The organism is Bisgaardia hudsonensis, assembly GCF_004345785.1.
GTDB classification, from domain to species: domain Bacteria; phylum Pseudomonadota; class Gammaproteobacteria; order Enterobacterales; family Pasteurellaceae; genus Bisgaardia; species Bisgaardia hudsonensis.
On sequence record NZ_SLXI01000001.1, the window covers coordinates 115,344 to 346,029 of the forward strand.

Below are 230,686 nucleotides of genomic sequence, written 5' to 3' on the forward strand. Positions count from 1 at the left end.
AAGGTAAAAAAATTACCAATTCTTTTCAAACTAATGGCATTGCAATTAATCGGCAGTGGGCTGAGTTTTTTAAGGTAAATCATTTTTTAATTGGTATTTCTATTGATGGTTTATCTGCGATCCACAATAAATATCGTATTTCAGTAAATGGTAAACCCACTTTTGAGCGAGTAAAAAGTGCGGTCGAATTATTAAACGAATTTCAAGTTGATTTTAATACATTAACTGTTGTTAATGACCAAAATTGGAATAAGGGAAAAGAAACCTATTTAGCTTTGAAAGAATTGGGTTCAACATTTATGCAGTTTATTCCAGTTGTTGAAATAAACAGAAGAGATGAACATTATTCTGTTACTGATTTTTCAGTAAAATCTGATGGTTATGGTCGATTTTTAGTTGATGTTTTTAATGAATGGATAAAGCAAGATATTGGAAAAATTTTTGTTATTGAATTTGATAATTTGTTAGGGCAATGGCTTGGCTATCCTTCTAATAACTGCGTTCACCGTGAAACTTGTGGGAGAACAATGGTTGTTGAGTCAAATGGAGATGTGTACTCCTGTGATCATTATGTTTATCCTAAGCATTATATTGGTAATTTAACGCAACAGTCTTTATCTAATATGGTAAATTCTAAGCAACAAATTAGTTTTGGTATGGAGAAAAAAACAAAATTATCTCCTTTATGTAAATCATGTGAGTTAAGACCAATTTGTCATGGTGGTTGTCCTAAACACCGGATAGTTAAGTTACCGAATACGCCTATTCTCCACAACTATTTATGTCCATCATACCAATTATTTTTTAGAGAAAGTGCAGTTAAAATGCGTGAAATAGCACAGAGAATTAGGCAAGGGAATAGCCTATGAAGAAGATAAATAATTAAAATATTAATACTTTATCTTTTATTTATCTCTTTTCTCTCTCATGATAGAATGGTCAGCTTAAGCAAATATAATGGGAAAATACAAATAAATGAATTTAGTTGATTTTATTATAAATAAACTTGATACACTGAAAGCAGAAGATATTTTGAATATTGATGTTAAAGGAAAATCATCAATTACTGATAATATGATTTTATGTACAGGAACATCTAGTCGCCATGTATCATCTCTAGCTCAAAAATTAATAGATGAAAGTAAACAAGCTGGTTTTGAAACATTTGGTGAAGAAGGTAAAGCAACAGCAGATTGGGTAGTAGTTGATTTTGGTGAAGTCATGGTGCATATTTTACAATCAGAAAGCCGAGAAATGTATCAATTAGAGAAACTTTGGCGTTAGATATTAAGACAATATGAAAATTTATCTTATTGCAGTTGGAACAAAGATGCCTTCATGGATTACGGAAGGATTTGAAGAATATCGCCGACGTTTTCCTAAAGATATGCCTTTCGAGCTAATAGAAATTCCAGCAGGTAAACGTGGTAAAAATGCAGATATCAAAAGGATTTTAGAACAAGAGGGAAAATTAATGTTATCTGCTTGTGGTAAAAATCGTATTGTTACACTTGATATACCGGGTAAACCTTTTACAACGCAGCAACTTTCAGAACAATTAGAGGTTTGGAAAACTGATGGGCGAGATGTATGCTTGTTAATTGGTGGACCAGAAGGTTTGTCTCCTGAATGTAAAGCAAAAGCAGAACAAAGCTGGTCATTATCGCCTCTAACATTGCCACATCCTCTTGTTAGAGTATTAGTTGTTGAAAGCTTATATCGAGCTTGGTCTGTAACGACTAATCACCCATATCATCGTGAATAACTACGACATAGTTATGATAGGATAATATAAAAACGATGAACTTAAAAAAATTACTTGCTCAACCTATGAGGGATACGATTAGAGATAAGAAAGCAGAGAGAAATCTTTTTGCTCGTCGTGCTTTAATTGCATTTCTGGGGGTGATTATTTTATCTAGTATTTTGTTTACTAATATATATCATTTGCAGGTAGTTAATTATGAAATTTATAAAACTCGTTCTAATGGTAATCGTATTAAGTTATTACCTATACCGCCTACAAGAGGACTAATTTACGATCGTAATGGTATTTTACTTGCTGAGAATATTACGTTTTTTGGTCTTTATATCGTTCCAGAAAAGGTTGAGAACTTAGAAGAAACTTTTGCCGCATTAAGATTTATGATTGGTCTAACCGATGAAGATATTGATAATTTTAAAAAGGAGAGACGTCGAGCTTCTCGTTATACGCCGATTTTATTAAAGCCAGATCTAACAGATGAGCAAATCGCTCGTTTTTCTGTGAATCAATATAATTATCCTAGCTTAGAAGTAAAACCTTATTTTAAACGTCATTATATTTATGGTGAACCGTTAACGCATGTTTTGGGTTATGTTGCTAAAATTAATGACAGAGATGTTGAGCGCTTAAAGAAAAAAGAGAATTATGCTAATTATGCGGGATCTCATGATATTGGTAAGCTAGGTGTTGAACGTTATTATGAAGAGCAATTACACGGAACGGTGGGGTTTGAAGAAGTTGAAGTTAATAATCGCGGAAAAGTGGTTAGAAAATTACGAGAACAACCGGCAATTGCAGGGAAAAGTATTCATTTAACTATTGATTTAGAACTCCAGCGTTATATTTATGAATTACTTGAAAATAGGAGAGCCGCTGTTGTTGTACTTGATCCGAAAGACAGCAGTATTTTGGCAATGGTTTCTACTCCAAGTTATGACAATAATTTATTTGTAGGAGGGATCTCAAGTAGTCAATATAAACAATTATTAGAAGATCCTGATAGACCATTATATAGTCGAGTTACTCAGGGGGCATATCCACCCGCTTCAACAGTAAAGCCCTTTGTTGCTGTTTCTGGGTTGCAAGAAAAAGTGATTACACCTCATACTACAATATTTGATCCAGGATACTGGATTTTGCCGAACTCTACTAAAAAGTTTAGAGATTGGAAACGTTCTGGTCATGGAAATACAGACTTAAATAAAGCTATTATGGAATCTTCAGATACTTTTTTCTACCAGCTAGCTTATAACATGGGAATTGATCGTTTTTCTACTTGGATGAAACGTTTTGGGTTTGGTATGCCGACAGGGATAGATATTAAAGAAGAAACCGATGGAAATATGCCGAGTCGTGAATGGAAAATGAAACGTTATAAAAAATCATGGCTACAAGGCGATACTATTTCTGTTGGTATTGGTCAAGGATATTGGACTGCTACACCGTTACAAGTAGCTAAGGCTCTTGCAGTTCTTGTTAACAATGGCAAAGTAAATACACCGCATTTGATGAAGGTAATTGAAGGGACAACAATTGAAACTTATCAAGATCCGTTACTCTATGAAGATATTACAGAACCGAATGTAGAATATTGGTCTATTGCTAAAAAAGGAATGTACAACGTTATTAATGGTTCATCGGGTACTGGTCGTAAAGCATTTTCAGGTGCTAATTACCATGTAGCAGGAAAATCAGGTACTGCACAAGTATTTAGTTTAAAAGAAAATCAAGTTTATGATGCGAGTGAATTAAAAAATAAATTTCATGATCATGCTTGGTTTATTGCTTATGCACCTTATGAAGATCCTAAGATGATAGTGTCTGTTATTTTAGAAAATGCTGGTGGAGGAAGTAGTAATGCTGCTCCTATTGTTAGACAGATTATGGATTATTATTTGAATAAAAGACTACCTGAGATAGCAAATAAAGAGCATATAGATTCGTTAAATAAAAATATTCAAATAGGTAAAAAGTATGACAGATAAAAAAACATGGCTTTCACTATGGAATAAATTGCATATTGATATTTGGCTATTTATTGGATTATTGGTCATATCTGGTTATGGATTACTTATCCTATATAGTGCGTCAGGTGGTAATACAAATATGTTTAAAAATCGTTTAATCCAAGTTAGTCTTGGTTTTTTTATTATGTTTGTAATGGCTCAGTTTTCACCTCGTTTTTACCAGCGTTTATCTCCTTATTTATTTATTGTCGGTATCGTTCTTTTAATATTAGTTGATCTCATTGGAACAACAAGTAAAGGGGCTCAAAGATGGTTAGATCTTGGGCTTTTTCGTTTTCAGCCATCTGAGATAGTCAAGTTATCAGTTCCCTTAATGGTTGCTGTTTATCTAGGGAATAGATCTGTTCCTCCTACATTAAAAGACACTTTCATTGCGTTATTTATTATTTTAGTACCTACTTTATTGGTTGCAATACAACCAGATTTAGGTACCTCTATTTTAGTTAGTGCCTCAGGGATCTTTGTTGTATTTTTAGCGGGAATGAGTTGGTGGCTTATTTTAATTGCATCGTTAGCAATTCTTGCATTTATTCCTATTATGTGGATGTTTTTAATGCATGATTATCAAAGAACGAGAGTATTAACATTACTTGATCCAGAAAAAGATCCACTGGGTGCGGGTTATCATATTTTACAATCTAAGATAGCAATCGGTTCTGGAGGACTGTTTGGCAAAGGTTGGATGGAAGGAACACAATCTCAACTAGAATTTTTGCCGGAGCCTCATACCGATTTTATTTTTGCTGTTTTAAGTGAAGAATATGGTATGCTTGGGTTTATTATTTTAATGATTATTTATCTCTTTATTGTTGGTCGGGGGCTGTTTATTGGTTCTCAAGCTGATAGTGTATTTGGTCGAATTATCGTTGGTGCATTGACGCTAATTTTCTTTGTTTATGTGTTTGTGAATATTGGTATGGTTAGTGGCATATTACCTGTTGTAGGTGTACCTTTGCCACTTGTGAGTTATGGTGGGACATCTTTTGTGACATTAATGGCAGGATTTGGAATTATTATGTCTATTCATTCACATAAAGAACATTTTTTTAAAGGTAATAAGTAGTTTGGTGGTAGTTTTATGTTTATTTTCTCAACTTAAAAGGGTTATTATTTATTTTATGGTAGTCATTATTCGTTCATTTTACATTTTATTTTTATTAATATTTTCAATTTCAGCTCAAGCAACGACAAAACAGGACTATGGTATCCATGGTGCTACTTTAAAATATCATAAGGTTTCAAATAAGCCGTATTCTTATAATGTAAAAGGTAAAACATATGCAGTAAAATCTATTGATAAATCTAAACATTATAAAGCGATAGGAATAGCAAGTTATTATCATCAAAAGTTTCATGGACGACGTACTGCTAATGGTGAGTATTTTAATAATAATAGTTATACCGCTGCACATAATACATTACCGATTAATACTTATGTTTTAGTCACAAATTTACGTAATAATCGTAAAGTAATTGTAAGAATTAATGATAGAGGGCCATTTTCAAAAGGGAGAATTATTGATTTATCAAGATTAGCCGCTCAAAAAATAGGTATATTGAATTCTGGTGTTGCTAAAGTTAAATTAGAAGCATTATATGTTCATAAAAATGGAAAGGTCACTGGAATTGGTGTAAAAAGTTTGTCTAAGCTAGCTAAAACAAAAGATATTAAGGAAAAGCTAAGTTATGAAGATAAAGATTTGGCTACAAATGATAAAACAAAAATTGACTCTCAAATAGAAAAGAAGGCTACGTCTTTTTTCCAATTGAGAGTAGTTGGTTTTAGTTCGCAAAAAAGCGCAGAAAAAACACTTTATCAATTATCGAATAAATATAATGGTCATATAGTAAAAAGTGGTAATAAATATGATATTTATTTTGGAAACCTTGATACAAAGGGTAAAATTGGACAATTAAAAGAGAAGATTAAAAAATTAACTCGTTCACCACAGTTTATTGTTTATGAATACAATAACTAATTAACTAAGAATAAAATAATAGGATATAGAAAAATATGTTAAAAAATATAGTTAAAGTAACAAAATTAACATTTGTAGCAAGTTTATTTATGTCATCAACGAACGTTTTCGCTGAAGATATTAATTATGGTATTGCTAGCCCAAATTTAAATGCTCAAACTTATATATTAATGGACTACCATTCTGGTGCTGTATTGGCATCGCTTAATCCCGATCAAAGACAATATCCCGCTTCATTGACTAAGATGATGACAAGTTATGTTGTTGGAGATGCAATAAAGCAAGGGAGAATACATTATGATGATACTATAATTGTGGGAGAGAGTTCTTGGGGCAAGAATTTTCCTGGATCATCAAAAATGTTTCTGAATTTAAATCAGCAAGTGTCAGTTAAAGATTTAAATCGAGGTATTATTATCGCATCAGGTAATGATGCCTGTGTCGCTATGGCTGAACATATTTCTGGTACAGAGCAGAGCTTTATTGACACTATGAATAAATATGTTAGCCAGTTTGGTCTCAAAAATACGCATTTTACAACTGTGCATGGATTAGATGATGATAATCAGTATTCTTCAGCAAGGGATATGGCAATTATTGGGCATCATATTATTAGTGATTTACCTGAAGAATATAAGATTTACGCAGAAAAAGATTTTACTTTTAATAAGATTAAACAGCCAAACCGTAATGGATTATTATGGGATAAATCTATGAATGTTGATGGAATGAAAACAGGTCATACGGATAAAGCTGGATATAATTTAGTCGCATCAGCAATAGGAAATGGTAATATGCGTCTAATTTCTGTTGTAATGGGCGTTCCTACTCAAAAAGGTAGAGAGATAGAAAGTAAAAAATTATTACAATGGGGATTTTCTCATTTTGAAACATTTAAGGTATTAGATAGTACAACAACGGTGTCTGAAGAAAGTGTGTACTATGGTGACAAATCTCAAATTAAATTAGGGGTTTTGAATGAAGTTTTTGTTACCTTACCTAAAGGACGTAAGCAAGAAGTTAAATCCCGTTATGAATTAGATAAAAAATATTTAGAAGCACCGTTATCTAAAGGTCAGGTCGTCGGTAAAATTATTTATGAATTAGATGGGCGAAACATTGCAAGTATCAATTTGCAAGTAACAGAAGATGTTAAAGAAGCAGGTATGCTTGGAAAGTCTTGGGATTGGATTGTTTTAACTGTTAAGGGACTATTTAATTAGTCTTATTTTACTTGAAAATTATTAAAATAACCGCACTTTATATACAAAGTGCGGTTATAAATTTTATAGGATATAGATATGTCAACAAAAGAGATAAAATTAAACGAAATACCACAACAAAAGTTAAAAGATTTACTTGAATTTCCTTGTGCTTTTACATTTAAAGTTGTAGGTGCAAATAGAGAATCGTTAGTTGATGATGTTATTCAGATTGTACAAAAATATGCACAGGGTGATTATAATCCTAGACAAAATATTAGTTCAAAAGGGACCTATAATTCGGTCTCAGTTGATATTATTGCAGAAAACATTGAACAAGTTGAAACTTTATATTCAGAATTAGCTAAAATTGATGGCGTAAGAATGGTGTTATAAACGTAGTTTTAATTGTATATTTATGTTTTATCACAGTATTGGATTATAAGACGATAATATGAATCAACAACATTTGATTGTTCGTCAGCTTGGTGTTCAAGAATATCATCAGGTGTGGGAGCAAATGAAAAATTTCACGGATAAGCGGGATGATGATACGGCTGATGAGATTTGGTTAGTCCAGCATCCAGCCGTGTTTACACAAGGTTCAGCAGGTAAAGCAGAACATTTGTTACAAAAAACAGATATTCCAGTAGTTCAGTCTGATCGTGGTGGACAAATTACTTATCATGGTTTAGGCCAACAGATTATGTATGTGTTGATTGATATTAAACGCCATAAGGCGAGAGGTTATGATCTCAGTGTACGTGATTTAGTTACAGCTTTGGAGCAGACTGTTATAAAAACACTTTCTGAATATAATATTGAGGCTTATGCTAAGGCAGATGCTCCAGGTGTTTATGTTGATAACAAAAAAATTTGCTCTTTAGGTCTAAGAATCCGTAAAGGTTGTTCTTTTCATGGATTAGCATTTAATATTAATATGGATCTATTACCATTTCGACAGATTAATCCCTGTGGCTATGCTGGATTAGAGATGTGTCAATTAGTTGATTTTATTGATGAGAATGAAGCACTTTGCGATAAAGTGTCGCCTAAATTAGTTAAATACTTTACCCAAATATTAAGTTATAATAATGTTAAAATTTTGTAATAATAAATTCGAGAAATAGATTTATGGCGACTCCTTTTAAAATGGAACGTGGCGTTAAATATCGTGATGCCGCAAAAACTACCATTATTCCTGTAAAAAATATCGATCCTAATCAGGAATTATTAAAAAAACCTGAATGGATGAAAATCAAGTTACCAGCTAATTCAGCTAAAATTGATAGTATAAAAAATGGTATGCGTCGCCATGGTTTACATTCAGTTTGTGAAGAGGCTTCTTGCCCAAATTTACATGAATGTTTTAATCATGGTACGGCTACTTTTATGATTTTAGGAGCTATTTGTACACGTCGTTGTCCATTTTGCGATGTAGCTCATGGTAAGCCTTTACCGCCAGATATTGAAGAACCTCGTAAGTTAGCTGAAACTATTCAAGATATGAAATTACGTTATGTGGTCATTACCTCTGTAGATCGTGATGATTTACCTGATCGTGGTGCAGGACATTTTGCTGAATGTGTGAAAGAAATTCGTCGTATTAATCCAGATACGAAAGTAGAAATCTTGGTACCTGATTTTAGAGGGCGTATTGAAAAAGCGCTAGATAAATTAAAAGATAATCCACCAGATGTATTTAATCATAATTTAGAGAATGTACCTCGATTATATCGTGATATTCGTCCTGGGGCTGATTATCAATGGTCATTAAAATTATTGAGAGAGTTTAAAGCTATGTTCCCTCATATTCCGACTAAATCAGGATTAATGGTTGGATTGGGAGAAACAAATGAAGAGATTTTAGAGGTAATGCAAGATTTACGGGATAACGGGGTGACGATGTTGACGCTAGGTCAATATTTGCAACCTAGCCGTTTCCATCTGCCCGTTGCACGCTATGTCTCTCCTGATGAATTTGACCGCTTTCGCGAAGAAGCGAATAAAATGGGATTTGAACATGCGGCTTGTGGTCCTTTTGTTCGTTCTTCTTATCATGCTGATTTACAAGCTAGTGGTGGACTGGTTAAATAAGTTAGAAACTCGCCATATAAAAAACTAAAAGGAAGATACAATATCTTCCTTTTTACGTTTCTAAAAATTATTTCTCTAAGGATTATTTTCTTTTCAAAGGGAAAAAACGCCAATATAAAATGAAGCTTACAGTAATACCAATAATAATTGGTGCAAGCTCAATTCCTTTTACCGATGAGTAATAATGAATGGCGGCGAGAATAATCGCTACATAAGCAAACTGATGAACAGTAAACCACCGTTGTCCTAATTTTTTCTTTATAAATGGTACAGACGTTATTGCCATTATGCTAAGAATAATAAAGGCGGTAGCGCCTAAAATTAAATAAGTGCGGTCAAATATTTCGTTAAAAAATAGATTAATATCACTTCCTAATTCTAAGACTAAATAGCTAGCTACGTGCAATACTGCCCAAAAGAAAGCCCATAATCCTAAAGCACGACGTAATACTTGATATTGATTTTTATTAATAATTTGTAGAATGATACCAAGTATAAACATTGCACAAAAAATTATAATGGCAGTGTAACCTAAAAAATGTTCAAGATCTTTTACTGGATCGGCACTTAATGCAGTTGCTTCTGGATCAATTAATACAAAACCGCACCATAATAAAGGTATTGCACAAGCAATATGAGTAATTAATCTTAATAATGTTAACATTAGTAATTCACCTTCAGATCTAAATCTTTGTATAAATGGGCTACTTCTTTTTCGTATCCATTAAACATTAAGGTCGGTTGACGTTTAATTGAAAATAAGCCACCACTACCGATAACACGCTCAGAAGCTTGAGACCAGCGAGGATGATCGACTTGTGGATTAACATTGGCATAAAAGCCATATTCGTGTGGTGCTAGTTTTTCCCAAGTTGTTTGTGGACGAGTTTCAGAGAAAGTAATTTTCACAATAGATTTAATGCTTTTAAAGCCGTATTTCCATGGCACAACAAGGCGAATAGGTGCACCATTTTGTGGTGGCAATGTTTTTCCATATAAGCCTACAGAGAGCAATGTTAGTGGGTTTAATGCTTCATCTAAACGTAATGCTTCTACATAAGGATAATCAATACCGCCACCAAGGAAATAATCTTTTTGTCCTGGCATCTGTTCTGGATCATGTAATGTATGGAAAACAACGTATTTTGCTTTACTCGTTGGCTTGGCTTGCTCAATTATACGTGCGAGTTCAAACCCAATCCAAGGTACGACCATTGACCATGCTTCAACACAACGTAGTCGATATATTCTTTCTTCTAATGGATAGGTTGTGAGTAATTGTTGATAATTTAATGTAAATGGATTTTCGACTTCCCCTGTGATTTCTAGTGTCCAAGGATCTACTTTTAAATGTTGAGCATTATTAGCTGGATCACTTTTACTCGTACCAAACTCATAAAAATTGTTGTAACCAATAACTTTATTTTCTGGGGTGAGTGATAATGTGCTGTCATTATTTTTTTTGAATGTTAATGAACTTAAACTTGCCTTATTTGGTGTATCTGCGAGTGTTATTTTGGGTAATGAAGCTCCAATCGCTCCAGCACCTAAAGCCGCAATAATTCTGCGACGTTGATAGAAAATATGTTCTGGTGTAACATCATTTTTTTGTAATTTATTCATATTTATTCCTATTTATATTTTGGATATAGTATTTAGACGTTGCTTGAGCTAGATTATCACAAATTTTTTTAATTATTTAGCAACAACTTTTTAATTCTCTCAAAGTATAAAAATAGGAGAACATTAAGCTCTCCTATTTCTGTTAGATGATGAGTAGTTTTATGATTATAATTTTTCTACTTTTGCTTGTTTTATCATATTATCTGCTACTTCTAAAATAGTAATTTTTAAACCATCAAGTTCACAAATTTTCCCTTCATTAGGAATCTCTTCTAAATGCTCCAATATAAAGCCATTAAAGGTTCTTGCATCTTCGGTATCTAAATGCCAATTAAATAATTTATTAAGATCACGCAGATTTGCAGAACCTTCAATAATTATTGAACCATCTGATTGGGTCGTTACTTCATCATCAATAGATGGTGCAGTTGATGTGGTGAATTCTCCGACGATTTCCTCTAAAATATCTTCAAGAGTAACCAATCCTTTTATATCGCCATATTCATCAACAATCAATCCTATACGTTCTTTATTTGTTCTAAAATTAAGTAATTGAGTATTGAGTGGTGTACCTTCTGGAATAAAATAAGCCTCATCTACTGCTCGAATTAACATTTCTTTTGTAAATTCATTTTTGTCTAGCATTAATCGATATGCTTCACGAACTCGCAAAATACCTAAGATATTCTCATCCATACTACCTTTATACAATACGAATCGGCTGTGAGCTGCATGATTTAATTGACGCATAATGGATTTCCAATCATCATCAATATCAATACCACCAATATCATTTCTCGGAACCATAATGTCTTCTACGGTTACTTCTTCAAGATCAAGAATAGATAGCAACATATCTTGGTGAGCAGTAGGGATAAATTGCCCAGATTGATTCACAATCGAACGTAATTCATCAGGACTTAATGAATGTGATTTTGTTTCCGCCTTTAACCCTGTAATTTTCATTAATGCTTTAATAATTAAATTCATTAAAAGGACTAATGGTTTAAAAACTTTTGATAATGGAGTGATGATATGACTAGATAAAAAAGCAACTTTCTCAGGATAAAGTGCGGCAATAGTTTTTGGGAAAATTTCTGAGAAAATTAGCATGAAAAAAGTCAAAACTCCAGTGGCAATGGCAACACCCGCATCACCATATAATCGGATACCAATAATTGTGGCTATCGCTGAGGCTGAAATATTAATTAAATTATTACAAATAAGAATAAGGCTTAGCAGAAGATCGGTTTTCTTTAAGAGTTTTTCTGTTTTCTGTGCACCTTTGTGTCCTTTTTCAGCTAAGAATTTCATACGATAGCGGTTTACTGAAAGTAAACCAGTTTCTGAACCAGAGAAATAAGCAGAAAGAATTAGTAAGATAACAAGTGCAATAAATAGGGTACTAAGGGGGATAGTGTCCAAAATCAGATCCTTTGTAGATTAATCATAAAAGTGCGGTTATTTTTGTAGTAATAAATATTACCGCACCTCTCCAATATATTATTGATAACAATTAAGTTAGCATAATGCGACTGCCAAAGTAGGCAAATGTCAGTAGGATCATACCTGAAATTGTGTAAATGATCATCCTTTTTCCACGCCAATATAGCTTCCAATGACCAAATAAACTAATACCAAAAACAATCCACGCTAAAAAAGATAAGGCGGCTTTTTGAATATTTTGTATTGCAAAAAAATCAGCGAGATAAACAGCACCAGATATTAACGTGAGTGTCAGTAATAACTGCCCACAAAGCATTAATCGAAAGAAATGTTTTTCTACGGTCATTAGTGGAGGCATTACTGATGAAAAAGAGGTTTGTTTACGTTTAAGATTTCGATCGATCCAAAAAAGTTGAATCGCATATAAGGATGTAATAAAGAAAATTGCGTAGGCAAATAGAGCTAGACCTATGTGTATTAGCACACCTATATTTTGGTTTAAATAATGAATAAAATGTACGGGTAATAAGGTTTGTAAAATTTGATTAATGATTGCAAAACCATAAATAATTGGAAGTAAAAACCATAATGTTTTTACACGGCAAAATGTTGCAATAGTTACTAGTGCGGCAACAATGACACTAATAAATGAACTGATTTCTATTAATGTAAAAGATTGACCAATAAAAAGATTAGTGAATAGATCAGAAAGGTTAATTGCATGAATAATAATTGCAAAAACTGCGGTAGTAAATAGTAAGGTTTTATTCAACTTAATAGAATGCTCAATTTTTGCTGATTGAGATTTTAATAATATCGGACTAATTAATAAAATACTTATTAAGTATAATAAAGTTGAAATCAATGTACACCACATCACATTATCCTATTAAATTTATGGTAAGAAAATATCTAAAATAACTAATAATAATTCTTATTCTAACTTTAGCTTGATAAAATCGCTATAAATTTCTTGCAAATGATGAAAATCTATTAAATATCAGTATAATTGAAAAAATTTATAAATTTAATCATTAGGATAAAATATGTTTGAAAATTTATCAGATCGTCTATCGAAAACCTTAAAAAATATAACGGGAAAGGGGCGTTTAACGGAAGATAATATCAAGGAAACATTGCGTGAAGTCCGAATGGCTTTGCTTGAGGCTGATGTTGCTTTACCAGTAGTACGTGAATTTATTAATAAAGTTAAAGAACGTGCGATTGGCGAAGAAGTAAATAAAAGCTTAACACCAGGTCAAGAATTTCTAAAAATTGTGCAGTTAGAACTTGAACGAGCAATGGGGGAGGCTAATGAGAGTTTAAATTTATCAACTCAACCTCCAGCAGTTATCTTAATGGCTGGTTTACAAGGGGCTGGTAAAACTACCAGTGTAGGTAAATTAGCAAAATTTTTACGTGAAAGACATAAAAAGAAAGCACTAGTGGTTTCTGCTGACGTTTATCGTCCAGCGGCGATTAAACAATTAGAAACACTTGCAACAAGTGTTCAAGTTGACTTTTATCCTTCTGATGTGACTCAAAAACCAGTTGAAATTGTTAAAAGTGCATTAGCTGAAGCGAAATTAAAATTTTATGATGTGCTTATTGTCGATACTGCAGGTCGTTTGCATGTTGACACTGAGATGATGGATGAGATTAAAGATATTCACCAAGCCCTCAATCCAATTGAAACATTATTTACCGTAGATGCAATGACTGGGCAAGATGCGGCTAATACAGCTAAAGCATTTAATGAAACCTTACCTCTAACAGGGGTGATTTTAACTAAAGTTGATGGTGATGCTCGTGGTGGTGCGGCGTTATCTATTCGCCAAATTACAGGTAAACCAATTAAATTTTTAGGTATTGGTGAAAAAACAGATGCGTTAGAACCTTTCCACCCAGATAGAATTGCTTCTCGTATTTTAGGTATGGGCGATGTTCTTTCACTAATTGAGGACTTACAACGCTCAGTTGATCATGAAAAAGCGGAAAAGATGGCGAAGAAATTCAAAAAAGGGGATAACTTTACCCTTGAGGATTTTCGTGAGCAGCTAATTGAAATGAAAAAAATGGGCGGAATGATGAGTATGCTTGATAAATTACCAGGAGCTAAAAATTTACCTGCTCATGTAAAAAATCAAGTTGATGATAAAATGTTTATTAAGATGGAAGCTATTATCAATTCAATGACATTAAGTGAACGAGCAAAACCTGAAATTATCAAAGGATCACGCCGTCGCCGTATTGCTCTGGGTTCTGGCACTCAAGTACAAGATGTGAATAAGCTATTGAAACAGTTTGATGAAATGCAGCGTATGATGAAAAAAATGCGTAAAGGCGGTATGTCTAAAATGATGCGTGGAATGCAAGGTATGATGGGCGGTATGGGAGGAATGGGTGGAATGTTCAGGCGCTAGAGTCGTTTCTATTTAACCTTAACGCTATTACAGTAAAAAGCCTTAAAATTAATTATTTTAAGGCTTTATTATTTCGTTTATATTGGGTAATTAACGAAGTACTAGAATAGGTTTTTTACAATGTCTTGCTACTTTTACAGTATTTGAGCTTAATCCTTTTGCATGTGGTTTACTGCTTGCTAACATAAGAATAAGATCGACATCTTTTTCTTCTGCAATACGATTAATTTCCTCATAAATTGTTCCATGTGCAACAATATGCTGAACTTTTGTACCTTCAGGAAAGTTTGCTTTTGTAAATTCGTGGAGTGTTTTATTAGCTTCTTCTACAACCGATTTATCGAAGTTTTTCGGTAAAAAGGCAGAAATAAAGCTATCATCAATTGGTTCAATGATAGTCACAACACGATAAATTGCATTCGGATTGCTCGCTGTAATTTCAAGTGCTGTATCTACAACAAATTTAGCGCTTTCAAGATTACTCAAATCAATTGCGATTAGTAGTTTATTGTACATAATTTTATCCTTATTTATCCTTTGTCGGGTTATGGGTCAGAATAGTATAAAATTCTGACCGCACTTGATTATTTTTTCTTAATGCGACGGCGTTGATTCCAAGCAATACCCCAAATTAATAGTAATGCAGGGATAAACATCCATTCTTTAGCCAATGATTTTTGTGGTAAGGATACATCCAGTATTGTTTGATCCCAATTTAATCCTGCTTTTGCTGCTGGTGAGTCTATTTCTACATTATCAATTAAAATTTTAGCTGATTGTTTGCCATTAATTTCAATTTCCTCGCCAGTGTCAAGTAGCATTAATCCTAGTGTCGCAATACGTTCTTCGTTTGTATTTCCTTCAGGTATGGTTAATTCAGCATAGAATTCGATTTGTTTACCATAAGGATTTAGACCTGCTACTTTTAACATCATATTCTCACCGGCAGGAATTTTAGATATTTTCTCTGTCATTTGCGCTGGTTCAATATGATATGAAGATGGTGAAATATATTCCATAAAAAATCCGGGGCGGAATAATGTAAATGCCGCTAATATTAAAGCAATGCCTTCCCACCATTTATTTTTAGTAAAAAAGAAATTCATCGTTGCAGCAGTAAATACCAAAATACCTATAGTTGCGGTGGTAAATACAAGGAAACCTTTTGCCCAGCCTACATCAATTAGTAGTAAGTCTGTATTAAAGATAAATAGGAATGGTAAAATAACAGTTCTTAAACTGTAGTAGAAAGCTTGTACCCCCGTTTTGATTGGGCTACCTCCTGAAATAGCAGCTGCAGCAAATGAAGCTAAGCCAACTGGTGGTGTAACATCTGCCATAATTCCAAAGTAGAAAACAAATAGATGAACAGCGATTAATGGCACAATCAGTCCATTTTGCTTACCTATTTCAACGATGACTAATGCCATTAATGATGAAACTACAATATAGTTGGCGGTAGTTGGTAACCCCATTCCAAGAATTAAACTAAAGATAGCTACTAGAATTAGCATTAGTAAAATGTTACCCATAGACAGCATTTCTATAATACCCGAAAGCTGTACGCCAAACCCAGTAAGTGAAACAACACCAACAATGATACCAGCCGTTGCCGTAGCAATACCGATACCAATCATATTTCTTGCTCCAGTTTCTAAACCATCAACTAATTCTTGTACGCCTTGTTTAAATAGTGTTATTTTATTATTATCATCTTGACGGAAAAAGCTCAGTAAAGAATGCTGTGATATTAAGATTAAACTTAATGCCATTGTTCCCCAAAACGCAGAAAGTCCAGGTGACATTTGTTCAATCATTAAACACCACATTAGCACAACTACAGGTAATAAATAATGTAATCCGGCATTTACCGTAGGTTTTTTATAAGGTAGTTTAACTACTTTTGAATTTGGATCATCCATTTCTAAATCTGGGAATCTTGCTACTCGGCGAATGAGTGCAATATAAGCAAAGATTAGCACAATAGAGACGATTAAAAATGCGAATTGTGGAATCACATCTTTTATCCAACCTAGTCCAAAATAAACAGCTATTGCTAAACTAATTATCACTAAGATTGAGGTTGCTATCCTTAGCAAAGTCATCAGAAATGGATTAGCGGGTTCTACACGTTCTAAACCGTCTAAACCTAATTTTTGAGCTTCTAAATGTACGATATAGACTAAGGCAATATAAGAAATTAATGCAGGTAAGAAAGCGTGAGTAATTAACTCACTATATGGCATATTGACGTATTCAATCATCAAGAATGCTGCAGCTCCCATTACTGGTGGCATTATTTGTCCATTTACAGAGGAGGCTACTTCTATTGCTCCAGCTTTTTCTGCATTCAATCCAACACGTTTCATCATTGGAATGGTAAATGTGCCTGTAGTGACTACATTGGCAATAGATGAGCCTGAAACTAATCCTGTTAAGCCTGATGATACTACTGCCGCTTTACCTGGACCACCACTAAAGTGACCTAAATAGGCGAATGCCGTTTTAATAAAGTAGTTTCCAGCACCCGCTTTATCTAATAATGCACCAAATAGTACAAATAGGAAAACATATTTTGTTGAAACCCCTAAGGCAACACCGAATACTCCTTCGGTAGTTATCCATTGTTGGTTGATAATTTGTGATAATGAACCTGATCTATGGCTAATTATCCAACTAGTAGGTAGAAATTGTCCAAAATAATTATAAAGTAAGAAAATACCAGCAATAATAACTAATGGTAGTCCTAAACTACGGCGGCAAGCTTCTAGTAATAGCAAAATACCAATAGATCCAGCAATAATATCTTGTAAATTTGGTGCACCAAAACGTGTGACTAATCCATCATAAAAGAAGATGTAATAAGCACCTAAAAAGCTACCAACTATTGCAAATAGCCAATCTTGATAAGGTACTTTATGTTTTGGTGAGCTAGCAAAGGCTGGAAAGGATAAATAAGCCAAAAATAATGCAAATGCTAAATGGATAGAACGTGCTTTCGTATCATCAATAACAACATTGAGATCCCAATTCCAAGTTCTTACGACCTCTTGTAACCAAAAGGGTAAGGGGGAAGTATAGTAAAGTTGAAATAATGACCAAAGAATAGCAACAACAATGATGGTTTTTTTTGTTAATCCATCAGGATTCCGTCCTCCAGCATCATTTGAAGCTACCATATCTTGTAGATCATCATAATTGATGGTTTTATCTTGTTCAGACATAAAAAATTCCTAAAATAAAAATAGATGAGGTTATTTTACTGATAATTTTAAAATTTATAAAGTGATAAACCTTGTACTTCTTTAAACGGAAAAAGGCAGGGGAAACCTGCCTCTTAATTAAACAAAGAAAGATATTATTTAATCCAACCACGTTCCTTATAATAACGAACAGCACCATTATGTAGTGGGGCAGATAACGCATTTTTTATCATATCTTCTTCTTTTAGATTCGCAAAAGCAGGATGCAAGCGTTTAAAACGTGAGAAATTATCAAATACTGCCTTTACTACCGCATAGACTTTATCATCATCAACATCTGTTGAGGTAACTAATGTTGCATATACTCCAAAGGTATCTACAGGGTTATCGGAACCTTTATATAAACCACCAGGGATTGTCGCTTTTGCATAATATGGATTTTCAGCGACTAATTTATCAATCGCTTCACCTGTTACTGGTACTAAATGTGCATCACAAGAAGCAGCGGCCTCTTTTAATGCACCATTAGGATGGCCTACATTATAAGTAATTGCATCAAGGTTGTTATCACACATTGCTGATGCCATCTCTGCTGGTTTCAATTCAGAGGCTACTTTAAATTCTTTATCTGTCCAGCCTTTGGCTTTTAAAATAACATTCATTGTTGCACGAGTACCAGAACCTGGATCACCAACATTAACACGCTTTGCTTTTAAATCATCAAAAGAACTAATTTTTGCATCATCACGAGCCATCACAGTAAATGGTTCTGGGTGAATTGAGAAAATCGCACGTAATTTATCATTTTTCTTTTCTGAAAATGAACTAGAACCATTATAAGCATGGAATTGCCAGTCTGATTGTGCAATTCCCATATCCATTTGTTTGGCTGCAATAGAATTCAAGTTCGCAACTGAACCACCTGTTGATGGTGCATTACATTTGATTTGTGTTTTTGCGGTATCACGATTTACTAATTGGCAAACGGATTGACCAACAACATAATAAACACCAGTTTGACCACCAGTACCAATGGTAATGAATTTTTCTTCAGCTTGAGCGTGTAAAGAAAAGGTTGTTGTTGCAACGGTTGCAAGTAAAGATAATTTTAATAAGTTTTTCATCTTATAGATCCTTATTAGATAGGAAAAGAATGTTGTGTTGTAATTTGTTTCATTGGTTTTTTTATAAAAAAACAGTTACGCCTATTAGATATACTCGACTTTACCTATATATGCAAATAATTTTTTATGAAAAAGCTTTTTATTTCACATTTTTTTAACATTTATTTTTCTTATTTTATTGGAAATATAATTTTTTATTAACACTACTGCTTATTTTATTCATAATAATGAATATAGAAGATGATTTTTTATACAAAATTAATATTTTATTTTTTTAAATATTAATAAAAATGAATGTAGATCACATTTTTAAATTTTTTAATTTGCGAAAAAGAAAATTTTATTTATATTCGTGATTGAAAATATTCGTTTTCAATCATTATTTGATTTTATTAACCAGTTATACGATAGGAGTAACTATGGATAAATCATTAAAATCAGCTTGTATAGGCGAGTTTATTGGTACTGCATTACTCATTTTTTTTGGTGTAGGATGCGTGGCAGCAGCTAGAGTAGCAGGGGCTACTTTTGGTTTATGGGAAATTTCAATTGTTTGGGGGCTTGCCGTGGCGCTTGCTGTTTATGCTTCAGCAGGGTTATCTGGCGCTCATTTAAATCCAGCTGTTACTATTGCCCTTTGGAAATTTGCTTGTTTTGATGGAAAAAAGGTCATTCCTTATATTATTGCTCAAATTTTAGGAGCTTTTTTTGCAGCAGCAATCATCTTCTTCTTATATAAGGACTTATTCGTTGCTTCTGAATTAGCAGAAAATATTGTTCGTGGAGAAAGTATTGGTTTTGCTAATGTGTTTTCTACTTATCCAAATGCGCATATTAGCGTATTCCAAGCATTTACAGTTGAAATTATTATTACTGCGGTATTAATGGCATTAATTCTTGCATTAACAGATGATGGAAATGGCGTACCTAAAGGTGCTTTAGCGCCTTTATTAATTGGTTTACTTGTTGCTGTTATTGGTGCTGCAACGGGACCATTAACAGGCTTTGCAATGAATCCTGCCCGTGATTTTGGACCTAAGATGTTTGCATTTTTAGCTGGTTGGGGAGAAATTGCTTTTACTGGAGGACGTGATATTCCTTATTTTCTTGTTCCAATTTTTGGACCAATCATTGGTGCTTTATTGGGTGGTTTTCTTTACACTCGTTTAATTGGTAAAAATTTACCTTGTAACTGTCAATAATTTAAGGTGACTACTATGACTGAAAAACAATACATTATCGCATTAGATCAAGGGACTACAAGTTCTCGCGCAGTGTTACTTGATAAACAAGCTAATATCGTTGAAGTTGCACAACGTGAGTTCACACAAATTTATCCACAAGCGGGTTGGGTAGAACATAATCCGATGGAAATTTGGGCAACACAAAGTTCCACACTAAATGAAGTTGTCGCTAAAGCTGGTATTAAAGCTGATCAAATTGCAGGTATAGGTATCACTAACCAACGTGAAACTACGATTGTCTGGGAAAAAGAGACAGGTAAGCCAATTTATAATGCTATCGTGTGGCAATGTCGCCGAACATCAGATTTTTGCACAAAATTAAAAGCTGATGGACATGAGAATTATATTCGTAAAACAACTGGTTTAGTGGTTGATCCTTATTTTTCAGGTACAAAAGTAAAATGGATTTTAGATCATGTGGAAGGCGCTCGTGAACGAGCAAAAAAAGGTGAATTACTATTTGGAACAGTGGATACGTGGCTAATTTGGAAATTAACACAAGGTCGTGTTCATGTCACTGATTATACCAACGCTTCTCGTACTATGTTATTTAATATTCATACCAAACAATGGGATGATAAAATGCTTGAGTTATTAGATGTTCCTCGTGAAATGTTACCAGAGGTTAAAAATTCATCTGAAATTTATGGGCAAACAAATATTGGAGGTATGGGGGGCGTTCGTATTCCTATCGCAGGTATTGCAGGTGATCAACAAGCCGCACTTTATGGGCATCTTTGTGTTGATGCTGGTATGGCAAAAAACACTTATGGAACAGGTTGCTTTATGTTAATGAATACGGGAAATAAAGCAGTTACATCTCAAAACGGGTTATTAACTACCATTGCTTGTAATGCAAAAGGTGAACCTTGTTATGCGCTTGAAGGGTCCATTTTTATGGGTGGTGCATCAATTCAATGGTTACGTGATGAACTTAAAATTATTCATGACAGTCGTGATTCTGAATATTTTGCTACAAAAGTGGATAGTTCAAATGGGGTTTATGTTGTGCCAGCATTTACTGGTTTAGGCGCACCATATTGGGATCCTTATGCTCGAGGCACTATTGTAGGACTTTCTCGTGGATCAAACCGTAATCACATTGTGAGAGCTACATTAGAATCAATCGCTTATCAAACTCGTGAAGTACTGGACGCTATGCAATCTGATAGTGGCGAAAAATTGGCGACATTACGTGTAGATGGTGGGGCTGTAGCGAATAACTTCTTAATGCAATTCCAAGCTGATATTTTAAATACTAAAGTAGAACGTCCTGTTGTTCGTGAAGTAACCGCTTTAGGTGCAGCTTACCTTGCTGGTATTGCAACAGGATTCTGGGATAGTTTAGAAGATCTTAGAGGTAAAGCGGTTGTAGAAACTACTTTTATTCCTGATGGCGATGAAGAAAAACGAGCAAAACGTTATAAAGGTTGGAAACGAGCAGCCAAACGAGCATTAGAGTGGGAAAAAGAAGACGCTGAGTAATATAGTTTAATTCTAATCAAAATAAAAACCTGTTTCTAAGCTAAGGAAACAGGTTTTTTATAAGATATTTTTTAGTTTATTATAAATAAAACATCAAAATATTTAACCGCACTTGTTTACTTATAGTCTAAGGCCAATTTCCCTGCGGCCTCAACTACCACACTAACCGCTTTTTCTTCAGTTCCTTTTATTGTTGCTTCATTAGGGATTTCTTGCTGAGTACGATTAACGATAACACCTGACACCATACCTGCTCGTAATCCTAAGGCACTACACATCGTAAATAGGGTAGCAGATTCCATTTCAAAATTCATCACATTAAGATCTTGCCATTGTTTTAATGAGCCTTTAAAGCGATTATAAACTTTACCAGAATAAGTATCATAACGTTCCTGACCTGGATAGAACGTATCAGATGATGCCGTAATACCTACATAAGGTACAGTATTTTGATTAATTGCAGCCGCATAAAGTGCATTAGTTGCTTCAAAGTTTGCTACTGCTGGATATTCCATAGGGGCAAAATGTAAACTCGCACCATCTAAACGTACAGCACCAGTTGTAACTAATACATCACCTACATTAATATGTGGTTGAATCGCCCCTGTCGTACCAATACGCAAGAATGTACGTACGCCTAATTGAGCTAATTCTTCTACACAAATAGACACAGATGGTCCACCAATACCCGTAGAACAAACAACAATAGGTTGTCCATTTACGTAACCCAACCAAGAAGTGAATTCTCTTGTTGAAACTAAAAACTCTGGATTTTCCATTTTTTTGGCTATACGCTCCGAACGAGCAGGATCACCAGGAACAATAGCAACTTTAGCACCTTTTAACATTGCTTTAGTTAAACCTAAATGAAATACTTCTGACATAATATACTCCTTATTTTCATTGCTTATGTGAGTATTCTATCAGTTTAAAGATATATTACTCACAAATTTTATTTTTTAAGATTAAAATTTGTGAGCAAGATCAAAGGGAAACGTTTGCGTATGAGATAATTTTTTGTATTTAAATTTTATTGATACACTAGATAGTAAAAAAGCCCTAGACGGTTGTCCAAGGCTTTTTTGCAATTTGGTGGAGATAATCGGGATCGAACCGACGACCTCTTGAATGCCATTCAAGCGCTCTCCCAACTGAGCTATATCCCCAAAACATGATAGCAATGATAAATTTTGCTACCAGCTATGTCAATCACTTAATGTATTATTAAGATTTTTTGCTTAATGATTAAGCAATTTTATTTTTAATGAAATCAATGGCTTTTTGGATACGAACGAGAGTACGTTCACGACCAATACCAACTAAGGTTACGTCCATTGATGGAGATTGTCCAGAACCCGTAACCGCAACACGTAATGGCATACCTACTTTTCCCATTCCAACTTCCAATTCAGAGGCTGTATCTTCAATCGCTTGATGTGTACTATGCAGATCCCAAGTAGAAAGTGCGGTCAATTTTTCTTTTACTTTTTCTAGTGGTGCAATAGCTGCTGCTTTGAAATGTTTTTTTGTAGCATTTTCATCGAAACTATCAAAGTCTTCGAAGAAATAGCGACTTGAGATTGCCATTTCTTTTAAGGTTTTACAACGTTCGCCAAGCATTGCAATAATTTCAGTTAATGCTGGACCATTAGAGATATCAATACCTTGATCTTGATAATGCCATTCAAGGTGTTTTGCAACATATTCTGGTGGTAGTTCACGGATATAATGTTGGTTTAACCATAGTAATTTATCTGTATTAAATGCACTAGCTGATTTGCTAACGTGCTCTAATTCAAATAAATTAATCATTTCTTCAACAGAGAAAATTTCTTGATCGCCATGTCCCCAACCTAAACGTACTAAATAGTTAAGTAATGCTTCAGGTAAATAACCCTCATCACGATACTGCATAACACTCACTGCACCATGACGTTTAGAGAGTTTTTGTCCATCATCACCATTAATCATAGAAACGTGGGCATAAGTTGGAATTGGAGCACCGAGTGCTTTTAATATATTAATCTGACGAGGAGTATTATTAATATGATCTTCCCCACGTACAACGTGAGTAATGCCCATATCCCAGTCATCAACAACAACACAGAAATTATAAGTTGGTGAGCCGTCTGTACGGCGAATAATTAAATCGTCTAATTCACTATTATTAATTTCAATACGCCCACGAACCGCGTCTTCAAAAACGACAGAACCTTCTTGTGGATTTTTAAAACGCACTACATGCGGTCTATCAAGTGGATTTTCTTGATTATGCAAACAATACCGGTCATAGCGTGGTTTTTCTTTATTTTCTTCTTGTGTATGACGCAGTTCTTCTAAACGTTCTTTTGTACAATAGCAACGATAAGCTAAACCTTGTTCAAGCATTTGATCAATAACTTGGTTATAGCGATCAAAACGTTTGGTTTGATAATAAGGACCATATTCCCATTTTAAATTTAACCAGTCCATCGCTTCTAAGATTGCTTGTGTTGCTTCAGGTGTTGAACGTTCTAAATCCGTATCTTCAATACGCAGAACAAATTCACCTTGATGATGTTTGGCAAATAACCAAGAATATAATGCAGTTCTTGCACCACCAACGTGTAAATAGCCTGTTGGGCTTGGTGCAAATCTTGTACGAACTTTTACATTGGGATCTAAATCAAATAGGGCTTCTAATTTCATTATTTATTACTCATCTTTTTTAGAAAAATATACTTTGGCTATTGTACTATGACTTCAAAGAATTAATAAGAGATAATCTGTAATTATGACTAATTTTAAAACAAACAAATAAAAAAAAACAAAAATCTATTGACTGTTAAGCCATATTACTTATAATGCCTTTTCACAACGTAAGGGCGATTAGCTCAGTTGGGAGAGCACCTCCCTTACAAGGAGGGGGTCACTGGTTCGAGACCGGTATCGCCCACCACTTTTCAACAAAGTGTTCTTACGTTGCTTTAGGCTCAAGTGGGCGATTAGCTCAGTTGGGAGAGCACCTCCCTTACAAGGAGGGGGTCACTGGTTCGAGACCGGTATCGCCCACCACTTAAGTCTAAATCCCATTGTTTATCTAAGATAAACATCTGATAGCTGGAAAGCATCTATCGGGCGATTAGCTCAGTTGGGAGAGCACCTCCCTTACAAGGAGGGGGTCACTGGTTCGAGACCGGTATCGCCCACCACTTCTACTTATCTTTTTATTTTCTTTGTGATACTTTGTTTTGAGGTTGAATCTTGCATTATAAGTATAATTAATGAGCCGATAGTTAATCAATGATAACAGGGCGACTCATTTTAATATTTAGTGAGATTAAGGATTTTTATAACCTTTTAATAGAAAATTCATTTGCCAATTTAATAGTTCTATATAATCATTAATTGTTTGAATTTCTTTTTTTGTCATGGGTATTTCATTTTTTGCTACTAAATAAGATTTATCCCAAGAATATTTAGTAAAAGGCGTTTTTGAAATGTCTACCACTCCTGATTTATCAGCCCAAATTAATCTATTATAAGAAAAGTTATATTGAGGGATATCTTTCTGTAAAAGCAGGTTCCTACCACCAATAGCCCAATATTCAGCATTTGATAGGCTTATAGAGTACAAGGTTGGCATAATATCTTTATGGGAACCGAATCTAGACCGATCAAAATGGGTAGGCGTATTTTCTAGTATTGTTTTGGGTACATACAAATAAAAAGGAACTGAATAAGATAAAAACGTTTCTTGAGGAAGTGTTTGTTTCATTCCTCTTAGATGATGATCACCACTTGCACCAATAATTGTTTTTTCTTTTAAAGATGAATTTTTTATATTAGTAATAAAATTACCTAAAGCATCCGTAGCATACTGATAAGCCGATAATATATTTTTTCGTTCTGTATCATCTTTTCCTATTTTTCCAATAAGACAAGATGAATCAATAGTTTTCACTTTATAACCATGAGGAGCTTTGTATGGGGGATGATTGGTAATGGTTAAAATATAAATAAAGAGTGGTTGTTTTGATTCATCTAGTAATTTTTTTGCTAGTTTAAATGAATATTCATCTGCTACTCCCCAATAGGATAGGGTATTTTGAGATTCTGGATAGATATCTATGATGTTATTTTGATCATAGATTTCATCTACCCCTTGATATGGGAGATAATTTGCAAGGCTTCTCCACATTGCATTTCCTGAGGTTATAAAGATAATTCTATAACCTTTTTCTTTATAGGGTTTAAAGGCGGTATGAGGTAATAATGTTTTTTGTTCTGAAGATTGGCTTAAATTTTCATTAGTACTATAGAAACATTGTCCCAATAATGATGAGGCTGTACCATTATCAAATGAGGTAAAGTTTTTAAATACAAAATCTTCATTAAAATGAGTACGTAATTCACCTAACAGATCATTTTTATCAGGATTATCCATATATAAAATATTATGTCCAAAACTTTCCATTAATGAAAAAACAACATGTGGAAGATTTTCTTCTAAATAAGAATTTTGTTCTGTTTGATAAATTAAAGAATTTCTTGAAAATAAATTTTGGATTAATATTTCTCCTCTCTCTTTTTCCACGGGAGAAAATTGTATTGATTTTTTACGCTCTTTAATAGCCCAAGTTACAGCTATAGGACCATTAGGTACCATATAATTAATAGTATTTAATGAAGATACTTGAGCGTGAATTTTCCCTAATGGTTTTGAATTTATTGTGCCTCTTAAAGCTAGTATCATTAGTATTAAAGTAATAAATAAAAGAGTATATGCTGCGAGCGTAGTTTCTACCTTAATATCTTTTAATAAAAGAAAACTGATGACACTAGGGATAATTGAAAGTATTAAAACGATTAGAATTGATTTAAAAATAGGATAATCGTCATAAATATTTTTTAATACTGCTTCTGTATCATCTTCAAAAAAGCCAAAGATAAATACATCGTAGTAAGTATTGTAGGTTTTATAATAAAAATAGTTTCCTACAGTAAAAGCAATACAAATAAAGGAAATAATAAAAATAGAGATAGAATAAAAATACACAGAAATATTATTTGAAGATAAAAAACTTGAAAGCAAAAATGAAATTAAATATGGAAGGATGAGCATTGAGGAAATCACTTTTATATCAAAACGCGCTCCTAATAATCTCATTCTTTTAATTGAATTAGTATATTCTGGTGATCTTAGAATATTTTGGGAAATAAAATGATGAATCATTATTTCTCGATGACAAATGAAAATGATTAAAAAATAAAGAAACAACAAATAAGTAGTTAAGGTAATTAGCATAATTTTTATTCTTGATAATACAAAGTAATATTATTTTTTAGTATAAAATAAATTGAAAATCATTGTTAGTTTTTACTGACAAAAATTCACAATCAATTTTTGCAACAATTTTATTGTTGGCTGAATAAAATCTGCCGATAAATATTCATCTGGTTGATGAGCTTGTGCTATTGAACCAGGACCTAATACTAAAGTTGGGCATAGTTGTTGAATGAAAGGGGCTTCGGTACAATAGTTTACTGCTTCACATTTTTCACCAAGAAGTTTTTCGACAACTTGCACTATTTGTGCTGAATGTTCACATTCAAAACCAGGAATAGGCTCGTGTAATGATTTGATTGAAATTAAATCTCCCCATTGTTCAAATAGTGGTGTAAGCTTTTTTTGTAACATTTCATTTAAATCATTAAGTTGCATATTTGGCAATGGACGAATTTCTAAAGCAAGTTCACAACAAGCACAAATTCGATTGACTGCATCTCCGCCATTAATAGATCCTAAGTTCATCGTTGGGTAAGGTATTTTAAAAGCAGAATGATGGTATTTTTGTTTTAGTTCATCTCGTAATTCCATCAAATATCCTGTGGCTTGGTACATTAATTCAATAGCATTAATTCCTTTATCAGGATCACTGGCGTGTCCTGTTTTGCCAATAATTTGAATGCTTTCCGCAAGATGTCCTTTGTGGGCATTTATTGGTTTTAGGGACGTAGGTTCACCAATAATGGCACAATCAGGGCGAATATGTGTATGCTGAATAAAGGTTCTTGTTCCTAGCATTGTCGTTTCTTCGTCTGCGGTGGCTAAGATACGTAATGGTTTATTGAGTTGTTGTAAATCTAAATCTTTTATCGCTTCAATGATAAACGCAAAAAAGCCCTTCATATCGGCACTACCTAATCCATAAAACTTCCCCTCTTTTTCTGTTAAATTAAATGGATTAAATGTCCATCTTCCCTCATCAAAAGGGACAGTATCCGTATGTCCTGCAAGTAGCAATCCGCCTTCACCAGTACCATAAGTTGCTAATAGATTAAATTTTTGATGACGGCCTTCTACTGGTAGAATTTCTACCTTAAAGCCAAGATCGGCTAACCAGTTAGCTAATAATATAATAATGGGTTGATTTGATTGATCAAATTCGGGATTAAGGCTACTAATACTTGGTGTAGCAATGAGTTGTGAGTACATATCAATAAATGAAGGGTATTTTTTCATTTGTTTACCTTTAAATTAAAATAAACGTTGATTTTTGATTATTTATGCATAATAATAGAATAAATAATCAAATGTAAGGTGTCGTTATTTATCATATTGTTAAATTCTAGTTATTGATTATAGGATTATAAATCAGGATTGTGAATGATAAATCAATAGAAAAATTGACCGCACTTTTACTCAATGAGATAATAAATTTTATAACTTACTGATAAATATAAAGGCTGGGTATTGAAACCCAGCATTTTTTATTAAGAAAATACACATAAAGGAAAAAATATGGCACTTTGGGGTGGACGTTTTACACAAGCAGCAGATAAACGTTTCAAAGATTTTAATGATTCACTACGCTTTGATTATCGTTTAGCAGAACAAGATATTGAAGGCTCTATTGGTTGGTCAAAAGCATTAGTTACTGTTGGGATCTTAACAAAAGCAGAGCAGCAACAATTAGAAGTTGCGTTAAATGCGTTATTGGTGGAAGTGCGGTCAAATCCTTTAGGGATTTTGCAAGATGACGCAGAAGATATTCATAGTTGGGTTGAAAGTAAGCTGATTAATAAAATAGGTAATTTGGGTAAAAAATTACATACAGGGCGTAGCCGTAACGATCAAGTTGCGTTAGATATTAAAATGTGGTGTAAGCAACGAGTAACAGAATTACAACATACAATTCGCCGGTTACAAGTAAAATTAGTTGAAACGGCAGAAAATAATCAAGATGCAGTAATGCCGGGTTATACCCATTTACAACGAGCTCAACCTATTTCTTTTGCACATTGGTGTATGGCTTATGTGGAAATGTTAGATCGTGATTATTCTCGTTTAAGTGATGCTTATCGCAGAATGAATACTTGCCCTTTAGGCAGTGGTGCATTGGCAGGAACAGCTTATCCTATTGATCGTGAACAATTAGCAAAAGATCTTGATTTTTCTATGGCAACTCGAAATAGTTTAGACAGCGTGTCTGATCGTGATCATATCATTGAATTACTTTCTACGGCATCTTTGAGTATGGCTCATCTTTCTCGTTTTGCAGAAGATATGATTATTTTTAACAGTGGCGAAGCGGATTTTGTGGAATTATCTGATCGTGTAACTTCAGGGTCATCATTAATGCCACAAAAGAAAAATCCTGATGCTTGTGAATTAATTCGTGGGAAAGCTGGTCGAGTAATGGGGGCATTAACAGGAATGCTCGTTACTTTAAAAGCATTACCACTTGCTTATAATAAGGATATGCAAGAAGATAAAGAAGGAATTTTTGATGCCTTAGATACTTGGCAAGATTGCGTGGAAATGGCAAGTTTCGTATTAGATGATATTAAAGTCAATGTTGAGCGAACTAAAGAAGCGGCACTAAAAGGTTATTCTAATGCGACGGAATTAGCTGATTATTTAGTTTCAAAAGGTGTGCCTTTCCGTGATTCACATCATATTGTAGGGGAAACCGTTGTTTATGCAATAAAAGTTCATAAAGGATTGGAAGATTTAACTATTGATGAATTCCGTCAATTTAGCGATGTGGTCAATGAAGATGTTTATGAAATTTTATCTTTGCAATCTTGCTTAGATAAACGCTGTGCAAAAGGTGGCGTATCTCCGTTACGTGTTGCAGAAGCCATTGCTGAGGCAAAAGTAAGATTCTTGTAAAGAATATTTTAATAATATTTTATATAAAAACAATAAAACTCATTTAATTTAAAAGACTAGTTTTGTATTAAGGCTAGTCTTTTAAAAGTAAAAAGATTTTATTATCAGGGTATTTATTCTAAGTTACCACAAAAACGATAACCTTCTCCATGAATTGTTGTAATTATTTCTGGCGTTTCAGGATGTTCTTCAAAATGTTTTCTAATACGACGAATAGTAACATCAACAGTTCTATCTTGTGGTTTTAAGTCTCGTCCTGTCATTTTTTTCAATAGCTCTTCACGAGTTTGAATTTTTCCAGGATTTTCACAAAAATGTAGCATTGCCCTAAATTCGCTACGTGGTAATTTAAATTCATCACCTTCAGGATTAATTAATGATCGGCTATTTAAATTTAATTTCCACCCATTAAAGCGGTATTCTTCAACATTTTGAACCGTTGCTTTTGTAGATTCTTGCATTGTTCTTTGTAAAAGATTTCTTGCTCGAATTGTTAATTCTCGAGGATTAAATGGTTTGGTAATATAATCATCTGCACCAATTTCTAACCCTAATATTTTATCGACCTCATTATTTCTACCTGTTAAAAACATTAATGCGGTGTTTGTATTTTCTCTTAATTCTCTTGCAAGCATTAAACCATTCTTTCCAGGTAAATTAATATCCATAATAACTAGATCAATTTTATGATTTGAAAGGATTTGATGCATTTGATTGCCATCCGATGCCTCAAAAATATCATAGCCTTCCGCCTCAAAAATACTTTTTAAAGTATTTCTTGTGATTACTTCATCTTCAACAATTAATATTTGTGGCGTAACCATTCTTTATTTCCTTTCGAGTTTTAAGTAGTTTATTTATATCAATAATTCAAAGTAATATTAAATGATGTATTGTATAGTTGCAACATTATTGTAACAAGTAAGAAATATTCAATTCGTTGATATAGATCATATGATCTTATTTTCTAATTTTTCTTTTTATGTAATCCGACATATCCTCTGCTTATCATCGTTGCTTCTTTTGATTTTTTTACCATTGCTTCAATAGTAGTACCTTGAATGAGTATGGAGAACATAACAACGCTATATGTCATAATTAATAGCAATTCGTGGATATTCATACCAATATGTTGACTTATTATATTATCTCTAGGTATTGATAATGCCATTGCAAGTGATAATCCTCCTCGTAATCCACCCCATGTTAAAATTCGTAAGGTATAAGGATTATAAATATTTTTTCTTCCGAGTACTTGGAAAGGGATCCAAACGCTAATGTAACGACAGAGTAAGCATACGGGAATAGCTATAATACTTAAAAGGATACCTTGATAGCTAAAGTTGACGAGTAGTAGAGCAAGACCTATTAGCAAAAAGAGCAATGAATTGAGAAAATGGTCAATCATTTCCCAAAAATGATTAAAATTGTGTTTATTATGCTCAGAAAATCCAGTGTGTCTTGTCCAGTTTCCTATCATTATCCCTGAAACAACCATTGATAATGCACCAGATACGTGTAATAAATTTGCAGTAATAAAACCTGCTGTTGGTATAGTTAATGTAAGTAATATTTCTAGGCTACTATCATCAGTAGCTGAAATTAGGAAATGTGCAATCACTCCTATAATTAATCCAAATAAGATTCCCCCTATTGCCTCTGTAAGAAATAGTTGAGCTACACCTGTAATAGTAGGAGATTGCCCTTCAAAAGCGACAGCAAAAACGGTGGTAAAAATAACTAATCCAACACCATCATTAAATAATGATTCTCCTTCTACTTTCATTGATAGTTTTCTAGGTGCTTTTAAGTTTTTTATGATTGCTAGTACAGCAATAGGATCGGTTGGTGAAATTAAGGATCCAAAGAGTAAGCAATAAATGAAGTCAATATTAAATCCAATGGCATAACTAATAAAATAAAATAACCCTGCAATTAAAAACGTGGAGGTTGCTGTTGAAAAGAGAGCCAGAGAGGTTATTTCCCATTTTTGTGTTTTCATTACTGGGAGTTTTATACCTAATGCGCCTGCAAACAGTAGAAATCCTAAAATGCCATCTAATAAAAAACTTTTAAAATCAATTTGTTGCATAACTTTAATTGCTACATCATCAAGATTAAACCAGTTTAAGTATCCTAATCCAAGTAAAACTAGAGAACTTACCATTGATGTTGCGGTAACAGCGATTGTATATTGGATACGATCGCTAATTTTAGCAGTGATAAATCCGATAAAAATGGAAAGGCTAGATAGGAAGCAAATGTAAGTATAAATATTCATAATAGAACCTTGAATGTCTATTTATTTTTAATTAATAAAAGATAAATTTTTTAGCTTTGTTATACAATGACAGATTGATAATCTTTAAAAGATTTTAAAAGTCGCTTAGAGTCTGTGTAGTATAAGTAAAGTGCTGGCTTTTAGAAAGGTAATTTTAGGGAAATACTTATAAATGATTAACAAAGTACAATATTATTATGTATTTATTATACAATAAGTATATTGTGAACTTTTATCTCTACTGTATTGTAGATTGTAGGAGGATGAATGAAATTACTCATTTCCAATCAGCACGGTGCTATTGTGATGGCATTAATGCCATTTTTATATGGTATGTTATCTACAACATTTGTTTGGCAACATATATTTCTGTTATTAGCTTGGTTTAGTTTATACCTAATGACTTACCCTTTTTTAAGCCTATTTAAAGGTCGAAATTTAACTTTATATAAAAAATGGGCTTTAATTTATGGTTCTGTTAGTTTTATTTTCGCCTTGCCCACATTATTTTATAATTGGCATATTATTTATTTTCTTATTGTAATGTTACCTTTTGTTATTATTAATATTTATTATACAAAGAAAAAAAATGAAAGGGCATTAATCAATGATTTGGCAGGTATTGTTATTTTTGCTATTGCTGGTATGGCATCTTATTATTTTTCAAAAAATGTATTTGATAAACAAATCTGGTTTGTTGCACTTTATCCGAGTCTTTTGTTCATAGGAACAACTTTATATGTAAAGTCAGTAATGAGAGAAAGAAAAAATCCTATCTATTTAAAAGTATCCATTCTATATCATCTTCTTTGTATTATTCTTTTTGCATATTTAAGCAATTATAAATTAGTATTAGCATTTACTCTTCCTTTGATAAGAGCTATTTATATTCCAATAAAAAAATTATCTATAAAACAAATAGGTATTTGGGAAATAGTAGTTTCCTTATACTTCTTTACTTTTTTAATTCTTTCAATTTATTGATTTAAATTTAATCATAAAAAGTTGAATATTCTTTTTTGAAAAAAAATAATAAAAATTGTTATTTATTTATTGCATAATTATGCAATAAATATTAATATTATTTCAGTTTTTAAATCAGAGTATTTTATATATGACTATTAGCGTTAAACATTTAAATTTTTTTTATGGTACGACACAAGCCTTATTTGATATTAACTTAGTGGCTGAAGATGGCGATACAGTGGTTTTATTAGGCCCAAGTGGTGCAGGGAAAAGTACATTAATTCGTACATTTAATTTACTTGAAATCCCTCAAACGGGAGAATTAAGTATCGCAAATAATACTTTTGATCTTTCTGTTGCAAAGGCTGACACGAAGAAAATACGTCAATTACGCCAAGATGTTGGTATGGTATTTCAACAATATAATTTATGGCCACATTTGACGGTGATTGAAAATTTAATTGAAGCCCCTGTAAAAGTATTAGGTATCAGTAAAGAGATAGCTAAACAAGAGGCATTTGAATTATTAAAACGCCTACGTTTAGAAGAATTTGGTGACCGCTATCCTTTGCATTTATCAGGAGGTCAACAACAACGTGTTGCTATTGCTAGAGCATTGATGATGAAGCCTCAGGTTTTATTATTTGATGAGCCAACAGCGGCGCTTGATCCTGAAATTACTGCACAGATTGTGTCGATTATTCAGGAATTACAACAAACAGGGATTACACAAATTATTGTTACCCACGAAGTGTCCGTTGCGAAAAAAGTGGCAACAAAAGTCGTGTATATGGAGCAAGGACATATTATCGAAATGGGGGATGCAAGTCGATTTGATCATCCACAAACAGAGCAATTTAAACAATATTTATCACACTCAGAATAAGGAACACAATATGAAAAAATTATTATTAACTACTATTTTAGCTACCTCCGCTTTTGTTAATGCACAAGAAATTACTTTTGCGATGGAGCCAAGTTATCCTCCTTTTGAAATGACAAATGAAAAAGGGGAAATTATTGGATTTGATGTTGATGTAGCTAATGCAATTTGTAAAGAAATTCAAGCTACTTGTCATTTTAAAAGCCAAGCATTTGATGCTTTAATTCCAAGTTTAATGAAAGGACGTGGTGGTTTTCAGGCTGCGATTTCAGCTATTGATATAACTGAATCAAGAGCGGAACAAGTGGCATTTACTGATGCTTATTATGATAGTTCTGCAAGTTTTATCAGCTTAAAAGGCAAAGCAACCTTAGAAACAGCAAAAAATGTTGGGGTGCAAAATGGTACGACATTCCAACAGTATATTGTTGCAGAAGGAAAACAATATTCACCTAAATCTTATGCAAGTTTACAAGATGCAATTTTAGATTTAAAAAATGGACGTATTGATTTGATTTTCGGTGATACGGCTGTTCTTGTTGATATGCTATCAAAAGAAGATTCATTAGCATTTGTTGGTGATAAAATAACAAATAAAAAATATTTTGGTAATGGATTAGGTATCGCGGTTAAGAAATCAAATGCAGAATTAGTAGCTGACTTGAATAAAGGTTTAGCCGTTATTAAAGAGAATGGTGAATACCAAAAAATTTATGATAAATGGATGACTAAATAAATATTATGTTTCTTGATTATCTCCCTTTAATATATTCAGCGACCCTAATGACCTTAGGGTTAGCTGTTTGTTCTCTGATTGCTGGCTTAGTATTATCTATAATATTTGTCTCTTTAGAAACAAATAAACAAGTTATTATTCGTAAACCTATTTCTGTACTGGTTGCGTTATTGCGTGGTTTGCCAGAAATTCTGGTAGTTTTCTTAATTTATTTTGGTTTACCTGAAGTAATAGAATTGATTACAGGTGAATATGTTGAGTTAACACCTTTTGTGTGTGGTGTAATAGCGCTAGCGATTATTTTTGCTGCTTATGCTTCACAGTCTTTGCGTGGTGCGATTCAAGCTATTTCTATCGGACAATGGGAGTCTGGAGAAGCGTTAGGATTAAGTCGAGCTTATACTTTTATTCATATTGTTATGCCTCAAGTGTGGCGTCACGCACTTCCTGGGCTAAGTAATCAGTGGTTAGTGTTATTAAAAGATACTGCTTTGGTATCATTGATTGGTGTAAATGATTTAATGCGTCAAGCTGATTTAATTAATACAAATACTCATCAACCTTTTACTTGGTATGGTTTAACTGCCTTGATTTACTTAGGTGTTACTTTAGTCAGTCAGTTTATTATTCGTAAACTTGAGTTACGTTTTACGCATTTTGAAAGAGCCTTAGGATAAATATTATGGAAAGAATTCAAGCATATTTTGCCGTTATTTCACAAGGTATTTCCACCAGTTTAATTCTTACAGCGGTATCCTTATTTATTGCTTTCTTTTTAGCGTTAGTATTAACTTTTTTACTTTCTATGGAAAATAAATGGCTAAAAAGTGCGGTCAATATTTATTTAACTTTATTTACAGGTACGCCATTATTAGTACAGTTTTTCCTCATTTATGCGGGACCGGGACAGTTTCAATGGATTGTAGATAGTCCATTATGGTTCTTTTTATCGAATGCGTGGTTTTGTGCGATGTTGACGTTAGCATTAAATAGTGCGGCTTATTCTACATTGCTATTTCACGGGGCAGTAAAAGCCATTTCTAAAGGGCAATGGGAAAGTTGTGCCGCTTTAGGATTAACTCGGTTACAAACTTTAAAAATCCTAATTCCTTATGCTTTAAAACGAGCATTGCCATCTTATTCAAATGAAATTATTTTAGTATTTAAAGGAACGTCTTTGGCATCAACCATTACTATTTTAGATATTATGGGCTATGCACGCCAATTATATGGTACAGAATATGATGCGTTAACTATTTATGGGATTGCCGGTGCGATTTATCTTGTGATCACTGGTATTGCTACCTTGTTGTTACGTCGATTAGAAAATAATGTATTGGCATTTGAACGTTTGGAAGTAGACAAAGCTTAGTATAAAAATTTAATTATAATTTTGACCGCACTTTGATTTGAATAGGATCAAGTGCGGTTATTTTTTTATATAAAATAAAGTTTATTTTATATATTTATTTATTGAGGATTTTTATATAATACCACTCTCTATTTCCTTGTTGTAAAGGTAAAAAAATGTCTAGTTTAAAAAAATGGTTTGGACCCATTTATCCAATAATTATTTTCTTTTTACTTAATTTAGTTATTTTATCTGTATTTCGTTTCGGATTGTCTATTTGGCAGTCTGAGAGAATTAATGCAGTAGATGGCTGGATACCTTTGTTTTTACAAGGGATCCGAATTGATGTTTCAAGTTTATGTTGGCTATTTTCACTACCGATAATTCTTTCTTGCTTGTTTACAAGTGAGAATGGGGTTGGAAAGCTAGTTAATTTTGTTGTTAAAATTTGGCTAGTGTTAGGGAGTACTTTTGTTGTTTTTATGGAGTTATCTACTCCAGCATTCATTGAAACCTATGATTTCAGACCTAACCGTTTATTTGTTGAATATTTGCTTTATCCAAAAGAAGTATTTACTATGCTTGCCACTGGGCATTTATTTGCAGTGATATCCAGCGCTATCTTAACGGTAATTTCTGTTATTATTTTTTGGAAAATAGCGAATCGAGTTACCAAAAATCTCTCTTATCCTAGATGGTATTTTAGACCGTTCTTATTTATTTTTGTGGTAGCGATAACTTTTTTAGGGGCAAGATCAAGTTTGCAACATCGTGGTATTAATCCCGCAATGGTGGCATTTTCTTCTGATCCTTTAGTTAATTCATTAGTATTAAATTCTGGTTATTCTGTGCTATTTGCCGTTCAACAAATGGCAGATGAAGCTAACGCCTCAAAACTTTACGGAAAAATGCCAATAGAAGAAGTTATTACAACATTAAGAAATGTGAGAGGGCGTCCTGATACGGATTATATTTCCGAAACATTACCGACTTTAACGAAAAACCAAGCTACCTATCAGGGTAAGCCAAAAAACTTAGTTATTATTTTAGAAGAAAGTCTAGGGGCACAATTTATTGGCGCATTAGGCGATAATCGAGGTTTATCGCCAGAATTTGACAAGCTCGCATCTCAAGGTTGGTTATTTGATAATTTATATGCCACAGGTACGCGTTCAGTGAGAGGTATTGAAGCTGTTACAGCAGGCTTTACCCCGACACCAGCACGATCCGTTGTAAAACTGACAGGTAGTCAAAATGGCTTTTTTACGATTGCTGAAATGTTGACTAAACGAGGTTACCATACTTCCTTTATTTATGGGGGAGAAAAACATTTTGATAATATGGCGAGTTTCTTCTATGGAAATGGTTTTCAACATATAGTCGATCAAAATGATTATGATAATCCTAAGTTTGTTGGAACTTGGGGAGCAAGTGATGAAGATTTATTTGATAAAGCCAATGCCACATTTACTGAATTAAATAAACAAGGTAAGCCATTTTTTAGCTTAGTGTTTAGTTCTAGTAATCACGATCCTTTTGAATTTCCAGAAGGACGGATTAAACTTTATGAACAACCACAAGCTACCCGCAATAATGCAGCAAAATATGCTGACTATTCAATTGGCTACTTTTTTGATTTAGCAAAAAAATCAGATTATTGGAAAGATACGGTCTTTTTAATTATTGCTGATCATGATTCAAGAGCTTATGGTGATTCAATCGTCCCAATCAAAAATTTCCATATTCCCGCATTAATTGTAGGAGAGGGGATTGCACCTAAACGTGATAATCGCCTAGTGAGCCAAATTGATATGCCAACAACATTACTTTCATTAATCGGCATTAGCGGTAATTATCCTATGCTTGGTTATGATTTGACGAAACCAGAAGACCCTAACCGTGCTTTAATGCAATTTGATAAAACTTTAGCATATATGCGTGGCAATCAAGTAGCGATTTTACAACAAAATAAACAAGCGGAAGGCTTTATTTATGATAAACCTACTGAAAAATTAATTTCAGCTGATATTCCTGAAATTATGAAAAAAGAAGCATTAGCTTACGCTTTATGGGGAAGTTATGCTTATAAGCATAAATTACATAAAATGGAAGAAAATTCCAAATAAAGAGTTTGTAGGATAATTTAGCCAAAAGTGCGGTAAAAAATACCGCACTTTTTTAGTTATTTAGCCAACCAGCGATAGCAATCACTAATGTAAATATAGCTAACCAAAAAAGATGAATCTTTACGCTTTTTCGATTTATTTCTTGATTATGAAGACGGCGTTCTTCTAATTTTTGTCGGTATATTTCTAAATCGCTTTCTTTAAATGAAAAACCACAGTTAGGACAGGCTTGTGCATTTTCACTCACTTTATGTCGACATTCTGGGCAACGTTGTAAAGCCATAAAAAATCCTTTTTATAAATTGTAGATTATAGTTTATTAAATGTATCAAGTTCTTGTTGCGTTAAATGGCGAAATTCCCCTTCTTGTAGGTTGTCATCAAGCACTATATTTCCTATCCTCCAACGGTGTAATCCAATAACCTTATTACCTAATGCAGCAAACATACGCTTAACTTGATGGTAACGACCTTCAGACAGCGTTAAATTTACATTGTAATCATCAATAATTTCCAATTTAGCTGGTTTCGTTAATTCTTTTTCTCCACGCAGTAGAATACCGTCATAGCAAGATTGTTGATAATAATCTTCAACAGGATCGGCTAAGCTAACCAAATACGTTTTTTCACAATGGTACTTGGGGGAAGTAATACGATGTGACCAATTACCGTCATCTGTCAATAAGATTAGTCCAGTTGTATCGGCATCTAATCGACCTGCACTATGGATTTTCCCCAGGAGTGGGTAATCAAAGAATTGATAAATGCTCGGATAATTATCATCAGTATGAGAGCATACATACCCTTGAGGTTTATAAAGCATAATGTATTGTCCTGCTTCATACCAACCTAATTGTTTACCATCACAGATAATTTCATCTTCGACAGTAACTTGTGTTGAACCTGATTTGATTATTTTTCCGTTCAGATTAATTAATCCTGAACGTAAAAATTTATTTGCTTGAGAGCGGGTTAAACCGAGGTTTTCGGCTAAATATTTATCTAATCTCATTATAGAATGCTTATTAATAATTTCAGTTTGATTTATTCTACCTGTTTTCTTAATAAAAAGAATAACCGAATAGGGATAATTTAATTTATATAGTAATAACATTTAATAAATAATGTGGATCTCATCACATTTTTTTATTGCATTTTCTCTATAATGCACTAATCTTAATTTAACATATTTGATACAATTAATTTTACAGGAGCATTTTATGGACGATCAATTACGTCAAGCCGCACTCGATTTTCACGAATATCCACGCCCAGGAAAAATTGAAGTTACCCCAACTAAATCTTTAGCTACACAACGTGATTTAGCATTAGCTTATTCACCGGGTGTTGCTGAGCCTTGTTTAGAAATTCAAGCCGATCCTTCTGCATCTTATCGCTATACTTCTCGAGGTAATTTAGTTGCAGTAATTTCTAATGGTACAGCAGTACTTGGATTAGGAAATATTGGTGCATTAGCTGGCAAACCCGTAATGGAAGGAAAAGGGGTACTTTTTAAGAAATTTGCGAATGTTGATGTATTTGATATTGAGGTTGATGAAAGGGATCCTGATAAATTAATTGATATTATTGCTGCACTTGAACCAACATTTGGTGGTATTAACCTTGAAGATATTAAAGCACCAGAATGTTTTTATATTGAAAATAAATTACGTGAACGAATGAATATTCCAGTTTTCCATGATGATCAACACGGAACAGCTATTATTTCCGCTGCGGCAGTAATTAATGGATTACGTATTGTTGGTAAAAAAATTGAAGACGTACGATTAGTCGCATCTGGTGCAGGTGCCGCTTCTATTGCTTGTTTGAATTTATTGGTTTCATTAGGTATGAAACGTGAAAACATCACCGTTTGCGATTCAAAAGGGGTTATTTTTAAAGGCCGTGATGATCGTATGGATGAAACTAAAAAGCTTTATGCTATTGATGATAATGGAACTAGAACTCTTGCCGATGCAATTCCTAATGCAGATATTTTCTTAGGGTGTTCTGCCGCAGGAGCATTAACACAAGAAATGGTTAAAACGATGGGACCTAGCCCATTAATTCTTGCTCTCGCAAATCCAGATCCAGAGATTTTACCGCCATTAGCAAAAGCAGTTCGTCCTGATGCAATTGTGTGTACTGGGCGTTCTGATTTCCCAAATCAAGTTAATAATGTGTTATGTTTCCCATTTATTTTCCGGGGTGCTTTAGATGTAAGTGCGACAGCTATTAATGAAGAAATGAAGTTAGCAGCAGTTTATGCTATCGCTGATTTGGCTTTAGCAGAACAGAGTGATGTCGTAACATCCGCTTATGGAGAAACAGGCGTTTCTTTTGGTCCTGATTATATTATTCCACGACCTTTTGATCCTCGTTTAATTGTTAAAATTGCTCCAGCCGTTGCTAAAGCAGCAATGGATAGTGGTGTTGCAACTCGTCCAATTGAAGATTTTGAAGCCTATAAAGAGCAGCTTACACAGTTTGTTTATAAAACAAATTTATTTATGAAGCCAGTGTTTGCTCAAGCAAAACAAGATAAAAAACGAGTTATTTTAACTGATGGTGAAGAAAATAAAGTTTTACAAGCCGTACAAGAAATTGCCGCATTAGGCATTGCTACTCCAATATTATTGGGTCGTACAAAGGTAATCCAAGAAAAAATTCAAAAATTAGGGTTGAAACTTGATATTGGTCCAGATCTTGAAATTATTGATATTGAACATAATCCATATTACGAAGAATGTTATCAGGCTTATTACAATAAATTAAAACGTCAAGGTGTGGCACTTGCTGGTGCTAAACGTAAAATGTTACATAATCCAACCGCACTTGGTTCGGTTTTATTAGAATTGGGTAAAGCGGATGCTATGTTGTGTGGATTAGTTGGACCATTTGGTTCTCATTTGACCGCAATTAAAGATATTATTGGTGTTAAAGAAGGACAAATTCCAGCAACCGTTAATGGTTTGGTGTTATCCAGTGGTAATTTATTTATTGCAGATACCTTTGTAAATAGTGATCCATCAGCAGAGGATTTAGCAAATATCGTATTGATGTCAGCAGAGGAAGTTCGTCGTTTTGGTATTGAGCCACAAGTTGCACTAATTTCTCATTCTAATTATGGTACATTAAATGAACCAAGTGCGGTCAAAATGCGTGAAGTTTTATCAATAGTACGTGAAAGAGCGCCAGATTTAATTATTGATGGTGAAATGCATTGTGATGTTGCTTTATCAGCAAATTTACGTAATGAAATTATGCCTGATAGCCCATTAAAAGGTGCGGCAAATTTACTAATTATGCCAAATATGGAAACTGCTCGTATTAGTTTGAATTTATTACAAGGTACGGCAACTCCAATTACAATTGGACCTATCTTGATGGGAATGGATAAGGCGGTACATATTTTAACATCCGCTTCATCTGTTCGTCGCATTATTAATATGGTTGCTGTTGCGGCAGTTAAAGCTCAAAATTAACTTTGTGAGTATGAATTAAGTGTAAATGAAATAGCCTATTTCTAGAAGAAGTAGGTTATTTTTTATTAAAAATAAAGTTTTAATGATCTTGATCAATTTTTTTGTTAAAATGAGAAAGATTACCCTAACAATTACTTTATATAAGGAAAAAATAATATGGCTTATACTTTACCTGAATTAGGTTATGCTTATGATGCATTAGAACCGCATTTTGATGCACAAACAATGGAAATTCACCATAGTAAACATCACCAAGCTTATGTGAATAATGCAAATGTTGCATTAGAAGGACTGACTGATTTTGCTGATTTATGTCCAGGACAAGTTGTACGTAAATTAGCTGATATACCAGCGGACAAATTAGCGGCGGTTCGTAATAATGTTGGTGGTCATGTTAATCACACGTTATTTTGGAAATGCTTGAAAAAAGATACCGTATTAAAAGGCGCGTTACAAGAAGCTATCGTTCGTGATTTTGGTTCAGTTGATGCATTTAAAGCAGAATTTGAAAAAGCAGCTGCTACTCGCTTTGGATCTGGATGGGCGTGGTTGATCGTCAATGATGGAAAGTTATCTGTTGTTTCAACAGCAAATCAAGAAAGCCCATTAATGGGTAAAGAGTTTGCTGGTTGTGAAGGTTTCCCATTACTTTGTTTAGATGTTTGGGAACACTCATACTATTTAAAATTTCAAAATCGCCGTCCAGATTATATTAAAGAATTCTGGAACGTTGTAAACTGGGATTATGTCGCAGAGCGTTTTGAAAAAGCACAAGATGATTGCTGTTGCTCTAAATAATTAATATTATTAGTAAGTTAATAAATAGCACCAAATATTAAAATATTTGGTGCTATTTTTTGTTAGTTGGTTATTGTTCTTAAAAAGAGAATAATTATTTCCTAAAACTATTGTTTATCATTCAGTTATAACCCGTTATTATAAAAAATAGGTTAAACAATAGAATATTATAGGGAGAGAAAATGGGATTATTAGTTGAAGGTAGATGGTATGATAAGTGGTATGATACAGATAAGACTGGAGGTCGTTTCCAACGTGATATTGCAAGATTTAGAAATTGGGTAACGGTAGATGGTAGTGCTGGACCAACAGGTATTGCTGGTTTTAAAGCAGAAGCTAATCGCTATCATCTATATGTGTCTTTAGCTTGTCCTTGGGCTCATCGTACTTTAATCTATCGTAAACTAAAAGGCTTAGAAGATATGATTTCTGTGTCTGTTGTAAACCCTTATATGGGAAGCAATGGTTGGACATTTGAAGAGGGGGAAGGCGTGATTGCTGATCCTATTTTCAATGCGAAATATATGTATGAAATTTATACGGCTGCAAAATCAGATTATAGTGGACGAGTAACTGTACCAGTACTTTGGGATAAAAAGACGCATACAATTGTAAGTAATGAGTCATCAGAAATTATTCGTATGTTTAATTCTGCTTTTGATAACATCGGTGCATTACCCGTTAATTTTTTACCAACTGAATTAATAAACGAAGTAGACGAACTTAATGCCTTTATTTATCCAACTATCAATAATGGTGTATATCGTTCTGGTTTTGCGACCACTCAAGAAGCCTATGAAGAATCTGTCGTTGAGTTATTTGCTGCTTTAGATAAAATTGAAGAGCGTTTAGCGACTCGTCGTTATTTAACAGGGGAGCAGATTACAGAAGCTGATTGGCGTTTATTTACCACATTAGTTCGCTTTGATCCTGTGTATGTAGGACATTTTAAATGTAATCTAAAACGTATTGTAGATTATCCAAATATTTGGGGGTATTTACGTGATCTTTATCAAGTTAATGGCGTTGCTGATACAGTAAATATGGATCATATTAAATCTCATTATTATCAAAGTCACGCTACAATTAATCCAACAGGTGTGGTGCCATTAGGACCTTATATTGATTTTATGACACCACATAATCGAGAGAAATTATAGGTTTCATAATTGATAAAAAGAGCGGTTGAATTTTAGAGAATATTAAATTCTGACCGCTCTAGCTTTGTTATAAAATAGCGCTACCAATTAAAGCAATAATAAATCCGACTACGCCGATTGATGTTTCTAATGCTGTCCATGTTTTTAAAGTCGTTTTTTCATCCATTTCTAAGAATCTGCTTACTAACCAGAATCCAGAATCATTTACATGAGAAAGAACGGTCGCTCCAGAAGCTATTGCGATGACAATAAAGCAAAGATCAAACTGGCTTAAATCCGTAGCATTTGCAACAGTAGGGGCTAAAAGAGCTGCGGTAGTTGTTAATGCTACAGTTGCAGAACCTTGTGCTACACGCAATGTCGTTGCAATTAGAAATGCAGCTACAATAATCGGCATTCCTGTATCTGACATCATATTTGATAATACATCACCAATACCACTTGCTCTTAGTACGCCACCAAACATACCGCCAGCACCAGTTACTAATATAATAGAACAAATTGGCCCTAAAGCATTATTACAAATTTTTTCTATCTGTTCGTAGCTTCTTGTATCTCGTAATAAGAGAATAGCAACTAATAATGTAATCAATAGAGCAATAGGTGTCTTACCGATTAAACGCAAACTTTGTACCCAAAGAGCAGAACCATCAATTACCTTTGTTACACTTAAAGTATTTAATCCTGTATCAAAGAGAATAAGAAAAACAGGAAGTAGTAATACAATAATTACCTTTTTAAAACTTGGTGGATTAAGTGTATTTTCATTCTCCATCACTTCCATACTAAGAAATGATTTTGGTAGCTCGACATAAATTCTTTTACTTATAAAATTACTAAAAAGATAAGTTCCGATATACCAAGTTGGAATTGCACAAATTAGTCCAACGATAACTAACAATCCCATATTAACACCAAGTAAATCACCTGATGCCACAGGACCTGGATGAGGGGGTAAGAATGCATGCATAACTGCAAATGCACCAGCAGAAGGCAAGGCATAACGTAATACTGAGCCACCAAACTGTTTTGCTACACTAAATATAATGGGGAGCATTACTACTAAGCCAGCATCAAAAAATATAGGAAAACCAAAAAGTAATGATGCTATTCCTAAGGCTAAAGGTGCTTTTTCTTTACCAAATTTATTAATAAGTGTATCAGCCAGAACTTTTGCACCACCAGTTATTTCAAGAATACCACCAATCATGGCTCCTAATCCAACTAATAGTGCCACTGATGCTAAAGTACTACCAAATCCACCTAATAAGGTTGGTAAGATTTTATCAATGGGAATACCTGTTGCTAGAGCGGTGAGTAAACTCACAATAATTAATGAAACAAAAGCGTGAACTTTAAATTTTATAATTAAAACTAGCAAAAAAATAATTGCGGCTATCATTGTAAATATAAGCATATTCTCTCCTTATTTGTTGTTACTGGTAACATATGAAATATCATTGATTATTTACTTTATTGCAATATATTTATCTTTTTTATGTGACGAACTTCAAAAAATATTTAAATTAGAGATGAAAAATTTTAAATATACGCTAAATTATTTTATATAAATAGTTATGGGTAACATTGGAGGAATAATGAAAAAAGGGAAAGTATTTATTTTTATGGGAGTATCTAGCACAGGAAAAACATCTATTGGTACCGAAGTAGCAAAACGATTAAAAATGAAGTTTATTGATGGAGATGATTTACATCCTAGAGCCAATATTTTAAAAATGAGTCAAGGAATACCTCTGAATGATGAAGATAGAGTACCTTGGTTAGAACGAATTAATGATGCTGCTTTTAGTTTAGAGCAAAAAAATGAAAATGGCATTATAGTGTGTTCAGCTTTGAAAAAAAGTTATCGGGATTTAATTCGTCAAGGTAATCAGAATATTTCTTTTATTTTTTTACATGGGGATTTTGATTTAGTATTGCAAAGAATGGAACTTCGTAAAGGACATTTTATGAAAGCCGATATGTTAAAAAGTCAGTTTGATACACTAGAGATACCACAAGAGAATGAATCAGATGTTATTTTTGTGGATATTAGTCGGTCTTTTGAGGATGTTATATATGATTGTGTTGAGAATATAGAAAAGCTACTTTAAATACTTTCACCTAAATGGATCTTATATCCCAAATTGATTATTGATGTTTTTGGTGTAGCTCCGTGAATTTGGTTTAGTAATTCTGTTGCGGATATTTTTCCTATCTCTAAACGAGGAGTTATCACTGAAGCTAGTTGTGGGGTAAGAGATTGTCCAACATCTAAGCCATGAAAACCAGCTATTGCAATTTGCTCTGGTACCAATATTCCTTGTCTTTGGCATTCGAATAAGGCACCTATTGCTAAGTCATCATTGGTACAAAAAATCCCGTCTATTTGAGGGTGTAATTGAAGTGCTTGGCGTAACTGTTTTGCGCCTAATGTAAAGGATGATGCTTCTTCTGTTGTTAGACTATATGGTGTTAAACCATATTTTAACATGGCTTGTTCATATCCTTGCATTTTAAGCTGAGTTCGTTTGTCCATTCGAGCTGAAAAATAAATAATATTTTTGTGGCCTTTATTTATCATTGTTTCAACTATTGATTCAGCTGCCGCTATATTATCGAAACCAATAGATTGATAAATACCAATATGATTACTTTCCATTATTTCAATTACAGGAATTTGAGCAATCTCTAACATTTTTAAGGTTTTTTCTGTATGTTCATTTTCAGATAGAATAAGACCGTCAACATTGTAAGAAAGTAATGATTCGATTCTTTGTTCTTCTTTCTCTTTACTATATCCATAATGTGCTAACATAGTTTGGTAGCCTTCATTATCAGTAACAAGTTCTATCCCTTTGATTACATCTGCAAATACTTGGTTAGTAAGGGAAGGAACTAAAACTCCGATTGCTTGACTTTTTGAGTTAGCAAGTATTTCAGGTGCTCTATTGGGGATATAACCAAACGTTTCTATTGCTACTGCAATTTTTTTTTGTGTTTCAAGTGCCACAGAATCAGGGTTTCGGAGATAGCGACTCACCGTCATTTTGGTAATACCTAGATGAGTGGCGATATCTTGCAATGTTGGGCGTTTATATTTGGTTTTAAGCATTAATTTCTTGTATGTTATAGCACTTGAAGTCTGATAATCGTTATTTCACCGCAAATTATATAGTAAAAGATATTTTTATTTAAGCTAATTCAATACGTTCGGTATTTCATTACCAAATTCTACTGGAAGGTTTTTATCACAAATAATCACATCAAAGCTATTGAGAGTATTAACATAGGCTTTATGAACAGTATTCATTTTTGTGGAATCAAATACTAAAATATTCTGACCGCTCTTTTTCATTGCTTTTTGTTTAATCATCGCTTCATTAAAGTCAAAACAGGTTACGCCTTTTTCGGGATCAATTCCTGCAGCTGAAATAAATGATTTTGTTGTACATATTGAATCTATGATAGAGTGGTTTTGTATTGGTGAGAAAAAAGAATTATTACGAGAATAGTTTCCTCCGCATAAAATTATTTCGCAATTAGAACGTTCTTGTAGCACCATAAAAGTATTAATAGAACAGCAAAGTGCGGTGAATTTTATTGTAGGATCAATTTGCGAGGCAATAAAAGGGATAGTCGAACCACAGTCGAAGAAAATAATATCATCTTCTTCAACTAAGGAGGCTGCAATTTTGCCAATGTGCATTTTTTCTGCAATATTTTTCGTTTCTTGTTCGAAAATAAGATAGTTATTTTTTTCTCTTAGATGAGGATCTCTAACAATGTATCCTCCTAATAAAACGATAGAGCCTTTGTGAGTATTTAAATCTCGACGTATAGTCATTTCTGATATATTCAAAATACTAGCGGCTTCTTTTAAATGAAGTTTATCCATTTTTTTTAGTAAAAAGTCTAATTTTTGAATACGAGATTGAATTTTTTTATCCATTACAAAGGCTCCTAATATTATTAATTAATATGTGCGACTAGTATCCTTCAATCCATTAATAATAGCAATCCCTGCACTTGCTCCGATACGAGTTGCTCCTGCTTTGATCATTGCTAAAGCTGTTTCTGTATCACGGATACCTCCCGATGCTTTAACGCCTAATGTTCCAACAGTTTTACGCATTAATGCTATATCTTCTATTGTTGCACCACCTTTATTAAAGCCTGTTGAGGTTTTGACAAATGCAACATTTAAGTCTTTACAGATTTTACAAGCTTTAACGATTTCTTCTTTAGTAAGCAAGCAAGTTTCTAAAATAACTTTTAGCGGAACACCATTACAAGCATTTAATACTTGTGCGATATCTTCTTTTACGGCTTGCCACTTTTCTGATTTTATCCAACCTACATTAATTACCATATCGACTTCTTGTGCGCCAGCATTAATTGCTTCTTTTGTTTCAAAGGCTTTAACCGCAGTTGAATTAGCTCCTAGAGGAAAACCTATTACTGTGCAAATTTTTACATCAGAATCTGCTAATATTTCTTTTGCTAGAGGAATATGGCAAGGATTGATACAAACAGAGAAAAAATGATGTTCTAGCGCCTCATTACATAGTCCAATAATATCTTTTTCTGTTTTTTCTGCGGTTAATGCGGTATGGTCAATAAATTTTGCAATTTCGATTGGTTTCATTTTCTTCTTCTCCTTAGTTAAATAATTATCTACCAATTAGTTTTTAATAATACTCTTTAAAATTATAAAAACAATGATCTTTGTCATTTTTTTAACATTTTTTGTTATTTAATTAACATTGTTATAGGTTAAATTATTTATTAGGTAGTTATCAACTATCTATTTTTTCTAAGATCAAGGTAAATATATTGGTTTAATTGTTGTAATATTTTCAACAAAATTATGCTAAAGAACGATTATTTAGGTTAAATTACTATAATAATGGATAAAAAAAAGTATTGCATAACATAAGTTTTTTTGATATTAGTAGAGGTGTATTGAATAATAACATTTTTATAACAATGATAACGGAGTGAAATAATGAAAAAACTAACACAACTTTCTTTAGTAGCATTGGCATTCGTTTCGACGGGTGCAATAGCTGCGCCTAAAACATTTGTTTATTGTATGGAAGCATCGCCTTCTTTCTTTAATCCTCAATTTGGAACGGATGGGGCAACACTAGACTCATCAGGTCGAACTATTTTTAATGGTTTAACTTCTTTTGAAAATGGTACGACAAACGTTCTTCCAGGACTTGCTGAAAAATGGGAAGTATCTGATGATGGGAAAACTTATGTATTCCATTTACGTAAAGGGGTAAAATTCCACAGTAATAAGGAATTTAAGCCAACTCGTGATTTTAATGCAGATGATGTACTGTTTTCATTTAATCGACAATTAGATGCAAATCATCCATATCATAAAGTGTCTGGCGGAAATTATGAATATTTTATTGGTATGGATATGCAAAATATCTTAGATAAAATAGAAAAACTAGATGATTACACCGTTAAAATTAGTTTAAAAGTACCTAATGCCCCTTTTTTAGCTAATTTAGCGATGGATTTTGCTTCAATTTTTTCTGCTGAGTATGCAGATAAAATGTTAAAAGCAGGTACACCAGAGAAAGTAGATAGCACACCAATTGGTACGGGGCCTTTTGAGTTTGTGTCTTACCAAAAAGATTCTACTGTACGTTTTAAAGCATTTAAAGATTATTGGCAAGGTAAATCAAAACTTGATCGTTTAGTTTTTTCTATTACACCTGATGCCTCAGTACGTTATGCTAAATTGGTGAAGGGGGAATGTCATGCGATGCCATATCCGAATCCTGCTGATCTTGATAAGTTAAAAAATGATCCACAAATTACTTTATTAACTAAACCTGGCTTAAATATTGGCTATCTAGCACTTAATGTTCAAAAAGCACCATTAGATAATGTTAAGGTTCGTCAGGCGTTAAGTTATGCCGTAAATAAAAAAGCAATCATTGATGCTGTATATCAAGGTTCAGGAGAAGTGGCCAAAAATCCAATTCCACCAACAATGTGGTCTTATAATGATGATATTCAAGATTATGAATATAATCCTGAAAAGGCAAAAGCACTATTAAAAGAAGCTGGATTTGAAAATGGTTTTGAAACTGATTTATGGGCAATGCCAGTTTCTCGTCCTTATAATCCTAATGCACGTCGTATGGCTGAGTTAATTCAACAAGATTGGGATAAAATTGGCGTTAAGGCAAAAATTGTGAGTTATGAATGGGGTGAATACCTTAAACGTATGCGTTCAGGTGATCATCAAACTGGTATGATGGGTTGGACAGGTGATAATGGTGATCCTGATAACTTCTTAAATACATTACTAAGCTGTGCCGCAGTTGAACAAGGATCTAACTATGCAAAATTCTGTAATAAAGAATTTAATGACTTAGTTACGAAAGCGACTCAAGAAGTCGATAAAACAAAACGTACAGAATTGTATAAGCAAGCTCAGGTTGTCTTCCATGAGCAAGCACCATGGATCAATATTGCTCATTCAACAACCTATTTTCCAGTTCGTAAAGAAGTGAAAGGTTATGTTGTCAGTCCATTTGGGTTACATGATTTTTACGCTGTTGATTTAGACGAAATAAAGTAATGTGATATATTTATGCCATATTTATGATTAAACATAAATATGGCATCTTTTATTATTAAATACTATTACTTATCCTATTAAGTTATTTGATTAAATAGCTTAATTAGGTTATATGTATTACTTAATTATTACAACAGAGATTTTCAATGTTTCAATTTATTCTTAAACGTATTTTGATGGTTATCCCTACTTTTTTGGCGATAACCTTAATTACTTTTGCTTTGGTACATTTAATTCCTGGTGATCCAATTGAAATTCGCATGGGAGAGCGAGGACTTTCTCCAGAACTTCATTTAGAGATGATACATCAATTAGGATTAGATTTACCTTTATATCAACAGTACCTTAATTATGTGGCGGGTGTATTTCAAGGTGATCTTGGTAATTCATTTCGTAATAATCAACCAGTATTGAAAGAATTTTTCACTCTTTTCCCTGCAACCGTTGAACTTGCATTTTTTGCTTTACTATGGTCTTTGGTACTAGGGATTGTACTTGGAGTGGTTGCGGCGGTAAAAAAAGATTCTTGGATATCGCATACGGTGACTTCGCTTTCTTTAACAGGATATTCTATGCCTATTTTTTGGTGGGGATTGATTTTAATCTTATATATTTCTACACCATTAGGATTACCCGCTTCAGGTAGATTACCTGCTGAGTATTGGATTGAAACAAATACTGGTTTTATGTTAATTGATACTTGGAATTCAGATGAGCATGGTGCTTTTTGGGCTGCAATTAAGTCGTTAGTTTTACCGGCTATTGTACTTGGAACGATTCCACTGGCGATCATTACGAGAATGACTCGTTCTTCTATGTTGGAAGTTCTGGGAGAAGATTATATTCGTACTGCTAAAGCAAAAGGATTAAGTACTACTCGAGTCGTTATTGTTCATGCATTACGTAATGCATTAATTCCTGTGGTAACAGTTGTGGGTTTAATTGTGGGACAACTATTATCGGGAGCAGTATTAACTGAAAATATTTTTTCATGGCCAGGAATTGGAAAATGGATTATTGATGCGATTAACTCTCGAGATTACCCTGTTTTACAAGGTTCGGTATTAATTATTTCAACTATTATTATTTTAGTAAATCTATTTGTTGATCTTATTTATGGTGTGGTTAATCCTCGTATTCGCCATCATTAATTTATTTTTGGAGTAATTATAATGTCTCATATAGAAAAATCTCCAGCACCTTTAACGCCTTTTCAAGAGTTTTGGTATTATTTTCGCCAAAATAAAGGTGCATTTGTTGGTTTAATTTTTATTGCTATTGTCTTTTTTGTTTCTGTTTTTGCAAGTGTTATAACACCTTTTGATCCTATTGTTCAAAATAGAAATGCATTATTATTACCTCCCGCTTTTTTTGAAGGGGGGGATTGGCAGTTTTTACTTGGTACGGATGATATTGGACGCGATATTCTTTCTCGTATTATTTATGGTGCCAGATTATCCGTTTTTATTGGTTTGTTAATTGTTTTAATGTCCTGTGTTCTCGGTGTTATTTTAGGATTGCTTGCTGGGTATTATGGTGGATTAATTGATATTTTCATTATGCGTTTTGTGGATATTATGTTGGCTATACCAAGTTTGTTATTAACTATTGGTGTGGTAACAATTTTAGGTCCATCTTTGGTTAATGCAGCGATAGCCATAGCTGTTGTTTCTATTCCTAGTTATGTAAGATTAACTCGAGCGTCTGTATTGAGTGAAAAAAATCGGGATTATGTTACGGCCTCAAGAGTTGCAGGTGCAAATGTTTGGCGATTAATGTTTATTGTTATTTTACCTAATTGTCTAGCGCCTTTAATTGTTCAAATGACAATGGGGATTTCAAATGCAATTTTAGAACTTGCTGCATTGGGTTTCTTAGGCATTGGTGCTCAACCTCCAACACCAGAATTAGGTACGATGTTAGCTGAGTCTAGAGGATTTATGCAATCAGCTAACTGGCTTGTGACAATACCAGGTGTTGCTATTTTATTGTTGGTGCTTGCATTTAATTTAATGGGTGATGGTTTACGTGATGCCCTTGATCCAAAACTTAAGCAGTAAGGGGGAGATGTTCTATGTCATTATTAGAGGTTAAGGAACTTTCAGTTCATTTTGGTGATAAAAAATCTCCATTTAAAGCGGTAGATCGAATCAGCTATAAAATTAATGAAGGGGAAGTTTTAGGTATTGTTGGCGAATCGGGATCGGGTAAATCAGTTAGTTCATTAGCAGTTATGGGATTAATTGATTTTCCAGGTAAGGTTATGGCAAGTGAGCTTCATTTTGATGGGAATGATTTGTTATCTCTTAAAGCCAAAGAAAAACAAAAAATTGTTGGCGCAGATATTGCAATGATTTTCCAAGATGCAATGACGAGTCTTAATCCAAGCTATACAGTAGGTTATCAAATAATGGAGGCCTTGAAAGCTCATCAAGGCGGTTCGAAATCAAGTCGTCGAGATCGAACGATTGAATTACTTGAGTTAGTAGGAATTCCAGATCCTGTTTCTCGTTTAGATGTTTATCCTCATCAATTATCAGGTGGAATGAGTCAGCGAGTGATGATTGCAATGGCGATTGCTTGTAATCCTAAACTACTTATTGCGGATGAACCCACAACAGCATTAGATGTTACTATTCAAGCTCAGATTATTGACTTATTGCTTGAGTTACAGCGTAAAGAAAATATGGCATTGATATTGATTACCCATGATCTTGCTCTTGTTGCTGAATCTGCTCATCGTATTATTGTTATGTATGCTGGACAAGTTGTGGAAGAAGGTGCTGCCGATGAAATTTTTAAAGCACCTCTGCATCCTTACACTCAGGCTCTATTAAATGCTTTACCTGAATTTGCAGAAGGAAAATCACGTTTGCAGTCATTACCTGGTGTCGTTCCTGGAAAATATGATAGACCAAAAGGTTGCTTATTGAATCCACGCTGTCCTTATGCCACAGAGTTATGTAAACAGAAAGAGCCTGAATTAAGAGAGTTAAATGAGCGAAAAGTTAAGTGTCATACGCCGTTAGATGCGATGGGATTGCCTTTGGGGCGTTAGATTTCTATACATTTTTCTATATAACGAGATAGTAAAGAAAAATGATTTAGCAGGAATAAAAAATGCAAAAAAATAATAATGCACCGCTTCTTAATGCGGTAGATTTAAAAAAATATTATCCAGTAAAAAAAGGAATATTTAGCAAACCGCAACTAGTAAAGGCTGTGGATGGGGTTTCTTTTACCTTAGAAACAGGAAAAACTCTTGCTGTTGTGGGAGAGTCTGGTTGTGGTAAGTCAACGTTAGGACGAATGCTTACTATGATTGAACGCCCAACAGAAGGTGATTTATTTTATAATGGGCAGAACTTTTTAGTAAATGATAAAGAGGTTGAAGCATTACGTCGACAAAAAATCCAAATTGTTTTTCAAAATCCTTATGCATCTTTAAATCCACGAAAGAAAGTAGGGGCAATCTTGGAAGAGCCTTTATTGATTAATACATCATTATCAGCTTCGGAACGTAAAGAAAAAGTGCTTGAAATGATGTCTAAAGTTGGCTTGAAGACAGAATTTTATGATCGCTATCCTCATATGTTTTCTGGAGGGCAACGACAACGTATTGCTATTGCTCGTGGTTTAATGCTTGATCCTGATATTGTGGTGGCTGATGAACCTGTTTCAGCACTTGATGTATCTGTACGTGCACAAGTGCTAAATCTAATGATGGATTTACAAGAAGAAATGGGGTTGTCTTATGTGTTTATTTCTCACGATTTATCTGTGGTAGAACATATCGCTGATGAAGTGATGGTAATGTATTTAGGACGTTGTGTGGAACAAGGTGAAACAAAAACTATTTTTAGTAATCCTCGTCATCCTTATACACAAGCCTTGCTTTCTGCGACACCAAGATTAGAAAAAGAACACCGTAGAGAGAGAATAAAACTAGTAGGAGAGTTGCCTAGTCCACTTAATCCGCCTAAAGGTTGCGCCTTCAATGCCCGTTGTCGTTTTGCTACCGAACGTTGTCAGCAAGAACGTCCAGAATTAAAAACCTATGAAGATGGCACTAAAATAGCTTGTTTTATTGTTGAATAAAGTGAGTATATTGATAAGTATCTGCACTATAATTTGTTAGAATGCTAGGATAACAATTGAGTGCAGATTTTTTTTGAATAATAAATGACCGCACTTTTAATGATTGATAAAGATTTTGGGTATAAAAAAAGTCGCTAATGCGACTATCTTTTATTTTGTATCATTATTTCAATGATGGTGCCCGAGGGCGGACTTGAACCGCCACGACTCGAAAGTCGAGGGATTTTAAATCCCTTGTGTCTACCGATTTCACCACTCGGGCAATATTTAATTTGCGGCTGCTTAATGGAGGCGTGTCCCGGAGTCGAACCGAGCTACATGGATTTGCAATCCAGTGCATAACCGCTTTGCTAACACGCCGTAGCATATACAAATTGGAGCGGGAAACGAGGCTCGAACTCGCGACCCCGACCTTGGCAAGGTCGTGCTCTACCAACTGAGCTATTCCCGCTTATTGCTGCAACATTTGCTGTCAGTGGCGAGCATTTTACTTGCTTATAAAAATCTGTCAATAATTGTTTTGTAAAAAATGTTTGTTTGCTGAAAAAAAGGTCAAGAAATGATTTTCTTATAATATTAATTGAACATATTTCCCAATCAGTAAAACCTTATCAGTGATTAGTATAGTAATATTCTTTTTTTATTTAATGTTATAATAATCCTTTCCTAGTTTCTAATTTTTAAATATTATGCCTCAAAAAGAAGAACTTTTATTATACAGATCTATTTTATCCACAGAAGATTGGCAAAATGAAAACTCTTTTATTTTGCCAAATATAAAAAGTTGGTTATTTGAAAAGGGATCACTTACTAAAAAATTGCAATGTATTTGTCAATATCTTGATATTGAGGTTATTTCCCAATCTTGGATAAATGAAGAAAATGAACTAAAAAGTACCGCACTTTTTCAATCAAGTTGGTTAAGAGAGGTAATTTTAAAAGGAAATGGAGAAAATTGGATTTTCGCTCAAACATATTTTTCTCATTCCATTATGGAAAAGTACGAAAAAGATATCACTGAATTAGGTGAGCGTCCTATCGGATTATGGATATTTCCTAAGAACCCAATAAGAATTAATTTAGAATGGTATCAAGATCCAAAAACATCTTTATACGCAAGGCGTTCATTGTTATTTTTAAATGGTGATTATATGGAAGTTCGAGAATTATTTTTAGATAAGTTTAAGTTTATTTATTGAAATTATTTTTTATTTTGTTCAACACCATATTTTTTCTATTAATTTTTCTGATTTTGATTTAAAATCTGACGATTTTATAAAATTTTGTGACATATAAAGTATAGGGGAAAATAATGAAAATTGTTGAAGTTAAACATCCGTTAGTTAAACATAAACTAGGGCTTATGAGAGTTGCAGATATTAGCACTAAAGACTTTCGTGAGTTGGCTACTGAAGTGGGTAGTCTTTTAACTTATGAAGCAACGTCCGATTTGGAAACTGAAAAAGTTATTTTAGACGGTTGGTGCGGACCAGTTGAGATTGATCGTATTAAAGGTAAGAAAGTAACGGTTGTCCCTATTTTAAGGGCTGGTTTAGGGATGATGGATGGTGTATTAGAGCACGTCCCAAGCGCAAGAATTAGTGTTGTTGGAATGTACCGAGATGAAGAAACATTAGAACCGATCCCTTATTTCCAAAAATTAGCAAGTGATTTAGAAGAACGTTTAGCGATAGTCGTGGATCCGATGTTGGCAACAGGTGGTTCAATGATTGCGACGATCGATTTATTAAAATCTAAGGGCTGTAAATATATAAAAGTGTTAGTATTGGTTGCCGCGCCAGAAGGATTAGCCGCTCTAGAAAAAGCACATCCTGATATTGAGCTATATACTGCTTCGATTGATGAGCGTTTAAATGAGAATGGTTATATTATACCAGGTCTTGGTGATGCTGGTGATAAGATTTTTGGAACAAAATAGTTCCAAATAGAAATGGTGATTGCACCATTTTTTCATTAGTCTATTTTTGTTATAGACTTTACATTTTAGTTAATTCAGACAGAGAGATGAAACTTAATGACAAATAACGATCAAAATATAGCACCAATAGAATCATCAAGTTCTATAAAGCAGGCATTTGTAGGTTTACAGATGTTATTCGTTGCTTTTGGTGCATTAGTATTAGTACCATTAATTACAGGGCTTGACTCAAATACCGCATTATTAACCGCTGGTATTGGGACATTATTATTCCAATTATGTACTGGAAGACAGGTTCCAATTTTTCTCGCCTCTTCTTTCGCATTTATTGCACCTATTCAGTACGGCGTAGCAACGTGGGGCATTCCTGCTACAATGGGTGGACTAGCAGGAGCGGGGTTAGTTTACTTTGCGTTGAGTACATTAGTTAAATTAAAAGGCTCACAAGCACTAGAACGAATATTTCCGCCAGTAGTTGTAGGTCCTGTAATTATTATTATAGGTATGGGATTAGCTCCTGTTGCGGTTAATATGGCAGTAGGAAAAGATAGTCCTTATAGTTATGATGATGCTGTATTGGTTTCGATGGTAACATTGGTTGTAACATTGGGTATTGCTGTTTTTGCAAAGGGTATTATGAAATTAATCCCAATTATGTTTGGTATTGCGACAGGTTATATTCTTTGCTTATTCTTAGGATTAATTGATTTTACTCCAGTAAGAGAAGCCGCTTGGTTTAGCCTACCTAAAATTACAACACCAGAATTTAAACTTGAAGCTATTTTATATTTATTACCAATCGCTATAGCACCGGCTGTAGAACATGTTGGTGGTATTATGGCAATTAGTTCTGTTACTGGTAAAGATTTCTTAAAAAAACCTGGATTACACCGCACTTTATTAGGCGATGGTGTTGCAACTTCCGCTGCTGCATTACTTGGTGGACCGCCAAATACGACTTATGCCGAAGTAACAGGGGCTGTAATGTTAACACGTAATTTCAATCCAAAGATTATGACATGGGCGGCAGTATGGGCGATTGCGATTTCTTTCTGCGGTAAAGTTGGTGCATTTTTATCTACCATTCCGACTATTGTAATGGGAGGAATTATGATGTTAGTATTTGGCTCTATTGCTGTTGTTGGAATGAGTACATTAATTCGAGGTAGAGTTGATGTAACAGAAGCACGTAATCTTTGTATTATTTCTGTGGTAATGACTTTTGGTATTGGTGGTATGTTCCTGAATTTTGGAGAAGTATCATTGAAAGGCATCAGTCTATGTGCTGTGGTAGCAATTATCTTAAATCTAATATTGCCAGCAGCTAAGAATAAAATAGAAGATTAAATTTATCTAGCAGATAGAGCTAATTTAGCTGTTCTCTATCTGCTTAAATAAAATACTTTAGGGTATCTAATATTGGCTGATCAATTATTACTTCCGATTCATCAGATTGATGATGATACATTAGAAAATTTCAATAGTGATAACAATTTATCATTATTAAGTTCTTTACAAAAAAATTTTGAAAAACAACAACAACAATTTTTTTATATTTGGGGAATTAAAAGTAGTGGAAAAACGCATCTACTTAAGGCTTGCTCTAACTATTTTTTTACACAACAACGTTCAGCTATCTACATACCCTTGCATAAATCTCATTATTTTTCCCCTGCTGTTTTAGATGGACTTGAAAACCAAGAATTAGTTTGCTTAGATAATCTTCAATCAGTTGTATCCAATTCAGAATGGGAGCTTGCTATCTTTGATTTATTCAATCGAATAAAAGAAAGTGGTAAAACTATTTTACTTATTAGTGCTAATCAATCACCATTAGCCATTGATATAAAACTACCAGATTTATCTTCTCGTTTATCTTGGGGAGAAATTTATCAGTTAATGCCATTAAATGAAAAGCAAAAAATAGAAGTGTTACAGCACAATGCGCGAGGAAAAGGTATTGAATTATCTGATGAAACAGCCAATTTTTTGTTTAAACGTCTAGATAGAGATTTAAATGAGTTACTAAAAACTTTAACATTACTTGATAAAGCTTCATTACAATCTCATCGAAAATTAACTATTCCTTTCGTAAAAGAAATTCTTCATTTGTAATATATTATTTACAAATAGTTTTATATAAAACTTTTGATGTGTTTTGAATATTGCGTTTAGCAATATGCATACCATATTTGTTTTCATCATTCTGAATATTTTGAGCATTTTCGGGATCTTTTATATTAAAAATAGGGGCATACTGGGTATATTTAGGCGCGTTCTTTGAATAAATGGTAGCGCTGGTAATACTTGCATAATATTCATTCTCTCGTTTATCAAAGTAATAGGTCCTAGAGTCAGTAATATCAACACCATATTGAGATTGGTATCCTTTACAAATCCCCGCACCTGATTCAAAGATTGTATGTGAGGTTGTATTTTCACCTATTTTATACATTTCAAACTTTGTGCTACCACCAAGATAATCTTTATTTTTATTAGAAAGATCTGTATCCAATATTTTTTGAGATGTTGTAGTAAGATAGGCGGTTTGCTGATTATTTGTTTTTTCTTTCTCATTAATGAAATAAAGAAATTTACTCTCTGACTGTTCTAATTCTAAAGGCTCATCTAAAATATCCTTATTTTTTATGACACCTTCTTCTGAGAAGTGAATAGAATAATTTTCCGCATCAGCATATTTAGGAAATACAAATGAAAAAATAATAGTAAATAAAATAAATTTGTAATAATCAGTTACCCTAATTAAATTCATATTATTCCTTTGCATATAACAAAATATATTATTATCTTGGAAACATTTAATCATCTTATTAATTTGTTGAGTATATTACCTAATATTAAGTAGTATGACTAGATATTTATATTTAGATATTTGTTATACATTTTACAATTAATGTATTTAGTAGCTTTATTTAATATTTTCACTTGCCATATGAATACTTTTCTTCAAAACTTCAACTCTAGGATCATCTTTTGGTAATAAACGCAACATCATTGACCAAGTTGCGACTGCCATTTTATAATCTTCCCTTTCAAAGTATTGAAATGCTAATAAACTAAGAGCTTGCAAGTTTGTATGTTCAACTCTTAGTACTTCTCTTAATAATGTTGTTCCCTTTATCTTATCTGCTTCATCATTAGCAAGCATTAAGAGTTGAGCATAAGATATTTTATATCTAATATTATTAGGATCGAGCTTGTAAGCACGCCCATAGCTATCGTGGGCAAGTTGCCCATTTTCTTGAGCCATTGCGACTTGACCTAATAGCCACCAATCTTCTGCATTATTCGGTTCTTTTTGTAATTTTAAACGCAAAGCAATAATAAATTGCTGTAATTCTGAATCATCAAGCGGTTTTGTTTCTTCTTCCTTTAGGCGTTCATAAAAGTGCGGTAACTTTTCGACTGTTTTCTCAAGCATCATTTCCTCTTTCCAAGAACCTGTTGCGGTATAGGAGAGTGTTGAGATAATTAGTAATCCAAGAAAACCAGATACGAACCAAATTTTTCCAAGAACAGTATTGTTATTTACTACTTCTTTTTGTTTTAAAGGAATATCTTGCAATAGTGATTGTTGTAGTTCAGTTTTTAATTGTTCACTATTTGATATTAATCCTTGCTGTTCATCTTCTTCAAGTTCTTGTAAGCGATTAAAGTAAAAAGTTTTATTCAGTTTATCTCGATCAACACTTTCTTGTTTTGTTAATTTTTTTTGCAATAAAGGATAGAAACACAATAATGCAATTGCAAATGTTAATAAGCTAGTAATTATCCAAAAATTCATTGATTATTTTCCTTTATTATTTAGCAGTGCTTGTAAACGGGCTCGTTCTTCATCCGTTAAGATTTGTTCTTCGGATTCAATATTATTTTTATTATTTTTTATTGTACTAGTACTAGATTGTCTATGTAATACAAAGAATATACCTAATAAAATAAGAATGATAGGAATGATCCATAAAAGAGATGTTGCTATTGTAATTGGTGGATCATAGGTAATAAAATTTCCATAACGATCGATCATATATTGGGTAATTTCCTCTTTGGTTTTACCTGCTTCTAGCAATTCAAATACTTTTGCTCGCATATCCACAGAAATACTTGCATTTGAATCGGCAATACTATTATTTTGGCACTGCGGACAACGCAATGCTTGAGTAAGGGAATGGTAGTCTTCTTCCTGCTGTATTGATTTAAAATTTAACGCTTCAATAGCAGCGAAAGAAAAAGAAGTAAACAGTATCCCTAAAAAAAGTGCGGTAATAAAATAGAACGATTTTCTCATTATTTTAACTCAGTTAATTTATTGTAAATTGGTGCTAATGTTTCTTGCCAAACTTTTTCATTGATATCACCTGTATGTCGATATTGAATAATTCCTTGACCATCAACAATAAAGGTTTCAGGTGCACCATAAACGCCTAGATCAAGACCTAATGCCCCTTTTTCATCTTTTATGGTAACTTGATAAGGATTGCCTAAATCTTTTAACCATTTTTGAGCTTTATCTGTTTGATCTTTATAATCAATGCCGATGATTGTGATACCTTTTTTTGCCAGCTTATTAAGATATTTATGTTCCGCATAGCAAGTAGGACACCACGTCGCCCATACGTTAATTAACAATGGCTTCCCTTGTTGAAAAAGAGATTTATCATAAAGTTTTTGATCATCATTGAGATCTTGTAGTTTGTTAATCGGAACAGATTTACCTATTAATGCACTTTCTAACGCTTTAGGATCCTGTCCTTGTGCATTACGCTGTAATTGAACAAAAAAGGCAATAGTTAAGCCTAAAAATAAAATAAGTGGAATATAAAGTTTTTTATTCATTATTAATAACCTGTTTATTTACAAGGACTGAGCGTTTAATTATATTTTTTTAACAGTTTGGAAAAGCGATAGCGGCGATCAAAAATACAAAGTAATCCACCTAATACCATAAACAAGCCCCCTATCCAAATCCAGCGAATAAATGGTTTATAATATAAACGTAATGCCCAAGCATTATTACCTAAACTTTCCCCTAAAGCGACATAAAGATCACGACTAAATCCCCAATCAATAGCGGCTTCAGTCATCGACATTTTACTTACTGTATAAAAACGTTTTTCAGCGTAAAGCGTAGTTTCAAATTTACCATTTTTATAAATATCAATTTGTGCTTTTCCGCCTTGATAATTAGCACCATTTGCGTCTGAAATACCTTGGAATTTAAAATCATAATCAGCAATATTTACTGTATCACCGACAGACATTCTTACATCACGTTCAACGCTATAATTTTGACTAAAAGCGATGCCCCAAACTGTCATCGCTACCCCTAAATGTGCAAGAATCATTCCCCAATGAGAACGAGAAAGTTTGCTTATTCCTACGAAAAAAGGATGACGATGTGTTGCTCTTGCGTGAAGTTCATAAAGGGAAAGTATTACGATAAATACGGACATCATCGTACCGATAGTCGCCGTAACCGTAATTTTATCTTGTAAGAAATAAGGTAAAGCAAAGCCTGCTACTAGCATAATGATTAGACTAATTATTGCTGGTAAGCGAATAGCAGATAGCTGATCTCTACGCCATTTTATTAATGGTCCAATGCCAAGTAAAAGTGCAAAAGGAATCATTAAATACAAAAACATTTGATTAAAGAATGGTGCACCAACAGAAATAGAGCCTAGTCCAAGTTGTTTGTGAATTAGTGGTAACAATGTGCCAAGAAAAACAACCGCTAGTGCAGCCATCAACAAAACATTATTTAATAATAATCCAGTTTCTCTAGAAACGGTTTCCGCATTGTTTTTAGAACGAATTTGATTACCTTTATAAGCATATAACGTTAGTGAGCCACCAATGACAATAATTAAATAAATTAATATATAGAGTCCACGAGTAGGATCAGATGCAAAAGCGTGTACGGAAACTAAAATTCCTGAACGAACTAAGAATGTGCCTAGTAAGCAGAGTGAAAATGCCAAAATAGCCAATAAGACTGTCCAAGCTTTAAAGGAACTACGTTTTTCGGTTACTGCAAGTGAATGCAATAGTCCAGTGCCAGCTAACCAAGGCATTAATGAGGCATTTTCAACGGGATCCCAGAACCACCATCCACCCCAACCGAGTTCGTAGTAAGCCCACCAAGAACCAAGAACAATACCTAATGTTAAGAAAATCCAAGCTGCCATTGTCCAAGGTCTTGACCATCTTGCCCAAGCTGTATCAAGTTTACCCGTCATTAATGAGGCAATAGCAAAACAAAATGCAACAGAAAAGCCAACATATCCCATATAAAGGAGTGGAGGATGAAAAATTAATCCAACATCTTGTAATAAAGGATTGAGTTCTCTACCATCTACTGGAAAATCAGGAAATGTTCTATCAAATGGATTGGATGTAAATAAGATAAAGACGAGGAAGCCTATGGTAATAATGCCCATAATACCTAATACACGAGCAATGGCTTCTTCAGGGAGCTGCTTACTAAATAATGCAACAGTCGCTCCCCAAAAAGTTAATAGCCAAATCCAAAGTAATAACGACCCTTCGTGAGATCCCCAAACTGCAGAGAGACGATATTCAATGGGTAAATTGGTATTAGAATTATTTACTACATATTGAACAGAGAAATCATTGGTTGCAAATAAATAAAATAACGCACCAAATGCAAATGTTAAACTGACAAATAGAGCATAAGTCATTGGGCGAGCGAAAGACATTAATTGAGTGTTGCCTTTTTCTGCTCCCCATAGCGGTAAAATCGCTTGGAATATTGAAATAGCTAAACCAAGTGCTAATGCATAATTACCTAATTCAGCAATCATTTGTAACCTTCTTTTTTCATATCCATCTCTTTACTTTGACGATCTTTTTCACTTTCCCCTTGTAGATCGGCGATTCCCATTGGTTTATGTACTTTTTGCATTTGATCACTAAGTTCTGGTGGTACATAATTTTCATCGTGTTTAGCAAGAACTTCTGTCGCTTGTAATACAGTCGGTTGAATTAGTACACCTTGTGCCACAATACCTTGACCTTCTCTAAATAAATCAGGAAGAATGCCTTCATATTCAACGGTAATAGCAGGTCCTATGTCATTTAGATCAAATTTAACTTTGAGGCTTTTTTCATCACGATGAACTGTTCCTGTTACGACCATTCCACCGACACGAATACGTTGTCCTACTTCTGGTTTAGTGCTGGCGTCATCATTTTTCCCATAAATAATCTCTGATGGGGTATAAAACAAGTCAATATTTTGGCGTAAAGCATATAACACTAATCCCGTAGCGATAGTGACACCAAGTAGGATAAATAGAATAATTGATAATCTTGATTTACGTCTAGGATTCATAGCGACCTCTTGATGTGGTATTTTGGCGTAATTCACGTTGTTTTTCTCTTTTAATTTCTTGGAATAGGGCTTTTTTACTGTAAACACTCTCCAAGCCTAATATAACAATCGCAATAAAAGAAATACCATAAGAAAGCCAGACATAGAAGCCATAGCCACCCATATTAAAAAAATCACTCCAAGTTTCAAAAAACATATCTTTCCTCAACAATAAAATATATAAAAATTAAAATGCGGTTATTTCACTAAGGATCTTACCCAAGGGCGTTTATTTTCTTCTTTCAATAGTGCAACACGGTAACGAACTAAACTAAACCAAATATATAAAGTCATAAAACCAAAAATACATAAAATTAAAGGAATAAGCATTGGCGTTGCAATTGATGGCTTTTCAAATTTTGTGATACTTGCTCCTTGATGTAAGGTATTCCACCATTCTACAGAAAAATGAATAATTGGTAGATTGATAACGCCAACAATACATAAAATTCCAGCTGCTTTTGCCCCAATGTTTCTATCTTGAAATGCTGTATAAAGAGCCATTACACCTAAATATAGGAAAAATAAGATTAATTCTGCTGTTAATCTGGCATCCCAAACCCACCAAGTTCCCCACATTGGTTTCCCCCAAACTGCACCTGTAACTAGGGCGAGAAAAGTGAATACCGCACCAATAGGTGCCATCGCCACCATTGCAATATGTGCTTGTCTAATTTGCCACACTAAAGCCACGATGGCCGCAATTGCCATTGAACCATAAATACCCATTGACCATATCGCTGTTGGTACGTGTATGTACATAATACGGAAACTATTACCTTGTTGATAATCCGCTGGCGCATAAGCTAATCCCCAAACAACGCCAATACCTAATAAAATAATAGTAATAACAGCAAAGAACGGAATAAATTTACCGCATAAATGATACTGAGTTTCTGGTTTTGCATAAGGGTGTAACCATTTCCACATTATTTTTTATCCTTCTTATTGATCCAAACTAATTCTTAATGCTGCAGCAATGGCAAAAGGCGATAAAGTTATTGCTACAGCTAAAAAAGCCCCTAAAATAGCCAGCTGTCCATTATAGGGAAAATGTAATGTTGCTGCATCTAAAATTGATGCTGAAAATATTAAAACGGGAATAAACAAAGGTAATACAAGTAAACTTAGTAATACGCCGCCTTTGCGTAATCCAACAGTTAATGCAACGCCAATAGCGCCGATACAGCTTAAAATCGGTGTGCCGATTAACAAGGTTAATACTAATGCCCACCAAATATGTATATCTAAAGAAAGTAGTAGTGCGGCAATAGGTGATAATAAAATCAGAGGCAATCCAGTTAATAGCCAATGAGCAATGACTTTTGCTAAAGCAGTTAATACTAATGGCTGGTTTAATAAAACTAATTGTTCCAATGAACCGTCTGCAAAGTCATCCCTAAACAAACGTTCAAAAGAGAGTAAGGCAGAAAGTAACGCTGCGACCCAAGCAATGCCGGGAGCTATTTTCGCTAATAATTTTGGATCAGGACCAACAACCAACGGAAATAAAGTTAAAATAATTAAAAAAAACCATAAAGGGTTTAAGATTTCCGCTTTTTTACGCATTGCAATTTGCAATTCTCGTTTAATTATTTGAGTAAATATCATTGTTCGTCACCCAAATACTGAAAGTTTTCTAATTGTACTGATTTTAATAATTGGCTCGGTACTTCTTGATGGCTTGTTAAGATCACAATTCCACCCGCTTGTGTTTGTTTTTCAAAAAGTGCGGTTAATTCCGCTACACCATTTTTATCAATAGCGTTAAAGGGTTCATCTAATATCCAAAGGGGAACTTTTGTCAGCCATAATCGAGCTAAAGCAATACGTTTTTGCTGACCCGCAGATAGTTGACTTGCGACAATATCTTCCTTACCAATTAAACCAACTTTTGCTAAGCTATCCCATAGAATATCATCACCTTGTTTGCAATGGCTTATCTTTTGATAAAACTGTAAATTTTCCCAAGCAGTTAGTTCTGGTTTTATACCCGAATAATGCCCTAAATAGAGTAAGTGTTGATAATATTCTTCACGATTTTTCGTAATTTCAAGATTATTCCACCGCACTTCTCCTTTTAGTGGCTGTGCAAGCCCCACTAAAATGCGTAATAAACTGGTTTTTCCTATGCCGTTATGCCCTTTAATTTGCACAAAATCGCCCGATTGCCAAGTTAGTGATAAATCACTAAAAAGGCGTTTATCTCCTCGTTGACAAGAAAGCTGTTCAATTTGTAATAGGTTATTAAACATAATGGCTAATTTTATCTATTTTTGATTGGTGTATTCTATCATAATCTTTTTGAATGATGTAATTATTGTTGATAAAAAACTATACCCATTTAGTTGTAACTAAGGTGTTTTATTGATTTATCGCAAATTATTTTTTGCTTATATTTTAACGTAAGATAATCTAGAATTTTGGTATAAAAAATATCTAATTTTATTACTTTTAGATTGTATATTCTGACTTTATTGATTTTTGTAGTTTTTTATCCTTATTTTTGTTTGTTTTTGTACTTTTAATTTATATAAAAATCTAAAAAATTCATTTGACAGATTATATGTAATCAGTATGATGAAGTTGTTTGTTAATTTATGGATTTTTATTTTATGTTTAATTTTGTTTCTTTATTACTCAATCTCATTCTTGCATATTCTTTATGCGGATTGGTTGTGAATAAAAAACAGTAAAATGTAAAAGAATTTAAACCAAGACCCGCATAAAAATGCGGGTTTTTTTATATTTATAGCTCGTATTTTTAAGCAAATAATAAAATCAATTTGGAAGGATTATCGTTATGAGAACAGATCAAGTAATTATTTTTGATACAACATTGAGAGATGGCGAGCAGGCGTTAAAAGCAAGTTTAACGGTTAAAGAAAAATTGCAAATTGCATTTGCTTTGGAACGTTTAGGGGTAGATGTTATGGAAGTGGGCTTTCCGGTTTCCTCTCGAGGTGATTTTGAGTCAGTACAAACAATTGCAAAACATATAAAAAATAGTCGGGTTTGTGGTTTATCTCGAGCGATAGATAAAGACATTGATGTAGCTGCAGAAGCACTACGTGTCGCAGAAGCTTTCCGTATTCATACTTTTATTGCCACTTCAGCATTGCATGTGGAAGCAAAATTAAAAAAGACATTTGATGATGTGGTGGATATGGCGATTAATGCAGTTAAACGTGCCAGACGTTATACCGATGATGTTGAATTTTCTTGTGAAGATGCAGGAAGAACTGGTGTTGATAATATTTGCCGTGTAGTTGAAGCGGCAATCAAAGCTGGTGCAACAACGGTTAATATTCCAGATACCGTTGGTTATTGTTTACCAATGGAATATGGCAACATTATTGCAAATGTGATGAATAGAGTGCCGAATATTGATAAAGCAATAGTTTCTGTACATTGCCATAATGATTTAGGTATGGCTACGGCAAACTCATTAACAGCGATTCAAAATGGAGCAAGACAAATTGAGTGTACTATTAATGGTATCGGTGAGCGAGCGGGTAATACGGCTTTGGAAGAAGTGGTGATGGCAATCAAGACTCGCCAAGATTTATTTGCTATTGATACGAGAATTAACACAAAAGAAATTCATCGAGTCAGTCAAATGGTAAGCCAGCTTTGTAATATGCCAATTCAACCAAATAAAGCCATTGTGGGATCGAATGCGTTTGCACATTCTTCTGGGATTCATCAAGACGGTATGGTTAAAAATAAAAATACTTATGAAATTTTGTCCCCTGAAAGTATTGGTTTGAAAAAAGAAAAATTAAATTTAACCGCAAGATCAGGTCGTGCAGCGGTTAAAAATCATATGGAAGCGATGGGCTATCAAGAAAGTGAGTATGATTTAGATAAACTTTATACTGCATTTTTAACTTTAGCGGATAAAAAAGGTCAAGTATTTGATTATGATTTAGAGGCATTAGCCTTTATTGATATGCAACAAGGTGATGAAGATCGTTTACATTTAGATGTGATTACCTCCCAAATGATGAGCCATTTACCCGCGTCAGCTTTTGTTCAGGTTGAACTAGATGGTAAAAAATATAGTGAAGTGTCTAATGGTGGAAACGGACCTGTTGATGCGGTATTTAATGCTATTCTAAAAATTACTCAAATTGATTTAGTGATGCTTAATTATAATTTGACCGCAAAAGGTGAAGGCGCCGAAGCTTTGGGACAGGTGGATATTGTCGTAGAACATAGTGGTCGCCGTTTTCACGGGGTTGGTTTAGCTACAGATATTGTTGAAGCCTCTGCTCGTGCATTAATTCATGCGATTAATGCTATTTATCGCTCACAACAAGTTGCCGATATTAAATCAAGTAAAGTGGCAAATTAGACTAAATGGAGAAAGAAATGAAAACATATAATATAGCGGTATTAAGTGGTGATGGCATAGGTCCAGAGATTATGGCGGAAGCTATAAAAGTGCTAGATGTGGTACAACAAAAATATAACTTTAAGTTAAATTACCGCACTTTTGATGTCGGTGGTATTGCTATTGATCGTTATGGTACGCCTCTTCCAGATGAAACCATAAAAGGTTGTGAAGAAAGTGATGCAATTTTGTTTGGTTCTGTTGGTGGACCAAAATGGGAAAACTTACCGCCAGCACAACAACCAGAACGTGGTGCATTATTACCATTACGCAAGAAATTTGCTTTATTTTCAAATTTACGACCAGCAACACTTTACAAAGGATTAGAAAAATTTTGCCCTTTACGATCCGATATCGCTATGAGAGGATTTGATATGGTAACAGTACGAGAATTAACTGGCGGCATATATTTTGGGCAACCTAAAGGACGTGAAGGTGAAGGAAAGGATGAAAAAGCTTATGATACGGAAATTTATCATCGCTATGAAATTGAGCGTATTGCAAAAGTAGCGTTTGAAACAGCAATGAAACGTAAAAAGCACGTTACCTCTGTTGATAAAGCAAATGTTTTAATCAGTTCTGTTTTATGGCGGGAAACGGTTATTGAGGTAGCAAAACAATATCCAGAAGTAACACTGGATCATATTTATATTGACAATGCCACTATGCAATTAATTAAGCAGCCCGACTTTTTTGATGTATTACTTTGCTCAAATATATTTGGTGACATCATTTCAGATGAATGTGCAATGATTACTGGCTCAATGGGAATGTTACCTTCAGCAAGTTTAAATGAACAAGGATTTGGATTATATGAACCAGCAGGGGGATCGGCACCTGATATTGCAGGAAAAGGTATTGCTAATCCAATTGCACAAATCCTTTCTGCAGCAATGATGTTGCGTCATAGTTTTAATTTAAATGAAGCTGCTGATGCTATTGAAAGTGCGGTCAAAAAAGTCTTAGAAAATGGTTATCGAACGGCAGATCTTGTTGATGATAATAAGCCAATTTCGACATCGGAAATGGGCGATCTTATTGCTCAATCTATTTAGTCGATTGTGAATAAAAACAAACGAAAAAATGACCGCACTTAATTAAGTGCAAAATTATAGAAAATACCAGTAACGAGAAAAATATGAAAAAGACACTTTACGAAAAATTATTTGATGCACATATTGTACATGAGCAAGAAGGCGAAACGCCTTTATTATATATTGATCGCCACTTAGTGCATGAAGTTACTTCACCACAAGCATTTGATGGATTAAGAGTGATGGGAAGAACTGTTCGTCAACCAACTAAAACAGTAGCAACAATGGATCATAATGTCCCTACCGATAGTCGAGAATTATCTGGTTCTGGCGAAATGGGGCGTTTACAAATGGTGGAGCTAGATAAAAATAGCAAAGCATTTGATATCACCTTATATGATATTAATCATATTAATCAAGGTATTGTGCATGTAATGGGACCAGAACAAGGATTAACTTTACCTGGAATGACCATTGTGTGTGGCGATTCCCATACCGCTACGCATGGTGCATTTGGTGCATTAGCTTTTGGAATAGGTACCTCTGAGGTTGAACATGTTTTAGCGACTCAAACGATCAAACAAACTCGCGCTAAAAAAATGAAAATTGAAGTGAAAGGTAAAGTAGCAAAAGGAATTACCGCTAAGGATATAGTATTAGCGATTATTGGTAAAACAACAATGGCTGGTGGAACAGGGCATGTGGTTGAATTCTGTGGTGAAGCCATTCGTGATTTGTCTATGGAAGGGCGAATGACTGTTTGTAATATGGCGATTGAATTAGGGGCAAAATCAGGGTTAATTGCACCTGATGAAACGACATTTAATTACTTAAAAACATTACCATCAGCTCCCAAAGGAAAATATTGGGATGAGGCAGTCGCTTACTGGAAAACCTTAAAAACTGATGAGGAGGCTGAATTTGATACTGTAGTTACATTAGAAGCAAGCGATATTAAACCACAGGTAACATGGGGGACAAATCCTGGACAAGTGATTAGTATTGATCAAGTTATTCCAAATCCAGCTGAAATGGCAGATCTTATTGAGCGTCAATCAGCTGAAAAAGCCCTTGCATATATGGGATTAAACCACAGTATCAAATTAACTGATGTTACGATTGATAAAGTATTTATCGGATCTTGTACTAATTCTCGAATTGAAGATTTACGTGCGGCGGCAGCTGTTGCTAAAGGGCGTAAAGTTGCAAATAATGTACAAGCATTAGTCGTACCAGGATCGGGGTTAGTGAAAGCACAGGCTGAAAATGAAGGTTTAGATAAAATTTTTATTGAGGCAGGGTTTGAATGGCGTCAACCAGGTTGTTCAATGTGTTTGGCAATGAATAACGATAAATTAGCAACTGGTGAACGTTGTGCTTCAACCAGTAATCGAAACTTTGAAGGGCGTCAAGGTCGAGGCGGGCGTACCCATTTAGTCAGTCCAGCGATGGCTGCCGCAGCTGCCGTTTTTGGAAAGTTTGTTGATATTCGACATATTGAATTATTATAAGGAATGAAAAATGGCAAAAGAATTTAAACAGCATACAGGATTAGCCGTACCACTTGATTTATCCAATGTGGATACTGATGCGATTATTCCTAAACAATTTTTACAAAAAGTTACTAAAACGGGATTTGGAGTACATCTATTTCACGAATGGCGTTTTCTTGATGACGAAGGAAAGCAGATAAATCCCGATTTTGTACTCAATTATCCTCGTTATCAAGGTGCAAGTATCCTACTTGCAAGAGAAAATTTTGGTTGTGGTTCTTCTAGAGAACACGCTCCTTGGGCATTGGCAGATTATGGAATTAGAGTAATTATTGCCCCAAGTTTTGCGGATATTTTCTATGGTAACAGCTTGAATAATCAATTATTACCTATTCGTTTAACTGATGAAGAAGTTAATGAGTTATTTGATTATGTCAAAAATAATGATGGGGCAACGATTACTGTAGATTTAGAAGAGCAAACGGTATCAGCAAATAACAAAACTTATCATTTTGATATTGATAGCTTTAGACGCCATTGTTTGTTAAACGGATTAGATAATATTGGATTGACTTTACAACATGAAGCAAAAATTGCTGAATATGAAAGTAAAATTCCAGCATTTTTGCGATAACCTCTAGCTCATTGTAATCATTAATAAAAAAACACTAGTTTGATTGCTCATCAAAACTAGTGCTTTTTTATATGCTTATAACTAGACTAAATTTATATTAGCGACTACGGAAAATAATACGTCCTTTACTTAAATCATAAGGTGTCATTTCGACAGTTACTTTATCACCTGTCAAAATACGGATATAGTTTTTACGCATTTTTCCTGAAATATGTGCAGTAACAACGTGTCCATTTTCTAGCTCAACACGAAACATCGTATTAGGTAACGTATCTAAAATAGTCCCTTGCATTTCAATACAATCTTCTTTAGACATTAAATCCTCTGTATTTATTAAATAATCAAAAAAACGCATGAATTATACATTTTTATTATATATATATAAAGAATTTTCTTATAAATCTAATTAATAATAGTTATGGTTTTTATTTTGTTCAATTAAGTAATGAAATTGCTAATTCTCTTATAGGGTTTTGTTGATAAAAATTATCTCTTCTAGAATGCTTGATTTAAGAAGAATATAATTAGACTTTCTAGTTTGTTATTTAGTTTGTTAAGTAGGCTAGTATATTCTTTAAATGGAAAAGAGGAGATTTTATAGAATCGATATATCATAAGCATCATCATTCATCATTCATCATTCATCATTTATGATGAAGGAGAAAATAAGAAAAATAGTAAGAATAAGGGCAATTCTATTTAGAGTAAATAGAGTTTTATATAATTTTAAATGTTATAATAACATCTATTGTTGTATTTAGTTAAAATTACGGGAGAGTATGAAAATATTAATTACAGGAGGAGCTGGATTTATAGGTTCTGCCCTTATTCGTTATATAATTAATCATGCTCAAGATTCAGTTATCAATGTTGATAAGTTAACTTATGCTAGTAATTTACAATCTTTAGATAGTGTAAAACATAATTCACGTTATTTTTTTGAACAAGTTGATATTTGTGATAAATCCAAGTTAATTCATATTTTTGATCAATATAAACCAGATGTGGTTATACATTTGGCTGCTGAGAGTCATGTAGATAATTCTATCTCTAATGCGGATCAATTTATTCAAACCAATATTATTGGTACTTATCATTTGTTGGAAGTTTCTCGAGAGTATTGGAGTAAGTTAGACAATTATAGAAAACCATTATTTCGTTTTCATCATGTTTCTACTGACGAAGTTTATGGGGACTTAGGCTATTCTGATCCCCCTTTTACTGAATCATCTCCTTATGTACCAAGTAGTCCCTATTCCGCAACAAAAGCATCAAGTGATCATTTAGTAAGAGCTTGGTTTAGAACTTATGGACTTCCCGTTATTATTACACATAGTTCAAATAATTATGGACCTTTTCAGCATAAGGAAAAATTGATTCCTAAAATGATTTTAAATGCTTTGGAAGGTAAATCTTTACCTATTTATGGTAACGGTATGCAGATTCGAGATTGGTTATTTGTTGATGATCATGTTAGTGCGCTGTATGAAGTTGTTACGAAAGGAAAAGTTGGGGAAGCTTATAATATAGGCTCAAATAATGAAAAATATAATATTGAAATAGTTAAACTAATTTGTGAGTATTTAGAGGAACTAGTTCCGACTAAGAAAAGAGCGGTTAAAAAATATGAAGATTTGATTACTTATATTGCAGATAGACTGGGCCATGATATACGTTATTCTGTTGATGCAAGTAAAATTTTTAATGAGTTATCTTGGAGACCAAAGGAAAGTTTTGAATCAGGATTACAAAAAACAGTAGATTGGTATGTTAAGAATTGGCAAAATAAAAATAGACCGTAAGTGTTTATCCCCTTGAATTTTAAAAAATCCCCCTTATTATAATAGCGTTGAAGTTTTACTAGTTGACAATAAAAGGAAATAATTATGAGTGAAGTATTACATACTACCGATGCGAGTTTCGAAGCTGATGTTTTAAGATCAGATGTACCTGTTTTATTAGATTTTTGGGCGCCTTGGTGTGGGCCTTGTAAAATGATTGGACCTATTTTGGAAGATTTAGCAGCTGAGTATGGTGATAAAGTTAAAATTGTGAAAATGAATATTGATGATAACCAAGAAACACCTGTTAAATTTGGTGTCCGCAGTATTCCTACTTTACTTTTCTTTAAAGAAGGTAAAGCAGTTGCCACGCAAATTGGTGCGTTACCAAAAAATCAGCTTGCAAATTTTATTGAACAAAATAGATAATTTGCGTCTTGAGTAATTTTAAACCCCACTAGATATTTTAGTGGGGTTTATGCTATGTAAAAAGATATTTTTAGGAGCGCGATATGAAATCTGTTTCGATAGTGGGATTGGGCTGGCTAGGTGTCCCTTTAGGGTTGTATTTACGACATTTAGGTTGGCACGTAAAAGGGTCGAAATCAACTTATGACGGGGTAGAGAGTATGCGTTTATTACGTTTTGAAACCTATTATCTTGAGTTAACCCCTGATTTAAATGTAGATCCAGATGATCTGTCTGAGTTGTTATCCGCTGATGCTTTAGTTATTACTATTCCACCTAATCAATATCTTTTTAATCTTAGTAGTTATGTTCAAAGCATTAAAAATTTGGTTAATGAAGCATTATTATATGGTATAGAACATATTATATTTCTTAGTTCAACATCAGTTTTTCCCAATCAATCTGGTTTTTTTGATGAAGAAATGTTTATTGAGCCTGATACGGACATCGGAAAAACTTTATTAGAAATCGAAAACTGGTTATTATCACTTCCTAATGTAGATTGTGATGTGATTCGTTTAGGTGGATTGATTGGCGATGATCGTCATCCTGCTTATAGTCTTGCTGGGAGAGAAAATATTTCTCAAGGCAACTCTCCGGTTAATCTTGTCCATGTTGATGATTGTGCAAGAGCTATTCAGCTATTATTAGAGGCGCCAAGTTGTCGTGCCATATATCATTTAGTTGCACCACAACATCCAACTAAAGCTGATTATTATCAATTTGTGGCAAAGCAATTAGACATTAAACCGGCGAGTTTTTCGTGTGCTAAAGCTGATCCTCAAAGAATTATTTTGGGAGATAAGATATGTCAAGAATTAGGTTTTGTTTATCAATACCCAGATCCTTATTTAATGCTACCTAATTTTATTGCACCCTACTAGACAATATCTTAAATTTAGAATAGAATAACCAGATTTTTTTGTTTTTTTATAAAATATTCATTAAAAAAGAAAGGGTTATTCTATATGTCAAATACAATTTTACAACATCTGCCTACTGGTGAAAAAGTAGGTATTGCTTTTTCTGGTGGCTTAGATACGAGTGCAGCACTACTTTGGATGCGTCAAAAAGGAGCGGTGCCTTATGCTTATACAGCTAATTTGGGTCAACCTGATGAAGATGATTATAATGCTATTCCTAAAAAAGCAATGGAATATGGTGCCGAAAATGCGCGTTTAATTGACTGCCGAACACAATTGGCGCATGAAGGAATTGCAGCTATTCAATGTAATGCTTTTCATATTTCAACTGGTGGAGTAACTTACTTTAATACGACGCCTATTGGTCGTGCTGTAACAGGAACGATGTTAGTTTCTGCGATGCGTGAAGATGATGTGAATATTTGGGGAGATGGTAGTACATTCAAAGGTAATGATATTGAACGTTTTTATCGTTATGGTTTATTAACTAATCCAAATTTAAAAATCTATAAACCTTGGTTAGACGATCAATTTATTGAAGAATTAGGCGGCCGTCATGAGATGTCTGAATTCTTAATTGCCAATGGATTTAACTACAAAATGTCCGTGGAAAAAGCCTATTCAACAGATTCAAATATGTTAGGTGCAACGCACGAAGCAAAAGATTTAGAGTTTTTAAATACAGGTATTCGTATTGTAAATCCTATTATGGGTGTGCCATTCTGGAAAGAAGATATTGATATCAAAGCGGAAGAAGTTACCGTTCGTTTTGAAGAAGGTGTGCCAGTTGCATTAAATGGAAAAACCTTTAGTGATTTAGTGGAATTAATTCTTGAAGCAAATCGTATCGGTGGTCGTCATGGCTTAGGCATGTCTGATCAAATTGAAAATCGTATTATTGAAGCTAAAAGTCGTGGTATTTATGAAGCACCAGGAATGGCATTACTACATATTGCTTATGAACGTTTAGTAACTGGTATTCATAATGAAGATACGATTGAGCAATATCGTATTAATGGCTTGCGTTTAGGGCGTTTATTATATCAAGGTCGTTGGTTTGATCCTCAAGCATTAATGTTACGTGAAACATCGCAACGTTGGGTTGCAAGAGCGGTAACAGGTGAAGTAACTTTAGAGTTACGTCGTGGTAACGATTACTCAATTTTAAATACAGAATCACCTAATCTTACTTACGAAGCCGAACGTTTAAGTATGGAAAAAGTAGAAAATGCACCATTTGATCCAATCGATCGTATTGGTCAATTAACGATGCGTAATTTAGATATTGTGGATACGCGTGCTAAACTTGGTATTTATACTAATTCTGGTTTATTGACTGTAGGAAAGGATTCTATGCTTCCACAGTTAGATAAAAAATAATTGAATAAATTATTAAATTTTAACCGCACTTCATTTAAGTGCGGTTATATTTTGGGCTGTTTTTATTCTGGTTTCATTTATGAATGATAAATTCTTATTTCCTAGTTATAAACAACTAATACCTTATGATAAACGTTTTTTAAAAAGAGTACGTTCTTTTTTGCGTTTTCAGTTATATAGAAGATGGTGTTATTCTGAATGTCTTCAATTTGAAGATTATTTAAATCAGAATCCATTCTGGCAACCATTGTTTTATCAAAACCTTTATCGTTGTAACACGTTATTGGAAAAATTTTGTGATAAACGTTTCAATAAGAAACAGCGTTTACAAGGGATCTTGTCAAACTTATCACTAGCTGAACGTATTTTAGGGAAATCGCTTATTCAACGTTTATTTGATGAAGACTCTCTTTTAATTGGAAAGTTAACGGATACGCTAAGTTTATATTTGAATATTAATCAAATTGATCCATTTGAAGGTTTTTTTTCTATAAATATAAAAAATCAAAATAATGAAAGTATTTATGATGCATCTTTTATTTTTATTCAGCCTTATTCGATTTTAATTACTTCTGTACAAGGTCCAAATAAATTAGATGCTCAAGGATTAGTAAAAGATACAACTAAACAGCTACATGGTATAAGACCAATGTTTATGTTAGTTTATGCTTTCCAAATGATAGCGCATTGTTTGGATTGTGAGTTGTTCGGCATAAAGCATAAATATCAAGCTAAATATCGTTGGAATGATCATGCTAAATTATTATTTAATTATGATGAGTTTTGGAAAGAGAATAAAGCCATTTTAAATACACAAGATTATTGGGTTCTTCCTTTAGCGATTGAATATAAATCTTTAGATGATATTGCTAGTAAAAAACGTTCCATGTATCGCCGACGTTATGAAATGTTAGATAAGTTAAGAGATGAAATCATACTATTTTTTAGGGGGAAATGTGATGAGTAATATTGTAATTACGGTTGATGGACCTAGTGGTGCGGGGAAAGGGACATTATGTTATGCCTTAGCAGAAAAATTAGGATTTACGTTGTTAGATAGTGGCGCTATTTATCGAGTAACTGCATTAGCCGCATTAAATAGAAATATTGCTTTAGATAATGAAGATGAGTTGGAGAAGCTTGCTCGTCATCTTGATATTCATTTTGAACCTACGAATGGTGAAGTGAATATTATTTTGGAAGGTAATGATGTCAGTCGTCAAATTCGTACTCAAGAAGTAGCTGAAGCAGCCTCAAAAGTGGCAGTATTTTCTAAAGTAAGAACTGCACTTTTACAGTTACAACAAGATTTCTCAACAGATAAAGGACTAATTGCGGATGGTCGAGATATGGGAACAGTAGTATTCCCAAATGCTCAAGTTAAATTATTTTTAGATGCTAGCGCAGAAGAAAGAGCAAAAAGACGTTTTAATCAGTTGCAAAATAAAGGAATTAATGGTAACTTTGAGCAGATTTTAGCCGAGATAAAAGAGCGTGATTTTAGAGATAGAAATCGTGCTGTTGCTCCCTTAAAACCAGCGGAAGATGCGTTGTTACTTGATAGTACAACATTAAGTATTGATGCTGTGATTTTAAAAGCGTTGAATTATATTGAGAAACGACTTGATATTAGGCTATAATTAGAGAATTGTATTCTGTTTATTCAGGGATTGAATGAACATTTATTATCAACCCCACTTTCTAAGGATATGAAGTGGACGTTATTATATGAAGAAATTGAAATTAATATGACTGAATCTTTTGCTCAACTATTTGAAGAATCATTAAAAGACCTTGAAACCCGTTTAGGTTCTATCGTTAACGGTACTGTTGTTGCTATCGAAAAAGGCTTCGTTTATGTGGATGCTGGTTTAAAATCAGAAGCACGTATTCCCGCTGAAGAATTCCAAAATGCACAAGGTGAATTAGAAGTAAGTGTTGGCGATATCGTTAATGTCGCTTTAGATGCGGTTGAAGATGGTTTCGGTGAAACTAAACTTTCTCGTGAAAAAGCGGTTCGTCATGAGTCTTGGATTGAATTAGAAAAAGCATACGAAGAACAAGCAACAGTTGTTGGTTTAATTAACGGTAAAGTGAAAGGTGGTTTCACAGTTGAGTTAAATGGTGTTCGTGCATTCTTACCTGGTTCATTAGTGGATACTCGTCCTGTACGTGATACCTTGCACTTGGAAGGTAAAGAGTTAGAATTTAAAGTAATTAAACTTGATCAAAAACGCAATAACGTTGTTGTTTCTCGTCGTGCTGTTATTGAATCAGAAAATAGTCAAGAACGTGAACAAGTGCTTGAAAGTTTAGCTGAAGGTGCTGAAGTTAAAGGTATCGTTAAGAATTTAACTGACTACGGTGCATTCGTTGATTTAGGCGGTGTTGATGGTTTATTACATATTACTGATATGGCTTGGAAACGCGTTAAACATCCAAGTGAAATCGTAAATGTTGGTGATGAAATTGCTGTTAAAGTATTAAAATTTGATAAAGATCGTACTCGTGTATCTTTAGGATTAAAACAATTAGGTCAAGATCCTTGGGTTGAAATTGCTCAAAATCATCCAGTAAATAGTAAATTAAGCGGTAAAGTAACTAACTTAACTGATTATGGTTGTTTCGTTGAAATTTTAGAAGGTGTTGAAGGTTTAGTTCACGTTTCTGAAATGGATTGGACAAACAAAAATATTCATCCATCTAAAGTAGTGAGTTTAGGTGATGAAGTTGAAGTAATGGTATTAGAAATTGATGAAGAACGTCGTCGTATTTCTTTAGGTTTAAAACAATGTAAGCCTAACCCATGGTTACAATTTGCTGATACACATAACAAAAATGATAAAGTTGTAGGTAAAATTAAATCAATTACTGACTTTGGTATCTTTATTGGATTAGAAGGTGGAATTGATGGTTTAGTTCACTTATCAGATATTTCTTGGAATGTTTCAGGTGAAGAAGCTGTTCGCAATTACAAGAAAGGTGATGAAGTTGAAGCCGTTGTGTTACAAGTTGATTCAGCAAAAGAACGTATTTCTTTAGGTATTAAACAACTTGAAGAAGATCCATTTAATAACTTTGTTGCGACAAACAAGAAAGGTGCGGTTTTAAGTGCTAAAGTTGTAGAAGCAGATAACAAAGGCGCTAAAGTTGAGTTAGAAGGCGGTGTTGAAGGTTACATTCGTGCTGCTGATTTAACCTCTGAAGTGAATGCTGGTGATGTTGTTGAAGCAAAATATACTGGAGTGGATCGCAAAGCTCGTATTGTTCATTTATCTGTACGTGCTAAAGATCAAGCTGAAGAAGCAACAGCAATGGCAAATGTGAATAACAAGCAAGAAGAAGTTGCTATTCCAAATGCGATGGCTGAAGCATTTAAAGCAGCTAAAGGCGAATAATTAAGATTCCCTTAAAAAATTAGCCTGATATATTTTCAGGCTAATTTGAAATAATAAAGTTAGGAGATATTATGACAAAGTCAGAACTTATTGAAAGATTAGCAATTAAAAATCCAAATATTTCAGCTAAAGATGTAGAAAATATTGTAAAAGAGATATTAGAACATATGTCTAGTACTTTGGAAGATGGCAATCGTATTGAGGTTCGTGGATTTGGCAGTTTCTCTCTTCATTATCGCCAGCCTAGAGTAGGGAGAAATCCTAAAACAGGTGAGAAAGTGAAATTAGATTTTAAATCTGTGCCTCACTTTAAAGCAGGTAAAGAATTAAAAGAGCGTATTGATGTTAAATCATAATATAATCTAGCAATATAACGACACGTTAAGTGTCGTTTTTTTTGTGTTTTTTTGGCATAATGTGAAAGGTTAATTTATTAAGGAGAATTAGAATGATCAAATTTATTTTTGTGTTTATTATTTTACTTGCGGTAGTTTTAGTTGCCGTAACTGTTGGTGCTAATAATGATCAAGTTATTTCATTTAACTACATTGTCGCACAAAGTGAATTACAGCTTTCAACATTGGTTGCTATTTTATTTGGATTAGGATTAATTTTAGGCTGGTTAATTAGTGCATTTTTTTATTTAAAATTAAAATTAAAAAATATTTCACTTAATAGACAAATTAAACGTCAGGGAAAATTGATTAGTGAATTAAATACTGATATTGCAAAGGCTAAGCAAGAATGATTGAATTGCTCTTCCTGCTTCTACCTATTGCCGCCGCTTATGGTTGGTATATGGGGTTTCGTAGTGCTAAAAAAAGTCAGGAAGAGATAAGTAATAAGTTATCACGTGATTATGTTGTAGGGGTAAACTTATTATTATCGAATCAGCCAGAAAAAGCGGTTGATTTGTTTTTGAATATTTTACAGAAACAAGAACAAGAGAATAATATAGAAACTGGATCACAATTTGAAGCAGAGTTGACTTTGGGTAATTTATTTCGCTCTAGGGGAGAGGTGGATCGTGCATTACGTATCCATCAGGCATTAGATAAGAATCCTAATTATAGCTTTGAACAAAAATTATTAGCTAAGCAACAATTAGCAAAAGATTTTATGGCTGTTGGATTTTATGATCGAGTTGAGAATATTAACATTATGTTAGTTGATGAACCTGAGTTTGCAGAAAATGCCTTACAACAGCTCTCTATTGTTTATCAAAAAACAAAGGAATGGAAAAAAGCCGTTAATGTAGCTGAGAAATTAGCTAAAATATCTCCCCAAAAGAATGGTATTGATCTAGCGCACTACTATTGTGAATTAGCAATAAATTTGAAATCGGAGGATAAAGATAATCCTCTTGATATTTTAAAATCAGCTTTAAAGGCGAATCCTAGTTGTGTAAGAGCGTCAATGTTATTAGCAGAACATTATATGCTGCAATTAGATTATCAAGGTGCAATTAGTTTTTTAGAAAATGTTTTAGATCAAGATCAAGCTTATGTTGGCGAGGTTTTGGTAACTTTAAAATATGCTTATCATGAATTAAATCAGTTAGATAATTTTGAATTATTTTTAATTAGAGCTAGCCAAAAACAGTGTAATAGTATGGTTGATTTAGCCCTTGCCGATCTTATAGAAGAAAAATATGGGATTACCGCAGCACAAACACAGATTTATCAGAAATTGCATAATAATCCTAGTACTTTACTTTTTCATCGTTTTATTAAATATCAAATTGAAAGTTTAGAAGATGGAAAAGGAAAGGATAGCTTGATTCTACTATATGATATGGTTGGCGATAGAATTAAAAAAGAATTTAGTTACCGTTGTACTAATTGTGGCTATCAAACGCATCATTTAATATGGTGTTGCCCCTCTTGTCGGCAATGGGAAACGGTAAAGCCTGTTTTGGGAATTGAACATAGTTAAGGAAGGAAAATATGAGCAGTAAAGTTATTGTTGCATTAGATTATGAGAGAGAAGCAGAAGCTCTTGCATTAGTTGATCAGATCGATCCTAGTTTATGTCGATTAAAAGTGGGCAAAGAAATGTTTACTACGCTAGGAACTAGCTTTGTTAAACAGCTACATGATCGTAGTTTTGATGTTTTTTTAGATCTTAAGTTCCATGATATTCCAAATACTGTGGCAAGGGCGGTTCGTTCGGCTGCTGATCTTGGTGTTTGGATGGTTGATCTACATGCTAGTGGTGGTTTACGCATGATGGAAGAAGCCAAGAAGATTCTCGAGCCTTATGGGAAAGATGCACCTCTATTAATTGGTGTAACTGTATTGACAAGTATGGAAGATCTTGATTTGTTACAAATCGGAATTAATGCCTCACCGATGGAGCAAGTTATTCGTTTAGCTAATTTAACTCAAAGAGCAGGATTAGATGGTGTTGTATGTTCTCCTCAGGAAGTTGAAATTTTGCGTACTAACTGTGGAAAAGATTTTAAATTAATTACTCCAGGTATTCGTCCAATTGGTGCTGATTTTGGCGATCAACGTCGAGTGATGACGCCATCTGCAGCTATTCAATCTGGCTCTGATTATTTAGTGATTGGTCGTCCTATTACACAAGCAGAAAATCCTGCAGAGATTTTAAGCAAAATTAATGCATCTATTGAAGGCTAATTATGTCTGAAAGTACTTTAGTTTATTCTACAGAATTAGGGCGTATTAAAGAAAATAAATTATTAGATGTTCGTCCTAAAGGGGATGGCATTGTAAGAATTCAACGCCAAACTAGTGGACGTAAAGGAAGTGGCGTTTCTGTTATTACAGGTCTTGATGTATCTGATCATGAATTGAAAAAAATTACAGCGGAATTAAAAAAACGTTGTGGATGCGGTGGTGCGGTTAAAAATGGAACTATTGAAATTCAGGGCGATAAACGTGATCTTTTGAAAAGATTACTCGAAGATAAAGGGTTTTTAGTTAAATTATCTGGTGGATAGTTTTTTAGTTTATGATGGTGCAATTTATATTGCACCATTTTTTTATATTAAATAATGTCCATATAGATAGTTGGTATTGCGTTCTAATTTTTTTATTTTTTTGAAATTTTTCGTTAAATTTTTACATTTATTATTGAGATAAGTAACCAAATTTCAAATAAGAAATTTTATATAATCATCGGTTTTATAGAGTAGTGACTCAATAAAATAGTTGTTAATTTAATCTTACTATGAAGGAGAAATATTATGGCTTTTAATCTTAAAAATAGACATTTATTAAGTTTAGTTAATCACTCAGAGCGTGAAATTAAGTATTTACTTGATCTTTCTCGAGATTTGAAACGGGCAAAATATGCAGGAACGGAGCAACCTGTCCTAAAAGGTAAGAATATTGCATTAATTTTTGAGAAGACATCAACAAGAACAAGATGTGCTTTTGAAGTAGCAGCTTATGATCAAGGAGCTAGAGTGACTTATATCGATCCTAACTCATCCCAAATTGGTCATAAAGAAAGTATGAAAGATACTGCTCGTGTCTTAGGACGTATGTATGATGCGATTGAGTATCGAGGTTTTAAACAATCTATTGTAAATGAGCTGGCAGAATATGCAGGTGTTCCTGTATTTAACGGTTTAACGGATGAGTTCCATCCTACTCAAATGTTGGCCGATGTTTTAACAATGATCGAATTTTGTGACAAACCACTAAGCGAAATAAAATATGTTTATATTGGTGATGCTCGCAATAATATGGGAAATTCTTTATTACTAATTGGTGCTAAATTGGGTATGGATGTACGTATTTGTGGCCCTAAATCTTTACTACCTGATGCAGAGTTAGTAACAATGTGTGAAAAATTTGCAAAAGAAAGTGGGGCAAGAATTACTGTTACTGATGATATTAATTTAGCCATAAAAGATGTTGACTATGTTCATACTGATGTTTGGGTTTCTATGGGTGAGCCACTTGAAACTTGGGGTGAACGTATTGAATTATTATTACCTTACCAAGTTACACCTGAATTAATGAGAGGTACTGGTAATCCAAAAGTTAAATTTATGCATTGTTTACCTGCTTTCCATAATAGTGAAACTAAACTTGGACGTCAAATAGCTGAAAAATATCCTGCATTAGCTAATGGTATTGAAGTAACCGAAGATGTATTTGAGTCCCCTATGAATATTGCTTTTGAACAAGCCGAAAATCGTATGCATACTATTAAAGCTGTTATGGTTGCGAGTTTATCTTAGTTTTAATTGTGACTGAAGTATGTAATAAGGAGTTCTAGGTGATTTCAAAGACAACATTTAAGTTTCCTACGGCATTTTCAATTTTATTTATTATTCTGATTATGGCTGTTGGATTAACGTGGATTATTCCTGCAGGGGCTTATTCCAAATTGGTTTATGAGGGAGTTAATAATAACTTTATTGTTAAAAGTTATAACCAAGAAGATAAATTTTATCCAGCAACTAAAGAGACTTTAGACAAATTTAACATAAAAATTGATTTAAATAATTTTACTGAAGGCAAAATAAGAAAACCTGTTGCTATTCCTGGCTCTTATCAACGGGTGGCACAAAATCCAAAAGGCATTAATGATATTACTATTAGTATGGTAAAAGGTACGATAGAAGCTGCTGATGTGATGGTATTTATTTTTATTCTTGGGGGAATGATTGGGGTTATTAATAAGACCGGTGCCTTTCATGCAGGATTATCTGCATTGGCTAGAAAAGCAGAAGGTAATGAATTTTTTATTGTCTTTAGTGTTTGTGTATTAATGGCGATAGGGGGAACGACTTGTGGGATTGAAGAAGAAGCTGTGGCATTTTATCCTATTTTAGTTCCTGTATTTATTGCACTGGGCTATGATGCAATGATTTGTGTAGGCGCAATTTTTCTTGCGGCTTCTATGGGAACTGCATTTTCTACAATTAACCCATTTTCCGTTGTTATCGCATCTAATGCTGCAGGAATTCCTTTTACAGAAGGAATTATTTTTCGTTTTATTGGTCTTGTATTAGGTTCTGTTTGTGTTATTACGTATCTCTATTGGTATAGTAGAAAACTTAAACTAGATCCTAAATTTTCCTATAGCTATGAGGAGAAAGCTGTTTTTGAACGTCTTTATTTTCAAGATTTTGATAAAGATAAGGGGTTACAATTTACACTGCGTAGAAAAATAATTTTATCTCTTTTTTGTATTGGATTTCCTATTATGATTTTGGGGGTTATGTTTGGGGGATGGTGGTTTCCTGAAATGGCAGCCTCTTTTTTAACATTAACCATTATTATTATGTTTGTTTCTAAATTAAGAGAAAGTGAAATTGTTAATTCTTTTACACATGGAGCTGCCGACTTAGTTGCAGTATCTCTAATTATTGGTTTAGCAAGAGGGGTCAATCTTATTTTGGATGAGGGAATGATTTCTGACACTATATTAGCTTATATGTCTGAAGTTGTTGCCGATATGCCTAGTGGTATTTTTATTATTGCTCAGCTAGCTATTTTTGTTATATTAGGTTTATTTGTACCGTCATCTTCTGGATTAGCAGTGCTTTCCATGCCTATTATGGCACCATTAGCTGATGCAGTTGGTATTCCAAGACATATTGTGGTATCGGCTTACAACTGGGGACAATATGCTATGTTGTTTTTAGCTCCAACAGGATTAGTATTAGTAACCTTGCAAATGTTAAATATTCCATTTAATAAATGGGTAAAATTTGTTATGCCAATGATTGTTGCTCTTTTAGTGATTGCATCAATTTTATTGATTGTTCAAGTAGAAATATACTCTTAATACAAGAATAGACAAAAGGCTATTTTATAAAATAGCCTTTTGTAAAAATTAAAAGAGAGAAACTAAATTACTATGAAAATAACCAAGAAGAATGGCAATTATCAAAGATAAACAAGCTAGTATAAATTTACTAAGTTTAGGTTCTTTTACTTCTTTGTGAAGAAACTCTGATGCCCACATAGCATATAAAAGAATTAAAATAAATTTAGTGACTGCCCACCAAGTAATTCCTAATCCAGACATAATTAATAAAGTTATACCGCTAATGATTAATAACGTATCAGATAAGTGCGGTAAAATTTTTAATACTTTTATTGCTCTCCAATCTCTGCCTGTTAATTGCATTCCCCCTCTAATAATAAGTAGAGCTAAGCTTGTAAAAGCACAAATAATATGTATGTAAAGTAGAGTATTTATCATTTTGTATTCCAAGTTATTGGGGTAAAGGTAAAAAAGCAGTAGTCGAAACTACTGCTTTACCATTATTAATTATCGCTTATTCTTCAGTATTTTCTACCGTACTTTCTACTATAGTATTTTCAAGTTCGGTATCTTCAGAAATATCATTATCTTCTTCATCAATTTCACAAATACGTTCTAAACTGACTACATGTTCCGTCTCAGAAGTGCGGATTAAACGAACACCTTGTGTATTTCGACCGACAATACTGATTTCATTTACCCTTGTTCTTACTAGTGTACCAGCATCCGTAATCAACATTATTTGGTCACTTTCTTCAACTTGGGTAGCCGCAACGACTTTACCATTGCGTTCACTTACCTTAATTGAAATAACGCCTTTTGTATTACGAGATTTAGTAGGGTATTCTTCTAAATTAGTACGTTTACCATAACCATTTTGTGTGGCTGTTAGTATTGTGCCATTGTCTTTTGGAATAACTAAGGACACAACTTTATCAATATTGAGATCTAAGTTATCGGTATCGTTGTCATCGGAATTATCTTCATTTTCCACCGCACTTTCATCATCAGATATGTCATTAGTTAATGCTAACTTAATTCCTTTAACACCCGTAGCCGCTCTTCCCATTGCTCTCACTGCTTCTTCTGAGAAACGGACTACACGTCCTTGAGATGAGAATAGCATTATTTCATTGGTACCATTTGTGATATCCACACCAATTAATTCATCTTCATCACGTAGATTTAAGGCGATAATACCGTTTGAGCGAGGACGACTAAATTCAGTTAAAGCGATTTTTTTAACTGTTCCTGCCGCTGTTGCCATTATGACGAATTTATCTTCTTCATATTCAGTAATTGGTAGAATAGCAGTAATACGCTCATTTTCCATTAATGGTAGAATATTGACTATTGGGCGTCCTCTTGCTCCACGACTTGCTTGTGGTAATTGATAGACTTTAAGCCAATATAGTCGTCCACGGCTAGAAAAGCATAAAATTGTATCGTGGGTATTTGCAATTAATAGTTTTTCGATAAAATCTTCATTTTTGATTTTTGTTGCTGATTTACCTTTACCACCACGACGTTGTGCTTCATAGTCATTAATTGGTTGATATTTTACATAGCCTTCATGAGAAAGAGTAACTACAACATCTTCAGGAGCGATTAAATCTTCCATATTGATGTCGCCAGATGCGGCAGTAATTTCAGTACGGCGTTCATCATTAAACTCTGATTTTACACGCTCTAATTCTTCACATAATACTTCTTTTAAACGTTCAGGGCTATTTAGAATGTGTAATAATTCAGCAATGTTTAATAGAATATCCTGATATTCACTTACAATTTTTTCATGCTCTAATCCAGTTAAACGTTGTAAACGTAAATCAAGAATGGCGCGAGCTTGCTCATCAGATAGATAATATTGACCATCACGAATACCCAATTCGTCTGGTAAATCATCGGGACGAGAGGCATCAACTCCAGCAGCGGCTAACATAGCACTTACGTTACCTAGATCCCAAGGGCGAGATAGTAATGCTTCTCTTGCTTCATCGCCTGTTTTTGACGCTCGAATAAGTTCAATAATAGGATCAATATTTGCTAAAGCGATAGCTAACCCTTCCAAAATATGTGCTCGTTCACGTGCTTTACGTAATTCAAACACAGTTCGGCGAGTAATGACTTCACGACGATGTTTTACAAAGGCTTCAATTATTTGTTTCAAATTAAGCAATTTAGGTTGTCCGCGATCTAAGGCAACCATATTGATACCGAAAGTGACTTGCATTTGTGTAAGGGCGTATAGATTATTTAGTACTACTTCACCAACCGCATCACGTTTTATTTCTATTTCTATACGGTTTCCTTCTTTGTTGGAAACATCAAGAACATTGCTGATACCTTCAATTTTTTTCTCACGAACAAGATCGGCAATTTTTTCGACTAATTTTGCTTTATTGACTTGATAAGGGATTTCAGTAACAACAACAGTTTCACGTCCTTTCTCATTGGTTTCTACTTCTGCTCTTGCTCGAACATAGACTTTTCCTCGTCCTGTTTTATAAGCATCTTCAATTCCCTTTCGTCCATTAATTAAAGCGGCTGTTGGAAAATCAGGGCCAGGAATATATTGCATCAGTTCATCAATAGTAATGTCTTCATTGTCCACATAAGCTAAACAACCATTTAATACTTCACCTAAGTTATGTGGTGGAATATTGGTTGCCATACCTACAGCAATACCAGATGAACCATTGACCAACAATGCAGGAATTTTAGTTGGTAAAACATCAGGAATCATTTCTTTGCCATCATAGTTTGGCGAGAAATCGACAGTTTCTTTATCTAAATCAGTTAATAATTCTTGGGTGATTTTTTGCATACGCACTTCGGTGTATCGCATTGCAGCAGGTGCATCCCCATCAACAGAACCAAAGTTACCTTGCCCATCGACTAACATATAACGTAGTGAAAAGGGTTGTGCCATACGTACGATAGTATCGTACACAGCACTATCGCCATGAGGATGGTATTTACCGATTACATCACCTACAACACGTGCTGATTTCACATAAGCCTTGTTATAAGTATTATTACTTTGATTCATAGAAAAAAGTACACGTCGGTGTACAGGTTTTAAACCATCACGAACATCAGGTAATGCTCGTCCAACGATTACAGACATCGCATAGTCGAGATATGAAGATTTTAGTTCTTCTTCAATACTCACTGGTGCAACATTTGGGGATAAATTAGTCATTTAGAATATTCCTAACATCTACAAAAAATTAGCAAAATTATAGCATATTTTCTCTATTTCTTTAAATTTTATAATGAATTTTTATTATACTTAAGGAATAATAGCAATTATGGTTTCATTCCATTTAAAAGGCATAAAATGAAAAACCTTGATCAACAAGAATTAAATAAATTTGAAAATATGGCGAAGAGTTGGTGGGATCCTGAAGGGGATTTTAAACCTATTCATCAATTAAATCCTTTACGTGTGACATACATTCAGAGTCAAGCAAAAGGTCTATTGGGGAAAAATGTACTTGATGTTGGTTGTGGAGGGGGGATTTTATCAGAAGCGATGGCAAGATTAGGTGCAAATGTCATTGGGCTTGATATGTCTGTAGCACCTCTTGAAGTGGCGAGAAACCATGCAAAAGAAAGTCAGCTAAATATTGATTATCAACAAACCACTATTGAAGATTTTGTTGAAAAACAGACCGCACTTATTAATGGGAATAAAGCAGATAAATTTGATGTTATTACTTGTATGGAAATGTTAGAACATGTTCCCGATCCTAGTTCTGTTATTCAATCTTGCCAGAAATTATTAAAACCTAATGGAGTAATATTTTTCTCGACAATTAACCGCACTTTAAAAGGTTGGGCATTAGTTGTTTTAGGTGCAGAATATATATTGAAATTATTACCTAAAGGCACGCATGATTATGATAAATTTATCAAACCTGCTGAATTATTAGCTTGGACAGATGAGGTAAATTTAGAATGTATTGATATATCCGGCTACCATTATAATCCTTTGACTGGAAAATTTTGGTTAAATAAGGATGTGAGTGCAAATTATATGCTGGCATTAGTTAATAAGGCACTGTAATGATAAAAATAAAGCCTAGTTATTTATTCTACTAGGCTTTTACTGATTATTTCTCTTGCTTTAATCTATCTATAATTTTTTGATGAATTCCACCGAAACTCCCATTTGACATAATCAAAATATGATCTGTTGGTTGGACTTCTTTCGCTATCATTTCTACTAAATGATCTAAATTTCCTGACCAATTAACTGGCTGTACACATTGATTTGCTATATCTACGACATCCCAAGGAATATTTTCTGGTTGTAATAAGAAAACATGATCGGCTCTTACTAACGCTGGACCAATTTCGTCTTTATGAACACCCATTTTCATGGTATTTGATCTTGGTTCTAGTACAGCTAGAATTCTCACTCCGCCACCAATTTTATCTCTTAATGCCGTTGTTGTTGCTAAAATTTCTGCAGGATGATGAGCAAAATCATCATAAACGGTAATGTCATTTACTTGTCCCTTTATTTCAAGTCGGCGTTTCGCATTGATAAATGTACTCAAGGCATCACAAGCTTTTTTAATATCAATACCAATGTGGTTTGCAGCCGCGATTGCCATTAGTGCATTATTCATATTGTGTTGACCAATAATATCCCATTTTACTTCTGCAATTTTATTACCGAAATGAAAAACTGAAAATTGGCTATAATCATGAGTAATACGTTCTGCATACCATTCTTGATCTTTACCTAAATATTGTTTTTCTGACCAACATCCCATTTCTAAGGTATCTTTTACCGTTTGCTCATTTGCAAAAGATAAAATACATCCAGTTTTTGGAACCGTTCTAATCATATGATGGAATTGTCGTTGAATGGCTTTTATATCATCAAAAATATCAGCATGATCAAAGCCAAGATTATTGATAATCACTGTTTTCGGATTGTAATGAACGAATTTTGAACGTTTGTCAAAAAATGCGGTATCGTATTCATCGGCTTCTATGACGAAGAATTGGCTATTTCCTAAACGTGCAGAAACACCAAAATTACCTGCAATACCACCGATTAGAAAGCCGGGTTCTAACTCATTTTTTTCTAAAATCCAGCTTAGCATACCTGTTGTTGTTGTTTTTCCATGGGTGCCAGATACGGCAAGTACCCAGCGATCTCTCAATAAATGATCATGTAACCATTGAGGACCAGAGGTATAAGGTAAATTATTTTCGAGAATATATTCAACACAGGGATTTCCACGCTTCATTGCATTACCGATTACAACGAGATCAGGACTCGGTTGTAATTGTGATATGTCAAAGTGCGGTATTATTTCAATATCATTTTCTTGTAAGAATGTACTCATAGGGGGGTAAACATTGGTATCTGAACCAGTAACTTTATAGCCCATTTGTTTAGCTATAATGGCTATTCCTCCCATAAACGTCCCGCAGATGCCCAAAATATGAATATGTTTAGTTGTCATTTGTTATTTATCTCATTTATTAAAAAAATTATCATAAAAATGTGTTGAAGATCACATAGTGAATAATACTATGTTATTTCATCATCTGTATAGCGATATAATAAAGCAACTACAAATGATAGTAAATTTATAGATCGTAAAGGAGCAATATTATGAAGACATTAGGACAGTTTATTGTTGAAAAGCAAGCTGAATATCCAAATGCTAAAGGTGAATTATCAGGGATTTTATCATCAATTCGATTGGTTGCGAAAGTTATTCATCGTGATATTAATAAGGCGGGTTTAACAAATAATATTATTGGCAATTCAGGCGTGGAAAACGTGCAAGGTGAAGCTCAAATGAAGCTCGATCTTTTTGCTCATAATACAATGAAACAAGCGTTAATTGCTCGAGAAGAGGTGGCAGGTTTTGCCTCCGAAGAAGAAGAAAATTTTGTCGCATTTGATACTGAACGTGGTCGTAATGCAAAATATGTCATTTTAACTGATCCACTTGATGGTTCATCTAATATTGATGTAAATGTTGCGGTAGGAACTATATTCTCTATATATCGACGAGTCTCGCCAATCGGTACAAAAGTAACTTTAGAGGATTTTTTACAACCGGGTCATAAACAAGTTGCGGCAGGTTATATTGTTTATGGTTCATCAACCATGTTGGTTTATACGACAGGAAATGGCGTAAATGGGTTTACTTATGATCCTTCTTTAGGCGTATTTTGTCTTTCCCATGAAAATATGCAATGCCCAAAAGCTGGTCGAGTATATTCAATTAATGAGGGACAATATTTGAAATTTCCACAAGGAGTTAAAAAATACATCAAATATTGCCAAGAAGAAGATAAAGAAACTCAACGACCTTACGCATCACGCTATATCGGTTCACTAGTATCAGATTTTCATCGTAATATGTTAAAAGGGGGAATTTATATTTACCCAAGTGCGACTAATTATCCAAATGGTAAACTCCGTTTACTTTATGAAGGTAATCCAATGGCATTTTTAGCAGAACAAGCAGGTGGATTAGCAACTGATGGTTATACAAGGATTTTAGATATTCCTCCAACAGAATTACATGAACGAGTACCATTATTTATTGGCTCAAAAGAAATGGTTGAGAAAGCACAAGAATTTATGAATACTTTTGAGTAATAGTGAGTTAAAATAAGTACATTATAGTGAATATTATGTACTTATTTTTTTCTAAATTATCAAATAATCTTTTATTAAATTATTTATAAAACCGTTATAATTTTTGTTTTAGAAGATAATCGTTTTTTCTTTGATCTTGTAAAATAAAAATAGGAAATTCTTATAGATATGAAAGGGATATTCAGTGATTACTACATTTTTTAATTTTTCAAAAGATTTTTTTCAAAGAAATTTTCTATATAATTTATTTTGGGAGGTAGACCCTGTATTACTAGAATATCTTCCATTAGTAATGATGGGTATGTTAGTATATTTTTCTATATACAGTTATACAATGATTGATGTTATAGCAAAAGAACCTTTAAAATATCAGGTTAAAAAAACTGTAAAAATTGGTTTTATTAGTATAATATGTCTGTCCATGACTATTTACCAGTATGAGTTATATCTACTCTTTCTGGCATTTCAAAATGTATTTTTAGATATATTTTCTAATCTATATAAAGGAATTTTATGACAACTCCTGTGGTTGCACTGGTTGGTCGTCCAAATGTTGGAAAATCAACCTTATTTAATCGTTTAACGCGAACAAGAGATGCGTTAGTCGCTGATTTTCCAGGTTTGACCCGTGATCGTAAATACGGTCAAGCCAATATTTCAGGCTATGATTTTATTGTAATTGATACCGGCGGTATTGATGGTACCGAAGAAGGTGTCGAAGAAAAAATGGCGGAACAATCCTTACAAGCGATTGAAGAAGCAGATATCGTTTTTTTTATGGTTGATGCTCGAGCAGGTTTAATGCCTGCTGATATAGGGATTGCACAGCATCTTCGTCAGCGTAAAAATAAAGTAACTATTGTTGTTGCGAATAAAACTGATGGCATTGATGCACATTCATATTGTGCCGAATTTTACCAATTAGGTTTAGGTAATGTTGAACAAATTGCTGCATCACAAGGGCGTGGGGTTACGGCATTAATGGAACAAGTGCTTGCTCCTTTTGCTGAAAAGTTTAGCCAAGAGAACGAAAGTGCGGTCGATAATTTAAATGAATCTGAAGAAAGCCAATCTCAGCGAGATGAATGGGATGATGACTTTGATTTTCAAAATGATGAAGATACGGCATTATTGGATGAAACTTTATCTCAAGAGCAAGAAATTGAAGATAAAAATATTAAAATTGCCATTGTTGGACGTCCTAATGTAGGAAAATCTACATTAACTAATCGTATTTTGGGTGAAGACAGGGTCGTGGTTTATGATTTACCGGGTACAACTCGAGACAGTATTTATATCCCAATGGAGCGAGATGGTCAGCATTATACTTTAATTGATACGGCGGGTGTGCGTAAGCGTGGAAAAGTACATTTAACTGTTGAAAAATTTTCAGTAATTAAAACTTTACAAGCTATTCAAGATGCAAATGTAGTATTACTAACTATTGATGCAAGAGAAGGAGTATCTGACCAAGATTTATCTTTATTAGGTTTTATTCTAAATGCGGGTCGTTCTTTGGTTATTGTTGTAAACAAATGGGATGGCTTAAATCAAGATATTAAAGATCAAGTAAAATCAGAATTAGATCGTCGTTTAGACTTTATTGATTTTGCGAGGGTACATTTTATTTCTGCTTTACATGGAAGTGGTGTAGGGAATTTATTTGAATCGGTACAGGAAGCTTATGCTTGTGCTACCCAAAAGATGACAACATCAATGCTAACACGTGTTTTACAAATGGCAACAGATGAACATCAACCACCAATGATGAGTGGACGTCGTATTAAATTAAAATACGCACACCCTGGCGGTTATAACCCACCGATTATTGTGATACACGGAAATCAAATGGATCGGTTACCTGATAGTTATAAACGCTACTTGTCTAATTACTATCGTCGTAGTTTGAAAATAATTGGCTCACCAATTCGATTATTATTCCAAGAGGGGAATAACCCATTTGCAGGAAGACGAAATAAATTGACGCCAAATCAATTACGTAAACGTAAACGTTTAATGAAATTTATTAAAAAATCGAAGAAATAATTAATTATTACCGCTCAAATAGAGCGGTAATTTTTTAATGTGATTAATCAATTGGAGGTGTATATTCACCCGTAACGATTAAATCTTGAATTTTATTCGCTTGATCTAATACTTGAGTAAGTAAATTAGTAACATTTTCTAATGTTACTATTGGACTTAATAAGGTCATTTTTAATGCTTGTACCGAATTAACTTTTGTAACGCCAATGTTTGCTTCCCCACGAGCAAATAACTCATCTGCAATATTTTGATTAAGTGTATCAACGAGTGCTTGTGGATAATCTTTAGGAACAACTCTAAATAGCACTGAAGCAAATTGTGGTTCTACGAGCATTTCTAGGGAGTTGGTATCCTTAATATAATTAGATACTTCTTGAGCTAATTTAATTCCATGATCTATCATTGAACCATACCAATTTTCTCCTAATGCTTCAAGGGTAAACCATAATTTTAATGCGTCAAAACGACGAGTTGTTTGTAATGATTTAGCTACTAAATTAGGAACACCATGTTCCTCATCATATTCAGAATTTAGATAGTCTGCTTTATAGTCTATATAACGATAATTTTGGTCGTCTTTTAGTAAAAATGCACCACAAGAAATACTTTGGAAAAAATGCTTATGAAAATCAAGGGTAACAGAATCAGCTAATTCGATACCGTTTAACCAGTGGCGATAATTATTGGATAATAATAATGCCCCCCCCCATGCTGCATCAACATGCAACCAAATATTGTGTTGATGAGTAATTGGGTAGATTGCCTCTAAGGGATCAATCGCTCCAGCATCGGTTGTTCCTGCAGTCGCAACAACGCAAGCAATTATTTTACCCTCAGATTGGAGTCTTTCTATCGTTTGTTTAAGTATAGCTACGTCTATTTGAGCATTTTTATTACAAGGTACAGTAACAACTGATTGAAATCCCATACCCATCATAGCCATATTTTTCTGTACAGAAAAATGTGCATTCTCAGAACAAATCACTTTAACTTTTTTCATTGCATCATTTGGTATTCCTAAGTGTTGTACAGACCATGGATTACCTTCATCATCTTTCCAATAATTTGCGATACAATGATCCCTTGCCAAGAGTACACCCATTAAATTTGATTGAGTGCCTCCAGAAGTAAATACACCAGCTTGTCCCTTTCCATAACCAAGTTTTTCCCTCAGCCATTCAATTAGTTGGACTTCCATCAATGAACCTGCTGGGCTTTGATCCCAGGAATCCATAGATTGATTAGTTGCATTGATTAACACTTCTGCTATTTGGCTTGTTACCATAGTTGGGCAATGTAAATGAGCAAGTGAATGCGGATGATGTACTTTTAAACTTTTATTTAAAAATAATTCAATAAGACGTTGTAATGCAATTTCGGTTCCGATACCTTGTTTCGATGGACTAAAAGTAATAGCTTCACGAAGCTGTTTAATACTTCCACCTGTATACATTTTCTCATTTTTTAACCATGAACTCACTGCGTTTACGGCTTGTTGCATTTTAGATTCATAATCTGCAATAGATTGTTTATTATTACAGAGTAGCGCTTGTTGATGTTTTGAAAAATCGATCATGATTGTTCCTAAAATAAATTTCTCTCTTTAATTAAACATTAAAGAGAGAAGGGAAGATTATTTTCGTATAGAATTAAGTGCATCTGAAACGGATTGAGTAAAACGTTTAATTAGCTCTTCACATTCAGCTTTCGTAATAATTAGTGGACAAAGAATACGAACAACATTTCCACCACGTCCGCCACGTTCTAATAATAATTTATTTTTGAAACAACATTTTTGAATTTCGGCGGCTAAATCACAATCTGATGGGTAAGCTCTAATATGGTTTTGAGGTTGACGTTCATCAACAATTTCAATACCTATCATTAATCCTTTACCACGAACGTTACCAATACAAGGGTATTGTAATGATAGTTTTTTAAGTTCTGATTGTAGGAAATCGCCTCTCTCTTGTGCATTTAGCGCAAGATTTTGTTCTTTCATTAGCTTTAATGATACATATCCTGTCGCCATTGCCAATTGGTTACCACGGAAAGTGCCAGTATGACCAGCTGGTTGCCATGCATCAAATTCTTTTTTTATTGCAAGAACAGCTAATGGTAGACTACCACCAACAGCTTTTGACATAACAACTACGTCTGGATCAATTCCTGAATGTTCAAAAGCGAACATTTTACCTGAACGACAGAAACCAGCTTGAACTTCATCTAAAATTAGTAAAATACCATGCTTTCTAGTTACTTCACGAATTGTTTGTAACCATTTAATTGGTGCAGGTACAACCCCACCTTCTCCTTGAATTGCTTCAAGAATAACTGCTGCAGGTTTGACTACACCACTTTCAACATCTTCAATAAAATTCTGGAAATAATAGCTTAATGCATTAATGCCTTCTTCACCGCCTAATCCAAGAGGGCAACGATATTCATGAGGATAAGGCATAAATTGCACACCAGCCATTAAATTTTGTACTGCATTTTTGGCGCCTAAATTCCCTGTCATAGAAAGAGAACCATGTGTCATACCATGATATCCACCAGAGAAGGCGATAACGTTCCCTCTCCCAGTATATGTTTTAGCCAATTTTATTGCCGCTTCAGTTCCATCTGCACCAGTGGGCCCACAAAATTGTAAACAATACTGATCTTTCGGAAAATAAGAGAGTAATTCTGCCGTAAATGCATCTTTCAATGGTGTTGTTAAATCTAAAGTATGCAGTGGTAATCCACTAGCAAGTACATCTTGTATAGCTTGAATAATTTCAGGATGGTTGTGTCCTAATGCTAATGTTCCGGCACCCGCTAAACAATCTAAATATTCATTACCTTCTACATCAGTTACCCAACATCCTTGCGCTTTAGCTATAGCAAGAGGTAACTTTCGTGGGTAGCTACGAACGTTTGATTCCATTTCGTTTTGACGAGTTAAGTAATAATTATTAGTTGCTTGATTAATCGGATTTACAGGTGTGTGTATCATATTGAATAGACCTTCTATAAGAGGTTAAAAAAATAAGTCGGGTGCTTAAAGGCATTTGACTCGTTACTTATTAAAAAAAGCGTTTCAGCTTTTTTGTTTTTACCCTATTTTTATAATAAAGACTGGGATAGGTTGGAAACAGTTCTTAAATGATCTCAATTTAAGAGCCCGCAATATTACAGATTTTTACTAAAAAATAAAAGCTGTTTTACAAATTAAATATAAAAAACTAACAGGGCTCATTAGTTATTTATATTTGGTATTTAGTTTTATCACCAATATCAAAATGTAATGGCATTCTCCATTTTTGGATAGAAAGTAATGCTAATAATAATGAACAAAAAACTATTAATATATTACTAACTAATTCAATATGAAAAGTTAAACTAAGCCATAATGCCGCAAGTAGTATTGGTTGTAGATTGAGTCCAAAAATTCTAAAACAGAAATATTCTTTGTAACATAGGCCACCAATAGTTAAAAAAGTAGCACCTAAGGCTAAGTGAGGTAATCCAAAAATAAAACAAAAAAGTCCTATCCACATAGCAAACTGAAAAATTAAGCGGAAAGATTTCATATAAAGGTGTAAAGAGGAGGCAAGCATTGTTGCTGAAATTAATAGCCCAATTTGAGCTATTTCTTGATTAAATGCTAAATAAATAAGCATTATGGTTGCTAGAACAAATCCTGAACGATAGATTATTGCGGTTAAGTAATCCCAAAAGTCCATAGGGGATTTGATATGTGGATCTGCCATAATATGTTTATTCCTTGATTTTAGATTTCATTTAATATTTCAAGTATGATTTCTGAGGATTTTTTTGCAGCTAATGGTAAAAATTCTTCAAATGACATACTGGCTTCACCATTTCCTGCATCAGAGATTGCTCTAACAACGACAAAAGGAACGTTGAATGCATCACAAACTTGTGCAATGGCTGCGGCTTCCATTTCTACTGCGATAACATCAGGAAAATCAGCTTTGATTTTTGTTAGTTTTTGTTCATCATTAATAAAACTATCCCCAGAACAAATTAAGCCATATTTCACATTTAGACCTTGTGTTTCGGCAATTTTACTTACAAGTGCGGTCAAATTTTTATCAGAAATAAATCTTTCAGGACAAGCTGGGAGTTGTCCTTTTTTATAGCCGAATGCAGTAACATCAGCATCGTGATAATTGGTTTCTGTGGATATAACTAAATCACCAACTTTTAGTCCCTCTGCAATGCCTCCAGCTGATCCTGTATTAATTACTATATCAGGCTTAACTAATTGCAATAGAATGGTCGTTCCTATTGCCGCTGCGACTTTACCTATTCCTGATTGTAGTAAGGCAACATCTTGCCCATTAATTTTCCCTTGAAAAATAGTTGAACTCGCTATTTTAGTTGTTGTGCGGTTTTCCATTGCATTGGCTAAAATTTCAATTTCTTGTGGCATTGCCCCAATAATTCCTATTTTCATTATTTTTTTCCTTGTTGTATTTTTTTGAGTAAAAAATTTAACACAGCGAAACTATAATCATCATTATATAATGTACTGGCAGTGAGTACATATTTACCATCAATTATTACATAGGGATAAGTAAATACGCCATAATCTTCTGTTAGTTGAATTATTTCTTTGATTTGTTGCTTAACTTCTTTTGAATAGAATAAATTAGTAAAAGTTTGCGGCTCAATATTTTTACCTTTTAACCAGTTTAGTAAATTATCATAATATGATAATTCAACATATCGTTTTTTATCAGCACTTTCAAAAAGTAATAAATCAGAAATATTATGTTGATCTAATTTTTTTAGGGATAAAAATATATTTGCTGATAAAAAATCCTCATTTGTTGCAACAGGATATTCTTCCAAAACAACTGTATCATGGTTAAGCTGACTATATAAAAGTACGATATCATGAGCAATGGAGCATACTCGACAATCATAATTAAAGAAAAATAGAATGGGAATTTTATTATCTAATCTTTTAGGTAAAAGGATTGGTTGTTCATAGGAAAAATAATCTCTTCCATCTTCAAATTGAATAATATTCTTTGACGGTAAATGAGGTACATTCTTCGATGAAAAAGGCGTCGTATTTTGAGCGAAAGCATTAGATAGGACTATTCCTAATAGTAAAATGCTGATACGTAAAATATTCATATTTTATTCACTCGAAAGCGGTTCTAAATAATTAACTAATAACTGGATATTTCGTTGTCCACGATACTCGTTGATATCCAATTTATAGGCAATTTTGGCCTGTTTTATTGATAGATCGGGGTAATATTGGGTATCAATATTAAAATAAATTGCATCTAAAAGTGGTCCGCCTTGTTTAGGTTCTAACATCATTTTGAGATGATTTTCGCCTACCAAACGTTGTTGTAAAATTTTAAATTCTCCATCAAAAATAGGTTCAGGAAAGGCTTGTCCCCAAGGTCCCGCTCGGCGAATTAGCTCCGCTGTTTCTATGGTCATTAACTGATTTGAAAGGTCGCCATCTGTCCAAATAATTCCTTGTAGTGAGCTTTCATCAAGCCATTCTTTGATAACTTGATTAAATGCTTTTTGAAATTGATTAAGATATTCTTCTCGAATGCTCAGTCCAGCAGCCATTGCGTGTCCCCCAAACTTTAAGATCATATTTGGGTGTTGAGAATGAATTCTTTCTAATACATCTCGCATATGTAATCCCTCAATCGATCGGGCAGAACCTTTTAAAATTCCAGCTTGTTGATCTTGAGCAAAAGCGATTGTTGGACGATGAAATTTATCTTTAATACGTGACGCTAAAATCCCTAATACACCTTGGTGCCAATCCGCTTGATATAATGTAATTCCCATTGGTATATCTTGTTGAAGTGCGGTAAGATTTCGGCAAATTTCTAATGCCTCAAGTTTCATCCCTTGTTCTATTTCTTTACGCGTTTGATTTAAGCCATCTAATTCCAATGCTAATGCTCTCGCCGTTTCCATATTATCGGCAAGTAATAAGGCTACGCCCACAGACATATTATCTAAACGTCCTGCCGCATTCAGGCGAGGAGCGATAGCAAAGCCAAGATCAGAGGCACAAAGTTCATTAATATTTCGATTGGCTATTTCAATTAAAGCACGAATCCCACAATTACATAAATTTCGCTTAATTCTCTCTAAGCCGTGGTGTGCCAAAATGCGATTATTTTTATCTAATGGGACAACATCAGCAATAGTCCCTAAAGCAACAAGATCCAGTAATTCAAGGAAATTTGGTTGTGTATTTTTGTCAAACTGTCCTAATTCTCGTAATTTTGCGCGTAATGCGAGCATTACATAAAATGCCACGCCAACACCTGCTAATGATTTAGAAGGAAAATGGCAATCAGGTAAGTTAGGATTAACGATTGCATCGGCATTAGGTAAGGTTTCTGGCGGTAAATGATGGTCAGTAATAAGTACTTTAATATTGTGAGCTTTCAAATATTCCACTCCTTCAAAGGAAGATACACCGTTATCTACTGTAATCAGTAATTCTACTTGCTGTTTAAGTGCCATTTTAGCTACATCAATACTCAAACCATAACCTTGTTCAAAGCGATTAGGGATAAGGTAAGATACATCTTGGAGGCCTAGTTGGCGTAACGCTCTGACCATTAGTGCAGTACTTGTTGCGCCATCTGCATCAAAATCTCCCACAATTATTATTTTTGTATTATTTTTTTGTGCTTCAATTAATAAATCAACGGCTTCTGATATTCCATTAAGTAAATCAGGTGTTAATAATGACGACAAAGTGCGGTCTAATTCTTGAGTATTTTTGATTTTTCTTGCTCGATATAGGCGATCAAGTAATGGATTCTCAGAGAGTTGTTCGCTTTCTGCGATTGGACGACGTCGGATTATTTTATTCACAATGAAGATCTTCCTTAACAAATAAAGACACCCAACAGTGCCTTTATTTTACAGTTTTGATTATTTTTATTGGTTATGTTCTAATGCTTCAAGTAATTCTTCTGGTTTTAAATAACCGCCAATAACCTCTCCTTTAGAAGTAATAATACTTGGGGTACCACGTACGCCAAATTGGACACCTAACTCATAATGTTTTTTAATTTTATCTGCTGCTTTTAAGTTCGTTGGTAGATTTCCATTTTCAGCTTCATTTAATGCAAAAATAGGATCTTTTGCTGTCCAAATGCTTTCCATCTGTTTTGCTGTTTTTGTATCTAGTCCACTACGCGGGAAAGCTAAATATCTTACAGTAATGCCGAGATCATTATATTCTTTCATTTCTTTATGTAATTTTTGGCAATAGTAGCAAGATATATCCATAAAAACAGTAACAACATGTTTTTCATTTTTTGCAGGATAAATAATCATCTCATTTTTTAGATTATTAAGTTTATTAACTAGTGCTTTTCCAGTTAAATCAATAGGTCCATTATCTGTTATTTCATATAATGAACCGTGTAATACATATTTCCCATCTTCAGATACATAGAGTACACCTGAGTCCGTTACTGCGGTTTTGATTCCTTTAATTGGAGAATTACTTACTTCAATATCTGAAGCGCCTAGTTTTTTTAAACTTTCCTTGATTGCGGTATCATTTGCAAAAATGGCTGAAGAGGTAAGTAGTAAAGATAATGTTATAATATTTTTTTTCATTTTGGTTCCTAATAAATAAAATTAAGTCAGTAAATTGGCTCAATTCTAACATAAGATAGATAAATAATCTAAATGACAAACTAAAATTTTGCCTTTCTTTCCAATAGGAAATCTATCAAATAATTGCAAAATAGCATATAATCATAGGTTTATTATGATACGAGAAAAGTTATGTTTGAAATTAATCCAATAAAAAATCAATTATCTGATCTCGCTGAGCGTACTACTGTGCTTAGGGGGTATCTTTGACTTTGATCTAAAAGTTGAACGTTTAGAAGAAGTCAATGCTGAACTTGAACAGCCTGATGTATGGAATCAACCAGAAAAGGCGCAAGCATTAGGTAAAGAGCGGTCAAATTTAGAGCAAATTGTTGATACCATAAGATCCCTTGAACAAGGTATTGAAGATGTTGAGGGATTACTTGAGCTTGCCATTGAAGCTGAGGATGAAGAAACTTTTAATGAAGCCGTTGCAGAGGCGGAAGAACTTGAGCAAAAATTGGCTAAATTAGAGTTCAGAAGAATGTTTAGCGGTCCAAATGATGCTTGTGATTGTTATATTGATTTACAAGCAGGATCTGGTGGTACAGAAGCACAAGATTGGACGGAAATGTTATTGCGTATGTATTTACGTTGGGCAGAGAGTCGTGGTTTTAAAACAGAATTAATTGAAGCCTCTGATGGTGATGTGGCAGGTATAAAATCAGCTACTGTGAAAGTATCTGGGGAATATGCGTTTGGTTGGTTAAGAACAGAAACAGGTATTCATCGTTTAGTACGTAAAAGTCCATTTGACTCAAATAATCGTCGCCATACTTCTTTCAGTGCTGCATTTATTTATCCTGAAATTGATGATAATGTGGATATTGATATTAACCCAGCGGATTTGCGTATTGATGTTTATCGTGCTTCTGGAGCAGGTGGGCAGCACGTTAATAAAACGGAAAGTGCGGTAAGAATTACTCATATTCCAAGTGGAATCGTTGTACAATGTCAAAATGATCGTTCTCAACATAAAAATAAAGATCAATGTATGAAGCAGTTGAGAGCAAAATTGTATGAAATGGAAATGATGAAAAAGAATGCTGAAAAACAAGCAATGGAAGAAACAAAATCGGATATTGGTTGGGGCAGTCAAATTCGTTCTTATGTGCTAGATGATTCTCGTATTAAAGATTTAAGAACTGGTGTTGAAAATCGAAATACCCAAGCGGTATTAGATGGGGATTTAGATCAATTTATTGAAGCGAGTTTAAAAGCAGGTCTATAATTCAACAAATCAGTATATATTTAGAAAGTATTCGCAATTATATTAAGGTAAAAAAATGTCAAAACAAGAAACTATTTCAACAGCAACTAATGAATTAGACTTTCATGGTGAAATGGCGGTACGCCGTGAAAAATTAGCACAATTACGCGAAAAAGGAATTGCTTTTCCAAACACTTTTCGTCGTGACTCATTAGCACAAGATTTACACGATAAATATGATGCAGAAGATGGCGAAGCCTTAAAAGAAAAAGAGATTGAAGTAAAAGTAGCTGGGCGTATTATGACTCGTCGTGCAATGGGAAAAGCGACATTTATTACTCTGCAAGATATGAGTGGAAAAATTCAGCTTTATATTTCTCGTGATGCGTTACCAGAAGGGGTTTATGCGGAAGACGTAAAAAACTGGGATTTAGGGGATATCGTTGGTGTTAAAGGGACATTATTTAAAACCAAAACGGAAGAATTAACTATTCGTACTACCGAAGTTCAACTGTTGACAAAAGCATTGCGTCCATTGCCAGATAAATTCCACGGGTTATCTGATCAAGAAATTCGTTATCGTCAACGTTACTTGGATTTAATTTCTAATGAAGAATCTCGCCGCACTTTTATTATTCGTTCAAAAGTGATTGCGGGTATTCGTGAATATTTTATCAATAAAGGTTTTATTGAAGTTGAAACGCCAATGTTACAAGTTATCCCAGGTGGTGCGGCGGCACGTCCATTTGTAACACATCATAATGCCTTAGATATTGATATGTATTTACGTATTGCCCCTGAACTTTATCTAAAACGTTTAGTAGTGGGTGGTTTTGAACGAGTATTCGAATTAAACCGCAATTTCCGTAATGAAGGGGTCTCTGTTCGTCATAATCCAGAATTTACGATGATTGAATATTATCAAGCCTATGCGGATTATCACGACTTAATGGACAACACCGAAGAATTATTGCGTAAATTGGCTATTGATATCTTAGGCACAACAATCGTGCCTTATGGTGATTTAGAATTTGATTTTGGCAAACCATTTGAACGTATTACAATGCACGATGCGGTCATTAAATACGGTGCAGATAAAGGCATTGTTAAAGAAGATTTATATGATTTAGAGCGTGCTAAAGCTATTGCTACAAAATTGGGTATTGAAGTACAAAAATCTTGGGGATTAGGTAGCATTGTAAATGCAATTTTTGAAGAAGTCGCAGAACATCATTTAATTCAACCGACATTCTTAATGGCTCACCCAGCGGAGATTTCTCCATTGGCTCGTCGTAATGATGAGAATCCAGACGTTACCGATCGTTTTGAGCTATTTATTGGTGGACGTGAAATTGGTAATGGTTTCTCTGAGCTTAATGATGCCGAAGATCAAGAACAACGTTTTAATGATCAAGTAGCAGCAAAAGAAGCTGGAGATGATGAAGCAATGTTTAAAGACGATGATTTTGTTACCGCATTGGAACATGGTTTACCACCGACAGCAGGGGAAGGTCTAGGAATTGACCGATTGGCAATGCTATATGCTAATGCAGCATCAATTCGTGATGTAATTTTATTCCCAGCAATGAAACATAAAGGTTAATTCTAATTCTCTTTAATAGTGATTAAATACAAGTTACTTTAAAAGGAATAAAGGCTGTAATAGCCTAGAGATTATTGGCTTTTAGTAAAGTAATAAACAGACTTTAAATTAACTTATCTTTTCTATTAAAATCTCCGTTGTAGAAATTCCTATAACGGAGATTTTTATTTATATACAATAAATATTTGATGTAATACAATGTAGTATAAAGTATTACAATTTTAATGGGTAATAAAAAGAGAGAATAAAAATGGTAGTGAAATCTATTCGATTTGATGAGCAATTACAACATGATATTCAAATTTTAGCCGATAAATATAATCGTAAGCCACACTGGATAATGGTCGAGAGTTTAAAACGAGCAGTATCTGAAGAAATTGCAAAATTGCGTTTTATAGAGGAAAGCGAAAAAGAAGTATTAAAAATGCAATCTATTCAAGGTTATTCTATCGAATTTAAAGATTTAAAAAACGAACTTGGTTTAGATAAATGATCAAAGTTTTAGTTTCTCCGAAGGTGATTAAACTTATTAATGATTACGCGATTCAATTAAGTAAATTTTCTGGATATTCCGAAACAGGATTAAATTTTAAAAAACAGTGTTTCCAAAAAATTGAAAGTTTGATACTTTTCCCTGAACGTTGTAGGCAATATACAAATTATACTGATTTTAGAGAATTAATCGTTGGTGATTTTTTAATTTTATATCGTTATGAAGAAAAATCTAAAACTGTTTATGTGGCTAATATGAAAAATGCCAAACAAAAGAATTATAAAAATTAAAGTTTTGCTGATAAGTAATAATGGATAACGGACAATTTCGTCAGCTTAAAATGCAAGTGCAACGTAAATTATCAGCTTGTTTAAAACAAGCTGAAATTTACTTTAACCGTACTTTTACAATGCCTACTGTATCTTATGAAATACGAGGTGTAAAAGCTGGCGTTGCTTATTTACAAAAAAATGAAATTCGTTTAAACCGAACATTATTACAAGAAAATACCCAATCCTTTATTAATGAAGTTGTCCCTCACGAATTGGCTCATTTGTTGGTATATCAAGTTTTTGGAAAAGTGCAGCCTCATGGTAAAGAATGGAAGTCCATAATGCTAAATATTTTTGGTTTAACGCCTAATATTTATCATCAATTTGATGTCATCAATGTTCAAGGACAAACTTTTAGTTATAGTTGTGACTGTCAAACTCATCATTTAACCTTAAGACGACATAATAAAATTCAACAAAATAAAGCAGAATATTTTTGTAAAAAATGTAAGAAAAAATTGAAATTATCTACTAGTAATTCATTCTAAATAGGATTAACATGGCTACAATTACACATGATAGTATTTTATACTAATAAGGAGTTGTTTATGAGAAAATCATTATTAGCAGTTTTGGTCGGAGCTTTTACTCTTTCTACTGCGAGTGCAAATTTCTATGTACAAGGTGATTTAGGTCTTTCTAAAATTAAATTTACTAGTTATTCAGGAATGACAAAGACAAAGATCATTCCTAGTTTAGCTGTAGGTTATAAATTTGCTGATTGGCGTTTAGCTATTGATTATAGTCATTATGGTCGTTTTTCTGATAAAGTTGGTAATGAATCATTATCTTCTAAAATCTATAGTTTAGGATTCTCTGCCTTATATGATTTTAATGTTAATTATGATGTTAAGCCTTATGTCGGAGTAAGAATCGCTTCTAATAGCTTTGATATTAATAATTCATCACCAGGTTTTCTTAATGATAGAAAAGAAACCAAATTAGGCTATGGTGCTATAGTCGGTGGTAGTTATAATTTTTCTCCTAACTGGGATTTAAATGCGGGTCTTGAATATAACCGTTTAGGTTCTTTTGCAGATACTAAGATTAATCAATATGGTGCAAAAGTTGGTGTTCGTTACGAATTCTAATTTATTAGAATATCTACATTAAGAGGAGTAAATTTTATGAATTTACTCCTTTTTTATTAATACAATAAATTCCCCCAAACTTCACGAATAAATTCTCTTTCCTGTTTAAATTCCTCAATCGTGGTAACCGAAGGTAAGCCTAATAAATTTAAATGGTGAATGCGATTACGCAGTTTGGTGTAACATTCTTTTAATTTCTCTGAAACTTCTTCAGAAATGACCGCACTTTCCGTCATAATTTCAAAAATTCTCACATTATCTGACCAAGTTGTGAGTAAAGCATTTTTAGGTGCGTGTGCTAATACTAAATATTGAGCAATAAACTCAATATCAGTAATACCGCCAAGATCTGTTTTGATATTAAATTCATTTTCCTTACTATGAGATAAATGTTGATACATTTTCTCTCGCATTGCAGTAATGTCTAGTTTCAGTTGGGTAAGTTCTCTTGGTGTGGTTAATACTTTTTCACGAATAAGATCAAAACGTTGGCGTAAATGTTGTTCGCCATAAACCACTCTTGCTCGAACTAAGGCTTGCTTTTCCCAAGTCCAAGCATCGTTAGTTTGATAATTCTCAAATGCCTTTAAAGAACAACCGAGTAATCCAGAATCCCCAGATGGACGTAGTCGCAGATCTATCTCATATAATACGCCAGCACTGGTATTAATACTAAAAATACTGATAATTTTTTGAGCAAGTTTTAGATAGAATTGTTTGCTATCAATAGATTTTCTACCGCCAATTGTTTGGCCTGTTCTTGTACCATCATATAGAAAGACTAAGTCAAGATCAGATTTGTAACCCAGCTCTATTCCCCCGAGCTTTCCATACCCAATGACTAAAAATCCTTTTTCATTTTCCGTTAAATATTCAGGTACGCCAAAACGTTGGCTTACTTGTTGCCAAGCAGTATTGACTACCACATTAATAATTGCTTCTGCTAAAAAAGTAAGATGATCACTGACTTTCATTACGGGCAATGCACCAAGAATATCCGCTGCTGCGACTTGCAAAAGTATGGTTTGCTTGAATTGGCGTAACGCATCAATCAGTTGTTCTTCATCATCGTTAGGTAATCGCAGTAAATATTGTTGTAACTCCGAAGAATAGTCAGTATAAGGGATCGGATTTAGCAATGCTTTTCTATTTAATAGTTCATCAAGTAAAATTGGGTGACGCGCTACTTGTTCAGCGATCATTTTTGATTTTGCACAAAGCTCAATTAATTGTGTTAAAACTTGAGGATTTTCTACCAATAGCTCTAAATAAGTAGTTCGAGTGGCTATTTTATCTATAATATTTAATATTCTTGGTAGTAGTGCTTGAAATTGATGATTACTAAATATTTGTTTTAGTACATTAGGAATAAGCTGTGTTAATGCTAAGCGACCACGAACACCAATAGAACGGCGAGCAAGATCCATTTTAAATTGATAAAGTCGATCAATGATTTCTTCTTGGGTATTTTCTTGAATACCCTGTGTTATCAGTATTTGTTCAATTTCTTGTGGCACTAAATCTTCATCAAGAAAATCATTCCAAATATCCGTTTCTTGATTTTTTTCTTCATCATCATTTTCGCCAATTAAATTATCAAAAACCGACCGCACTTTTTGATGATGAGTTTGCAAAACAGTATAAAAACTTTGCCAGTCATTAATTGGATAAGTGATTGTTATGTTTTGTTTTTGATTATCCCATTGAGTAAACTCGGCACAAGCGGTAATTAAACGTTGTTGATCCAACTCATTGGTAGGGAGTTGTTGAGTTTGTTTATCATTAATCGCTTGTAGAATGTTTTCTGTTCGGCGTAAAAATAAATAGGCTTGTTGTAGATCCTCTCGTTGTTGTGGCGTGATTAATTGTAAACGTTCAATTTCAGGTAGGATTTTTAATAATTCATAATGTTGTAAGCCAATTTCTCTACCACCACGAATTAATTGGAAAACTTGTACGATAAATTCAATTTCACGAATACCGCCAGCACCGAGTTTAATATTATCAACTAGACCACGACGACGCACTTCACGGGTAATTTTTTCTTTCATATCACGCAAGGATTGAATCACACTAAAATCAATATAGCGGCGATAAATAAAAGGGCGTAACAGATTTTGTAATAGCTTTACATTTTGATCTTGCGGATCTGCACCCAAAATTCGACCTTTGATCATCGCATAGCGTTCCCAATCTCGTCCTTGTTCTTGATAATATAGCTCCATTGCATTGAAACTTAATGCTAATGCACCGCTATCGCCAAAAGGTCGTAAACGCATATCTGTGCGATATACAAAACCATCATCAGTATATTGATCGAGTGCTTGAATAATCCGCTGTCCTAGCCGAGTAAAAAATTTATGATTTTCAACGGAGCGTCTGCCACCAATAGTTTCTCCATTTTCAGGATAGGTAAAAATCAAATCAATATCCGATGAAAAATTAAGTTCACTTCCCCCTAATTTCCCCATACCCAGAATATAAAGTTGTTGGCGGTTACCTTGACTATCTATTGGCGTTCCCATTTCTTGACAGGTTTTTTCATATAACCAATCTCTTGCTCCAATAATTAGTGTTTCAGCTAAACGGGATAAACGAATAAAAATATCTTCAACGGAACCCAAATTTAAAGTTTGGCAAATACTTAATTTTGCCATTTCTTGATTTCTAAATTGACGTAGTATTTTAAATAGCTGTTGTTCTGTTTCAATTACTTGTAATTGCTGATTTAATCGCAATTTATAATTATCGCAATCCCCCAATGTTGGAAGTTTTTGCCAGCATTGATCTAAAAAGTGCGGTTGTTTTTGAAAAACTTCTGATAAAAAATCAGACATTGAAATAGCCAAAAGTAATTGGTTTATGTGGCTATTTGGCAGTTTTAATTCTTGATTAACATATCGCTCAATATCGTCATCATATTTTTCAGGAAAATTTGTTACTAATAATTTTGCTAATGAATGTAAAGTATCAATAAAAGGGGCTGTTTGTAACATAATTTAGTCCTGTTTTTTTATATATAAATAAAACAGATTGATTGTAAGGGAAAACGAAAAAATTTGTAAGTGCGGTTAAAAATTTTAATGTTTTATATTATTGATATAAGCCTACTTTATAGGAATAACTTTTATTAAATATATATAACAAATTTATTGCATTACTTTCCTAAAATATAATAGACTTGTAAGCCTATTAGTCGGGGTGCTAATAATTTGTTAGCTGAGATTACACCCGTGAACCTGATACAGTTAATACTGACGTAGGAAACTAATTTTTTATCCCTTTCTGTACCGTCAATATTGCTGGTCATTCTTTTATTATAAAAAAAGGAAAAGCTATGCAATTCAAATATTTAAATCTTATTCGTGAACGTAATCCGTTAGTACATTGTATTACTAATATTGTGGTGGCAAATTACAGTGCTAATGGTTTACTGGCATTAGGTGCCTCGCCATTAATGTCGGCTAATTTAGATGAAGTTGCTGAAATTCAACATTTCTCACAAGGTTTATTGCTAAATATTGGCACATTTACCAATGTTGAAGCGAAACTATTAGCTGGAAAAGCCGCTAATAAAAATAGCGTACCAGTCGTACTTGATCCAGCGGGTTGTGGGGCGACACAATGTCGTAAAAATGCCACTGAAACCTTATTAAATGAATTAGATATTGCCGTTCTACGTGGTAATGCGGGGGAATTAGCGAGCATAGCTAAGGTTGATTGGCAAGTAAAAGGCGTTGATAGCGGTGCTGGCAATGGTGATATTGTGGATATTGCCAAAAAAGTGGCGAAACAATACCAAACAATCGTGGCATTAAGTGGCGCAACGGATATTATTACTGATGGCGAGCGTGTGGCTAAAATTCATAATGGTACTGCATTATTCCCGAGAATTACGGGATCAGGTTGCTTATTGGGAGCAGTTTGTGCTGCATTTGTTGGTGTAGCAGAAGAAGCCGATTATTTTCAGGCGGTTGTTGAGGCTTGTACGGTTTATGCTATTGCAGGTGAATTAGCTGCAAAACCACTAACGGAAACCCAAACTGGTAGTTTTTCTATTGCTCTTTTAGATCAGTTAGCAGAAATTTCTGAAGAAAAAGCACAACAATTAGCAAGGGTAACTTATGAATAAAATTGCACAGGCATTGACAATAGCGGGATCTGATAGCGGTGGTGGTGCGGGTATTCAAGCCGATTTAAAAACTTTTCAAATGCGTAAAGTGTTTGGCACAACAGCTATTACTGCTATTACTGCACAAAATACATTAGGGGTATTTGATATTCACCCGATACCATTAACAACGATCCAAGCTCAATTAAAAGCTATCGCAGAAGATTTTAACATTTCAGCATTTAAAATTGGTATGTTAGGAACACCAGAAATTATTGAATGTGTAGCGGATAGTTTAAAACAATATTCCTTTGGAAAAATGGTGTTAGATCCCGTAATGGTAGCCAAAGGTGGGGCACCTTTATTACAACAAAACGCCATTCAAGCAATGCGAACCTTTTTGTTGCCAATGGCGGATGTGCTTACGCCGAATTTACCAGAAGCTCAAGCTCTGACTGGTATTGAAATTGTCGATGATAACAGTGCAGAAAAAGCAGCACGTCAGTTACAAGCGTACGGCGTAAAAACCGTCGTTATTAAAGGGGGGCATACTAATGACTCCAATAGTGAAATTTGTCGTGATTGGATTTTTACCCCAAGCACAGATTTTGTGGTGGAATCAGAGCGTTATCCAACCAAACATACGCACGGCACTGGTTGCACCTTTTCAGCTTGTATCACGGCTGAATTAGCAAAAGGAGCTGAAGTAGAGCAAGCAATTCGTACCGCAAAAGAATTTATTACTGCTGCCATTAGCCATCCTTTAGGAATTGGACAGGGACACGGACCGACAAATCATTGGTCATACAATAAATAATAGGAAAAAATGATGAAAAAACAAAAAATTTTGACCGCACTTTCATTGGGATTATTCTCAACATTGCTTTCAACCTCTGTTTTAGCAGAACCGCAAACAATCAATGTTTATACCTATGATAGCTTTACGGCTGATTGGGGAGCTGGTCCTAAAGTAAAAAATTTATTTGAAACACAATATTCACAATGTAAAGTGAATTATGTGTCTTTTGATAGTAGTGGTACTTTACTAAATCGAGTTCGCTTAGAAGGGAAAAAAACAAAAGCAGATATTGTCTTAGGGCTTGATAATTATGTATTAGAAGAAGCAAAAAAATCGGGCGTTTTTGCGAGTAATAAAGTGGATTTAGCGAAACTAGATTTACCAATTACTTGGAAAGATCAAACATTTTTACCTTATGATTTTGGGGAATATGCCTTTATTTATGATAAAACAAAGCTAGCTAATCCGCCGAAAAGTCTAAAAGAGCTAGTGGATCGTGAAGATTTGCGGGTGATTTATCAAGATCCTCGCACAAGTAGTGTGGGACGTGGGCTAGTGGTATGGCTTAACCAAGTTTATCCACAAAATGAAATAGAAAATGCGTGGAAAAAATTGGCAAAACATACGGTAACCGTAGGCAAAGGTTGGTCTGCTACTTATGGGGCTTTCTTAAAAGGTGAGTCTGATTTAGTGTTGAGTTACAATACCTCACCTTTATACCATTTATTAAATGAACAAAAAGATCAATATGTGGCAGCAAACTTAGCGGAAGGCGGTGTATTACAAATTGAACTGGCTGCAAGAGTAGTCGGACATAATAGTATTTGTGCCGACCAATTTATGCAATTCTTAATTGAACCAGCCGTACAATCTGTGCTTGCTCAAAATAACGTAATGTTACCTGTGATCTCAGCAGCAACAGAACCACATTTTGATGCCTTAAAGGCAGAACAAATGAAAAAAAGAGTATTTGATCCAATGCAAGTGAATGATAAAGACTTAAAAAATTGGGTGAAAATCTGGCAATCTAGTTTGAGCCATTAATGGAATTTTTAAAAAAAATATTTAAAAAAACTACCGCACTTTATTTCAAAACAGGCTATAAAAATAGCTATGTTAGCGATTATTGGGGCGGTAGTTTTGTACTTTTATTTATTATTGCTTTTTATTTTATTGCTTTAAAGGCAATCTTTTCAGTCGGAAGTGATTATAGTTGGCAAGATTTTTTACAAGATAGCTATGTACACCGTGTTATCACGTTTAGTTTTGCACAAGCTTTTTTATCTGCTTTACTGTCTATTTTGATTGGTGGTTTATTTGCCAGAGCTTTTTTCTATCAAAATTTTATTGCTAAAAAAGCAATTCTAAAATTATTTTCCGTTACTTTTGTATTACCAGCGTTAGTGGCTATTTTTGGACTAATGGGTATTTATGGACATTCTGGTTGGCTAGCCAAACTAGTACAATTTTTAGGGATAGATTGGCACCCTGAAATGTATGGTTTAGCTGGCATTTTAATCGCCCATCTCTTTTTTAATATTCCCTTAGCGGCAAGAATGTTTTTACAAAGCTTTGCAAATATTCCCAGTCAACAACGACAGCTTGCCGCTCAATTAAATATTCGAGGTTGGCAATTTATACGATTAATTGAATTGCCTTATTTACGGCAACAGTTATTACCTATTTTTGTACTGGTATTTATGTTGTGCTTTACCAGTTTTACTATCGTCTTAACGCTTGGTGGCGGACCTAAATATACCACCTTAGAAGTGGCTATCTACCAATCTATTGTATTTGAGTTTGATCTTGCAAAAGCGGGGCTTTTTGCCATATTACAATTTATTTTTTGCTTTATACTCTTTGCAATCAGCAGTATTTTTACTAAATCACTAAATACCAATTTACCTAGTCGCCATAGTTGGTTTGATACACAAAAAAGTGCGGTCAAAATTTGGCAAGTTTTTATAATTAGTATCGTAATATTGTTTATTTTCTTACCTTTATTCAATACTGTGTTTACGGCATTAACCTCAAATCATTTAATGGCAGCGTGGGAAAATCCACAACTATGGCGAGCGTTAACTTATTCTTTGTCGATAGCCCCAGTATCCGCACTAGTATCGGTTAGTTTTGCGATGGCTATGTTAATTTTATCTCGGCGTTTGCAATGGCAATCTCAGCGCTATTTAGCACATAGTATTGTTAGTATTGGAATGATTATTCTTGCTATACCGACATTGGTTCTAGCAATGGGATTATTTATCGCTTTGCGAGATATTGATTTTAGCGAGCCACATTTATTTGTAATTGTCGTATTATGTAATGCCCTTGCCTCAATGCCTTTTGTGTTAAAAATTTTTACCGTACCAATGAATAACAATATGCAATATTATGAAAAACTTTGCCAATCTCTAGGGATTAAAGGTTGGCAACGCTGGCGATTGATTGAATGGTATAATTTACGTTCACCCATAAAATACGCTTTTGCTTTAGCTTGTGCTTTATCTTTAGGCGATTTCACCGCCATTGCTTTATTTGGTAGCCAAGATTTTACTTCATTACCTTATCTACTTTATCAACAGCTCGGAAGTTATCGTATTGCAGACGCTTCTGTAACTGCATTCATATTATTGATTTTTTGTGGGGGAATTTTTATAGTGGTAGATAGGGAATAAAAATTTTTCTCAATATTAATTTTTTACTTTCCAATATCCATTTTTAGCGTTACCAATATATTCTAATTTCCCTTCGCTTTGGAGTTTGGATATATCTCTTTTAATTGTCGCTATACTCACATTTAATTCTTGTGATAATTCAGCTCGAGTAATATTAGGTTTTGCTAATAAGATTTCGTAAATTTTATGTTGTCTTTCTGATAAATTAAGTTTTTGAACGACATTTTGGGGCTCATTTTGGGGCTCATTTTGGGGCTCATTTTGGGGCTCATTTATACTGACATAATTTCGATTAAATAATGTAACAATAATACCATTATCGGAAATGTAAAAATTAGGTTGTTTTTCAAAGTCTCGATATTCAGAAAAAATACGTCTAATCCCTGAAGCATAATTTTCAATATAATCCCCTTTATCAAGAGCATTTACAACAATAGGATTTCTTTTGGCAACCATTCCTTCTTTGATATTTTCAAATGAAAGTCCATCAGGTAAACTTCCTGGAGAATAAATTCGCACTTTATCATCAAAAAATTCAATTTTAATATCGCCACTTAATGTCCAATCTCGGTGGCAGTAGCAATTTACAATGGCTTCCCGCAACGCTTGTTCTGGGTAATCTAAGTATTCTTCTCGTTGTGGTTTACCCGTGATAATAATTTTTTTTCTATTTGATAAATTGGAAAAGTATAAAATATTATCAATTTGCTCGGCTATCGAGCCAGTAAATTCTTTTTTATCCAAAAAAGTATTCACATTTGTCCCTTGAAATACCGCAAATTTTGTAATGGTAGGATTTTGATCACTTAACAATAATGCGGCGTTATTAAATTCTGATGATTTATTTATTAACATTAATCCATATAAATCAAATTTAAGATGATTTTTGGTAAATTTATTCTGTAAATATTTGAATGTTAATCCTTGCTCTTTTGAGATAAGGCGTTCATATTCGTGAGATTTAGAGCTTAGCATCATTCTTTGTATTTCTGGCAAACTTGCTATTCTCTTTGTACTACCCACTCGAACATACACACCTTTTGAATTAAACCCTTCGCCATCTTTGTAGTAATAAGGTTTTTCAACACCTTTTTTAATCTCTATTCTAAAAGGTTTTTCATTTGGGTAAGTAAAAATTAAATGACTAACATCGGGATAAAAAGCATTGGTAATCCAATTGGAAATTTTTTCTTCCCAATTTTTCGAATTGGTACGAGTTATTTCTTCGTTATATATTCCATTATCATCAACACCCAATAGAATTGTACCACCTTCAGAGTTTAAGAAAGCCACAATCTCTGCTTTAAAATGATTTTCTTTTTTGGGAATATCTAATTTAAATTCTTTATTTTTATCTTCCAATTGGTATTCTCTTCATTGATATATGAATAAAGCTAACAATATAAATTACATTTCAACACTAGAAAGAAGTGTATAATTTTTATAAACTCAATAATAAATCTAATCCCAATAGTAACATAATAGCGAATAAAAAATGATAAAACTAAACACCTTTTTTGATTATCCTGAAATGCCAATGTATTTTGATTTGCATATCAAACCGCAACAAAAAGTGGCGATTATTGGCGAAAGTGGGGCTGGGAAAAGCACTTTACTGAATTTAATTGCAGGCTTTGAAAAAGCCGATCGTGGAGAAATTTGGCTAAATGGCGAAAATCATTCCTATTCTTTTCCCGCAGAACGACCAGTATCAATTTTATTTCAAGATAATAATTTATTTACACATTTGACGGTACAACAGAATATCGCATTAGGTATTAAGCCTAACTTAAAACTTTCTTCTATTGAATTAGAAAGAATGAATGAAGTGGCAAGTGCGGTCGGATTGCAAGCACTTTTACATCGCCTACCGAATGAACTTTCAGGCGGACAAAAGCAACGGGTAGCACTTGCACGTTGTTTATTAAGAGATAAGCCGATTTTATTATTAGATGAACCTTTTTCAGCACTTGATCCACAGCTACGTTTAGAAATGTTAAATTTAATTGAACAATTATCTAATGATAAAAAATTAACCTTAGTTATTGTTACCCATCAGCCAGATGAGCTGAATGGAAAAATTGATCGCATTCTAAAAATTAATGCTGGTAGGGTTAGCGATTTTTAATCTTTAAGGGTAGAATAAACCGAAATTTATTTGATAAAAAATTAATGGACTAAGGACGTGCTATGTTAAATACAACTATTCAAATTCCTTCATTAACACCACATCCCACATTGGAATATTGGTCAGTATGTAAGGTGGAAGCTTTATTTGAAACCCCATTTTTAGAGTTAATTTATCGTGCTGCTCAAGTTCATCGTGAAAATTTTAATCCGCAAGCAATTCAATTATCTACCTTAATGTCCATTAAAACAGGCGGTTGTCCTGAAGATTGTGGATATTGTCCGCAGTCTGCACGCTATCATACTGGCGTACAAAATCAGCAACTGATAGATGTAAATGAAATTGTTGAGAAAGCAAAAATAGCAAAATCTCGTGGGGCAGGGCGTTTTTGTATGGGGGCGGCTTGGCGTGGTCCGAAGCCGAAAGATATTCAAAAAATTACGGAAATTATTAAAGCGGTAAAAGATTTAGGCTTAGAAACTTGTGGGACTTTTGGATTGTTGCAAGACGGAATGGCAGAAGATTTAAAAGAGGCTGGCTTAGATTATTACAACCATAACCTTGATACCGCACCAGAACATTATAAAAAAATTATCGGCACAAGGGATTTTGATGATCGCATTAATACGTTAGGTAAAGTGCGTAAGGCAGGGTTAAAAGTATGCTGTGGTGGCATTGTGGGAATGAATGAAACACGTAAAGAAAGAGCGAGTTTTATTGCCAGCCTTGCCAATCTCGATCCACAACCTGAATCTGTCCCGATTAATCAGTTAGTTAAAGTTGAAGGCACGCCATTAGCTGATGCACAGGAATTAGATTGGACGGAGTTTGTGCGTACAGTAGCCGTTGCTCGTATTGTAATGCCAAAAAGTTATGTGCGTTTGTCGGCTGGGCGTCAAGGAATGAGCGAAGAAATGCAAGCAATGTGCTTTATGGCAGGAGCAAATTCCATTTTTTATGGTGATAAATTGTTGGTTACTGGAAATCCAGAAGAAGATGGCGACCAATTACTTATGGCAAAATTGGATTTAGAACCAGAAACAGAAGAAAATAGGTTGATAAAAGAAGATTAATTTTATTTTGATATGATTTTAATAAAGAAAATTTTTAATAAGCATTAAGTATATAGTAAAAAAACAGTCATTATTTAATTAAATATGGCTGTTCTTTATTTAATTTAAAATCAAATTTTGTGATCAACTTCTCAAAATATAAATTATTATTTATTTTAAATCAAAAACTTGAAGTAATAATTCACAAGAGTATTTTTGATTATAAATCAATTAGTTATTTTTTATTTAGCTTGTTTTTATAATAATTAAAATATTATTCAAATGGAGCTAATATTTAACTTATTGTTTTTATTGGTTTTTATATTTATTGAAAAAAGTTCCCGAGTATTGACAAAAAAATTATATTTAAATATCATCCGTCACCGAAGAGGAGAGATTTAGGATAAATCCTTTTCACTTCTAAAATATTTTTTTATACACATAAGTCGATTAAATAATTGTTATTTAGTCAAAGTAATTAAAGTTCCAAGAATAAAAAAGGAAGTAAATTATGAAAAAGACTCTAGTTGCATTAGCAGTAGCTGCAGTAGCAGCAACATCAGCAAACGCTGCGGTAGTATATAACCAAGATGGTACTAAAGTAGATGTTGGCGGTTCTCTTCGTTTAGTGTTAGAAAAAGAAACAGATAAACGTGCAGATTTAAACGACAATGGATCTCGTGTTAAAGTTAAAGGAACACATGATTTAGGTGAAGGTTTATCAGCTTTAGGTTATGTTGAGCTAGGTTTCAAAGGTGATTTCGGTTCTGAAGGTGTAACTACTCGTCGTTTATACGCTGGTTTTGAGCATGCAGATATCGGTACATTAACATTCGGTAAACAGTTAACTAATGCTGATAACTTTGGTGTTGCAGATCCTACTTATAAATTTGGTGGGCTTTGGACTGGTCATTTCCACGATGCAGGAAATAAAGTAATTCACTTTGCTTCTAAGAAATATAGTGGTTTTAGTTTTGGTGCCGACTATGTATTTGGCAAAGCAGATAAAAAAGACGTATATGGTAATAAAGTAGCTAAAAATGACGCTTATATTTTAGGTGCATTCTATGATAATACTTACGACAACGGCGTAAATGTAAAAGCTGAATTAGGTTATACTTACTCAAATGTTGCTGCAAATGAAAAATCAAAAGCATTAAAAGCAGCATTAGGTGCGGGCTATAATGGGTTCTTCTTAGGTGTTGACTATGCTCAAACTAAGGTAACTAAAAAAGAGAAAAATAAAGGTTTCCAAGTTGGAGCTAGCTACCAAGTTACTGATATGGCAAAACTTTATTCTGCTTATAGACAAACAGAGCAGGCAAAAGTTAAAACTAAAGAGTTTGCTTTGGGTGTAGGTTACAAATTGCATAAACAAGTTGAAACTTTCGTAGAGTATAATACTTCAAAACTTAAAGATGCTAAACGTAATAACAAAGTTTATGCTGGATTACGTGTACACTTCTAATTAAAACATTAACTGTTTTATTAATGTTTTGTTGACCCATAGCCTTAGGTTATGGGTTTTTTTGGTTCTAAATATTTAATTAATAACCACTCCTATCTAAAAACGTGATATAAATCACAAAATCTTATTGACAGTATTATTTTTCTTTGCCAATATACGAAACACTTCCAAATGAAGTGGCTTTGACCGTTTATTGACTAAATGGTTCAATTTAATCTTATTAAAACTGATTCTGAAAGGAATTTATTATGAAAAAGACATTAGTAGCATTAACAGTCGCTGCTTTCGCAGCAACCGCAGCAAATGCAGCAGTGGTTTATAATCAAGATGGTACAAAAGTAGAAGTTTCAGGTTCTGCTCGTGTAGCATTAGGTAAATTTGGTAAGGATCAACGTGCTGATTTACGTAATGATGGTTCACGTTTAATTTTTAAAGCAGAACACGAATTAGGTAATGGCTTAAAAGCATTAGCTGGCTATGAGTTACGTTTTAAAGGTGGTGTTGATAGCGATAATGATACGCCTGATACTAAAGATGATGATGAATCGTCTAACACTTTTGGTTCACCGGAAACAAATAAATTATATGCTGGTTTAGCATATGATGCAGTAGGTACATTGACTTTTGGTAAACAAGCAACTACTGCTGATGATGTTTCTTTATCTGATTTTGCTTATATCTGGGGCGGAAATAACAATTTAGTAGATGCAGATAATAAAGTTGTTAAATTTAAATCAGCTGAATGGAGCGGTTTCAGTTTTGGTACTGACTATTTATTCGGTGATTCAAGTAAACAAAGAACAGCAATGGGTGCTACTGAATTAAAATTAAAATATGGTTATGGCGTTTCTCTATTCTATACTCGTGATTTAGCAGAAGATTTAGCATTAAATTTAGCCGCTGGTTATGGGGTTTATCGTTTTGATAATGAAACAACAACTAATACCGTTGCTAAAGATACTTCTTGGAGAACATCAGCTCAAATCGTTTATGGTCCAGCTTCATTTGGCGTTGAGTATGGTCAAACTGGTCATAAAGAAAATGATGTAAAAACTCAAACGGATCGTAGCTTGTTAGTTGGTGCCTCTTATCAAGTAATTGAACCATCAAAAGTTTATTTACAATGGCAACGTAATCAAACTAAATTTGATCAAAGTCCTGTAGATAATAAAGAAACTGAAAATGTTTATATCGTAGGTGCAGATTATAAATTCACTAAAAATGTTGTAACATTTGTTGAATATGCACGTTCTACTACTAAAGTAGAGGGTGTTGATAATAAAGAAAAAGAAAATAAATACGCAGCAGGTTTACGCGTATATTTCTAATATTTACTTATAAATATTTTGACATAAAAAACAGCTCTTTGAGAGCTGTTTTTTTATGTTTGTTTTAATTACTTGTTTTTAATCTTTTACAGGATCCCGCATATTTCTTATCTCCAATTAATTGATCAAAGGTAAATTGATTTTTTTCTATTTGGTTAATTTTGAAATTTATTCCTTGATTTGAATTTAATCCATCTAGTAAATGTTGTTTTAGTTGACGTTCTTTTTCCGCATAATTTTTATCTGCTTTTAATCGCTGTATTATAAAATCAGGGTGCATTGATATCATCGTATAGCTTCCTGTTTCGGATAGTATATCGTTATTTATTGTCCAGTTACCAGTATGGGAGGTTTCATAAACAAACTCATTATTTATAAAAATATAGCCAATACCAAAGCTTGTACCATTTTTATCAAATTCTAATTTATCAAGTGTTTTTAGATTTAATTTTGTATCATAAACAATAAGACACTTCCATTCTCCAGTAATTTGATTTGCTGAAACACTATTTTCGAGAGCTATACTTTGTGTTGTAGAGAATAAACTAGCAAATAAAAAATAACTTGTTAATAATATTGATTTTTTCATTAAAAATTATCTCTGAGTTGTTTGAGTATATTTTTCATTTTATCATCTAATTGTGCTGTTAAGCATAGTTTATCTTCTGTTCTAGGATGTGAGAATCGAATCGAATAAGAGTGTAAAAATAGACGATTTAAACCGAACGTTTCCATTTGTTGATCAAATTCTTTATCGCCATATTTATCATCTAATGCGATGGGGTGACCTGCATATTGGGTATGTACGCGAATTTGATGAGTGCGACCTGTTACTGGAGAGGCTTTAATTAATGTACTATTTTGATAACGTTCTTCGATTGAAAAACGTGTTTCAGAGGGTTTTCCTTGTTCATTTACTCGTACAATACGTTCGCCACTTGATAACTCATTTTTTAATAATGGTGCTTTAATCACTTTACAATGGGATTGCCATTGACCACGAACTAAGGCGAGATAATCCTTTTGAATAGTTTTGTCTCGTAGTTGTTGGTGTAGGTTTCTTAATGCTGAGCGTTTTTTAGCGATAAGTAGGATTCCAGATGTATCACGGTCTAGCCTGTGAACTAATTCTAAAAAACGTGCCTCTGGTCTTAATGCTCTTAATGCTTCAATTACTCCAAAATTTAAACCACTTCCACCATGTACCGCAATGCCAGATGGTTTATTCAAGACTAACAATACATCATCTTCAAAGATAATTTGTTTTTCTAATTCTGCTACTTTATTGAGTTTATTTGAAATTGGTGCTTGGATTTTTTCAGATATTCTTACTGGTGGAATACGGATAATATCTTTAGCTTGTAATTTATATTCAGGTTTTATTCTTCCTTTATTAACTCGCACTTCGCCTTTTCTGATAATGCGATAAATTAAACTTTTAGGTACACCTTTGAGTTTATTAATAAGAAAGTTATCAATGCGTTGTTCTGCTTCATCAGAATTGATAGTAACGAATGTCACACTTTGATTAATGACTTTTTGTTGATTTGTTTCGCCCATATTTAGTTTATTAATTTATATGACAATATTGTTGTTCTATCATAACATAAAAAAATTGAATTACCTTGCCAAAATTCTTTTATCAAGGGATAATAAGGCGTATTTTTAGGTTAAAAAGTTACCTAAAATAATTTGGTTATTATTGATTTATTTATTAATGCAGCGAATGGCATAAGACATTAATAATTCAATAATTTTTAAAATAAGAATAACTGTATGCTTACAAAATTATGAGTAGAACGATAAATTTTGTTTGTACCAAAATGATGAAATAAAAACACTATTTTTTGGTAACGTAATTAAAGCACCCAGCAGTTGACAGTCGAGAGATTGACATACTGTGACAGACACGAGGTCAATTACGAAGCAGAAGTGCGGTTATTTTTATGCTCGTTTTAATAATGAAAATAAGAGAATTTTAATGAAAAGAATGTTAATTAATGCGACTCAAAAAGAAGAGTTGCGCGTTGCTTTAGTTGATGGGCAACGATTATTTGATTTGGATATAGAAAGTCCAGGTCATGAGCAAAAGAAATCAAATATCTATAAAGGACGAATTACTCGTGTTGAGCCAAGCCTTGAAGCTGCATTTGTTGATTATGGTGCAGATCGTCACGGCTTTTTACCTTTAAAGGAGATTGCGCGAGAATATTTTCCTGAGGGATATGTTTATCAAGGCCGCCCAAATATTCGTGATATTTTAAGCGAAGGGCAAGAAGTTATCGTTCAAGTCAATAAAGAAGAACGTGGTAATAAAGGTGCAGCGTTAACTACCTTTATTTCTTTAGCGGGCAGTTATTTGGTGATTATGCCAAATAATCCTCGTGCTGGCGGTATTTCTCGTCGTATAGAAGGTGATGACCGTTTAGAGTTAAAAGAAGCTTTAAGTTCTTTAGATGTGCCAGATGGAGTGGGTTTAATTGTGCGAACTGCTGGCGTGGGTAAATCGCCAGAAGAATTGCAATGGGATTTACAAGTATTGTTACGCCATTGGGAAGCAATTAAACAAGCGTCTAAAAATCGTCCAGCACCATTTTTAATTCATCAAGAAAGTGATGTGATTGTTCGTGCTATTCGTGATTATTTACGCCGAGATATTGGTGAGATCTTGATTGATAGCCCTAAAATTTATGAGAAAGCAAAAGCTCACATTAAACTAGTACGTCCAGATTTTATTAATCGTGTTAAGCTTTATCAAGGGGAGATTCCTTTATTTAGCCATTACCAAATCGAATCTCAGATTGAGTCCGCTTTTCAACGTGAAGTACGTTTGCCGTCTGGTGGATCGATTGTTATTGATGTAACTGAAGCGTTAATTGCAATTGATATTAACTCTGCTCGTTCTACTCGTGGTGGCGATATTGAAGAAACTGCATTAAATACTAATCTTGAAGCTGCCGATGAAATAGCTCGTCAATTACGTTTACGTGATTTAGGTGGATTAGTAGTTATTGACTTTATTGATATGACGCCAGTTCGTCATCAACGTGAAGTTGAAAATCGTATGCGTGATGCGGTTAGACAAGATCGTGCGAGAATTCAGATTAGTCGTATTTCTCGTTTTGGTTTATTGGAAATGTCTCGTCAGCGTTTAAGCCCATCACTTGGAGAATCATCTCATCATATTTGTCCTCGTTGTCAAGGCACTGGAAAAATTCGTGATAATGAGTCTTTATCTCTGTCTATTTTACGTTTACTTGAAGAGGAAGCATTAAAAGAGAATACTAAACAAGTACATACGGTTGTGCCTGTTGAAATAGCCTCTTATTTGTTGAATGAAAAGCGTAAGGCTATTTATAGTATAGAAAAACGCCATTCTGTTGATATTGTTGTTGCACCAAGTGAAGCAATGGAAACCCCTCATTTTGGTGTGTTCCGTGTGCGTGACGGCGAAGAAGTTACCGAGTTAAGCTATAATTTGGCAAAACTTCACGAACAAGATGATATTTTTGTTCCTGAGGAGTCGTTAGTTTCTCGTAATGTCGAAGTGGCTGCTGTTACAAGTGAAACTATGTTGGAAAATGCAGCTGTTTCATTAGCGATTGATACGCCTGCACCAATGCCTGTTGAGAAACCGAAAAAACAATCTTTATTATCTTGTATTATTGCAAAAATAAAAGCGTTATTCTCATCTCCTGAACCAGTTAAAGAGAAAGAGAAGAAAAGCCATAAACATAGTAGAAATGGTAATCGTCAACGTCGTGGTCAAGAAAATCGTAATAATCGCCGTCATTTAAATGAGAATGCCGAGAAGAAAAACGATGAGCGTAATGATAAAACTGATAATAAAGTAAATCGTAATAGCGATAGAAATAACAAACGCAATAAAAAGAATACGTTGGCTAATACTGTCTTGCCAAAAGAGAATGCTGTTTCAAATGAAATTGTTGAAACTATTGTTGAAGAGGCAGTAGAAAAACCAATTCAGCAACGTCGTCAACGTCGTGATTTACGCAAAAAAGTAAGAATTAATGATGTAGAAACTGTTGCTGAAAATGTATTAGAGGATTCTGATGTTGTCGATACTGGTGATGTTATTCTTGAGAATAATGTAGTTGAATCTAAACTAACAGAGAATACAGCCGTATTGCCTGAGCCGTTGATTACATCAGATGAAACGATTGTTGATGATGTTGTTGCCGATACGAATGATGATGTGAATGTCGATGAGAAACGTAAGGAATATTCTGGACGTAATCAACGCCGTTTACCTCGCCATTTACGTATTAATAATCAACGTCGCCGTCGTAATAATACCACTCATTCTAATGAGATTAAATCGCCTATGCCATTGTTTGCCGCTGTGGCTTCTCCAGAGTTGGCTAGTGGTAAAGTGTGTATTGATCCTCAGATTGTTGCAACTAAGAATGTTGGCTTTTTATCAGTAGATGAGTTATTGGAGCAACAAGATAACGAGTTACGTAAGGAAAAAGAAGATATTGTTATTCTTACTCCAGCTTCGGAAATTGTTGTTGATAATGATGAATCAAAATTGTTAGATAATTTTATTGTGCAACCTGCTAATGAATCTTTAGAGAAAAAATTGAAAGATAATTTAGAGCGAGTTAGCGAGAAACAAGAAGATTTATCTACACTAACTAATGTTGCGAACTCTGATGTGTCAGAGGAGACGTTGATATCTGATACCTTTAAAGAAGATAAACCGGTTGCGTTTGAACGCAATTATAACTTTGAGGGTAAATTAGGTACGTTTTCTAGAGTACAGCATATTAGGTCTGAAATAACTCAAGCTAAAGCAACAGAGGAAATATTTAACGCTTATCCTATTGTTGAGTGGAAAGAATCCCGCTATTATTTCTATGGGAAAGGGGCTGCTGGACATCATTGTGCGGTAAGCCATATTTATTCTGAAGCTACTCAAGCAAAAGCGGAAGAATAAACGTTATATTATTAGAATCTTTATTTTAGTATAAAAATAAACCACATTATGTATTTAATGTGGTTTATTTATTTAGGCTGATTTAAGTTTTATTTTGAGATTATTGCCAATTTTCCCTTTTCGCTTTTTGTAGCTTTTCATAGGCATTGAGTAGCTGTTGATGTTCTTTAAAATGTATTAAATATTCATCATCAGCCTGTAAATCATAGAACGGATTTGCACCTTGTAATATTTGCCATACTTGGTTGGTTGTTTCTTTACCATACATTTTTTCAAAAATCATTAAATACTCTTGCGGTGATCTTTGTTTATCAGCAAACAATGTAATGCTATTAATTAAGCAACGGTAATAATTTTTTCTTGTTTCTGTAAACACGGAAGTATTGATATTTAATGTCCAGTTTGCCCATTCTAAAGCATTTTCTAGATCATTAATCGCTAAATATAACATTGATTTTAATTCACCAATACGTAAGGTTGACCAACCAGACTGACGTGGTGCAACTATGCCAATAAATTCTCGAACACGAGTAAGATCATCAATATTCTGTGCATCAAGTTCATCTAATAATTCTTGATAAGTTTCTTTGTCGTGGTGGAAATGTGGTAAGTCTAAAATAATTTCCCGCCAATCCATTCCCATATTGTTATTGGCATAAATTAAATCATCAACAGGATAAATTTCTGACATACTTGGTACAATTACTCGGCAAGCATAGACATCAAGATGTTGATAATCCATTATATAGACTTCTTTTTGTTCTGTTTGGAATATCGCCATTAGGTTTTCATATTCTTGTTGTGTAGAAGGGGCGGAAAAATTCCAATCAGTAAATTCAAAGTCAGTTTCTTGTTTGAAAAGATCCCAAGAGATTAATCCACTTGAATCTATGAAATGGGTTTCGAGATTGGCGAGATCGGCTACATCTTCGTTGTTAAATGAAGGTGCGGTAAAGACATCTAAATCTTTTAAGTTACGCCCTTGTAGTAATTCTGTTACAGTTCTTTCTAGGGCAACTTGGAAATTTGGGTGCGCACCAAAAGAAGCGAAACAAGTGCCATTACTCGGGTTAATTAAGATAACGCAAATTACTGGGTATTGACCACCTAATGAGGCATCATAAGCAAGAATAGGAAAGCCTTCTTCTTCTAATTTTTGAATAGAGGCTTGAATAGATGGATAACGAGATAATACCTCTTCTGGAATAAGCGGTAAGCTAATTGCCTCAGCTATAATTTTATTTTTTACATAGCGTTCAAATATTTCGGATAATCCTTGTACTCTTGCTTCGTATTTACTATTTCCTGCTGACATACCATTAGATACATAGAGATTAGCAATAATACTTTGAGGAATATAAACGGTTTCTTGGGTTGATTGTTGAACATAAGGCATAGCGACAATGCCTCGTTCATCATTGCCAGATTGTAAATCAATTAATAGATCTGGGGTTAATTCTTGATTTGGATCGTAATAATTAAGTAATTCTTCATTTAATAGACCTTCAGGCAAGGTATTTTCATCAGTAATTGAAAACCATTTTTCATTTGGATAATGTACGAAATCATCATTCGCTATATTTTTTCCAAGATAAAAATCTGCAAAAAAGTAGTTGGTAGAAAGACGTTCAAAATATTCGCCAAGAGCTGAGGCAAGCGCTGCTTTTTTTGTTGCACCTTTTCCATTTGAAAAACAAAGCGGGCAATCTTTATCTCTAATATGAACAGACCAGACATTTGGTACTGGATTTAGCCAAGATACTTCTTCAATATTGAAATTAAGTGCGGTCAATTTTTGTTGAAATTTTTGGATACTTTCTTCTAAAGCTGCATCCTTACCTAAAATAAATGTTTTTTCTGACATGGATTTTCCTATTTTATTGAAATTGTTTTGCATAATAGATAACTTTTGATTATGTCGCAAGATGATAAGGTTATTAGTTATGTAAAATCATTATAAGTGATTATTATATTGAGTTTATTTGTACAATCTCTATGCGAACAATTCAGAAATTAAAAAAAATTAAAAAAAAGGGTTGACGATTAGGGAAGATATTAGCATAATTAGCCCCGCAAAGCCGATGAGGTGAATGCGTGTAATGGCTATGTAGCTCAGCTGGTTAGAGCACAACACTCATAATGTTGGGGTCACAGGTTCGAATCCCGTCATAGCCACCATTTACATGCGGGAATGGCGAAATTGGTAGACGCACCAGATTTAGGTTCTGGCGCCGCGAGGTGTGTGGGTTCAAGTCCCTCTTCCCGCACCATTCATTAGCTTGCAGTCATTAGTAGGTGGGGTATCGCCAAGCGGTAAGGCACTGGGTTTTGATCTCAGCATACCTAGGTTCGAATCCTAGTACCCCAGCCATACTATCAATATATTCTTGATAATTCCTTTAAATTTCTTTAATTGGGGTATCGCCAAGCGGTAAGGCACTGGGTTTTGATCTCAGCATACCTAGGTTCGAATCCTAGTACCCCAGCCATATTTCTTTCGTATTTTTTCTATATTTATTTTTACCTTTCTGATTTTTTGATCTTTTTTATTTATTATTTTTAAATTATTAATTTTTTGTTAAAAAATATTAAATTCTTTTATTTCTATTGTTAATAGATTTATCTGCTAGCTTATTTTGGACTAATTGGTTTTTTATTTTTTATTATTCATTTTATTAGTTTTTTGTTTTTTGATTTTTGGTATTTTAATACTGTTGTTAGATTATTATTCTAAAATAATGTTTCTTTTTTATATAAAATTTTGGTAAATTACTAGTCTATTTTAAAGATTAGTATTTTATTAATTCATTCATTAAGAGGTTATTATGGCGGAAGAAAATAGCAACAACATTATTAAATCAACTTGGAAATCAAAATATGCTGCATTAGGTCCTGGAATATTAATGGCTTCAGCTGCAGTTGGTGGTTCACACTTAATTGCTTCCACTCAAGCTGGCGCTATTTATGGTTGGCAACTTGCTATTATTGTGATTTTAGCTAATTTATTTAAATATCCTTTCTTTCGTTTTGGCGTTCAATATACATTAGATTCTGGTAATTCTTTATTAGATGGCTATAAGCAAAAAGGACAAATTTATCTTTGGGTTTTCTTTGTACTTAGTGTCTTTGCGACTATTATTAATATTGCTGCGGTAGGCTTAGTATGTGCGGCTATTTTAAGTTTTGTGTTACCGTCTAGCGTCCCTATTTCAATTTTAAGTTTTATTGTTATTTCACTAAGTGCTTTGATTTTATTAATGGGTAAATATCGCCTTTTAGATGGATTATCTAAGATTATAATGATTACTTTAACGATCACGACTGTTATAGCGGTTGTGATTGCTTTTACTCGTAATGGGGTTTCAGGTGCGGTAACGGATGGGTTTATTTCCCCTTCTCCTTGGAATCTTGCTGGGTTAGGCTTTATTGTTGCATTAATGGGCTGGATGCCTGCACCTATTGAATTTTCTGCGATTACTTCTATGTGGTCAGTAGCAAAAAATAGATTAAAAAAGGTAACCTATGAAGATGGTATTTTTGATTTTAATGTAGGATATATTGGTACTGGTCTTCTTGCTCTTGTTTTTCTTGCTTTGGGGGCATTAGTCCAATTTGGTTCAGGTACAGCAGTGGAAATGGCGGGAGTAAAATATATTGGACAATTAATTAATATGTATTCTTCGACTATTGGAGAATGGGCAAAAGGATTAATTACTTTTATTGCATTTATGTGTATGTTTGGTACAACAATTACTGCTTTAGATGGTTACTCTCGTATTAATGTTGAAAGTCTAAGATTATTAATGAATAAGAAAGAAAGTAGTCCAAAAACACTTAATTTAGCTATATTAGCCGCATCTTGTGCTGGATTAGCCATTGTTTTTTATTTTAAAAGTGCGGTTGGTCCAATGTTAAAATTTGCGATGATTGCTTCTTTTGTTTCTACACCAATTTTTGCAGCACTTAATCTTTCATTAGTATTGAAAGGAAAACATAAAGTGAAAGGTCCATTATTATGGTTATCTTTTATAGGGCTTGTTTATTTAAGTGGGTTTGCTTTATTGTTTATCGCTAATCAAATGGGTTGGTTAAGTTAATTTAAGATATAAAAAAGCCACTGATACTATCAGTGGCTTTAGCTATTCAATAAAAGAATTATAATTGTTTCATTGTATCTGCAATAAGCTCAGCCTCTGGCCCTAAAATAACTTGTAAGTTATTTTCACCTAGTTTTACGTTACCTTTTGAACCTAATGCTTTTAATTTTGCTTCATCAATTTTAGATCTATCCGCTAAAGTTAAACGAAGTCTTGTAATACAAGCGTCAATGGCGACAAGATTATCTTTTCCGCCTAATGCGTCTACGAAACCTTTTGCTCTTTCTTCACGAGAGACATTTTGTGTCTCTACTTGAGATTCAACTTGATCGTCTTCACGTCCTGGTGTTTTGAGATTAAATGCTTTAATTACTGCTCTGAACACAAGATAATAGATAACACCAAATACAACGCCTTGAACTAATAGCATATACCATTGGATTGCAAGTGGATTTCTAGAAGATAATACCATATCCACAAGACCTGCGCTGAACCCAAATCCAGCAATCCATTGCATTGATGCGGCGATAAATACAGATATACCAGTTAATAAAGCGTGAATGACATAGAGTACTGGAGCGACAAACATAAAGGCAAATTCAAGAGGTTCAGTTATACCCGTAAAGAATGATGCAAGTGCAGCTGCAAACATAATAGAGGCTACTTGTGCTTTTTTAGCTGGTTTTGCACTATGATAAATAGCCAAACCAGCTGCAGGTAAACCAAACATCATAATAGGGAAGAAACCAGCTTGATACATACCTGTAATGCCTACAACGGCTTTGCCTTCAGCAAGTGATTTTGCACCACCCAAGAAGTTCGGTATATCGTTAATACCAGCAACATCAAACCAGAATACTGAGTTTAGTGCGTGGTGTAATCCGACAGGAATAAGTAGGCGGTTGAAAAATGCGTAGATACCAGCTCCTGTTGCACCTAAATCTTTGATACTTTCACCAAAGCTAACTAACGCATTGAAAATTGCAGGCCAAATATAAAGTAAAACAAATGAAACTAAGATCATTACAACTGACACTACAATAGGTACTAGACGTTTTCCACTAAAGAAAGCGAGTGCTTTTGGTAATTCTACTTGATAGAAACGGTTGTATAGCTCGGCAGAAATGACACCTACGAGGATACCAATAAATTGGTTATTGATTTTTCCAAAAGCTGCTGGAACTTGATCTGCTGCTATTCCTTCTAATTGTGCAACAGCACCAGGGGAAAGAAGTGTGGTTACAACAAGGTAACCCACTAAACCAGAAAGTGCCGCAGATCCATGTTTATCTTTTGACATACCAAATGCAACACCTACAGCAAAAAGTATTGCCATATTATCAATGATGGCAGCTCCAGATTTAATGAGAAGAGCAGCTAATTGACTGTTTCCACCCCATCCATCTGGATCTAACCAGTAGCCGATTCCCATTAATACAGCAGCTGCTGGTAATGCTGCAACAGGTACCATTAATGCTCGACCTATTTTTTGTAAATAACCGAGAATATTCATTATTTAACTCCTTTCAGTATAAAACTTTTCGATTATAACGTTCTTTATTTTAACCTTCTTGTAGCTAATGAGTAACTAAAATTAGTTAGATATAAAGACGAGAATACTATATTCTTATTAAGAATTTTTGTAAATTTAATTTAAATCGGATTTGTGATAAATATCACTATTTTGAAATAAGTCATATTTTTCATTAGATTTTGGAAATTAGTTGACCTATAATGTTGTAAATGAAATAAAACTTCAATATTTGTTTTGAAATATAAAAAAAACTCTAAAGGTGGTTATTATGCGTCTAATTCCATTAAAAACATCTACTCAAGTAAGTAAATGGGCTTCTCGTCACATTGTTGATCATATTAATGCGTTTTCTCCGACAGCAGATCGTCCATTCGTATTAGGATTGCCTACTGGTGGTACGCCATTGGAAACATATAAAGAATTAATAAAGTTATATGAAGCAGGGGAAGTAAGCTTTAAACATGTTGTCACATTTAATATGGATGAATATGTTGGTTTACCAAAAGAGCACCCAGAAAGTTACCATTCATTTATGCACAATAATTTTTTCAATCATATTGATATTCCAAAAGAAAATATTAATATTTTAAACGGAAATACCGATGATCATGATGCTGAATGCCGTCGCTATGAAGAAAAAATTAAATCTTATGGAAAAATAAATTTATTTATGGGAGGCGTTGGTGTTGATGGACATATTGCGTTTAACGAACCCGCTTCATCATTATCTTCTCGTACTCGAATTAAAACCTTAACTGAGGATACATTAATTGCTAACTCTCGTTTCTTTGATAATGATGTAAATAAAGTACCTAAATATTCATTAACTATTGGCGTGGGTACATTATTAGATGCAGAAGAGGTAATGATCTTGGTTACTGGTTATAACAAAGCATTGGCATTACAAGCTTGTGTAGAAGGAAGTGTTAACCATTTATGGACAGTCAGTGCGTTACAAATGCATCCTCATGCCGTTGTGGTGTGTGATGAACCAGCAACACAAGAGTTAAAAGTGAAAACTGTGAAATATTTTACTGAGTTAGAAGCTAGAGCGATTCATAGCGTATTATAGGAGAGAGATAATGAAATATGCATTAACAAATTCTGTTATTTATACAGAAAAAGATGTTTTATATGGGTATGCTATTGTTGTGAATGGTGATCTAATTGAGAGCATTTTATTAGAAGAAGAATTAGACTCAACTATTGAGAAAATTGATTTAAAAGGAGCTAATTTAACGGCTGGTTTTATTGATGTACAGTTAAATGGTTGTGGCGGTGTAATGTTTAACAGCGATATTACCGTTAAAACTTTGGAAATTATGCAAGAGACTAACTTGAAATCAGGTACAACAAGTTATTTACCTACTTTTATTACCTCACCTGATGAGGGAATGAAAACTGCGGTTCAAGTAATGCGTGATTATTTAGGTAAATATAAAAATCAAGCATTAGGTTTGCATTTAGAAGGTCCATATTTAAGTGTTAAAAAGAAAGGGGTACATCGAGAAGAATATATTCGAGAAATAACCCCTGAAATGAAAGCATTTCTTTGTGATAATGCCGATGTGATTACTAAAATTACTTTAGCTGCTGAAAATCCAACAGCAAGATATATTAAGGATTTTGTTGAGCAAGGAATCATCGTATCAATCGGTCATTCAGATGCAACTTATGATGTAGCTAAAAAAGCAATTGAAGACGGAGCAAGTTTTGCTACACATTTACATAATGCAATGTCACCTATTAGTTCTGGTCGAGATATGGGCGTTGTCGGTGCAGTATTAAGTAGTGATATTTATACTGGTATCATTATTGATGGTATGCATATTGATTATGAAAATGTAAAAATTGATAAGAAAATTAAAGGGGATAAACTTTGTATTGTAACGGATGCAACCGCTGCTGCTGGTGCAGATATTGATTCTTTTGTATTCGTAGGTAAGGTTGTTCAAGTTCGTAATGGTAAATGCTATGATGAAAATGGTTCTTTAGGCGGATCATCAATTACGATGATCGAATCTATTGAAAATGCAGTAAAACATGTAGGCATACCATTAGATGAAACATTACGTATGTGTACAATCTATCCAGCAAGAGCAATCAAAGTTGATGATCATTTAGGCTCTATTGAAGTTGGTAAAATTGCTAACTTAACTGCATTTACTCATGATTTTAAAGTTGTTGGTACAGCAGTGAATGGTGAGTGGAAATTTACTAAAAATTAACCGCACTTTAGCAATGATAAAAGTAATTTAATTTTAATTAGCAAAAGATCCAGTTTTAATTGGATCTTTTTTATTTTATTCGTCTGAATTTAGTGCCAAAAAATTATTTTTTCTTTATAATTTGGTATTATTTATTTTTTTAGGGGATTGTATGTCTGATCAATCTTGTATCATTATCACAATTACAGGTGCTTCGGCATCGGGAAAAAGTCTTATTGCCTCAACTATTCATCGTGAACTCTGTAATGAATTGGGTTGTAAGGATATTGGTATTATAGCGGAAGATAGTTATTATAAAGATCAGAGTCATTTGGCTTTTGAAGAGCGTATTAAGACAAATTATGATCATCCTAATTCGATCGATCGTGATTTATTAATTGAACATTTACAAAAATTAAAACAAGGTATCTCGGTTGATATTCCTGTATATAGCTATGTTGAGCATACAAGGACAAGTGAAGTTACACATTTTAGCCCTAAAAAAGTAATTATTTTAGAGGGAATTTTACTTTTGACTGATGAGAAGGTGAGAAGGGAGTCTAATATCTCGGTGTTTGTTGATACGCCTTTAGATACTTGTTTTATTCGTCGTTTAAAACGAGATATGGAAGAACGTGGACGTTCTTTGGAGTCCGTTGTAGAACAGTACAATAAAACCGTTCGACCGATGTTTTTTCAATTTATTGAGCCATCAAAACGCTATGCAGATATTATCGTTCCAAGAGGTGGAAAAAATAGAATTGCGATCAATATGTTAAAAGCACAGATTATGCATTTATTAGGGAAAAATTAGGGATAAAGATGAGATTATGTGATTTAGACATTGAACGTTATTTAGATGAAGGATTGATTTCGTTAGATCCTAGACCAGATAATAACCAAATTAATGGCGCAACTGTTGATGTGAGATTAGGTAATTCTTTTCGCGTATTCAAAGAACATACTGCTCCTTATATAGATCTCAGTGGACCTAAAGAGGAAGTTTCTGCTCAACTAGAAGCCGTAATGAGTGATGAGATCTTAATTAAAGATGATGAAGCCTTTTTTCTACATCCTGGAGAATTAGCATTGGCGACAACGTTAGAAGAGGTGAAATTACCTGCTAATATAATTGGTTGGTTAGATGGGCGTTCTTCACTGGCTAGATTAGGTTTAATGGTGCATGTTACGGCTCATCGTATTGATCCTGGTTGGGAAGGCAAGATTGTTTTAGAGTTTTTTAATTCAGGTAAACTACCTTTAGCATTACGACCGAATATGGTAATAGGGGCGTTGAGTTTCGAGATTTTAAGTCGAGATGCGGTTCGTCCTTATAATGCCCGCCAGAATGCGAAATATAAAAATCAACAAAGTGCGGTAGCAAGCCGAATTGATAAGGATAAATAACCTTATGAGAAAATTTGCCATTATCTTTTTTATTCTAGTGGTGGCATTCTTTTCTTTCAGTTATTTACAAATAGATAAAATACGTACTCAGCTTACTAAATCATTGGTTGAGAACGAGATCGCTTTTTCTAAAATAGAGATCAATTTATTTCCCTTACCTACGGTTATTATTCAGCAACCTCAATTTATTTATGAAAAAGATAGGATTTTTTTTCATTATGCCAGATTTGATTTATCAATACCTTCACTACTATTTGCTGAATTAGCTTTTAAATATATTTCTTTTTCTAATGGAATTAATTCATTTTATAATATTAATGGATTAAATATTAATCTGTCAGAAACCGATTTGAAATTAGATGAATTAATGGTGTTGATTGATAAATTTAAAAAAAATCAAATTTTTGACCGCACTTTAAAACAAAATTATTTTAATTTAGATATCAGTTTTCGTAACAATTCAAAGAAAATGATTCATTTCTCTAGTCATATTAATCTTGATAAAACAATTAATTTTAATCAGGCAAGTCTGAGTATTTCATCTGATAATCTATCAAAGAAAAATATTATAAAAATAAATCAAGGGATAATTTATCGACAAGATGATTTAAACTATAAGTTATTAGTAGGTGATTTGTGGGTGAATGAAGGGCATTTTGTGGATACAACGGTATTTTTTCGGCTACCCCAAAATAATGAACAAAATTATTATTTGACTATTAATGATAAAAATAATTATGTAAAAATCAATGTATTTCAAGAAAATGAAATAAATCAACTACTTACTCTAAATGTTTTTTTATCAATGGAATCCTCTGATTTACTTAAATCGTTGCAATTACCGATGATATCTTCTGGTAAATTAAAAGCAAAAGCTAATATCAATATCAAAGATGGTACTATTTTAGATAGTAATTATCTCTTAGCAGCTGAAAAGGGGACTATTTATGGATTGAATTTGCTCTCTATTATTAGACAATATGTACCTATTAATTATGATGAAGATTCACTTAATAACAAGAATATTAATACTTATTTTACTAACCTTTATTTAAATGGTCATTATAGAGATAAGCAGTTTTTATTTTCTGAAATATCATTAACTATGGATGACCTTATTGCAACAGGTCAAGGACGTGCCACATTATTAAATTCTGAATGTGATATTAATCTGGAATTTGCATTAAATCGAAATAAATACTCAGAATATACCTCGTTAAGACTACCGGTTCATTTTTTTGGTCAATGTGATAATCCTCAGTATAAATTACAAGTCAATCAACAGCTATTACGTCAACTAAAATCATTATTATTGAAAAAATTTAGACATTAATATATTTGTCAAAATAAAAAAAGTAGCGTTTAACGCTACTTTTTATATATACCTATTCTTTATTTTTTACTCTTTATTGATTCTTCAGGTAACACTAAATTAAGAATAAGAGCAAGTATTGAGCCTACGGTTATTCCAGAACCAAATACTTCTTTAAAAAAGTGCGGTAGTTTATCTAACAGTTCTGGGCGAGTAGTAACCGCTAGTCCACAACCAATAGAAATGGCAATAATTAATCCATTACGTTTAGAATGTTCTACTTTATCGAGCATTTGGATACCTGCAGCAATAATCATTGCGAACATCATTAATCCTGCACCACCAAGTACAGGTAATGGAATGGAAACAATTAATGCACCAAATACAGGAAATAAACCCGCTAGTACTAATAATCCGCCAGTAAATGCAACAACATAGCGACTTGCGACACCAGTTAGTGAAATCACACCAATATTTTGTGAAAAAGAAGAAAAAGGTGTTGTTGACATTATCGCAGCCAATGCCGATCCTAGTCCATCACAAAGCACTCCACCACGTAGATGTTTACCTGTAATTTCTGTTTGTGTTGCATTACCGAGTGCAAGGAAATTACCATTAGATTCTACAATAGTGACGAGATATGCGATTGACATACCGATAATTCCTGAAATTGGAAAAGCTAAACCAAAATGTAATGGTTGTGGTAATGCAAATACTTGTGCGGTTTTTACTCCGTCAAAATTAACCCAGCCTAATAGTAAAGCGATGATATAGCCAGTCATCATTCCAATTACGATAGCCGCGGCAGAAAAAATGCCTTTTCCCCATTGTACAAGAGCGACAACAATGATTAATACAAAAGTTGCCATTGTCAGATTTTCAGGTGTAGCATAATTCGCATCAGTGGGTTGTCCACCAGCAAACCAGTCAACTGCAACAGGAATGAGGCTTAATCCTATCATCATAACGACTGTTCCCGTTACAACTGGTGGAAAAAGTTTACGAATATATGGCATAAAAAAGCTACCGATAATCATAACGATAGAACCAATTAATGATGCACCTAATATACCAGCAACACCTGATTCACTAAACCCAATAGCTAATGCGGCTGCCACAAAAGTAAAGCTAGTTCCCATTACACTTGGTAGGCGAATGCCTATTGGTCCTAGCCCTCGACATTGTATGATTGTTACAATTCCAGAGACTAATAATGCGGCATTAACAAGGATAATGGTATCGGTTGTCGGAAGCTTTAGAACATTTCCAATGACTAATGGAACGGCAATTATACCGCCTAATGCGGCAAGTAAATGTTGTGCTGCAAGTAGAAGCGTTAAGCCTAAAGGTGGTTTATCTTCTACGTTGTACAATAAGTTATTATTCATAAGATACCCTAATTTAGTAAAAAGAGTGCGAATTATACTTGAATTTTTATTTTAAGAAAACGATTGCGTCATAGGATAGATGGATAAAAATCATAAAAAAAGCGAACCTCGTAAATAAGGTTCGCTATTATTTTTTAGATGATTTTATTAACGTTCAAGATGTAAATATTGCATATGACGTTCATATTGATTCAGAATATCGACTAATACTTGTTCTTTGGTATAACCGACTAAGTCGTATTCTTGCGATCCTTCATCAAGGAAGACCTCTGCTCTGTAATAGTATTCTGCATGAGTAGTTTGCGTATTTAAGGTAAAACTTGGACGTTCAGCCTTAACTAGATAAACTTCGTAAACAAAATCAGTTTCATCGCCATGACCTACTTTTAGGCTTAATCCTTTAAATCCTTGATGTTCAGCGTTTTCAACTAATCTTGTTTGCAGTCCACCTGTTTGTAGCTCTTTTGATACTTCTTGCATTGCGGTTAATACAACAGATTGCATAAACACTTCTACTTGATTTTTATTTGGGAAGTTGACGATACGTTGTAATCTCGCTTTCCAATTTTTACCACTATTAATCACATTGGCAGTATCGGTTGCATTGGCTTTACGTTTATTACCCTCTTGTTTGAGCGACTTCCAAATGGATATCATATATAAGATTAAAATGATTGAAAATGGTAATCCAGCGATAACAGACACTGATTGTAATGAGCTAAAACCACCAGCAAATAGTAATCCTAGTGTGATTGCTCCTGTTGCAGATGCCCAAAATAATCTTAACCAAATTGGTGCGTCCGCATCATTTTCTAATCCACGAGAGCTTAAATTAGATAATACTAATGCACCAGAGTCAGCGGAAGTAATAAAGAATATTAAACCGATAATGACACCAGAGAAAGATAAAATATTACTATAAGGGTAGTATTCAAATAAGGCAAACATACCCATTGCAGCATTATTAATTGCGGTTTCACCAAGCTCTTTTGCACCACCAGCAACGAGATCAATCGCTGAATTTCCAAAGATTGAGAACCAAGCAAAGATGAATCCAAGTGGGATAAACATTACACCAAATACAAATTCTCTTAAGGTACGGCCACGACTAATTCTTGCAATAAATAAGCCTACGAATGGAGCCCAAGCTACCCACCACGCCCAGAAGAAAACTGTCCACCAAGATTTCCATTCTGCACCAGATTTGCCTTCATAAGCATAGACATCAAATGTTTTTACTAAAATTGATTGGAAATAATCACCAATATTTTGAGTAAAAGCATTAAATAAGTGAACAGTATTACCCATTACTAAAACAGCAATAAGCAGTAAAATTGCGGTAAACATATTAAATTCAGATAGTCGGCGAACGCCTTTTTCAACGCCTGTCATCGCGGATAAAGCTGCCGCTATTACAACAGTGATGATAATAATACTTTGTACTAATTTACTGGATTCAATACCAAAAACGTGTGTTAAACCTGCATTTGCTTGTAATACACCAATTCCTAAACTGGTGGATATTCCCATTAATGTACAGACAACACCAAAGGTATCCACACTATCGCCTAGCCAACCTTTCACCAATTTTTCACCAAAAATAGGTGTTAATGCACTACGAAGTGCTAATGGCATATTTTTTCTATAAGCAAAGTAAGCTAATGCCATACCGATTAGGGCATAAATTCCCCAACCGTGCAATCCCCAGTGGAGAAATGCTTGTGGTATTGCTGCTCGCATTGCTTCTGCACTTGCTGGTTCAATGCCTGCGTGTGGCGTTAAATAATGCATTAAGGGTTCTGATGCACCAAAGAAAAGTAAATCAATACCAATACCAGCGGAGAATAGCATTGCCGCCCAAGCGAGAAATGGAAATTGCGCTTTCTCTTGGTCTTGACCTAGCTTGATATTACCATAGCTTGATACACCAACAAAAATAGCAAAGATACTATAAGCCGCAACAGCTAGCATATAATACCAACCAAAATTATCGGACACCCAAGTCATTCCTGAACTAAGTAATGCTTGGCTATAATCTGGAAATAGAATTGTCCAAACTATTAATATAATTGAAATAATCGCAGAACCAAGAAAAACAGTTTTGTTTAATCTTAGTACTTGTGTTGTTTCATTATCTGAAAAAGAATTATTCATAATAAATCTCTGTATTAAGTTAATATTATTTTTAATAAGGTTTTAATTTACCAAGTAGCGAAGTAAAACCTTATCAAAAGTTAAAAAGTGCGGTTATTTTTTAGGTTGATATTTTCTAAGTGGTGCTTTACGTAATGGTGCACCATTGGCAACAAAATAGTCCGCTGTTGATCGAGGTAATTGAATGCCTTTTATTTTATCGGCAATTTTTTCTGCCATCATTACAGTCGTTGCGTTTAAGTTACCACTAATAATATTTGGCATAATAGAGGCGTCAACGACTCGCAAGCCCTCAATACCATGCACAAGTCCTTCACCATTTACCACTGAATTATTATCTTCACCCATCGCACAAGTACAAGATGGGTGGTAGGCGGTTTCTGCATGGTTACGTACATAGTCATCTAATTGCTCATCGGTAACGACATCTTCTGAAGGGGATAATGCTTTACCTCGGAAGGGATCAAGTGCTGGTTGATGCATAATCTCTCTGGTAATACGCATAGCTTCCCTAAATTCTCTCCAGTCTTGTTCATGAGACATATAATTAAATAAAATACTTGGGTGAACTGTTGGATCAATAGATTTTAATTTAACACGCCCACGGCTAGGTGAACGTAATGAACCTACATGAGCTTGGAAACTATGTGAATCACTTGCATTGGTTCCATCGTAACGAACTGCTAATGGCAAAAAGTGATATTGGATATTTGGATGTGTAAATTCTTCGTGAGTACGAATAAAACCACCGCCTTCAAAATGATTAGTTGCACCTAATCCTGTTCCTAAGAATAGCCATTCTGCACCAATAGGTGGTTTATTCCACCATTTATTTGCAGGAGCAATAGAAACAGGTTGAGTACATTCATATTGCATATAAAGCTCTAAATGATCTTGTAAATTATTACCTACACCTGGTAAATCAAGTATTTCATTTATACCTAATTCTTTAAGCCATTCTCCAGGCCCTATTCCTGAACGTTGTAATAATTGCGGTGAAGCAATAGCACCAGATGAGACGATAACTTCTTGTGTCACGTGGAAAGTTTTAATTGTTCCTTTGTGTAACACTTTTACACCAACGGCTCTTTTTCCTTCAAATAAGATCACATCAGTTAATGCGTGCGTCAAAATAGTTAAATTTTCACGAGGTTTGGCGAGATCAAGATAACCACGAGCAGTAGAGGCTCTGCGACCTTTTGGTGTTACGAAGCGATCCATTGGACCAAAGCCTTCTTGTTGATAGCCATTTAAATCATCTGTTCTTGGATAACCTGCTTGCACGCCTGCTTCGATCATTGCTTCATATAATGGATTTTGATTTGGTTTAGCTGTAGTCATTTCAACTGGGCCACCAACGCCGTGATAGTCATTTTCGCCAGCATCTCTATTTTCAGCCTTTTTGAAATAAGGAAGGCAATCTAGATAAGACCAATTTTCAAGTCCTTTTATTTTTGCCCAATCATCAAAATCTAAAGCATTACCACGAATATAGCACATACCATTAATTAATGATGAGCCTCCTAAGCCTTTACCACGACCACAATCCATTATACGATTATTCATATGTGGTTCAGGATCGGTTTTATAACCCCAGTTATACATTCTTCCTTGTAATGGCATAGCCAATGCAGCTGGCATTTGAGTTCTGAAATCAAAACGATAATCAGGATGTCCAGCTTCTAATAATAAAACTTTTGTATTAGGATTTTCGGTTAAACGAGTAGCAAGCACATTTCCTGCTGAGCCAGCGCCGACAATAATATAATCAAATTCTTTTTTTTCTGTCATAATTAGTTTCCTTGTTATTCTTTATTTTATTCGTGTATAGTTATTAGAATACTGATTCAAATTTTCCCAATTCGACTTGAATTGATTTAGTTTGTGTATAATGAAGTAATGTTTGTATGCCATTTTCTCGCCCTATACCTGATTGCTTGTAACCACCAACAGGCATTTGAGCCGCTGATTCTCCCCAAGTATTAATCCAACAAATTCCTGATTCTATTTGTGCAATAATACGATGTGCTTTTATTAGATCTTTAGTTACTATGCCAGCCGCTAATCCATATTCTGTATTATTTGCACGTTGAATCACTTCTTCTTCTGTGTCATAGCCTAAGATTGACATCACTGGTCCAAAGATTTCTTCTCTTACTATTTCCATATCATCAGTACAATCTGTGAATACGGTAGGATAAACAAATGCGCCTTTTGATAATTTAGTATCGGTTGTTTTTTTTCCACCACAGAGTAAACGAGCTTTAGATTGTTTACCTAATTCAATGTAATGTAAGACTTTTTCCATATGTGGAAAACTTGCTAATGGCCCCATATTAGTATTTTCATTCATTGGATCACCAATGTTAATTCGTTTTACTTTTTCTATGATTTTATTTTCAAAGGCTTCTTTTATAGAATTTGCTACGAATACTCTTGTTCCATTGGTGCAGACTTGTCCTGTGCTATAAAAATTCGCCATCATTGCAATATCTGTTGCAAGTTCAATATCGGTATCTTCACAAATGATTAATGGTGATTTACCGCCAAGTTCCATCGTAACATCTTTTAAAGAAGAGCTTGCTGCAGCACTCATTACTTTTTTACCTGTTGGTACACTTCCAGTAAAAGAGATTTTAGCTATTTCAGGGTGATTTGTTAAAGCACTACCTACTTCATGATTTCCTTGAACCACATTGAAAACACCATCTGGTAATCCTGCCTCAGTAAATATTTCCGCTAATTTTAAAGCAGATAGTGGCGTAACCTCTGATGGTTTAAAAATCATAGCATTACCAGCCGCAAGAGCAGGGGCTGCTTTCCACATCGCAATTTGTATAGGATAATTCCAAGCACCGATACCAGCTACAACTCCTAACGGTTCTTGGCGAGTATAAACAAAACTGGTTTCTCTAAGGGGAATTTGTCTGCCTTCAATGGCTGTCGCTAAGCCAGCATAATATTCAATCACATCAGCTCCAGTAACAATATCAACATATTTTGTTTCAGAAATTGCTTTCCCTGTATCTAAGGTTTCAAGTATTGCTAGTTCATCATTTCGATTACGTAAAATTTCTACTGCTTTTAACAAAATTCGACTACGTTCTACGGCAGTCATTGTAGCCCAAATTTTTTGCCCTTTTTGTGCGGCTTTTACTGCTTCATTGATTTGTGAAATGGTGGTTTGTTGAATAGTTGTTAATACTTGGTTATTTGCGGGATTAATACTCTGAAAAGTGGGAAGTGAATTATCTACGGGTAAATATTGACCATTGATATAAGCGGTGGGGGTTTGATTAAAATATTTATTAATCATAAGTTCTCCTAAATTAATATTTAATAATGGAGCCCTGATAATATAGATGATGTTAGTAGTAAGTAGTGTTTTATTATTAACAATAAAGGTAGAAATTTGTATATTTCATATGATGTACTCTTTTTTATCAGAAATGTATCAATGCGGCAAATATAGTGTGATTTCTTTATATACAGGACTTTTCTGTCTTTCTAATATACGCTTTTAGAAATAGGAAATCAAATTTTATACTGATTTTTATTTGTTTTATATTATATTACTTTGGTGATTTATCTTTTTCACTATTATTATACTAATTTTTAACAAAAAAATAATATTCTATTAAACTATCTAAAAAAAGACCGCACTTTTAGGATTGGTGCGGTCTTTTTCTGTAAGTCAAATCTTAGTTAAATTAGACGTTAAATCTAAAATGCATTACATCGCCATCTTGAACAATGTAATCTTTTCCTTCTAATCGCCATTTTCCAGCTTCTTTTGCACCATTTTCGCCTTTATATTGAACAAAGTCTTCATAAGCAATTACTTCTGCTCGAATAAAGCCCTTTTCAAAATCGGTATGAATGACCGCGGCTGCTTTAGGTGCTGTTGCGCCTATGGCAACAGTCCAAGCTCGAACTTCTTTTACACCAGCAGTAAAATAGGTTTGTAAGTTGAGTAATGAATAGCCAGCTCGAATAACACGGTTTAATCCTGGTTCTTCAATACCAAGATCTTGTAAAAACTCTACTTTTTCTTCATCATCAAGCTCTGCTATTTCTGATTCAATAGCTGCACAAACAGGAACAACGACCGCACCTTCTTTCTCTGCTATTTCACGCACACGATCTAAGTAGGGATTATTTTCAAAGCCATCTTCATTAACATTAGCAATATACATTGTTGGTTTTAAAGTAAGGAAATTATAGCTTTTAATAGCGTGTAATTCGTCTTTATCTAATCCTACGGATCGGATCATTCCAGCATTTTCTAATACAGGTAAGATTTTTTCCATAATAGATAATTCAAATTTAGCTTCTTTATCACCACCTTTTGCACGTTTTTGTAAACGTTGGATTGCACGTTCACAACTATCTAAATCAGATAAAGCTAATTCTGTATTGATAATTTCAATATCAGAAGCTGGATCAATTTTCCCCGCTACGTGGACAATATCATCATTTTCAAAACAGCGTACTACATGACCAATAGCATCAGTTTCACGAATATTAGCTAAAAATTTATTTCCTAATCCTTCACCTTTACTTGCTCCAGCGACTAAACCTGCGATATCCACAAACTCCATAGTGGTAGGTAAGACACGTTGTGGGTTAACAATTTCAGCAAGTGCATCTAATCGAGGATCAGGCATTGGTACGACACCAGTGTTGGGTTCAATGGTACAGAAAGGGTAGTTTGCCGCTTCAATACCAGCTTTTGTTAATGCGTTAAAAAGGGTTGATTTACCAACGTTAGGTAAACCCACGATACCACATTTAAATCCCATAATATTTTCCTTTGTAGTTGTTTGGCTTTTTCTTTAGTTGCCAGTAAATAAATAATCTGTTATTCAGCTTTAAAGCTATTTAAACGATTTGTTGCTTTGTTAATTCCATCTTTAATGAGTATTTCTATACATATAGTTGCTTCATCTAATACTTTATTTATCAGTTGCCAATCAGTCGGAGAAGGTTTACTGAGTACATAAGAAGATACTAAGTTTTTGTCGCCTGGATGACCAATTCCTATGCGTAGTCGGTAGAAATTTTTATTATTGCTAAGTTGAGCAATGGTATCCTTTAATCCATTATGACCACCGTGCCCGCCGCCTTGTTTAATTTTTGCGACACCAGGAGGAAGATCAAGTTCATCGTGAATAATTAAGATTTCTTCTGGTGAAATACGATAAAAATTAGCTAAAGTAGCAATTGATTTACCACTTAAATTCATAAACGTAGTAGGTACTAGAAAGCGGATCTCTTTTCCATTGACTAAAGTGCGGGCAGTTTTCCCAAAGAATTTATTTTCTTCTTTTAAATTAAAATTAAATTGTTTGCTTAATTGATTAATCAACCATTCACCTGCATTGTGGCGAGTTTCTGTGTATTTATCACCGGGATTAGCTAGCCCAACAATTAATTTTATTTCTGACATTTCTGTATTTCCAATAATATTAAAGATGTATTTAGCTTATTAACAGCTAAAAAATAGCTATACATTGTATCGGAAAAGAAATCGTTACTCAATTATAAGAGAAGAAAAGAACGGATTGTTAGGTAATAGAAAATAATAAATTAATATGCTTAATATAACAAAAGCACCTGATAAGGTGCTTTTATGTTTAAATTTGATAAACAATTAAGAGTAATACATCTCAAATTCAACAGGATGAGGCGTCATATTAAGACGTTCCACTTCTTTGCGTTTCATCGTAACAAAAGCGTCAATAAATTCTTTACTAAATACATTACCTTGAATGAGGAAGTCATAATCTTTTTCAAGTGAATTGAGTGCTTCTTCTAATGAACTTGCCACAGCTGGAATTTCTTTTAATTCTTCAGGTGGAAGATCATAAAGATTTTTATCCATTGCATCGCCAGGATGTATTTTATTGCTAATACCATCTAATCCAGCCATTAATAATGCAGAAAATGCAAGATATGGGTTTGCCATTGGATCAGGGAAACGTGCTTCTATACGAATGGCTTTTGGTGTAGTTACCGCAGGAATACGAATAGATGCAGAACGATTGCTCGCAGAATAGGCTAATAAAACAGGTGCTTCAAATCCAGGAACTAAACGTTTATATGAGTTCGTTGAAGGATTGGTAAAGGCGTTTAATGCTTTTGCGTGTTTAATAATACCACCAATGAAATAGAGTGCGGTTTCAGATAGTCCTGCATATTTGTCGCCTTGGAAAAGATTTTTTCCATCTTTGCTTAATGACATATTACAGTGCATTCCTGAGCCATTATCGCCAGTAATAGGTTTTGGCATAAAGCAAGCGGTTTTACCATGTTCATAAGCCACATTTTGTACGACGTATTTATAAATTTGTGTTTCATCGGCTTTTGATACTAGCGTATTGAATTTAGTCGCAATTTCATTTTGACCAGCGGTAGCAACCTCATGATGATGCGCTTCTATTACTAATCCCATTTCCTCTAAGATTAAACACATCTCAGAACGAATATCGTGAGCAGTATCATTTGGCGCTACTGCACAATATCCGCCTTTTTTGAGTGGGCGATAACCATTGTTACCATCTTCGTAGCGACGGTTGGTATTCCAAGCTGCTTCTATGTCATCTACTTCATAAGAATTACCATTTGATGAAATACCAAAACGTACATCATCAAATAAGAAAAATTCAGGTTCTGGACCAACAAAAGCTTCATCTGCTATGCCAGTAGAACGCATATAAGTTTCTGCACGAATGGCAATGGAGCGAGGATCTCGATCATAACTTTGCATTGTTGTTGGTTCATAAATACTACAACGAATGGAAAGGGTTGGAATTTGAGCAAAAGGATCGACAACAGCTGTTTCTGCAATAGGCATTAACAGCATATCTGCTTTATTGATTGCTTTCCAGCCTTCAACAGAAGAACCATCAAACATTTTCCCATCTTCAAAAATGTCTTCATCAATTAGACTTGCAGGTAAAGAAACACCATGTTCTTTTCCTTTTATATCCGTAAAACGCAGAAGAACAAATTTGATATCATTTTCTTCTATGAGTTTAAATACATTCGCAATAGCTGCTGCATTTGGCATAAATTAAGACCCTCTGTTTATTCTAGTGAATATGGTAAAGAAGTTATTATAAATCAAGTTACTCAAAATATCATAGAATAAAATTATTCAAGAATAAATTTCTTTTTATAGTTTAATTGTTGAAAAAGTAGTATAATCAGCCCCCTTTCATATAGTATTGTAGAAAAGTTATTCGATTTTTCTACATATATGATAAGACTACTTATATATTTATTAAAAAGAAAATTCAAATGACAAATAAAATTGATACAAATAAATTGCGTAATATCGCAATTATTGCTCACGTTGACCATGGTAAAACTACACTTGTTGACAAATTATTACAACAATCTGGTACTTTTGGTGAAGTACGTGGTGAAGCTGATGAGCGAGTAATGGACTCGAATGATATTGAGAAAGAACGTGGTATCACGATTCTTGCAAAAAATACGGCAATAAATTGGAATGATTACCGAATTAATATTGTAGATACACCAGGACATGCTGACTTCGGTGGCGAGGTTGAGCGTGTACTTTCAATGGTGGATTCTGTGTTATTAGTTGTTGATGCGTTTGATGGTCCAATGCCACAAACTCGTTTTGTAACACAAAAAGCATTTGCACATGGTTTAAAACCAATAGTGGTAATTAATAAAGTGGATAGACCTGGAGCGAGACCTGACTGGGTAGTTGATCAAGTTTTTGATCTTTTCGTTAATCTTGGTGCAACTGACGAACAATTAGATTTCCCTATTATTTATGCTTCAGCATTAAATGGTGTGGCTGGGCTTGAGCACGAAGAATTAGCTCCAGATATGACACCATTATTTGAAGCAATCGTAAAACACGTTAGCCCACCTGATGTACATTTAGACGCCCCATTCCAAATGCAAATATCACAATTAGACCATAATAATTATGTCGGTGTTATTGGTATTGGACGTATTAAACGTGGTTCAGTTAAATCCAATCAAGCGGTAACATTAATTGATGAAAATGGTAAGACACGTAATGGACGTATCGGGCAAGTATTAGGACATTTAGGTTTACAACGTTATGAAGTAGAAGAAGCCTTTGCTGGTGATATTGTTGCGATTACAGGTCTTGGCGATTTAAATATTTCAGATACTATTTGCGATATTAATAATGTAGAAGCACTACCACCATTAACCGTTGATGAACCAACTGTAACAATGTTTTTCTGTGTTAATACTTCACCATTCTGTGGTAAAGAAGGAAAATATGTCACATCTCGTCAAATCCTTGAACGTTTGAAGAAAGAATTAGTACATAACGTTGCCTTACGAGTTGAAGAAACAGAAGATCCTGATGCATTCCGTGTTTCTGGTCGTGGTGAATTACATCTATCTGTATTGATTGAAAATATGCGTCGTGAAGGCTATGAATTAGCGGTATCTCGTCCGAAAGTTATTTTCAAAGAAATTGATGGACGTAAACAAGAGCCTTACGAACAAGTAACTATTGATATTGAAGAACAACATCAAGGTTCAGTAATGGAAGCGTTAGGGTTACGCAAAGGTGAAGTACGTGATATGGCACCAGATGGTAAAGGGCGTACTCGCTTAGAATATGTCATTCCAAGTCGTGGATTAATTGGTTTCCGTAATGAATTTATGACGATGACTTCAGGTACGGGATTATTATACTCAAGCTTTAGTCATTATGGTGATGTTAAAGCTGGTGAAATTGGTCAACGAATGAATGGCGTATTAATTTCTAACGGGACAGGTAAAGCATTGGCTTATGCTCTATATGGTTTACAAGATCGTGGTAAATTAATGATTGATCACGCTGTTGATGTTTATGAAGGTCAAGTTATTGGTATTCATAGTCGTTCTAATGATTTAACTGTCAATGCGTTACAAGGTAAAAAGTTAACAAATATGCGTGCATCAGGAAAAGATGAAGCATTAACATTGACTACACCAATTCATTTTACTTTAGAACAAGCATTAGAGTTTATTGATGATGATGAGTTAGTGGAAGTAACGCCTGTATCTGTGCGTATTCGTAAGCGTTTATTAACTGAAGTTGAACGTAAGCGAGCAGGGCGTACTACAACAAGCACAAGCGTGCGCTAATTAATTATTAGTGATATAAAAAACACCGCACAGTTAAAAGTGCGGTGTTTTTTTATTTAGGAAAATAAGTTTGCTAATTTTTAAGAAAATAACTTGCTAAACCAGCTACCACCTTTTCCCATCAATGCTTCAAAATCAGTACAGCCACCAATATGTTTTTCATCAATAAAGATTTGTGGAACAGTGGTAACTGTTTTACCTGCTAGCACAGATAAATCATCTTTTGTCATTCCTGCTTCATTAATATCTGTATATTGATAATCAAAATCAGATGCTGTATTTTTCAATTCTTCAGCTAAATTTTTTGCTCTTACACAGAATGGACAGCCAGCACGACCATAAATTTTTACAAACACGATAAACCCCTTTTTTAAATTTAAAACACACCGATTGTACCTTATTTTGTCGGAAAGCCTAAAACGTTTTTCAGGATTGCTGTGATTGGTATAATCATTTCTAAATTATCTTGATGAAAAACTAAATTAATTTCCACCGCTCTTTAGTGGTCTGTTATAATTCAGATTAATAGCATATGATTAAATTGAGAATATTAATGAAACAACTTTTTGCTACCACCTCTCGTGGTTTTGAAGAATTACTAAAAGTGGAATTAACAGAGCTTGGTGCAACAGAATGTCGTGTTGTACAAGGTGGTGTTCATTTCCAAGCAACAGATGAAATACAGTATAAAGTATTACTTTGGTCAAGATTAAGCTCAAGGATTTTATTACCTCTAGTTGAAACTAAAATTTATAGTGATCTGGATCTGTATTCCACGGTTATTAGTCAAAATTGGTTGGAACTTTTTGATGAGCGAACCACTTTTTTAGTGGATTTTAATGGAACAAATCAAGATATTCGCCATACCCAATTTGGGGCAATGCGAGTAAAAGATGGGATTGTTGATTATTTTGAACGTAATGGCAAAGCTCGTCCGACAGTTGATAAAGATAATCCAGATATTCGTATTCATACTTATTTAAATCGTGAAAATTTAATTGTTTCTTTAGATTTAAGTGGCGATGCGTTACATATTCGTGGTTATCGAGAAGAAACGGGTAAAGCGCCTTTAAGAGAAACCTTAGCTGCCGCAATTGTGTTACGTTCAGGTTGGCAACAAGGCACGCCTTTGTTAGATCCAATGTGTGGTTCTGGTACATTGCTAATTGAAGCCGCACAAATGGAAGTCAAAATTGCACCGCAGTTATATCGTTTACGTTGGGGATTTGACTTTTGGAAAGGGCATAATCAAGATGCTTGGGACAAGGTAAAAAAAGAAGCGTTATCTCTCGCAGAGTTCGAATGTTCTAAAAATACTCAAGCACATTTTTATGGATTAGATTTAGATCATCGAGTATTAGAAAAAGCGAAAAAAAATGCTAAAAGTGCAGGTGTTGCTCATCTTATTCAATGGAAACAAGGGGATATTGCTAGCTTGCAAAATCCATTTGATAAGGAAAGTATTGGTACAGTTATTTGTAACCCGCCTTATGGTGAACGTATTGGTACGACCCCTGCATTAATCGCCTTATATTCTGTATTTGGACAACGTCTAAAACAGCAGTTCGTAGATTGGAATGTATCTATTTTTAGTGGCGAACCGACATTACTAGATTGTTTACGTTTACGTTCCCATCGTCAATTTAAAGCCAAAAATGGACCTTTAGACTGCGTACAGAAAAACTACCGTATTAGTCAGCGTAAATTATCAGATAATGCAGATAAAAGTGCGGTAGAAAATTCGCTAGAATTTAATGAGAATAGCGTACAAATGGCACCTGATTTTGCTAACCGTTTACAGAAAAATATTAAAAAAATTGAAAAATGGGCAAAACAACAAGGTTTAGATGCTTATCGTTTATATGACGCGGATTTACCTGAATACAATTTAGCGGTCGATCGCTATGCGGATAATATTGTTATTCAAGAATATGCAGCCCCAAAAACGATTGATGAAAATAAGGCACGCCAACGTTTATTAGATGCCGTGAGTGCTACATTAGCAGTAACAGGAATTGAAACCAATAAATTAATTTTAAAAGTACGTCAAAAGCAGAAAGGTACCAATCAATATGAAAAATTAGCACACAAAGGTGAATATTTTTATGTAACAGAATATGGTGCTAAATTGTGGGTAAATTTGACGGATTATTTGGACACAGGATTATTTTTAGATCATCGCTTAACACGTAAAATGCTTGGCGAAATGGCAAAGGATAAAGATTTTTTAAATTTATTTGCTTATACGGGATCGGCTACTGTTCACGCAGCATTAGGGAAAGCAAAATCAACAACCACAGTGGATATGTCGAATACCTATCTTAATTGGGCAGAGCAAAATCTTTTACTTAATGATATTGAAGGTAAGCAACATAAATTGATACAAGCGGATTGTTTACAATGGTTAGAACATTGCGATCGCCAGTTTGATTTGATTTTTGTTGATCCGCCAACATTTTCAAATTCAAAGAGAATGGAAGATAGTTGGGATGTACAGCGTGATCATATTAAATTAATGAGTAATTTAAAACGTATTTTAAGAAAAGAAGGGACGATTGTTTTTTCCAATAATAAACGTGGTTTTAAAATGGATTTTGATGGATTAGCTACATTAGGACTAACTGCGGTGGAAATTTCAGCTAAAACCTTACCATTAGATTTTCAACGTAATAAACAAATTCATAATTGTTGGTTAATTACATTGAAGGCATAATTCTTAATAATAAAATAGGGCATATATGTTACAAGCAATACCGGCATTAACAGATAATTATATTTGGGTATATGGTCGAGAAAATTTACCCGTGATCATTATTGATATACCAGAAACGGAAAATTTATTTCAGTTTATTACGGCTAATGGATTAATGGTGGAAGCCGTATTACTCACCCATAAACACGCCGATCATATTGCTGGGGTAGCAAAGTTTAAAGCGCGTTATCCTAATGTTCCTGTGTTTGGACCAGAAGAATGTGCAACTGAAGTTACCCATATCGTAAAAGAAGGGCATTTTACGACAAATAATTACCATATTGATGTTTTAGAAACAGGTGGTCATACCGAACAACATATTAGTTTTATAGTGGACAATCATCTATTTTGTGGTGATGCGTTATTTTCAGCAGGTTGTGGGCGTGTATTTACAGGGAATTATCAGCAAATGTTTGATTCAATGCAAAAATTTAATGGATTACCTGATGATTCGATTGTTTGCCCTGCTCACGAATATACCCTAAGTAATTTACGTTTTGCAGAAACAGTTGTTGAGGATAAAAGTGCGGTACAAAATTATTTAGAAAAAGTTGAAGCATTACGTTCTAAAGGATTGCCAAGTTTACCGACTACACTTATTTTAGAAAAAAAGATTAATCCCTTTTTGCAAGCTAAAAATCTAGAAGAATTTATTATATTAAGAAAGGCAAAAGATAACTTTAAATAAGGTAATGCTATTGCTGAAATAGTCAATCTTATTTGCTGAAATTGAAACTTTTAATTAGAATAGGCACTCTTTTATTATTTTATTTTCTTGTGGGCGAATTTATTACCGTATCTTAGGATATTATCCTTATTTCATAGGTATTTATTCATTGTATTATTGAGTTAGATTGCGGTATTTATTGTTATGACAATTCTCGTATTAGGTATTAATCACAAAACAGCACCTGTTGCTATTCGTGAGAAAGTTGCGTTTTCAGATGAAAAACGTTGTTTTGCATTGCAAAATATTCACGAATTAGCCTTAGCAGATAGTGCCGTAATTTTATCTACCTGTAACCGAACCGAAATTTATTTTCATAATAAAGGTATCGCACCAGAAGAAACAGATTGTTGGTTAGATAAAATAATACAATGGTTTGCAACAATCCATCATCTTGAAGTCAATGAATTAAATGATTATCTTTACAATAGACAGAATTTACAAGCTACACAACATTTAATGCGAGTCGCTTGTGGATTGGATTCGTTGATTTTAGGTGAACCACAAATTTTAGGACAAGTAAAACAGGCTTTTCAAGTTGCAGAGGCATTTTATCCGGCTAATCAATATCCTTTTTCTAGCGAACTTTCTCGATTATTCCAAAAAGTATTTTCTACCGCAAAACGTGTAAGAACTGAAACGAATATCGGCGAAAGTGCGGTTTCAGTGGCTTATGCCGCTTGTAGTTTAGCTCGTCAGATTTTTGATAGCTTACGTACGTTAAATATTTTACTTGTCGGAGCAGGGGAAACCATTGAATTAGTAAGTCGCCACTTGTTACGACACGGAGTGAAATCATTAACGATTGCGAATCGAACCTTAGAAAATGCGAATAGTTTAGTCGATAAATTAAATACGGATAAGGGCATTAATATTATACCTTTATCAGCGATTTCGGAAACATTAGGAAAAGTGGATATTATTATTAGTTCGACTGGTAGCCCTAATGTATTAATTACTCAAGAAATGGTTATACAAGCTCAGAAATTACGCAAGAATACGCCAATGTTAATTGTGGATATTGCCGTCCCAAGAGATGTAGATGAGTCTGTTAGTGAATTAGAAAGTGTGTATCATTATACGGTTGATGATTTACAAAATATTATTCAACAAAATTTAAGTAATCGTGAACAGGCAGCAGAACAAGCAGAGCAGATTATTCAACAAGAGAGCGTTGATTTTTTTGAGTGGTTGAAGGTTCGCCAATTCTCTGGACTTATTCGTACTTATCGTAGTAATGCGGAGCAAGTTCGTCAAGAATTGTTAGAAAAAGCATTACAATCTCTAAATCAAGGTGAAAGTGCGGAACAAATTTTACAAGAATTGAGTTATAAGTTAATGAATAAATTAACCCATCAACCGACACAAGCTATGCAAGCGATGGTAAAAACAGGAAATTCAACAGGATTGAGAGCATTCTCAAAAGTAATTGATAAATGATTACATATTAGAAACTAATATAGTTCAGAATTAATAGGGAGAATTTGGAATATGCAAAATACAAAAATTATTTATTTAGCGGGCGGCTGTTTTTGGGGAACAGAAGCCTTTATGCAACGTATTAATGGCGTGATTGATGCAGAATCAGGTTATGCTAATGGTAATACCTTAAACCCAACCTATCAAGATGTATGCAGTAATAGCGGACACGCTGAAGTGGTTAAAGTTACTTACGATAATACCCAAATTAGTTTAGAAAAATTATTGGATTATTATTTTAAAGTGATCGATCCAACTAGCCTAAATCAACAAGGTGCAGACAAAGGCGTACAATATCGAACAGGTGTGTATTATGTGGATCCTAATGATAAGCTGATTATTGAAAAATCCTTAGCTGATCTACAAAAACAATATTCTCAACCTTTGGTAGTAGAAAACTTGCCACTAGAGCATTATTTCCCAGCGGAAGCATATCATCAAGATTATTTAGATAAAAATCCAAATGGTTATTGCCATATTGATATTCAATTAATGAATGATCTGCTTAAAAATCAATAAATATTAATCTTTTCTATATTTTCTATTTATAAAAGTGCGGTATATTTTTTTAATTTTTAAAAAATACACCGCACTTTACTTTTACTCAATTAGCTTAATTTGACTTATATCCAAAATTTCTTTTACGTCTTGTTGCTTTATTAATTTAAGCCATTCAATGTGATCAATTTTAATATCAATCATAAAATCGCCATTATCAGAAATGATTTCCTGTTGAATACAATTTAATTGATAAAGTTTATGGCGTAATTTTCCAGCTTGTGGTGGTAATAATAGCCTGAAATAAGACATTTTGTTTCGCAATTTTTCTATTATTGCTTTAAATAGTAGATCGATGCCTTGATTATGATGAGCAGAAATATAAACAGCTACAGGGATATTTTCATCATCATATTCAATATGTGGCATAATTGTATCAAGTTGGTCAATTTTATTATAAACAAGTAGTAATGGTATTTTATCAGCATTAATTTCGGCAAGTACTTCATTGACGGCTTGGATATTTTCAAGTTTTCTTGGATCTGAGGCATCGACAACGTGCAGTAATAAACTGGCTTCGATGGTTTCTTGTAACGTGGATTTAAAAGCGGAAACGAGATCGTGAGGTAAGTCTCTAATAAAACCGACTGTATCCGCAAGAATGGTTGTACCGACATCTTGAATTGATAAGCGTCTTAAGGTAGGGTCAAGCGTGGCAAACAATTGATCAGCCGCATAAACATCAGCACTGGTTAAGCGATTAAATAGCGTCGATTTTCCTGCATTGGTATAACCTACAAGAGAAATAGTGGGAATATCTGCTTTTTGACGAGTTTGACGATTTTGATTACGTTGTTTATTGACTTTTTCTAAACGGCTTTGTAACTGACCGATACGCACTTTGATTAAACGTCTATCTGTTTCTAATTGGGTTTCTCCGGGGCCTCGTAAACCCACCGCCCCTTTTTGTTGATCTAAGCCTGTTTTTCGGCGAATTAGTTGTGTAGAAAGGTATTTTAATTGTGCGAGTTCAACTTGTAACTTTCCTTCGTGTGATCTTGCTCGTTGTGCAAATATATCTAAGATTAAACCAGTACGATCAACCACTCGACATTCACATAGACTTTCAAGATTACGAGTTTGTGCTGGCGTTAGGCTATGATTAACAAGAATAACATCGGCTTTTAGTGCTTTTACTGTTTCCGCGATTTCTTCAGCTTTTCCTTTTCCTACAAAATATTTTGCTTGTGGTGTAGTACGAGAAGTGGTAATTGTAGAAAGAATATTGACATTAGCTGATTCTGCCAATAATTTAAATTCTGTTAAGTCTTCAATATTTTTATTTTGTAAAAAGAAGGTATGAACGATGATGGCATTGTCTTGGGTATTTTCTTTATTATTTAGGGATATATTATTTTCAGATTGCGATGACATATGGTAACCAAAGGGTATAGGATAATACCACTACACTTGTATTATTGTGTTGAGTATTATTGTGGTAAGACAAATTAGCCTCTATATTATAATTCTATTAATTTTGTTTTACATAGAGGCTATGTTGATTAACGGATAATTACTCGCTTTTATCTTCTTCAGCTACACTAGGAACATCTTGTTGATGAGTTTGATGATATTGTTGCTGATTTGTTTGTCCATTATGATGAGAAACAGTACGAGCAGGTACGACTGTTGATATTGCGTGTTTATAGACCATTTGATTAACGGTATTTTTTAGTAAAATAACGAATTGATCAAAAGATTCTATTTGACCTTGTAATTTGATTCCATTGACTAAATAGATTGATACAGGGATACGCTCACGACGTAACGCATTTAAGTAAGGATCTTGTAACGATTGTCCTTTTGCCATATTAAGTTTCCTTTTAAATTTAGTTATAGTTATTAATTTATAATGATATTGAATACTATAATAAAAACTTATAATATATCTTAATCAATATAACAATAATTTATTAAAATGTCATCTCTGACCATAGATTATTTTACTATTTGTATTATTTGTTCTGTCGCTTTTTCTATATTTAAGCTATCTAACCATTGAATCGGGCTATTCCAACCTCTTAACCAAGTGATTTGTCTTTTGGCGAGTTGCCTTGTTGCACATATCCCTCTAAAAACCATTTCATTATGGTCATATTGACCTTGTAAAAATTCCCACATTTGACGATAACCCACACAGCGAATAGAGGGTAAATTAATATGTAGATCGGGACATTGATACAATTTTTCGACTTCTTGTTGAAAGCCTTGTTCAATCATTTTATAAAATCGTTGTTCTATTCTTTGATGTAGAACTGAACGATCTTCTGGGGCAATAGCAAATTGGTAAATATGGTAAGGTAGTGTTTCTCCCTTTTGTTCCGTTAATTCAGTCAGCGATTTTCCTGTAATATAGAATACTTCTAATGCTCGATTAATACGTTGACTATCATTTGGATTTATACGCTGTGCTGATATTGGATCAATTTTTTTTAATTCTTGATGTAATCCAGCCCAGCCTATTAACTTGGCTTTATTTTCTATTTGTTCTCTGATTTTTTCATCAGCAGAAGGAAGTGGTGAAAGCCCCTCTAATAATGCTTTATAATAAAGCATCGTACCACCAACTAGGAGTGGGATTTTTCCCTGCTCCGTTATGTTCTGCATTTCAATTAAGGCATCGTTGCGAAAATCAGCGGCAGAATAACTTTCGCTGGGATCTTTTATATCAATTAATCGGTGTGGGGCTAAAGCTAATTCTTGCTTGCTTGGTTTTGCTGTGCCAATATCCATTCCTCGATAAATCAAGGCTGAATCAACACTTATTACTTCGATGGGTATTTCTTGCCTTAATTTTATAGCGAGATCAGTCTTTCCTGAAGCTGTTGGTCCCATTAAAAATAATGCTGTTGGTTTCTTATTTTTTATCATTTTTATAGTTTTTCTAAGTAATTTTGCCAGTTAATTGGTATTAATAACGTGTTTAATTGAATATTGTTTTGTTGATTAATACGCTGTTCGACTTCAGTTAATAAATTAATGGCATCAGCAAAAATTAATATATCATCTAATTCAATAGCTTCACTAAGTGCGGTTAATAATTCTGATGTTTTTGTGATATTTTTAGTGAGAATATAGGTGATTAATTTTTGTAAATTTTGACTACGTAAACAAGTTGGAACAGCCATTAAAGTGATTCTATGTTGCTTTTGATTCTCATTAAACTCAAATCCTAGCGTTTGAAATAAAGGCTGTTGTACTTGCCATTGTTGGTATTGATTATCATCAAGGTGAAACATTATTGGCATCAGTAAAGGTTGTTGAGTTGGATTTACACATAAACTGAGTTCAATTTTTAACTGTTGCAATTTTTTGATAGACAGTAAGTAAAATTGCTGATTTTGTTGTAATAATAATGCCTTATTTTCTATCAATGCTAATGTTTGTAACATTGAGGACTGAACTTGAGGTTGCTCATTTTTTTGGATCACAAGTGGTGTCGCTTGTGTTTGTAATGTTTGTTCTATTGGTTGCTGAATTTTATTGTTTTGTATTAAATCAGTATAGGCTTGTTTCTCTATTTTTGTGGGTAAATCTTGATGATATTGAGATTGAAAATAGGCCTTTCCACTCTGATTATTTGGTGTATTGACTCTATTATGAGAAAAAATATTTTCTCCCGCCGCGGCTCTGTTTGGCTTATTTGTTGATGATGTTGACCATTGGGCTATTGGCTCTGCAATTTTATCTGAAACAGTAGATTCAGTTTGGTTATTATTGTAAAAATCTAGTTGTTGATGATTAAGTGCATTACTGATCCCTTGATAAATAAAATCATGAATTAAACGAGCTTGATGAAAACGAACTTCATGTTTTGTTGGGTGAACATTTACATCTACTTCATTAGGATTAAGATCGATAAAAATCACAAAAGCAGGGTATTCATCTTGAGATAAATATTCAGCATAGGCTTGGCGAATAGCATGGTTGATGACTTTATCTTTGACCATTCTGCCATTAATATAACTATAATTTAAATCATTTTGATTTCTTTTAAAACTAGGCGTTGTTACCCACCCATATAAATGCAGATCATTATGTTTCCAATCAATTCGTAACGCGTGCTTTACAAAGTCTTCCCCACAAATTGCACTCAGGCGTTTTTGCTCTTGTGTTTGATTAGTTGCATTTCGGTATTGTCTTAGGATTTTTCCATTATGAGTAAGCGTAAAAGCAATGTTTGGTTTCGCTAAAGCAATACGGCGAATGACTTCATCAATATGAGTAAATTCCGTTTTTTCAGTGCGTAAAAATTTACGGCGAGCAGGGGTATTAAAAAATAAATTCGCCACCTCGACTGTTGTTCCTACTGGGTGAGAAGTAGGTTGAATAGTGGTTTCCATATCTCGCCCTTGTGCATAAACTTGCCAAGCTTCCGTTTGATTTTCTGTTTTTGAGCTTAAGGTTAAACGAGAAACAGAGCTGATACTAGCAAGGGCTTCCCCTCTAAAGCCAAGGCTTAAAATAGTTTCTAAATCTTCAAGACAAGTTATTTTACTTGTGGCATGACGGGCTAAAGCAAGTGCGAGTTCATCTTTTGAAATACCGATGCCATTATCTCGGATACGGATAAGGGTCGCTCCACCATTTTCAATATCTACTTGAATACGTGTAGCACCTGCATCTAAGCTATTTTCTACAAGTTCTTTGACAACTGAAGCTGGACGTTCAACCACTTCACCTGCCGCAATTTGATTCGCTAATTGTGGTGGTAAAATTTTAATTGTCATTTTATATCCTAGTCTTGTAGTTTTATTTTCTGTCCCACAAAAATATGACCATTTTTTAGTTTAGGGTTTAACTTTAATAAATTATTTATAGGAATTTTATATTCTCTTGATATTGCATATAAAGTCTGATCCTTTTTTACTATATGGTATTTAGGACTTGTTTTACTATCACTTTTATTCAAAGTGCGGTTATTTTTTTCTCTTTTTTGCGTATTGGTATTTTTGCCATTATCTGGAATTTTAATCGTTTCACCAATCCACAATGTATTTCGCTTGAGATTATTTAGCGTTTGAATATCTTTCATCATTACGATGTATTTATCCGCTAATCCACTTAAGGTATCGCCTGATTGTACTTTATGGCGAATACCACTATCTTTAACATTGCTAGTTGCAGTTGAGGTAGTCGCATATTTTTTTTCTGATTTTATATGAGCCTTACGGTATTCAACCAAGCTATCGTAGATGACTTTAGCTAATTTTTTACGATAATGGCGATTATTTAATTTTTTTTCTTCCTCTGAATTTGATAAGAAACCTGTTTCTACCAAAATAGAAGGAATATCTGGTGAACGCAGTACGCCGAGGCTAGCATGTTGTGGGGTACTACGACTTAATGTGGCTATTTTCGCAAAGTGTTTTAAAACTATTTCACCCAATTCATAACCTGCACGCTGACTATGCCCAAATTGGAGATCAAGTACAGTTTGATCGAGATATCTTTCATTATGCGAGGCTAATACATTTCCAGCACCACCAAGTAATTCAGAGCGTTTTTCATGATCTTCTAACCATTGCCCCATTTCACTACTGGCTCGTCTGTTGGATAATACCCAAACAGACGCCCCTCTCAATAAAGAGGATTCCGATGAATCAGCGTGAATGGAAACAAGATAATTAGCTTTATGTTTTCTTGCTATTTCTGAACGATGTGGTACAGAAATAAAATAATCATTACTACGAGTTAATACGCCACGGAAATTAGGGTCCTTATCCAAATATGCTTTTAATTCTTTTGCGATGGAAAGCGTAACATTTTTTTCATAAATATTTAAATTTCGGCTAATTGCACCAGGGTCTTTCCCTCCATGACCAGGATCTATTGCGATAGTCCAGACTGCCGCAAATGCATTAGGAATAGCAAAGAAAGAAAGTAAGGTTAAAATAAGTTTATATGCTTTTTTCATTAAGTTAATATCGTTTTAAGTATGCTTTAATTGTTGGATAATTTGTTCACCATGTGAGTTTTGGCTCATAATATGAATTTGACGTGCATCATCAAAATAATCAATATTTATGATTAAATCAGCTTCTTGTAAAAATCCATTTCCTTTTTCTGACCATTCAATCAAGCAGATGCTATCTTGATTGAAATAATCACGAATCCCCATAAACTCAAGCTCTTCGGGATCACTTAGACGGTATAAATCAAAATGATAAATATTTTTTTGAGCAAGATGATATTCCTCAACTAGTGTATAGGTGGGGCTTTTTACATTTCCTTGATAGCCCAAGCTTTGGATCATACCTCGAGTTAATGTTGTTTTACCGGCACCAAGATCACCATTAAGATAAATTGTTGTGCCTTTTGCATTTTCAGCATTACAAATTGATTGCATTAATTTTGCCCCAAAGCGACACATTGTATATTCATCAGCAATATAAATTGAATAATCCATATTTTTTCTTTTTGTTAAAAATTTTAAAAAATTCTACCGCACTTTCTTATGATTATACAGTTTAAATCAAAAAAATCTGTATCTTATTTCATTGAATTTTTTCAACTTATTAGATACAGATTTATTGTTTATCTTTAAAGTATAAATAATTATTTTACTGTAATACGAGCAAATTTACGTTTACCTACTTGATATACCGCCGTTGATGTCTTAATTATTAATTTTGTATCATCAACTTTTTCGCCGTCAATTTTAACCGCTCCTTGTTTAACCATACGCATTGCATCAGATGTTGAATTGACTAAGTTGGCTTCTTTTAATAAGTTAGCTAATCCGATTTCACCCTCAAAGGTAAATTCTGGCATTTCATCGGGTATTGCTCCCTTTTGGAAGCGGTTAATAAATTCTTGTTCTGCTGCATCGGCATCGGCATCGGAGTGGAAACGTGCAATAATTTCTTTAGCAAGTAGAATTTTTACATCACGAGGATTGCGTCCATTTTCTACTTCTTGTTTTAACTGCTCAATTTCTGTTAGTGGACGGAATGAAAGTAAATTATACCAGTCCCACATTAAATCATCAGAAATAGACATTACTTTACCAAACATTTCTGATGGGATATCGTCAACGCCAATGTAATTTCCTAATGATTTAGACATTTTTTTCTCGCCATCTAACCCTACTAACAGTGGTAAGGTAATGGCAACCTGTGGTTTTTGTCCTGCTGATTTTTGTAATTCGCGTCCCATTAATAAATTAAAGGTTTGATCTGTTCCACCGAGTTCAACATCGGCTTCTAAGGCAACGGAGTCTTGACCTTGTAGTAATGGATAAATAAATTCGTGAATAGCAATTGACTGATTATTCGCAAAACGTTTTTTAAAATCATCTCGTTCTAGCATTCTAGCTACGGTATAGTTTGAGGCTAAACGAATCATACCTACTGTACCGAGTTCATTTAACCATTCAGAATTAAAGACTACTCGTGTTTTTTGAGGATCAAGAATTTTAAAAATTTGTTCTTTGTAAGTTTCGGCATTACGTAATACATCTTCACGAGAAAGCGGTGGACGAGTGGCATTTTTACCAGAAGGATCGCCTACTGTTGCAGTAAAATCACCAATTAGAAAAATAACTTCGTGACCAAAATTTTGAAATTGACGTAATTTATTTAAAACAACAGTGTGTCCTAAATGAATATCAGGCGCAGTAGGATCTGCTCCTAATTTTACTCTTAGTGGGCGATTTTCTTTTAATTTTTCGATCAGATCTTGTTCTGAATAGATTTGATCGGTGCCACGTTTTAATTCCGCAAGAACAGTATTAATATCTGTCATTTATAAATTCCTGTTTATTTGTAATATTTAGTTATTGTGCTTAGTATTATAAGGATTATTAATAAAATGAAAAGTAAAGATAAATTTGTTTTAGGTGAGATATGAAATTATCTACTTTTTCAAGTGAACTAAATAAAAAAAAAGCACATCTTTTGTGGGGGAGATGTGCTAAAAATGTTGGAGTGATTATCTATTGTTATTTTGATGTGTTTATGATAATCATTATCAAATTATCTGTCAATATCTAAATGCAAATAATTCTCAATTATTTTTCTTTGATACATTTAATGCTGAAAATGTCTGAGCAGTTGGCATTATTTCTATGCTATTAATATTGACGTGAGATGGCTGTTGATTAAGCCACAACACAATATTAGCTATATCCTCAGGTTTTATATAATTTACATTTTCATATAAGTTTTGTGCTTTTTGCTCATCACCTTTAAACCTAACTAAAGAAAAGTCCGTTTCGCCACATAAACCAGGTTCAACATTGGATACCCTGATATTTTTGCCTGCAAGATCGGCTCTTAAATTAAGAGAGAATTGTTTCACAAAGGCTTTAGTTGCTCCATAAACATTACCACCAGGGTAAGGATAGGTCCCTGCGATAGATCCTATATTGATAATATGTCCTGTATTGCGTTCGACCATATTGGGTAGCACTAATCGAGTCATAAACATTAATCCTTTGATATTTGTGTCAACCATATTTTGCCAATCGTCAAGATTTGCTTTATTCGCTACTTCTAAACCTAATGCAAGTCCAGCATTATTTACTAACAAATCTATATTTTGATATTCTTGGGGAATAGAATTAAAGGCTTGCTGTGTTTCTGGTAGATTTTGAATATCAAAATTTAAAGGAATAAATTTTTCTTGAAATTGTTGCTTTAATTCATTTAATTTAGGTAAGCGTCGCCCTGTACCAATAACGAGATAACCATTGTTAATTAATGTTTTGGTAATTGCTAATCCAAAACCTGATGTAACCCCTGTAACTAATGCAATTTTTGACATAATTAACTTTCCTTATTGCTATAACTTAAATACAAAACTGAATATGATTTAAACATATTTTTTATTTATTCTACAAATGGTACAAGCTTAGTTAGAGAAAGTGCGGTCGGTTTTTCTTGAGAAAATTCAAATTCCCCTGCATAGGCATAAGCTTCCACCCCCTCTTGTATTGCTTGCTTTAATAATTCTGCATATTTGGGATCAATATATTCTGCCGCCTTAAAACAATCAAAACCATTGTGTAATCCTGCAAAAAAAACCACCGCTCTATGCCCTAATTTTTTCATTGCCATTAATTCTCGCAAATGTTTTTGACCACGAGTAGTAACCGCATCAGGAAACATACCAATAGTATTTTTAACTAAAGTAATGGATTTTACTTCTACATAACAATCTGGCAGATTCTCGCCTTTTAATAAAAAATCAATACGACTATTTTCTTCGCCATATTTTACTTCAGGGTAAATTTCATCATACATTGCTAATTCTTTGATTTTTTTATTTTCTAAGGCTTCTTGAGTAAGTTGATTTGAACGATGTGTATTAATACAGACCATATTGCCATTTTTTAACTGGGTAAGTTCCCAAGATTGTGGGTATTTTCTTGTTTTACTATCAGAGGTTGAATACCAAATGGTATCGCCTTTTTCACCACAGCCCGTCATTGCTCCTGTATTTGCACAATGGATTGTAATTATTTCGCCATTGCTTAATTCCACATCAGCGAGAAAACGTTTATAACGGCGAATTAATGTTGCCGATTTTAATGTTGGGAGTTGCATAACGCGTCCTTTTATTATGAGAAATAAAATTATTCTACTATATAACCAATATATTTGGTTTGGTAAAGCCGATTATAAACATAGTACAAAAGTATTAAAAAATATATACATTTTATCCTATCACATTGAAAATTATAAATTTACCAATTTTGTTAATTTACCCTTGATAATGATAATGATAATGGTTATTATCACTACTTTTGTAGCTATTAAGGATAAAAGGTATGTTGAATAAAAAAATTGCACTAAGTTTTATTATTACTGCATTTTATGGATATTATGGCATCGCAGCAGAAACTCAGCTTAGCGATGTATATATTCAAGGAGCTAAAAAAGTTCATAAAAAATCTACTGAACTGACTGGTCTTGGAAAAGTGGTAAAAAATTCTCAGGATTTAGAAAAAGAAATGGTATTAAATATTCGAGATCTCACTCGTTATGATCCGGGTATTGATGTGGTTGAACAAGGTAGAGGAGCATCAAGTGGTTATTCCATTCGGGGTATGGATAAAAACCGTGTAGGGATAACCGTTGATGGAATTCCACAGTTATCACATTATAAAGTTGAACAATCTGGTAAGTATGCCGCTAATGATATTTTCAGTGGCGCAATAAATGAAGTTGAGTATGAGAACATCAAGAGTATTGAAATCAGTAAAGGGGCGAGTTCTTCTGATTTTGGTAGTGGTTCGCTTGGTGGTAATATCAAAATGCGTACTAAAAATGCTGATGATATTATCCAGTCAGGAAAAAGCTGGGGAACAAATCTTAAATCGGCTTATAGCAGTAAAAATCGTAATTTTACCAATTCTGTTGCCTTTGCTACTCGTCATAAAAATGCAGATTTTCTTTTAATTCATACTCAAAAGAAAGGAAATGAAACGGCTGTACATAAAGATGTATTAGATGAATCATATGATGTAACCCATTCTCGTTACTATTTGGTTCCTAAGGATTATGATGAGGCGGGGAATGTAACGAAAGATGATGTAACAAGATATTATGTACTTGAAGATGAAAATGGTCATCGTTCTGAACTTATTCCTGACGTACATATTAGCCCTTCTAATATTGTTTATGACAAAATTAAACTTAATCCACCAATACATAAGACAGATCGAATAGGGAGAAAGCTTTATCATGTATGTAACCCTGAAAATTGTTCACCTGAAGGTTTAAAAGCTTCTACGCCTTATCCAGAAGGAGAACAGAATAATTGGCCATATTGGATTGAATATGAACTTGATCGTAGCAATCCCAAAGTGGTTGATATAGAAAAATCAGTAAAAGAAAAAATAGCAGCTAAAGATTATACAGGGACAGATAGCCCTGTGCCTGATAAATTAGATTATGGTTCAAAATCTACTTTGGTAAAATTGGGTTACCAATTAGAAAGTGATAAACGCTTTGGTGTTGTTTATGAAAATACTGAACAAAAATATAATATTAGAGATATGAGAACTCCTGCTTTTTGGGCGAGTGACGATGAAAAATTAAAAAAGAAGAGTCGTATAAACCCACATTATCATTCTATTAATGCTGGAGATAATCTTATCATTCCAATTAGTATGAATTTTGGAAGATTGGGTTATAACGAAAATAATCGTTTAAAGGATCCTACGAATCCTGTGGTTATCAGAACTTTACCATATGGTGGTGGAGAAACCCGAGAGTTTTTATATCTTCCTAGTTCTGTGCTAAAAGATGGTGAACGTATTCGCCAGTATGGAACAGAGTGGGATGATGGAAAAGAATATCTTGTAGTTGAGGGAGCTAGTTATCCTAATTACGGTAAAGTTATGAGACGCGTAGAGATAAAGGCAGGAGAAGAGATTAGATTGACGGATAGCGAAGCGGCTCAAAGCAATGATGGAGGACGAGTTCGTACAGGTACCAATTATCGTTATACTCGTTTAAGATTTATTGATGAACAGCATAACAAGGAAAGAATTGGGGTAAATTATCAACAAAAAGATATGAAATTCCTTGATGATTTAGAATTGGCTTATGATTTTCAACGTATTAAAACTAAAACTACGGAATATAATCTCAATTGTTCTGTTTATCCTAAAGTAGATAAAAATTGTCGTGCGAGCATGAAAAATCCCTATTCATATTATGAAACGCAAACTCATATTTACAAAGAAGAACACCATATTGTTAAACTTGATATGAATAAAGCATTTAACACAGGTTCTTGGAAACATCGTTTAAATATGTTAGTGGGCTATGATGTGGCTTCTGCTCATACACAACGAACTAATTATTTTTCTGAAAATGCTGTATTGACGATGAAATGGATTGGCGGTGAAGCTACAAAAGCAGATCCTCATATTAGAAAAATTGATAAAGGCAGATCGGGAATTTTTACTAATCTTAATTGTGGTGATAGTATCGGTTTGGAATGTGTTCCATACAATTTAACTTCAAAAAATCTGTTTATTGGTTTTAATGATAAAATTAAAATTAATCGATATCTTGATCTAGGATTAGGATTGCGTTATGACCAGCATAAGGTTAATTCTAAAGAGGGCTGGAAAATTAAAGCTAATTACGAGAATTTATCTTGGAATATCGGTACGGTTGTTAAACCAGTTAAAAATGTTTTCCTTTCTTATCGTGTATCCAGCGGTTTTCGTGTGCCAAGTTTTCACGAACATTTTGGTTATACTCCTCAAAGAAAATTCCCTTACTCAAGTCGTAACCTTTCTCCAGAGAGAGTGGTAAACCAAGAGTATGGATTAGGTTTCTATGGTGATTTTGGTTCTCTTGAAGTGAACTATTATCGAAATAAATATAAAGATCTTATTATTACTTCTCGATATACAGGTCTTGATGTTGAGAAAGATGAGGCTGCTGGCTTTAACTATCGTAACGCAGAAAATGCGATTTTAGAGGGAATAAACATCTATGGTCGTTTAGACTTTAATGGTGTTTATAATAAAATTCCAGAGGGGCTTTATTCGACTTTCCACTTTAACAAGATAAAAGTAAAAAATCATTACTATAGTGCATTAAATAAAGAGAGTACTGAAAATGGTAAGGTTGTTAAGCACGAACTAGATGCTTTGGGGTCTTCTTTTGAAGCCATTCAGCCATCTAAATTTACCCTTGGTCTTGGCTATGATAGTCCTGATGAAAAATGGGGTATGCAAGCAATAATGGTACATTCAAAAGCGAAAAAACTAAGTGAGATAATTTCTACTCGTAGTGGATTATCCGTAGTGAATAACTTGCCTAAAGCGTGGACAACTTATGACTTAATTGGTTACTATAAACCACTTGATTCAATTACTCTCCGTGCTGGTGTATTTAATATCTTCAATAAGAGATATACGACTTGGTCTTCTATGCGTCAAGTTTCGCAAAATGCTACCCATAATTTAAATATTGGTAATTATGGTTCTTTGACATCTCCAGGGCGTAACTTCTCTCTTACTATTGAGGCTAAGTTTTGATAGATTGATGAAGCTATTATTTTAGTATTTAAAATTGAATTAAATTATTTTTAAATGTAAAAATCCCTTATTTTTCTAACCAATGTTATTTATTAGAGAAATTTGGGATTTTCTTCTTTTTTCTATTAAAAAGACAAGGTATAGTTAGCTTGGTTTGACTCTTGTCAATGGGGAGTAAGCAAACTGCTTATTTTTTGATTTATAATTTTGAGGAAACATTATGTTAATTGGTGTACCTAGAGAACTGCTTGATAATGAAAGTCGAGTGGCTGCAACGCCAAAGACTATTCAACAAATTTTAAAGCTTGGCTTTGATGTGATTGTTGAAAAAGATGCTGGCTTTAGAGCAAGTTTTGAAGATCAAGCTTTTATTGAAGCTGGTGCGAGTATTGGCACAGTAGCAGAAGTTTGGCAATCAGATATTATTTTTAAAGTGAATGCACCGACAGATTCAGAAATAGAATTAATTAAAGAAGGTGCTACTTTAGTGAGTTTTATTTGGCCTGCGCAAAATCCACAATTAATGGAGAAATTATCCGCTAAAAAGATTAATGTGTTAGCAATGGATGCGGTGCCTCGTATTTCTCGCGCACAATCTTTAGATGCATTAAGCTCTATGGCAAATATTGCGGGCTATCGTGCAGTTGTTGAGGCCGCACACGAATTTGGTAGTTTCTTTACTGGACAAATTACTGCTGCAGGGAAAGTGCCGCCTGCAAAAGTGTTAGTTATTGGTGCTGGTGTTGCTGGTCTTGCTGCGATTGGTGCAGCAAATAGTTTAGGGGCTATTGTTCGAGCTTTTGACTCTCGTCCTGAAGTGAAAGAGCAAGTTGAAAGTATGGGCGCGAGCTTCCTTGAAATTGATTTTAAAGAAGAAGGCGGTAATGGTGATGGCTATGCGAAAGTGATGTCTGAAGAGTTTAATCGCAAAGCATTGGAGCTTTATGCTCAACAAGCCAAAGAAGTCGATATTATTATTACTACTGCATTAATTCCAGGAAAACCTGCTCCACGATTAATTACTAAAGAAATGGTTGATTCTATGAAACCAGGTAGTGTGATTGTGGATCTTGCCGCTGCAACTGGTGGTAACTGTGAATATAGTAAAGCAGGTGAAGTTGTTACGACAGAAAATCAAGTAAAAGTAATTGGTTATACGGATTTACCTAGTCGCTTACCGACACAATCTTCACAACTTTATGGTACTAATCTGGTTAATTTACTGAAACTACTTTGTAAAGATAAAGACGGTAATATTCATATTGATTTTGAAGACGTGGTATTGCGTGGTGTAACCGTTATTCGTGAGGGTGAGGTTACATGGCCTGCACCACCAATTAAAGTTTCAGCACAACCACAACAAAAAGCAACGAAACCTATTGAGAAAAAACAAGAGAAACAGACTGATCCTAGAGTGAAATATGGGATTATGGCTGGTGTGGGGGTTGCTTTCTTATGGTTAGGTTCAGTAATGCCTGCTGCATTTTTATCGCATTTTACTATTTTTATCCTTTCTTGTGTAGTGGGCTATTATGTGGTTTGGAATGTTAGCCACGCATTACATACGCCATTAATGGCAGTAACTAATGCTATTTCGGGAATTATTATTGTCGGTGCATTATTGCAAATATCACAAGGTATTTTCTTTACTAGTTTATTGTCTTTTATTGCTATTTTGGTTGCGAGCATCAATATTTTTGGTGGTTTTAAAGTAACGCAACGTATGCTTTCAATGTTTAGAAAAGGTTAAGGAGATAACGTATGTCTGAAGGATTAGTTCAAGCGGCTTATATTATCGCTGCATTACTTTTCATTATGAGTTTAGCAGGACTCTCTAAACACGAAACTGCTAAAGCTGGTTGTTGGTATGGTATTGTCGGTATGACAATCGCACTAATTGCGACCATTTTTGGACCGCACTCTGAAGGAACATTTTGGATTATTATCGCAATGATCATCGGTGGGGCGGTTGGTATTCAAAGAGCATTAAAAGTTGAAATGACCGAAATGCCAGAACTTGTTGCTATTTTGCATAGTTTTGTTGGCTTAGCGGCAGTTTTAGTTGGCTTTAATAGTTTTGGTTTACATATTCCTGCCATTTTTGAAATGCCTGAAGGTGTAGAATATGTAACAGAAACAGCAAAAGCTGCTTTAGAAGCGAAAAAAATTGCTTTTGAGGAAGAACAAGCGGTATTAGCAAATATTCATAACATTGAAGTATTTTTAGGAATATTTATTGGTGCGGTAACTTTTACTGGTTCCATTGTCGCCTTTGGTAAATTACGTGGCATTATTAATTCTAAAGCATTAATGTTACCACATCGTCATAAATTGAATTTATTAGCATTAATCATTTCTTTCTTATTAATGATTTCTTTCTTAAATGAGCCACATAATATTTTCCCTATGTTAATTATGACGATTATCGCATTAGCATTTGGTTGGCATTTAGTTGCCTCAATTGGTGGAGCGGATATGCCAGTTGTGGTTTCAATGCTAAATTCTTATTCTGGCTGGGCAGCCGCGGCGGCTGGTTTTATGCTTAATAATGATTTATTAATTATTACTGGTGCGTTAGTTGGTTCATCTGGTGCGATTCTTTCTTATATTATGTGTAAGGCAATGAACCGTTCGTTTATTAGCGTTATTGCTGGTGGTTTCGGTAATGATGTTGTTGCTTCATCTGATGAAGAACAAGGCGAACATCGTGAAACCTCTGCAGAAGAAGTAGCTGAATTATTGAAAAATGCTAATTCAGTTATTATCACGCCGGGATATGGAATGGCAGTTGCACAAGCACAATATCCAGTTGCAGAATTAACTCAAAAATTGCGTGATCGTGGTGTGAATGTACGTTTTGGTATTCACCCTGTTGCGGGACGTTTACCGGGACATATGAATGTGTTGTTAGCGGAAGCTAAAGTGCCTTATGATATTGTATTAGAAATGGATGAGATTAATGATGATCTTTCTAGTACTGATGTTGTTTTGGTTATTGGTGCAAATGATACAGTTAATCCTGCTGCAATGGATGATCCAAATAGCCCGATTGCTGGAATGCCAGTATTAGAAGTATGGAATGCAGCAAATGTTATTGTATTTAAACGTTCAATGGCAGTAGGCTATGCAGGTGTTCAAAATCCATTATTCTTTAAAGAAAATACACAAATGTTATTTGGTGATGCAAAAGAAAGAGTTGATGATATTTTAAAAGCTCTCTAATTTGTCAACATTAGATATTAAAGTAAAACCACACATTTTAGGATTCATACCCTATTATGTGTGGTTTTTGATTATTAATTAAAAGTGCGTAATTAAAAGTGCGGTATTTTTTTAGTGAGTTTTTATAAAAAACAACTTATTTTAACAAGCTCGCTATTCACAAATTTCTTATTGTGATGCTTTTAACTGTTGATAATACGCTTCATAATATTTGACTGCTTCGCCTACATCATTTTGCCAAGGGTAATTTTGTAGCATTTCTGATGTTGGATAAATAGCAGGATCTTTTGTAATCTCATCAGGAAGTTGCTTTAATGCTTCAATATTTGATGTTGGATAACCAATTTCTTTAGTTAATTTTGCAGCTATTTTTGCACTTAACATATAGTTAATTAGTTTGTGTGCTGCATCTGGATTTTTAGATGTTGAGGTAATGGCTAAATTATCTACCCATAATATCGTCCCTTCTTTTGGAAAGACCATATCTAGTGGTGCTTGTTCTTTTTTCGCTATACGAACAGAACCATTCCAAAGTTGTCCGACAGATACTTCACCAGAGATAAATGAATTAGCGGGATTATCTGAATTAAATGCAAGTATATTTGGGCGTAGTTTTAATAATTCTTGATAAGCTTGTTCAATTATTTTTGGATCTTGTGTATTTGGATCTTGTCCTATTTTTAATAATGCAATGTTAAATACTTCTCGAGTATCATCAAGTAATTGGATTTTACCAGCAAACTCTGGTTTCCATAAATCACTCCAAGATGTAAAATCTTCGCCTTTATAATCATTCGTATTGAAGGCAATCCCCGAGTTTCCTAAAAATTGTGGTAAAGAATACTGATTTCCTTTGTCATAAGGTTTATTTAACCAATCAGGGTTTAATTCTTTTATAACAGGTAATTTGCTATGATCTAATGGCATTAACATACCTTCACTTACCATTTTTGCTACAAAATAGTTAGTCGGTGCAATAACATCATAACCACCATTTTCACCTTGTGTTTTTAGTTTTGCGTACATTGTTTCATTTGATTCTAAGCTTGAAACAATAACTTTAATTCCTGTTTCTTTGGTGAAATCATCTAACAAACCATCGGGAACATATTCTGTCCAAGTATAAAGATAAACAGTATTATTTGTTGGGGGGGATGTTTCAGATAATGTAGTTTCATTAGTTTTAGTTTCTTTATCGTTACATGCGGTAAGAGAAACTGCGATCATTCCTAGTGCGAAAAGACCTGCAAATTTTTTCATTAATATCATTCTCCTGTTGAGTGGCAATTAGTTTTTATAAATATATAAAAATAAAAACTCTTGTCATACAAACAAGAGCCACTTCATTCTATGTGTTATAGTTGGATTTGTGAAGTATTATTTTTTATAAGAGGAAAATGAAAATAATGCCTCATTGAGAGGCATTATGAATTAGTAGATTATTGTGCTGCTTTTAATTTTTGGTAATACTCTTCGTAATATTGAACTGCATCACCAACATCATCTTGCCAGTAGCTATTATTTAAGATTTCTGACGTAGGATAAATTGCAGGATCTTTTGTAATTTCTTCTGGAAGAAGTTTTAATGCTTCAATATTAGAAGTTGGATAGCCAATTTCTTCTGTTAAGCGTGCTGCAGTTTTAGCACCTAGCATATAATTAATGAGCTTATGTGCACCATCTGGGTTTTTAGAGGTTTTAGGAATTGCTAGAGTATCGACCCAAAGTACAGGACCTTCTTTTGGGAAAACCATATCTAAAGGCGCTTGTTCTTTTTTCGCAATACGTACGGAACCATTCCATAATTGCCCTACGTTAACTTCACCAGCGATAAATGAATTAGCTGGATTGTCAGAATTGAATGCTAGAACGTTTGGACGTAGTTTTAATAATTCTTGGTAAGCTTGCTCTATAATTTTAGGATCTTGAGTATTTGGATCTTGACCTAATTTTAATAACGCAATGTTAAAGACTTCACGTGCATCATCAAGTAATTGAACTTTTCCAGCAAATTCAGGTTTCCATAAATCACCCCAAGCAGTAAAATCTGATCCCTTGTATTCATTAGTATTAAATGCGATACCTGGCGCACCAAGCAGTTGTGGTAGTGAATACTTGTTGCCTTTATCATAAGGTTTATTTAACCAATTAGGGTTTAATTCTTTAATAACAGGTAATTTGCTATGGTCTAGTTCCATCAGCATGCCTTCTCGAGCCATTTTTGATACGAAGTAGTTAGATGGTGCAATTACATCATAACCGCCATCTTCGCCTTGTGTCTTGATTTTTGCATACATTGTTTCGTTTGATTCTAAGCTTGAAACGATAACTTTAATTCCTGTTTCTTTGGTAAATTCATCTAATAAACCATTTGGAACATATTCTGTCCAAGTGTAGAGATAAACAGTGTCATTAGCTGGCTGAGCGATTTCCGGTGCTTTAGTTTCAGCTGTTTTAGTTTCTTTATCGTTACAAGCTGTAAGAGAAACTGCGATCATTCCTAGTGTGAAAAGACCTGCAAATTTTTTCATTTATATCATTCTCCTGTTAAGAGTAAAAATTTAACTTATGTAAATATAAGCCACAAAAAAGCCTTGCTCTTAAAATACAAGGGCAAGGCTAATTTTATTTGGAATTCACTTATTTGTGAAGTTTTATTTTTATAAAGCTATTTTTCTTTTCTCGCAATCAACTGGCTTAATATTACAAGTGTTAATGAGAAGATGATCATAATTGTTGCTAATGCATTTACTTCAGGTGTTACACCTGTTTTTACTAAAGAGAAGATTCTCAGAGGTAAAATTTCATAGCTTACGCCACTAACAAACGATGAAACAACTACATCATCTAGTGAAATAGTAAAGCTCAGCAACCAGCCGGAAACAATGGCAGGCAAGGCTAAAGGAAAAATGATTTTTCTTAGTATTGTAACTTCAGGTGCTCCCAAATCCTTTGCCGCTTCCAGCATTTTTGAATCGAACCCTTTTAAGCGAGAGTACACGCTAACAACCACATAAGGTAAGCAGAATGTCACATGAGCTAAGAGTAAAGACCAAAAACCAAGTGCAATACCTGCAATCATAAACAATGCTAATAGTGATACAGCCATCACGATATCTGGCGACATCATTACAATAAATAGCATACCATTTACAGCTTGTTTACCACGAAAACGATAGCGATATAATGCTATTGCCGTAAGTCCACCTATAATCGTTGCCAAAGTAGCAGCACCAAATGCGATGGTAACCGAGTGGATTGCCGCTTGAATTAAGGTGTCGTTGTTAAATAAACGCTCATACCAATGCCAACTAAATCCTTTCCAATGTAATCCATAACGATCTTGGTTAAACGAATTTGTGACGAGTATAATAATGGGGATATACAAATAAGCGTATACCACAAACATAAATATATTACGTAGGAAACGACTCATTATTCTAACTCCATTTTTTTATTCAATAATTTACTGGTTTTATAGTAAATGAAGATTAACAATGCCATTAGAATGGTTAAGGCTATGCTGATAGCTGATCCAAATGGCCAGTTACGTGAGATAAGGAATTCACTTTTAATTACGTTACCTACAAGCAATACTTTTGCACCACCTAATAAGTCTGCCACATAGAACATTCCCATTGCTGGGAGCAGTACAAGCAAACAACCCGCTACAATGCCTGGCATTGTAAGAGGGATAATGACTTTTAAAAAACGTTGAAAACCATTTGCACCGAGATCTTTAGCAGCCTCAAGCAAACGGTAATCTAATTTCTCAATAGAACTATACAAAGGTAAAATCATAAAAGGTAATAATAGGTAAACCAAACCAATAATCACAGCTACTTCCGTATTTAAAATACGAATAGGTTCATCAATAATACCAATCGATAGTAATGTACTATTTAGAATACCTTTTACACCTAAGAATATTTTCATTCCATAAATTCGAATTAAGGAATTTGTCCAGAATGGTAGTACAACTAAAAATAATAATAACGGGCGATATTTGGGATTAATTTTAGACATCATAAATGCAAAAGGATAGCCAACAATCAAACAAATGATTGTGGCAATACCCGACATATATAATGAATTCCATACAACTTGGGCGTATAGAGGCTCAAATAAACGTGCATAGTTTTCTAATGTAAAGGGAAGTGCATAGAAATCGCTACTATCCCTTGTTAAAAAACTAACAACGAGTACCAAAATATTTGGTGTTAGAACGAAGAATAGTAACCACGCAAAAATAACAAAAATGGTTACATTTTGAAATTTATTACTGGCTATTTTCATCGTTGAGTACAACCTCCCACCCTTCGTGCCACGTTAATGCCACTTTTTGACCAACAGAATGATCAATGTGAGGATCATCTTCATTAAAGAACTCACTAACTAAGACTTTCATATTATTATGATCCAGAATTACAGTGGATTCTAATGTCATTCCTTTATAGCTACGATCAACAATATGTCCAATAATAGCTTTAGAATTTTCATTTTCATCAAGTTCTTCAATTACAATATCTTCAGGACGTAATAAAACTTTAAGTTTTTGATCCGCACTTACATCCATATCGGTGTCAATTTCACAAATACGGCCTTCCACATTTGCAATGACTTTATTTGCCGTTTTACGTTCAATAACTTTTGCATCAAAAATGTTAATTTCACCGATAAATTTTGCAACAAAAAGATTCTTAGGGTCTTCGTAAATATCTCGTGGAGAACCATCTTGCTCAATATTACCTTTATTCATTACAATGATTCTATCTGACATTGTTAATGCTTCTTCTTGATCATGGGTTACGAAGATAAACGTAATTCCTAATTGGCGTTGTAATGCTTTTAATTCATTTTGCATTTCTTTACGTAGTTTATAATCAAGAGCGGATAAAGATTCATCTAATAATAATACTTCTGGTTTGTTCACTACAGCACGAGCGATAGCGATACGCTGTTGTTGTCCACCTGACAATTGAGCAGGTTTGCGTTTCGCCATATCATCTAAGCGAACCATACGTAATGCTTCCATTACACGAGTTTGAATCTCATCATTTGGTACTTTTTGCATACGTAATCCAAATGCAACATTTTCAAAAATCGTCATATGTGGAAAGAGTGCATAACTTTGGAATACCGTATTAACGTGACGTTTCTCGGCTGGGACGTTGGTAATATCTTCCCCATTGAGAATAATGGAACCTTCATCGAGTTCTTCAAGTCCTGCAATTAAACGTAAAACAGTTGTTTTACCACAGCCAGAAGGACCTAGAATTGTTAAAAATTCACCGTTGTTAATTGCGAGGTTAAAATTATTAATGATATTTTTATCACCAAAAGATTTACTTAGAGAACGAAGCTCAATTATTGGCTTGCTTTGAACAGATTTTTCCACTAGCTTTGGTTTTCTCCCTAATGAACCTAGAAATAGGTATTGAGTAGAAATAAAATACTTACAACATATTCTGTAAGTAACCATAAAAATTAGGGCTCTAATGATATAGTGATTAAAGCATAATTAAAAGTAATAATTTGACTCTATGTATATTTTGATTGTTTTTTAATCTTTTATTTTATGTGGTTATTCATTGAAATTAGTGGGATTATTTTGTTATATATCAATGTATTGTTTTATTAGTAGAATTAGAATGTAAATCAAACTTTAATTTAGTAAGAGGATCGTATGAACAATATTAATTTAGATAAAAAGCGATTGCTCGAATCTTTTTTACATTATATTAGTTATGATACACAAGCTAAAAATGGAGCCAAAAAATCACCTACATCAGTTGGACAAGCAAGGTTAGCTAAGCATATATACCAAGAGTTATCTGCATTAGGTTTAAAAAATATAGAATTAAATAAATTTTCTGTATTAACCGCTTTCTTGCCCTCTAATGTTAATCCTAAAACACCAACGATAGGGTTTATTATGCACCTTGATACGCCAACAGAGTGTAATTGTAAAAATACCTATCCAGAAGTAATACCTGAATATCGAGGTGGTGATATTTCTTTAGGTGTGGGTGATGAATACATTAGCCCTGTTTATTATCCTTTTTTGCAACGGTTGATAGGAAAAACTCTGATTGTTGGAGATGGCAAAAATCTCATTGGAGTAGAGAATAAAGCGAGTATTGCTGAAGTCATTAATGCATTGACTTATTTAGTACAAAATAATATTCCGCACTGTAATATTCAAATTGCGATTATTCCGGATAAAGAAATTGGGTTAGGATTAAATTTATTACCAATTGATAAACTTTCTTGTGATTGGGCATATAGCTTTAATGGCGGTGAAATAGGTAATGTATATGATGAAAGTTTTTATAGTGCAGAGGCGCTAATTACCCTTTATGGCTCTCATATACATACTGATATTGCAAAGGGACGTATGCAAAATGCGTTAGCACTTGCTTGTGAATTTCAACAAGGTTTTCCTAAAGATGAAGTACCTGAAAAAACAGAAAATAAAGAAGGTTTTTTTCATTTAGTTAATTTTGAAGGAGACGTGGAGCAAGTAAAATTAAATTATTTAATTTGTGATTTTGATTTGGTGAGTTTTGAACAAAGAAAGGCTTTTTTAGCAATGATGGTAGTAGATTTTAACCGCCATAAAAAATTGTTTAGACGTGCTGAAATTGAATTAGTCGATCGCTATGTGAATATTGCAGAACAGACCTGTGATTTTTCTCAGTCTATTCATTTAGCAAACAAAGCTATAAAAAGTTGTAATATAGAACCTAAAAATAAACCAATTAGAAGTAATGCTTTAGGGTCTATGTTATCTCAAAAAAATATTGTATGTCCTAGCCTTGCAACTGGTGGATATAACTTTCATAGTAAGCATGAAGTGATTACTTTAGAGGATATGGAAAGCGCTACCAAAATTATTATTGAGATAGCAAGACAAGCAGTGGATATGTTGAAAAAATAGTAACTAAAATGCCTAGAAAATAATAATTCTAGGCATTCTATATTGAGTTTTTACTAAATAAAACTATGGTAATTTTGCTATGACAGCATAACCCATTTCGATACTTGATATTTGGTAATTTGTGTTAGCACTGATAAAGACTGATTCTCCTTGTTGTAGAGTAAATGATGTATTTTCTGTTTTTATATTTATTTTTCCTTGCATTACCAGTAGTATCTCTGCATCTTTTGCATTTAATTCATAGAGTTCATTTTGTGTATAATTAATATTTGTTAGTGCAAAATCGGTTGCAGGAGTAGTATAGGTAAAAATGCCCTCATCGGGTGCAGATGGGATTATTTGTGGTGTGATTTCTTCACAATTTATTATTTTTAAAAGTTCAGGAATATCTATATGTTTCGGCGTTAATCCACCACGAATAACATTATCTGATGTTGCCATTAATTCAATATTTTGACCTCGTAGATAAGCGTGTGGGATTCCCGCATCTTGATAGATTCCCTCACCTTTTTTCAGATGAACAATATTAAATAAATAAAAACAAATTAAGCCTGCATCTAGCTTATCCATAGCAATGTCCATTGCTTCTATTGTGTATAATAACCAATAGTCAGGGTTTTCTAATCCAAGTTTATTCTTTTGATATAAGTCTTGATTCGCTTTTATAATTGGCAATATCCATTGACTTAACTGTTGTTGGTTAGCTTGCATAATCTCTGCATAAAAATCTGCTAAATTTACTTTCTTTAGTTTTTCAGCGAGTGTTGTTAAAGAAGGGCGAGTATTTAAGGTTTCAATAATACTTTCTTTATTTTTAAAGCCGTGTAATAACCAAAAATCAGAAAGTGCAATCATCATTTCTGGTTTATGATTTTGATCTTTATAAGTTCTGGTTGGGGCATCTAAATTAATGCCTTTCTGATTCTCTAAATCAAAACCAATTTTAGCTTGTTTTTTCGTTGGATGTAGTTGTATAGAAAGTGGTTTTGCAACATCTAAAATTTTTAGTAAGTAGGGAAGTTCTGGTTGATTATTTTCTTGGCTAAGTGCGGTTGGATTTTCAGATAAAAATGTGAGTAATGATTTTTCTTGCCCATCAACATTGATTATTGAAGGTGCTAAACGGTGTGTACCTAACCACCATTCCGCGTAATATTGATTTTCTTCTTTTTCTATTTGTAATAGATCGGGTATATAATTTTTGCCGCCCCATACATAGTTTTGCAACTTTCCTTTTAGTTTATAAATAGCTTGCTTCATTTATTGTCCTTATTTTTTATATCCACCGAAAAAATTGACGATTTTTTCTATATCTTGAGTGTTGTCAGGGATTATGCTTAAATGTTTTGTATTCTTTAAATCAATCACAATAATATGGTTATCTGCGAGATTAACGGCTTTAATTTTATCATAGGTAATGTAAATATTTTCATAGAAGAATCCTTTTTCTTTAAACAATATTTGTGGATAACGAATAAAAGCAATATAAATACTTAAAACAATCGTCATTGATAATAGATAAATGGTAACGGTTGGAATGTTAGCTTTAGTTTGATAAAAAATGATAGCGATTAATCCTATAAAAATCAGTGAATCAATTTTTGCTCGTTTTTTTAACCGCACTTTTAATTTATTTTTTCCTTTGAGGTAATCCATACCAAATTGATCATAAAATGCGTATAAGAAGAATAAAAAGATACTAGAGAGAATAAGAATATTGATCATAATAATTTAAACTTAATAAAAAAACAGCCTTCCAGTTGTTTTACAAAAGGAAGGCTAGGATTGTGATATAAATAGATTAAGCTAGTACACCTGTTGCGGCACCTAAAATACCGATAACAAAGATACCTACGATAATCCATAAAGCATTAACACGATTGCGTAACAACCACATACAAGCAAAAGTACAAAGTAATGGTAATAGACCTGGCATTAAGCTATCTAGGATATTTTGTACCGTAGTTATTTCTAATGTGCCATCTTGTTTGTGAATTTCAGACACTACTAATGGAACAGTAATACTTGTCCATTTTTGTACTAAGGCACCCATAATAAATAAACCAAGTATTGAAGCACCTTCAGTTAATTTTTGTAGTAAACCACCGCTCATATCTTTTACTACATCTAATCCTTTCTTATAGCCATAAGTTACACCATAGTAACGAGTTGCTAAGCGTACTGCGTTGAATAAGAAAAAGAATAATAAAGGACCTAAAAGGCTACCACTAAGTGCAATACCTGCACCTAATGCTGCAAATACAGGACGTGCAGTTCCCCAGAAAATTGGATCACCTACACCTGCTAATGGTCCCATTAGACCAACTTTAATACCATTGATTGCCGCATCGTCAATTTCTTTACCGTTTGCACGTTCTTCTTCCATTGCGATAGTTACACCTAATACTGGTGCTGCCACAAATGGTTGAGTATTAAAGAATTCTAAATGGCGTTTAATCGCATCTTTGCGTTCCTGAGAATTTGGATCTGGATATAAACGTTTAATTACTGGTACCATTGAGTATGCAAAACCAAGAGATTGCATACGTTCAAAGTTCCACGAACCTTGGAATAGGTTAGAACGTATTACTACGGCATTTAAATCACTTTGTGTTATTTTTCTATTTTCTGTTGTCATTTTTTTATCCCTAATTAGTCTAATCTGTTATCAAGATTGTTATTGCCATTTGATACAACTTGTACCACTTTACTTTGATTGTATTTAGGGTGTAGTTGGATATATAACGCTGCCATAATCGCACCAAGAATACCTAATGCAACAAGGTTGAAGTCTGTAAATGCTGCAACAACAAAACCTGCATAGAAGAATGGCATTAAATGGCCTGCACGCATCATATTGATAACCATTGCATAACCTACAACAGCGATGATACCACCGGCAATTTTAAGTCCCATAGTTACTACAACAGGAATAGCACCCAACATTGCTTGTACTGTGTCAGTTCCTGCGGTTAATGCAACGATTAATGCGGGAATTGCGATACGCATTGCTTGTAGAATTAATGCACTACGATGAATCCAATCTAAGCGAGTTAAGTTACCATCTTCAATGGATTTATCTGCAGCATGTTGGAAACCAACTGTAATAGCACGAACAACATAAGTTAATACTTGTCCTGCAGCTGCAAGTGGGATAGCAATCGCAATACCAGTTGAGATATCTTGACCACCAACAATAACTAAAATAGTTGAAACTACTGAGGCTAATGCTGCATCAGGTGCTAATGCTGCACCGATATTCATCCAACCTAAAGCAAGAAGTTCTAATGAACCACCTACGATAATACCTGTTTTCATATCGCCTAATACTAAACCAATAAGTGTACAGGCAATTAGTGGGCGGTGAGTTTGAAATTCATCAAGAATAGAGCCCATACCCGAGATACAAGCTACAAGGAATACAAGAACAACTTGTAATACTGAAATTTCCATAAAATAGTTTCCTTAAATTAGATTATTTTTCTTTAATAGATCCATCATATATTGACGGCTATCATTTGATACTTTACGAACATCAAGCTCGATACCCATTGCATCAATTTCTTTAAATGCTTCAATGTCTTTATCATCAACGGATACCGCACTGGTAATCATTTTTTTACCATCTTTATAGGCAATACCACCAATGTTGATAGACTTCATATCTACGCCAGCTTTGAGTAGTTTGACTACATCAGTTGGATTAGTAAAAAGTAACATCATTCGTTCATCAGCGTACTCTGGATTGTTATAAACACGAATCATTTTTTCAACCGTAACAACATGAGCAGTTACACCAGGAGGCGCAACACTTTTAAGCATACTTGAACGCACTTCATCTTTTGCTACATCATCATTTACAACAACAATGCGTTTTACTCGGCTTTCTTTTGTCCAACGGGTTGCGACTTGACCATGGATTAGACGATCATCAATACGAGCAAGACCAACAACAAGGTTACCTTCTTTTGCAGGCTCTGTTTGTTCCACTTGATTTTGCGTTTGTTCTACGACTGGTGCTGTTTCTATGGTTTTTTCTTCATATTTTAATGCTCTAACACCCATACGACCTGTCTCAAGAGCTATATTTACTAGCTCTTTTAGCGTTGGTTTATCATCACGTCCCATAAATGTTTCTACTAGCATTGGAACATTGACGCCTGTTACCACGTCCATATTCTCTTTACCTTCTGAAACTCGATTTGCTGCGTTAAATGGACTGCCACCCCAAGTATCAACAAGAAATAAAATTTCATCACAATGTGATAATGTGTTATCAAGTTTTTCTTGATATTTTGAAATGATTGTTTCAGCATTTTCTCCTGAAACAAAGTCAATAGTAGCAACATTATCTTGCTCACCTATTAACATCTCAGTTGTCTTAAGCAGTTGCTCTGCTGCGACACCATGAGTAGCTATGATAATCCCTATAGTCATTAAGACTCCTTATTATTGAGATAGTTACTTGAAATATTTTATATAATTAAAATAAACAAAAGGGGTGTATTCTAAAGGATATACAAATAAAATAATGTGATCTGTATCACAAAAAACTAGTTGCAATCTTTTTATTTATTTTAAGAGGTGAAAGTTTAGCCAAATGAAGTGAATTTAATATGTAAAAGCGATAATTTTAAAATTATCGCTTTAATATATTATTTCATTACTTTTGAAAATAATTCAGCATGCTCTTTTTTCTTATCTTTCATTTTTGCACTAATTTCACGGCGTTGTTTAGAAAGATCAGCGTTGCGGATTGCGTAATCATCAACACGGTTTTCGTAATCATCACGCATATTTTCGATAATTGCACGAACATCATCAATTGTCATATCATTGCGTATGTATTGATTAAGATTATCTAATAATAAAATACGTTTTTGGTTATCTCGAATTTTTCTATTATTATCCTCAATATCACGACGTAGTTTATTTTTTTGTCTATACATACGCACATACTCCAATACTTCTTGGAAAGATTGTTTATTCACTGCTTCCATATTTTTCTCTCATCTAAGTTGATAAAAACAAACTCCGTATAATTTAGTCGTTTTTTCTCTAACCGTCAAAGTATTCATTGTATTTTTGAGAATAAAATCAAAAAATACCATAATTTGAAAAAATGAAGTTGATTAGCATTAGTGTAAATGCTAAAAATAACAAATTAATTTGATAAATATTAACTCAATATTAGGAAGTAAAGAATGACACAAGTATTCAATTTTAGTGCAGGTCCTGCAATGATGCCCAAAGAAGTATTACAACAAGCTCAAGCAGAATTGTTGAATTGGCAGGAACAACAAACTTCGGTAATGGAAGTGAGTCATCGTGGTAAGCTTTTTATGGATCTTATTACGCAAGCAGAACAAGATTTTCGTCAACTTTATTATATTCCTGAGAACTATAAAATTCTGTTCTTACAAGGAGGGGCAAGAGGACAATTTGCAGCCATTCCAATGAATTTAATTGGTAAGAAAAATAAAGCACTTTATTTAACAAGTGGGCATTGGTCAGCAACTGCTGCTAAAGAAGCACGCTTATTTTGTGAAATTGATGAAATTAATATTTTAGATCAAGATCCAGAATTAAAGATTAATCGCTTAGATTTCTCGGATATTGCCGAACAGTATGATTATGTTCATTACTGTCCAAATGAAACCATTAGTGGTGTAGAAATTTTTGATATTCCTAAAGTAGGCAATACAACATTGGTTGCGGATATGTCTTCCACCATTCTTTCTCGTAAAATAGATATTAGTCAGTTTGGAATCATTTATGCTGGAGCTCAGAAAAATTTAGGACCAGCAGGGATTACTATTGTCATTGTGCGTGAAGATTTAATTGGTAATGCTCGTCAAGAAACACCATCAATCTGGAATTACGCAGTGCAAGCCAAAAGTGATTCAATGATTAATACTCCACCGACATTTGCGTGGTACTTATGCTCTTTAGTATTCAAACATCTTCTTAAACAAGGTGGATTGGAAGGCGTTGAAAAATGTAATCAAGAAAAAGCTAATTTACTTTATCAATATTTAGATGAAAGTTCATTTTACAAAAATAATGTGGTAAAAAATAACCGCTCTTTAATGAATGTTACCTTTACTACTGGCAATGATGAGCTTAATGCCAAATTTGTTGCAGAAGCCACAAAAGCAGGATTACAGGCATTAAAAGGCCATAAAGTATTAGGGGGTATGCGAGCTTCTATTTATAACGCAATGCCAATTGAGGGGGTTCAAGCATTGATCCAATTTATGAAAAAATTTGAGGCGGAAAATAATTAGAAATAGGTTATTATCAGATAAATCAGGACACAATGATTTGTGTCCTTTGTTTTTATAGAGAAATGGGGAAATAAGATGAGCTATAAAAATAAATCATTATGTCGAGTAAGAACTATCACACTTTTTTTATCGTTAACGAATAACCGAGATACTTGGGAAACTATATTATATACAGCAAAAAAAGAATTTGATTTACTTGTGCCTAGCATTCAGCAAAAAGGTTATGAGGTTCAAACGATTCGTATTGTTACGAATCCCTTTGGCGAATATTTAAATCTTAGTTCTTTAGAAACGGCAAAAAGTGATCTTGCTTATCTTAAATCTTTACTCTCAAAATTAAATGAACGTGGACTAAGAGTGCGATTTGCTATTGGAGAAGCTAAAACTTCTCAAGAAATAGCATTATTACCCGAATTAATTAAAGATTATGGCGATCTCTGTAATGCTTGTGTAAATATAGATATTGATGAGAATGGCATATTAAATGATCAGTTCATTAAGCAATCAGCTCAAGCAGTAAAAAAAATTGCCGAGATAACACCGAGAGGGGAGGGAAATTTTAATTTTACAGTTAATTTTAATTGTAAACCCTTTATCCCTTATTTCCCCGCGAGTTATCATCGCAGTAATCTTGAAAATGGCTTTGTTATTGGATTTGAAACACCGGATCTTTTGGTTAAGGTATTGAAAGATATTCCCAAAGATAATCATAATAAGTTCTTAAAGGAATGTTATGAGAAGATGTTAGAAGCTTTACAATATCATATTGATGAAGTGCTATCTGCTATAAATGCGGTTAAATTATCGGGAAATTTTAAATTTGTTGGAGTTGATAGCTCTGCTGCACCATCGAAAAATTGTGCCTCAATGACAGAAGTATATCAATTAATGAATGTACCTTATTTTGGTGCGGCTGGTACGGTGGAGATTTCTTCATTATTGACGAAGGTATTTAAATCAATTCAGAATACCCCTCTGGTTGGTTTCTCTGGATTAATGCTTGCAGTAGTTGAAGATATAGGATTAGCAACTGGTACAGAAAATTCTCAATTTGATATTCGATCATTATTAACTTATAGTGCTGTTTGTGGTATAGGATTAGATACCGTGCCTATTCCAGAAAATACTTCTGCTGAAAAAATAGCGGCGTTAATGCGAGATACTGGGACGATGGCATTTCGTTTAAATAAACCTCTTACTGTGAGACTTTTTCCTATCCCAAATCGACAAGCTGGGGAAATGACTTATTTTGAGAGTGATGATTTATGTAATAGTCGTATTTTATCTGTTCCATAATATCTTAAAAAACATAATATCTTTAAAAAGTAATCATCATATAAAAGAAAATACATTATAAAAATAAAAAAGGAATAAATATGCAATTTATCAACATCGCCAATGAGGGCGTTAAATCGCTTTCTCCTTACCAAGCGGGCAAACCAATAGAAGAATTAGAAAGGGAACTTGGTATTCAAAATATCGTTAAACTGGCTTCGAATGAAAATCCATTTGGTTTTCCTGAAAGTGCGAAACAAGCTATTATTCAACAATTAAATGATCTTACTCGTTATCCTGATTCAAATGGTTTTGAGTTAAAAAAGGCTATTGCGGAAAAATTTGATTTGGATATGAGTCAAATCACCTTAGGCAATGGTTCAAATGATTTACTTGAATTATTTGCTCATACCTTTGCAAGTGAACAAGATGAGATTATCTATTCTCAATACGCATTTATTGTTTATCCTTTGGTGACGAAAGCGATTAATGCGATTGCACGAGAAGTGCCAGCAAAAAATTGGGGTCATAATTTATCTGGATTTTTAAAAGTAATTAATCAGAAAACAAAATTAATTTATATTGCAAATCCAAATAACCCGACAGGCAATTTTTTAAGCCAATCTGAAATTGAACATTTTTTATTTCAAGTACCTGAGCATATTATCGTGGTATTAGATGAGGCTTATACAGAATTTACCGCACCTGAAGAAAGAATAAATTCTTTCGCTTTAGCTAAACAATACCCTAATTTGATCATTTGTCGCACTTTTTCTAAAGCTTATGGTTTAGCTGGATTGCGTATTGGGTATGCGGTATCTCACCCTGAAATTGCAGATTTACTGAATCGAGTACGCCAACCATTTAACTGTAATTCATTGGCATTAGCCGCTGCGATAGCAGTCATTAATGATAATGAATTTGTGAAAAAAGTGGCAGAAAATAATCGTCTTGAAATGAAACGTTATGAGGATTTTTGTTTAAAACATCAGTTGCACTATATCCCGTCAAAAGCTAATTTTATTACTATTGATTTTAAACAACCTGCTAGCAAAATTTATGAGGATTTATTACGTGAAGGGGTGATTGTAAGACCTATTGCGGGTTATGGACTACCTAATCATTTACGAGTGAGTATTGGTTTACCAGAAGAAAATACGAAATTTTTTACCGCACTTACTGCAATTTTAAAAAAAATAATTATTTTAGCAACGCAGTAAAGCAAAGATTAATCATAAGGAAACGATAATAATGGAAAAAATCAAATTAGCACCAATTTCAAGAATGGAAGGAGAAATTAATTTACCGGGTTCAAAAAGCCTGTCTAATCGGGTGCTACTACTATCTGCTCTTGCTAAAGGAACAACAACAGTAACAAATTTATTAGATAGTGATGATGTTCGCCATATGCTTAATGCCTTAAAACATTTAGGGGTAAATTATCAACTTTCTAAAGATAAAACTACCTGTGAAATTGAAGGAAAAGGTGGTGTTTTGCAATGGCAAGATGGTGTTGCATTGTTTTTAGGAAACGCAGGAACCGCAATGCGTTCTTTAGCTGCCGTATTATGTTTAAAAGGGCATACCCCTAGTGAAATTATTTTGACGGGCGAACCTAGAATGAAGGAACGGCCAATAAAACATCTTGTTGACGCATTACATCAACTTGGCGCTAATATTGAGTATTTTGAAAATGAAGGTTATCCACCAGTAGTTATTCGTAATACAGGTATCCAAGGGGGAAAAGTACAAATTGATGGTTCAATTTCTTCGCAATTTTTGACCGCACTTTTAATCGTTTCTCCTTTGGCTGAAAGTGATCTCGAAATAGAAATAAAAGGCGAGTTAGTGTCTAAACCCTATATTGACATCACTCTAGCGATGATGAAAGATTTTGGGATAGAGGTAATTAATGAAAATTACCAACGATTTTTTGTCAAAGGTCAGCAATGTTACATTTCTCCGAAACAATATATGGTAGAAGGCGATGCTTCTTCTGCCTCTTATTTTTTAGCCGCTGGTGCGATTAAAGGGAAAATAAAAGTGACAGGAATTGGCAAAAATTCAATTCAAGGTGATAAACAATTTGCGGATGTATTGGAAAAAATGGGGGTAAAAATCACTTGGGGAAAGGATTTTATTCAAGCGGAGAAATCAGCACTCAAAGGCATTGATATGGATATGAATCATATTCCTGATGCGGCAATGACGATTGCAACTACGGCGTTATTTGCAGAAGGAGAAACTGTGATTCGCAATATTTATAACTGGCGAGTAAAAGAAACAGATCGCTTAACTGCAATGGCAACGGAATTACGTAAAATTGGTGCAGAGGTAGAAGAGGGGGAAGATTTTATTCGTATTCAACCACTTGAGTTAGATAGATTTAAAGAAACAGAAATTGAAACCTATAATGATCATCGAATGGCTATGTGCTTTGCTTTAGTGGCATTATCCAATACTTCGGTTACTATTTTAGATCCAAATTGCACTTCAAAAACATTCCCAAGTTTTTTCGAAAAGTTCTTGGGAATGGTTGTGTAGAAATGAAAGTTTGTTAGGCAACTAAATTTAATAACTCTTCCGCATTTGCTAATGCACTTTCTGTGATTTTACTACCACCGAGTAATTTAGCGAGAGCTTTTACTCGCTGTGGTTGTGAAAGTGCGGTCATTTTAGTTTCTGTTTTATTATCAACAGTTAGTTTCTCTACTGAAAAATGATGATGTCCACAAGAGGCGACTTGCGGCAGATGGGTAACACAAATAACTTGGCATTTTTCACCTAAATGGCGTAATAATTTTCCGACGACGTTTGCGGTAGCTCCACTTATACCGACATCAATTTCATCAAAAATTAAGGTTGGAATAGAGGATTGATCCGAGGTTAATACTTGAATGGCTAGTGCAATACGAGAGAGCTCGCCACCAGATGCGACTTTTGCGAGTGGTTGTGCTGATTGCCCGAGATTACTACGTAAATTAAAGATAATATTATCAGCACCATTAGCGGTAATTTTACTATTATCGGTATTTACAGCGATTGAAAATTCTGCATTTTCCATTGCCAATTTTTTAATTGATTTTGTTACTTGTTGTGCTAGTTTCTCTGCACCTTGTAAGCGACTTTTATAAAGATTTTCGGCATTTTTTTGCATTGCTTTATAAGCCTGTTGTTCTTGTTTAATTAGTTTTTCTTCGCTTTCTGAAAAATCAATAAGAGAGTTAAGCTGATCTTTAAGATCTTGATGAAATTTAACAAGATTTTCTGGTTTTATATTGTGTTTTTTAGCTAATTGAATAGCTTGTCCAATACGTTGTTCAATTTCTTGTAATCTCGTTGGATCTTGTTCAATATTAGCTGATAAATGTTGAATTTCGCTAGTGGCTTCTTGAATTTGAATAAGGGCCTCTTCCAGCATTTTTTGTGCATCAGAATAATTTTGATCTAATAGACATAATTCAGTGACATATTGAGCTGTTTTATAGAGTAGTGTATCAATATTGACACTTTCATTTTCACTTAATAATTGCAAGGCTGATTGTGATAAAGCAGTAAGTTCTTCACTACTTGAAAGTCGAGTATGCTCTTCTTCTAATTCTAGGTATTCGTTTTCTTTTAAAGCGAAATGATCAAGTTCTTCTACTTGATATTGTAGAAGCTGTTTTTTAGCTTCATTTTCAGCACATTTTTGTTGGAAAGTTTTCACTTGAAGTTGTAAATCTTTCCAAGTGCGGTAGCTTTCTTGCATATTTTTTATAAGGTGATTATGTGCACAAAATTTATCTATAAGTTGTAGTTGATGATCATTTTTTAATAGTTGCTGAGAGGCGTGCTGACCATTGATCTGAATGAGAAATTGTCCAATTTCTTTGAGTAAATTTACTGAAACTGGAATACCGTTAATGAAAGCTTTCGAACGCCCATCTGAATTAATAATACGACGTAAAATACAGTTTTCGGGAATTTCTGTATCTTGTAGTTCATGTTCTTGCAGCCATTGATAAGCTGGATTATCCGTTTTTATTTGAAAACTAGCACAAATATCGGCTCTATCTTGCCCTTCTCGTAACATTGAACTTTCAGTACGTTGTCCTAAGCATACACCTAAAGCATCAATGGCAATGGATTTACCAGCTCCCGTTTCCCCTGTGATAACAGACATTCCTTGAGATAATTCAATATTTAATTGGCGAACAATAGCAAAATTATTAATAGTTAATTGTGTAAGCATAACTACTCCTTTACTGTATATGATGACAGTTTACAACTGTTTTTATATACAGTAAAGTTTTTTTTATAATTTTTATGCTCCGTGTTTTAGCCAGCCTAATTTACTACATAATACATTGTAATAATTATAATTTTTTAAGTGTAATAGGCAAAGTTTATCATTACTTTTTTTAATATGTACAATATCATCAGGTGTAAACGGAAGGGTGATTTGACTATCGCAACCTACTTCTAATTGTGATGAGTTATATTCTGCAAAACGAACAGAAATTTGACTATCTCCATCAATCACTAATGGTCTTGATGATAAGGTATGAGGATACATAGGAACAAGAGAAATGGCATTAAGTTTTGGGGTTAAGATCGGTCCACCAGCAGATAAGGAGTAAGCTGTTGAGCCTGTTGGCGTTGAGATAATCAGACCATCTGATTTTTGTGAAAATGCAAAATTACCATTGATATAAACATGAAAATCGATCATATGAGCAATTTTAGCTGGGTGAATAACCGCTTCATTTACAGCATTACCTGTGGCAATAATTTTACCTTCTCTTTCGATACAAGCTTCCAGTAAGAAACGTTCTTCTACAAAAAATTCACCATCCTTTAGACAGGATTCCAGTTGGGCATAAGCATTTTTAGGATCAATATCAGTTAAAAAACCTAAATTACCACGATTAATTCCGATCAGTGCTATGTTATATTTTGCTAAGATTCTAGCTCTTCCTAGCATATTACCATCACCACCAATGACGATAGCAAGTTGAGCTTGTTCACCTATTTGTTCAATACTCGCAAGATGTTTTTCTGGCAAGGATAACATTTTGCCAATTTCGTATTCTACGAGAACTTGATAGCCTTTTTCTGAAAGCCATTGAAACAAATTCTTGTGCATTTGTAAGGTTGTATCTCGGCGTGGTTTACCAAGAAGTCCTATTGTATGAAAAGAAATATGTAATTCGTTATTATTAAAATTATGCTTAAGCATATTAATTCCACATTATAGTAGATGAACTACTCTTGAATTAAGAAAATTAGTCGTTATATTACACATAAAGCATATCAGTTTCTAGTTATTCTGAATGATGAAACTGTTAATTTTTATGTTTTTTGTTACAATACCTCAAATTTTTTGATAAATGGAGAAAAGAATGTCAGAACAAGAGCAAAAGATTGATAATGAAAATAATTTAGATCTTGAACAAGAAAATAATCAAAGTGAGGCAATGGAAGCTGTTGAAAGTGAGGTTGAAGACACTCAAAATATTGATGTTCAAAATGATGAGGAACAAGATGTTTTGGAAGAGGCAATTGCTCGTGTTCAAGAATTAGAAGCACAATTACAAGAAGCGAGCAAGAAAGAGCAAGAAATTGTACTGAGAACAAGAGCTGAGATTGATAATATGCGTCGTCGTGCCGAACAAGATGTGGAAAAGGCACATAAATTTGCTTTAGAAAAATTTGCTAAAGATTTATTAGAAACGATTGATAATTTAGAAAGGGCTTTAATGACCGCTGAAAATGTAGAAGGTGAAGCGATTAAAGCTTTGGTTGATGGAGTTGATTTAACCTTAAAAGGCTTATTGTCAACAGTAGCGCGTTTTGGTGTAGAACCAGTTGGTATTGTTGGTGATGTGTTTAACCCAGATCTACATCAAGCGATTTCAATGCAACCAACAGAAGGTTTTGAAACAAATCAAATTACTACTGTGTTGCAAAAAGGCTATTTGTTAAATGGTCGAGTCATTCGTCCTGCAATGGTAATGGTTGCAGCATAGTTATTCTTTTATCATATAAACATTAGAAAAAAAGAACCGCACTTTAGGCGGTTCTTTTTGTTTTACTGTTATTTTGAAAAGTAACTATTCTTCAAAAGGATCTCTCAATATCATTGTTTGTACACGATCTGGACCAGTTGATAAAATATCAACAGGTACACCAGTCACTTCCTCAATACGCTTAATATAATTACGAGTATTTTCTGGAAGAGCATTGACATCTGTAATACCAAAGGTATTTTCTGTCCAACCAGGTAAGGTTTCATAGATCGGCTCAACTCCTTCCCAGTCTTTTGCTGCTAGAGGAGCATATTCAACAATTTTTCCGTCTGGCATTCTATAACCGACACATATTTTGATTTCATCAAATCCATCAAGCACGTCAAGTTTGGTCATACAGAAACCTGAAATAGAGTTTACTTGAATAGCTCTACGTATTGCGACAGCATCAAACCAACCGCAACGGCGAGGGCGTCCTGTTACTGCCCCAAATTCGTTACCTTTACGAGCGATTTCTTGTCCTACTTCATCAAATAATTCTGTAGTGAATGGTCCGCCACCGACACGAGTACAATAGGCTTTTACAATACCTAGAACGTAATTAATATGACGAGGCCCTAATCCTGATCCGGTAGATACGCCGCCAGCGGTAGTATTTGAACTAGTTACATAAGGATAAGTACCTTGATCGATATCCAACATTGTGCCTTGAGCACCTTCAAATAAGATGTTATCGCCATTTTTACGAGCGGTATCAATAATTGTTGTTATATCTGCTACCATTCCAGTGATGATATCCGCAACAGCAAGAACTTCATCTAGTGTTTTCTGATAATCAACCGCTTCAACTTTGTAATAATTTACAAGTTGGAAATTATAGTATTCTAAAATATTTTTAAGTTTTTCAGCAAATGCTTCACGATCAAATAGATCACCAACACGTAATCCACGACGAGCGACTTTATCTTCGTATGCTGGGCCAATACCGCGGCCGGTTGTACCAATTGCTTTTTTACCTAAAGCGACTTCACGGGCTTTATCCATTGCTACATGATAAGGAAGAATTAGAGGGCAGGCTTCTGAAATTAGTAAGCGTTCACGTACGTTTACGCCACGAGCTTCTAGTTCCCCCATTTCTTGCATTAAAGCAGATGGAGAAAGTACGACTCCATTGCCAATTAAGCAAGTAACATTATCTCGTAAAATACCTGATGGAATAAGACGAAGAACCGTTTTTTCGCCATTAATAATTAGTGTATGTCCCGCATTATGACCACCTTGATAACGTACTACATATTTAGTACGATCGGTAAGTAAATCAACAACTTTGCCTTTACCTTCATCACCCCATTGAGCGCCTAAGATAACAACATTTTTTCCCATATACTCCGCCTTTTAGCTTTGGTTTATTTAGTAATAACGAACAATCGGCTACTTTACTATTTTCCGATATGAATCTCAACGTAAAAAATCATTTTCTTCGCATTTTATCTGATAAAAAGCTATCTATTCTAGTTAGTTTTTATTAAGAATTATAGCGTATATTATTCAAATAATTTTTTGTGTAATATACGAACAATATCATCAGCTTCGCCGCTAGAAACTAGAGTGCATACATTATTTGGGCTTGCTCCGTAGCTTATCATCCTTACATTATATTGATCTATAGCATTAAAAATTTGTTTTGCAATTCCTATTGATGTATGCAAATTATTTCCAACTAAAGCAACCAAAGCGAGTCCTGTATCAATATTAACGTTAGCCACTTTTTCCAACTCTAATAATAATTCAGGAGAAAGTAATTCCGTTTTAGAAGATGTTGAACCTTTTAGATCTAATGTCAAGGCTACACTCACTTCTGATGTTGTTATAGTGTCAACAGATATTTTATGTTTTGCTAATATTGAAAAGATATGTGCTATAAAACCTTGAGCATGTAGCATACTCAAACTTGTTAATGTAAGTAATGTTTGTTCTCTTCTTAATGCGATAGCTCTGAATGTTGGTCTTGGTTGTGGATCGCTAATCACCCAAGTTCCCCCTTCTTCTGGAGATTTACTTGAACCAACATAAACAGGAATATTACTTCTTACCGCAGGTAGTAATGTTGCTGGGTGTAAAACTTTTGCTCCAAAAGTAGCCATTTCAGCAGCTTCAGAAAAACTTATAGTGTCTATTTTTTTGGCATTTTTAACAATTCGTGGATCAGTAGTGTATATACCCGCAACATCAGTCCAAATTAATACATTTTTTGCATTAAGCACTTCAGCAAGCAATGCTGCCGAGTAGTCACTTCCACCTCGACCCAAGGTTGTCGTTTTTCCTTCAGAGTTTCTACCTATAAAACCTTGTGTAATGATTAATTCACCTTCATTAATTAATGGTTTTAAAATAAGATCACTGTTTTTCTGTGTGACTTCATCATTTGGAACTGCTTTACCAAATTGGCTATCAGTTGTAATGATTGTTCTTACATCAATCCAAGTAGCTTTAATGTTAAGTTCTGCAAGTAATTGAACAAAAATTAAGGTTGACATCATCTCACCTTGACTAATTAATTCATCAGTAAGTGCGGGTGATGTAGCAAGATTTGCCGCTTCAGAAAGGTTTTCGATAGTTTTTAAGATAAGGTCAATTTTAAGCTTTATTTTTGAACTATCTTTTAATTTAATTAATATCGCTTCTTGAATTTTTGTTATCTCTGATATTAATTGTTTTTGTTTTTCTATGTCGCAGCCTCTAGCAAGCTCTACGAGTAAATTTGTTACACCAGCAGAAGCAGAGAGTACTACTACACGAGTATTCGGATCAGATATAATAATTTTTGCACAGGATTGCATTGCTTCATAATCTGCAACACTAGTCCCTCCAAATTTAGCCACAGAAAGAGCAGACATAATAATTGTTTCCTTAATTTTTAGATAATAAATATTGTGTAACTAGTTTATAAATAACGATTAATATAAGCTTTGTCAAATAAAAAATTATTTTAATAATTAATTATTAAATTTTTTAGAAATTATATATCAAATACAATTTTTTATTAGATAGATGATCTAAGTTCTAATCGTATAATTTCCAATACCAACCCATTTATATGAGGTTAACGCTTCTAATCCCATAGGGCCTCTTGCGTGTAATTTTTGTGTGCTTACAGCGACTTCAGCGCCTAATCCAAATTGTCCGCCATCGGTAAATCGGGTACTAGCATTTATATAGACTGCCGCAGCATCAACTTGCTGAATAAATTGATGAGCGAGTTGTTGTGATGATGTTAGAATCGCTTCGGAGTGTTGTGTTCCATATTCAGAGATATGTTCAATAGCTTGATTAATATCTTTTACAATAATTACATTAAGATCCAAGGAACCCCATTCTTGACGTAATGCTTGTTCTTCAATTTGAGAAACTGGAGCATTTACGCTTTGTAGAATTAAAAGTGCGGTCTTATCTGCGTGAAATTTTACATTTTTATCTTTTAATGATGCGGCAAGTTTAGGTAAGAATATATTAGCTATGTTTTCTTGAACTAATAACGTTTCCAATGTATTACAAGTGCTTGGACGTTGCGTCTTTGCATTTTTTATAATATCTAAGGCGCGCTCTAGGTCAGCACTCTGTTCTACAAATGTATGGCAAACACCAACACCACCAATAATTACAGGTATGGTTGAATGCTCTTTACAAAGTTTATGCAGTCCTGCTCCACCTCGAGGAATAATCATATCAACATATCGATCTAATTTTAATAATTGTAATACAAGCTCTCTATTAGAATCATTGATTGATTGTACTGCATACTTCGGTAAGTTTGCTTGTTGTAATGCATCTTGAATGACTTCAACTAATACTTGATTTGAGTATTTTGTTTCTTTTCCACCACGTAAAATAACAGCATTTCCTGTTTTTAAACATAGTGCTGCAACATCAATAGTTACATTAGGACGAGCCTCATAGATTGTTCCTATGACACCTAAAGGTACTCTAATTCTTTCTATTTTGAGTCCACTATCTAATGTACCGCCATCAATAATTTTGCCAACTGGATCGGTTAGTGAAACAATATGACGCACATCATTCGCGATATTTTGTAAACGTTCAGTGGTTAATAATAAGCGATCAATTAATGCGTCTGATAATTTATTTTCTTTCGCTATTTTTATATCTTTTTGATTTGCTAAAAGAATTTTTTCAGCTTGTTGTTCTAGCTGATCGGCGATAATTTTTAATACGTTATTTTTTTCTTTCTCAGAAAGTTGAGCTAATATGAATGCTGCTTTTTTCGCTTGTTTTCCTATATCAATGAGATTAATCATTTTTTAACCTTATTATCTATAATTTTTATTAATCAGAAGAAATTTTATTATTAGTTAGATGAGTATTTTAGAGGTCAATAGCGTAAAATACTACCAAAAGATTAAATAAAATTATCTTAATTTTGACCAATAGCATAAATTTATTACATAATAGACCATCACTATAATTAAATTTTTAATTTGGAAGGAATATGTTTGAAGAAAAAGGTCATAAAAAGCTCATTATGTTATCAATTTTACCCGTTTTTATTATTTTAGGTATTGATATTTTTTCAATGATTTTACAAGGTCAGCCAAAAGCACTTTCTCATCTGAATGTCGCAGTACTTACTGCTCAATGGATTTGTCTTTTGGTCTTTATTAAAGGTGAAATCTGTAATGGGCAAAGGGCAAGGCTTATAAATATTAATTTATATTTTCTTATTTATTGGACCGTTTGGCTGATCTTGAGTGTATTTTCCAATTATCACTATATTTTAACTGATATTGTTAGTTTATGTGGTATTGCAACAATAATTGCAATCTGGCAACAACCAACAGATCCTCAAATGAGGAAGTCAATTTTAGTTATTGGTGTACTATTAGCTGGATTAGCTACCATTACTTCATTATTTATATTTATTGAATTACCTATATTTTATGGAATATATTATAATGTTTTTGCTCAAATTTTAACGGGTATTATTTTAGCAAATTTAATGTTAGTGATTTCAAAAAATCGTTTACAGGGGTTTATTTCTTTATTATCTATTGCAATAATCATTGGCTTACTTGTAAATGCAGTATTTATATTAGGTATGCTTGGATATGCATACATTAATAACTTTAATTTTATTAATGAATTTGCTTGGGTCGTTTATTTCTTATTTCATTTAATGATAGCTTGTATTGTAGGAATGCATATTTTCAAAGGTATTAGATTAGAATACTTAACATTAATCATTTTACTGTTTATTAGTGCTAATTTACCTATTTGGGGGATTTTTTCTTCGATTAAGTAGTCTATATAAAAAAGCATTCAATATATTGTCCTTTTAACCAATCATTTATGATCATAGATTGTATTATTTTGCAGTATGTTAGCGTAATTATAAAAATTATTCTGTTTTTTAGTAGATAAATTGTTAAAAAGTAATGTTTTTATTATATATCAATTAATTTTTTGAGGTATAGCTGTAAATTTCTTAGAAGAATTAGAAGAGATAGTTTTGAGGTGATGGGGGAAATCTCTTCAGCGATTAGAATTAACGCTGACCACTGAGGAGATTTATATTTAGATCTTAAACTATTTATTTTTAGAAAAAGCTTTTTCTATATCTTCAGGAGTTGTAATAACAAGCTTTGAATCATCCGCAAATATTATTTTTCCTGCTAATGTTTTTGATTTAAGTTCAGTTTTTGGATTCAAAATCAATTTTCTTACATTTTCAGGATAATGAATTGCTAATTTAGTTAATGTAATTTTTTCGGAAGAATTTGCTTGTAATGTTTTTTCGAATACTGCGGGAACATTTGTAATATCAATAATAGTTGATTCGGCGGTTAAAATATTAAACCACTGGATTTCTTTTATTGCTTTATTACTAATATTTTCCAACGTATAGGCAAAAGAAACAAAATCGTTACCTTTTTCATCTTTTCCTATAAAACGTTGTTCTGGAAGAATCCTTACGGTCATGTTAAAAAGTTGAAGTGCTTGGTCTTTTACTCCTTGAGATTGAACTGGTAAATTTTGTTGTTTCTGACTATCTTTATCATAACAAGCAGTAAGTAAAGTAGCACAAGCAATTAGTGTAGTTGATAAAATTGTTTTTGTTAATTTCATAAATAATGACTCTTTTGAATATTGTTAATAATTTAGTCCTTATGACAATAGATAATGATAGAAAATATTTGATACAAGGTCAAATAAAATACTTATATTGAGAGGTGCTTTACATTAGATATACTTTTGATGGTAAAGTCTAGTTATTTATATATTTTTTAGAAAATAATAATTTTTTTAATACACAAACTACTATTTTAGTTATACTATCAATTAGTTAATAAAATTTATAAACAGAATGCAAAATTATGCTAAAAATCAACCAATCTTCTTTAGTTTCTTATAGTGCTGATAAAATGTACGAATTAGTTAACGATTATGAAAAATACCCTGAATTTGTGCCAGGTTGTATTGCGAGTAGTACGATAAATAAAACTGATTCAGAGCTTATCGCAGAGCTTGTAATTAAGAAAGTAGGTATTTCTCAATCTTTTACTACTCATAACAAAATGAAAGAGAATACCTCAATTACAATGCAGTTAGTTAAAGGTCCTTTTAAATATTTACAAGGTCAATGGTTATTTGAGGAAATAGATGAATATTGTTGTCGTATTAGTTTAGAGCTAGAGTTTGAATTTTCTAACCCTATTATTGATGTTACATTTAGGAAAATTTTTACTGATTTAACGAGCAAGATGATTGAGGCATTTAAACAGAGAGCAAAAGATGTGTATTAATCGACTAAGTAAAAAGGAATTCAATTGTGGCAAAAATTAATATTGAAATTGCTTATGCTTATCCTGACCATTTCTATTTGAAATCATTTAAAGTAGAAGAGGGGACAATGATTCAACATGCGATTTTACAATCCGGAATTTTAGCTCAATTTACGGAAATTGATTTGCGAGAAAATAAGGTAGGTATTTTTAGTCGTCCAGCTAAGTTGACTGATTTGCTTCAAGAAGGGGATCGCATAGAAATTTATCGCCCTTTACTTGCGGATCCGAAAGAAATTCGTCGTAAACGAGCTTTAGAGCAACAGCAAAAACAAAAAGAACAAGAAAATATTAAAAGAGCAGATAAAAAATTAGAGAAAGATCTACAAAGAAAATCTTTAAAAAAGGAATTGAATAATGACTAAATTTTGTTTACCGGATCATATTACACCAGAAATATTTTTGCGTGATTATTGGCAGAAAAAACCTTTATTTATTAAAAATGGGCTTCCTCAAATTGTTGGATTGTTTGAACCTGATGATATTATTGAATTATCACAGTCTGAAGATGTAACATCAAGATTGCTTAAACAGATTTCAGAAGATAAATGGACTTTAAAAATAAGTCCTTTAAATAAAAAGGATTTTCGTGATTTACCTAAGAAATGGTCTGTTCTTGTTCAAAATATGGAACAATGGTCAACTGAATTAGGCGAGTTATGGAATGCCTTTGGATTTATTCCACAATGGCAACGGGACGATATTATGGTGTCATATGCACCAAAAGGTGGTTCAGTAGGAAAGCATTATGATGAGTATGATGTTTTTCTTGTACAGGGTTATGGACACCGACGTTGGCAATTAGGAAAGTGGTGTGATCCTAGCACTTCATTTAAAGAAAATCAGCCAATACGTATTTTTGATGATATGGGTGATATTATATTTGATGAAATAATGGAACCTGGAGATATTTTATATGTACCGTCCCGTTTATCTCATTATGGCATTGCTCAAGATGATTGTTTAACATTTTCATTTGGGTTGCGCTATCCTAATTTATCTTCTTTATTAGAAAATATCAGCGATATTTTTACCCATCAGAATTCTCATGTTGACTTGAACTCATTTAATATACCTTTACGATTGACTCCTAATCCCCAAGATACGGGTATGTTAAGTGAAAGTATGATTAGCCTGATGAAAAAGCAGTTATTATCACGATTAATTGAATCTTCGGAATTTGATCAGCTATTTTCTCAAGTTGTTGCAAAAACGGTTAGTAGTCGGCGTTACGAAGTTTTACCAACAAATGAAATGGTTGATATTGATGAAGTTCGTTTTATGTTAGAAAAAGATAATATGATCCTAAAACAAGATAATAATTGTAAGTTGCTATATAGGGAACAACCTTTAGAAATTTATGCAAATGGTGAGTTATTAGATGAACTTAATCCTTTAGAGTCCGAAATATTGAAAAGATTGTCTAATGGTGAAACGATTTCTTTTGAGGATTTAAATAAACTGGCTTTAGATACAGAAGATCAAGAAACAACAATCGCATTATTATTAGACAGTATTTGTAATTGGATTGATGATGGCTGGGTTTTATTAGATGAGTGAACAACTAATTTATTCTGTAACGCAACTGAATCAGTCTGCAAAAAGAATGTTGGAAACGCAATTCGGGTTGGTTTGGTTGACGGGAGAAATTTCTAATTTTACTCAACCAGTTTCAGGGCATTGGTATTTAACTTTAAAGGATGAAAACTCACAAGTGCGTTGTGCGATGTTTCGTATGAAAAATGCTAGGGTACTTTTTCAACCTAAAAATGGTATGCAAGTCTTAGTAAGAGCTAATGTGAGTTTGTATGAAGCAAGAGGCGATTATCAACTGATAATCGAAAGTATGCAAACCGCAGGGGAAGGCCTATTACAACAGAAATTTGATGCGCTAAAAATGAAGTTAGCGAGTGAAGGATTATTTGCACAAAATTTGAAAAAAAAACTACCGCACTTTGTAAAAAAAGTAGGTATTGTTACCTCTAAAACAGGGGCTGCGTTACAGGATATTTTAAATATTTTAAAAAGACGGGATCCCACGTTAGAAATTATTATTTACCCTACTTCAGTTCAAGGAAAAGAAGCTACAGCAGAAATAGTACAGATGATCGAATTAGCAAATCAACGTGAAGAGGTTGATGTATTGATTGTTGGACGCGGTGGTGGCTCTTTAGAGGATTTATGGTGCTTTAATGAAGAAAGTGTTGCCAGAGCAATATATAATTCTTTTTTACCTATTGTGAGTGCAGTTGGGCATGAAACAGACATTACTATTGCTGATTTTGTGGCAGATATGAGAGCTCCTACACCTTCGGCTGCTGCTGAATTGGTTAGCCGAGATAAAAAGGAATTATCGCAACAAATAGTCTATTATCAACAACGTTTAGAAATGGCGTTAGATCGTATTTTTAATCATAAATTACAAGATTTAAAACAAATCCGATTACGTTTACAAAATCAGCATCCTTTGCGACAGTTACGTTTCCAACAAGATTATATGCAACAACTTACCTATCGTTTGAATACGGCTATCAAATATTTATTAGAGAAAGAAAATTATCAATTTACTACGTTAAATGAACGGTTATTGAAAAATCCTTTACAATATCGATTACAGAAAAATAAACATAAGATTGAAATACAGCAAGAGCGATTATATAAAATACCGTTGTTTTACTTTATTCAACAACAACGACAATATTTATTACAATCAAAAATACGATTAAACACATTAGTTAAAAATAAGATTGATAAAGAACAATATACTTTGTCTAAATTATGTGCAAATTTAGATGGCTTAAGTCCATTAAAAATACTGTCCAGAGGATATGCTATTGCCGAAACTAAAAAGGGGATTATTATACGCAATATTAATCAAGTTAATGCGAATGAAACAATAAGAACTATTATTTCTGATGGGATAATTATTAGTAAAATAGACGAAATTAGACAGAGATAACAAGATTGTATTGAGCTTTGCTACAGGATATTCGTCGAGGAGTTATTCATAGAAAGTTTAAAAGAGTTGTGATATAGTCGCTACCAAAATATTATGGAAAAAATAATTCAAATATAATGATAGAATTAGATACAAATAATATCCCTAAGCATGTTGCGATTATTATGGATGGTAATGGTCGCTGGGCGAAGAAGAAAGGAAAAATGCGTATATTTGGGCATAGAAATGCCTTAAATGCTGTACGAGAAGCAGTTTCTTATGCTCGAAAAATTAATATTGAAGTGCTAACACTGTACGCATTTAGTAGTGAGAATTGGAAAAGACCCGCTCAAGAAGTTGCAGGGTTGATGACTTTGTTTATGCAAGCCTTAGAAAAGGAAGCAAAAGAATTAAATAGCAATGGAATTAAGCTAAATATTTTAGGGAATAAATCTCAATTTAGTGATAATTTACAAGTAAAAATTACGCAAGTTGAAGAATTAACGAAAAATAATACAAAATTAATATTAAATATTGCCGCTAATTATGGTGGTATGTGGGATATTACTCAAGCGACAAAACAAATTGCTACAGAGGTAAAAGAAAATAAGATATTAGTCTCTGATATTAATGAAAGTTTATTGCAACAGTATTTATGCACACAACAACAGCCTAATGTTGATTTACTGATAAGAACAAGTGGTGAGCAAAGAATTAGTAATTTTTTATTGTGGCAAATCGCTTATGCTGAATTATATTTTTCAGAGGTGTTATGGCCAGATTTCAATGAACGAGAGTTTAGTCAAGCGGTGCTGGCATATCAACAACGAGAACGTCGTTTTGGCTGCTCAGAGTAATAAGTAAAGGAGTTTTTATGCTTAAAGAGAGAATATTTTCAGCAATTATTTTAATTATCACAGTATTAGTTGCTTTATTGCTGTTTTCTCCTTTTTATTTTGCATTATGCGTTGGAGCTATTGTTACCTTAGCTGTATGGGAGTGGACTCAATTTGTTCAGGTAAAAACTGGTATTTTTCGCTTTTTAATTAGTGGATTAGTTGGCGCTTTCCTTTTTCTTTGGTTATTTGGTGACATACAATATTTGAATGCTGGACGGGTTTTTATTGATTATGCTCAACCTTTACTACTTGCATCTATCATTTGGTGGAGCATAGCATTTTTATTTGTGATAACTTATCCACGAACAGCAAAAATTTGGAATAAATCTGTTATTTTACAGATCGTATTTGCATTTTTGACATTAATTCCTTTTCTCATTGGTGTGTTACATCTACGTCTAGATAATTATACTGAAGATCATTATCATGGTGTTTTATTATTACTTTATGTTTGTATTTTAGTTTGGTCGGCAGATTCTGGCGCATATTTTGTTGGTCGCCAATTTGGAAAGCATAAGCTTGCTCCAAAGGTTTCACCTGGAAAAACCTGGCAAGGTGCTATTGGTGGATTGGTTACGGCTGGAATTATTGCAACTATATTTATTCAATTTACATCAGAAACATTATTCTCAATTTCAACCTCCTCATTTATTTTACTTTCTATCTTTACGGTGGCTATTTCAATTTTAGGTGATTTGACTGAGAGTATGTTTAAACGAGAAGCAGGAATTAAAGATAGTAGTCAATTAATACCAGGTCATGGTGGGGTTTTAGATCGCATTGATAGCTTAGTTGCGGCAATACCATTTTTTACATATTTTTATTTCTATGTTTTTTAAGGCTATATAATATGTCGTTTTTTTGGTCTTTAGGCTCTTTTATCATCGTTATTGGTGTGCTTATTGCCGTACATGAGTTCGGTCATTTTTGGGTAGCAAGAAAGTGCGGTATAAAAGTACATCGTTTTTCATTGGGATTTGGTAAAGTTATCTGGTCTAAGGTTGATAGGCAAGGAACAGAATTTGCGATATCAATGATCCCGCTTGGGGGCTATGTAAAAATGCTTGATGAACGCTCAGAAATAGTTCCTGAACATTTAAAATCACAATCATTTAACAGTAAATCTGTTCTGCAACGAGCATTAGTGGTAAGTGCTGGGCCTATAGCTAATTTTATTTTTGCTATTATAGCTTATGTTGTTATTTATACTATTGGTATTCCAACGGTAAAGCCTGTAATTGCAGACATATCTGCCTCTTCGATCGCGGCACAAGCTCAACTTAAAAAAAATTTACAAATATTAGCAATTGATGGTACGTCTGTGTCTGATTGGGAAAGTATTAATATGCTTCTTGCTACGAAGATGAGAGAACCTCAAGTTATTTTTACAGTTGAAGAATTTGGTTCAGATATTGAACAAGAAAAAATATTAGATTTGACTAAATGGACATTTAATCCTGAAAAAGAAACTGCATTTGAATCATTAGGTATCATTCCTGAGCGAACTAAAGTGGAAATGGTATTGTCTAAGGTACTAGATAATTCTCCGGCAGCAAAATCAGGCTTAAAAGTTGGCGATAAAATTTATCATAAAGATGGTTCATTAATAGTATGGCAAGAGTTTATTTCTCTTGTTCAACAAGGGGTTCCGATAAAATTAAAAGTTGAACGAGATGATTTGGTTTTATCAAAAATATTGGAGCCTGAGCAAAAGGATGGTAGATGGTTTGTTGGAATATCGCCAACAATACAATCTCTAAGTGATGAGTATCGAACAGAATTAAAATATGGTATTTTTGAATCATTGCAAAGAGCAGTTGAAAAAATATTTCAATTATCTTGGCTAACGATCAAAGTGATAGGTAAGTTACTTATAGGTGATTTATCATTAAATAATTTAAGTGGTCCTATTTCTATTGCGAAAGGTGCGGGTGTATCTTCTCAAATTGGATTAACTTATTACTTAAGTTTTATGGCATTAATTAGTGTAAATTTAGGTATTATGAACTTATTACCATTACCGGTTTTAGATGGTGGACATTTACTATTTTTATTTATAGAAGCGATAAAAGGTAGACCATTATCGGAGAATATACAGGATTTAGCGTATAGAATTGGTGCAACTTTGCTATTGATGTTAACAGCATTTGCATTGTTTAATGATTTTTTACGTTTATAATCAGTTAATGTTTTTATTACAGGATTAAATTAACAATGAAAAAACTTTTAATTACGAGTCTATTATTTAGCTCAACAGTTGCATTTTCTGCTCCTTTTATTGTACAGGATATTCGAGTGGATGGTGTTCAGGCAGGAACAGAGAGTAAAATATTATCAGGATTGCCTGTTCGAGTAGGACAAAGAGTGACAGATAATGATATTGCTAATGCTGTTAGAATTCTGTTTATTCGGGGGTATGATAATGTTACAGCTAATCGTCAAGGTAATACTTTAGTAATTTCTATTCAGGAGAATCCAGTAATTGCAGATGTTATTTTGGATGGAAATAAAACTATTCCAGATGAAGCATTGAAAGAAAACCTTAACGCTAATGGATTTGCTATTGGTGATGTTTTAAATCCCAATAAATTAGAGGAATTTAGAAAAAGCATTGAAGAGCATTACAGAAGTGTTGGTCGATATAACGCAAAAGTGGAAACCGTTATTAATACTTTGCCAAATAATCGTGCAGAAGTTAAGTTACAAATTAAAGAAAATGATGTGGCTTTATTAAAATCAATTACTTTTGAAGGGAATGATGCTTTTTCTGATAGTAAATTGCAAGAGCAAATAGAACTCCAACCTGATGCTTGGTGGAAATTATTCGGTAATAAGTTTGATAATACCCAATTTTCAAAGGATATGGGTACATTGCTTAATTATTATCTCGATAGAGGTTATGCAAAAATAGAGATTAAAAATACAGATATTCAATTAAATGATGATAAAACGGAGGCGAGAGTTGTTGTCAATTTACAAGAAGGAAATAAATATACAGTAAGTAGAGTTCGTATTGTTGGTAGTGTAGGTGGAATTGCTGATGAATTATCGCCATTATTAAAAAATATTTATATAGGTGATACGTTTAATCGTAGCGATGTTGCTAATGTTGAAAATTTAATTAAAGCCAAGTTAGGTGAACAGGGATATGCAACAGCACAAGTAAATGTTAGTCCTGTATTTGATGATAAGGAGAATACAATTGATATTACTTTTGTTGTTGATCCGGGGCGTCGTTATTCCGTAAGAGAAATTCGTTTTGAAGGCAATACCGTTACTGCAGATTCCACATTACGTCAAGAAATGCGTCAACAAGAAGGTACTTGGTTATCTTCCCAACTAGTAGAAATTGGTAAGGTACGCTTGGAGAGAACAGGATTCTTTGAAACAGTAGAGTCTAGAATGGATACTTTACAAGGTATAGATGATCAGTTAGATGTGGTTTATAAAATTAAAGAGCGTAATACTGGTAGTATTAATTTTGGGATTGGCTACGGTACAGAAAGTGGATTTAGTTATCAAGCAAGTATAAAGCAAGATAACTTTTTGGGAATGGGATCATCTGTTAGTTTATCTGGAGCTCGTAGTGATTTTACGACTAGTTTAAATTTAAATTATAATGAACCCTATTTTACTAAAGATGGCGTTAGTTTAGGTGGTGGAATTTTTTACGAAGATTATGATAACTCTAAGAGTAATACTTCTGCTAGTTATAGCAGAACGAGTTATGGTGTAAATGGCACCTTAGGCTTTCCTGTTAATGAAAATAACTCTTATTATTTGGGGTTAGGTTATCGATATAACAAGTTAAAAAATGTAGCCAAAGAGTTTAATCGAAACTTATATAGATTGTCGATGAATTATGATAATTCTTGGAATTTTAAATCAAATGATTTCGAATTATCATTCGGATGGAATTATAATAGTTTAAATAGAGGTTATTTCCCAACATCTGGTGTCATTGCTAATTTAGGCGCTAAAGTAATGCTTCCTGGATCAGATAATAAGTATTATAAAGTGAGTTCTTCAGTACAAGGTTTTTATCCGATTGATAGAGAACATAATTGGGTATTATCTGGAAAGTTATCTGGATATTATGCTAATGGTTTTGGCGGTAAGCGTTTACCATTCTATGAAAATTATAGTGCGGGAGGAATTGGTAGCCTAAGAGGATTTGCCTCTGGCGGTATTGGTCCTAAAGCTATTTATCATAGAGATAGATGTAATAAAAATGCATCCAGTGAATATGTGTGTCCAAGTGAAGATGTTATTGGTGGAAATGTAATGGGATTAGCTAGCCTTGAGTTAATTGTCCCTACTCCGTTTGTAGCAGATAAAAATCAACGCTCAGTAAGAACTTCAGTATTTGTTGATGCTGCGACAGTTTGGAATAGTAAATGGAAATCTGACGGTAAATCCATTTACCCAACTTTACCTGATTATGGTGATCCTAGTCGTATTAGAGCTTCCGCGGGCGTTGCTTTACAATGGAATTCACCAGTTGGTCCTTTAGTATTTTCTTATGCTAAACCAATTAAGAAATATGAAAATGATGAAATAGAGCAATTTCAATTTAGTATTGGCGGAACTTTTTAGATTTTTTATCATCTAAGTGAAGACCTACCATATTTGTGTAGAATAAATTAATTTTTAAATATAAAAGGAAAATTTAAAATATGAACAAAATAGTACAGTTAGCAACACTTTCTTTAGCATTAAGTTCATCTATTGCAATGGCGGAAGAGAATATTGCATTTATTAATGTAGATTATTTATATGTAAATCATCCAGCAAGAATGGTTGAATTGAAGAAATTAGATGCTGAATTTAAAGAACCAGCAGATAAGTTAAAGGCAGAAGAAAAAAAACTTGCAGATAAAAAAGATGCACTTGAAAAAGAGATCGAAGATAAAGTAAAAAAATTAGAAAAAGAGGCTCCTAAACTAAGAAGTGCAGATATTAAAAAACGTCAAGATGAAATTACTAAATTGGCGGAGAAAAGTGATGCTGAATTTAAAAAATTAGTGAGTGAACATCAAAAGAATGTTGCTGATTTTCAAGCTCAGGGTCAAAAACGTGAAAATGAGATTAACCAGAAGTTATTGGCTGATATTCAGTCTGCAACTAATAGCATAGCTAAAGCTAAAAATTATACTATTGTTCTTGATGGAAAAACCGCAATTTATGCAATAGAAGGTAAAGATATTACTGAGGATGTATTAAAAGCCATCCCAGAGCCAAAGACAGCAGAAAAACCTGCGACAAAATAGGTTAAATAATGAAACAGTATTCTTTGAAAGAATTAGCTGAACAAATCGGTGCTACTATTAGAGGTAGTGCCGATACCTTTGTTTATAAAATTGCTTCTTTAGATAAAGCGACTTCAATGGATTTAACCTTTATTTCTAATTCTAAATTTAGAGATTCTTTATCCACATCGTCAGCAGGAATTTTAGTTGTGTCAGAATCCGATGTTGAATTTTGTTCTGAAGATAGCAATTTACTTATTGTAGAAGACCCATATTTAGCTTATGCCATTTTAGCTCAGTATATGGATGTTACCCCAAAATCAGCCTATGATATATCGCCGTCTGCTGTTGTTTCAGATAAAGCAACTTTAGGGGATAATGTTTCTATTGCGGCTAATGCTGTTATTGAAGATGGTGTTGTATTAGGAGACAATGTTTCTATTGGAGCAGGCTGTTTTATTGGGAGAAATGCTAATATTGGCTCTAGTACTCAATTATGGGCAAATGTTACTGTTTATCACGATGTTATCATTGGAAAAAATTGTTTAATTCAAGCAAATACTGTGATAGGTAGTGATGGTTTTGGGTATGCAAATGATAAGGGGCGTTGGGTTAAAATTCCTCAAACTGGTTCAGTTATTATCGGAAACAATGTAGAGATTGGGGCTTGCACTTGTATTGATAGAGGGGCTTTGGATTCTACTATTATTGAAGATAATGTGATTATTGATAACCTTTGTCAAATAGCACACAATGTTCATATAGGGACTGGAACTGCTATTGCTGGCGGTGTAGTTATGGCTGGAAGTCTAAAAGTTGGGCGTTATTGTCTGATTGGTGGAGCAAGTGTGATTAATGGTCATATGGAAATATGTGATAAAGTAACTATTACTGGTATGGGGATGGTTATGCGACCAATTACTGAATCTGGTATTTACTCTTCAGGTATTCCATTACAGACTAATAAGAAATGGCGAAAGACTGCTGCATTAACGTTAGATATTGATAATATAAATAAAAGACTGAAATCTTTAGAAAAAAAATTAAAATAATAAAATGTACCACTTCAAGTGGTACATTTTGTATTGATGTATGAAATAACGTATAATTATTCTCAGTTTTATTTTATAGTTTATTATTTTAAAAGGTATATATTATTGTGAAAACTGAAAATACAGTTAACAAAGTTATTGAAGCAAATGAGATTATGCAGTATTTACCACATCGTTATCCGTTTTTATTAGTGGATAGAGTGGTTGATTATGAAGCGGGTCAATGGTTAAAAGCAGTTAAAAATGTCACGGTGAATGAGCCTTGTTTTACAGGGCATTTCCCTGAACAACCTATTTTCCCTGGTGTATTAATATTAGAAGCTATGGCTCAAGCAACTGGCGTATTAGCTTGTGCTACACATGGATCGTTAAATGACGAGCTATATTATTTTGCTGCTATTGATAATGCTCGTTTTAAACGTCCTGTTTTACCTGGTGATCAAATTGTTTTAGAAGTTCATTTTGTTAAAGAGCGTCGTGGTATTACACGCTTTACTGGTGTAGCTACTGTTGATGGTAAAGTTGTTTGTGAAGCTGATTTAATGTGTGCACGTCGTCCAAAGCAATAATGTAGGGAGTTTTTTTATATGATCCATCCAAGTGTAAAAATTCACCCATCTTCGATTGTTGAAGATGGTGCTAAAATAGCTGAGAATGTTATTATTGGTCCATTTTGTATCGTGGGTCCTAATGTCGAAATTGGAAAAGGAACAGTTTTGCATTCTCATGTTGTTATAAATGGTATGACAACCATTGGCGAAGATAATCAAATATTCCAATTTGCAAGTATTGGTGAGGTCAATCAAGATTTAAAATATCAAAATGAACCAACGAAAACAATTATAGGTAATAGAAATCGCATTCGTGAAAGTGTTACTATTCATCGCGGTACTGTACAGGGCGGTGGGGTGACTCGAATCGGCGATGATAATTTATTTATGATCAATGCACATATAGCTCATGATTGTCAGGTTCGTAATCGTTGTATTTTAGCAAATAATGCAACTTTGGCTGGCCATGTTGAATTAGATGATTTTGTTATTGTTGGTGGAATGTCTGCTATTCATCAATTTGTAATTGTTGGCTCTCATGTGATGCTTGGTGGCGGATCTATGGTTAGTCAAGATGTTCCTCCTTATGTTGTTGCACAAGGAAATCACGCTCAACCGTTTGGCGTTAACTTAGAAGGTTTAAAACGTCGAGGCTTTGAAAAAGCAACTATGCATGCAATTCGTAATGTGTATAAGTTAATTTATCGTAGCGGTAAAACCATAGAACAAGCATTACCAGAAATAGAGCACTATGCAAAAACAGAAACTGCAATTAGTTTATTTTTGGATTTTTTCAAGCGATCCACTCGGGGAATTATTCGTTAATATATAAATTATCTGGAAAAAAGACCGTACTTAATCAAAGTGCGGTCTTTTTTTATGATAAACTTTATCTAGTCTTGGTTAAGTAAAATAGAGAAATTAACGATATGCAAGAAATTAAAATAGGTATTGTCGCAGGTGAGGTTTCTGGTGATATTCTCGGTGCTGGATTAGTCCGCAGTTTAAAACAGTCTTATCCTAACGCAAGATTTTTTGGAATAGCTGGTAAACAGATGCAAGAGGAAGGCTGTGAAACACTGATTGATATGGAAGAAATCTCCGTAATGGGATTGGCTGAAGTAATTAAACATTTACCAAAATTACTAAAAATTCGTCGTACGGTTATTGATAAAATGCTGTCAGAAAAACCAGATGTATTTATTGGTATTGATGCACCTGATTTTAATCTTGATATTGAAATGAAGTTAAAATCTCAAGGAATTAAAACTATTCATTATGTTAGCCCTTCTGTCTGGGCTTGGCGTCAAAAACGTATTTTTAAAATTGAAAAAGCAACAAATTTAGTGCTAGCTTTTTTACCTTTTGAGAAAGCGTTTTATGATAAATTTAATGTGCCTTGCCGTTTTATTGGACATACTATGGCTGATACTATTGCATTAAAACCTAATCGTTTAGATGCTTGTAAAATTTTAAATATTGATCCTGAATTACGTTATATGGCGATATTAGTGGGGAGTAGGGGCTCGGAGGTGGAGTTTCTAACTGAACCATTTCTTAAAACTGCATTATTATTAAAAGAAAAATATCCAGATTTACATTTTTTAGTCCCATTAATTAATCAAAAACGCCGTCAGCAATTTGAAGAGATAAAATCAAGAATAGCCCCAGATCTCGATCTGATCTTATTAGATGAAAATGCCCGTCAAGCAATGATTGTTGCCGAAGCTACATTATTGGCTTCCGGTACTGCTGCACTTGAAGCAATGTTATGTAAATCACCAATGGTTGTTGGCTATAAGGTGAAACCGATAACATATATGTTAGCCAAACGGTTAGTTAAGGCGAAATATGTTTCTTTGCCTAATTTGTTGGCTGATGAATTATTAGTGCCTGAAATGATCCAAGATGATTGTACACCAGAAAAATTAGCTCAAGCATTATCTGTGTATTTAGATTGTGAGGAAAGTGCGGTACAAAAAAGGCAACAATTAATCCAAAGATTTACAATGTTACATAAATCAATTCAATGTGATGCAGATTTGCAAGCTGCTCAAGCAGTTGTCGATATGATTGAAGATAAGGATAAAATGGAGAATGTTGACAATGAGTAATTTTATTTATCCTGATTATGATGTTATTGCGGGCGTTGATGAAGTAGGACGAGGACCTTTAATTGGAGCAGTTGTTACTGCTGCGGTAATTTTAGATCCTAATAATCCAATTGAAGGATTAGCAGATAGTAAAAAGTTATCTGAAAAAAAACGCTTAGTCTTAGCTGAGGAAATAAAAGAAAAAGCACTTGCTTGGAGCCTAGGGCGAGCAGAGCATCTTGAAATTGATGAACTAAATATTTTAAATGCAACGATGTTAGCGATGCAACGTGCAGTAAAACAATTAAAAATTCAACCGCACTTTATTTTAGTTGATGGAAATAAAAGCCCTGATTTTGATATTCCTTCTCAGTGTGTGGTTAAAGGGGATAGTTTAGTTGCTGAAATTAGTGCAGCCTCAATTTTAGCAAAAGTAGCAAGAGATCAAGAAATGCTAGAGTTAGATAAACAATATCCAGAATACTGTTTTGCTCAACATAAAGGGTACCCAACAAAATTACATTTAGAGAAACTCAATAAATATGGTGCACTAGATCAACATAGACGTAGTTTTTCTCCTGTTAGAAAATTATTAGAACAAGTATAATACTTTCATTTGGAGTATGGTCGCTAAAATTTAAGAGAGTAAGTAAACTATGTTGTTTAAACCAAGTGAGTTTTTTTCAAATACGCCTTTATTAGTAACATTAGGCTTTCTAGTTATTGCAATATTCTTGTTTGTTAGAAATAAAATTCGTATGGATGTAGTTGCACTACTCGTTATTTTATTATTTAGTTTAAGTGGAATTTTAACATCAGAAGAAGTGCTTGCTGGTTTTAGCGATCCAAATATTATTCTTATTGCATTGCTTTTTATTGTTGGAGAGGGACTCGTTAGAACTGGTGTTGCCTACCAAGTCAGTGAATGGCTAATTAAAGTCTCTAAAAATAGTGAAACTAGGGTATTAGTTTTACTGATGCTTGTTGTTGCAAGTTTAGGGGCTTTTATGAGCTCTACGGGAATTGTTGCTATTTTTATCCCTGTTGTATTAGTTATTTGTCGTCAAATGAATATTTCACCTAAGCAGTTAATGATGCCATTAAGTATGGCAGGCTTAATTAGCGGTATGATGACGCTGATTGCTACTGCGCCTAACCTAGTTGTGAATTCGGAATTAATTCGAGTAACCGGAACGAAGTTAAACTTTTTCTCTTTTACACCTTTAGGCATCGTCATTTTGATTGCAAGTGTTTTGTATATGTTAGTTGCGCGAAAGTGGCTGAAAGGTGATATTAATGATATAGAAAATCAAAAAGATAAACATTCGATTCAAGATTTAATTGAAGAATATCAATTAAATCAAAGGATTAAACGTTTTGTGGTTAAGTCAGGATCGCCTTTTATTAATCAAGTAGTTGAAGAATTACATTTACGTTCTAATTATGGGTTAAATATTTTAGCTATTGAAAGGTGGAAACGCCTACGTCCTGTATTTCTTTCCACTTCTTTAGGAAAAATAGAAATAAGAGAAAAAGATATTTTATTAATTGATGTGAGTAATCCAGAATTATCATTAGATACATTTTGTGAGGATTATCATTTAGAATTAGCTGAAATTAAGCAACAAAATTTTAATCAACAGAGTAAATCATTAGGAATGGTAGAAATTACACCAACGCCTAATAGTGATTATTTAAATAATACGATAAGTGAACTGCGATTTCGCTCTCGCTATGGATTAAATATTATTGGTATAAAACGAAATCAGGATATTTTACAAGGTAATATAGTTGATGAGCCTGTAAAGGCGGGAGATTTACTTCTTGCTACGGGTGATTGGAAATCAATTCAGGAATTACGCAAAAAAACAAAAAATTTCTTTGTATTAGATTATCCTACAGAAATTGAACGAGCGGTGCCTGCTCAAAGTCAAGCACCTTACGCAATTTTGTCAATTATTACAATGGTAATACTAATGGTTACAGGTATTGTTGCCAATGTCGTTGCTGCATTAATTGCTTGTTTAATGCTAGCTAAATTTCGCTGTATTGATGCCAAATCAGCTTATAATTCAATTCAATGGTCGAGTTTAATTTTGATTATCGGTATGATGCCTTTTTCTATAGCATTACAAAAAACAGGTGGCGTGAATTTGATTGTTGACTACTTATTAAGTATCACAGGAAATTGGGGAACACATACATTACTTATGGGGTTATTTATTATTTGTGCTGTTATTGGACTGTTTATTTCCAATACTGCAACCGCTATTTTGATGGCACCGATTGCTATTGAAATTGCACATTATTTGCACGTATCTCCTATTCCTTTTGCTATGACAGTAGCAATCGCCGCATCAGCGGCATTTATGACACCAATATCATCGCCCGTTAATACTATGGTGATTGGGTTTGGAGATTATAAATTTAGTGATTTTATAAAAATAGGCGTCCCTTTTACAGTTATCGTAATGTTAATTACAGTATTTTTAGTTCCTATATTATTTCCGCTATAAGAATATTGAGATAAAGGGATTTTTGTTATAAATAATTTTGGTTTAAATTGAGGATAAAATATGAGTATTTATGATCTTAAACCTAAGTTTCAAAATATTTTACGTCCGACCGTAATTAAATTAGAAAAACGAGGAATAACAGCCAATCAAGTTACTTTATTTGCCTGTAGTATTTCTGTTTTTGTAGGTTTATTTTTGACATCTCTTTCTTCTTATCACTGGTTATTTATTTTAATTCCTTTTTGGCTATTTTTTAGAATGGCACTCAATGCAATTGATGGAATGCTCGCCCGTGAATTTAATCAAAAATCTCGTCTTGGAGGGTATTTGAATGAAATCACTGACGTTGTTTCTGACGCTGCATTGTATTTACCTTTCGCTTTTATATTCCCTTTCTCTGCATTACAAGTAGCCCTGATTATTTGGCTTGCCGCACTAACAGAGTTTTGTGGTGTACTAGGTCAGATACAGGGAAAAACTCGACGTTATGATGGACCATTAGGTAAAAGTGATCGTGCTTTTTTATTTGGATTACTGGGTTTAGTTTATGTTTTTGTGCCAGTATTGCCTACGTGGCTATATTGGATTGCTTGGTTTGTTATTTTATTATTGATAGTTACCTGTGCTAAACGTGTTCGCTCAGGCTTATCTGAGATACTTTTAGAGGATAATAATTCTATAAATACATCAGAAAAAACAACCGCACTTAATACGGATTCTAATTAGTAAGGATAATATTATGTTAGCTAGATTAGTAGATTTTATATTATGCCGTTTTACCTCATTCATTACTGGTGTCAGACCGCATAGAGGTATTTCAGCACAATCAGGTAATAAAAACTGTTTATATTATGCAAATCATAATAGTCATGGCGATTTTATTTTACTTTGGGTCTCGTTGCCTTATGATGTACGTAAAAATACTCGTCCAGTTGCAGGAGCTGATTATTGGAATAAAGGTAAAATTCGTCGTTTCTTAGCAGAAAAAGTTTTCAATATGTTATTGATTGAAAGAGGAAGTGGGGATCCACAAGAAACAACAAATAGAATTAATGAAGCACTTAAAGAAAGTTCATTAATTATTTTTCCTGAAGGAACAAGGAAAACTGATGATGATTTACCATTACAACCGTTTAAAAGTGGCTTATTTTATTTGGCAAAGCAAAATCCTCAGTTAAAATTAATACCAGTTTGGATCAGCAATATGCAAAATGTGTTACCTAAAGGATTTATATTGCCGATACCTTTACTTTGTGATTTATATTTAGGTGAGTCTTTGGTGTATCAGGATAACGAAGATAAAGTGGATTTCTTAAGCAGAGCGGAGAAAGCATTATTAAGTTTAAATCCTAAAAATAAAGGGGAATAAAATGGAAATGTGGAAACTTTTTTGGGGATTAATTTTTACACTTATTATTGCCTCATCGATTGGGTATGGACTTAAATGGAAGGTGGGGTTTTCAACACCACACAATGTAATTGATAATCTGAATGCACGCATTAATGCTTGGTGGATAATGATCCTAATTATTTTCTTTGCGGCATTTATGGGGTTTTATTGGGTTATTGGTTTATTTTTTATTATTTCATTTATGGCACTTCGTGAGTTTTTATCATTAATTTATATTCGTCGTGGCGATCATTTTGCATTAGCTGCCTGTTTTTATGTAATTTTACCCTTGCAATATTATTTTGTGGCAACAGATTGGTTTAGTATGTTTACTATTTTTATACCCGTTTATGCTTTCTTATTTTTACCAATTTTATCCGCATTATTAGGTGATCCTACTCATTTCTTAGATCGTTCTACAAAAGTACAATGGGCAATTATGATTTCAGTCTTTTGTATTTCGCATATTCCAGCAGTATTGACTTTGGATATTGAGGGATTTGAAAGCAAAAATTTATTATCAATGATTTTCTTAATTTTAGTGGTACAAGCGAGTGATGTATTACAATATATTTGGGGTAAATTATTCGGAAAGCATAAAATAGCGCCGACATTATCACCTTCAAAAACAATAGAAGGTTTTATTGGAGGAGTAATTAGTGCCTCAGTTTTAGGTGGTTTGTTATATTGGCTAACACCTTTTACACCTGTTTATGCTGTATTGATCAGTTTACTGATTTGTTTAATGGGATTTTTAGGAGGTTTGGTTATGTCGGCAATTAAGCGAAGTATGGGCGTAAAAGATTGGGGAAATATGATCAGTGGGCATGGTGGAATGTTAGATCGTATGGATAGTTTGTGTTTTGCTGCACCGATTTTCTTTCATATAGTAAGATATTATTGGGCTTAATTATAAATAAATAGAGGTAAAAATGACCGCACTTTTGAAAATTGGTTTGGTTTCTGTATCGGATCGTGCATCACAAGGTGTTTATCAAGATCAAGGTATCCCAGAATTACAAAATTGGTTAGGAAAGGCACTTTGTGATCCTTTTGAAATTGAAACTCGCCTAATTCCAGATGAACAAATTGAGATTGAAAAAACATTATGTGAATTAGTAGATGATTGTCACTGCCATTTAGTGTTAACAACTGGTGGAACAGGGCCTGCAAAAAGAGATGTAACACCTGATGCAACCTTAGCTATTGCCGATCGCGAAATGCCTGGTTTTGGTGAACAAATGCGTCAAGTGAGTTTACATTTTGTGCCTACTGCAATCTTATCTCGACAGGTAGGCGTGATTCGGAAAGAGAGTTTGATTTTAAATTTACCCGGACAGCCAAAAGCGATAAAAGAAACGCTAGAAGGAGTAAAAGATAATGATGGAAATGTTGTTGTAAAAGGTATTTTTTCCGCAGTACCTTATTGTTTACAATTAATTAATGGAATTTATATTGATACAAAACCTGAAGTGATTTCAAGTTTTAGACCCAAATCAGCAAGAAAATAGAAACATAAATTAAGGGACTTTATATGAAAAAGATAGAAGCAATTATTAAACCGTTTAAATTAGATGATGTACGAGAAAGTTTATCAGATATTGGTATTACCGGAATGACAGTAACCGAAGTTCGCGGTTTTGGTCGTCAAAAAGGACATACTGAGCTTTATCGTGGTGCGGAGTATATGGTTGATTTTTTACCAAAAGTAAAAATGGAAATAATTGTTCCTGATGATATAGTGGATCAATGTGTAGAGGTAATTATTGATACGGCACAATCTGGAAAAATTGGTGACGGTAAGATATTTGTTTATGATGTAGAACGAGTTATTCGTATCAGAACTGGCGAAGAAAACGAAGAAGCTATTTAATTTTATTTAAATTGAGAAAATATGAAAAATAATACCGCACTTTTTAGAGTATTACTTGCCTGTGCTGCATTAGTTGTTATTTTTGCAGGGATAAAGCTCGCAACAGAAATCGTTGTTCCTTTTTTACTTGCTTTATTTATTGCTATTATTTGCTCGCCGATTGTTGATTTTATGACAAAACGTAAAATACAACGTTGGTTGGCAATAACAGTACTTTTTTGTCTAATATTGGTCGTTTTCTTTTTCTTAGTTGGGCTTATTAACGGTACGGTTAGAGAATTTACTCAATCTATTCCACAATATAAAATATTATTATCACAGCGTTTGAATGATATTTGGGCATTAGCACAACGATTTAATATTCCTTTGCATATTTCAAAAGATACTATTTTGGATAATTTTGATCCGAGTATTGTGATGAATTTTGTAAGTAAATTATTACTTGGCTTTTCTGGCGTAGTTACTAATGTTTTTGTATTATTTCTTGTGGTAATCTTAATGCTTTTTGAAGCACCTACTGCGAAACATAAATTTGCGGTGGCATTCAGTGCAAATAATCAAAATATTGAACCTCAAGAATATTATATCGATCGTATTCTAAAGGGCGTAATTAGTTATTTAGGAGTGAAAACCTTAACCAGTGCAATTACAGGAATATTAGTTTACACATTACTTAAAATAGCTGGCGTACAGTACGCTATTTTGTGGGCAACATTTAGTTTTTTATTTAATTATATTCCTAATATAGGATCGATTCTCGCCTCTATTCCTATTATTGTTCAGGCATTATTATTAAATGGTTTTACTATTGGATTTTTTGTTACCATTGGTGTTGTAATGATTAATATGATTGTAGGGAATATTCTTGAACCTAAATTGATGGGGAGAAAATTAGGTTTATCAACATTGGTTGTTTTTCTTTCGCTATTATTTTGGGGATGGTTATTGGGAACTGTTGGTATGTTGTTATCTGTACCGCTTACTATGACATTAAAGATTGCTTTAGAAGCGAGTCCTAAAACAATGAAATATGCATTACTATTGGGTGATATTTCTAAAAAAGTAGATTGATAATAAAATCTATTAAAAAATAACCGCACTTTTTATTGTTTTGCGATCGGAATCGTAAATATAACGAGTATTTATTTATTCTATTTGTGAATACGAAAGAAAAGCACTAGATTAATAGGCGTGGAATCTGTACAATCACGCCTCTTTTTATGTAACTATTTTATAATAAGCCATAAGGTGTAATAACGAGGCACAATGTCAGAAAAAATTAATTTAATGAATTTAACTCGTCAAGAAATGAGAGCATTTTTTGAAGAGTTAGGTGAGAAGCCATTTAGAGCAGATCAATTAGTGAAATGGATTTATCATTTTGGCGAAGATAATTTCGACAATATGACAAATATTAATAAGAAACTAAGAGACAAACTGAAATCTGTTGCGGAAATTAAAGCTCCAGAAGTGGCTGTGGAACAACGATCTTCAGATGGTACGATAAAATGGGCAATGCAAGTGGGCGATCAGCAAGTCGAAACGGTTTATATTCCAGAAGCTGATAGAGCAACGCTTTGTGTTTCATCACAAGTTGGTTGTGCTTTAGCTTGTACTTTTTGCTCTACGGCACAACAAGGGTTTAATCGTAATTTAACTGTTTCCGAAATTATTGGACAAGTATGGCGAGCCTCAAAAATTATTGGTAATTTTGGGGTAACTGGAGTTAGACCTATTACTAATGTTGTTATGATGGGAATGGGAGAGCCGTTGTTAAATGTAGCGAATGTTGTGCCAGCAATGGAAATTATGTTAGATGATTTTGCTTATGGTTTATCAAAACGCCGAGTAACATTATCTACTTCTGGCGTTGTTCCTGCTTTAGATAAATTAAGTGGTGTTATTGATGTCGCATTAGCTATTTCATTACACGCTCCAAATGATGAATTACGAGATGAAATTGTACCAATCAACAAAAAATATAATATTAAAATGTTGATTGATTCGGTTAATCGATATTTAAGTGTATCTAATGCTAATCACGGTAAAGTAACTATTGAATATGTTATGTTGAATCAAATAAATGATTCGATTGAACACGCTCATCAATTGGCTAAGGTGTTAAAAAATACACCTTGTAAAATTAATTTGATTCCTTGGAATCCATTCCCAGAGGCTCCGTATCAAAAGAGTTCTAATACGAGAATAGATCGTTTTCAAAAGACTTTGATGGAGTACGGATTTACTGTTATTGTGAGGAAAACTCGAGGCGATGACATTGATGCGGCTTGTGGACAGTTAGCAGGAGATGTAATTGATCGAACTAAGCGTACGGTTCAGAAAAAACGTTTTGGTGAAACTATTTCACTAAAACAAGTTAATTAATAGACTGACTTTGATAATCAAGGAGAAAAATAATGCGGTACATTAAATGGATTAGTGCAATTTATTTTTCTTTTTTATTATCCGCTTGTGTATCAAATACACAATCTAATAATAGCTTTAATAAAGAATCTGCAGCAAAAGCGAGGGTAGAGTTAGCACTTGGATACTTATCCTTTCATAACTTTACTCAAGCAAAAGCAAGTTTAGATAAGGCTCTTAATTATGCGCCAAATTATTTTTTAGTTCATTCCGCATTTGCTTATTTCTATCAATTACAAGGTAATATAGTGGAAGCTCGGAAATCTTATGAAAGCTCAATTGAGTTAGATGATAAAAAAGGTGATGTGAAAAATAATTATGGTGCTTTTTTATGTGGTCAAGGTGAGTTTGATTTAGCGTTTCAACAATTTGATAATGCTTTAAAAACTGATGGTTATCATAATCAAATTGATACCTATGAAAATATTATACTATGTGCTAAAGCTGCAAATAATCTAAATCGTTATAATGAATATTTAATATTGTTAAAGAAAGTCGCACCAGAGAGAGTTCATCGTTTATCTAAATAAACTTATCTTTCTATTTAAGGTATGTTTTACAATTTAATTACACATAATCTCTTGCAAAAGAGGTTGTACGTCTTTAAACTTTGGTTCTTATAGCTTTTATAAATAATTTAAAATTAACTTAAGAATTAAATATGACAAATAATCAACCACAACAAATAGAATTACAAGATAAAATTGATATAGGACAGCAATTTCGTCAAAAAAGAGAAGAATTAAATTTATCATTAGAAGATGTTTCAAAAGAAATAAATTTAAGACCCTCCGTGTTATCTTGTATTGAAAATAATCAACTTGATATACTATCCCTTTCGCCTACCTTTGTTAAAGGTTATGTCCGTAATTATGCTCGTTTTTTAAATTTACCCAATACTGTTTGGGAGCCGATGTTATTTACATTAGGTACATCTTTAAAAAATAATTTAGGTAAAAATATTGCCTCAATTTCTCAGGTTAATTTAAATACATCAAATCATCGTTGGATAGGCTATATTACGGCACTAGTGGTTTTTATTGTTATTAGTATGACTGCATTGTGGTGGTGGGAGAATTATCAACATCTTAATGAAGAACGTGATACTTTAGTGAATAGTTATGTAAATGGATCTACATCGAAATCTGCCAACCAAGAAAAAGAGAGTATCAGTAAGGGGACGGCACAGGATAGTCCAATAACTATTATCGAAAAGCAACAAGATAGCGTAAAAGATATATCATCGCCAGTAGCAACAAGCTTAGAAAATAATAGTCTAAAAACAGTAGATAATGTTGATTTGAATATTATTAAGGCTCAAAAATCAACTGATTTGATGACAGAAGAAAATAATTTAACGATTGTAAATGATAAAAGTATTGTCAATACCGAGACTAACCTAGAAAGTTTAACTTCTGCTCAAATTTTAGAAAATGAAATTGCAAAAGTAAAACAAGAACAGGATAACCAATTAGACAAAAATGTACTTGAGGCGAATTCTGAGGCTCAGATGAATTATGAGTTAAAAATTGAAATTACAGGCCCTAGTTGTTGGTTAAGTGTTAAAGACAGTAAGCGTAATATATTAGCTCAAAAAGAATATAAGCAAGGAGAAATCCTAACTTTTGATAAAGGTATGCCTTATTCATTAATTATTGGTGCGCCAGCTAATGTTAAGATTACTTATAAAGGTGAAAATTATCCTTTGACAGTTGATGGTCGTGTCGCTAGATTTAAATTACAATAGATCAGAGTGGAAATAATGTTGGAAAAACCTGATATTAAACGTCGTGAATCGATAAAAATTTTTGTGGGAAATGTGCCTGTTGGTGGTGATGCGCCGATAGCTGTACAATCGATGACGAATACAAGAACAACTGATGTAGAAGCAACGGTTGCGCAAATCAAGGCATTAGAGCGTGTTGGTGCTGATATTGTTCGTGTTTCTGTCCCAACAATGGATGCAGCAGAGGCATTTAAGTTGATTAAGCAACAAGTCAAAGTGCCTTTAATTGCAGATATTCATTTTGATTATCGTATAGCCCTAAAAGTCGCTGAATATGGGGTTGATTGTTTAAGGATCAATCCTGGTAATATTGGCCGTGAAGATCGAATAAGAGCCGTTGTTGATTGTGCGAAAGATAATAATATTCCCATTCGTATTGGTGTGAATGCAGGATCTTTAGAAAAAGATATACAAGAAAAATATGGTGAGCCGACACCACAAGCATTGCTTGAAAGTGCATTGCGTCATGTAGAAATATTGGATCGTCTCAACTTCGATCAGTTTAAAGTAAGTGTAAAGGCCTCTGATGTTTTTCTTGCTGTAGAAAGTTATCGTTTGCTTGCTAAAGCAATCAAACAGCCTTTGCATTTAGGCATTACTGAGGCTGGAGGTGCAAGAGCTGGAGCTGTCAAATCAGCGATTGGATTAGGATTACTTTTATCAGAAGGAATTGGCGATACATTAAGGGTTTCTTTAGCTGCAGATCCGATAGAAGAGATAAAAGTAGGCTTTGATATACTGAAATCATTAAGAATTCGTTCTCGAGGTATTAATTTTATTGCTTGTCCTACTTGTTCTAGACAAGAATTTGATGTAATTGGTACAGTAAATGCTTTAGAACAACGTTTGGAAGATATTATTACACCAATGGATGTATCCATCATCGGTTGTGTTGTAAATGGTCCTGGAGAAGCATTAGTTTCAGATCTTGGCGTAACAGGTGGTAATAAGAAGAGTGGTTACTATTTAGATGGGCAGCGCCAGAAAGAGCGTTTTGATAATGATAATCTAATAGATCAATTAGAAGCAAAGATTCGTGCTAAAATCGCACAAAACGATCCAAAAAATCGAATTATTTAAAGGAAAAAAAGAGTGGCAAGGACAATTCAAGCAATCCGAGGTATGAATGACTGTTTACCATCGGAAACGCCTTTGTGGCAATGGGTAGAAAATAAAATTCGTCAAACTTTAGCAAGTTATGGGTATTCAGAAATACGTATGCCTATTGTTGAAAATACACCATTATTTGCACGAGCAATTGGTGAAGTAACCGATGTTGTTGAAAAAGAGATGTTTACTTTCAACGATCGTGATGATGAGAGCTTAACTTTACGTCCAGAGGGGACTGCTGGTTGTGTGCGTGCAGGTATTGAGCACGGGTTACTTTACAATCAGGAACAGCGTTTATGGTATATGGGGCCAATGTTTCGTTATGAACGCCCTCAAAAAGGACGTTATCGTCAATTTCATCAAGTAGGTGTTGAGATTTTTGGTATTAGTCAACCTGAAATTGATGCTGAACTGATTATGTTAACTGCTCGTTTGTGGAAATCATTGGGTATTTTTGAACACGTTACTTTACAATTAAACTCTATTGGTTCACTTGAAGCTAGAAGAAGTTATCGTCAAGCATTAGTTGATTTTTTACAAAACCATTTGGATGTTTTAGATGAAGATTGTAAACGTCGTTTGACAACTAATCCATTACGTATTTTGGATAGTAAAAATGAAAAAGTACAAGAAATTTTGAATAATGCACCAAAATTACATGATTATTTAGATACAGAGAGTCTTGAACATTTTGCTCAGTTATGTGAATTATTAGATGCTGTAGGAATTAAATACGAAGTTAATCAAAAATTAGTTCGTGGTTTGGATTATTATAATAAAACAGTATTTGAATGGGTTACTTCAGCACTTGGCGCACAAGGAACTATTTGTGGTGGTGGACGCTATGATGGTTTAGTGGAGCAACTTGGTGGGCATTCAACAAGTGGTGTTGGGTTCGCGATGGGGTTAGAACGTTTAGTTTTATTGGTTCAAGAAGTTAATAATATTGAGTTGCCAAGTGCGGTGGATATTTACATTGTTTATGTAGGAGAAGGGACTAGATTATCCGCATTTACTGTCGCTGAGAAATTACGTTCAGAATTGTCTCACTTACGAACAATGGTACATTGTAGTGGTGGAAACTTTAAAAAACAATTTAAACGAGCAGATAAAAGTGGTGCAAAATTTGCGTTAGTTATTGGTGAAACTGAGCTTCAGACTAATCAGGTTGTTGTAAAAGATCTATTGGGAAGAGCAGACCAGAAAACTATATCTTTTGATAATATTACTACTTATCTCAGTAGTGTATTTTAAATTTATATTTTATTTAAAAGGAAATCAAGATGGCTTATACAGTTGAAGAAGAGCAAGAGATTAATAATTTAAAAGCTTGGTGGCAAGATAACTATAAATCTATTATTATTACTTCGGTATTAACTTTTGGTGCGGTATTTGGATGGCGTTATTGGCAAGATTATCAAGAAAAAAAATCACAAGCATTATCCGTTCAATATGAACAACTAATCTCTATAGATGATACATTAGGTGAAGAAAAATTTAAGCAATTTGTTACGGATAATAGCAAAACGAGTTATGCCGTTTTAGCATTGTTAGAGCGAGCAAGGTTAAATGTAGATACAAAAGAATTTGTTCAAGCAGAAATATTATTAACGCAGGCATTATCACAATCTTCTGATGATCTTCTTATTTCTATATCTGCTCTTCGCTTAGCAATGGTTCAGTATCAGTTACAGAAATTTGATAGTGCTTTAAGTTCTCTGGATAAAGTGAAAGGAAAAAGTTGGGATAGTCGCAAATTACTTCTAAAAGGTGATATTCTTCTTGCTAAAGGCGATAATATATCTGCAAAATCAAGTTTTGAAGAAGCCTTAAGTAGTGCAAGTCCTTTAGAAAAATCTTTCATACAGATGAGATTAAATAATTTATAATTTAGAATAAATTAGCGCCTTGGATATTCCAAGGCTTTTTATTAGTTAGTAAATAAATGAACTCAGTAAAACTTCCTCCTCCAGTTATTTTTATTGTATGTATTCTGATAATGTACATTCTACCTAAATTTTATCTTTTCGATAGATACTTGTATTTAGTGGTTTCTTCTTTGCTACTTAGTAGTGTTTTTGCTATAACAAGTGTGTGCCAATTTATTATAAATAAAGCTAATATTAGCCCGATTAATTTAAATACAGATAAGTTTATTACTACAGGCATTTATCGATTTACTCGAAACCCTATGTATTTGAGTTTAGTGCTTGCTTTAGTAGCTTGGTTTTTTTGGCTAGGTAATTTGTTGGCAATTTTCGGGATCGTATTATTTGTTATTCTTATTAATTACTTACAGATTAAGCCAGAAGAAAAAGTATTAGAAAAAATATTTGGGCAAGATTATTTAATCTATAAAAAGAAAGTTAGGCGTTGGATTTGATAGTTTAAAACTAATTCATTTCTGTTATAAAATAATGTGGTAATTTTGAATTGGTAGATGCCATAATATATTGATTATGGCATCTTTTACTTTATTATTGATTATTTTCGTAAGCAGTTAACGTATTTTCCATCAGCATTGCTACTGTCATTGGTCCAACTCCACCTGGAACAGGCGTAATAAAACTGGCTTTTTGAGCGGCTACATCATACTCAACATCACCTTGCAATTTACCTTCAACTCGATTTATACCTACATCAATAACAATAGCTCCTTCTTTGATCCAATTACCAGGAATAAATTGTGCTTTACCGACAGCGACAACTACAATGTCAGCTTGGCGTACATAATTCTCTAAATCTTTTGTAAAACGATGTGTAACAGTTGTTGTACAACCTGCAAGTAATAACTCTAGTGCCATTGGACGCCCTACAATATTTGATGCACCAACAATAACAGCGTGTTTACCATGAAGATCAGTATTAGTTGTTTCAAGGAGTTTTATTATACCATAAGGTGTACAAGCTCGTAGTTTTGGAATCCGTTGACAAAGTCTTCCAACATTATAAGGGTGGAAACCATCAACATCTTTATTTGGGTTTATTCGTTCAATTATTTTTGTTGAATCAATATGTTTTGGTAATGGAAGCTGTACTAGAATTCCATCAATTTCAGGATCAATATTTAATTTATCAATTAATTTTAGTAATTCTTCTTCTGAAGTTTCAATAGATAAATCATAGGACTTAGAATGAATACCTATTTCATCACAACTTTTTCTCTTACTGTTTACATAAACTTGAGAGGCAGGATCTGAACCGACCAAAATAACCGCTAATCCTGGGGCTCTTTTTCCTTCAGAGATAAATTGTTGAATTTTTTTTGATACTTCAGATTTTATTTGTTTAGATAATTCCGTGCCTGAAATAACTTGTGCGGTCATTCGTTTTTCCTTTTATATAATGATACAACTAGTTGATATGCTAAGCATATGGAGTTTAATAAAATAAAGCTTGCGTATTTTCTCAAAAAAATTCATTTAATGTAAGCATTAATTGGAAAAAAAGTGAGCGTTTGAAATAAAAAACTAAAAAAAGAATTGACTGTATTTAAAAGGAAACTATAATGCTTGCATACTTCGGCGAGTAGCGCAGCTTGGTAGCGCAACTGGTTTGGGACCAGTGGGTCGTAGGTTCAAATCCTATCTCGCCGACCAATTCTCTAAACTGTCTATTTTCAATGCGCCCTTAGCTCAGCTGGATAGAGCAACGCCCTTCTAAGGCGTGGGTCAAAGGTTCGAATCCTTTAGGGCGTGCCATCTCGGCTTTATGTTTCAATAAATCGTAATTAGGTTATAAAATACAAAAGTGTCTTTCTATTTTGTGTCATAAAAATGAGACTTGAAACGAAGTTTGTTTGTATGAGGTAATAACTAATTACTATCAAGATAAAGATTATTTTTGAAATATAAAAAATAAGAGTTCATTATTAAAAAAATAATGAACTCTTAGTGTTTATAATTGATTTGCTTTTAAGAACGATGGTTTTTCCAAGCTTTAATTAATTTTCTATATCTTTCTGATACATTATTAATTAATTGTTCATCGTTAATTTTTCCTGATAACCAATTTAAAGAAGCTTCACCAAAAATGGTTCTACCTACTGCAAATCCTTTCACAAGTGGAATATCTGCTGCAGCATTGAATACTTCTTCAAATTGCTCTATTGGTGAATCAAGGCCTAATATTAGAATTCCACGACAATATGGATCGTTTTCTTCTATTTTTTTACTAATATTTAACCAGGTTTCTTTTGATACTCCTGGTAATTTCCACCAGTCTGGTTTTATTCCTAAAGCGTAGAAGTGAGATATGATTTCTACATAATAGTTTTCTGATTGTTCCATATCAGATGGTAATATTACTTCAAGTAACAATTCATGACCTGTTCGGCAACAACTTTGGTAAATTTCTTGAATTTTCTCATCTTGCTCTTGTTTTAAATTTAATTTATCTTTTGGATGATAGAATACTAGGCATTTTACCACATGCTCTTTTGGCCAAGAAGTAAGCTGGCTACCAAGGTCACCATGCTCTAATCGTAGTGGACGAGATGATGGTAATTCAATTGGGCGACCAATCCACCAATTTTTACCTGTAATTTCGTTTAAAGCAGCTTGACCAAAAGTTGTATCAGCTAAAATACCTGCATTTCCATCATAGATATTTTCTTCTTTTGCTGTTTTTTCTGCAGCTGTAAGTAATAGTGTCTTTAGTTTAGGTATTAATTCTATATTTGCACCACATTGATTTGCCATATCTATAAGCTGTTTACGATGATCAAATGCAAAAATACATAGGTTCTCCCATTGTTTTTTTCTTGTCGTTACTCTATGTAAATGATTAAGTTTTATATCTAAATCTGGTCTAGGTACAGATTCTGCTCGTGATAAGTAATCATCTAATTCTTCTTTAGTCGGCATTGCTGGCGCACAACCATGACGAGAGACTACTAGAGCACCACAAGCATTTGCATAACGACAACATTGTTCCCAACTTTCACCATTTATATAGCCACGGAGAAGCCCTGACATAAATGCATCTCCAGCTCCTAAAACATTTAAAACTTCAACACGAACACCATAAACATTTATCCCCCCATCTATATGGTCTGGTATTTCTCCTTCAAACACAGAACAACCTAAAGCACCACGCTTACAAACTAGTGTTGCATTACTTACTTTACGTACATTTTTCAATGCAGTAAGCGTATCCGTTGATCCTCCTGCTATATGAAACTCTTCTTCAGTACCTACTAGAACATCAAAATGATGTAATACTTCTTGTAGAGATGCTGTAACTGCTTCTGAATCAATGAAACGTGTTTCCCCATCACCAATAGAGGTTAATCCCCAAAGTACAGGCCTATAGTCAATATCTAATAATCGTTTAGTATTATTTCTTCCTGCATATTCCAATGCTGTGAGAACGGCATTGCGAGTTTTAGGATTTGATAAATGTGTTCCTGTGATTGCTAGAGCTTTGGCTGATGCAATATATTCTTCACTAAAATCCTCTGATGTAATTGCCATATCAGCACAATTATCACGATAAAATATTAATGGGAAAGTATCTTGATCTTTAATACCTAGAATGACTAATGCAGTTAAGCGTTCTTTATCTGTAATTAAATGGCTAGTATCCACTCCTACTCGTTGTAATTCTTCGCGTAAAAATCTTCCCATATGTTCATCACCAACTCTGGCTAACATAGATGATTTCACTCCTTGAACCGCTGTACCATAGGCAACATTTCCCGATGAACCACCTAAGTATTTAGCAAATGAGCTGGCATCTTCTAATCTATCCCCAATTTGTTGAGAATATAAGTCTACTGCGACCCGACCTAAACAAATAAGATCTAATTTTTTCTGAATTGTGTTCATATTATTTTCCTTAGTGAGAATGTTTAAGTATATTTACGCCTATGAATTATACATCAATATTGAAATATTTGTTTCAAAAAATGCAATATAAAATTTATATTTTAGATGTAGATCACAAAAAGATGAATAACTTATTCTATTTGAGTTAGTAACTATTTATAAAATCCAAGTACCTTTTGAATGCTAACCAATATTTCATTATGAAAATTTTTTTATTAAGTGGTAGAATATCTGCACAATTAAATGATAAAAGTTATATAAAATGCAAAAAAATTCACAAATTTTAAACCTACAAAATGAAATTCGTTTGCGATATGACAGTTTGAGTAAGCGTTTAAAACAAGTAGCGCGGTATGTTTTAGATAATCCGAACAATGTTGTTTTTGATACTGTAGCAACTATTGCAGAACAAGCTGATGTACCTCCATCTACATTAATTAGATTTGCTAATGCTTTTGGTTTTAGTGGATTTAATGAAATGAAACAAATATTCAAAGAGAATTTAATTGAGGAAACTGCTAATTATACTGAAAGACTTCAATTATTTCGTCGATTAGAGCCTTCTCAAGATTATCAAGAAAGTGCAATTGATATTTTAAATATATTTTCTCAGGCTAATGCACAAGCCTTATATCAGCTTGATCATCATATAACCTCTGAGCAATTACAACAAGCTGTGAATATTTTACGAGATGCAAATAATATCTTTATTATTGGGCTGAAACGTTCATTTAGTGTTGCTTGTTATTTGGATTATGCATTACATCATATTGACTGTCGTTCCTTCATTATCAATGGATTAGGTGGGATGTTTGATGAGCAATTAAGTCAAGTCAAAGAAGGAGATGTTGTTATTGCGATTAGTTTTTCGCCTTATGCAAGAGAAACATTGGATATTATGAATACAACATCAAGAAAAGGTATAAAACAGATTGCGATTACAGATAGTCAGATTAGTCCATTAATTGCCTTTAGTGATGTTTCTTTTGTTATAAAAGAAGCTCAAGTGCATGGTTTTAGATCACAATGTGCAACGATGACACTTGTTCAAACTCTTGCAATTGCCTTGGCATTAGAAACAGAAAAAAGACTTAAAACAAAAAGTTAAATTTAAAGTGCGGTATTTTTTACCGCACTTTATATTAGTAATAGGATTTATTTAAATTTATCGGCATAAACTTGACTATTTATCCATTGATGATCTTCTTCCCACGAAAAACGCCATTTACGAACAGGTCCAGCCATAACATTTAAATAGTAATTATTGTATCCGGCAATTGTTGCAACAGGATGATATCCTTTTGGCACTTGAACTACATCTCCGTCATATACAGCCATACATTCATCTAAGGATCTATCGTCCGTATAAACTCTCTGCATTGCAAAACCTTGTGATGGCTCAAAACGGTGATAATAGGTTTCTTCTAGGTAGGTTTCAGTTTCGCTATTTTTCTGATCATGTTTATGGCTTGGAAAAGAGCTTGTATTTCCTTCATCTGTAAAAACCTCCACAACGAGTAAAGCATCGGCGGGCTCTGTTTCAGGTAAAATATTATGAACAAGCCTTTGGTTATTTCCAAAGCCTCGTTTTTCTACACCAACATCATCAGGTGTAATTAAACGAACAGGGAGGTTTCCATTACTTGGTGCTCTACATACCGCTAGCTCTAGATAGCTTTCAGCTTTAATCGTAACTTTTTGGTGATGTGGCACATAGACAGAATAGGGAGGGATTCGTTCAAAAGGTGTAGAACGATTACCTATATTTTTAAATACTTGTTCAGAAACAGAAATGGTTGCTTTCCCTGATACTAAAACAAAACATACTTCAGTATTATCTGTGTTAAAACTTAATATTTGATTTTCTTTTAAATGATACATTTCAAAACCGACATATTCCCATCCTGCACTTTGGGGTGTGATTTTTTGAGTTTGACCATTTTCAGCAAGTGTGTTTTTTGCGGATTTTGATAATAAATGACTCATATAAATCTCCAATTCTAATTTAGAAAATATTCTATTATCTATCATAACTTAATTAACTCATTTGACCATGAAAAATTATTAAATATCCAACATGGATCACAAAATGAAATAAATTTTTCAATATTTATCGTGAATGAATTGAAATATTTATTTTATTGTTCTAATCTAGCTAAAGGCATAAATTGTTATTTTGTTTACAGGTTAAGGAGCAAAAAAATGGAAACTGTTTTAAATTTTATTAATGGTAAAAAAGTTGAAAGTAAAGGAGAGGTTATTTCTCCAATTTATAATCCAGCGACAGGGCAACAAATTCGTCAAGTGAGAATGAGTACAGCTGAAGAGGCTATTGAAGCTGTTGATGTAGCACAAAGCGCTTTCCCTGCTTGGGCTGAAACATCTCCACTACGTCGTGCTCGGATTCTTTTTAAGTTTAAAGAATTATTAGAAAAAAATTTTGATTCACTTGCTCGTTTAATTACAGAAGAGCATGGAAAAGTATACTCTGATTCAATTGGGGAATTAACTAGAGGATTAGAAGTAGTCGAATTTGCTTGCGGAATACCACATTTATTAAAAGGCGAATTTTCAGAGCAAGCTGGTAGAGGGATAGATATTCATTCTGCTATGCAACCTTTGGGAGTTTGTGTCGGGATTACGCCATTTAATTTTCCTGCAATGGTTCCTATGTGGATGTTTCCTGTTGCTTTAGCTTGTGGCAATACATTTATTCTTAAACCATCTAAAACTGATCCTTCATTATCAGTGAGATTAGCTGAATTATTGAAAGAAGCTGGATTACCTGATGGTGTATTCAATGTTGTTCATGGTGAGCGATATGATAACGAAATTTTGTTGAAAGAACCTCGAGTTAAGGCTGTTAGCTTTGTTGGTTCAAGCGCTGTTGCTGCACAAGTATATAAATTAGGCTCGGAATATGGAAAAAGAGTTCAAGCATTAGGGGCAGCTAAAAATCATGGTCTTGTGATGCCTGATGTTGATATTGAAGCCACTGCAAATTCTTTACTTGGAGCTGCTTTTGGTGCCGCTGGAGAGCGTTGTATGGCATTACCGATAGCGGTAACGATTGATGATGAAACTGCAGATAAATTAGTTAATGCTTTAAAACCTAAAATTGAAGCACTTCGTTATGGTCCAGGGCTATTAAAAGACGGTGAAAAAGAAATGGATTTTGGACCATTAATTACACAACAACATCTTAATAATGTAACGAATTATATAAATAAAGGAGTGGAAGAGGGGGCTACTTTAGTTGTAGATGGTAGAGGTAAAAAACCTAATGGTTATGAGAATGGATATTTTATTGGTGGTACCTTATTTGATCGCGTTACGCCAGAAATGACGATTTATAAAGAAGAAATTTTTGGCCCTGTTCTTGGTATTGTCAGAGCAAAAAGTTTTGATGAAGCATTGGATCTTATTAACAAACACCAATTTGGAAATGGAACAGCAATTTTTACTAATAATGGTGCAGCAGCTAGAGAGTTTACTTATAAAGTTCAAGCTGGCATGGTTGGGGTTAATGTTCCAATTCCTGTTCCGATGGCATTTCATTGTTTTGGTGGATGGAAAGACTCGGCATTCAGTACTTTAAATGTATATGGACCAGATGGTGTTCGTTTTTATACAAAAATGAAAACAGTCACTACTCGTTGGCCTGAGGTTAATGTTAATTCAAAAGCTTCTTTTGCTATGCCAACATTATAATAAATTGTCAACAAAAATAGGCGTCGAAAGACGCCTTATTTTTATGAAAATTAAGGAGATTATATGAAAAAAATTAGAATAGGATTAATTGGAACTGGTTACATTGGAAGATGTCATGCTATTGCTTATTCACAAGTATCAACGGTTTTTTCGTTAGATGCTGAATTAGAACTAGAATATTTAGCTGAAATTACACCTGAATTAGCGATTCAAAAAGCAAAAGAATTTGGATTTAATCGTTCTACTGGAAATTGGAGAGATGTAGTTTGTGATCCTAATGTTGATATTGTTGATATTTGTACACCTAATTTTTTACATAAGGAAATAGCACTTGAGGCAATTAAGGCAGGTAAACATATTTATTCAGAAAAACCTTTAGCGTTAGATGCTAAAGATGCAAA

203 protein-coding genes, 13 tRNA genes, 1 pseudogene and 1 riboswitch (2 of these 218 only partly in view) are annotated in these 230,686 nt (G+C 33.7%); of the genes and pseudogenes, 130 read left to right on the forward strand and 87 right to left on the reverse strand.

Annotated elements, in window-relative coordinates; genetic code table 11:
• From EV697_RS00570 to lipA, 10 genes are all read left to right on the forward strand, one after another.
• On the forward strand, positions 1–869 hold the 3' portion of the coding sequence (locus tag EV697_RS00570; protein WP_132021497.1) for an anaerobic sulfatase maturase. It extends 274 nt beyond the left edge of the window; only the last 869 of its 1,143 coding nucleotides appear in the window; its start codon lies beyond the left edge, outside the window; it ends in the stop codon at positions 867–869.
• A 106-nt stretch (positions 870–975) separates the two neighbouring features.
• Positions 976–1,284, forward strand: a complete 309-nt coding sequence (rsfS, locus tag EV697_RS00575; protein ID WP_132021499.1) for a ribosome silencing factor — start codon at positions 976–978, stop codon at positions 1,282–1,284.
• A gap of 13 nt (positions 1,285–1,297) precedes the next feature.
• Positions 1,298–1,765 carry a 23S rRNA (pseudouridine(1915)-N(3))-methyltransferase RlmH gene (gene rlmH, locus EV697_RS00580; protein WP_132021501.1) on the forward strand — a complete coding sequence of 156 codons (468 nt, stop codon included), beginning with the start codon at positions 1,298–1,300 and terminating at the stop codon, positions 1,763–1,765.
• A 35-nt stretch (positions 1,766–1,800) separates the two neighbouring features.
• Positions 1,801–3,750: a penicillin-binding protein 2 gene (gene mrdA / locus EV697_RS00585; protein ID WP_132021503.1), complete on the forward strand. Its 1,950-nt coding sequence runs from the start codon at positions 1,801–1,803 to the stop codon at positions 3,748–3,750.
• The gene (gene rodA / locus EV697_RS00590; protein ID WP_132021505.1) at positions 3,740–4,855 is read left to right on the forward strand and encodes a rod shape-determining protein RodA; all 1,116 of its coding nucleotides are present in this window, start codon (positions 3,740–3,742) and stop codon (positions 4,853–4,855) included. The genes mrdA and rodA overlap by 11 nt, the downstream gene beginning before the upstream one ends.
• 55 nt (positions 4,856–4,910) lie before the next feature.
• A complete protein-coding gene (locus EV697_RS00595) occupies positions 4,911–5,771 on the forward strand; it encodes a septal ring lytic transglycosylase RlpA family protein (protein WP_132021507.1) in 861 nt (286 codons plus the stop codon).
• Between the two features lie 35 nt (positions 5,772–5,806).
• Positions 5,807–6,994: a D-alanyl-D-alanine carboxypeptidase family protein gene (locus EV697_RS00600; protein WP_132021509.1), complete on the forward strand. Its 1,188-nt coding sequence runs from the start codon at positions 5,807–5,809 to the stop codon at positions 6,992–6,994.
• Positions 6,995–7,072: 78 nt separating this feature from the next.
• A complete protein-coding gene (ybeD, locus tag EV697_RS00605) occupies positions 7,073–7,369 on the forward strand; it encodes a DUF493 family protein YbeD (protein WP_132021511.1) in 297 nt (98 codons plus the stop codon).
• Positions 7,370–7,427: 58 nt separating this feature from the next.
• The gene (gene lipB, locus EV697_RS00610; protein WP_132021513.1) at positions 7,428–8,084 is read left to right on the forward strand and encodes a lipoyl(octanoyl) transferase LipB; all 657 of its coding nucleotides are present in this window, start codon (positions 7,428–7,430) and stop codon (positions 8,082–8,084) included.
• 23 nt (positions 8,085–8,107) lie between these two features.
• Positions 8,108–9,070, forward strand: coding sequence for a lipoyl synthase (gene lipA, locus EV697_RS00615; protein WP_132021515.1), 963 nt, complete (start codon positions 8,108–8,110; stop codon positions 9,068–9,070).
• An 82-nt stretch (positions 9,071–9,152) separates the two neighbouring features.
• Here lipA and EV697_RS00620 read toward each other — a convergent pair whose 3' ends face one another.
• The 4 genes from EV697_RS00620 to EV697_RS00635 form a co-directional block, all read right to left on the reverse strand.
• The gene (locus tag EV697_RS00620) at positions 9,153–9,734 is read right to left on the reverse strand and encodes a protein-methionine-sulfoxide reductase heme-binding subunit MsrQ (protein WP_132021517.1); all 582 of its coding nucleotides are present in this window, start codon (positions 9,732–9,734) and stop codon (positions 9,153–9,155) included.
• A complete protein-coding gene (msrP, locus tag EV697_RS00625; protein WP_132021519.1) occupies positions 9,734–10,693 on the reverse strand; it encodes a protein-methionine-sulfoxide reductase catalytic subunit MsrP in 960 nt (319 codons plus the stop codon). The genes EV697_RS00620 and msrP overlap by 1 nt, the downstream gene beginning before the upstream one ends.
• Positions 10,694–10,858: 165 nt before the next feature.
• Positions 10,859–12,118 (reverse strand): HlyC/CorC family transporter, encoded by a 1,260-nt coding sequence (locus EV697_RS00630; protein WP_132021521.1) that lies wholly within the window; start codon positions 12,116–12,118, stop codon positions 10,859–10,861.
• A 91-nt stretch (positions 12,119–12,209) separates the two neighbouring features.
• Positions 12,210–13,016 (reverse strand): cytochrome C assembly family protein, encoded by an 807-nt coding sequence (locus EV697_RS00635; RefSeq protein WP_132021523.1) that lies wholly within the window; start codon positions 13,014–13,016, stop codon positions 12,210–12,212.
• A 169-nt stretch (positions 13,017–13,185) separates the two neighbouring features.
• On the opposite strand from EV697_RS00635, the gene ffh reads away from it, so the two are divergent.
• Positions 13,186–14,562: a signal recognition particle protein gene (gene ffh, locus EV697_RS00640; RefSeq protein ID WP_132021525.1), complete on the forward strand. Its 1,377-nt coding sequence runs from the start codon at positions 13,186–13,188 to the stop codon at positions 14,560–14,562.
• Positions 14,563–14,652: 90 nt separating this feature from the next.
• Here ffh and EV697_RS00645 read toward each other — a convergent pair whose 3' ends face one another.
• The 3 genes from EV697_RS00645 to EV697_RS00655 form a co-directional block, all read right to left on the reverse strand.
• Positions 14,653–15,078, reverse strand: coding sequence for a universal stress protein (locus tag EV697_RS00645; protein ID WP_132021527.1), 426 nt, complete (start codon positions 15,076–15,078; stop codon positions 14,653–14,655).
• Between the two features lie 68 nt (positions 15,079–15,146).
• Positions 15,147–17,786: a TRAP transporter permease gene (locus tag EV697_RS00650; protein ID WP_132021529.1), complete on the reverse strand. Its 2,640-nt coding sequence runs from the start codon at positions 17,784–17,786 to the stop codon at positions 15,147–15,149.
• 134 nt (positions 17,787–17,920) lie between these two features.
• Complete coding sequence (locus tag EV697_RS00655; protein WP_132021531.1) at positions 17,921–18,889, reverse strand: TAXI family TRAP transporter solute-binding subunit; 969 nt, start codon at positions 18,887–18,889, stop codon at positions 17,921–17,923.
• A 419-nt stretch (positions 18,890–19,308) separates the two neighbouring features.
• On the opposite strand from EV697_RS00655, the gene EV697_RS00660 reads away from it, so the two are divergent.
• A complete protein-coding gene (locus tag EV697_RS00660; RefSeq protein ID WP_132021533.1) occupies positions 19,309–20,091 on the forward strand; it encodes an MIP/aquaporin family protein in 783 nt (260 codons plus the stop codon).
• A 15-nt stretch (positions 20,092–20,106) separates the two neighbouring features.
• Positions 20,107–21,618 (forward strand): glycerol kinase GlpK, encoded by a 1,512-nt coding sequence (gene glpK / locus EV697_RS00665; protein WP_132021535.1) that lies wholly within the window; start codon positions 20,107–20,109, stop codon positions 21,616–21,618.
• A gap of 116 nt (positions 21,619–21,734) precedes the next feature.
• Here the strand turns inward: glpK and udp are convergent, their stop codons facing one another.
• The 3 genes from udp to gltX all read right to left on the reverse strand — a co-directional run bounded on the left by udp (position 21,735) and on the right by gltX (position 24,306).
• The gene (gene udp, locus EV697_RS00670) at positions 21,735–22,502 is read right to left on the reverse strand and encodes a uridine phosphorylase (RefSeq protein WP_132021537.1); all 768 of its coding nucleotides are present in this window, start codon (positions 22,500–22,502) and stop codon (positions 21,735–21,737) included.
• Between the two features lie 206 nt (positions 22,503–22,708).
• Positions 22,709–22,784 (reverse strand) — tRNA-Ala (locus tag EV697_RS00675).
• Positions 22,785–22,863: 79 nt separating this feature from the next.
• Positions 22,864–24,306, reverse strand: a complete 1,443-nt coding sequence (gene gltX / locus EV697_RS00680; RefSeq protein ID WP_132021539.1) for a glutamate--tRNA ligase — start codon at positions 24,304–24,306, stop codon at positions 22,864–22,866.
• Between the two features lie 174 nt (positions 24,307–24,480).
• Here gltX and EV697_RS00685 point away from each other — a divergent pair.
• From EV697_RS00685 to EV697_RS00695, 3 genes are all read left to right on the forward strand, one after another.
• Positions 24,481–24,556, forward strand: a tRNA-Val gene (locus EV697_RS00685).
• 40 nt (positions 24,557–24,596) lie between these two features.
• Positions 24,597–24,672 (forward strand) — tRNA-Val (locus tag EV697_RS00690).
• Positions 24,673–24,733: 61 nt separating this feature from the next.
• Positions 24,734–24,809, forward strand: a tRNA-Val gene (locus tag EV697_RS00695).
• Between the two features lie 128 nt (positions 24,810–24,937).
• Here the strand turns inward: EV697_RS00695 and EV697_RS00700 are convergent.
• Together EV697_RS00700 and argE are read right to left on the reverse strand one after the other, a co-directional pair.
• Entirely contained in the window at positions 24,938–26,833 is a 1,896-nt protein-coding gene (locus tag EV697_RS00700) for an LTA synthase family protein (protein ID WP_165906453.1), read from the reverse strand.
• Positions 26,834–26,977: 144 nt separating this feature from the next.
• A complete protein-coding gene (gene argE, locus EV697_RS00705) occupies positions 26,978–28,123 on the reverse strand; it encodes an acetylornithine deacetylase (RefSeq protein ID WP_132021543.1) in 1,146 nt (381 codons plus the stop codon).
• 279 nt (positions 28,124–28,402) lie between these two features.
• Here argE and argH point away from each other — a divergent pair, with 279 nt between their 5' ends.
• Complete coding sequence (gene argH / locus EV697_RS00710; protein ID WP_132021545.1) at positions 28,403–29,776, forward strand: argininosuccinate lyase; 1,374 nt, start codon at positions 28,403–28,405, stop codon at positions 29,774–29,776.
• Between the two features lie 113 nt (positions 29,777–29,889).
• On the opposite strand, the gene arcA is transcribed toward argH, so the two are convergent.
• Together arcA and EV697_RS00720 are read right to left on the reverse strand one after the other, a co-directional pair.
• Complete coding sequence (arcA, locus tag EV697_RS00715) at positions 29,890–30,600, reverse strand: two-component system response regulator ArcA (RefSeq protein WP_132021547.1); 711 nt, start codon at positions 30,598–30,600, stop codon at positions 29,890–29,892.
• Between the two features lie 143 nt (positions 30,601–30,743).
• A complete protein-coding gene (locus EV697_RS00720) occupies positions 30,744–32,057 on the reverse strand; it encodes a cation:proton antiporter (protein WP_132021549.1) in 1,314 nt (437 codons plus the stop codon).
• Positions 32,058–32,324: 267 nt separating this feature from the next.
• Between EV697_RS00720 and EV697_RS00725 the strand changes: the two genes are divergently transcribed.
• The 6 genes from EV697_RS00725 to EV697_RS00750 all read left to right on the forward strand — a co-directional run bounded on the left by EV697_RS00725 (position 32,325) and on the right by EV697_RS00750 (position 38,119).
• Positions 32,325–33,041, forward strand: a complete 717-nt coding sequence (locus EV697_RS00725; RefSeq protein ID WP_132021551.1) for a YwiC-like family protein — start codon at positions 32,325–32,327, stop codon at positions 33,039–33,041.
• 130 nt (positions 33,042–33,171) lie between these two features.
• Positions 33,172–33,909 (forward strand): arginine ABC transporter ATP-binding protein ArtP, encoded by a 738-nt coding sequence (artP, locus tag EV697_RS00730; protein ID WP_132021553.1) that lies wholly within the window; start codon positions 33,172–33,174, stop codon positions 33,907–33,909.
• 10 nt (positions 33,910–33,919) lie between these two features.
• Complete coding sequence (locus EV697_RS00735) at positions 33,920–34,642, forward strand: transporter substrate-binding domain-containing protein (RefSeq protein WP_132021555.1); 723 nt, start codon at positions 33,920–33,922, stop codon at positions 34,640–34,642.
• Between the two features lie 5 nt (positions 34,643–34,647).
• The gene (artQ, locus tag EV697_RS00740) at positions 34,648–35,319 is read left to right on the forward strand and encodes an arginine ABC transporter permease ArtQ (RefSeq protein WP_132021557.1); all 672 of its coding nucleotides are present in this window, start codon (positions 34,648–34,650) and stop codon (positions 35,317–35,319) included.
• A gap of 5 nt (positions 35,320–35,324) precedes the next feature.
• Positions 35,325–36,014, forward strand: a complete 690-nt coding sequence (gene artM, locus EV697_RS00745) for an arginine ABC transporter permease ArtM (protein ID WP_132021559.1) — start codon at positions 35,325–35,327, stop codon at positions 36,012–36,014.
• A gap of 155 nt (positions 36,015–36,169) precedes the next feature.
• A complete protein-coding gene (locus tag EV697_RS00750; protein WP_132021561.1) occupies positions 36,170–38,119 on the forward strand; it encodes an LTA synthase family protein in 1,950 nt (649 codons plus the stop codon).
• Positions 38,120–38,171: 52 nt separating this feature from the next.
• On the opposite strand, the gene EV697_RS00755 is transcribed toward EV697_RS00750, so the two are convergent.
• Both EV697_RS00755 and rsuA read right to left on the reverse strand, forming a co-directional pair.
• Positions 38,172–38,402 (reverse strand): zinc ribbon domain-containing protein, encoded by a 231-nt coding sequence (locus EV697_RS00755; protein ID WP_132021563.1) that lies wholly within the window; start codon positions 38,400–38,402, stop codon positions 38,172–38,174.
• Between the two features lie 26 nt (positions 38,403–38,428).
• Positions 38,429–39,130, reverse strand: coding sequence for a 16S rRNA pseudouridine(516) synthase RsuA (rsuA, locus tag EV697_RS00760; protein WP_132021565.1), 702 nt, complete (start codon positions 39,128–39,130; stop codon positions 38,429–38,431).
• Between the two features lie 208 nt (positions 39,131–39,338).
• Between rsuA and EV697_RS00765 the strand changes: the two genes are divergently transcribed.
• The 3 genes from EV697_RS00765 (at position 39,339) to EV697_RS00775 (ending at position 43,561) form a co-directional block, all read left to right on the forward strand.
• The gene (locus EV697_RS00765; RefSeq protein ID WP_132021567.1) at positions 39,339–41,603 is read left to right on the forward strand and encodes an NADP-dependent malic enzyme; all 2,265 of its coding nucleotides are present in this window, start codon (positions 39,339–39,341) and stop codon (positions 41,601–41,603) included.
• Between the two features lie 156 nt (positions 41,604–41,759).
• Positions 41,760–42,401: a Fe-Mn family superoxide dismutase gene (locus EV697_RS00770; RefSeq protein ID WP_132021569.1), complete on the forward strand. Its 642-nt coding sequence runs from the start codon at positions 41,760–41,762 to the stop codon at positions 42,399–42,401.
• Positions 42,402–42,583: 182 nt separating this feature from the next.
• A complete protein-coding gene (locus EV697_RS00775) occupies positions 42,584–43,561 on the forward strand; it encodes a glutathione S-transferase family protein (protein ID WP_132021571.1) in 978 nt (325 codons plus the stop codon).
• A gap of 67 nt (positions 43,562–43,628) precedes the next feature.
• On the opposite strand, the gene EV697_RS00780 is transcribed toward EV697_RS00775, so the two are convergent.
• Positions 43,629–44,978 carry a GntP family permease gene (locus EV697_RS00780; RefSeq protein WP_132021573.1) on the reverse strand — a complete coding sequence of 450 codons (1,350 nt, stop codon included), beginning with the start codon at positions 44,976–44,978 and terminating at the stop codon, positions 43,629–43,631.
• A gap of 181 nt (positions 44,979–45,159) precedes the next feature.
• Between EV697_RS00780 and EV697_RS00785 the strand changes: the two genes are divergently transcribed.
• Positions 45,160–45,675: a gluconokinase gene (locus EV697_RS00785; protein ID WP_132021575.1), complete on the forward strand. Its 516-nt coding sequence runs from the start codon at positions 45,160–45,162 to the stop codon at positions 45,673–45,675.
• Here the strand turns inward: EV697_RS00785 and gntR are convergent.
• From gntR to deoC, 3 genes are all read right to left on the reverse strand, one after another.
• Positions 45,672–46,676 carry a gluconate operon transcriptional repressor GntR gene (gene gntR, locus EV697_RS00790; protein WP_132021577.1) on the reverse strand — a complete coding sequence of 335 codons (1,005 nt, stop codon included), beginning with the start codon at positions 46,674–46,676 and terminating at the stop codon, positions 45,672–45,674. The two genes, EV697_RS00785 and gntR, sit on opposite strands and share 4 nt — an antisense overlap.
• 84 nt (positions 46,677–46,760) lie before the next feature.
• A complete protein-coding gene (gene deoR / locus EV697_RS00795; RefSeq protein WP_132021579.1) occupies positions 46,761–47,513 on the reverse strand; it encodes a DNA-binding transcriptional repressor DeoR in 753 nt (250 codons plus the stop codon).
• Positions 47,514–47,537: 24 nt separating this feature from the next.
• Positions 47,538–48,209, reverse strand: a complete 672-nt coding sequence (deoC, locus tag EV697_RS00800) for a deoxyribose-phosphate aldolase (RefSeq protein ID WP_132021581.1) — start codon at positions 48,207–48,209, stop codon at positions 47,538–47,540.
• A gap of 360 nt (positions 48,210–48,569) precedes the next feature.
• Here deoC and EV697_RS00805 point away from each other — a divergent pair, with 360 nt between their 5' ends.
• The 5 genes from EV697_RS00805 to EV697_RS00825 all read left to right on the forward strand — a co-directional run bounded on the left by EV697_RS00805 (position 48,570) and on the right by EV697_RS00825 (position 54,269).
• Entirely contained in the window at positions 48,570–50,171 is a 1,602-nt protein-coding gene (locus EV697_RS00805) for an ABC transporter substrate-binding protein (protein WP_132021583.1), read from the forward strand.
• Between the two features lie 146 nt (positions 50,172–50,317).
• Positions 50,318–51,322: an ABC transporter permease subunit gene (locus tag EV697_RS00810; RefSeq protein ID WP_132021585.1), complete on the forward strand. Its 1,005-nt coding sequence runs from the start codon at positions 50,318–50,320 to the stop codon at positions 51,320–51,322.
• Between the two features lie 21 nt (positions 51,323–51,343).
• Positions 51,344–52,231, forward strand: a complete 888-nt coding sequence (locus tag EV697_RS00815; protein WP_132021587.1) for an ABC transporter permease subunit — start codon at positions 51,344–51,346, stop codon at positions 52,229–52,231.
• Between the two features lie 14 nt (positions 52,232–52,245).
• Positions 52,246–53,229 carry a dipeptide ABC transporter ATP-binding protein gene (gene dppD, locus EV697_RS00820; RefSeq protein ID WP_132021589.1) on the forward strand — a complete coding sequence of 328 codons (984 nt, stop codon included), beginning with the start codon at positions 52,246–52,248 and terminating at the stop codon, positions 53,227–53,229.
• Positions 53,230–53,291: 62 nt separating this feature from the next.
• Positions 53,292–54,269 (forward strand): peptide ABC transporter ATP-binding protein, encoded by a 978-nt coding sequence (locus EV697_RS00825; RefSeq protein WP_132021591.1) that lies wholly within the window; start codon positions 53,292–53,294, stop codon positions 54,267–54,269.
• A gap of 175 nt (positions 54,270–54,444) precedes the next feature.
• Here EV697_RS00825 and EV697_RS00830 read toward each other — a convergent pair.
• From EV697_RS00830 to EV697_RS00840, 3 genes are all read right to left on the reverse strand, one after another.
• Positions 54,445–54,531 (reverse strand) — tRNA-Leu (locus tag EV697_RS00830).
• 24 nt (positions 54,532–54,555) lie between these two features.
• Positions 54,556–54,629: transfer RNA gene (locus tag EV697_RS00835), tRNA-Cys, on the reverse strand.
• 15 nt (positions 54,630–54,644) lie between these two features.
• Positions 54,645–54,720 (reverse strand) — tRNA-Gly (locus EV697_RS00840).
• Positions 54,721–54,958: 238 nt separating this feature from the next.
• Here EV697_RS00840 and EV697_RS00845 point away from each other — a divergent pair.
• The 4 genes from EV697_RS00845 to hda all read left to right on the forward strand — a co-directional run bounded on the left by EV697_RS00845 (position 54,959) and on the right by hda (position 58,323).
• Entirely contained in the window at positions 54,959–55,468 is a 510-nt protein-coding gene (locus EV697_RS00845) for a chorismate lyase (protein WP_132021593.1), read from the forward strand.
• A 113-nt stretch (positions 55,469–55,581) separates the two neighbouring features.
• Positions 55,582–56,208 (forward strand): uracil phosphoribosyltransferase, encoded by a 627-nt coding sequence (gene upp, locus EV697_RS00850; protein WP_132021595.1) that lies wholly within the window; start codon positions 55,582–55,584, stop codon positions 56,206–56,208.
• Between the two features lie 96 nt (positions 56,209–56,304).
• Positions 56,305–57,555: a nucleobase:cation symporter-2 family protein gene (locus EV697_RS00855; protein WP_132021597.1), complete on the forward strand. Its 1,251-nt coding sequence runs from the start codon at positions 56,305–56,307 to the stop codon at positions 57,553–57,555.
• A gap of 72 nt (positions 57,556–57,627) precedes the next feature.
• Positions 57,628–58,323, forward strand: coding sequence for a DnaA regulatory inactivator Hda (gene hda / locus EV697_RS00860; RefSeq protein WP_132021599.1), 696 nt, complete (start codon positions 57,628–57,630; stop codon positions 58,321–58,323).
• A gap of 4 nt (positions 58,324–58,327) precedes the next feature.
• Here the strand turns inward: hda and EV697_RS00865 are convergent, their stop codons facing one another.
• From EV697_RS00865 to ccmA, 10 genes are all read right to left on the reverse strand, one after another.
• Positions 58,328–58,981 (reverse strand): DUF8095 domain-containing protein, encoded by a 654-nt coding sequence (locus EV697_RS00865; RefSeq protein ID WP_132021601.1) that lies wholly within the window; start codon positions 58,979–58,981, stop codon positions 58,328–58,330.
• Between the two features lie 156 nt (positions 58,982–59,137).
• Entirely contained in the window at positions 59,138–60,013 is an 876-nt protein-coding gene (gene ccmI / locus EV697_RS00870) for a c-type cytochrome biogenesis protein CcmI (RefSeq protein WP_132021603.1), read from the reverse strand.
• A gap of 3 nt (positions 60,014–60,016) precedes the next feature.
• On the reverse strand, positions 60,017–60,514 hold the full coding sequence (locus EV697_RS00875) for a cytochrome c-type biogenesis protein (RefSeq protein ID WP_165906454.1): 498 nt from the start codon (positions 60,512–60,514) through the stop codon (positions 60,017–60,019).
• Positions 60,514–61,062: a DsbE family thiol:disulfide interchange protein gene (locus tag EV697_RS00880; protein WP_132021607.1), complete on the reverse strand. Its 549-nt coding sequence runs from the start codon at positions 61,060–61,062 to the stop codon at positions 60,514–60,516. The genes EV697_RS00875 and EV697_RS00880 overlap by 1 nt, the downstream gene beginning before the upstream one ends.
• 35 nt (positions 61,063–61,097) lie before the next feature.
• Positions 61,098–63,050: a heme lyase CcmF/NrfE family subunit gene (locus EV697_RS00885; RefSeq protein WP_132021609.1), complete on the reverse strand. Its 1,953-nt coding sequence runs from the start codon at positions 63,048–63,050 to the stop codon at positions 61,098–61,100.
• Positions 63,047–63,580: a cytochrome c maturation protein CcmE gene (gene ccmE, locus EV697_RS00890; protein ID WP_132021611.1), complete on the reverse strand. Its 534-nt coding sequence runs from the start codon at positions 63,578–63,580 to the stop codon at positions 63,047–63,049. Before ccmE ends, EV697_RS00885 begins: the two co-directional genes overlap by 4 nt.
• A complete protein-coding gene (gene ccmD, locus EV697_RS00895) occupies positions 63,570–63,776 on the reverse strand; it encodes a heme exporter protein CcmD (RefSeq protein ID WP_132021613.1) in 207 nt (68 codons plus the stop codon). Before ccmD ends, ccmE begins: the two co-directional genes overlap by 11 nt.
• 41 nt (positions 63,777–63,817) lie before the next feature.
• Positions 63,818–64,549, reverse strand: a complete 732-nt coding sequence (locus tag EV697_RS00900; protein WP_132021615.1) for a heme ABC transporter permease — start codon at positions 64,547–64,549, stop codon at positions 63,818–63,820.
• 15 nt (positions 64,550–64,564) lie between these two features.
• Positions 64,565–65,230, reverse strand: a complete 666-nt coding sequence (gene ccmB, locus EV697_RS00905; protein ID WP_132021617.1) for a heme exporter protein CcmB — start codon at positions 65,228–65,230, stop codon at positions 64,565–64,567.
• Positions 65,227–65,874: a cytochrome c biogenesis heme-transporting ATPase CcmA gene (ccmA, locus tag EV697_RS00910; protein WP_132021618.1), complete on the reverse strand. Its 648-nt coding sequence runs from the start codon at positions 65,872–65,874 to the stop codon at positions 65,227–65,229. Before ccmA ends, ccmB begins: the two co-directional genes overlap by 4 nt.
• 548 nt (positions 65,875–66,422) lie before the next feature.
• Between ccmA and leuA the strand changes: the two genes are divergently transcribed.
• From leuA to leuD, 4 genes are all read left to right on the forward strand, one after another.
• Positions 66,423–67,976 (forward strand): 2-isopropylmalate synthase, encoded by a 1,554-nt coding sequence (gene leuA, locus EV697_RS00915; protein WP_132021620.1) that lies wholly within the window; start codon positions 66,423–66,425, stop codon positions 67,974–67,976.
• A gap of 17 nt (positions 67,977–67,993) precedes the next feature.
• Positions 67,994–69,070 (forward strand): 3-isopropylmalate dehydrogenase, encoded by a 1,077-nt coding sequence (leuB, locus tag EV697_RS00920; protein WP_132021622.1) that lies wholly within the window; start codon positions 67,994–67,996, stop codon positions 69,068–69,070.
• A gap of 83 nt (positions 69,071–69,153) precedes the next feature.
• Positions 69,154–70,560, forward strand: coding sequence for a 3-isopropylmalate dehydratase large subunit (gene leuC, locus EV697_RS00925; RefSeq protein WP_132021624.1), 1,407 nt, complete (start codon positions 69,154–69,156; stop codon positions 70,558–70,560).
• Between the two features lie 10 nt (positions 70,561–70,570).
• Positions 70,571–71,176, forward strand: coding sequence for a 3-isopropylmalate dehydratase small subunit (gene leuD, locus EV697_RS00930; RefSeq protein ID WP_132021626.1), 606 nt, complete (start codon positions 70,571–70,573; stop codon positions 71,174–71,176).
• A gap of 97 nt (positions 71,177–71,273) precedes the next feature.
• Here leuD and infA read toward each other — a convergent pair whose 3' ends face one another.
• Positions 71,274–71,492 (reverse strand): translation initiation factor IF-1, encoded by a 219-nt coding sequence (gene infA, locus EV697_RS00935; protein ID WP_132021628.1) that lies wholly within the window; start codon positions 71,490–71,492, stop codon positions 71,274–71,276.
• Between the two features lie 463 nt (positions 71,493–71,955).
• Between infA and rfbB the strand changes: the two genes are divergently transcribed.
• From rfbB to EV697_RS01005, 14 genes are all read left to right on the forward strand, one after another.
• On the forward strand, positions 71,956–72,978 hold the full coding sequence (rfbB, locus tag EV697_RS00940; RefSeq protein ID WP_132021630.1) for a dTDP-glucose 4,6-dehydratase: 1,023 nt from the start codon (positions 71,956–71,958) through the stop codon (positions 72,976–72,978).
• 84 nt (positions 72,979–73,062) lie between these two features.
• Positions 73,063–73,386 carry a thioredoxin gene (gene trxA / locus EV697_RS00945; protein WP_132021632.1) on the forward strand — a complete coding sequence of 108 codons (324 nt, stop codon included), beginning with the start codon at positions 73,063–73,065 and terminating at the stop codon, positions 73,384–73,386.
• Between the two features lie 83 nt (positions 73,387–73,469).
• Complete coding sequence (locus EV697_RS00950) at positions 73,470–74,309, forward strand: SDR family oxidoreductase (RefSeq protein WP_132021634.1); 840 nt, start codon at positions 73,470–73,472, stop codon at positions 74,307–74,309.
• A gap of 84 nt (positions 74,310–74,393) precedes the next feature.
• Complete coding sequence (gene argG, locus EV697_RS00955) at positions 74,394–75,728, forward strand: argininosuccinate synthase (protein WP_132021636.1); 1,335 nt, start codon at positions 74,394–74,396, stop codon at positions 75,726–75,728.
• 79 nt (positions 75,729–75,807) lie between these two features.
• A complete protein-coding gene (locus EV697_RS00960; protein ID WP_132021638.1) occupies positions 75,808–76,695 on the forward strand; it encodes a VirK/YbjX family protein in 888 nt (295 codons plus the stop codon).
• Entirely contained in the window at positions 76,688–77,368 is a 681-nt protein-coding gene (gene cmk, locus EV697_RS00965; protein ID WP_132021640.1) for a (d)CMP kinase, read from the forward strand. Before EV697_RS00960 ends, cmk begins: the two co-directional genes overlap by 8 nt.
• A 108-nt stretch (positions 77,369–77,476) precedes the next feature.
• Complete coding sequence (gene rpsA / locus EV697_RS00970) at positions 77,477–79,126, forward strand: 30S ribosomal protein S1 (protein WP_132022279.1); 1,650 nt, start codon at positions 77,477–77,479, stop codon at positions 79,124–79,126.
• 71 nt (positions 79,127–79,197) lie between these two features.
• Entirely contained in the window at positions 79,198–79,482 is a 285-nt protein-coding gene (locus tag EV697_RS00975) for an integration host factor subunit beta (RefSeq protein ID WP_132021642.1), read from the forward strand.
• A 92-nt stretch (positions 79,483–79,574) separates the two neighbouring features.
• Positions 79,575–79,874, forward strand: a complete 300-nt coding sequence (locus EV697_RS00980) for a LapA family protein (RefSeq protein WP_132021644.1) — start codon at positions 79,575–79,577, stop codon at positions 79,872–79,874.
• Positions 79,871–81,061 carry a lipopolysaccharide assembly protein LapB gene (gene lapB, locus EV697_RS00985; protein ID WP_132021646.1) on the forward strand — a complete coding sequence of 397 codons (1,191 nt, stop codon included), beginning with the start codon at positions 79,871–79,873 and terminating at the stop codon, positions 81,059–81,061. The genes EV697_RS00980 and lapB overlap by 4 nt, the downstream gene beginning before the upstream one ends.
• 11 nt (positions 81,062–81,072) lie before the next feature.
• Entirely contained in the window at positions 81,073–81,768 is a 696-nt protein-coding gene (pyrF, locus tag EV697_RS00990; protein WP_132021648.1) for an orotidine-5'-phosphate decarboxylase, read from the forward strand.
• A gap of 2 nt (positions 81,769–81,770) precedes the next feature.
• Positions 81,771–82,091: a stress response translation initiation inhibitor YciH gene (gene yciH / locus EV697_RS00995; RefSeq protein WP_132021650.1), complete on the forward strand. Its 321-nt coding sequence runs from the start codon at positions 81,771–81,773 to the stop codon at positions 82,089–82,091.
• A gap of 246 nt (positions 82,092–82,337) precedes the next feature.
• Complete coding sequence (locus tag EV697_RS01000; protein ID WP_132021652.1) at positions 82,338–83,342, forward strand: ornithine carbamoyltransferase; 1,005 nt, start codon at positions 82,338–82,340, stop codon at positions 83,340–83,342.
• A gap of 38 nt (positions 83,343–83,380) precedes the next feature.
• On the forward strand, positions 83,381–84,898 hold the full coding sequence (locus EV697_RS01005; RefSeq protein ID WP_132021654.1) for a YfcC family protein: 1,518 nt from the start codon (positions 83,381–83,383) through the stop codon (positions 84,896–84,898).
• A 48-nt stretch (positions 84,899–84,946) separates the two neighbouring features.
• Here the strand turns inward: EV697_RS01005 and EV697_RS01010 are convergent, their stop codons facing one another.
• Positions 84,947–85,318: a SirB2 family protein gene (locus tag EV697_RS01010; RefSeq protein ID WP_132021656.1), complete on the reverse strand. Its 372-nt coding sequence runs from the start codon at positions 85,316–85,318 to the stop codon at positions 84,947–84,949.
• Positions 85,319–85,394: 76 nt separating this feature from the next.
• Positions 85,395–88,085 carry a DNA topoisomerase (ATP-hydrolyzing) subunit A gene (gene gyrA, locus EV697_RS01015; protein WP_132021658.1) on the reverse strand — a complete coding sequence of 897 codons (2,691 nt, stop codon included), beginning with the start codon at positions 88,083–88,085 and terminating at the stop codon, positions 85,395–85,397.
• 138 nt (positions 88,086–88,223) lie between these two features.
• Between gyrA and ubiG the strand changes: the two genes are divergently transcribed.
• A complete protein-coding gene (gene ubiG / locus EV697_RS01020; RefSeq protein WP_132021660.1) occupies positions 88,224–88,952 on the forward strand; it encodes a bifunctional 2-polyprenyl-6-hydroxyphenol methylase/3-demethylubiquinol 3-O-methyltransferase UbiG in 729 nt (242 codons plus the stop codon).
• A gap of 46 nt (positions 88,953–88,998) precedes the next feature.
• Here ubiG and mpl read toward each other — a convergent pair whose 3' ends face one another.
• Positions 88,999–90,369 (reverse strand): UDP-N-acetylmuramate:L-alanyl-gamma-D-glutamyl-meso-diaminopimelate ligase, encoded by a 1,371-nt coding sequence (gene mpl / locus EV697_RS01025; RefSeq protein ID WP_132021662.1) that lies wholly within the window; start codon positions 90,367–90,369, stop codon positions 88,999–89,001.
• A gap of 152 nt (positions 90,370–90,521) precedes the next feature.
• On the opposite strand from mpl, the gene fbp reads away from it, so the two are divergent.
• Both fbp and der read left to right on the forward strand, forming a co-directional pair.
• Positions 90,522–91,523, forward strand: coding sequence for a class 1 fructose-bisphosphatase (gene fbp / locus EV697_RS01030; protein ID WP_132021664.1), 1,002 nt, complete (start codon positions 90,522–90,524; stop codon positions 91,521–91,523).
• 513 nt (positions 91,524–92,036) lie between these two features.
• Positions 92,037–93,569 carry a ribosome biogenesis GTPase Der gene (gene der / locus EV697_RS01035; RefSeq protein WP_132021666.1) on the forward strand — a complete coding sequence of 511 codons (1,533 nt, stop codon included), beginning with the start codon at positions 92,037–92,039 and terminating at the stop codon, positions 93,567–93,569.
• Positions 93,570–93,612: 43 nt separating this feature from the next.
• Here the strand turns inward: der and EV697_RS01040 are convergent, their stop codons facing one another.
• The 7 genes from EV697_RS01040 to dsbC all read right to left on the reverse strand — a co-directional run bounded on the left by EV697_RS01040 (position 93,613) and on the right by dsbC (position 101,210).
• Positions 93,613–95,145 carry a pyridoxal phosphate-dependent decarboxylase family protein gene (locus EV697_RS01040; RefSeq protein WP_132021668.1) on the reverse strand — a complete coding sequence of 511 codons (1,533 nt, stop codon included), beginning with the start codon at positions 95,143–95,145 and terminating at the stop codon, positions 93,613–93,615.
• Between the two features lie 57 nt (positions 95,146–95,202).
• Positions 95,203–96,567 carry a diaminobutyrate--2-oxoglutarate transaminase gene (locus EV697_RS01045; protein WP_132021670.1) on the reverse strand — a complete coding sequence of 455 codons (1,365 nt, stop codon included), beginning with the start codon at positions 96,565–96,567 and terminating at the stop codon, positions 95,203–95,205.
• A gap of 250 nt (positions 96,568–96,817) precedes the next feature.
• Positions 96,818–97,324: a DUF2301 domain-containing membrane protein gene (locus EV697_RS01050; RefSeq protein WP_132021672.1), complete on the reverse strand. Its 507-nt coding sequence runs from the start codon at positions 97,322–97,324 to the stop codon at positions 96,818–96,820.
• 20 nt (positions 97,325–97,344) lie between these two features.
• The gene (locus tag EV697_RS01055; protein ID WP_132021674.1) at positions 97,345–98,034 is read right to left on the reverse strand and encodes a 5'-methylthioadenosine/adenosylhomocysteine nucleosidase; all 690 of its coding nucleotides are present in this window, start codon (positions 98,032–98,034) and stop codon (positions 97,345–97,347) included.
• Positions 98,034–98,723: a thiol:disulfide interchange protein DsbA/DsbL gene (locus tag EV697_RS01060; RefSeq protein ID WP_132021676.1), complete on the reverse strand. Its 690-nt coding sequence runs from the start codon at positions 98,721–98,723 to the stop codon at positions 98,034–98,036. The genes EV697_RS01055 and EV697_RS01060 overlap by 1 nt, the downstream gene beginning before the upstream one ends.
• 3 nt (positions 98,724–98,726) lie before the next feature.
• On the reverse strand, positions 98,727–100,454 hold the full coding sequence (gene recJ / locus EV697_RS01065) for a single-stranded-DNA-specific exonuclease RecJ (protein WP_132021678.1): 1,728 nt from the start codon (positions 100,452–100,454) through the stop codon (positions 98,727–98,729).
• A gap of 66 nt (positions 100,455–100,520) precedes the next feature.
• Positions 100,521–101,210, reverse strand: coding sequence for a bifunctional protein-disulfide isomerase/oxidoreductase DsbC (gene dsbC, locus EV697_RS01070; RefSeq protein ID WP_132021680.1), 690 nt, complete (start codon positions 101,208–101,210; stop codon positions 100,521–100,523).
• Between the two features lie 171 nt (positions 101,211–101,381).
• On the opposite strand from dsbC, the gene prfB reads away from it, so the two are divergent.
• The 6 genes from prfB to EV697_RS01100 all read left to right on the forward strand — a co-directional run bounded on the left by prfB (position 101,382) and on the right by EV697_RS01100 (position 105,978).
• A protein-coding gene (gene prfB / locus EV697_RS01075; protein ID WP_132021682.1) for a peptide chain release factor 2 occupies positions 101,382–102,480 on the forward strand; the annotation gives its coding sequence in 2 pieces (ribosomal slippage) (positions 101,382–101,456 and positions 101,458–102,480; 1,098 coding nt in all).
• Positions 102,481–102,535: 55 nt separating this feature from the next.
• Positions 102,536–104,062 carry a lysine--tRNA ligase gene (gene lysS / locus EV697_RS01080; RefSeq protein WP_132021684.1) on the forward strand — a complete coding sequence of 509 codons (1,527 nt, stop codon included), beginning with the start codon at positions 102,536–102,538 and terminating at the stop codon, positions 104,060–104,062.
• 250 nt (positions 104,063–104,312) lie between these two features.
• Positions 104,313–104,555 carry a CopG family ribbon-helix-helix protein gene (locus EV697_RS01085; RefSeq protein WP_132021686.1) on the forward strand — a complete coding sequence of 81 codons (243 nt, stop codon included), beginning with the start codon at positions 104,313–104,315 and terminating at the stop codon, positions 104,553–104,555.
• Positions 104,552–104,845 (forward strand): type II toxin-antitoxin system RelE/ParE family toxin, encoded by a 294-nt coding sequence (locus EV697_RS01090; RefSeq protein ID WP_132021688.1) that lies wholly within the window; start codon positions 104,552–104,554, stop codon positions 104,843–104,845. Before EV697_RS01085 ends, EV697_RS01090 begins: the two co-directional genes overlap by 4 nt.
• A 20-nt stretch (positions 104,846–104,865) precedes the next feature.
• Positions 104,866–105,375 (forward strand): SprT family zinc-dependent metalloprotease, encoded by a 510-nt coding sequence (locus tag EV697_RS01095; RefSeq protein ID WP_236824064.1) that lies wholly within the window; start codon positions 104,866–104,868, stop codon positions 105,373–105,375.
• Between the two features lie 60 nt (positions 105,376–105,435).
• Entirely contained in the window at positions 105,436–105,978 is a 543-nt protein-coding gene (locus tag EV697_RS01100; RefSeq protein ID WP_132021690.1) for an opacity family porin, read from the forward strand.
• A gap of 56 nt (positions 105,979–106,034) precedes the next feature.
• On the opposite strand, the gene glnE is transcribed toward EV697_RS01100, so the two are convergent.
• Entirely contained in the window at positions 106,035–108,974 is a 2,940-nt protein-coding gene (gene glnE / locus EV697_RS01105) for a bifunctional [glutamate--ammonia ligase]-adenylyl-L-tyrosine phosphorylase/[glutamate--ammonia-ligase] adenylyltransferase (protein ID WP_132021692.1), read from the reverse strand.
• Positions 108,975–109,165: 191 nt separating this feature from the next.
• A riboswitch (TPP riboswitch) is annotated at positions 109,166–109,261 on the forward strand.
• A 54-nt stretch (positions 109,262–109,315) separates the two neighbouring features.
• On the opposite strand from glnE, the gene thiM reads away from it, so the two are divergent.
• The 4 genes from thiM to thiP are packed head-to-tail and all read left to right on the forward strand — an operon-like array spanning position 109,316 to position 113,563.
• Positions 109,316–110,110 (forward strand): hydroxyethylthiazole kinase, encoded by a 795-nt coding sequence (gene thiM / locus EV697_RS01110; RefSeq protein WP_132021694.1) that lies wholly within the window; start codon positions 109,316–109,318, stop codon positions 110,108–110,110.
• The gene (gene thiD / locus EV697_RS01115; protein ID WP_132021696.1) at positions 110,103–110,906 is read left to right on the forward strand and encodes a bifunctional hydroxymethylpyrimidine kinase/phosphomethylpyrimidine kinase; all 804 of its coding nucleotides are present in this window, start codon (positions 110,103–110,105) and stop codon (positions 110,904–110,906) included. The genes thiM and thiD overlap by 8 nt, the downstream gene beginning before the upstream one ends.
• 30 nt (positions 110,907–110,936) lie before the next feature.
• On the forward strand, positions 110,937–111,932 hold the full coding sequence (gene thiB, locus EV697_RS01120; protein WP_418883951.1) for a thiamine ABC transporter substrate binding subunit: 996 nt from the start codon (positions 110,937–110,939) through the stop codon (positions 111,930–111,932).
• Between the two features lie 17 nt (positions 111,933–111,949).
• Positions 111,950–113,563 carry a thiamine/thiamine pyrophosphate ABC transporter permease ThiP gene (thiP, locus tag EV697_RS01125; RefSeq protein ID WP_418883952.1) on the forward strand — a complete coding sequence of 538 codons (1,614 nt, stop codon included), beginning with the start codon at positions 111,950–111,952 and terminating at the stop codon, positions 113,561–113,563.
• Positions 113,564–113,578: 15 nt separating this feature from the next.
• Here thiP and EV697_RS01130 read toward each other — a convergent pair whose 3' ends face one another.
• Positions 113,579–114,925, reverse strand: coding sequence for an RNA-binding domain-containing protein (locus tag EV697_RS01130; RefSeq protein ID WP_132021702.1), 1,347 nt, complete (start codon positions 114,923–114,925; stop codon positions 113,579–113,581).
• A 133-nt stretch (positions 114,926–115,058) separates the two neighbouring features.
• On the opposite strand from EV697_RS01130, the gene thiQ reads away from it, so the two are divergent.
• The 4 genes from thiQ to EV697_RS01150 all read left to right on the forward strand — a co-directional run bounded on the left by thiQ (position 115,059) and on the right by EV697_RS01150 (position 119,539).
• Positions 115,059–115,691 (forward strand): thiamine ABC transporter ATP-binding protein, encoded by a 633-nt coding sequence (gene thiQ, locus EV697_RS01135; protein ID WP_132021704.1) that lies wholly within the window; start codon positions 115,059–115,061, stop codon positions 115,689–115,691.
• 62 nt (positions 115,692–115,753) lie between these two features.
• The gene (gene bioB, locus EV697_RS01140) at positions 115,754–116,764 is read left to right on the forward strand and encodes a biotin synthase BioB (RefSeq protein WP_132021706.1); all 1,011 of its coding nucleotides are present in this window, start codon (positions 115,754–115,756) and stop codon (positions 116,762–116,764) included.
• 490 nt (positions 116,765–117,254) lie between these two features.
• Positions 117,255–118,211, forward strand: a complete 957-nt coding sequence (locus tag EV697_RS01145; protein ID WP_132021708.1) for a porin — start codon at positions 117,255–117,257, stop codon at positions 118,209–118,211.
• A 248-nt stretch (positions 118,212–118,459) separates the two neighbouring features.
• Positions 118,460–119,539 (forward strand): porin, encoded by a 1,080-nt coding sequence (locus tag EV697_RS01150; RefSeq protein ID WP_132021710.1) that lies wholly within the window; start codon positions 118,460–118,462, stop codon positions 119,537–119,539.
• A 64-nt stretch (positions 119,540–119,603) separates the two neighbouring features.
• On the opposite strand, the gene EV697_RS01155 is transcribed toward EV697_RS01150, so the two are convergent.
• Together EV697_RS01155 and rluC are read right to left on the reverse strand one after the other, a co-directional pair.
• Entirely contained in the window at positions 119,604–120,128 is a 525-nt protein-coding gene (locus tag EV697_RS01155; RefSeq protein ID WP_132021712.1) for a hypothetical protein, read from the reverse strand.
• Entirely contained in the window at positions 120,128–121,099 is a 972-nt protein-coding gene (gene rluC / locus EV697_RS01160; protein WP_132021714.1) for a 23S rRNA pseudouridine(955/2504/2580) synthase RluC, read from the reverse strand. The genes EV697_RS01155 and rluC overlap by 1 nt, the downstream gene beginning before the upstream one ends.
• A 421-nt stretch (positions 121,100–121,520) precedes the next feature.
• Between rluC and rne the strand changes: the two genes are divergently transcribed.
• Entirely contained in the window at positions 121,521–124,499 is a 2,979-nt protein-coding gene (rne, locus tag EV697_RS01165; RefSeq protein ID WP_132021716.1) for a ribonuclease E, read from the forward strand.
• A 100-nt stretch (positions 124,500–124,599) separates the two neighbouring features.
• On the opposite strand, the gene ycaO is transcribed toward rne, so the two are convergent.
• A complete protein-coding gene (gene ycaO / locus EV697_RS01170) occupies positions 124,600–126,363 on the reverse strand; it encodes a 30S ribosomal protein S12 methylthiotransferase accessory factor YcaO (protein ID WP_132021718.1) in 1,764 nt (587 codons plus the stop codon).
• Between the two features lie 237 nt (positions 126,364–126,600).
• Between ycaO and EV697_RS01175 the strand changes: the two genes are divergently transcribed.
• The 5 genes from EV697_RS01175 to EV697_RS01195 all read left to right on the forward strand — a co-directional run bounded on the left by EV697_RS01175 (position 126,601) and on the right by EV697_RS01195 (position 128,596).
• Positions 126,601–126,677: transfer RNA gene (locus EV697_RS01175), tRNA-Met, on the forward strand.
• Between the two features lie 7 nt (positions 126,678–126,684).
• A tRNA-Leu gene (locus EV697_RS01180) sits at positions 126,685–126,769 on the forward strand.
• Between the two features lie 26 nt (positions 126,770–126,795).
• Positions 126,796–126,870: transfer RNA gene (locus EV697_RS01185), tRNA-Gln, on the forward strand.
• Positions 126,871–126,913: 43 nt separating this feature from the next.
• A tRNA-Gln gene (locus tag EV697_RS01190) sits at positions 126,914–126,988 on the forward strand.
• A 336-nt stretch (positions 126,989–127,324) separates the two neighbouring features.
• Positions 127,325–128,596 (forward strand): NRAMP family divalent metal transporter, encoded by a 1,272-nt coding sequence (locus EV697_RS01195; RefSeq protein ID WP_132021720.1) that lies wholly within the window; start codon positions 127,325–127,327, stop codon positions 128,594–128,596.
• A 58-nt stretch (positions 128,597–128,654) separates the two neighbouring features.
• Here the strand turns inward: EV697_RS01195 and nagE are convergent, their stop codons facing one another.
• Entirely contained in the window at positions 128,655–130,109 is a 1,455-nt protein-coding gene (gene nagE / locus EV697_RS01200; protein WP_132021722.1) for an N-acetylglucosamine-specific PTS transporter subunit IIBC, read from the reverse strand.
• 289 nt (positions 130,110–130,398) lie between these two features.
• Between nagE and nagB the strand changes: the two genes are divergently transcribed.
• From nagB to EV697_RS01225, 5 genes are all read left to right on the forward strand, one after another.
• Positions 130,399–131,202: a glucosamine-6-phosphate deaminase gene (gene nagB / locus EV697_RS01205; RefSeq protein ID WP_132021724.1), complete on the forward strand. Its 804-nt coding sequence runs from the start codon at positions 130,399–130,401 to the stop codon at positions 131,200–131,202.
• Between the two features lie 10 nt (positions 131,203–131,212).
• Positions 131,213–132,358 (forward strand): N-acetylglucosamine-6-phosphate deacetylase, encoded by a 1,146-nt coding sequence (nagA, locus tag EV697_RS01210; RefSeq protein WP_132021726.1) that lies wholly within the window; start codon positions 131,213–131,215, stop codon positions 132,356–132,358.
• Between the two features lie 151 nt (positions 132,359–132,509).
• On the forward strand, positions 132,510–133,151 hold the full coding sequence (gene udk, locus EV697_RS01215) for a uridine kinase (RefSeq protein ID WP_132021728.1): 642 nt from the start codon (positions 132,510–132,512) through the stop codon (positions 133,149–133,151).
• Between the two features lie 8 nt (positions 133,152–133,159).
• On the forward strand, positions 133,160–133,744 hold the full coding sequence (gene dcd, locus EV697_RS01220) for a dCTP deaminase (RefSeq protein WP_132021730.1): 585 nt from the start codon (positions 133,160–133,162) through the stop codon (positions 133,742–133,744).
• A 4-nt stretch (positions 133,745–133,748) separates the two neighbouring features.
• The gene (locus EV697_RS01225; RefSeq protein ID WP_132021732.1) at positions 133,749–135,077 is read left to right on the forward strand and encodes a hypothetical protein; all 1,329 of its coding nucleotides are present in this window, start codon (positions 133,749–133,751) and stop codon (positions 135,075–135,077) included.
• Between the two features lie 59 nt (positions 135,078–135,136).
• Here EV697_RS01225 and EV697_RS01230 read toward each other — a convergent pair whose 3' ends face one another.
• The 7 genes from EV697_RS01230 to glnA all read right to left on the reverse strand — a co-directional run bounded on the left by EV697_RS01230 (position 135,137) and on the right by glnA (position 145,670).
• Positions 135,137–136,444 (reverse strand): nucleobase:cation symporter-2 family protein, encoded by a 1,308-nt coding sequence (locus EV697_RS01230; RefSeq protein WP_132021734.1) that lies wholly within the window; start codon positions 136,442–136,444, stop codon positions 135,137–135,139.
• Positions 136,445–136,591: 147 nt separating this feature from the next.
• A complete protein-coding gene (gene betT / locus EV697_RS01235; protein WP_132021736.1) occupies positions 136,592–138,598 on the reverse strand; it encodes a choline BCCT transporter BetT in 2,007 nt (668 codons plus the stop codon).
• Between the two features lie 93 nt (positions 138,599–138,691).
• On the reverse strand, positions 138,692–140,389 hold the full coding sequence (betA, locus tag EV697_RS01240) for a choline dehydrogenase (RefSeq protein WP_132021738.1): 1,698 nt from the start codon (positions 140,387–140,389) through the stop codon (positions 138,692–138,694).
• Positions 140,390–140,432: 43 nt separating this feature from the next.
• On the reverse strand, positions 140,433–141,914 hold the full coding sequence (gene betB, locus EV697_RS01245; RefSeq protein WP_132021740.1) for a betaine-aldehyde dehydrogenase: 1,482 nt from the start codon (positions 141,912–141,914) through the stop codon (positions 140,433–140,435).
• Between the two features lie 394 nt (positions 141,915–142,308).
• The gene (ychF, locus tag EV697_RS01250; protein WP_132021742.1) at positions 142,309–143,400 is read right to left on the reverse strand and encodes a redox-regulated ATPase YchF; all 1,092 of its coding nucleotides are present in this window, start codon (positions 143,398–143,400) and stop codon (positions 142,309–142,311) included.
• Positions 143,401–143,459: 59 nt separating this feature from the next.
• Positions 143,460–144,047, reverse strand: a complete 588-nt coding sequence (gene pth / locus EV697_RS01255; RefSeq protein ID WP_132021744.1) for an aminoacyl-tRNA hydrolase — start codon at positions 144,045–144,047, stop codon at positions 143,460–143,462.
• A gap of 204 nt (positions 144,048–144,251) precedes the next feature.
• Positions 144,252–145,670 (reverse strand): type I glutamate--ammonia ligase, encoded by a 1,419-nt coding sequence (gene glnA, locus EV697_RS01260; RefSeq protein WP_132021746.1) that lies wholly within the window; start codon positions 145,668–145,670, stop codon positions 144,252–144,254.
• A gap of 230 nt (positions 145,671–145,900) precedes the next feature.
• Between glnA and typA the strand changes: the two genes are divergently transcribed.
• Positions 145,901–147,751: a translational GTPase TypA gene (gene typA / locus EV697_RS01265; protein WP_132021748.1), complete on the forward strand. Its 1,851-nt coding sequence runs from the start codon at positions 145,901–145,903 to the stop codon at positions 147,749–147,751.
• 80 nt (positions 147,752–147,831) lie between these two features.
• Here the strand turns inward: typA and EV697_RS01270 are convergent, their stop codons facing one another.
• Positions 147,832–148,107 carry a GrxA family glutaredoxin gene (locus EV697_RS01270; protein ID WP_132021750.1) on the reverse strand — a complete coding sequence of 92 codons (276 nt, stop codon included), beginning with the start codon at positions 148,105–148,107 and terminating at the stop codon, positions 147,832–147,834.
• Between the two features lie 197 nt (positions 148,108–148,304).
• On the opposite strand from EV697_RS01270, the gene rlmKL reads away from it, so the two are divergent.
• The 4 genes from rlmKL to msrA all read left to right on the forward strand — a co-directional run bounded on the left by rlmKL (position 148,305) and on the right by msrA (position 153,228).
• On the forward strand, positions 148,305–150,464 hold the full coding sequence (gene rlmKL / locus EV697_RS01275) for a bifunctional 23S rRNA (guanine(2069)-N(7))-methyltransferase RlmK/23S rRNA (guanine(2445)-N(2))-methyltransferase RlmL (protein WP_132021752.1): 2,160 nt from the start codon (positions 148,305–148,307) through the stop codon (positions 150,462–150,464).
• A gap of 25 nt (positions 150,465–150,489) precedes the next feature.
• Complete coding sequence (gloB, locus tag EV697_RS01280; RefSeq protein ID WP_132021754.1) at positions 150,490–151,191, forward strand: hydroxyacylglutathione hydrolase; 702 nt, start codon at positions 150,490–150,492, stop codon at positions 151,189–151,191.
• A gap of 183 nt (positions 151,192–151,374) precedes the next feature.
• Entirely contained in the window at positions 151,375–152,670 is a 1,296-nt protein-coding gene (gene hemA, locus EV697_RS01285; protein WP_132021756.1) for a glutamyl-tRNA reductase, read from the forward strand.
• Positions 152,671–152,721: 51 nt separating this feature from the next.
• Positions 152,722–153,228, forward strand: coding sequence for a peptide-methionine (S)-S-oxide reductase MsrA (gene msrA, locus EV697_RS01290; RefSeq protein WP_132021758.1), 507 nt, complete (start codon positions 152,722–152,724; stop codon positions 153,226–153,228).
• Between the two features lie 81 nt (positions 153,229–153,309).
• Here msrA and hflX read toward each other — a convergent pair whose 3' ends face one another.
• From hflX to sfsA, 9 genes are all read right to left on the reverse strand, one after another.
• Complete coding sequence (hflX, locus tag EV697_RS01295) at positions 153,310–154,641, reverse strand: ribosome rescue GTPase HflX (protein ID WP_132021760.1); 1,332 nt, start codon at positions 154,639–154,641, stop codon at positions 153,310–153,312.
• Between the two features lie 139 nt (positions 154,642–154,780).
• Positions 154,781–155,077 carry an RNA chaperone Hfq gene (hfq, locus tag EV697_RS01300; RefSeq protein WP_132021762.1) on the reverse strand — a complete coding sequence of 99 codons (297 nt, stop codon included), beginning with the start codon at positions 155,075–155,077 and terminating at the stop codon, positions 154,781–154,783.
• Between the two features lie 128 nt (positions 155,078–155,205).
• A complete protein-coding gene (miaA, locus tag EV697_RS01305; RefSeq protein ID WP_132021764.1) occupies positions 155,206–156,138 on the reverse strand; it encodes a tRNA (adenosine(37)-N6)-dimethylallyltransferase MiaA in 933 nt (310 codons plus the stop codon).
• A gap of 2 nt (positions 156,139–156,140) precedes the next feature.
• Positions 156,141–157,997: a DNA mismatch repair endonuclease MutL gene (mutL, locus tag EV697_RS01310; RefSeq protein ID WP_132021766.1), complete on the reverse strand. Its 1,857-nt coding sequence runs from the start codon at positions 157,995–157,997 to the stop codon at positions 156,141–156,143.
• An 8-nt stretch (positions 157,998–158,005) separates the two neighbouring features.
• Complete coding sequence (locus EV697_RS01315) at positions 158,006–159,184, reverse strand: N-acetylmuramoyl-L-alanine amidase (RefSeq protein WP_132021768.1); 1,179 nt, start codon at positions 159,182–159,184, stop codon at positions 158,006–158,008.
• Positions 159,185–159,199: 15 nt separating this feature from the next.
• Complete coding sequence (gene tsaE / locus EV697_RS01320) at positions 159,200–159,676, reverse strand: tRNA (adenosine(37)-N6)-threonylcarbamoyltransferase complex ATPase subunit type 1 TsaE (protein WP_132021770.1); 477 nt, start codon at positions 159,674–159,676, stop codon at positions 159,200–159,202.
• A 149-nt stretch (positions 159,677–159,825) separates the two neighbouring features.
• Positions 159,826–161,013, reverse strand: a complete 1,188-nt coding sequence (gene tyrS / locus EV697_RS01325; RefSeq protein WP_132021772.1) for a tyrosine--tRNA ligase — start codon at positions 161,011–161,013, stop codon at positions 159,826–159,828.
• Between the two features lie 261 nt (positions 161,014–161,274).
• Positions 161,275–162,033 carry an SDR family oxidoreductase gene (locus tag EV697_RS01330; RefSeq protein WP_132021774.1) on the reverse strand — a complete coding sequence of 253 codons (759 nt, stop codon included), beginning with the start codon at positions 162,031–162,033 and terminating at the stop codon, positions 161,275–161,277.
• A 65-nt stretch (positions 162,034–162,098) separates the two neighbouring features.
• Entirely contained in the window at positions 162,099–162,815 is a 717-nt protein-coding gene (gene sfsA, locus EV697_RS01335; RefSeq protein ID WP_132021776.1) for a DNA/RNA nuclease SfsA, read from the reverse strand.
• 224 nt (positions 162,816–163,039) lie between these two features.
• On the opposite strand from sfsA, the gene EV697_RS01340 reads away from it, so the two are divergent.
• The 3 genes from EV697_RS01340 to pntB all read left to right on the forward strand — a co-directional run bounded on the left by EV697_RS01340 (position 163,040) and on the right by pntB (position 169,495).
• Positions 163,040–166,273 carry a lactoferrin/transferrin family TonB-dependent receptor gene (locus EV697_RS01340; protein ID WP_132021778.1) on the forward strand — a complete coding sequence of 1,078 codons (3,234 nt, stop codon included), beginning with the start codon at positions 163,040–163,042 and terminating at the stop codon, positions 166,271–166,273.
• Positions 166,274–166,493: 220 nt separating this feature from the next.
• Complete coding sequence (gene pntA, locus EV697_RS01345) at positions 166,494–168,023, forward strand: Re/Si-specific NAD(P)(+) transhydrogenase subunit alpha (RefSeq protein WP_132021780.1); 1,530 nt, start codon at positions 166,494–166,496, stop codon at positions 168,021–168,023.
• An 11-nt stretch (positions 168,024–168,034) separates the two neighbouring features.
• Positions 168,035–169,495 (forward strand): Re/Si-specific NAD(P)(+) transhydrogenase subunit beta, encoded by a 1,461-nt coding sequence (pntB, locus tag EV697_RS01350; protein WP_132021782.1) that lies wholly within the window; start codon positions 168,035–168,037, stop codon positions 169,493–169,495.
• A 168-nt stretch (positions 169,496–169,663) separates the two neighbouring features.
• On the opposite strand, the gene EV697_RS01355 is transcribed toward pntB, so the two are convergent.
• The 5 genes from EV697_RS01355 to potA all read right to left on the reverse strand — a co-directional run bounded on the left by EV697_RS01355 (position 169,664) and on the right by potA (position 174,893).
• Positions 169,664–170,755: an extracellular solute-binding protein gene (locus tag EV697_RS01355; RefSeq protein WP_132021784.1), complete on the reverse strand. Its 1,092-nt coding sequence runs from the start codon at positions 170,753–170,755 to the stop codon at positions 169,664–169,666.
• A gap of 179 nt (positions 170,756–170,934) precedes the next feature.
• Complete coding sequence (locus tag EV697_RS01360) at positions 170,935–172,026, reverse strand: extracellular solute-binding protein (RefSeq protein WP_132021786.1); 1,092 nt, start codon at positions 172,024–172,026, stop codon at positions 170,935–170,937.
• A gap of 137 nt (positions 172,027–172,163) precedes the next feature.
• Positions 172,164–172,931, reverse strand: coding sequence for a spermidine/putrescine ABC transporter permease PotC (potC, locus tag EV697_RS01365; RefSeq protein ID WP_132021788.1), 768 nt, complete (start codon positions 172,929–172,931; stop codon positions 172,164–172,166).
• Positions 172,931–173,791, reverse strand: a complete 861-nt coding sequence (gene potB, locus EV697_RS01370; RefSeq protein ID WP_132021790.1) for a spermidine/putrescine ABC transporter permease PotB — start codon at positions 173,789–173,791, stop codon at positions 172,931–172,933. The genes potC and potB overlap by 1 nt, the downstream gene beginning before the upstream one ends.
• A complete protein-coding gene (potA, locus tag EV697_RS01375) occupies positions 173,775–174,893 on the reverse strand; it encodes a spermidine/putrescine ABC transporter ATP-binding protein PotA (protein WP_132021792.1) in 1,119 nt (372 codons plus the stop codon). The genes potB and potA overlap by 17 nt, the downstream gene beginning before the upstream one ends.
• A 288-nt stretch (positions 174,894–175,181) precedes the next feature.
• Here potA and pepT point away from each other — a divergent pair, with 288 nt between their 5' ends.
• The gene (gene pepT, locus EV697_RS01380) at positions 175,182–176,435 is read left to right on the forward strand and encodes a peptidase T (RefSeq protein ID WP_132021794.1); all 1,254 of its coding nucleotides are present in this window, start codon (positions 175,182–175,184) and stop codon (positions 176,433–176,435) included.
• 63 nt (positions 176,436–176,498) lie between these two features.
• Here the strand turns inward: pepT and manA are convergent, their stop codons facing one another.
• From manA to EV697_RS01410, 6 genes are all read right to left on the reverse strand, one after another.
• A complete protein-coding gene (manA, locus tag EV697_RS01385; protein ID WP_132021796.1) occupies positions 176,499–177,695 on the reverse strand; it encodes a mannose-6-phosphate isomerase, class I in 1,197 nt (398 codons plus the stop codon).
• Between the two features lie 9 nt (positions 177,696–177,704).
• A complete protein-coding gene (locus tag EV697_RS01390) occupies positions 177,705–178,160 on the reverse strand; it encodes a DUF986 family protein (protein ID WP_132021798.1) in 456 nt (151 codons plus the stop codon).
• A 76-nt stretch (positions 178,161–178,236) separates the two neighbouring features.
• Positions 178,237–179,073, reverse strand: coding sequence for a PTS mannose transporter subunit IID (locus EV697_RS01395; RefSeq protein ID WP_132021800.1), 837 nt, complete (start codon positions 179,071–179,073; stop codon positions 178,237–178,239).
• Between the two features lie 14 nt (positions 179,074–179,087).
• Entirely contained in the window at positions 179,088–179,888 is an 801-nt protein-coding gene (locus EV697_RS01400) for a PTS mannose/fructose/sorbose transporter subunit IIC (RefSeq protein WP_132021802.1), read from the reverse strand.
• Between the two features lie 12 nt (positions 179,889–179,900).
• The gene (manX, locus tag EV697_RS01405) at positions 179,901–180,872 is read right to left on the reverse strand and encodes a PTS mannose transporter subunit IIAB (RefSeq protein WP_132021804.1); all 972 of its coding nucleotides are present in this window, start codon (positions 180,870–180,872) and stop codon (positions 179,901–179,903) included.
• A 218-nt stretch (positions 180,873–181,090) separates the two neighbouring features.
• Positions 181,091–181,435, reverse strand: a complete 345-nt coding sequence (locus EV697_RS01410) for a DUF496 family protein (protein ID WP_132021805.1) — start codon at positions 181,433–181,435, stop codon at positions 181,091–181,093.
• 204 nt (positions 181,436–181,639) lie between these two features.
• Between EV697_RS01410 and serC the strand changes: the two genes are divergently transcribed.
• The 4 genes from serC (at position 181,640) to aroA (ending at position 186,541) form a co-directional block, all read left to right on the forward strand.
• Entirely contained in the window at positions 181,640–182,722 is a 1,083-nt protein-coding gene (gene serC / locus EV697_RS01415) for a 3-phosphoserine/phosphohydroxythreonine transaminase (RefSeq protein ID WP_132021806.1), read from the forward strand.
• Positions 182,723–182,797: 75 nt separating this feature from the next.
• Positions 182,798–184,018: a DUF711 family protein gene (locus EV697_RS01420; protein ID WP_132021807.1), complete on the forward strand. Its 1,221-nt coding sequence runs from the start codon at positions 182,798–182,800 to the stop codon at positions 184,016–184,018.
• Between the two features lie 80 nt (positions 184,019–184,098).
• Positions 184,099–185,217 (forward strand): histidinol-phosphate transaminase, encoded by a 1,119-nt coding sequence (gene hisC, locus EV697_RS01425; protein WP_132021808.1) that lies wholly within the window; start codon positions 184,099–184,101, stop codon positions 185,215–185,217.
• A 31-nt stretch (positions 185,218–185,248) separates the two neighbouring features.
• Positions 185,249–186,541, forward strand: a complete 1,293-nt coding sequence (gene aroA / locus EV697_RS01430) for a 3-phosphoshikimate 1-carboxyvinyltransferase (RefSeq protein ID WP_132021809.1) — start codon at positions 185,249–185,251, stop codon at positions 186,539–186,541.
• 13 nt (positions 186,542–186,554) lie between these two features.
• Here the strand turns inward: aroA and recN are convergent, their stop codons facing one another.
• Complete coding sequence (recN, locus tag EV697_RS01435) at positions 186,555–188,231, reverse strand: DNA repair protein RecN (RefSeq protein ID WP_132021810.1); 1,677 nt, start codon at positions 188,229–188,231, stop codon at positions 186,555–186,557.
• Between the two features lie 72 nt (positions 188,232–188,303).
• Positions 188,304–189,218 carry an NAD(+) kinase gene (locus EV697_RS01440; RefSeq protein ID WP_132021811.1) on the reverse strand — a complete coding sequence of 305 codons (915 nt, stop codon included), beginning with the start codon at positions 189,216–189,218 and terminating at the stop codon, positions 188,304–188,306.
• Between the two features lie 163 nt (positions 189,219–189,381).
• On the opposite strand from EV697_RS01440, the gene grpE reads away from it, so the two are divergent.
• Positions 189,382–190,008 (forward strand): nucleotide exchange factor GrpE, encoded by a 627-nt coding sequence (gene grpE, locus EV697_RS01445; protein WP_132021812.1) that lies wholly within the window; start codon positions 189,382–189,384, stop codon positions 190,006–190,008.
• Between the two features lie 84 nt (positions 190,009–190,092).
• On the opposite strand, the gene purA is transcribed toward grpE, so the two are convergent.
• The 3 genes from purA to proA form a co-directional block, all read right to left on the reverse strand.
• On the reverse strand, positions 190,093–191,391 hold the full coding sequence (purA, locus tag EV697_RS01450; protein WP_132021813.1) for an adenylosuccinate synthase: 1,299 nt from the start codon (positions 191,389–191,391) through the stop codon (positions 190,093–190,095).
• Between the two features lie 161 nt (positions 191,392–191,552).
• Complete coding sequence (lysC, locus tag EV697_RS01455) at positions 191,553–192,905, reverse strand: lysine-sensitive aspartokinase 3 (protein WP_132021814.1); 1,353 nt, start codon at positions 192,903–192,905, stop codon at positions 191,553–191,555.
• Positions 192,906–193,064: 159 nt separating this feature from the next.
• Positions 193,065–194,324: a glutamate-5-semialdehyde dehydrogenase gene (gene proA / locus EV697_RS01460; RefSeq protein WP_132021816.1), complete on the reverse strand. Its 1,260-nt coding sequence runs from the start codon at positions 194,322–194,324 to the stop codon at positions 193,065–193,067.
• Between the two features lie 191 nt (positions 194,325–194,515).
• Here proA and EV697_RS01465 point away from each other — a divergent pair, with 191 nt between their 5' ends.
• Positions 194,516–195,325 (forward strand): hypothetical protein, encoded by an 810-nt coding sequence (locus tag EV697_RS01465; RefSeq protein ID WP_132021818.1) that lies wholly within the window; start codon positions 194,516–194,518, stop codon positions 195,323–195,325.
• Positions 195,326–195,609: 284 nt separating this feature from the next.
• On the opposite strand, the gene EV697_RS01470 is transcribed toward EV697_RS01465, so the two are convergent.
• Positions 195,610–196,149, reverse strand: a complete 540-nt coding sequence (locus EV697_RS01470; protein WP_132021820.1) for a hypothetical protein — start codon at positions 196,147–196,149, stop codon at positions 195,610–195,612.
• A gap of 248 nt (positions 196,150–196,397) precedes the next feature.
• Between EV697_RS01470 and EV697_RS01475 the strand changes: the two genes are divergently transcribed.
• The 28 genes and pseudogenes from EV697_RS01475 to EV697_RS01610 all read left to right on the forward strand — a co-directional run bounded on the left by EV697_RS01475 (position 196,398) and on the right by EV697_RS01610 (position 223,129).
• A complete protein-coding gene (locus tag EV697_RS01475; protein ID WP_132021822.1) occupies positions 196,398–196,826 on the forward strand; it encodes a type II toxin-antitoxin system RatA family toxin in 429 nt (142 codons plus the stop codon).
• Between the two features lie 23 nt (positions 196,827–196,849).
• Positions 196,850–197,230, forward strand: a complete 381-nt coding sequence (locus EV697_RS01480; protein ID WP_132021824.1) for an RnfH family protein — start codon at positions 196,850–196,852, stop codon at positions 197,228–197,230.
• Positions 197,223–198,425 carry a ribosomal protein uL16 3-hydroxylase gene (locus tag EV697_RS01485; RefSeq protein ID WP_132021826.1) on the forward strand — a complete coding sequence of 401 codons (1,203 nt, stop codon included), beginning with the start codon at positions 197,223–197,225 and terminating at the stop codon, positions 198,423–198,425. The genes EV697_RS01480 and EV697_RS01485 overlap by 8 nt, the downstream gene beginning before the upstream one ends.
• A complete protein-coding gene (gene xseA, locus EV697_RS01490; protein WP_132021828.1) occupies positions 198,418–199,824 on the forward strand; it encodes an exodeoxyribonuclease VII large subunit in 1,407 nt (468 codons plus the stop codon). Before EV697_RS01485 ends, xseA begins: the two co-directional genes overlap by 8 nt.
• Before the next feature lie 110 nt (positions 199,825–199,934).
• Positions 199,935–200,660, forward strand: a pseudogene (gene uppS / locus EV697_RS01495) (polyprenyl diphosphate synthase); the annotation flags it as partial.
• Positions 200,661–200,677: 17 nt separating this feature from the next.
• A complete protein-coding gene (locus EV697_RS01500) occupies positions 200,678–201,541 on the forward strand; it encodes a phosphatidate cytidylyltransferase (RefSeq protein ID WP_132021833.1) in 864 nt (287 codons plus the stop codon).
• An 11-nt stretch (positions 201,542–201,552) separates the two neighbouring features.
• Complete coding sequence (gene rseP / locus EV697_RS01505) at positions 201,553–202,881, forward strand: sigma E protease regulator RseP (RefSeq protein ID WP_132021835.1); 1,329 nt, start codon at positions 201,553–201,555, stop codon at positions 202,879–202,881.
• Between the two features lie 35 nt (positions 202,882–202,916).
• Entirely contained in the window at positions 202,917–205,298 is a 2,382-nt protein-coding gene (gene bamA / locus EV697_RS01510; protein ID WP_132021837.1) for an outer membrane protein assembly factor BamA, read from the forward strand.
• Between the two features lie 80 nt (positions 205,299–205,378).
• Positions 205,379–205,972 carry an OmpH/Skp family outer membrane protein gene (locus EV697_RS01515; protein WP_132021839.1) on the forward strand — a complete coding sequence of 198 codons (594 nt, stop codon included), beginning with the start codon at positions 205,379–205,381 and terminating at the stop codon, positions 205,970–205,972.
• An 8-nt stretch (positions 205,973–205,980) separates the two neighbouring features.
• Positions 205,981–207,003, forward strand: coding sequence for a UDP-3-O-(3-hydroxymyristoyl)glucosamine N-acyltransferase (gene lpxD, locus EV697_RS01520; protein ID WP_165906455.1), 1,023 nt, complete (start codon positions 205,981–205,983; stop codon positions 207,001–207,003).
• A gap of 107 nt (positions 207,004–207,110) precedes the next feature.
• The gene (gene fabZ / locus EV697_RS01525) at positions 207,111–207,572 is read left to right on the forward strand and encodes a 3-hydroxyacyl-ACP dehydratase FabZ (RefSeq protein WP_279432113.1); all 462 of its coding nucleotides are present in this window, start codon (positions 207,111–207,113) and stop codon (positions 207,570–207,572) included.
• 18 nt (positions 207,573–207,590) lie between these two features.
• Positions 207,591–208,379, forward strand: a complete 789-nt coding sequence (gene lpxA, locus EV697_RS01530) for an acyl-ACP--UDP-N-acetylglucosamine O-acyltransferase (protein ID WP_132021843.1) — start codon at positions 207,591–207,593, stop codon at positions 208,377–208,379.
• A 104-nt stretch (positions 208,380–208,483) separates the two neighbouring features.
• Complete coding sequence (gene lpxB / locus EV697_RS01535) at positions 208,484–209,668, forward strand: lipid-A-disaccharide synthase (protein WP_132021845.1); 1,185 nt, start codon at positions 208,484–208,486, stop codon at positions 209,666–209,668.
• Positions 209,661–210,254, forward strand: coding sequence for a ribonuclease HII (rnhB, locus tag EV697_RS01540; RefSeq protein WP_132021847.1), 594 nt, complete (start codon positions 209,661–209,663; stop codon positions 210,252–210,254). The genes lpxB and rnhB overlap by 8 nt, the downstream gene beginning before the upstream one ends.
• A 49-nt stretch (positions 210,255–210,303) precedes the next feature.
• Positions 210,304–212,163, forward strand: coding sequence for an SLC13 family permease (locus tag EV697_RS01545; RefSeq protein WP_132021849.1), 1,860 nt, complete (start codon positions 210,304–210,306; stop codon positions 212,161–212,163).
• Positions 212,164–212,223: 60 nt separating this feature from the next.
• Complete coding sequence (locus EV697_RS01550; RefSeq protein WP_132021851.1) at positions 212,224–212,889, forward strand: CDP-alcohol phosphatidyltransferase family protein; 666 nt, start codon at positions 212,224–212,226, stop codon at positions 212,887–212,889.
• 13 nt (positions 212,890–212,902) lie between these two features.
• Positions 212,903–213,532, forward strand: a complete 630-nt coding sequence (locus tag EV697_RS01555) for a lysophospholipid acyltransferase family protein (protein WP_132021853.1) — start codon at positions 212,903–212,905, stop codon at positions 213,530–213,532.
• Position 213,533: 1 nt separating this feature from the next.
• The gene (locus EV697_RS01560) at positions 213,534–214,463 is read left to right on the forward strand and encodes a phosphatidate cytidylyltransferase (RefSeq protein ID WP_132021855.1); all 930 of its coding nucleotides are present in this window, start codon (positions 213,534–213,536) and stop codon (positions 214,461–214,463) included.
• 22 nt (positions 214,464–214,485) lie between these two features.
• On the forward strand, positions 214,486–215,064 hold the full coding sequence (gene mog / locus EV697_RS01565) for a molybdopterin adenylyltransferase (RefSeq protein ID WP_132021857.1): 579 nt from the start codon (positions 214,486–214,488) through the stop codon (positions 215,062–215,064).
• 23 nt (positions 215,065–215,087) lie between these two features.
• Positions 215,088–215,426 carry a nitrogen regulatory protein P-II gene (gene glnB / locus EV697_RS01570; RefSeq protein WP_132021859.1) on the forward strand — a complete coding sequence of 113 codons (339 nt, stop codon included), beginning with the start codon at positions 215,088–215,090 and terminating at the stop codon, positions 215,424–215,426.
• 21 nt (positions 215,427–215,447) lie between these two features.
• Positions 215,448–216,497: an AI-2E family transporter gene (locus EV697_RS01575; RefSeq protein WP_132021861.1), complete on the forward strand. Its 1,050-nt coding sequence runs from the start codon at positions 215,448–215,450 to the stop codon at positions 216,495–216,497.
• A 195-nt stretch (positions 216,498–216,692) separates the two neighbouring features.
• A complete protein-coding gene (gene rlmN, locus EV697_RS01580; protein ID WP_132021863.1) occupies positions 216,693–217,811 on the forward strand; it encodes a dual-specificity RNA methyltransferase RlmN in 1,119 nt (372 codons plus the stop codon).
• 32 nt (positions 217,812–217,843) lie between these two features.
• On the forward strand, positions 217,844–218,380 hold the full coding sequence (gene pilW / locus EV697_RS01585; protein WP_132021865.1) for a type IV pilus biogenesis/stability protein PilW: 537 nt from the start codon (positions 217,844–217,846) through the stop codon (positions 218,378–218,380).
• A 131-nt stretch (positions 218,381–218,511) separates the two neighbouring features.
• Positions 218,512–219,597 (forward strand): RodZ domain-containing protein, encoded by a 1,086-nt coding sequence (locus tag EV697_RS01590; RefSeq protein ID WP_132021867.1) that lies wholly within the window; start codon positions 218,512–218,514, stop codon positions 219,595–219,597.
• A 15-nt stretch (positions 219,598–219,612) separates the two neighbouring features.
• Complete coding sequence (gene ispG / locus EV697_RS01595; protein ID WP_176672783.1) at positions 219,613–220,716, forward strand: flavodoxin-dependent (E)-4-hydroxy-3-methylbut-2-enyl-diphosphate synthase; 1,104 nt, start codon at positions 219,613–219,615, stop codon at positions 220,714–220,716.
• 12 nt (positions 220,717–220,728) lie between these two features.
• Entirely contained in the window at positions 220,729–222,000 is a 1,272-nt protein-coding gene (gene hisS, locus EV697_RS01600) for a histidine--tRNA ligase (RefSeq protein ID WP_132021869.1), read from the forward strand.
• 29 nt (positions 222,001–222,029) lie between these two features.
• Complete coding sequence (locus EV697_RS01605; protein ID WP_132021871.1) at positions 222,030–222,635, forward strand: YfgM family protein; 606 nt, start codon at positions 222,030–222,032, stop codon at positions 222,633–222,635.
• Between the two features lie 170 nt (positions 222,636–222,805).
• Positions 222,806–223,129 (forward strand): methyltransferase family protein, encoded by a 324-nt coding sequence (locus EV697_RS01610; RefSeq protein ID WP_236824065.1) that lies wholly within the window; start codon positions 222,806–222,808, stop codon positions 223,127–223,129.
• Positions 223,130–223,223: 94 nt separating this feature from the next.
• Here EV697_RS01610 and folD read toward each other — a convergent pair whose 3' ends face one another.
• Positions 223,224–224,072 carry a bifunctional methylenetetrahydrofolate dehydrogenase/methenyltetrahydrofolate cyclohydrolase FolD gene (folD, locus tag EV697_RS01615; protein ID WP_132021875.1) on the reverse strand — a complete coding sequence of 283 codons (849 nt, stop codon included), beginning with the start codon at positions 224,070–224,072 and terminating at the stop codon, positions 223,224–223,226.
• A 196-nt stretch (positions 224,073–224,268) separates the two neighbouring features.
• Between folD and EV697_RS01620 the strand changes: the two genes are divergently transcribed.
• A tRNA-Pro gene (locus EV697_RS01620) sits at positions 224,269–224,345 on the forward strand.
• Positions 224,346–224,370: 25 nt separating this feature from the next.
• Positions 224,371–224,447, forward strand: a tRNA-Arg gene (locus EV697_RS01625).
• A 213-nt stretch (positions 224,448–224,660) separates the two neighbouring features.
• Here the strand turns inward: EV697_RS01625 and EV697_RS01630 are convergent.
• On the reverse strand, positions 224,661–226,574 hold the full coding sequence (locus EV697_RS01630) for a bifunctional 5-dehydro-2-deoxygluconokinase/5-dehydro-2-deoxyphosphogluconate aldolase (RefSeq protein WP_132021877.1): 1,914 nt from the start codon (positions 226,572–226,574) through the stop codon (positions 224,661–224,663).
• A gap of 262 nt (positions 226,575–226,836) precedes the next feature.
• Between EV697_RS01630 and EV697_RS01635 the strand changes: the two genes are divergently transcribed.
• Positions 226,837–227,682: a MurR/RpiR family transcriptional regulator gene (locus tag EV697_RS01635; RefSeq protein WP_132021879.1), complete on the forward strand. Its 846-nt coding sequence runs from the start codon at positions 226,837–226,839 to the stop codon at positions 227,680–227,682.
• 47 nt (positions 227,683–227,729) lie between these two features.
• On the opposite strand, the gene iolB is transcribed toward EV697_RS01635, so the two are convergent.
• On the reverse strand, positions 227,730–228,560 hold the full coding sequence (iolB, locus tag EV697_RS01640; RefSeq protein ID WP_132021881.1) for a 5-deoxy-glucuronate isomerase: 831 nt from the start codon (positions 228,558–228,560) through the stop codon (positions 227,730–227,732).
• Between the two features lie 216 nt (positions 228,561–228,776).
• Between iolB and EV697_RS01645 the strand changes: the two genes are divergently transcribed.
• Both EV697_RS01645 and EV697_RS01650 read left to right on the forward strand, forming a co-directional pair.
• The gene (locus tag EV697_RS01645; RefSeq protein ID WP_132021883.1) at positions 228,777–230,285 is read left to right on the forward strand and encodes a CoA-acylating methylmalonate-semialdehyde dehydrogenase; all 1,509 of its coding nucleotides are present in this window, start codon (positions 228,777–228,779) and stop codon (positions 230,283–230,285) included.
• Positions 230,286–230,348: 63 nt separating this feature from the next.
• A protein-coding gene (locus tag EV697_RS01650; RefSeq protein WP_132021885.1) for a Gfo/Idh/MocA family protein crosses the window boundary here: on the forward strand, positions 230,349–230,686 show its beginning. 799 nt of this gene lie beyond the right edge of the window; only the first 338 of its 1,137 coding nucleotides appear in the window; the start codon lies at positions 230,349–230,351; the stop codon falls past the right edge of the window.

What these genes read in the sequence shown, in the direction of transcription:
- rsfS (WP_132021499.1), top strand. Translation starts at nt 976, where the DNA reads ATGAATTTAGTTGATTTTATTATAAATAAACTTGATACACTGAAAGCA.
- rlmH (WP_132021501.1), top strand. Translation starts at nt 1,298, where the DNA reads ATGAAAATTTATCTTATTGCAGTTGGAACAAAGATGCCTTCATGGATT.
- mrdA (WP_132021503.1), top strand. Translation starts at nt 1,801, where the DNA reads ATGAACTTAAAAAAATTACTTGCTCAACCTATGAGGGATACGATTAGA.
- rodA (WP_132021505.1), top strand. Translation starts at nt 3,740, where the DNA reads ATGACAGATAAAAAAACATGGCTTTCACTATGGAATAAATTGCATATT.
- EV697_RS00595 (WP_132021507.1), top strand. Translation starts at nt 4,911, where the DNA reads ATGGTAGTCATTATTCGTTCATTTTACATTTTATTTTTATTAATATTT.
- EV697_RS00600 (WP_132021509.1), top strand. Translation starts at nt 5,807, where the DNA reads ATGTTAAAAAATATAGTTAAAGTAACAAAATTAACATTTGTAGCAAGT.
- ybeD (WP_132021511.1), top strand. Translation starts at nt 7,073, where the DNA reads ATGTCAACAAAAGAGATAAAATTAAACGAAATACCACAACAAAAGTTA.
- lipB (WP_132021513.1), top strand. Translation starts at nt 7,428, where the DNA reads ATGAATCAACAACATTTGATTGTTCGTCAGCTTGGTGTTCAAGAATAT.
- lipA (WP_132021515.1), top strand. Translation starts at nt 8,108, where the DNA reads ATGGCGACTCCTTTTAAAATGGAACGTGGCGTTAAATATCGTGATGCC.
- EV697_RS00620 (WP_132021517.1), bottom strand. Translation starts at nt 9,734, where the DNA reads ATGTTAACATTATTAAGATTAATTACTCATATTGCTTGTGCAATACCT.
- msrP (WP_132021519.1), bottom strand. Translation starts at nt 10,693, where the DNA reads ATGAATAAATTACAAAAAAATGATGTTACACCAGAACATATTTTCTAT.
- EV697_RS00635 (WP_132021523.1), bottom strand. Translation starts at nt 13,016, where the DNA reads ATGTGGTGTACATTGATTTCAACTTTATTATACTTAATAAGTATTTTA.
- ffh (WP_132021525.1), top strand. Translation starts at nt 13,186, where the DNA reads ATGTTTGAAAATTTATCAGATCGTCTATCGAAAACCTTAAAAAATATA.
- EV697_RS00645 (WP_132021527.1), bottom strand. Translation starts at nt 15,078, where the DNA reads ATGTACAATAAACTACTAATCGCAATTGATTTGAGTAATCTTGAAAGC.
- EV697_RS00650 (WP_132021529.1), bottom strand. Translation starts at nt 17,786, where the DNA reads ATGTCTGAACAAGATAAAACCATCAATTATGATGATCTACAAGATATG.
- EV697_RS00655 (WP_132021531.1), bottom strand. Translation starts at nt 18,889, where the DNA reads ATGAAAAACTTATTAAAATTATCTTTACTTGCAACCGTTGCAACAACA.
- EV697_RS00660 (WP_132021533.1), top strand. Translation starts at nt 19,309, where the DNA reads ATGGATAAATCATTAAAATCAGCTTGTATAGGCGAGTTTATTGGTACT.
- glpK (WP_132021535.1), top strand. Translation starts at nt 20,107, where the DNA reads ATGACTGAAAAACAATACATTATCGCATTAGATCAAGGGACTACAAGT.
- udp (WP_132021537.1), bottom strand. Translation starts at nt 22,502, where the DNA reads ATGTCAGAAGTATTTCATTTAGGTTTAACTAAAGCAATGTTAAAAGGT.
- gltX (WP_132021539.1), bottom strand. Translation starts at nt 24,306, where the DNA reads ATGAAATTAGAAGCCCTATTTGATTTAGATCCCAATGTAAAAGTTCGT.
- EV697_RS00700 (WP_165906453.1), bottom strand. Translation starts at nt 26,833, where the DNA reads ATGATTCATCATTTTATTTCCCAAAATATTCTAAGATCACCAGAATAT.
- argE (WP_132021543.1), bottom strand. Translation starts at nt 28,123, where the DNA reads ATGAAAAAATACCCTTCATTTATTGATATGTACTCACAACTCATTGCT.
- argH (WP_132021545.1), top strand. Translation starts at nt 28,403, where the DNA reads ATGGCACTTTGGGGTGGACGTTTTACACAAGCAGCAGATAAACGTTTC.
- arcA (WP_132021547.1), bottom strand. Translation starts at nt 30,600, where the DNA reads ATGGTTACGCCACAAATATTAATTGTTGAAGATGAAGTAATCACAAGA.
- EV697_RS00720 (WP_132021549.1), bottom strand. Translation starts at nt 32,057, where the DNA reads ATGAATATTTATACTTACATTTGCTTCCTATCTAGCCTTTCCATTTTT.
- EV697_RS00725 (WP_132021551.1), top strand. Translation starts at nt 32,325, where the DNA reads ATGAAATTACTCATTTCCAATCAGCACGGTGCTATTGTGATGGCATTA.
- artP (WP_132021553.1), top strand. Translation starts at nt 33,172, where the DNA reads ATGACTATTAGCGTTAAACATTTAAATTTTTTTTATGGTACGACACAA.
- EV697_RS00735 (WP_132021555.1), top strand. Translation starts at nt 33,920, where the DNA reads ATGAAAAAATTATTATTAACTACTATTTTAGCTACCTCCGCTTTTGTT.
- artQ (WP_132021557.1), top strand. Translation starts at nt 34,648, where the DNA reads ATGTTTCTTGATTATCTCCCTTTAATATATTCAGCGACCCTAATGACC.
- artM (WP_132021559.1), top strand. Translation starts at nt 35,325, where the DNA reads ATGGAAAGAATTCAAGCATATTTTGCCGTTATTTCACAAGGTATTTCC.
- EV697_RS00750 (WP_132021561.1), top strand. Translation starts at nt 36,170, where the DNA reads ATGTCTAGTTTAAAAAAATGGTTTGGACCCATTTATCCAATAATTATT.
- EV697_RS00755 (WP_132021563.1), bottom strand. Translation starts at nt 38,402, where the DNA reads ATGGCTTTACAACGTTGCCCAGAATGTCGACATAAAGTGAGTGAAAAT.
- rsuA (WP_132021565.1), bottom strand. Translation starts at nt 39,130, where the DNA reads ATGAGATTAGATAAATATTTAGCCGAAAACCTCGGTTTAACCCGCTCT.
- EV697_RS00765 (WP_132021567.1), top strand. Translation starts at nt 39,339, where the DNA reads ATGGACGATCAATTACGTCAAGCCGCACTCGATTTTCACGAATATCCA.
- EV697_RS00770 (WP_132021569.1), top strand. Translation starts at nt 41,760, where the DNA reads ATGGCTTATACTTTACCTGAATTAGGTTATGCTTATGATGCATTAGAA.
- EV697_RS00775 (WP_132021571.1), top strand. Translation starts at nt 42,584, where the DNA reads ATGGGATTATTAGTTGAAGGTAGATGGTATGATAAGTGGTATGATACA.
- EV697_RS00780 (WP_132021573.1), bottom strand. Translation starts at nt 44,978, where the DNA reads ATGCTTATATTTACAATGATAGCCGCAATTATTTTTTTGCTAGTTTTA.
- EV697_RS00785 (WP_132021575.1), top strand. Translation starts at nt 45,160, where the DNA reads ATGAAAAAAGGGAAAGTATTTATTTTTATGGGAGTATCTAGCACAGGA.
- gntR (WP_132021577.1), bottom strand. Translation starts at nt 46,676, where the DNA reads ATGCTTAAAACCAAATATAAACGCCCAACATTGCAAGATATCGCCACT.
- deoR (WP_132021579.1), bottom strand. Translation starts at nt 47,513, where the DNA reads ATGGATAAAAAAATTCAATCTCGTATTCAAAAATTAGACTTTTTACTA.
- deoC (WP_132021581.1), bottom strand. Translation starts at nt 48,209, where the DNA reads ATGAAACCAATCGAAATTGCAAAATTTATTGACCATACCGCATTAACC.
- EV697_RS00805 (WP_132021583.1), top strand. Translation starts at nt 48,570, where the DNA reads ATGAAAAAACTAACACAACTTTCTTTAGTAGCATTGGCATTCGTTTCG.
- EV697_RS00810 (WP_132021585.1), top strand. Translation starts at nt 50,318, where the DNA reads ATGTTTCAATTTATTCTTAAACGTATTTTGATGGTTATCCCTACTTTT.
- EV697_RS00815 (WP_132021587.1), top strand. Translation starts at nt 51,344, where the DNA reads ATGTCTCATATAGAAAAATCTCCAGCACCTTTAACGCCTTTTCAAGAG.
- dppD (WP_132021589.1), top strand. Translation starts at nt 52,246, where the DNA reads ATGTCATTATTAGAGGTTAAGGAACTTTCAGTTCATTTTGGTGATAAA.
- EV697_RS00825 (WP_132021591.1), top strand. Translation starts at nt 53,292, where the DNA reads ATGCAAAAAAATAATAATGCACCGCTTCTTAATGCGGTAGATTTAAAA.
- EV697_RS00845 (WP_132021593.1), top strand. Translation starts at nt 54,959, where the DNA reads ATGCCTCAAAAAGAAGAACTTTTATTATACAGATCTATTTTATCCACA.
- upp (WP_132021595.1), top strand. Translation starts at nt 55,582, where the DNA reads ATGAAAATTGTTGAAGTTAAACATCCGTTAGTTAAACATAAACTAGGG.
- EV697_RS00855 (WP_132021597.1), top strand. Translation starts at nt 56,305, where the DNA reads ATGACAAATAACGATCAAAATATAGCACCAATAGAATCATCAAGTTCT.
- EV697_RS00865 (WP_132021601.1), bottom strand. Translation starts at nt 58,981, where the DNA reads ATGAATTTAATTAGGGTAACTGATTATTACAAATTTATTTTATTTACT.
- ccmI (WP_132021603.1), bottom strand. Translation starts at nt 60,013, where the DNA reads ATGAATTTTTGGATAATTACTAGCTTATTAACATTTGCAATTGCATTA.
- EV697_RS00875 (WP_165906454.1), bottom strand. Translation starts at nt 60,514, where the DNA reads ATGAGAAAATCGTTCTATTTTATTACCGCACTTTTTTTAGGGATACTG.
- EV697_RS00880 (WP_132021607.1), bottom strand. Translation starts at nt 61,062, where the DNA reads ATGAATAAAAAACTTTATATTCCACTTATTTTATTTTTAGGCTTAACT.
- EV697_RS00885 (WP_132021609.1), bottom strand. Translation starts at nt 63,050, where the DNA reads ATGATTGCTGAATTAGGTAATTATGCATTAGCACTTGGTTTAGCTATT.
- ccmE (WP_132021611.1), bottom strand. Translation starts at nt 63,580, where the DNA reads ATGAATCCTAGACGTAAATCAAGATTATCAATTATTCTATTTATCCTA.
- ccmD (WP_132021613.1), bottom strand. Translation starts at nt 63,776, where the DNA reads ATGTTTTTTGAAACTTGGAGTGATTTTTTTAATATGGGTGGCTATGGC.
- EV697_RS00900 (WP_132021615.1), bottom strand. Translation starts at nt 64,549, where the DNA reads ATGTGGAAATGGTTACACCCTTATGCAAAACCAGAAACTCAGTATCAT.
- ccmB (WP_132021617.1), bottom strand. Translation starts at nt 65,230, where the DNA reads ATGATATTTACTCAAATAATTAAACGAGAATTGCAAATTGCAATGCGT.
- ccmA (WP_132021618.1), bottom strand. Translation starts at nt 65,874, where the DNA reads ATGTTTAATAACCTATTACAAATTGAACAGCTTTCTTGTCAACGAGGA.
- leuA (WP_132021620.1), top strand. Translation starts at nt 66,423, where the DNA reads ATGAGAACAGATCAAGTAATTATTTTTGATACAACATTGAGAGATGGC.
- leuB (WP_132021622.1), top strand. Translation starts at nt 67,994, where the DNA reads ATGAAAACATATAATATAGCGGTATTAAGTGGTGATGGCATAGGTCCA.
- leuC (WP_132021624.1), top strand. Translation starts at nt 69,154, where the DNA reads ATGAAAAAGACACTTTACGAAAAATTATTTGATGCACATATTGTACAT.
- leuD (WP_132021626.1), top strand. Translation starts at nt 70,571, where the DNA reads ATGGCAAAAGAATTTAAACAGCATACAGGATTAGCCGTACCACTTGAT.
- infA (WP_132021628.1), bottom strand. Translation starts at nt 71,492, where the DNA reads ATGTCTAAAGAAGATTGTATTGAAATGCAAGGGACTATTTTAGATACG.
- rfbB (WP_132021630.1), top strand. Translation starts at nt 71,956, where the DNA reads ATGAAAATATTAATTACAGGAGGAGCTGGATTTATAGGTTCTGCCCTT.
- trxA (WP_132021632.1), top strand. Translation starts at nt 73,063, where the DNA reads ATGAGTGAAGTATTACATACTACCGATGCGAGTTTCGAAGCTGATGTT.
- EV697_RS00950 (WP_132021634.1), top strand. Translation starts at nt 73,470, where the DNA reads ATGAAATCTGTTTCGATAGTGGGATTGGGCTGGCTAGGTGTCCCTTTA.
- argG (WP_132021636.1), top strand. Translation starts at nt 74,394, where the DNA reads ATGTCAAATACAATTTTACAACATCTGCCTACTGGTGAAAAAGTAGGT.
- EV697_RS00960 (WP_132021638.1), top strand. Translation starts at nt 75,808, where the DNA reads ATGAATGATAAATTCTTATTTCCTAGTTATAAACAACTAATACCTTAT.
- cmk (WP_132021640.1), top strand. Translation starts at nt 76,688, where the DNA reads ATGAGTAATATTGTAATTACGGTTGATGGACCTAGTGGTGCGGGGAAA.
- rpsA (WP_132022279.1), top strand. Translation starts at nt 77,477, where the DNA reads ATGACTGAATCTTTTGCTCAACTATTTGAAGAATCATTAAAAGACCTT.
- EV697_RS00975 (WP_132021642.1), top strand. Translation starts at nt 79,198, where the DNA reads ATGACAAAGTCAGAACTTATTGAAAGATTAGCAATTAAAAATCCAAAT.
- EV697_RS00980 (WP_132021644.1), top strand. Translation starts at nt 79,575, where the DNA reads ATGATCAAATTTATTTTTGTGTTTATTATTTTACTTGCGGTAGTTTTA.
- lapB (WP_132021646.1), top strand. Translation starts at nt 79,871, where the DNA reads ATGATTGAATTGCTCTTCCTGCTTCTACCTATTGCCGCCGCTTATGGT.
- pyrF (WP_132021648.1), top strand. Translation starts at nt 81,073, where the DNA reads ATGAGCAGTAAAGTTATTGTTGCATTAGATTATGAGAGAGAAGCAGAA.
- yciH (WP_132021650.1), top strand. Translation starts at nt 81,771, where the DNA reads ATGTCTGAAAGTACTTTAGTTTATTCTACAGAATTAGGGCGTATTAAA.
- EV697_RS01000 (WP_132021652.1), top strand. Translation starts at nt 82,338, where the DNA reads ATGGCTTTTAATCTTAAAAATAGACATTTATTAAGTTTAGTTAATCAC.
- EV697_RS01010 (WP_132021656.1), bottom strand. Translation starts at nt 85,318, where the DNA reads ATGATAAATACTCTACTTTACATACATATTATTTGTGCTTTTACAAGC.
- gyrA (WP_132021658.1), bottom strand. Translation starts at nt 88,085, where the DNA reads ATGACTAATTTATCCCCAAATGTTGCACCAGTGAGTATTGAAGAAGAA.
- ubiG (WP_132021660.1), top strand. Translation starts at nt 88,224, where the DNA reads ATGAAAAACCTTGATCAACAAGAATTAAATAAATTTGAAAATATGGCG.
- mpl (WP_132021662.1), bottom strand. Translation starts at nt 90,369, where the DNA reads ATGACAACTAAACATATTCATATTTTGGGCATCTGCGGGACGTTTATG.
- fbp (WP_132021664.1), top strand. Translation starts at nt 90,522, where the DNA reads ATGAAGACATTAGGACAGTTTATTGTTGAAAAGCAAGCTGAATATCCA.
- der (WP_132021666.1), top strand. Translation starts at nt 92,037, where the DNA reads ATGACAACTCCTGTGGTTGCACTGGTTGGTCGTCCAAATGTTGGAAAA.
- EV697_RS01040 (WP_132021668.1), bottom strand. Translation starts at nt 95,145, where the DNA reads ATGATCGATTTTTCAAAACATCAACAAGCGCTACTCTGTAATAATAAA.
- EV697_RS01045 (WP_132021670.1), bottom strand. Translation starts at nt 96,567, where the DNA reads ATGATACACACACCTGTAAATCCGATTAATCAAGCAACTAATAATTAT.
- EV697_RS01050 (WP_132021672.1), bottom strand. Translation starts at nt 97,324, where the DNA reads ATGGCAGATCCACATATCAAATCCCCTATGGACTTTTGGGATTACTTA.
- EV697_RS01055 (WP_132021674.1), bottom strand. Translation starts at nt 98,034, where the DNA reads ATGAAAATAGGAATTATTGGGGCAATGCCACAAGAAATTGAAATTTTA.
- EV697_RS01060 (WP_132021676.1), bottom strand. Translation starts at nt 98,723, where the DNA reads ATGAATATTTTACGTATCAGCATTTTACTATTAGGAATAGTCCTATCT.
- dsbC (WP_132021680.1), bottom strand. Translation starts at nt 101,210, where the DNA reads ATGAAAAAAAATATTATAACATTATCTTTACTACTTACCTCTTCAGCC.
- lysS (WP_132021684.1), top strand. Translation starts at nt 102,536, where the DNA reads ATGTCAAAACAAGAAACTATTTCAACAGCAACTAATGAATTAGACTTT.
- EV697_RS01085 (WP_132021686.1), top strand. Translation starts at nt 104,313, where the DNA reads ATGGTAGTGAAATCTATTCGATTTGATGAGCAATTACAACATGATATT.
- EV697_RS01090 (WP_132021688.1), top strand. Translation starts at nt 104,552, where the DNA reads ATGATCAAAGTTTTAGTTTCTCCGAAGGTGATTAAACTTATTAATGAT.
- EV697_RS01095 (WP_236824064.1), top strand. Translation starts at nt 104,866, where the DNA reads ATGGATAACGGACAATTTCGTCAGCTTAAAATGCAAGTGCAACGTAAA.
- EV697_RS01100 (WP_132021690.1), top strand. Translation starts at nt 105,436, where the DNA reads ATGAGAAAATCATTATTAGCAGTTTTGGTCGGAGCTTTTACTCTTTCT.
- glnE (WP_132021692.1), bottom strand. Translation starts at nt 108,974, where the DNA reads ATGTTACAAACAGCCCCTTTTATTGATACTTTACATTCATTAGCAAAA.
- thiM (WP_132021694.1), top strand. Translation starts at nt 109,316, where the DNA reads ATGCAATTCAAATATTTAAATCTTATTCGTGAACGTAATCCGTTAGTA.
- thiD (WP_132021696.1), top strand. Translation starts at nt 110,103, where the DNA reads ATGAATAAAATTGCACAGGCATTGACAATAGCGGGATCTGATAGCGGT.
- thiQ (WP_132021704.1), top strand. Translation starts at nt 115,059, where the DNA reads ATGATAAAACTAAACACCTTTTTTGATTATCCTGAAATGCCAATGTAT.
- bioB (WP_132021706.1), top strand. Translation starts at nt 115,754, where the DNA reads ATGTTAAATACAACTATTCAAATTCCTTCATTAACACCACATCCCACA.
- EV697_RS01145 (WP_132021708.1), top strand. Translation starts at nt 117,255, where the DNA reads ATGAAAAAGACTCTAGTTGCATTAGCAGTAGCTGCAGTAGCAGCAACA.
- EV697_RS01150 (WP_132021710.1), top strand. Translation starts at nt 118,460, where the DNA reads ATGAAAAAGACATTAGTAGCATTAACAGTCGCTGCTTTCGCAGCAACC.
- EV697_RS01155 (WP_132021712.1), bottom strand. Translation starts at nt 120,128, where the DNA reads ATGAAAAAATCAATATTATTAACAAGTTATTTTTTATTTGCTAGTTTA.
- rluC (WP_132021714.1), bottom strand. Translation starts at nt 121,099, where the DNA reads ATGGGCGAAACAAATCAACAAAAAGTCATTAATCAAAGTGTGACATTC.
- rne (WP_132021716.1), top strand. Translation starts at nt 121,521, where the DNA reads ATGAAAAGAATGTTAATTAATGCGACTCAAAAAGAAGAGTTGCGCGTT.
- ycaO (WP_132021718.1), bottom strand. Translation starts at nt 126,363, where the DNA reads ATGTCAGAAAAAACATTTATTTTAGGTAAGGATGCAGCTTTAGAAGAA.
- EV697_RS01195 (WP_132021720.1), top strand. Translation starts at nt 127,325, where the DNA reads ATGGCGGAAGAAAATAGCAACAACATTATTAAATCAACTTGGAAATCA.
- nagE (WP_132021722.1), bottom strand. Translation starts at nt 130,109, where the DNA reads ATGAATATTCTCGGTTATTTACAAAAAATAGGTCGAGCATTAATGGTA.
- nagB (WP_132021724.1), top strand. Translation starts at nt 130,399, where the DNA reads ATGCGTCTAATTCCATTAAAAACATCTACTCAAGTAAGTAAATGGGCT.
- nagA (WP_132021726.1), top strand. Translation starts at nt 131,213, where the DNA reads ATGAAATATGCATTAACAAATTCTGTTATTTATACAGAAAAAGATGTT.
- udk (WP_132021728.1), top strand. Translation starts at nt 132,510, where the DNA reads ATGTCTGATCAATCTTGTATCATTATCACAATTACAGGTGCTTCGGCA.
- dcd (WP_132021730.1), top strand. Translation starts at nt 133,160, where the DNA reads ATGAGATTATGTGATTTAGACATTGAACGTTATTTAGATGAAGGATTG.
- EV697_RS01225 (WP_132021732.1), top strand. Translation starts at nt 133,749, where the DNA reads ATGAGAAAATTTGCCATTATCTTTTTTATTCTAGTGGTGGCATTCTTT.
- EV697_RS01230 (WP_132021734.1), bottom strand. Translation starts at nt 136,444, where the DNA reads ATGAATAATAACTTATTGTACAACGTAGAAGATAAACCACCTTTAGGC.
- betT (WP_132021736.1), bottom strand. Translation starts at nt 138,598, where the DNA reads ATGAATAATTCTTTTTCAGATAATGAAACAACACAAGTACTAAGATTA.
- betA (WP_132021738.1), bottom strand. Translation starts at nt 140,389, where the DNA reads ATGACAGAAAAAAAAGAATTTGATTATATTATTGTCGGCGCTGGCTCA.
- betB (WP_132021740.1), bottom strand. Translation starts at nt 141,914, where the DNA reads ATGATTAATAAATATTTTAATCAAACCCCCACCGCTTATATCAATGGT.
- ychF (WP_132021742.1), bottom strand. Translation starts at nt 143,400, where the DNA reads ATGGGATTTAAATGTGGTATCGTGGGTTTACCTAACGTTGGTAAATCA.
- pth (WP_132021744.1), bottom strand. Translation starts at nt 144,047, where the DNA reads ATGTCAGAAATAAAATTAATTGTTGGGCTAGCTAATCCCGGTGATAAA.
- glnA (WP_132021746.1), bottom strand. Translation starts at nt 145,670, where the DNA reads ATGCCAAATGCAGCAGCTATTGCGAATGTATTTAAACTCATAGAAGAA.
- typA (WP_132021748.1), top strand. Translation starts at nt 145,901, where the DNA reads ATGACAAATAAAATTGATACAAATAAATTGCGTAATATCGCAATTATT.
- rlmKL (WP_132021752.1), top strand. Translation starts at nt 148,305, where the DNA reads ATGAAACAACTTTTTGCTACCACCTCTCGTGGTTTTGAAGAATTACTA.
- gloB (WP_132021754.1), top strand. Translation starts at nt 150,490, where the DNA reads ATGTTACAAGCAATACCGGCATTAACAGATAATTATATTTGGGTATAT.
- hemA (WP_132021756.1), top strand. Translation starts at nt 151,375, where the DNA reads ATGACAATTCTCGTATTAGGTATTAATCACAAAACAGCACCTGTTGCT.
- msrA (WP_132021758.1), top strand. Translation starts at nt 152,722, where the DNA reads ATGCAAAATACAAAAATTATTTATTTAGCGGGCGGCTGTTTTTGGGGA.
- hflX (WP_132021760.1), bottom strand. Translation starts at nt 154,641, where the DNA reads ATGTCATCGCAATCTGAAAATAATATATCCCTAAATAATAAAGAAAAT.
- hfq (WP_132021762.1), bottom strand. Translation starts at nt 155,077, where the DNA reads ATGGCAAAAGGACAATCGTTACAAGATCCTTACTTAAATGCGTTACGT.
- miaA (WP_132021764.1), bottom strand. Translation starts at nt 156,138, where the DNA reads ATGATAAAAAATAAGAAACCAACAGCATTATTTTTAATGGGACCAACA.
- mutL (WP_132021766.1), bottom strand. Translation starts at nt 157,997, where the DNA reads ATGACAATTAAAATTTTACCACCACAATTAGCGAATCAAATTGCGGCA.
- EV697_RS01315 (WP_132021768.1), bottom strand. Translation starts at nt 159,184, where the DNA reads ATGAAAAAAGCATATAAACTTATTTTAACCTTACTTTCTTTCTTTGCT.
- tsaE (WP_132021770.1), bottom strand. Translation starts at nt 159,676, where the DNA reads ATGGATTATTCAATTTATATTGCTGATGAATATACAATGTGTCGCTTT.
- tyrS (WP_132021772.1), bottom strand. Translation starts at nt 161,013, where the DNA reads ATGACAGATATTAATACTGTTCTTGCGGAATTAAAACGTGGCACCGAT.
- EV697_RS01330 (WP_132021774.1), bottom strand. Translation starts at nt 162,033, where the DNA reads ATGTCAAAAATTGCATTAGTTACAGGGGTTACATCAGGTTTTGGATTA.
- sfsA (WP_132021776.1), bottom strand. Translation starts at nt 162,815, where the DNA reads ATGCAACTCCCAACATTAAAATCGGCAACATTAATTCGCCGTTATAAA.
- EV697_RS01340 (WP_132021778.1), top strand. Translation starts at nt 163,040, where the DNA reads ATGTTGAATAAAAAAATTGCACTAAGTTTTATTATTACTGCATTTTAT.
- pntA (WP_132021780.1), top strand. Translation starts at nt 166,494, where the DNA reads ATGTTAATTGGTGTACCTAGAGAACTGCTTGATAATGAAAGTCGAGTG.
- pntB (WP_132021782.1), top strand. Translation starts at nt 168,035, where the DNA reads ATGTCTGAAGGATTAGTTCAAGCGGCTTATATTATCGCTGCATTACTT.
- EV697_RS01355 (WP_132021784.1), bottom strand. Translation starts at nt 170,755, where the DNA reads ATGAAAAAATTTGCAGGTCTTTTCGCACTAGGAATGATCGCAGTTTCT.
- EV697_RS01360 (WP_132021786.1), bottom strand. Translation starts at nt 172,026, where the DNA reads ATGAAAAAATTTGCAGGTCTTTTCACACTAGGAATGATCGCAGTTTCT.
- potC (WP_132021788.1), bottom strand. Translation starts at nt 172,931, where the DNA reads ATGAGTCGTTTCCTACGTAATATATTTATGTTTGTGGTATACGCTTAT.
- potB (WP_132021790.1), bottom strand. Translation starts at nt 173,791, where the DNA reads ATGAAAATAGCCAGTAATAAATTTCAAAATGTAACCATTTTTGTTATT.
- pepT (WP_132021794.1), top strand. Translation starts at nt 175,182, where the DNA reads ATGAACAATATTAATTTAGATAAAAAGCGATTGCTCGAATCTTTTTTA.
- manA (WP_132021796.1), bottom strand. Translation starts at nt 177,695, where the DNA reads ATGAAGCAAGCTATTTATAAACTAAAAGGAAAGTTGCAAAACTATGTA.
- EV697_RS01390 (WP_132021798.1), bottom strand. Translation starts at nt 178,160, where the DNA reads ATGATCAATATTCTTATTCTCTCTAGTATCTTTTTATTCTTCTTATAC.
- EV697_RS01395 (WP_132021800.1), bottom strand. Translation starts at nt 179,073, where the DNA reads ATGACAACAGAAAATAGAAAAATAACACAAAGTGATTTAAATGCCGTA.
- EV697_RS01400 (WP_132021802.1), bottom strand. Translation starts at nt 179,888, where the DNA reads ATGGAAATTTCAGTATTACAAGTTGTTCTTGTATTCCTTGTAGCTTGT.
- manX (WP_132021804.1), bottom strand. Translation starts at nt 180,872, where the DNA reads ATGACTATAGGGATTATCATAGCTACTCATGGTGTCGCAGCAGAGCAA.
- EV697_RS01410 (WP_132021805.1), bottom strand. Translation starts at nt 181,435, where the DNA reads ATGGAAGCAGTGAATAAACAATCTTTCCAAGAAGTATTGGAGTATGTG.
- serC (WP_132021806.1), top strand. Translation starts at nt 181,640, where the DNA reads ATGACACAAGTATTCAATTTTAGTGCAGGTCCTGCAATGATGCCCAAA.
- EV697_RS01420 (WP_132021807.1), top strand. Translation starts at nt 182,798, where the DNA reads ATGAGCTATAAAAATAAATCATTATGTCGAGTAAGAACTATCACACTT.
- hisC (WP_132021808.1), top strand. Translation starts at nt 184,099, where the DNA reads ATGCAATTTATCAACATCGCCAATGAGGGCGTTAAATCGCTTTCTCCT.
- aroA (WP_132021809.1), top strand. Translation starts at nt 185,249, where the DNA reads ATGGAAAAAATCAAATTAGCACCAATTTCAAGAATGGAAGGAGAAATT.
- recN (WP_132021810.1), bottom strand. Translation starts at nt 188,231, where the DNA reads ATGCTTACACAATTAACTATTAATAATTTTGCTATTGTTCGCCAATTA.
- EV697_RS01440 (WP_132021811.1), bottom strand. Translation starts at nt 189,218, where the DNA reads ATGCTTAAGCATAATTTTAATAATAACGAATTACATATTTCTTTTCAT.
- grpE (WP_132021812.1), top strand. Translation starts at nt 189,382, where the DNA reads ATGTCAGAACAAGAGCAAAAGATTGATAATGAAAATAATTTAGATCTT.
- purA (WP_132021813.1), bottom strand. Translation starts at nt 191,391, where the DNA reads ATGGGAAAAAATGTTGTTATCTTAGGCGCTCAATGGGGTGATGAAGGT.
- lysC (WP_132021814.1), bottom strand. Translation starts at nt 192,905, where the DNA reads ATGTCTGCTCTTTCTGTGGCTAAATTTGGAGGGACTAGTGTTGCAGAT.
- proA (WP_132021816.1), bottom strand. Translation starts at nt 194,324, where the DNA reads ATGATTAATCTCATTGATATAGGAAAACAAGCGAAAAAAGCAGCATTC.
- EV697_RS01465 (WP_132021818.1), top strand. Translation starts at nt 194,516, where the DNA reads ATGTTTGAAGAAAAAGGTCATAAAAAGCTCATTATGTTATCAATTTTA.
- EV697_RS01470 (WP_132021820.1), bottom strand. Translation starts at nt 196,149, where the DNA reads ATGAAATTAACAAAAACAATTTTATCAACTACACTAATTGCTTGTGCT.
- EV697_RS01475 (WP_132021822.1), top strand. Translation starts at nt 196,398, where the DNA reads ATGCTAAAAATCAACCAATCTTCTTTAGTTTCTTATAGTGCTGATAAA.
- EV697_RS01485 (WP_132021826.1), top strand. Translation starts at nt 197,223, where the DNA reads ATGACTAAATTTTGTTTACCGGATCATATTACACCAGAAATATTTTTG.
- xseA (WP_132021828.1), top strand. Translation starts at nt 198,418, where the DNA reads ATGAGTGAACAACTAATTTATTCTGTAACGCAACTGAATCAGTCTGCA.
- EV697_RS01500 (WP_132021833.1), top strand. Translation starts at nt 200,678, where the DNA reads ATGCTTAAAGAGAGAATATTTTCAGCAATTATTTTAATTATCACAGTA.
- rseP (WP_132021835.1), top strand. Translation starts at nt 201,553, where the DNA reads ATGTCGTTTTTTTGGTCTTTAGGCTCTTTTATCATCGTTATTGGTGTG.
- bamA (WP_132021837.1), top strand. Translation starts at nt 202,917, where the DNA reads ATGAAAAAACTTTTAATTACGAGTCTATTATTTAGCTCAACAGTTGCA.
- EV697_RS01515 (WP_132021839.1), top strand. Translation starts at nt 205,379, where the DNA reads ATGAACAAAATAGTACAGTTAGCAACACTTTCTTTAGCATTAAGTTCA.
- lpxD (WP_165906455.1), top strand. Translation starts at nt 205,981, where the DNA reads ATGAAACAGTATTCTTTGAAAGAATTAGCTGAACAAATCGGTGCTACT.
- lpxA (WP_132021843.1), top strand. Translation starts at nt 207,591, where the DNA reads ATGATCCATCCAAGTGTAAAAATTCACCCATCTTCGATTGTTGAAGAT.
- lpxB (WP_132021845.1), top strand. Translation starts at nt 208,484, where the DNA reads ATGCAAGAAATTAAAATAGGTATTGTCGCAGGTGAGGTTTCTGGTGAT.
- rnhB (WP_132021847.1), top strand. Translation starts at nt 209,661, where the DNA reads ATGAGTAATTTTATTTATCCTGATTATGATGTTATTGCGGGCGTTGAT.
- EV697_RS01545 (WP_132021849.1), top strand. Translation starts at nt 210,304, where the DNA reads ATGTTGTTTAAACCAAGTGAGTTTTTTTCAAATACGCCTTTATTAGTA.
- EV697_RS01550 (WP_132021851.1), top strand. Translation starts at nt 212,224, where the DNA reads ATGAGTATTTATGATCTTAAACCTAAGTTTCAAAATATTTTACGTCCG.
- EV697_RS01555 (WP_132021853.1), top strand. Translation starts at nt 212,903, where the DNA reads ATGTTAGCTAGATTAGTAGATTTTATATTATGCCGTTTTACCTCATTC.
- EV697_RS01560 (WP_132021855.1), top strand. Translation starts at nt 213,534, where the DNA reads ATGGAAATGTGGAAACTTTTTTGGGGATTAATTTTTACACTTATTATT.
- mog (WP_132021857.1), top strand. Translation starts at nt 214,486, where the DNA reads ATGACCGCACTTTTGAAAATTGGTTTGGTTTCTGTATCGGATCGTGCA.
- glnB (WP_132021859.1), top strand. Translation starts at nt 215,088, where the DNA reads ATGAAAAAGATAGAAGCAATTATTAAACCGTTTAAATTAGATGATGTA.
- EV697_RS01575 (WP_132021861.1), top strand. Translation starts at nt 215,448, where the DNA reads ATGAAAAATAATACCGCACTTTTTAGAGTATTACTTGCCTGTGCTGCA.
- rlmN (WP_132021863.1), top strand. Translation starts at nt 216,693, where the DNA reads ATGTCAGAAAAAATTAATTTAATGAATTTAACTCGTCAAGAAATGAGA.
- pilW (WP_132021865.1), top strand. Translation starts at nt 217,844, where the DNA reads ATGCGGTACATTAAATGGATTAGTGCAATTTATTTTTCTTTTTTATTA.
- EV697_RS01590 (WP_132021867.1), top strand. Translation starts at nt 218,512, where the DNA reads ATGACAAATAATCAACCACAACAAATAGAATTACAAGATAAAATTGAT.
- ispG (WP_176672783.1), top strand. Translation starts at nt 219,613, where the DNA reads ATGTTGGAAAAACCTGATATTAAACGTCGTGAATCGATAAAAATTTTT.
- EV697_RS01605 (WP_132021871.1), top strand. Translation starts at nt 222,030, where the DNA reads ATGGCTTATACAGTTGAAGAAGAGCAAGAGATTAATAATTTAAAAGCT.
- folD (WP_132021875.1), bottom strand. Translation starts at nt 224,072, where the DNA reads ATGACCGCACAAGTTATTTCAGGCACGGAATTATCTAAACAAATAAAA.
- EV697_RS01630 (WP_132021877.1), bottom strand. Translation starts at nt 226,574, where the DNA reads ATGAACACAATTCAGAAAAAATTAGATCTTATTTGTTTAGGTCGGGTC.
- EV697_RS01635 (WP_132021879.1), top strand. Translation starts at nt 226,837, where the DNA reads ATGCAAAAAAATTCACAAATTTTAAACCTACAAAATGAAATTCGTTTG.
- iolB (WP_132021881.1), bottom strand. Translation starts at nt 228,560, where the DNA reads ATGAGTCATTTATTATCAAAATCCGCAAAAAACACACTTGCTGAAAAT.
- EV697_RS01645 (WP_132021883.1), top strand. Translation starts at nt 228,777, where the DNA reads ATGGAAACTGTTTTAAATTTTATTAATGGTAAAAAAGTTGAAAGTAAA.